Source organism: Candidatus Microbacterium colombiense, assembly GCA_029203165.1.
Lineage (GTDB): Bacteria > Actinomycetota > Actinomycetes > Actinomycetales > Microbacteriaceae > Microbacterium > Microbacterium colombiense.
The window spans coordinates 565,214-795,899 of the sequence record CP119308.1 but is presented as its reverse complement, the minus strand read 5'-3'; the positions used below and the strand labels follow the sequence as shown (position 1 = coordinate 795,899).

Annotated in this window: 202 protein-coding genes and 12 pseudogenes (2 of these 214 cut by a window edge); 90 read left to right on the top strand and 124 right to left on the bottom strand. The window is 68.5% G+C overall.

Annotated features, from left to right (window positions below):
• From P0Y60_03900 to P0Y60_03890, 3 genes are all read right to left on the bottom strand, one after another.
• Positions 1-380, bottom strand: the start of a protein-coding gene (locus tag P0Y60_03900; GenBank protein WEK61909.1) for a nitroreductase family protein. Its footprint begins 421 nt before the window's first position; the window shows 380 of its 801 coding nt (coding positions 1-380); its start codon is at positions 378-380; its stop codon lies off the left edge, out of view.
• Between the two features lie 4 nt (positions 381-384).
• Positions 385-759 (bottom strand): hypothetical protein, encoded by a 375-nt coding sequence (locus P0Y60_03895; GenBank protein WEK61908.1) that lies wholly within the window; start codon positions 757-759, stop codon positions 385-387.
• 179 nt (positions 760-938) lie between these two features.
• Positions 939-1,751, bottom strand: coding sequence for a MerR family transcriptional regulator (locus tag P0Y60_03890; protein WEK61907.1), 813 nt, complete (start codon positions 1,749-1,751; stop codon positions 939-941).
• 175 nt (positions 1,752-1,926) lie between these two features.
• Here P0Y60_03890 and P0Y60_03885 point away from each other — a divergent pair, with 175 nt between their 5' ends.
• From P0Y60_03885 to P0Y60_03865, 5 genes are read left to right on the top strand one after another with little or no spacing between them, the layout of a single operon-like run.
• A complete protein-coding gene (locus P0Y60_03885; GenBank protein ID WEK61906.1) occupies positions 1,927-2,160 on the top strand; it encodes a hypothetical protein in 234 nt (77 codons plus the stop codon).
• A 29-nt stretch (positions 2,161-2,189) separates the two neighbouring features.
• Positions 2,190-2,948 (top strand): ABC transporter ATP-binding protein, encoded by a 759-nt coding sequence (locus P0Y60_03880; GenBank protein WEK61905.1) that lies wholly within the window; start codon positions 2,190-2,192, stop codon positions 2,946-2,948.
• Positions 2,945-4,402: a hypothetical protein gene (locus tag P0Y60_03875; GenBank protein ID WEK61904.1), complete on the top strand. Its 1,458-nt coding sequence runs from the start codon at positions 2,945-2,947 to the stop codon at positions 4,400-4,402. Before P0Y60_03880 ends, P0Y60_03875 begins: the two co-directional genes overlap by 4 nt.
• Entirely contained in the window at positions 4,386-4,700 is a 315-nt protein-coding gene (locus P0Y60_03870; protein WEK61903.1) for a hypothetical protein, read from the top strand. Before P0Y60_03875 ends, P0Y60_03870 begins: the two co-directional genes overlap by 17 nt.
• A gap of 1 nt (position 4,701) precedes the next feature.
• The gene (locus P0Y60_03865; protein WEK61902.1) at positions 4,702-5,229 is read left to right on the top strand and encodes a hypothetical protein; all 528 of its coding nucleotides are present in this window, start codon (positions 4,702-4,704) and stop codon (positions 5,227-5,229) included.
• 587 nt (positions 5,230-5,816) lie between these two features.
• On the opposite strand, the gene P0Y60_03860 is transcribed toward P0Y60_03865, so the two are convergent.
• The 5 genes from P0Y60_03860 to P0Y60_03840 form a co-directional block, all read right to left on the bottom strand.
• Entirely contained in the window at positions 5,817-6,221 is a 405-nt protein-coding gene (locus P0Y60_03860) for a hypothetical protein (GenBank protein ID WEK61901.1), read from the bottom strand.
• Between the two features lie 699 nt (positions 6,222-6,920).
• On the bottom strand, positions 6,921-7,295 hold the full coding sequence (locus tag P0Y60_03855; protein ID WEK61900.1) for a hypothetical protein: 375 nt from the start codon (positions 7,293-7,295) through the stop codon (positions 6,921-6,923).
• Positions 7,296-7,439: 144 nt separating this feature from the next.
• Complete coding sequence (locus tag P0Y60_03850; GenBank protein ID WEK61899.1) at positions 7,440-7,922, bottom strand: hypothetical protein; 483 nt, start codon at positions 7,920-7,922, stop codon at positions 7,440-7,442.
• 611 nt (positions 7,923-8,533) lie between these two features.
• Positions 8,534-9,037: a hypothetical protein gene (locus tag P0Y60_03845; GenBank protein ID WEK61898.1), complete on the bottom strand. Its 504-nt coding sequence runs from the start codon at positions 9,035-9,037 to the stop codon at positions 8,534-8,536.
• Entirely contained in the window at positions 9,031-11,691 is a 2,661-nt protein-coding gene (locus P0Y60_03840) for a hypothetical protein (GenBank protein WEK61897.1), read from the bottom strand. The genes P0Y60_03845 and P0Y60_03840 overlap by 7 nt, the downstream gene beginning before the upstream one ends.
• A gap of 145 nt (positions 11,692-11,836) precedes the next feature.
• Between P0Y60_03840 and P0Y60_03835 the strand changes: the two genes are divergently transcribed.
• Together P0Y60_03835 and P0Y60_03830 are read left to right on the top strand one after the other, a co-directional pair.
• Positions 11,837-12,676 carry a DUF4097 family beta strand repeat-containing protein gene (locus P0Y60_03835; protein WEK61896.1) on the top strand — a complete coding sequence of 280 codons (840 nt, stop codon included), beginning with the start codon at positions 11,837-11,839 and terminating at the stop codon, positions 12,674-12,676.
• Positions 12,673-13,293: a PadR family transcriptional regulator gene (locus P0Y60_03830; GenBank protein ID WEK61895.1), complete on the top strand. Its 621-nt coding sequence runs from the start codon at positions 12,673-12,675 to the stop codon at positions 13,291-13,293. The genes P0Y60_03835 and P0Y60_03830 overlap by 4 nt, the downstream gene beginning before the upstream one ends.
• A 136-nt stretch (positions 13,294-13,429) precedes the next feature.
• Here the strand turns inward: P0Y60_03830 and P0Y60_03825 are convergent, their stop codons facing one another.
• Positions 13,430-13,972 carry a universal stress protein gene (locus tag P0Y60_03825; GenBank protein ID WEK61894.1) on the bottom strand — a complete coding sequence of 181 codons (543 nt, stop codon included), beginning with the start codon at positions 13,970-13,972 and terminating at the stop codon, positions 13,430-13,432.
• Positions 13,973-14,121: 149 nt separating this feature from the next.
• On the opposite strand from P0Y60_03825, the gene P0Y60_03820 reads away from it, so the two are divergent.
• A complete protein-coding gene (locus tag P0Y60_03820) occupies positions 14,122-14,307 on the top strand; it encodes a DUF3073 domain-containing protein (protein WEK61893.1) in 186 nt (61 codons plus the stop codon).
• Between the two features lie 97 nt (positions 14,308-14,404).
• A complete protein-coding gene (locus P0Y60_03815; GenBank protein ID WEK61892.1) occupies positions 14,405-15,217 on the top strand; it encodes an MOSC domain-containing protein in 813 nt (270 codons plus the stop codon).
• A 133-nt stretch (positions 15,218-15,350) separates the two neighbouring features.
• Here the strand turns inward: P0Y60_03815 and P0Y60_03810 are convergent, their stop codons facing one another.
• The 3 genes from P0Y60_03810 to purM are packed head-to-tail and all read right to left on the bottom strand — an operon-like array spanning position 15,351 to position 19,268.
• Entirely contained in the window at positions 15,351-16,661 is a 1,311-nt protein-coding gene (locus P0Y60_03810; GenBank protein ID WEK61891.1) for an MFS transporter, read from the bottom strand.
• Complete coding sequence (gene purF, locus P0Y60_03805; GenBank protein WEK61890.1) at positions 16,658-18,130, bottom strand: amidophosphoribosyltransferase; 1,473 nt, start codon at positions 18,128-18,130, stop codon at positions 16,658-16,660. The genes P0Y60_03810 and purF overlap by 4 nt, the downstream gene beginning before the upstream one ends.
• Positions 18,131-18,137: 7 nt before the next feature.
• Positions 18,138-19,268 carry a phosphoribosylformylglycinamidine cyclo-ligase gene (purM, locus tag P0Y60_03800; protein ID WEK61889.1) on the bottom strand — a complete coding sequence of 377 codons (1,131 nt, stop codon included), beginning with the start codon at positions 19,266-19,268 and terminating at the stop codon, positions 18,138-18,140.
• 86 nt (positions 19,269-19,354) lie between these two features.
• Between purM and P0Y60_03795 the strand changes: the two genes are divergently transcribed.
• Positions 19,355-19,960 carry a zinc-binding alcohol dehydrogenase gene (locus P0Y60_03795; GenBank protein WEK61888.1) on the top strand — a complete coding sequence of 202 codons (606 nt, stop codon included), beginning with the start codon at positions 19,355-19,357 and terminating at the stop codon, positions 19,958-19,960.
• Between the two features lie 15 nt (positions 19,961-19,975).
• On the opposite strand, the gene P0Y60_03790 is transcribed toward P0Y60_03795, so the two are convergent.
• Together P0Y60_03790 and P0Y60_03785 are read right to left on the bottom strand one after the other, a co-directional pair.
• Positions 19,976-20,290 carry a potassium transporter Trk gene (locus P0Y60_03790; GenBank protein ID WEK61887.1) on the bottom strand — a complete coding sequence of 105 codons (315 nt, stop codon included), beginning with the start codon at positions 20,288-20,290 and terminating at the stop codon, positions 19,976-19,978.
• 133 nt (positions 20,291-20,423) lie between these two features.
• Entirely contained in the window at positions 20,424-25,052 is a 4,629-nt protein-coding gene (locus tag P0Y60_03785; protein ID WEK61886.1) for an HtaA domain-containing protein, read from the bottom strand.
• Positions 25,053-25,215: 163 nt separating this feature from the next.
• Between P0Y60_03785 and P0Y60_03780 the strand changes: the two genes are divergently transcribed.
• The 3 genes from P0Y60_03780 to P0Y60_03770 are packed head-to-tail and all read left to right on the top strand — an operon-like array spanning position 25,216 to position 28,186.
• Positions 25,216-26,340 (top strand): ABC transporter substrate-binding protein, encoded by a 1,125-nt coding sequence (locus tag P0Y60_03780; GenBank protein WEK61885.1) that lies wholly within the window; start codon positions 25,216-25,218, stop codon positions 26,338-26,340.
• The gene (locus P0Y60_03775; protein ID WEK61884.1) at positions 26,337-27,410 is read left to right on the top strand and encodes an iron ABC transporter permease; all 1,074 of its coding nucleotides are present in this window, start codon (positions 26,337-26,339) and stop codon (positions 27,408-27,410) included. The genes P0Y60_03780 and P0Y60_03775 overlap by 4 nt, the downstream gene beginning before the upstream one ends.
• A complete protein-coding gene (locus P0Y60_03770; GenBank protein ID WEK61883.1) occupies positions 27,407-28,186 on the top strand; it encodes a heme ABC transporter ATP-binding protein in 780 nt (259 codons plus the stop codon). The genes P0Y60_03775 and P0Y60_03770 overlap by 4 nt, the downstream gene beginning before the upstream one ends.
• A 13-nt stretch (positions 28,187-28,199) precedes the next feature.
• Here the strand turns inward: P0Y60_03770 and P0Y60_03765 are convergent, their stop codons facing one another.
• From P0Y60_03765 to P0Y60_03755, 3 genes are read right to left on the bottom strand one after another with little or no spacing between them, the layout of a single operon-like run.
• Positions 28,200-28,643, bottom strand: a complete 444-nt coding sequence (locus P0Y60_03765) for a GNAT family N-acetyltransferase (protein ID WEK61882.1) — start codon at positions 28,641-28,643, stop codon at positions 28,200-28,202.
• Positions 28,644-28,696: 53 nt separating this feature from the next.
• On the bottom strand, positions 28,697-29,065 hold the full coding sequence (locus P0Y60_03760; GenBank protein WEK61881.1) for a sterol carrier family protein: 369 nt from the start codon (positions 29,063-29,065) through the stop codon (positions 28,697-28,699).
• Between the two features lie 3 nt (positions 29,066-29,068).
• On the bottom strand, positions 29,069-29,530 hold the full coding sequence (locus P0Y60_03755; GenBank protein WEK61880.1) for a hypothetical protein: 462 nt from the start codon (positions 29,528-29,530) through the stop codon (positions 29,069-29,071).
• Positions 29,531-29,592: 62 nt separating this feature from the next.
• Between P0Y60_03755 and P0Y60_03750 the strand changes: the two genes are divergently transcribed.
• Both P0Y60_03750 and purD read left to right on the top strand, forming a co-directional pair.
• Entirely contained in the window at positions 29,593-30,264 is a 672-nt protein-coding gene (locus P0Y60_03750) for a CoA pyrophosphatase (GenBank protein WEK61879.1), read from the top strand.
• A 248-nt stretch (positions 30,265-30,512) separates the two neighbouring features.
• Complete coding sequence (gene purD, locus P0Y60_03745) at positions 30,513-31,790, top strand: phosphoribosylamine--glycine ligase (GenBank protein ID WEK61878.1); 1,278 nt, start codon at positions 30,513-30,515, stop codon at positions 31,788-31,790.
• 127 nt (positions 31,791-31,917) lie between these two features.
• On the opposite strand, the gene P0Y60_03740 is transcribed toward purD, so the two are convergent.
• From P0Y60_03740 to P0Y60_03710, 7 genes are all read right to left on the bottom strand, one after another.
• Positions 31,918-32,646: an amino acid ABC transporter ATP-binding protein gene (locus P0Y60_03740; GenBank protein ID WEK61877.1), complete on the bottom strand. Its 729-nt coding sequence runs from the start codon at positions 32,644-32,646 to the stop codon at positions 31,918-31,920.
• Positions 32,643-34,112, bottom strand: a complete 1,470-nt coding sequence (locus P0Y60_03735) for an amino acid ABC transporter substrate-binding protein/permease (GenBank protein WEK61876.1) — start codon at positions 34,110-34,112, stop codon at positions 32,643-32,645. The genes P0Y60_03740 and P0Y60_03735 overlap by 4 nt, the downstream gene beginning before the upstream one ends.
• 111 nt (positions 34,113-34,223) lie before the next feature.
• A complete protein-coding gene (locus tag P0Y60_03730) occupies positions 34,224-34,754 on the bottom strand; it encodes a GNAT family N-acetyltransferase (GenBank protein ID WEK61875.1) in 531 nt (176 codons plus the stop codon).
• Positions 34,755-34,873: 119 nt separating this feature from the next.
• Positions 34,874-36,424 (bottom strand): DHA2 family efflux MFS transporter permease subunit, encoded by a 1,551-nt coding sequence (locus tag P0Y60_03725; protein ID WEK61874.1) that lies wholly within the window; start codon positions 36,422-36,424, stop codon positions 34,874-34,876.
• A complete protein-coding gene (locus P0Y60_03720) occupies positions 36,421-37,047 on the bottom strand; it encodes a PadR family transcriptional regulator (GenBank protein WEK61873.1) in 627 nt (208 codons plus the stop codon). The genes P0Y60_03725 and P0Y60_03720 overlap by 4 nt, the downstream gene beginning before the upstream one ends.
• 107 nt (positions 37,048-37,154) lie before the next feature.
• Entirely contained in the window at positions 37,155-37,856 is a 702-nt protein-coding gene (locus P0Y60_03715; protein WEK61872.1) for a response regulator transcription factor, read from the bottom strand.
• Between the two features lie 38 nt (positions 37,857-37,894).
• Positions 37,895-39,181 (bottom strand): histidine kinase, encoded by a 1,287-nt coding sequence (locus tag P0Y60_03710; GenBank protein WEK61871.1) that lies wholly within the window; start codon positions 39,179-39,181, stop codon positions 37,895-37,897.
• 189 nt (positions 39,182-39,370) lie between these two features.
• On the opposite strand from P0Y60_03710, the gene P0Y60_03705 reads away from it, so the two are divergent.
• The 3 genes from P0Y60_03705 to P0Y60_03695 all read left to right on the top strand — a co-directional run bounded on the left by P0Y60_03705 (position 39,371) and on the right by P0Y60_03695 (position 42,627).
• Complete coding sequence (locus tag P0Y60_03705; protein WEK61870.1) at positions 39,371-40,192, top strand: Ltp family lipoprotein; 822 nt, start codon at positions 39,371-39,373, stop codon at positions 40,190-40,192.
• A 120-nt stretch (positions 40,193-40,312) separates the two neighbouring features.
• Positions 40,313-41,191: a phosphoribosylaminoimidazolesuccinocarboxamide synthase gene (locus P0Y60_03700; protein ID WEK61869.1), complete on the top strand. Its 879-nt coding sequence runs from the start codon at positions 40,313-40,315 to the stop codon at positions 41,189-41,191.
• An 80-nt stretch (positions 41,192-41,271) separates the two neighbouring features.
• Complete coding sequence (locus P0Y60_03695; GenBank protein ID WEK61868.1) at positions 41,272-42,627, top strand: solute carrier family 23 protein; 1,356 nt, start codon at positions 41,272-41,274, stop codon at positions 42,625-42,627.
• A 1-nt stretch (position 42,628) separates the two neighbouring features.
• Here the strand turns inward: P0Y60_03695 and P0Y60_03690 are convergent, their stop codons facing one another.
• The 6 genes from P0Y60_03690 to P0Y60_03665 all read right to left on the bottom strand — a co-directional run bounded on the left by P0Y60_03690 (position 42,629) and on the right by P0Y60_03665 (position 49,352).
• Positions 42,629-43,297 (bottom strand): TetR/AcrR family transcriptional regulator, encoded by a 669-nt coding sequence (locus P0Y60_03690; protein WEK61867.1) that lies wholly within the window; start codon positions 43,295-43,297, stop codon positions 42,629-42,631.
• A 242-nt stretch (positions 43,298-43,539) separates the two neighbouring features.
• A complete protein-coding gene (locus tag P0Y60_03685; protein WEK61866.1) occupies positions 43,540-44,535 on the bottom strand; it encodes a LacI family DNA-binding transcriptional regulator in 996 nt (331 codons plus the stop codon).
• A 57-nt stretch (positions 44,536-44,592) separates the two neighbouring features.
• Complete coding sequence (locus P0Y60_03680; protein WEK61865.1) at positions 44,593-46,023, bottom strand: GH1 family beta-glucosidase; 1,431 nt, start codon at positions 46,021-46,023, stop codon at positions 44,593-44,595.
• A 5-nt stretch (positions 46,024-46,028) separates the two neighbouring features.
• The gene (locus P0Y60_03675) at positions 46,029-46,916 is read right to left on the bottom strand and encodes a carbohydrate ABC transporter permease (protein ID WEK61864.1); all 888 of its coding nucleotides are present in this window, start codon (positions 46,914-46,916) and stop codon (positions 46,029-46,031) included.
• A complete protein-coding gene (locus P0Y60_03670) occupies positions 46,913-47,965 on the bottom strand; it encodes a sugar ABC transporter permease (protein WEK61863.1) in 1,053 nt (350 codons plus the stop codon). Before P0Y60_03670 ends, P0Y60_03675 begins: the two co-directional genes overlap by 4 nt.
• 76 nt (positions 47,966-48,041) lie before the next feature.
• Positions 48,042-49,352 carry an ABC transporter substrate-binding protein gene (locus tag P0Y60_03665; GenBank protein ID WEK61862.1) on the bottom strand — a complete coding sequence of 437 codons (1,311 nt, stop codon included), beginning with the start codon at positions 49,350-49,352 and terminating at the stop codon, positions 48,042-48,044.
• Positions 49,353-49,616: 264 nt separating this feature from the next.
• Here P0Y60_03665 and P0Y60_03660 point away from each other — a divergent pair, with 264 nt between their 5' ends.
• The 3 genes from P0Y60_03660 to purQ all read left to right on the top strand — a co-directional run bounded on the left by P0Y60_03660 (position 49,617) and on the right by purQ (position 51,285).
• Positions 49,617-50,150, top strand: coding sequence for an adenine phosphoribosyltransferase (locus P0Y60_03660; GenBank protein ID WEK61861.1), 534 nt, complete (start codon positions 49,617-49,619; stop codon positions 50,148-50,150).
• Between the two features lie 182 nt (positions 50,151-50,332).
• Positions 50,333-50,581, top strand: a complete 249-nt coding sequence (gene purS, locus P0Y60_03655) for a phosphoribosylformylglycinamidine synthase subunit PurS (protein WEK61860.1) — start codon at positions 50,333-50,335, stop codon at positions 50,579-50,581.
• Complete coding sequence (purQ, locus tag P0Y60_03650) at positions 50,578-51,285, top strand: phosphoribosylformylglycinamidine synthase subunit PurQ (protein WEK61859.1); 708 nt, start codon at positions 50,578-50,580, stop codon at positions 51,283-51,285. Before purS ends, purQ begins: the two co-directional genes overlap by 4 nt.
• Before the next feature lie 61 nt (positions 51,286-51,346).
• Here purQ and P0Y60_03645 read toward each other — a convergent pair whose 3' ends face one another.
• Together P0Y60_03645 and P0Y60_03640 are read right to left on the bottom strand one after the other, a co-directional pair.
• Positions 51,347-52,591: a hypothetical protein gene (locus P0Y60_03645; GenBank protein WEK61858.1), complete on the bottom strand. Its 1,245-nt coding sequence runs from the start codon at positions 52,589-52,591 to the stop codon at positions 51,347-51,349.
• A 166-nt stretch (positions 52,592-52,757) separates the two neighbouring features.
• Complete coding sequence (locus tag P0Y60_03640; protein ID WEK61857.1) at positions 52,758-53,189, bottom strand: DUF1761 domain-containing protein; 432 nt, start codon at positions 53,187-53,189, stop codon at positions 52,758-52,760.
• A 209-nt stretch (positions 53,190-53,398) separates the two neighbouring features.
• On the opposite strand from P0Y60_03640, the gene P0Y60_03635 reads away from it, so the two are divergent.
• The 7 genes from P0Y60_03635 to P0Y60_03605 all read left to right on the top strand — a co-directional run bounded on the left by P0Y60_03635 (position 53,399) and on the right by P0Y60_03605 (position 61,043).
• Positions 53,399-55,060, top strand: coding sequence for a glycoside hydrolase family 13 protein (locus P0Y60_03635; GenBank protein ID WEK61856.1), 1,662 nt, complete (start codon positions 53,399-53,401; stop codon positions 55,058-55,060).
• 111 nt (positions 55,061-55,171) lie between these two features.
• Positions 55,172-56,191, top strand: a complete 1,020-nt coding sequence (locus tag P0Y60_03630; GenBank protein WEK61855.1) for a LacI family DNA-binding transcriptional regulator — start codon at positions 55,172-55,174, stop codon at positions 56,189-56,191.
• Between the two features lie 184 nt (positions 56,192-56,375).
• Positions 56,376-56,729 carry a carboxymuconolactone decarboxylase family protein gene (locus P0Y60_03625; GenBank protein ID WEK61854.1) on the top strand — a complete coding sequence of 118 codons (354 nt, stop codon included), beginning with the start codon at positions 56,376-56,378 and terminating at the stop codon, positions 56,727-56,729.
• Positions 56,730-56,743: 14 nt separating this feature from the next.
• On the top strand, positions 56,744-57,817 hold the full coding sequence (locus tag P0Y60_03620; protein WEK61853.1) for a nucleoside hydrolase: 1,074 nt from the start codon (positions 56,744-56,746) through the stop codon (positions 57,815-57,817).
• 3 nt (positions 57,818-57,820) lie between these two features.
• Positions 57,821-59,071, top strand: coding sequence for an acyl-CoA dehydrogenase (locus P0Y60_03615; protein WEK61852.1), 1,251 nt, complete (start codon positions 57,821-57,823; stop codon positions 59,069-59,071).
• The gene (locus tag P0Y60_03610) at positions 59,068-60,336 is read left to right on the top strand and encodes an LLM class flavin-dependent oxidoreductase (protein WEK61851.1); all 1,269 of its coding nucleotides are present in this window, start codon (positions 59,068-59,070) and stop codon (positions 60,334-60,336) included. The genes P0Y60_03615 and P0Y60_03610 overlap by 4 nt, the downstream gene beginning before the upstream one ends.
• The gene (locus tag P0Y60_03605; GenBank protein WEK61850.1) at positions 60,333-61,043 is read left to right on the top strand and encodes a hypothetical protein; all 711 of its coding nucleotides are present in this window, start codon (positions 60,333-60,335) and stop codon (positions 61,041-61,043) included. Before P0Y60_03610 ends, P0Y60_03605 begins: the two co-directional genes overlap by 4 nt.
• Before the next feature lie 114 nt (positions 61,044-61,157).
• On the opposite strand, the gene P0Y60_03600 is transcribed toward P0Y60_03605, so the two are convergent.
• A complete protein-coding gene (locus P0Y60_03600; GenBank protein ID WEK61849.1) occupies positions 61,158-62,411 on the bottom strand; it encodes an NtaA/DmoA family FMN-dependent monooxygenase in 1,254 nt (417 codons plus the stop codon).
• The gene (locus P0Y60_03595) at positions 62,408-64,447 is read right to left on the bottom strand and encodes a hypothetical protein (protein WEK61848.1); all 2,040 of its coding nucleotides are present in this window, start codon (positions 64,445-64,447) and stop codon (positions 62,408-62,410) included. Before P0Y60_03595 ends, P0Y60_03600 begins: the two co-directional genes overlap by 4 nt.
• A gap of 107 nt (positions 64,448-64,554) precedes the next feature.
• On the opposite strand from P0Y60_03595, the gene P0Y60_03590 reads away from it, so the two are divergent.
• Complete coding sequence (locus P0Y60_03590; protein ID WEK61847.1) at positions 64,555-65,019, top strand: hypothetical protein; 465 nt, start codon at positions 64,555-64,557, stop codon at positions 65,017-65,019.
• A 121-nt stretch (positions 65,020-65,140) separates the two neighbouring features.
• Here P0Y60_03590 and P0Y60_03585 read toward each other — a convergent pair whose 3' ends face one another.
• A complete protein-coding gene (locus P0Y60_03585; GenBank protein ID WEK61846.1) occupies positions 65,141-66,352 on the bottom strand; it encodes an acyl-CoA dehydrogenase family protein in 1,212 nt (403 codons plus the stop codon).
• A complete protein-coding gene (locus P0Y60_03580; GenBank protein WEK61845.1) occupies positions 66,349-67,749 on the bottom strand; it encodes a PLP-dependent transferase in 1,401 nt (466 codons plus the stop codon). The genes P0Y60_03585 and P0Y60_03580 overlap by 4 nt, the downstream gene beginning before the upstream one ends.
• A 99-nt stretch (positions 67,750-67,848) precedes the next feature.
• On the opposite strand from P0Y60_03580, the gene P0Y60_03575 reads away from it, so the two are divergent.
• From P0Y60_03575 to P0Y60_03545, 7 genes are all read left to right on the top strand, one after another.
• The gene (locus P0Y60_03575) at positions 67,849-68,682 is read left to right on the top strand and encodes a hypothetical protein (protein WEK61844.1); all 834 of its coding nucleotides are present in this window, start codon (positions 67,849-67,851) and stop codon (positions 68,680-68,682) included.
• Positions 68,679-69,938 (top strand): adenosylhomocysteinase, encoded by a 1,260-nt coding sequence (locus P0Y60_03570; protein WEK61843.1) that lies wholly within the window; start codon positions 68,679-68,681, stop codon positions 69,936-69,938. The genes P0Y60_03575 and P0Y60_03570 overlap by 4 nt, the downstream gene beginning before the upstream one ends.
• A gap of 72 nt (positions 69,939-70,010) precedes the next feature.
• A complete protein-coding gene (locus tag P0Y60_03565; GenBank protein WEK61842.1) occupies positions 70,011-71,324 on the top strand; it encodes an amidohydrolase family protein in 1,314 nt (437 codons plus the stop codon).
• A complete protein-coding gene (locus P0Y60_03560) occupies positions 71,321-72,688 on the top strand; it encodes an NtaA/DmoA family FMN-dependent monooxygenase (protein ID WEK61841.1) in 1,368 nt (455 codons plus the stop codon). The genes P0Y60_03565 and P0Y60_03560 overlap by 4 nt, the downstream gene beginning before the upstream one ends.
• Positions 72,689-72,844: 156 nt before the next feature.
• Positions 72,845-74,095 carry an extracellular solute-binding protein gene (locus P0Y60_03555; GenBank protein WEK61840.1) on the top strand — a complete coding sequence of 417 codons (1,251 nt, stop codon included), beginning with the start codon at positions 72,845-72,847 and terminating at the stop codon, positions 74,093-74,095.
• Entirely contained in the window at positions 74,095-75,042 is a 948-nt protein-coding gene (locus P0Y60_03550) for a sugar ABC transporter permease (GenBank protein WEK61839.1), read from the top strand. Before P0Y60_03555 ends, P0Y60_03550 begins: the two co-directional genes overlap by 1 nt.
• Positions 75,039-75,866, top strand: a complete 828-nt coding sequence (locus P0Y60_03545; protein ID WEK61838.1) for a carbohydrate ABC transporter permease — start codon at positions 75,039-75,041, stop codon at positions 75,864-75,866. The genes P0Y60_03550 and P0Y60_03545 overlap by 4 nt, the downstream gene beginning before the upstream one ends.
• A 154-nt stretch (positions 75,867-76,020) precedes the next feature.
• On the opposite strand, the gene P0Y60_03540 is transcribed toward P0Y60_03545, so the two are convergent.
• From P0Y60_03540 to P0Y60_03525, 4 genes are all read right to left on the bottom strand, one after another.
• Positions 76,021-76,974 carry an alpha-L-glutamate ligase gene (locus P0Y60_03540; protein ID WEK61837.1) on the bottom strand — a complete coding sequence of 318 codons (954 nt, stop codon included), beginning with the start codon at positions 76,972-76,974 and terminating at the stop codon, positions 76,021-76,023.
• A 138-nt stretch (positions 76,975-77,112) separates the two neighbouring features.
• Positions 77,113-77,742 (bottom strand): superoxide dismutase, encoded by a 630-nt coding sequence (locus tag P0Y60_03535; protein WEK61836.1) that lies wholly within the window; start codon positions 77,740-77,742, stop codon positions 77,113-77,115.
• 40 nt (positions 77,743-77,782) lie between these two features.
• The gene (locus tag P0Y60_03530; protein ID WEK61835.1) at positions 77,783-78,304 is read right to left on the bottom strand and encodes a flavin reductase family protein; all 522 of its coding nucleotides are present in this window, start codon (positions 78,302-78,304) and stop codon (positions 77,783-77,785) included.
• Positions 78,301-78,627, bottom strand: a complete 327-nt coding sequence (locus P0Y60_03525) for a ferredoxin family protein (GenBank protein WEK61834.1) — start codon at positions 78,625-78,627, stop codon at positions 78,301-78,303. The genes P0Y60_03530 and P0Y60_03525 overlap by 4 nt, the downstream gene beginning before the upstream one ends.
• Before the next feature lie 83 nt (positions 78,628-78,710).
• Between P0Y60_03525 and soxR the strand changes: the two genes are divergently transcribed.
• On the top strand, positions 78,711-79,187 hold the full coding sequence (gene soxR, locus P0Y60_03520; protein ID WEK61833.1) for a redox-sensitive transcriptional activator SoxR: 477 nt from the start codon (positions 78,711-78,713) through the stop codon (positions 79,185-79,187).
• 30 nt (positions 79,188-79,217) lie between these two features.
• Here the strand turns inward: soxR and P0Y60_03515 are convergent, their stop codons facing one another.
• The 6 genes and pseudogenes from P0Y60_03515 to P0Y60_03490 all read right to left on the bottom strand — a co-directional run bounded on the left by P0Y60_03515 (position 79,218) and on the right by P0Y60_03490 (position 87,018).
• Positions 79,218-81,464, bottom strand: a complete 2,247-nt coding sequence (locus tag P0Y60_03515; GenBank protein ID WEK61832.1) for a glycoside hydrolase family 3 N-terminal domain-containing protein — start codon at positions 81,462-81,464, stop codon at positions 79,218-79,220.
• A pseudogene (locus P0Y60_03510) lies at positions 81,464-82,559 on the bottom strand (ABC transporter permease). The gene P0Y60_03515 and the pseudogene P0Y60_03510 overlap by 1 nt, the downstream one beginning before the upstream one ends.
• A gap of 1 nt (position 82,560) precedes the next feature.
• Positions 82,561-83,649, bottom strand: a complete 1,089-nt coding sequence (locus tag P0Y60_03505) for an ABC transporter permease (protein WEK61831.1) — start codon at positions 83,647-83,649, stop codon at positions 82,561-82,563.
• Entirely contained in the window at positions 83,646-84,452 is an 807-nt protein-coding gene (locus P0Y60_03500; GenBank protein WEK61830.1) for an ATP-binding cassette domain-containing protein, read from the bottom strand. The genes P0Y60_03505 and P0Y60_03500 overlap by 4 nt, the downstream gene beginning before the upstream one ends.
• Positions 84,449-85,273: an ABC transporter ATP-binding protein gene (locus tag P0Y60_03495; protein ID WEK61829.1), complete on the bottom strand. Its 825-nt coding sequence runs from the start codon at positions 85,271-85,273 to the stop codon at positions 84,449-84,451. The genes P0Y60_03500 and P0Y60_03495 overlap by 4 nt, the downstream gene beginning before the upstream one ends.
• A 77-nt stretch (positions 85,274-85,350) precedes the next feature.
• On the bottom strand, positions 85,351-87,018 hold the full coding sequence (locus P0Y60_03490) for an ABC transporter substrate-binding protein (protein ID WEK61828.1): 1,668 nt from the start codon (positions 87,016-87,018) through the stop codon (positions 85,351-85,353).
• Positions 87,019-87,175: 157 nt separating this feature from the next.
• Between P0Y60_03490 and P0Y60_03485 the strand changes: the two genes are divergently transcribed.
• The gene (locus P0Y60_03485) at positions 87,176-87,823 is read left to right on the top strand and encodes a TetR/AcrR family transcriptional regulator (GenBank protein WEK61827.1); all 648 of its coding nucleotides are present in this window, start codon (positions 87,176-87,178) and stop codon (positions 87,821-87,823) included.
• A gap of 52 nt (positions 87,824-87,875) precedes the next feature.
• Entirely contained in the window at positions 87,876-89,090 is a 1,215-nt protein-coding gene (locus P0Y60_03480; GenBank protein ID WEK61826.1) for an amidohydrolase, read from the top strand.
• 157 nt (positions 89,091-89,247) lie between these two features.
• Here the strand turns inward: P0Y60_03480 and moaA are convergent, their stop codons facing one another.
• From moaA to P0Y60_03450, 6 genes are all read right to left on the bottom strand, one after another.
• Positions 89,248-90,342, bottom strand: a complete 1,095-nt coding sequence (moaA, locus tag P0Y60_03475) for a GTP 3',8-cyclase MoaA (protein ID WEK61825.1) — start codon at positions 90,340-90,342, stop codon at positions 89,248-89,250.
• Between the two features lie 147 nt (positions 90,343-90,489).
• Positions 90,490-91,539 (bottom strand): ABC transporter ATP-binding protein, encoded by a 1,050-nt coding sequence (locus tag P0Y60_03470; protein ID WEK61824.1) that lies wholly within the window; start codon positions 91,537-91,539, stop codon positions 90,490-90,492.
• Entirely contained in the window at positions 91,536-92,321 is a 786-nt protein-coding gene (modB, locus tag P0Y60_03465; GenBank protein ID WEK61823.1) for a molybdate ABC transporter permease subunit, read from the bottom strand. The genes P0Y60_03470 and modB overlap by 4 nt, the downstream gene beginning before the upstream one ends.
• Positions 92,318-93,100, bottom strand: a complete 783-nt coding sequence (gene modA, locus P0Y60_03460; protein WEK61822.1) for a molybdate ABC transporter substrate-binding protein — start codon at positions 93,098-93,100, stop codon at positions 92,318-92,320. The genes modB and modA overlap by 4 nt, the downstream gene beginning before the upstream one ends.
• A gap of 1 nt (position 93,101) precedes the next feature.
• Entirely contained in the window at positions 93,102-93,494 is a 393-nt protein-coding gene (locus tag P0Y60_03455; GenBank protein ID WEK61821.1) for a TOBE domain-containing protein, read from the bottom strand.
• An 86-nt stretch (positions 93,495-93,580) separates the two neighbouring features.
• Positions 93,581-93,973 carry a hypothetical protein gene (locus P0Y60_03450; protein WEK61820.1) on the bottom strand — a complete coding sequence of 131 codons (393 nt, stop codon included), beginning with the start codon at positions 93,971-93,973 and terminating at the stop codon, positions 93,581-93,583.
• A 108-nt stretch (positions 93,974-94,081) separates the two neighbouring features.
• On the opposite strand from P0Y60_03450, the gene P0Y60_03445 reads away from it, so the two are divergent.
• From P0Y60_03445 to P0Y60_03420, 6 genes are read left to right on the top strand one after another with little or no spacing between them, the layout of a single operon-like run.
• Complete coding sequence (locus P0Y60_03445; protein ID WEK61819.1) at positions 94,082-94,690, top strand: hypothetical protein; 609 nt, start codon at positions 94,082-94,084, stop codon at positions 94,688-94,690.
• Positions 94,687-95,325 (top strand): sigma-70 family RNA polymerase sigma factor, encoded by a 639-nt coding sequence (locus tag P0Y60_03440; GenBank protein ID WEK61818.1) that lies wholly within the window; start codon positions 94,687-94,689, stop codon positions 95,323-95,325. The genes P0Y60_03445 and P0Y60_03440 overlap by 4 nt, the downstream gene beginning before the upstream one ends.
• 51 nt (positions 95,326-95,376) lie before the next feature.
• Positions 95,377-96,165, top strand: a complete 789-nt coding sequence (locus P0Y60_03435) for a HesA/MoeB/ThiF family protein (protein WEK61817.1) — start codon at positions 95,377-95,379, stop codon at positions 96,163-96,165.
• Positions 96,162-97,397, top strand: coding sequence for a molybdopterin molybdotransferase MoeA (locus P0Y60_03430; protein ID WEK61816.1), 1,236 nt, complete (start codon positions 96,162-96,164; stop codon positions 97,395-97,397). The genes P0Y60_03435 and P0Y60_03430 overlap by 4 nt, the downstream gene beginning before the upstream one ends.
• Positions 97,394-97,888 carry a cyclic pyranopterin monophosphate synthase MoaC gene (moaC, locus tag P0Y60_03425; protein WEK61815.1) on the top strand — a complete coding sequence of 165 codons (495 nt, stop codon included), beginning with the start codon at positions 97,394-97,396 and terminating at the stop codon, positions 97,886-97,888. The genes P0Y60_03430 and moaC overlap by 4 nt, the downstream gene beginning before the upstream one ends.
• Entirely contained in the window at positions 97,885-98,118 is a 234-nt protein-coding gene (locus tag P0Y60_03420) for a MoaD/ThiS family protein (protein ID WEK61814.1), read from the top strand. The genes moaC and P0Y60_03420 overlap by 4 nt, the downstream gene beginning before the upstream one ends.
• Positions 98,119-98,213: 95 nt before the next feature.
• Here the strand turns inward: P0Y60_03420 and P0Y60_03415 are convergent, their stop codons facing one another.
• From P0Y60_03415 to P0Y60_03400, 4 genes are all read right to left on the bottom strand, one after another.
• Positions 98,214-98,645 (bottom strand): molybdenum cofactor biosynthesis protein MoaE, encoded by a 432-nt coding sequence (locus P0Y60_03415; protein WEK61813.1) that lies wholly within the window; start codon positions 98,643-98,645, stop codon positions 98,214-98,216.
• Positions 98,645-99,130 carry a MogA/MoaB family molybdenum cofactor biosynthesis protein gene (locus P0Y60_03410; GenBank protein ID WEK61812.1) on the bottom strand — a complete coding sequence of 162 codons (486 nt, stop codon included), beginning with the start codon at positions 99,128-99,130 and terminating at the stop codon, positions 98,645-98,647. The genes P0Y60_03415 and P0Y60_03410 overlap by 1 nt, the downstream gene beginning before the upstream one ends.
• Before the next feature lie 40 nt (positions 99,131-99,170).
• A complete protein-coding gene (locus P0Y60_03405; GenBank protein WEK62855.1) occupies positions 99,171-100,751 on the bottom strand; it encodes a molybdopterin-dependent oxidoreductase in 1,581 nt (526 codons plus the stop codon).
• Between the two features lie 73 nt (positions 100,752-100,824).
• Positions 100,825-101,523, bottom strand: a complete 699-nt coding sequence (locus P0Y60_03400) for a GTP pyrophosphokinase family protein (GenBank protein WEK61811.1) — start codon at positions 101,521-101,523, stop codon at positions 100,825-100,827.
• 152 nt (positions 101,524-101,675) lie between these two features.
• On the opposite strand from P0Y60_03400, the gene P0Y60_03395 reads away from it, so the two are divergent.
• Positions 101,676-103,757, top strand: a complete 2,082-nt coding sequence (locus P0Y60_03395; protein WEK61810.1) for an APC family permease — start codon at positions 101,676-101,678, stop codon at positions 103,755-103,757.
• A gap of 46 nt (positions 103,758-103,803) precedes the next feature.
• Here the strand turns inward: P0Y60_03395 and P0Y60_03390 are convergent, their stop codons facing one another.
• The 4 genes from P0Y60_03390 to P0Y60_03375 form a co-directional block, all read right to left on the bottom strand.
• The gene (locus P0Y60_03390) at positions 103,804-104,967 is read right to left on the bottom strand and encodes an ArsB/NhaD family transporter (GenBank protein ID WEK62854.1); all 1,164 of its coding nucleotides are present in this window, start codon (positions 104,965-104,967) and stop codon (positions 103,804-103,806) included.
• 43 nt (positions 104,968-105,010) lie between these two features.
• Entirely contained in the window at positions 105,011-105,439 is a 429-nt protein-coding gene (locus tag P0Y60_03385; protein WEK61809.1) for a hypothetical protein, read from the bottom strand.
• An 89-nt stretch (positions 105,440-105,528) separates the two neighbouring features.
• Positions 105,529-107,178, bottom strand: coding sequence for a hypothetical protein (locus P0Y60_03380; protein ID WEK61808.1), 1,650 nt, complete (start codon positions 107,176-107,178; stop codon positions 105,529-105,531).
• Positions 107,175-107,468: a hypothetical protein gene (locus P0Y60_03375; protein ID WEK61807.1), complete on the bottom strand. Its 294-nt coding sequence runs from the start codon at positions 107,466-107,468 to the stop codon at positions 107,175-107,177. Before P0Y60_03375 ends, P0Y60_03380 begins: the two co-directional genes overlap by 4 nt.
• A 234-nt stretch (positions 107,469-107,702) precedes the next feature.
• Between P0Y60_03375 and P0Y60_03370 the strand changes: the two genes are divergently transcribed.
• From P0Y60_03370 to P0Y60_03340, 7 genes are read left to right on the top strand one after another with little or no spacing between them, the layout of a single operon-like run.
• Positions 107,703-107,831, top strand: coding sequence for a hypothetical protein (locus P0Y60_03370; GenBank protein WEK61806.1), 129 nt, complete (start codon positions 107,703-107,705; stop codon positions 107,829-107,831).
• A complete protein-coding gene (locus P0Y60_03365) occupies positions 107,828-107,917 on the top strand; it encodes a potassium-transporting ATPase subunit F (GenBank protein WEK61805.1) in 90 nt (29 codons plus the stop codon). Before P0Y60_03370 ends, P0Y60_03365 begins: the two co-directional genes overlap by 4 nt.
• Complete coding sequence (kdpA, locus tag P0Y60_03360; protein WEK61804.1) at positions 107,917-109,596, top strand: potassium-transporting ATPase subunit KdpA; 1,680 nt, start codon at positions 107,917-107,919, stop codon at positions 109,594-109,596. Before P0Y60_03365 ends, kdpA begins: the two co-directional genes overlap by 1 nt.
• A 2-nt stretch (positions 109,597-109,598) precedes the next feature.
• A complete protein-coding gene (gene kdpB, locus P0Y60_03355; GenBank protein WEK61803.1) occupies positions 109,599-111,782 on the top strand; it encodes a potassium-transporting ATPase subunit KdpB in 2,184 nt (727 codons plus the stop codon).
• A gap of 24 nt (positions 111,783-111,806) precedes the next feature.
• A complete protein-coding gene (gene kdpC, locus P0Y60_03350) occupies positions 111,807-112,409 on the top strand; it encodes a potassium-transporting ATPase subunit KdpC (protein ID WEK61802.1) in 603 nt (200 codons plus the stop codon).
• A complete protein-coding gene (locus P0Y60_03345) occupies positions 112,406-114,964 on the top strand; it encodes a DUF4118 domain-containing protein (protein WEK61801.1) in 2,559 nt (852 codons plus the stop codon). The genes kdpC and P0Y60_03345 overlap by 4 nt, the downstream gene beginning before the upstream one ends.
• The gene (locus tag P0Y60_03340; protein ID WEK61800.1) at positions 114,961-115,632 is read left to right on the top strand and encodes a response regulator; all 672 of its coding nucleotides are present in this window, start codon (positions 114,961-114,963) and stop codon (positions 115,630-115,632) included. Before P0Y60_03345 ends, P0Y60_03340 begins: the two co-directional genes overlap by 4 nt.
• A 284-nt stretch (positions 115,633-115,916) precedes the next feature.
• Here the strand turns inward: P0Y60_03340 and P0Y60_03335 are convergent, their stop codons facing one another.
• The 3 genes from P0Y60_03335 to P0Y60_03325 all read right to left on the bottom strand — a co-directional run bounded on the left by P0Y60_03335 (position 115,917) and on the right by P0Y60_03325 (position 118,540).
• Positions 115,917-116,711 (bottom strand): tryptophan-rich sensory protein, encoded by a 795-nt coding sequence (locus tag P0Y60_03335; GenBank protein WEK61799.1) that lies wholly within the window; start codon positions 116,709-116,711, stop codon positions 115,917-115,919.
• Between the two features lie 106 nt (positions 116,712-116,817).
• Complete coding sequence (locus P0Y60_03330; GenBank protein WEK61798.1) at positions 116,818-117,732, bottom strand: aldo/keto reductase; 915 nt, start codon at positions 117,730-117,732, stop codon at positions 116,818-116,820.
• A gap of 238 nt (positions 117,733-117,970) precedes the next feature.
• On the bottom strand, positions 117,971-118,540 hold the full coding sequence (locus P0Y60_03325; GenBank protein ID WEK61797.1) for a TetR/AcrR family transcriptional regulator: 570 nt from the start codon (positions 118,538-118,540) through the stop codon (positions 117,971-117,973).
• A gap of 96 nt (positions 118,541-118,636) precedes the next feature.
• Here P0Y60_03325 and P0Y60_03320 point away from each other — a divergent pair, with 96 nt between their 5' ends.
• Positions 118,637-119,479 (top strand): alpha/beta hydrolase, encoded by an 843-nt coding sequence (locus P0Y60_03320; GenBank protein WEK61796.1) that lies wholly within the window; start codon positions 118,637-118,639, stop codon positions 119,477-119,479.
• Between the two features lie 145 nt (positions 119,480-119,624).
• On the opposite strand, the gene P0Y60_03315 is transcribed toward P0Y60_03320, so the two are convergent.
• From P0Y60_03315 to P0Y60_03280, 8 genes and pseudogenes are all read right to left on the bottom strand, one after another.
• Positions 119,625-120,584, bottom strand: a complete 960-nt coding sequence (locus P0Y60_03315; protein WEK61795.1) for a siderophore-interacting protein — start codon at positions 120,582-120,584, stop codon at positions 119,625-119,627.
• Positions 120,574-121,374, bottom strand: coding sequence for an ABC transporter ATP-binding protein (locus tag P0Y60_03310; GenBank protein ID WEK61794.1), 801 nt, complete (start codon positions 121,372-121,374; stop codon positions 120,574-120,576). The genes P0Y60_03315 and P0Y60_03310 overlap by 11 nt, the downstream gene beginning before the upstream one ends.
• Positions 121,371-122,391: pseudogene (locus P0Y60_03305) on the bottom strand (iron chelate uptake ABC transporter family permease subunit). The gene P0Y60_03310 and the pseudogene P0Y60_03305 overlap by 4 nt, the downstream one beginning before the upstream one ends.
• A 65-nt stretch (positions 122,392-122,456) precedes the next feature.
• Positions 122,457-123,500 carry an iron ABC transporter permease gene (locus tag P0Y60_03300; protein WEK61793.1) on the bottom strand — a complete coding sequence of 348 codons (1,044 nt, stop codon included), beginning with the start codon at positions 123,498-123,500 and terminating at the stop codon, positions 122,457-122,459.
• Positions 123,501-123,531: 31 nt separating this feature from the next.
• Positions 123,532-124,569 carry an iron-siderophore ABC transporter substrate-binding protein gene (locus P0Y60_03295; GenBank protein ID WEK62853.1) on the bottom strand — a complete coding sequence of 346 codons (1,038 nt, stop codon included), beginning with the start codon at positions 124,567-124,569 and terminating at the stop codon, positions 123,532-123,534.
• 184 nt (positions 124,570-124,753) lie between these two features.
• Positions 124,754-124,957, bottom strand: coding sequence for a cold-shock protein (locus P0Y60_03290; protein ID WEK61792.1), 204 nt, complete (start codon positions 124,955-124,957; stop codon positions 124,754-124,756).
• A gap of 286 nt (positions 124,958-125,243) precedes the next feature.
• The gene (locus P0Y60_03285; GenBank protein WEK61791.1) at positions 125,244-128,135 is read right to left on the bottom strand and encodes an AAA family ATPase; all 2,892 of its coding nucleotides are present in this window, start codon (positions 128,133-128,135) and stop codon (positions 125,244-125,246) included.
• A gap of 86 nt (positions 128,136-128,221) precedes the next feature.
• Positions 128,222-128,473: a hypothetical protein gene (locus tag P0Y60_03280; protein ID WEK61790.1), complete on the bottom strand. Its 252-nt coding sequence runs from the start codon at positions 128,471-128,473 to the stop codon at positions 128,222-128,224.
• A gap of 247 nt (positions 128,474-128,720) precedes the next feature.
• Between P0Y60_03280 and P0Y60_03275 the strand changes: the two genes are divergently transcribed.
• The 4 genes and pseudogenes from P0Y60_03275 to P0Y60_03260 all read left to right on the top strand — a co-directional run bounded on the left by P0Y60_03275 (position 128,721) and on the right by P0Y60_03260 (position 133,813).
• Positions 128,721-129,755 (top strand): FUSC family protein, encoded by a 1,035-nt coding sequence (locus tag P0Y60_03275; protein WEK61789.1) that lies wholly within the window; start codon positions 128,721-128,723, stop codon positions 129,753-129,755.
• Between the two features lie 21 nt (positions 129,756-129,776).
• Positions 129,777-130,445, top strand: a complete 669-nt coding sequence (locus P0Y60_03270; protein ID WEK61788.1) for a DNA alkylation repair protein — start codon at positions 129,777-129,779, stop codon at positions 130,443-130,445.
• Positions 130,446-130,459: 14 nt separating this feature from the next.
• Positions 130,460-131,173: a purine-nucleoside phosphorylase gene (gene deoD / locus P0Y60_03265; GenBank protein ID WEK61787.1), complete on the top strand. Its 714-nt coding sequence runs from the start codon at positions 130,460-130,462 to the stop codon at positions 131,171-131,173.
• Between the two features lie 123 nt (positions 131,174-131,296).
• Positions 131,297-133,813 (top strand): annotated as a pseudogene (locus P0Y60_03260) (DUF3516 domain-containing protein).
• A gap of 198 nt (positions 133,814-134,011) precedes the next feature.
• Here P0Y60_03260 and P0Y60_03255 read toward each other — a convergent pair.
• The 5 genes and pseudogenes from P0Y60_03255 to P0Y60_03235 form a co-directional block, all read right to left on the bottom strand.
• On the bottom strand, positions 134,012-134,401 hold the full coding sequence (locus P0Y60_03255) for a VOC family protein (protein WEK61786.1): 390 nt from the start codon (positions 134,399-134,401) through the stop codon (positions 134,012-134,014).
• Between the two features lie 43 nt (positions 134,402-134,444).
• Positions 134,445-135,395 carry a D-alanine--D-alanine ligase gene (locus tag P0Y60_03250; GenBank protein WEK62852.1) on the bottom strand — a complete coding sequence of 317 codons (951 nt, stop codon included), beginning with the start codon at positions 135,393-135,395 and terminating at the stop codon, positions 134,445-134,447.
• Entirely contained in the window at positions 135,392-136,009 is a 618-nt protein-coding gene (locus tag P0Y60_03245; protein WEK62851.1) for an alanine racemase C-terminal domain-containing protein, read from the bottom strand. The genes P0Y60_03250 and P0Y60_03245 overlap by 4 nt, the downstream gene beginning before the upstream one ends.
• 97 nt (positions 136,010-136,106) lie before the next feature.
• A pseudogene (locus P0Y60_03240) lies at positions 136,107-136,409 on the bottom strand (alanine racemase).
• A 122-nt stretch (positions 136,410-136,531) separates the two neighbouring features.
• Entirely contained in the window at positions 136,532-137,221 is a 690-nt protein-coding gene (locus P0Y60_03235; GenBank protein WEK61785.1) for a M15 family metallopeptidase, read from the bottom strand.
• An 87-nt stretch (positions 137,222-137,308) separates the two neighbouring features.
• Between P0Y60_03235 and P0Y60_03230 the strand changes: the two are divergent.
• Positions 137,309-137,977, top strand: a pseudogene (locus P0Y60_03230) (response regulator transcription factor).
• A gap of 10 nt (positions 137,978-137,987) precedes the next feature.
• Positions 137,988-139,062: pseudogene (locus P0Y60_03225) on the top strand (HAMP domain-containing sensor histidine kinase).
• Between the two features lie 143 nt (positions 139,063-139,205).
• Here P0Y60_03225 and P0Y60_03220 read toward each other — a convergent pair.
• Entirely contained in the window at positions 139,206-139,862 is a 657-nt protein-coding gene (locus P0Y60_03220) for an NAD(P)H-dependent oxidoreductase (protein ID WEK61784.1), read from the bottom strand.
• A gap of 158 nt (positions 139,863-140,020) precedes the next feature.
• Between P0Y60_03220 and P0Y60_03215 the strand changes: the two are divergent.
• Positions 140,021-140,137: pseudogene (locus P0Y60_03215) on the top strand (transcriptional regulator).
• Positions 140,138-140,435: 298 nt separating this feature from the next.
• Here P0Y60_03215 and P0Y60_03210 read toward each other — a convergent pair.
• The 4 genes and pseudogenes from P0Y60_03210 to P0Y60_03195 form a co-directional block, all read right to left on the bottom strand.
• Positions 140,436-141,920 (bottom strand): annotated as a pseudogene (locus P0Y60_03210) (SDR family NAD(P)-dependent oxidoreductase).
• 127 nt (positions 141,921-142,047) lie between these two features.
• A pseudogene (locus tag P0Y60_03205) lies at positions 142,048-142,425 on the bottom strand (SDR family oxidoreductase).
• Between the two features lie 651 nt (positions 142,426-143,076).
• Entirely contained in the window at positions 143,077-143,361 is a 285-nt protein-coding gene (locus tag P0Y60_03200) for a hypothetical protein (GenBank protein ID WEK61783.1), read from the bottom strand.
• Between the two features lie 502 nt (positions 143,362-143,863).
• Positions 143,864-144,043 (bottom strand): hypothetical protein, encoded by a 180-nt coding sequence (locus P0Y60_03195; protein WEK61782.1) that lies wholly within the window; start codon positions 144,041-144,043, stop codon positions 143,864-143,866.
• Positions 144,044-144,114: 71 nt separating this feature from the next.
• On the opposite strand from P0Y60_03195, the gene P0Y60_03190 reads away from it, so the two are divergent.
• A complete protein-coding gene (locus P0Y60_03190; protein WEK61781.1) occupies positions 144,115-144,318 on the top strand; it encodes a hypothetical protein in 204 nt (67 codons plus the stop codon).
• A gap of 191 nt (positions 144,319-144,509) precedes the next feature.
• On the opposite strand, the gene P0Y60_03185 is transcribed toward P0Y60_03190, so the two are convergent.
• The 7 genes from P0Y60_03185 to P0Y60_03155 all read right to left on the bottom strand — a co-directional run bounded on the left by P0Y60_03185 (position 144,510) and on the right by P0Y60_03155 (position 148,951).
• The gene (locus P0Y60_03185; GenBank protein ID WEK61780.1) at positions 144,510-145,523 is read right to left on the bottom strand and encodes a hypothetical protein; all 1,014 of its coding nucleotides are present in this window, start codon (positions 145,521-145,523) and stop codon (positions 144,510-144,512) included.
• 129 nt (positions 145,524-145,652) lie between these two features.
• Positions 145,653-146,735, bottom strand: coding sequence for a PLP-dependent transferase (locus tag P0Y60_03180; protein ID WEK62850.1), 1,083 nt, complete (start codon positions 146,733-146,735; stop codon positions 145,653-145,655).
• Positions 146,732-147,055 carry a hypothetical protein gene (locus tag P0Y60_03175; protein WEK62944.1) on the bottom strand — a complete coding sequence of 108 codons (324 nt, stop codon included), beginning with the start codon at positions 147,053-147,055 and terminating at the stop codon, positions 146,732-146,734. Before P0Y60_03175 ends, P0Y60_03180 begins: the two co-directional genes overlap by 4 nt.
• A 48-nt stretch (positions 147,056-147,103) precedes the next feature.
• Complete coding sequence (locus P0Y60_03170; protein ID WEK61779.1) at positions 147,104-147,385, bottom strand: Beta-galactosidase C-terminal domain; 282 nt, start codon at positions 147,383-147,385, stop codon at positions 147,104-147,106.
• A 63-nt stretch (positions 147,386-147,448) separates the two neighbouring features.
• The gene (locus P0Y60_03165) at positions 147,449-147,685 is read right to left on the bottom strand and encodes a hypothetical protein (protein WEK61778.1); all 237 of its coding nucleotides are present in this window, start codon (positions 147,683-147,685) and stop codon (positions 147,449-147,451) included.
• Between the two features lie 325 nt (positions 147,686-148,010).
• On the bottom strand, positions 148,011-148,133 hold the full coding sequence (locus P0Y60_03160) for a beta-galactosidase (GenBank protein WEK61777.1): 123 nt from the start codon (positions 148,131-148,133) through the stop codon (positions 148,011-148,013).
• Positions 148,133-148,951 carry a beta-galactosidase gene (locus P0Y60_03155; protein WEK61776.1) on the bottom strand — a complete coding sequence of 273 codons (819 nt, stop codon included), beginning with the start codon at positions 148,949-148,951 and terminating at the stop codon, positions 148,133-148,135. The genes P0Y60_03160 and P0Y60_03155 overlap by 1 nt, the downstream gene beginning before the upstream one ends.
• A 662-nt stretch (positions 148,952-149,613) precedes the next feature.
• On the opposite strand from P0Y60_03155, the gene P0Y60_03150 reads away from it, so the two are divergent.
• Positions 149,614-150,060, top strand: coding sequence for an FCD domain-containing protein (locus tag P0Y60_03150; GenBank protein ID WEK61775.1), 447 nt, complete (start codon positions 149,614-149,616; stop codon positions 150,058-150,060).
• Positions 150,061-150,105: 45 nt separating this feature from the next.
• Here the strand turns inward: P0Y60_03150 and P0Y60_03145 are convergent, their stop codons facing one another.
• The 6 genes from P0Y60_03145 to P0Y60_03120 all read right to left on the bottom strand — a co-directional run bounded on the left by P0Y60_03145 (position 150,106) and on the right by P0Y60_03120 (position 157,485).
• The gene (locus P0Y60_03145; protein WEK61774.1) at positions 150,106-150,993 is read right to left on the bottom strand and encodes a hypothetical protein; all 888 of its coding nucleotides are present in this window, start codon (positions 150,991-150,993) and stop codon (positions 150,106-150,108) included.
• Positions 150,994-151,130: 137 nt separating this feature from the next.
• A complete protein-coding gene (locus tag P0Y60_03140; GenBank protein ID WEK61773.1) occupies positions 151,131-152,381 on the bottom strand; it encodes an ATP-binding protein in 1,251 nt (416 codons plus the stop codon).
• Positions 152,382-152,602: 221 nt separating this feature from the next.
• Positions 152,603-154,264: a hypothetical protein gene (locus tag P0Y60_03135; GenBank protein ID WEK61772.1), complete on the bottom strand. Its 1,662-nt coding sequence runs from the start codon at positions 154,262-154,264 to the stop codon at positions 152,603-152,605.
• 1 nt (position 154,265) lies between these two features.
• Complete coding sequence (locus P0Y60_03130; protein WEK61771.1) at positions 154,266-155,213, bottom strand: carbohydrate ABC transporter permease; 948 nt, start codon at positions 155,211-155,213, stop codon at positions 154,266-154,268.
• A complete protein-coding gene (locus tag P0Y60_03125) occupies positions 155,210-156,172 on the bottom strand; it encodes a sugar ABC transporter permease (protein ID WEK61770.1) in 963 nt (320 codons plus the stop codon). Before P0Y60_03125 ends, P0Y60_03130 begins: the two co-directional genes overlap by 4 nt.
• A gap of 2 nt (positions 156,173-156,174) precedes the next feature.
• Positions 156,175-157,485 carry a sugar ABC transporter substrate-binding protein gene (locus P0Y60_03120; protein ID WEK61769.1) on the bottom strand — a complete coding sequence of 437 codons (1,311 nt, stop codon included), beginning with the start codon at positions 157,483-157,485 and terminating at the stop codon, positions 156,175-156,177.
• Between the two features lie 159 nt (positions 157,486-157,644).
• Between P0Y60_03120 and P0Y60_03115 the strand changes: the two genes are divergently transcribed.
• A complete protein-coding gene (locus P0Y60_03115) occupies positions 157,645-158,088 on the top strand; it encodes a hypothetical protein (GenBank protein ID WEK61768.1) in 444 nt (147 codons plus the stop codon).
• 132 nt (positions 158,089-158,220) lie between these two features.
• Here the strand turns inward: P0Y60_03115 and P0Y60_03110 are convergent, their stop codons facing one another.
• Both P0Y60_03110 and P0Y60_03105 read right to left on the bottom strand, forming a co-directional pair.
• Positions 158,221-159,426 carry a hypothetical protein gene (locus tag P0Y60_03110; protein ID WEK61767.1) on the bottom strand — a complete coding sequence of 402 codons (1,206 nt, stop codon included), beginning with the start codon at positions 159,424-159,426 and terminating at the stop codon, positions 158,221-158,223.
• 63 nt (positions 159,427-159,489) lie between these two features.
• The gene (locus tag P0Y60_03105) at positions 159,490-160,755 is read right to left on the bottom strand and encodes a hypothetical protein (protein WEK61766.1); all 1,266 of its coding nucleotides are present in this window, start codon (positions 160,753-160,755) and stop codon (positions 159,490-159,492) included.
• A 111-nt stretch (positions 160,756-160,866) separates the two neighbouring features.
• On the opposite strand from P0Y60_03105, the gene P0Y60_03100 reads away from it, so the two are divergent.
• The 7 genes and pseudogenes from P0Y60_03100 to P0Y60_03070 all read left to right on the top strand — a co-directional run bounded on the left by P0Y60_03100 (position 160,867) and on the right by P0Y60_03070 (position 165,086).
• Positions 160,867-161,937, top strand: a complete 1,071-nt coding sequence (locus P0Y60_03100; GenBank protein ID WEK61765.1) for a M4 family metallopeptidase — start codon at positions 160,867-160,869, stop codon at positions 161,935-161,937.
• The gene (locus P0Y60_03095; GenBank protein WEK61764.1) at positions 161,912-162,244 is read left to right on the top strand and encodes a hypothetical protein; all 333 of its coding nucleotides are present in this window, start codon (positions 161,912-161,914) and stop codon (positions 162,242-162,244) included. The genes P0Y60_03100 and P0Y60_03095 overlap by 26 nt, the downstream gene beginning before the upstream one ends.
• A gap of 208 nt (positions 162,245-162,452) precedes the next feature.
• Complete coding sequence (locus tag P0Y60_03090) at positions 162,453-162,683, top strand: hypothetical protein (GenBank protein ID WEK61763.1); 231 nt, start codon at positions 162,453-162,455, stop codon at positions 162,681-162,683.
• 52 nt (positions 162,684-162,735) lie between these two features.
• A pseudogene (locus P0Y60_03085) lies at positions 162,736-163,191 on the top strand (ribonuclease HI).
• A gap of 310 nt (positions 163,192-163,501) precedes the next feature.
• The gene (locus tag P0Y60_03080) at positions 163,502-163,933 is read left to right on the top strand and encodes a DoxX family membrane protein (GenBank protein WEK61762.1); all 432 of its coding nucleotides are present in this window, start codon (positions 163,502-163,504) and stop codon (positions 163,931-163,933) included.
• 40 nt (positions 163,934-163,973) lie between these two features.
• Positions 163,974-164,705: a Pr6Pr family membrane protein gene (locus P0Y60_03075; GenBank protein ID WEK61761.1), complete on the top strand. Its 732-nt coding sequence runs from the start codon at positions 163,974-163,976 to the stop codon at positions 164,703-164,705.
• A gap of 33 nt (positions 164,706-164,738) precedes the next feature.
• Positions 164,739-165,086, top strand: a complete 348-nt coding sequence (locus P0Y60_03070; protein ID WEK61760.1) for a hypothetical protein — start codon at positions 164,739-164,741, stop codon at positions 165,084-165,086.
• A 49-nt stretch (positions 165,087-165,135) separates the two neighbouring features.
• Here P0Y60_03070 and P0Y60_03065 read toward each other — a convergent pair whose 3' ends face one another.
• The 3 genes from P0Y60_03065 to P0Y60_03055 all read right to left on the bottom strand — a co-directional run bounded on the left by P0Y60_03065 (position 165,136) and on the right by P0Y60_03055 (position 168,021).
• Complete coding sequence (locus tag P0Y60_03065) at positions 165,136-166,494, bottom strand: FAD-dependent oxidoreductase (protein WEK61759.1); 1,359 nt, start codon at positions 166,492-166,494, stop codon at positions 165,136-165,138.
• 160 nt (positions 166,495-166,654) lie between these two features.
• A complete protein-coding gene (locus P0Y60_03060) occupies positions 166,655-167,632 on the bottom strand; it encodes an SRPBCC family protein (protein WEK61758.1) in 978 nt (325 codons plus the stop codon).
• 2 nt (positions 167,633-167,634) lie between these two features.
• Complete coding sequence (locus tag P0Y60_03055; GenBank protein WEK61757.1) at positions 167,635-168,021, bottom strand: metalloregulator ArsR/SmtB family transcription factor; 387 nt, start codon at positions 168,019-168,021, stop codon at positions 167,635-167,637.
• Positions 168,022-168,292: 271 nt separating this feature from the next.
• Between P0Y60_03055 and P0Y60_03050 the strand changes: the two genes are divergently transcribed.
• Positions 168,293-169,045, top strand: coding sequence for an SDR family NAD(P)-dependent oxidoreductase (locus tag P0Y60_03050; protein ID WEK61756.1), 753 nt, complete (start codon positions 168,293-168,295; stop codon positions 169,043-169,045).
• Positions 169,046-169,231: 186 nt separating this feature from the next.
• Here P0Y60_03050 and hisD (P0Y60_03045) read toward each other — a convergent pair whose 3' ends face one another.
• The gene (gene hisD, locus P0Y60_03045; protein ID WEK61755.1) at positions 169,232-170,548 is read right to left on the bottom strand and encodes a histidinol dehydrogenase; all 1,317 of its coding nucleotides are present in this window, start codon (positions 170,546-170,548) and stop codon (positions 169,232-169,234) included.
• A gap of 76 nt (positions 170,549-170,624) precedes the next feature.
• Between hisD (P0Y60_03045) and P0Y60_03040 the strand changes: the two genes are divergently transcribed.
• Positions 170,625-171,551 (top strand): LysR family transcriptional regulator, encoded by a 927-nt coding sequence (locus P0Y60_03040; GenBank protein ID WEK61754.1) that lies wholly within the window; start codon positions 170,625-170,627, stop codon positions 171,549-171,551.
• Positions 171,552-171,662: 111 nt separating this feature from the next.
• Here P0Y60_03040 and P0Y60_03035 read toward each other — a convergent pair whose 3' ends face one another.
• The 4 genes from P0Y60_03035 to P0Y60_03020 all read right to left on the bottom strand — a co-directional run bounded on the left by P0Y60_03035 (position 171,663) and on the right by P0Y60_03020 (position 175,775).
• Entirely contained in the window at positions 171,663-172,463 is an 801-nt protein-coding gene (locus P0Y60_03035; GenBank protein ID WEK61753.1) for a carbon-nitrogen hydrolase, read from the bottom strand.
• Positions 172,456-173,625, bottom strand: coding sequence for a cupin domain-containing protein (locus tag P0Y60_03030; GenBank protein ID WEK61752.1), 1,170 nt, complete (start codon positions 173,623-173,625; stop codon positions 172,456-172,458). Before P0Y60_03030 ends, P0Y60_03035 begins: the two co-directional genes overlap by 8 nt.
• Before the next feature lie 30 nt (positions 173,626-173,655).
• The gene (locus tag P0Y60_03025; protein ID WEK61751.1) at positions 173,656-174,636 is read right to left on the bottom strand and encodes an ester cyclase; all 981 of its coding nucleotides are present in this window, start codon (positions 174,634-174,636) and stop codon (positions 173,656-173,658) included.
• 134 nt (positions 174,637-174,770) lie between these two features.
• Entirely contained in the window at positions 174,771-175,775 is a 1,005-nt protein-coding gene (locus tag P0Y60_03020; GenBank protein ID WEK61750.1) for a LacI family DNA-binding transcriptional regulator, read from the bottom strand.
• A 100-nt stretch (positions 175,776-175,875) separates the two neighbouring features.
• Here P0Y60_03020 and hisD (P0Y60_03015) point away from each other — a divergent pair, with 100 nt between their 5' ends.
• From hisD (P0Y60_03015) to P0Y60_03005, 3 genes are read left to right on the top strand one after another with little or no spacing between them, the layout of a single operon-like run.
• Positions 175,876-177,207 carry a histidinol dehydrogenase gene (gene hisD / locus P0Y60_03015; GenBank protein ID WEK61749.1) on the top strand — a complete coding sequence of 444 codons (1,332 nt, stop codon included), beginning with the start codon at positions 175,876-175,878 and terminating at the stop codon, positions 177,205-177,207.
• Positions 177,204-177,962, top strand: a complete 759-nt coding sequence (locus P0Y60_03010; GenBank protein ID WEK61748.1) for an SDR family NAD(P)-dependent oxidoreductase — start codon at positions 177,204-177,206, stop codon at positions 177,960-177,962. The genes hisD (P0Y60_03015) and P0Y60_03010 overlap by 4 nt, the downstream gene beginning before the upstream one ends.
• Positions 177,962-178,702, top strand: a complete 741-nt coding sequence (locus P0Y60_03005) for an aldolase/citrate lyase family protein (protein ID WEK61747.1) — start codon at positions 177,962-177,964, stop codon at positions 178,700-178,702. Before P0Y60_03010 ends, P0Y60_03005 begins: the two co-directional genes overlap by 1 nt.
• Positions 178,703-178,763: 61 nt before the next feature.
• Here the strand turns inward: P0Y60_03005 and P0Y60_03000 are convergent, their stop codons facing one another.
• From P0Y60_03000 to P0Y60_02985, 4 genes are all read right to left on the bottom strand, one after another.
• Positions 178,764-179,489 carry an alpha/beta hydrolase gene (locus tag P0Y60_03000; GenBank protein ID WEK61746.1) on the bottom strand — a complete coding sequence of 242 codons (726 nt, stop codon included), beginning with the start codon at positions 179,487-179,489 and terminating at the stop codon, positions 178,764-178,766.
• Positions 179,490-179,491: 2 nt separating this feature from the next.
• A complete protein-coding gene (locus tag P0Y60_02995) occupies positions 179,492-180,385 on the bottom strand; it encodes a carbohydrate ABC transporter permease (protein WEK61745.1) in 894 nt (297 codons plus the stop codon).
• A complete protein-coding gene (locus P0Y60_02990) occupies positions 180,382-181,254 on the bottom strand; it encodes a sugar ABC transporter permease (protein ID WEK61744.1) in 873 nt (290 codons plus the stop codon). Before P0Y60_02990 ends, P0Y60_02995 begins: the two co-directional genes overlap by 4 nt.
• Before the next feature lie 72 nt (positions 181,255-181,326).
• Complete coding sequence (locus P0Y60_02985; GenBank protein ID WEK61743.1) at positions 181,327-182,634, bottom strand: extracellular solute-binding protein; 1,308 nt, start codon at positions 182,632-182,634, stop codon at positions 181,327-181,329.
• A 461-nt stretch (positions 182,635-183,095) separates the two neighbouring features.
• Between P0Y60_02985 and P0Y60_02980 the strand changes: the two genes are divergently transcribed.
• Positions 183,096-183,614, top strand: coding sequence for a MarR family transcriptional regulator (locus tag P0Y60_02980; protein WEK61742.1), 519 nt, complete (start codon positions 183,096-183,098; stop codon positions 183,612-183,614).
• A gap of 37 nt (positions 183,615-183,651) precedes the next feature.
• Here the strand turns inward: P0Y60_02980 and P0Y60_02975 are convergent, their stop codons facing one another.
• Complete coding sequence (locus tag P0Y60_02975; GenBank protein ID WEK61741.1) at positions 183,652-184,905, bottom strand: MFS transporter; 1,254 nt, start codon at positions 184,903-184,905, stop codon at positions 183,652-183,654.
• Positions 184,906-185,016: 111 nt separating this feature from the next.
• On the opposite strand from P0Y60_02975, the gene P0Y60_02970 reads away from it, so the two are divergent.
• Complete coding sequence (locus tag P0Y60_02970; GenBank protein ID WEK61740.1) at positions 185,017-186,588, top strand: SDR family oxidoreductase; 1,572 nt, start codon at positions 185,017-185,019, stop codon at positions 186,586-186,588.
• On the opposite strand, the gene P0Y60_02965 is transcribed toward P0Y60_02970, so the two are convergent.
• The 3 genes and pseudogenes from P0Y60_02965 to P0Y60_02955 form a co-directional block, all read right to left on the bottom strand.
• Positions 186,585-187,532: a hypothetical protein gene (locus P0Y60_02965; GenBank protein ID WEK61739.1), complete on the bottom strand. Its 948-nt coding sequence runs from the start codon at positions 187,530-187,532 to the stop codon at positions 186,585-186,587. The genes P0Y60_02970 and P0Y60_02965 overlap by 4 nt on opposite strands.
• A 60-nt stretch (positions 187,533-187,592) precedes the next feature.
• Positions 187,593-189,190: pseudogene (locus P0Y60_02960) on the bottom strand (AarF/UbiB family protein).
• Positions 189,191-189,350: 160 nt separating this feature from the next.
• Positions 189,351-189,936 (bottom strand): annotated as a pseudogene (locus tag P0Y60_02955) (PadR family transcriptional regulator).
• 219 nt (positions 189,937-190,155) lie between these two features.
• Here P0Y60_02955 and P0Y60_02950 point away from each other — a divergent pair.
• The gene (locus P0Y60_02950) at positions 190,156-191,757 is read left to right on the top strand and encodes a glycosyltransferase family A protein (GenBank protein ID WEK61738.1); all 1,602 of its coding nucleotides are present in this window, start codon (positions 190,156-190,158) and stop codon (positions 191,755-191,757) included.
• Here the strand turns inward: P0Y60_02950 and map are convergent.
• The gene (gene map / locus P0Y60_02945) at positions 191,714-192,487 is read right to left on the bottom strand and encodes a type I methionyl aminopeptidase (GenBank protein WEK61737.1); all 774 of its coding nucleotides are present in this window, start codon (positions 192,485-192,487) and stop codon (positions 191,714-191,716) included. The two genes, P0Y60_02950 and map, sit on opposite strands and share 44 nt — an antisense overlap.
• A 37-nt stretch (positions 192,488-192,524) precedes the next feature.
• On the opposite strand from map, the gene P0Y60_02940 reads away from it, so the two are divergent.
• Entirely contained in the window at positions 192,525-192,791 is a 267-nt protein-coding gene (locus P0Y60_02940; protein WEK62849.1) for a helix-turn-helix transcriptional regulator, read from the top strand.
• 22 nt (positions 192,792-192,813) lie between these two features.
• On the opposite strand, the gene P0Y60_02935 is transcribed toward P0Y60_02940, so the two are convergent.
• Entirely contained in the window at positions 192,814-193,152 is a 339-nt protein-coding gene (locus P0Y60_02935; GenBank protein WEK61736.1) for a YciI family protein, read from the bottom strand.
• 101 nt (positions 193,153-193,253) lie between these two features.
• Here P0Y60_02935 and P0Y60_02930 point away from each other — a divergent pair, with 101 nt between their 5' ends.
• The gene (locus tag P0Y60_02930) at positions 193,254-194,327 is read left to right on the top strand and encodes a hypothetical protein (GenBank protein ID WEK61735.1); all 1,074 of its coding nucleotides are present in this window, start codon (positions 193,254-193,256) and stop codon (positions 194,325-194,327) included.
• Positions 194,328-194,349: 22 nt separating this feature from the next.
• Here the strand turns inward: P0Y60_02930 and P0Y60_02925 are convergent, their stop codons facing one another.
• Together P0Y60_02925 and P0Y60_02920 are read right to left on the bottom strand one after the other, a co-directional pair.
• Entirely contained in the window at positions 194,350-195,693 is a 1,344-nt protein-coding gene (locus P0Y60_02925; GenBank protein ID WEK61734.1) for a DUF222 domain-containing protein, read from the bottom strand.
• A 209-nt stretch (positions 195,694-195,902) separates the two neighbouring features.
• Entirely contained in the window at positions 195,903-196,205 is a 303-nt protein-coding gene (locus P0Y60_02920) for a transcriptional regulator (protein WEK61733.1), read from the bottom strand.
• Positions 196,206-196,286: 81 nt separating this feature from the next.
• On the opposite strand from P0Y60_02920, the gene P0Y60_02915 reads away from it, so the two are divergent.
• A complete protein-coding gene (locus P0Y60_02915) occupies positions 196,287-197,504 on the top strand; it encodes an MFS transporter (GenBank protein WEK61732.1) in 1,218 nt (405 codons plus the stop codon).
• A gap of 121 nt (positions 197,505-197,625) precedes the next feature.
• Here the strand turns inward: P0Y60_02915 and P0Y60_02910 are convergent, their stop codons facing one another.
• The gene (locus P0Y60_02910; protein ID WEK61731.1) at positions 197,626-198,555 is read right to left on the bottom strand and encodes an NADP-dependent oxidoreductase; all 930 of its coding nucleotides are present in this window, start codon (positions 198,553-198,555) and stop codon (positions 197,626-197,628) included.
• A 91-nt stretch (positions 198,556-198,646) separates the two neighbouring features.
• On the opposite strand from P0Y60_02910, the gene P0Y60_02905 reads away from it, so the two are divergent.
• Together P0Y60_02905 and P0Y60_02900 are read left to right on the top strand one after the other, a co-directional pair.
• Positions 198,647-199,144 carry a MarR family transcriptional regulator gene (locus P0Y60_02905; protein WEK61730.1) on the top strand — a complete coding sequence of 166 codons (498 nt, stop codon included), beginning with the start codon at positions 198,647-198,649 and terminating at the stop codon, positions 199,142-199,144.
• Between the two features lie 215 nt (positions 199,145-199,359).
• Entirely contained in the window at positions 199,360-200,856 is a 1,497-nt protein-coding gene (locus tag P0Y60_02900) for a SulP family inorganic anion transporter (protein ID WEK61729.1), read from the top strand.
• A 10-nt stretch (positions 200,857-200,866) separates the two neighbouring features.
• Here P0Y60_02900 and P0Y60_02895 read toward each other — a convergent pair whose 3' ends face one another.
• The 3 genes from P0Y60_02895 to P0Y60_02885 form a co-directional block, all read right to left on the bottom strand.
• On the bottom strand, positions 200,867-201,295 hold the full coding sequence (locus P0Y60_02895) for a hypothetical protein (GenBank protein ID WEK61728.1): 429 nt from the start codon (positions 201,293-201,295) through the stop codon (positions 200,867-200,869).
• 9 nt (positions 201,296-201,304) lie between these two features.
• Complete coding sequence (locus tag P0Y60_02890; protein ID WEK61727.1) at positions 201,305-201,613, bottom strand: hypothetical protein; 309 nt, start codon at positions 201,611-201,613, stop codon at positions 201,305-201,307.
• Positions 201,614-202,024: 411 nt separating this feature from the next.
• Positions 202,025-203,110 carry a type I restriction enzyme HsdR N-terminal domain-containing protein gene (locus P0Y60_02885; protein WEK62848.1) on the bottom strand — a complete coding sequence of 362 codons (1,086 nt, stop codon included), beginning with the start codon at positions 203,108-203,110 and terminating at the stop codon, positions 202,025-202,027.
• A gap of 132 nt (positions 203,111-203,242) precedes the next feature.
• On the opposite strand from P0Y60_02885, the gene P0Y60_02880 reads away from it, so the two are divergent.
• Both P0Y60_02880 and P0Y60_02875 read left to right on the top strand, forming a co-directional pair.
• Complete coding sequence (locus P0Y60_02880; protein ID WEK61726.1) at positions 203,243-203,614, top strand: PH domain-containing protein; 372 nt, start codon at positions 203,243-203,245, stop codon at positions 203,612-203,614.
• A 174-nt stretch (positions 203,615-203,788) separates the two neighbouring features.
• Positions 203,789-205,579 carry a DUF262 domain-containing protein gene (locus P0Y60_02875; GenBank protein WEK61725.1) on the top strand — a complete coding sequence of 597 codons (1,791 nt, stop codon included), beginning with the start codon at positions 203,789-203,791 and terminating at the stop codon, positions 205,577-205,579.
• A gap of 203 nt (positions 205,580-205,782) precedes the next feature.
• Here the strand turns inward: P0Y60_02875 and P0Y60_02870 are convergent, their stop codons facing one another.
• Positions 205,783-206,883: a DNA cytosine methyltransferase gene (locus tag P0Y60_02870; protein ID WEK62847.1), complete on the bottom strand. Its 1,101-nt coding sequence runs from the start codon at positions 206,881-206,883 to the stop codon at positions 205,783-205,785.
• A 108-nt stretch (positions 206,884-206,991) separates the two neighbouring features.
• On the opposite strand from P0Y60_02870, the gene P0Y60_02865 reads away from it, so the two are divergent.
• Positions 206,992-207,423 carry a very short patch repair endonuclease gene (locus P0Y60_02865; GenBank protein ID WEK61724.1) on the top strand — a complete coding sequence of 144 codons (432 nt, stop codon included), beginning with the start codon at positions 206,992-206,994 and terminating at the stop codon, positions 207,421-207,423.
• On the opposite strand, the gene P0Y60_02860 is transcribed toward P0Y60_02865, so the two are convergent.
• From P0Y60_02860 to P0Y60_02850, 3 genes are read right to left on the bottom strand one after another with little or no spacing between them, the layout of a single operon-like run.
• The gene (locus P0Y60_02860) at positions 207,370-209,151 is read right to left on the bottom strand and encodes a DUF1998 domain-containing protein (protein ID WEK61723.1); all 1,782 of its coding nucleotides are present in this window, start codon (positions 209,149-209,151) and stop codon (positions 207,370-207,372) included. The two genes, P0Y60_02865 and P0Y60_02860, sit on opposite strands and share 54 nt — an antisense overlap.
• Complete coding sequence (locus tag P0Y60_02855) at positions 209,144-212,341, bottom strand: helicase-related protein (GenBank protein WEK61722.1); 3,198 nt, start codon at positions 212,339-212,341, stop codon at positions 209,144-209,146. The genes P0Y60_02860 and P0Y60_02855 overlap by 8 nt, the downstream gene beginning before the upstream one ends.
• Entirely contained in the window at positions 212,338-216,972 is a 4,635-nt protein-coding gene (locus P0Y60_02850; protein WEK61721.1) for a DEAD/DEAH box helicase family protein, read from the bottom strand. Before P0Y60_02850 ends, P0Y60_02855 begins: the two co-directional genes overlap by 4 nt.
• Positions 216,973-217,190: 218 nt before the next feature.
• Here P0Y60_02850 and P0Y60_02845 point away from each other — a divergent pair, with 218 nt between their 5' ends.
• The 3 genes in view from P0Y60_02845 to P0Y60_02835 are tightly spaced (each overlapping or abutting the next) and all read left to right on the top strand, a layout consistent with a single transcriptional unit that may run on beyond the window.
• Positions 217,191-220,085 carry a helicase-related protein gene (locus P0Y60_02845; protein ID WEK61720.1) on the top strand — a complete coding sequence of 965 codons (2,895 nt, stop codon included), beginning with the start codon at positions 217,191-217,193 and terminating at the stop codon, positions 220,083-220,085.
• On the top strand, positions 220,085-224,713 hold the full coding sequence (locus P0Y60_02840) for a class I SAM-dependent DNA methyltransferase (GenBank protein WEK61719.1): 4,629 nt from the start codon (positions 220,085-220,087) through the stop codon (positions 224,711-224,713). Before P0Y60_02845 ends, P0Y60_02840 begins: the two co-directional genes overlap by 1 nt.
• Positions 224,710-230,686 carry the 5' portion of a DEAD/DEAH box helicase gene (locus tag P0Y60_02835; GenBank protein WEK61718.1) on the top strand. Its footprint extends 404 nt past the window's final position, so the window shows 5,977 of its 6,381 coding nt (coding positions 1-5,977); it begins with the start codon at positions 224,710-224,712; its stop codon lies off the right edge, out of view. Before P0Y60_02840 ends, P0Y60_02835 begins: the two co-directional genes overlap by 4 nt.

Below are 230,686 nucleotides of genomic sequence, written 5' to 3'. Positions count from 1 at the left end.
AACGTGTTCATCAGGGTCTGCCCACGCTTGGTGAAGACCTGGCTCGTGAACGGGCGCAGCGCCGCGGGGAGCTTGTCGAACAGCATCCCGTTGCGCTTCTCGTCCATCTCGGCCTGACTGAAGCGGAAGTACGGCTTGTACCGCTCGAAGAACGTGCCGTTCGACATCGCCTCGGTCATGCTCTCGCCCGAGATCGACGCGATCTGATCGATCGTGTCGCGGTTCTCGATCACCACGAAGCGCCACGGCTGGCTGTTCAGCTGCGACGGCGCCCGGCCCGCTGCCTCCAACAGGATGCGCTGGTGCTCCTCGGAGACGGGATCGGGCAGGAAGGGCCCGTTCGTGGTCTTGCGGCGGCGGATGGCGTCGAGCAGTTCCATGCGGTCACTTCCGGTCGGTGGCGAGGCGCGCGCAGATGAGGCCCGCGACGATGAAGGGGGCGGCCGCGAGGGCCACGAGCGGATGCCGTCGGCCGTGCGTGCCGAGATACGGAATCGCTGCGAGTGGGAGGGCGGCCGGTGCGAGTGCGAGTGCCGCCCGGCGACTCGCTTCCCGCGGCGTGCCCCAGAAGATCGCGGAGAACGCGGCGGCCGAGGTCGCGCAGGTGGCGATGTAGATCGCGTGGTGCAGCCACCGGAAGCCGCTCGTGTCGATGAGCCTCGCGGCGACAGCCGAGCCGAGCGCGACGTTCGCGGCGTACGCGATCGCGGCCGCGGCGAACAGCGGCGAAGCGTCAGTGCGTCTGCGGCGGTGGGCCATGCCCTGACCCTACGCCCGGGCCCGCCCCTCGATCGCCCCCTTGCGTCGCACCCGACGGTTCGGTACACCCCCTCGTTCCGTTCGCGCCCGACGGTTCGTATACCCCTTGTTCCAGTCGCGATATGACAGCTCTCCCAGCGGATTCAGCTGACATATCGCGACCGGAGCGAGGCAACGGCCTACAGGTTGCCGTCTGCGTAGATGCGGAGCGCGTCACGCACGAACTCCGCGCCGCGGGTTCCTCCGTCGGAGGTGGCGTAGTTGGCGCCGAAACGCGGGTCGGCGACATACATCTCGCCGAGACCGATCACGTACGCCTTCACGTCGCCTCCCGGAAACGCGGCCGGTGTGCCGGGGATGCCCGTGAGCCACTCGACGTGGCGGCGGGCGATGTCCTGTGCCGGGGCGGATGCGGGATCCGTGCCGCTCTCGGCGGCGGCGATCCAGTCGCGCCCGAGGTCGGACACGCGCTGCTGCCAGTCGGCGCGCTCGGCATCCGTCATCCCCCGCCACCAGCTGTCGCTGTCGCGGTAGGCCTTCTTGCCCCAGCGCTCCTCGACCTCCTCCTTGTAGCGGGTGTGGTCGAAGCCGTCGAACATGTTCTCTGCCATGAGTTCTTCACCTCCTCTCAATGCGTCGATGGTGGATCGGACCGACGCGATCTGTCGCGCCAACCGGTTCTGTTCCTCGCGCAGGAGCGCGAGGTGGGTCTCGAGGGCGGATGCCTCAGCCGAGGCGCGGGCAGTCCCGGGGGCATGCGCACCCGGCGCCGCATCGAGCACCTCGGCGATCTGCGGCAGGCCGAGTCCGAGTTCCCTCAGCAGCAGGATGCGCTGCAGGCGCACCAGCGCCCGCCCGTCGTAGTGCCGGTAGCCGTTCGATGCGATGCGCGTCGGCGCGAGCAGCCCGATGTCGTCGTAGTGACGTAGCGTGCGGCTCGTCGTTCCCGCGATGCGGGCGATCTCCTGGATCGACCATTCCTCGGTGTTCATGTGCGCCTCCTTCCTTCTCTTCCGTGTGAATACCTCCACGATAGAAGTTGACGTTGCGTCAATGTCAACTGTCGTCATTCAGCTACACTTCCCCTACATGCGGGGGCATTAACTGCGCAGGATCCATGTCACGATCGGAGCTCCCAATGAAAACCGGAGGTGATTCATGTCCCTGATGGCGACAATCGAACCGACGCTCATGCGACGTCGCGCGCAGGATGCTCTCGACGACGCGATCCTGCGCCTGGACGCATGGTGGCTGGTGGTGATCGCGGCGATCCTCGTGTTCGGGGTGGCATTCCTGGCGGCGCTGGCGCTGTGGTGCTTCTTCTCGAACGGAGGACGCCGCTTCACCGGCAACTGGAAGTGGGGCAAGAGCGGCGTCTCGGTCTGGATCGAATGCGTCTAGCCCCTCGGGTCCTCCGTGCATCGTCGACGATGCACGGAGGTGACGCCCGAGACCGCGACCCCCGCATCCTGCTCGACGTCTCGGAGGTGTCGTTCGCCTACTCGCGGCGTGCAACGGCCCTGCGTGACGTGTCGTTCGCCGTCCACCGAGGCGAACGCGTGGGGCTCGTCGGACCGAACGGATCGGGCAAATCCACGCTCATCCGGTTGACGGCCGATCTGCTGCAGATCGGCACGGGCAGTATCCGCATCGCAGGCCGCTCGCATCAGGTGCGGGTGTCGCGCGAGAAGCTCGCCTACACCGCGAGCAACGACTACCTGCCGCAGTTCCTGACGGGGCGCGAGTACATCGATCTGATGCACCGCCTCTACCACCGCCGCCCCGATGAGGCGCGGATGGACGACCTGTTCGCGCGCTATCAGATGGATGCTCGTCAGTTCGACCTCATCGAGGACTACTCGCACGGCATGCGCAAGAAGATCCAGGTCATCGCGAGCCTGCTGCTCGACCGGCCACTGACGATCATCGACGAGACGCTGAACGGTGTCGACGTCGATTCGCTCTACGAGTTCGAGAACGACGCCCGCGAGATCGGGGACTCCCGTGCCCTTCTGCTGTGCAGCCACGACTTCCGTCTGCTCGAAGCGGTGTGCGACCGCGTGATCGTGCTGTGCCGCGGAGAGATCTCGTTCGACCTGCCCCTGGACCGCATCCGCGACGACTTCGGATCGGTGGATGCTCTGACGAAGCACGCGATCGCCCTCTCCCGTCCGCGAGCAACACCGTGAGCATCGCCGCAGGCAGCGCCCTGGGCACCGCGATGCGGCCCTCGCTGGAGTTGTCGCGGTTCCTCTCGCTCTTCGTCGTGCGGCGCATCTTCCGCAAGGGCGTGCTGCAGATCCCGATGTTCCGCTGGTCCCTGGGTATCGCGGCGGTCGTCGCCTTCTGCGCCTTCTGCGCCTTCGGCGTGGTCACGCTCCGTCAGCTCATCGCCGACCCGGCGATGCTGTCGCCACTTCTGCGGGTCGTCGGAACGTCGACGCCGCTGTGGGTGCTGACAATCTTCACGGTCGTGCGCGTGCTGTTCATGAAGTCGAGCGATCTGGTCGAACTCACCTTCTCGTTCCCGCTGACCAACCGTGCGCGCACCCTCGGCTTCCTGCTCTTCGAGGCATTGCTCGTGGGCATCGGTGTCGCCGTCACGCTCGGTGCTGTCGTCACCGGCACGATCTGGATCGGCGGGGTCGGCATCCTGGGCGACATCGTGACGTGCCTGGTCATGCCGACGGTCGCCTGCTATCTCCTGGCGAGCGTGTACTACTTCGCGCTCGAGCGGCTCCTGTTGCGCCTGCGGCTCGCCCGCCTGCGCGCCTTCCTGGTGCCCGTGGTGCTCGCCGCCACGCTCGTCGCCGTCTATGTCGGCGTCTCGGCGCAGTCGGAGCCGGTGCTGTTCGCCGCCGCCGGTCAGGGCGACGACTACTTCGCGATCCAGCTGCTGTTCGCCGACATCGCCGCCGCGCACGGGCCCATCGCCGCGACGGCATCGTGGCTCGTCGTGGTCGCTGTGCTCGTGGTGGCGGTGTGCGCGACGGCTCCCCGCCAGTTCGACCCGACGCGACGCTTCGTGGCGCTGCCCCGCCTGTTCGGCTCGTCGGAGTTCGGCGCCTACGTCGCCGCGCACCTCAGGGCCATCGAGACCATCACGGTGTGCGGCATCGTGTTCGCGGGCTCGTATGCGCTGTTCATCGCGCAGGTGCGGCTTCCGCCGTTCCTGCTCGTGGCCGTGACGGTGCAGGCCGTCTATGCCTATGTGGCGACCGAGCCGCTGCGCACCTCCGGTCCGAGGCGCCACACAGCATCCCTGCAGTACCTGCTGCTGCTCGGTCCGCAACTGCTCATGCTCCTCGTGTTGGCCGTGCCTACCGGCATCCTCTCCGCTCTGACCGGAGCACGGTGGGACGAGATCCTCGTCGTCGTCGCATTCTGCGTCTCGAACATCGTCGTGCTCACCCTCGCCGGCATCGCCTTCCCGCCCGAGAAGGGCAACCCGTTCTCCGTGATCGCGGGGGTCGCCGTCGCGGGCCTCGTGACCGGCACGATCATGCTCGGCACGAACCTGCTGGGGCTGCCGGACTGGTTCAACGTCGCCGTGATGATTCTGCTCACCCTCACCGCCGTCGCACTCTCCATCAACGGAATGCGCAAGATCGAAAGGACCTCACGTCATGAAGTGGTTGTTTAGGACCGTCGGAAGCGCCGTCGTCGCGCTCGTCGTCACCGCAGGAACGGCGATCATCACGGCCATCTGGCTGATGTTCTCGGGCGGATCCACCGAGGGCCGCCGACTCGGCTTCTTCGATTCCGTGTTCGTCGAGGTGAAGCAGAGCGCGGGCGGAGCGACCCAGCTCGGAGCAGGCCTCAACGATCCGCTCCCCCTCGTGATCTCGGTCGTCGTGATCACGCTCCTCATGCTCGCCGTGTTCGCGGTGTTCGATCAGCTTCTCGAGCGGAAGAGGCAGCTTCTCGCCGACGCAGACTGACGTGTGGTCGAGAACCGTCCGCACCGTCGGACCACGCACCGGCCTCAGGTGGCTTCTCCCCGCCGCCTGGCCGGTGCGTCTGGTCTTCGTCACCCTCGCGATCGTGACGCTGGTCTTCGCGCTCGCGACCGATCAGCCGGCAATCGGCCTCGCCGCCCTGTTCCTGCTCGCGCACGACGCCCTCGGGCTGTGGGCATCGTTCGCCGTCCACGAGCTCGGGCACGCCGTCGGGCTCATGAATGCACGCGGCGTCTCCGCGGTCACGGTGGAGCGCAACCTGCTGCGCCTCTCGATCACCCCGCACGGCTCGATCCGCGGCCGCGATGCCTTCGTCGCCGCGGCCCTCGGCCCGGCCTGCTGCATCGCGATCGGACTCGTGCTGTGGGTGACGGTGCCGCAGCTGCTCCTGCACGTCTGGTATCTCGGGCACGCCGTCTTCCTGCTGCCGGTGTTCGGCGACGGCCGCGCGATGGTCGCCTCGGCGCGCAGGTGGAACGAGCGGATCGTGCTCGGTGGGGCGGGGGTGTGATGTGAGGGCTCAGGCAGGAGCGCTTGAACGTCCACATCGATGCGAGCCCTGGATTCACCTATGTCTGGTTGCTGAGGCACGGTATTTCGTTGATCTCGCCCCGCGTGGTTAGCCAGTGACCTACGGAGACCCCTTCTGCCGGCCAAGAGAAGCGCGCCGACGAAATGCTTCCAGGCATGTCGTTGAACAGAACGTGATATTGAATTCCCGCGCGTGGAGCTGGATCGACAGAGAGATCATTGCGGAGGCCGAGGTTATCCCCTCCGACGACAAGGGGTTCGCCTGCTTTTAGTTCGGTCTCTCCTGAGGCTTCCCACACTCGTCGCGAACTGGACTCGCCCGGTTCTCGTACGTATTCGCTCACGCTCACCTCGGTCACTAACGCACTGAAACAACTAACGATGAGAATCTTGGAACCGTCAAATCCCATTTCAAAGTCACCGTGGAGGAGGACGTCGTCACACGCCGTCAGCCCAAGCCCCAGCATGATCATCGTCGCGCACAGTGTCAGTCGGGTGAATCTCCTCACCATGTTGCGTCTCATCCCTCGTCACCGCCTGAGAACTCAGCCGGCCGCGCCACGTCGATCATCGGACGGACATCCCGCATGGCCGTTCCGACGTCTCCCCATTTGCCCAAACCCAATACCGCTCAGAGGACTCGAGCACGGATTCCTCCGACCTCGAATCAAACTTGGCCAGAAGTGTCCCTCGAGGGGCACCCGCTTCTTGATCGAAGTAGATGTTCAGACCGACCGAATTTACCTTCCGCTCCTCGACCTCGCCATAATTCCGGTCCAACACCCATTCGCTCGAAAGGAGTGATTCCGAAAACTGATCACCAGTCTCCAGCGTGCGCGTACCTTCACCTTCCAGCACAAGTGTGGATCCAGAAGAACCCTCCTCGGCATAGAAGACCTGAATCTTCGAGAGCACAACTTCTTCGCCACACCACGTGAACTCAGGCTGACCGTCGATCACACGCATCGACACCGGGGCATTCGCCGGAACGCTCGGAACGAAGAAGCACGACGAACATGACGACATGACCGCACAGACGATAACTGCCGCGGACAATTGGCGCCTGTGGCGACTCGTGCTCGGTGGCGCGGCGTCGTGCATGAAACTGATCGCAGTCCGAGTCAATGCATGTTCCCCTTCCTCATCCTCGCCGCGATGAGTCGAGAACGAAGCTTGCGACGCCGTGGGCGCAGAGCGGAACGATCGCGCTCCCCCACTCGAAGGAGTCGAAACGTCCCGGTGTCGCAGCAAGCACTCCCTCGCCACCTGAAGCGCGAAGGAGGACGGTCCGGTCACCGTCAAGCTCCCATTGGGCACTTCCGCTATAGGTCTGCGTTCCGGGCCGCAGACACGCTTGACGCTGAGCGCCATCAACCGAACCGATCGGATAGTTGACAAGCTCTGCTCGCCCACCTTCCTTCAGTGTGACGCGCACCTCACCGAGCGGGAACTCGCTGGAGGACTGCGACGTGATCCAGGTCGCTGGAAAGTCCACCGTTCGAGCGAGGACACTCGGCTGATTGACCAGGATCGTCACCGCAGACGCCGCGACGGCGAGCACCACTCCTGAAGCGATAGCCCATCGGTATCGTTTCACTTGGCTCCAAACTGTCAGAGGAATTCGCATGCGGTGACAATACTCGTCGCTGGAGGTCGCATTCCAATTATCGGCTACGCGTTCAGTTCGAACCAAGCCCGGGGTTCACCTATTTCTGGTAGCTGAGGCACGTCGTTGAATAGCACGTTATATTGAATTCCCGGGCGTGGAGCTGGATCGATAAACAGATCATTGCGGAGGCCGAGGTTATCCCCTCCGACGACAAGGGGTTCACCCACTTTTAGTTCGGTCTCGCCTGCGGCTTCCCACACTCGTCGTGAACTGGACTCGCCCGGTTCCCGCACGTATTCGCTCACGCTCACCTCCGTGACTGACGCCCTGAAACAACTTCCAATGAGAATCTTGGAACCGTCGAATCCCATCTCGAAGTCACCATGGGATGGGACATCGTCACATGCCGTCAACCCAAACCCCAGCATGATCATCATCGCGCACAGTGTCAGTCGGGTGAATCTGTTCACCATGTTGCGTCTCATCCCTCGGTCCCCGTCCGCAAGTTCAGGTGGCCACGCCCGGGTCAGCGGGAGAGGAGCGCGTATGCCTGCGAAAAACTCCCCGCCTTCCGCCGCGAGTCATTCGCGGTGAAATACCAGCGATTGGGTCGGCTCTTCCGCGAGATCCAGCTGGATACGTAGCGTTTCGTCCCCGAGTATAGGCGAACCCACAAGTTCGAACGAGGAACACGCGTCCAGTGGCCTCACGGTGAGCGAACGCTGACTCAACGCATCGAAGCCCCACTGGCCCCGCAACTGCCCCCTATTCGACCAATCGATCTCATTTTCAGTCTGAGGCCAGTTTTCGGCCACGCATCCTAGGGAGAGGGGCCAGTCTGTGGATTCGAAGGATCCGTCACTTTCGATCACGAATCGCAAGGATTCAGCAGAATTGATCAAAACCCACTCACCGATCACCTCATCGTCGGTGAGCCCATCAGCAGATCTATTGACCATCAGGATGACACCCGTCGCGAAACCACCGAGGAGTAGCAAAAGCACCAGAAGGAATGCCATACGTCGCCCGCCGCACGTCTTCACCACGTCAGCATCTTTGTCCATAGGTACTCCTGATCAACCTGCAAAATGGACCGGGCGTGTGCTGGGAAGACTCAGTCAGGATCGCGCAGGATAGCGCCGTTTATCTACCACGCAGTCCCGGCCGAGCGCGCCGCTCGATCAATGCGTGCAGTATCAGGTACAGGAATGAGCCAAAGGAAAGCACCGGGCCAAGAATTGCAAAGACGGCGGTGAGGCGACTGCCGACTTCAGTACTCACACCATAGGCCTCGTGCGCTCTATTGAACCAAATGAACACGGCCGAAAAAGAGCCTAGCGTCCCCGCGACGGCCCAAATCCGTGTTGCCCATTTTGACATGGCAGGACTCCATCTGTGTACGAGCATGGCAGCGGCCAGCGTCAAGAATATGCCGATGGCTGCCGCGAATACATCGTCCCGCAGCTCGAGAAAGTGAGTCTGCGACACCCTCTCCCATGCGAGCCCTCCGCTGATCATGAGGTCAAGGGCGAGGATCACGACGACCAGAAGCGAACCCACACCGCACCATGAGATTGTTTCTCCGATTGACACGATTCTCCTTCTAGATGCCACTGCCGCATGTATTCACTGCATCGATAGTAACTACGCCCCAAGGCGAGCTGGTGACGAAATGTCAACGAGCGCTAGGCATTCCGCAGCGTTGTGTAGAAAACTCTCCAGTCGGCCAGCCCCAGTCACCATCAATCCATCGAAGAAAGTTGTGGCTGTCATCGAAATCGAATCTCACCGAAAACGCGCCCTCGCTTCCGTCGACATCCGTGTACTCAACTCCGACCGATATTCGTTCCAGATTTCGGGGCGTGACGTTCTTCCCCGCTTCATCGAAGTCTTCTATGGTCAGCACGGTCATGTATTCCCCAAATGACATTTCGATACCAGGCTCTCGCACGATGACTATCTTGTCGTCTGCACTCTCGCCGGCCGCGGCAACCACCACCACCCTGGTCAAGGTCGATTCGCTCGAGCACCAAGTAAGCTGCGCGGTCTTCTGAATCACTGAAAGCGAGAGCGGCTGATCAACTGGCAGGTTCGGGACCGGAGAGCATGAGGCCAGCCCCAATGCTGTGATTCCGGCGACACAAGAAAAGATTGCGCGCTTCGTGCGCTCTTTCAACATTTGTAGAACCCGTTTTTCAATCCCGCTGAGTATTCGAAGAAATTTCCGCAGGCTTCGCCGAGTCCAATACTCACCGACTCCGCCTCAAAGCGCATATACAGTTCAGGGAAGTCCATTCCATACCCTGCCCACTGCGCTGAGTGCATCTGTTCGTGCTCCAACAGACTGGGCAAGTTCTTGATAACTTCCGAATCCTGCCCCGAGATAAAGTGTTCTCCAAAAGTTGTCCCTCCGCGGAAGGGCCAATTGCTACTGCAAACGTTCAGACCCGGCGCTGTGGCCGAGCATCCTATTCCCGAGTTCTTCAGAATCTTTGCCACTTCATCGTCAAGAGCTGCATTCAATTTCACCCTCAGTTTGGGATCCGCATAAGCGTCATACCATCGCTGTGTTTGCGACGGATAATTCTTGATGAGATAAGCAAGTTGGCTATTAATTAGTGCATTTTGAGTCTTGTCCTTCCACTCTTGGCTGGGCTCACTCACCCATCTCCCGTGCGGCATCATGCCCTTCCACCTGTTGGTCGGACCGTTGCCTCCGCTCGGTATGGTCCCCTTCGCGCTCGGGCCCTGCTTCGACGTCGGGGCACTCACTCCTCCCTTCTTGGTGCAGTTGACACCCCAGCCACACCCTTGGTCGAGTCGCAGTCCCGTCGGGTCGGTGTACGTGGTCGGATTGTTGCCTGAGTACGCGTACCCCGTGTTCTGCTGCGGGAGGTTCGTATCGATCACCGGATCAACGGAGAGGAACTTGCCGATCGCGGGGTCATACGTGCGAGCCCCGACATTTGTCAACGCCGTCGCTTCCGCAACCTGCTTGTTCATATACCCGGAACCATCCGCCCACGCCTGTGGGCCGTTCGCGATCGGCGCGCCGAACGGATCACGGTACTGCTGCACCGTCACACCACTCACCGCGTCCGACTGCACATCCACCGTGCCCTCCAAGTTCGTGAACAACCAGGTCAACGAGCTACCCGCAGTGCCCGACTTCGCCGAACGCTGCGCCACCGGCTTCCCCTCCGCACCAGAGTACGACCGGAAGCCTTCCACCACCGTCGACCCGATTGCCTGCGACACAGTGGTATCGCCAAGGAACAACGTCGCACCGTCCGACGACGACACCCGCAACAGCAGATTGCCGTCCACGTCGTAGACATTGTTCTGCTCCTCAGAGCCGGCCACCACCTTCGACACCTTGCCCAACGTGTTGAACGTCACCGTCTGACCCGGACGAGAGATCTGATTGCCCGACTCGTCGTATCCATAAGATCCAGACCCCTGACCTGCTGCCCCCACGATCTCCTCGACCGCATGTGGCCGCGGCTCGCCCGCCGCCGCATACTCGTACTCTCGCGTCGAAACGGTTCCCATCGCCGAGTGCGAGGTCGCACTCGTGCGGTTGCCGGTCTGCGTGTCGTACGCGTAGTCCGTCCACATCGGCGCCGGGCCCCCCATGGTCGCCGCAGATGCCGCCTGCGAACACGACGTCGACGCGTTCGGCGTCCAGGCTTGCGTCAACTGCCGCAAGCCGTCATACGAGTAGCAGGTCTTCTGCGTCTGTGTCTGCGGATGTGTGGCTGACGCAGTCGACGACGTCACATTTCCTGCTGCGTCGCGCGTGAACGACCGGTCGGCCACATAGTGGCCCAAGCCACCGAACACGGCGTTGTCCTTGATCGCGAGCACCGCTCCCGTGGCCGGGTCGTAGCCATACGTGGAGTATGCGCTGTTGGTCCCGTTGTAGCGAACGAGTTGCGCGAGCTGCCCGATCGGCGAGTAGTCCGTACCCCCGAGCACCATCGTCGCTCCGCGCACGGTACCAAGCCGTCCCCAGGCGTCATAGGCGTACCGGATGTTCTCAGCCGGCAAGCCTCCGATCGCGGGCACTGCCTTGGCTTGCAATGATGAATCAGCGTTGTAGTACGACGTCACCTTGTATGACGTACCGCCGAACGCTGGCGCTCCCGAAGGAATCGAGACCGTCGTATCGGTGGGGTTGCCCGCGAGGTCGTATGACCCGACCGTGGTCGTGTATGCCGCCCCAGGGACTCCTGCCGTTGATCCGACATACGACGACGACGACGTGACGCGCCCCTTCGACACGCTGTCATACGTCCATGACGAGAGCAGGGCTCCTGTCGTGCCGCCTGCGTAGATCGCCTTCTTGCGGTTGAGTTCGTCGTAGGTAGTCGTCACCGTCTTTCCGCGTGCATCGGTGGTCGACGTCATGTTGCCGCCGAGGTCATAGGTCGCGGTGGAAACACCGGAATCGGCATCGTTCTGCGCCACCCGGTTGCCGAGAAGATCGAACGTCCAGGTCCACTCGTTGCCCGCCGGATCAGTCATCGACGTGTTACGCCCAGCGCCGTCGTAGGCGAAACTCCACGGCTGCCCCGTGCCCGAAACCGCACCATTCAGATATTGGACCAACTTCGACTTCTGCCCGAGCGAGTTGGTGAAAACGCTCGTCGCGGTACCGCCGTCGGGCGGCGTCGTGTCGACCCGCTCCGCACCCGGATAGCCGATGACGGTCTGGCTACGCATCGTCCCCGAGCCGTTGAGCACGGTCTTGAGCGTGCGACCGACGGCGTCGTACGAGGTGATCACCTGCGAGGGGATGTTGTTCTCGCTGTCCGGGGTGAAGAATGCCACCCCCGGGGAGATCGACGCGGTCCAGTAAGCGTTGTCGACGACCCAAATCTCTTCCCAGATTCGACCCCATTGACAACATCGAGATATATCGTGTTACGCTTCTCAGACACGATATATCGTGACCGTCAAACCAGGAGAAGCAGACATGACCGAGAAGTGGCTCATCGCCCCCGGCGAGGAACGCGTCATCGACATCGAATCCGTCACCCGACTCAAGGTGGGCCTCGTGGGCGGTCAGGTCGACATCATCGCGCACGACGAACCCGGCATCCGTATCGAGGTGCACGGCGTCACCACCAAGGACCTCCGCGTGGAATCCCACGACGGCGAGGTCGAGATCGACCACCCGCAGCTGGGATGGGACAACTTCCTCGAAGTGTTCCGCAACTTCGGCTCCGGTGGCCCCCGCGCCGAGGTGAGCGTCGCTGTTCCCCGCGCGATCGCTCTCACACTCGGCGTCGTGAGCGCCGGAGCACTCGTCTCCGGCATCCGCAATGACGCCCGTCTCAACACCGTCTCGGGCGACATCATCGTCGACACCCTGATCGGCGACCTCACCGTCAACTCGGTCTCGGGCGACGTGCAGGTGCGCGGGCTGACCGGCTCGATCAACGCGAACAGCGTGTCGGGCGACGTCGCCGTCACAGGCACCGTACGCAAGGCCACGGTCGACATCGTCTCGGGCGCCACGCTGGTGGATGCCGCGGGCGACGTGAACATCATCACCGTGAACTCCGTCTCGGGCAGCACCACCGTGCGGCTCGACGAGTCCCTCGCCGCGAACTACGTCATCCGCTCGCTCAGCGGGCACCTGCTGATCGACGGGGTCGAGCGCAGCTCGTCCGGACCCAGCAACTACAGCGGATCCACGGGCGAGCTCGCCGGCCGATTCGTCGACCTGCGCGCGAACTCCGTCTCCGGCGCGGTGACCGTGCTGCGCCGCACCCCGGCCTCGATCACGAACGATGCGGAGTGGGAATCATGACCCCGGCTGTCTTCTCGCACGGCGACCTGCGCCTGTACCTGCTGTCGCTGCTCGCCGAGGCGCCCCAGCATGGCTACGGCATCATCCAGGCGCTCACGGATCGCACCGGCGGCACCTACACACCCAGCGCCGGCACGATCTACCCTCGCCTCGCGAAGCTCGAGGAAGAGGGCCTCGTGACGAAGACCGTCGATGGACGCACCACGATCTACGCGATCACCGACGCCGGCCGCGCCGAGCTGGAATCCCGCGAGGGCGACCTGGCCGGCATCGAGTCGGGTCTCGCCGACTCCGTGCGCCTCATCGCGAACGAGGTGCGCCAGAGCGTTCAGGATGCGATGAAGTCGCTGCGCGCCGACCTCGCCGCAGCCGAGCACGGAGAGCGCACCGCGGCGAAGAGCCGTCCGCGCGCCGCCACCGACGACGCGCGCGTCGTGAGCCGCGAAGAGGTGCACCGAGCGGACGCGCTGATCAACGCCTTCCGCGCCCAGGTGCGCACCGACCTGCGCACGCACGTGGCGAAGGGCGGCACGCTGCCGGCATCCCTCGTCACCGAACTCGAGCATGCGCTCGACGACGCCTCACGCGCCGTGACCGCCGGGCTCTCCCGCCTCTGAGCACCCGGACGACTCCGGTCGACGCCCCCTCTGATCATCGACGCCCCCTCGCCGTTACGTCTGTGTGAGGGGGCGTCGACGCTGGACGGGGGTTTCGGCGCAACGAACGACTACCGAACCCACAACCGAGCGCGACCTACTCGGGCCAGATCTCCTTCTGCGAGTCCGGCACGGACTCCCCGAGTGGTACCACGAGCACCGACCGATGCTGGCGATGCGTGAGGCGCGCGGCCACCGACCCGGTGAAGAACTCGCGGATCGACTCGCCGATCCCCTGCTTGCGCGTACCCACGACGATCAACTGCGCATCGAGCTTGTTCGCGAGCTGCTTGATGGCCAGGGCCGGGTCACCGACCAGCTGTCGCGCGGTCCAGGTGATCTCGGAATCGTCCAGCGCTGCGGCTGCCGCGGCCTGCACGGCTTCGAACTCCGCCGCACCCGCGTCGAAGTTGATGTCGATGGGCGCCGAGTGCACGTAGCCGTCGGGGTCTTCGTAGGTGACGAACCGTGTGACGTCGACGTGCACGACCACGAGCGGAGCGCCGAGCAATCGGGCGAAGCGCAGAGCCTCGGCGATCACCCGCGGTTCGTGATTCGGCTGGATGCCGACGATCACCGCTTTCTGCAGGGCGGCGTTCTGCGCGGCCTCATCGGAGGGTGTGGAGGTGTTGTCGGTCATGAAGATCGTTCCCTTCACCAGCCTGGCGTCAGTCAGAGGGGCGTACCCGCGTGCTATTCTGAATGCTACTCTTACCGGCCTCGAACCGGTGTCGTGAAATGCGTCGGGCACTCGCAGCCCGCAGCTTAACTCGTGAGGGGGTCTCGCGCATGGGCCGTGGCCGTCAGAAGGCGAAACACACCAAGATCGCCCGCGAACTCAAGGCGTTCAGTCCTTCGGTGAACTACTCTGCGCTCGAGCGCGAGTTGGGTCATCCGACCGACGAAGATGCCTACGTTGACAAGTGGGCAGATGACTATGCCGACGAAGATGAGGACGAACTAGAGAAGGCTTAGCCGCCTGATCGATCGTCACCCCCGTGCGACCCACGGGGGTTTCGTCATGCCCTGGCGTCGGTGCATGCTTCCGCCGCTCCCCTGAGAGGATGTGTGCATGCCCCGCGTCGTCGCTCTCTATCGTCACCCCGTCAAGGGACTCACCCCGGAGTCCGTCGACTCCCTCACGGTGCTGCGGGACGGGAAGGTCGCCGGAGATCGCGTGCTCGCCTTCCGGTTCGCGGATGCCGCCACCCCGGAGGACCGCGACGGCCTCGACTACTGGCCGAAGGCGAAGGGGCTCGCGCTCCAGGACTTCCCCGCCCTCGCCTCGCTGCGCACGAGCTTCGATGATGCGACCGGGCGTGTGCGCATCGAGCACGACGGCTCCGTGCTCGTGGAGGCGGGTCTCGACGAGCACGGGCGCGATCAGTTGGCGCAGGCCGTCACCGACTTCGTGCTCACGACGCCGGACGCCCGCCGCCTCGCACGGCCCGGCCGACTGCCGCTCGTGCTGGTCGGCGACGGCGAGACGCCGCGGTTTCAGGATCGTCCCCGCGGATACGTCTCGGTGCACAGCCGCGCGAGCGTCGACGTATTGGCGGATGCCCTCGGTCACAGCATCGACGACCGGCGCTTCCGCTCGAACGTCATCATCGACGGGGTAGAGGCGTGGGAGGAACTCGACTGGACGGGCGAGGTGCGCATCGGTGACGTGACACTCCGCGGAGCCGGTCCCATCGTGCGCTGCCTCGCGACGCACGCCAACCCCGACACCGGCGTGCGCGACGCGAAGGTGCTCAAGACCCTCACCGCGGCGTTCGACCAGCAGGAACCGACGCTCGGCCGCCTATTGCTCCCGGGCTGGGCGGAGTCAGATCAGGATGCCGGCGGCATCATCCGCATCGGTGACGAAGTGCACGCGGGCTGAGCTGCTCGCTCTCGCCTCGCCCTCGCCCCATACGAAGTTGGCACCTCATGCCGGAATCACGCGCTCATTCCGACAACAGGTGTCAACTCGAGCACTCAGCAGGCAGGCAGCAGGCAGCACACCAGAGCCCAGGTCACCAGCGGCCGTGTCGCTGCTCCCACTCGTCTTCGATCGTGCGGCGGCGTCCGGCGACGAGCCCCGCGGGAATCGACGCGACGAGCACACCAGCGACGACGATGAGCGGCACCTGCCAGCCTCCGGTCGTCTCGTGCAGCAGACCGATCAGCAGCGGGAACACCGCAGCGATGCCGTAACCGATGCTCTGCACGAAACCGCTCAGCGCGACAGCGCTCTCGGGCGTGCGTGCGCGGATGCTGAGCAGCACCAGGCTGAGCGGGAACATGATCGCCGTGATCCCGTAGAGGCTCACCCACAGCGGCAGGGCGACGGTCGGGATCAGCAGCAGCCCGCCGAGCCCGACGAGTCCCGAGCCGACGGCGATCAGGAACAGCGGCCGCGTCGCCTGGAAGCGCACGATGAGGATCGGCACGAGCATGCCGCACGGCAGCCCCAGCAGTGCGAACAGCGACAGCAGGAACCCGGCGGTCGAGGGCGTCACCCCGCCGATGTCGACGAGCATCGTGGGCAGCCAGGCGAAGGCCACGTAGGCCATGGTCGACGATGTGCCGAAGACCAGGGCGAGCGCCCAGGCCAGCGGCAACCGCCAGAGCCTGCCGAAGACGCGCGGGCTTGCCGGAACGGTCGTGATCGGTCCCGTCGCCACCGCGACCGCATCGCGCAGATCGTCGATGCCGTCGGTCGGGTCGATCACGACGTCGACGGCACGGGGAACGGATGCCGGTTCGGCACGCTCACGGATCAGCAGCGTGACCCAGGGCAGCAGCGCGAGCAGCGCGAACACTCCCCAGAGTCCGAGCGAGACGCGCCAGCCGAAGCTGTCGGCCAGCGGCACGGCGACGAGCGGAGGGATGAACGTCGACACGGCCATCATGGTCGAGTACAGCGTCATCATCACGCCGAGGCGATCGGGGAAGTACTTCTTGACCAGCGGCGGCAGCAGCACGTTGCCTGCGCCGACGCCCGCGAACACCACGGCGGTGGCCGCCAACAGGCTCGTCGAGTCGACCGCGAATCCGCGCAGCAGCAGGCCGAGGGTCATCAGGGCGATCGCCCCGATCGCGACGCGCTCGAGCCCGAAGCGCCGTTCGAAGAGCGGGGTGGCCAGGCCGAACACCGCGAAGCACACGGGCGGTGCCGCGCCGATCAGTCCGACGACCACGGGCGACAGCGGGAAGTCCGCCGCGATGTGGTCGATCACCGGAGACAGCGACGCCACGGCGGATCGCAGCGAGAACGCCACCAGGACGATCCCGATCAGCGCGAGGGCACGCCCCTGCCAGAGCGGGCGGGCCTCGGCCGTCATGAGGTCTGCGAGTTCTCTACCCAGGCCAGGTACTCGTCCGACACCGTTCCGGTGACGTAGCGCCCGTCGAAGCAGCTCATGTCGAGATCTTCGATCGCGGACCCCTCGGTGATCGCCGCCTTCAGATCGTCGACCTCCTGGTAGACGAGGTGATCGCAGCCGAGCACCTCGGCGATCTCGGGGATCGTGCGCCCGTGGGCGATCAGCTCATGACGAGAGGGCATGTTGATGCCGTAGACGTGCGGATGCCGCACCGGCGGTGCCGCCGAAGCGAAGGTCACCGAGCTCGCGCCGGCATCCCGCGCCATCTGGATGATCTCCTTCGATGTCGTGCCGCGCACGATGGAGTCGTCGATCAGCAGCACGTTCTTGCCCTGGAACTCGGTCGACATCGCGTTGAGCTTCTGGCGCACGCTCTTCTTGCGCACCGCCTGCCCGGGCATGATGAAGGTGCGGCCGACGTAGCGGTTCTTGTAGAAGCCCTCGCGGTACTCGATGCCCAGCTTGCGGGCGACCTCCATGGCCGCGGGGCGCGAGGAGTCGGGGATCGGCATGACGACGTCGATCTTGTCCATCGGCACGTGCTTGGCGATCGTGTCGGCGAGACGGTCGCCCATGCGCAGGCGCGACTCGTAGACCGAGACGCCGTTCATGATCGAGTCGGGACGCGCGAGGTAGACGTACTCGAACGCGCACGGCGCGAGCTGCGTCGAGCTCGCGCACTGCTTGGTGTGCAGCTCGCCCTCGGTCGTGATGAACACGGCCTCACCGGGCTCGACCTCGCGGACGATGTCGTAGTCGCCGTTCTCGAGCACCAGGGATTCGCTCGCGACGACCCACTCGTCGCGGCCTTCTGCGCCGGGAACGGTCGACGGGCGGCGTCCGAGGATCAGCGGACGGATGCCGAAGGGATCACGGAACGCGAGCAGACCGTAGCCCGCGATCACGGCGATCACGGCGTACGCGCCCTCGATGCGCTCGTGTGTGCGCTCGACGGCCTCGAACACGCGCTCGGGGTCGAGGTCGACCGTCGAGGTGGTGTTCTGCAGTTCGCCGGCAAGCACGTTGAGCAGCAGCTCGGTGTCGCTGGACGAGTTGAGGTGACGGCGGTCGCGCTTGGCCATCTCGGCGGTCAACTCACGCGTGTTGGTGAGGTTGCCGTTGTGGATGAGGATGATGCCGTACGGCGCGTTCACGTAGAACGGCTGCATCTCCTCTTCATTGGATGCCGTGCCCTTGGTGGCGTAGCGCACGTGGCCGAGGCCGACGTTGCCGAGCAACGCACGCATGTCGCGGGTGCGGAACGCCTCGCGGACCATGCCCTGCGCCTTGGCGTTGTGCATCACCCCGTTCGACTCCGCCGTCGCGATGCCCGTCGCATCCTGGCCGCGATGCTGCAGCAGCAGGAGTGCGTCGTAGATGTCCTGATTGACCGGGGCTGACCCCACCATTCCGACGATGCCGCACATGGGGTTTTTACTTCGCTCCGTCCGCGTATGCACCGACGAGGCGCACCGCTCCGCCGTCGACGCCCTTGGCGCCCTGTTCGAACTCTCCTGCCGGACGCGCGCCGAAGCCGACGGTGGCGACCTGCCACGAGGGCATGCCTTCCGCGTTCAGCGCCGCGATCGCGGCATCCTTCTTGTCTGCGGCGATGACCGCGAGGAAACCGATGCCCAGGTTCCACGTGCCCTCAGCCGACTCGAGGGTCGAACCCGCGATGTCGCTCAGCACACGGAAGACCGGACTCGGCGACCACGTGCTGCGGTCGACCTCGGCCCAGCTGCCCAGCGGCAGCACGCGGGCGAGGTTCGCGGCGATGCCGCCGCCGGTGACATGGCTGAGCGCGTGGACCGCACCGACACCGGCCGAACCGCCGAGCTGCTCGATGAGGCGCAGCAGCGGAAGCGTGTAGAGGCGGGTCGGCTCGAGGAGAGCCTCACCCCAGGTGGTGCCGAAGTCGGCCGCGTTGTCGCCGTAGCCGATGCCCGCGTTCGTGACGATGTGTCGCACGAGGGAGTAGCCGTTGGAGTGCAGACCGCTGGACGACACGGCGATCACGACGTCGCCGTCCTGCACACGGTCGGCACCGAGGATCGCGTCGGCCTCGACCACACCGGTCGCGGCGCCCGCGACGTCGTAGTCACGCGGCCCGAGGAGTCCGGGGTGCTCTGCGGTCTCGCCGCCGACGAGCGCGGTGCCGGTGGCGGAGCACGCCTCGGCGATGCCGCGTACGATGTCGGCGATGCGCTGCGGGAAGACCTTGCCGCACGCGATGTAGTCGGTCATGAACAGGGGCTTCGCCCCCACCACGACGATGTCGTCGACGACCATGCCGACCAGGTCCTGGCCGATCGTGTCGTGCTTGTCGATCGCCTGCGCGATCGCGACCTTGGTGCCGACGCCGTCGGTGCTGGTCGCGAGGAGCGGTCGGCGGAAGTCGCGCAGGGCGCTGGCGTCGAACAGTCCGGCGAATCCGCCGACACCGCCGAGCACTTCAGGACCGTGCGTCGCGCGCACGGACGACTTCATCAGCTCGACGGCGAGATCGCCTGCAGCGGTATCGACGCCGGCTTCGGAATAGGGATTGGTGGGGGAGGCAGCCACGCCTCCAGCCTACCGCCCACAGCGGGGCGCGCTCGCCCCGAGACAGGACCTCGGATGCAGGGGCTCCGGCGTCCTACGATGGGGCCATGGCCGACAAGCCGCAATGGCTCATCCGTGAAGACGCGAGCGTCCCTGTGCTGCTCGCGCTCGCACTGCGCCAGGCGGTCGGCATCCGTGTTCCGGAGGATCTCCCGAGCCTGCGCGAACTCCCGGTGCGGGCCCCCGACGCGGTGGACGTCTCGCCCGACGTCGAGGCGCAGTGGCGCGAGTACTGGGACATGACGGTCGAGCCGCGTGCGCACCATTCCGAGGTGCCGCTCGAGCTGATCGACGGATTCGACACACTCGTCGCACTCCCCGCCACGGGAGCGGAACAGCTCTCGGCCGCCATCGCCCCGCACGCCGACGCGTCGCTGCGGTACGCCCGCGCCGCGCACGACCGCTACGTCGCGTCGATGAAGAGCCACACCGGCGGCGACGCCTACCGCGCCTATGCCAGCGCGATCGCCGAGTTCGAGCGCGAAGTCGGCCGCCGCGCCCACTCGTTCGAGCTGAACGTGCAGGTACTGCCGTTCTCGCAGCGCGGCATCTGGTGGATCGGAGCACTCACGGTAGCGGTGACCGATGGCCTGAGGCGCGACGTCGTCGCCTTCGACGCGGCGATCCGGCCGGTCATCGCCGAACTGGCGTGACCGTGAGCCTGGTGGTCAGTCGGCTTCGATGATCGTCTCGCGCTCGACCCGCACCACGCGATCGTGGCGGCGCGCGATGCGCTCCAGCACGATGCCGGCGAGGCCGCCCAGGGCGATGCCGATCGGCACGGTCCACAGCAGCAGGAAGCCGAACACCTGTCCGGGCGGGTAGACGACGTCGAGAGCCTGGGACTCCTCGAAGCTGCCCGTCCAGGTGAGGATGCCGGCGGCGATCACACCGAGCACCACGCCGATGCCCATGAGAACGCCGTACCGCGGCACGTGGCGCACGGTCGCTTCGACGGTCTGGTGGGAATCGGTGGAGGACATACGTCCATTGTCCCACCGCCGGGCGACCGCGTGTACCGGGGTTCAGCCGGCGACCGGCATCCGCTCTTCGACACGAAAGAACCGCTCTCCCCACGTCCGCCGTGGGGAGAGCGGTTCGGTCTCGATGACCGGGTCAGACCTCGGTCGTCACCTCGGCCGTCTCGTCCTTCTTGTTGCGACGAGCGATCAGCACGCCGCCGACTCCGGCGAGAGCGACGACGACCAGGCCGCCGACGATCCACGGCCACACCGGAGCACCGTCGGTGTCGGCGGGCGACGTCACGGCGGTGACACTGGTGGATGCCTCGGCCTCAGTCTCGGGCTCTTCCGCCACGGCCACGCCGCACTCGGTGTTCACCGGGATCACCGCGGTGACCGGATCGAGCGCTTCGCCGGCGGCATAGGTGCCGAACGCCTCGGCGCCTGCCGCGGTGAGTGTGGTCGGGATCGCGTCGAGCGACAGGACCCCGTCGACGACCGCGGCATCCCCGAGGGCGAACTCCGCGAGGCGGACGCCCTTCTGGTCGACGACCGCGCCGTCCTGCGTGGTGCCGGTCACGTCGAACACCAGGTAGCCGGTGTCGCCGGCCAGCTCGATGCGAGCATCGGCGAGCGTCGTGTTCAGCGCGCCGTCATGGCCCGTGAACGTGATGCTGCCGCCGTAGGTGACCAGTCCCGTGAGGGTCTTGTCGTCGAACGATCCGGTGCCGTTCTCCCACACGTAGTCGGGGTACTGGTACGCGACGTCGGTCAGCGTCCAGCCGCCCTTCGCGATGCCCTCGATGTACGTGCGGAAGGACTCCTTGTAGCCCCACTTGAGCGTGGCTCCCTCGACCGTGCAGGCACCGAGCACGGTGGCCCCGCGGTTCAGTGTGAACTCCAGTCCGCGGTCGACCGATCCCTGCAGGGTCAGCGTGTGCACGCCGTCGGCGAGGCTCGCAGGCAGCGTGCCCTTCCAGGTCGCCGTGCCCGAGGCATCCGCCGTGACGGTGTCGAGCAGCACCGGCGTCGAGTACACGACCACCTTGATGCCCTCTTCGTTCGCCTGGAAACCGGATGCCGTGATGGTGGTCGGCTGTCCCGATTCGAGAGCCTCGAGGTCCTCGTCGGTGATCACGATGCCGTCCGTCGCCGGCGGCGTCGTGGGCAGCGTCGCCTTCGCCTTCACGACCGCCGCGGCGACCGTGCCGGTGGTGCCCGACGGCGCCGCTGCGACGGAGCCGATCGTGAACGTGACCGGGTTCAGCGTCGTCGAGTAGCCCGAGAGCACCCGGTCACGTCCCGCCGACGTCAGCGTCGCGGGAGCCGCGACGTAGGTCACCGCACCGTTCGCCGTCGTGCGCACCGAACGCGAGAGATCGAGCGTCGCGAAGTCGACCTGCGCGCCGCCGCTCGACACCGACAGCGTCGCCGCGCCCGAGGAGGAGATGCGGATCTGCGGGTTCGAGACCGTGACATCGAGGATGCCGTTGTGGCCGGTGAACCGCACCGAGCCGCGGTACACGACCGAGCCGACGCCCGTCTTGGTGTCGTAGTCGCCGCCGACCGTCTGCCCGAACTGGAACTGGCCGCCCGAGCGGGTCGCTCCGTTCGAGACGTCGATCGCACCCTTCGCGATCGGACCGGTGATGTAGTTCGTGAACGACGAGGAGATCGCCCAGCGGAGCGAACCGCCCGGAACGCTGGCCGGAGGAGTCACCGGCTTGGTCGGCGTCGTCGGCGTCTCGGGGTCCTTCGTGCCGGAAAGGGCGTTCCACTGCGCGGTCGTGATCGTGACCGCCGACCGCGCATAGATCGTGTCGGCGTTCGGGAACGAGTGCTGCTGCCAGACGATGACCTCGTACGTCTTGGTGCGGTCGAGCGTCTTGGCCGCCGCAGTCAGGTCGACCGAGAACGCACCGCCGTCGATGTTCGTCACGTACTGCATCGCCAGGAAGCCGCCGCCGGACGTGACATCCGCCTCGGTGCCGGTCTCGATCAGCGCGACGTAGGCACCGGTGATCGCACCGAGCTTCGAGCCCGCTGCCGTGACGGTCAGGCCGTCATTCGCTGTGGCCTTCTTCACGGTCGTCGCCACTGCCGCCGAGTCATCATCGCCGAGCAGAGCCGTCCAGTTCACGTCGCTGATCTGCACGATCGAGCGGGCGTAGATGGTGGAGGAGTCGGGGTTCGAGTGCTGCTTCCACACGATCACCTCGTACGACTTCGAGCGATCCAGCTGATCCGCCGCGGTCGTCAGGTCGACGCTGAACGCGCCACCCGAGATGTCCCGCACGAACTGCACCGCGAGGTACCCGGAGCCACCGGTGACGTTCGCCTCGGTGCCGGTCTCGATCAGCGCGGCATACGCCCCCGGGATCGCACCCAGGTTCGACGCGGATGCCGTGACCGTCAGGCCGTCCTTCGCCGTCGCCGACTTCACCGCGGTGCGTACCGAAGCGACCGGCTCCGGCTGCAGGGCCGTCCACTGCTCGTCACTGATCGCGACAGCGCCGCGGGCGTAGATGGTGGAGGAGTCGGGGTTCGAGTGCTGCTTCCACACGATCACCTCGTACGACTTCGAGCGATCCAGCTGATCCGCCGCGGTCGTCAGGTCGACGCTGAACGCGCCACCCGAGATGTCCCGCACGAACTGCACCGCGAGGTACCCGGAGCCACCGGTGACGTTCGCCTCGGTGCCGGTCTCGATCAGCGCGGCATACGCCCCCGGGATCGCACCCAGGTTCGACGCGGATGCCGTGACCGTCAGGCCGTCCTTCGCCGTCGCCGACTTCACCGTGGTGCTGACGGCAGGCGTCAGGCCGTAGTTGAGGGCGACGGTGCGCTCCTGGTCGGCGTTCACGACACCACCCGCACCATACGTGTAGACCCCGTACGCACCGGGCGTGTTCGCGGTGTCCTTCAACGTCAACGTCGCGGTGAACGTGCCGTCCGAGGCGATGTCCACCCACTGCGAACGGATCGCGCCCTGGTACTGCGAAGGCACCTGGTTCAACACGCCCTCCGACAAAGCCCACACCTGCGAGCCCACCGAACGCGTCGACGACGCCGCACCCGTGGACGGCTGCCACGCCGAAGCGAAGTTACCGAACACGACATACGTGCCCTGCGGAAGAGTCGACGGGATCGGAACCCCACGCCCACCCACATTCGCCGCCGGGTCATACCCCGACCCCTTCACCACGACCTTGTCGCCCGCCTTCAACGCCGTCTCGCCCACCGCAGTCACACCATCCGCGAGGAACACCGAGATCGACGGAGCGACCGGCTTCGGGAAGATGACGTCCCAGTCGCCGTCGCTGATCGCGACGGCGGCGCGGGCGAGGATGGTCTGCGCGGTCGGCAGCGTGTGCTGCGTCCAGACGAGCACCTCATAGGTCTTCGTGCGGTCGAGCTTGCCGGCCGCCGCGGTGAGGTCGACGCTGAACGCACCACCCGAGATCGGGCGCACGTACTGCATGGCGGCGTATCCGCCACCGGTGGTGACGCCTGCTTCGGTGCCGGTCTCGATGATCGCCGCGTACACGCCGGGGGCCGCACCGAAGTTCGTTCCCGAGACTGTCGCCGTGATGCCCGGGGTGAGCGTCGACAGCGCCGGGCTCACCGTGATCTTGGGCGTGAGTGCGTAGTTGAGGGCGACGGTGCGCTCCTGGTCGGCGTTCACGACACCACCCGCACCATACGTGTAGACCCCGTACGCACCGGGCGTGGTCGCGGTGTCCTTCAACGTCAACGTCGCGGTGAACGTGCCGTCCGAGGCGATGTCCACCCACTGCGAACGGATCGCGCCCTGGTACTGCGAAGGCACCTGGTTCAACACGCCCTCCGACAAAGCCCACACCTGCGAGCCCACCGAACGCGTCGACGACGCCGCACCCGTGGACGGCTGCCACGCCGAAGCGAAGTTACCGAACACGACATACGTGCCCTGCGGAAGAGTCGACGGGATCGGAACCCCACGCCCACCCACATTCGCCGCCGGGTCATACCCCGACCCCTTCACCACGACCTTGTCGCCCGCCTTCAACGCCGTCTCGCCCACCGCAGTCACACCATCCGCGAGGAACACCGAAATCGACGGAGACGCCGGGGTCTGCTCGCCCGGGTCAGTACCGGGGTCGGTCTCGCCCGGGTCCGTACCCGGGTCGGTCTCACCAGGATCGGTGCCCGGGTCCGTCTCACCAGGATCGGTGCCCGGGTCAGTTTCACCGGGGTCCGTGCCGGGGTCCGTCTCGCCCGGGTCCGTGCCCGGGTCGGTCTCACCCGGGTCCGTGCCCGGGTCGGTCGTCTCCGCGCCGAAGACGGCATCCCACTGTCCCGACGAGATCGCGACGTCGCCGCGGCCGTAGATGGTGGAGGAATCCGGGTTCGAGTGCTGCTTCCAGATCAGCACCTCGTACGCCTGCGTGCGGTCCAACGAATCGGCAGGCGCCGTGAGCGTGAACGAGCTCGCACCGGCGGCGACCGCCGGGAACGGCAGCGCGAACGCGGCATACCCGCCGCCGCCCGTCAGGCCGCTCTCCGTGCCCTTGACGATCAGTGCCGCGTAGACGCTGGCGACGTCGGGAAGTCCGCTCGCCTGCACCTGCACGCTGACACCGGAGGTGCCCGCGGAGGTGACGGTCGCGGTGACGGTTCCTCCGGCCGCGTGCGCGGGGGGAGCGATCACCGCACCGGCCGCGATCAGGAGGAAGGAGACGAAGGCAGCGAGCAGCACGCGTATGCGGGCGCTCCCTGGGGATGCGTTGGCTGTGGCGTTCACGATTCTCCACGGCCCCCAGGCACGCGGCTGAGCACGCGCGCCGGCGGTGCCGCAATGCAGTCGGGCGAAGGTAGGGTATTGGTAAGGCTTAGCTAAGTAAGCCGCCTTCCCGAGCGTAGAGGTGCGTGGGAGAGCGCGTCAAGTTTTAGGCTAGCCTTGCCTAATGCGTCGCGTCCTTGCTGTCTTGTTCGCTGCCTCGCTCGCCATCGGCCTCGCCGCGTGCGCTCAGCCAGGCGCCACGGCCGCACCGACCGCCCCCGAGATCGCCGACGACTGCCCCCAGGCATCCACTCCCCTCGCCGACCTCGATCTGATCGACGATGTGCGCGGCCACACCGGCCCCTCGACCGCCTGCCTCTCGAGCCATGCGATCGAACCGGTCGACGACGACACCGCCCCCGCACTGCCGGTCACGGTGACCGACGACGAGGGTCGCGAGATCGAGATCACCGACGTCGACCGCATCCTCCCGATCGACATCTCGGGAACGATCGCCTCGACCGTCTTCGCACTGGGCCTCGGCGACCAGGTCGTCGGCCGGGATTCCTCCACCGATTTCGCCGGCACCGAAGACCTGCCCGTGGTCACCAAGACCGGGCACACGCTCAACGCCGAGGCGATCCTCGAGCTCGCGCCGACCATCGTCCTGACCGACACCACGATCGGCCCGAAGGAGGTCCGCCAGCAGCTGCGCGACGCCGGCATCACGGTCGTGGTCATCTCCAGCGACCGGCGCATCGACACGACCGACGAACTGGTCACCGAGATCGCCGCGGCTCTCGGCGTGCCCAGCCGCGGCGAAGCGCTCATCACGCGGTTGGATGCCGCCGTCGACGAGACCCTCGCGGAGATCGCCACCGTCACCCCGGCCGCCGAGGAGGATCGGGCGCGCATGCTGTTCCTCTACGTGCGCGGCAGCGCGAACGTCTACTACATCTTCGGCGAGGACTCCGGCGCCGACTCCCTGATCGATGCGGTCGGCGGGGTCGACGTCGCCGCCGAGATCGGCTGGGAGGGCATGAAGCCCATGACCGCCGAAGCGCTCGTCGCGGCGCGTCCCGACGTGCTCGTCATGATGACCGACGGCCTCGAGTCGGTCGGCGGCATCGACGGGCTGATCGAGCGCGTGCCGGCCGTCGCCGAGACCCCGGCGGGAGCGAACCGTCGCGTGATCGACATGGCCGACAGCGAGATCCTGAGCTTCGGGCCGCGATCGGCCGAGGTCATCGGGGCCATCGCGCGCGCCCTCTACGCCCCCGAGCCCGCGACGCCCGAGACCGCGAAATGACCGGAGAGGTCATCACCCCGACGCCGTCCCGGCATCGAGGCCTGCGCTTCACGCTGGTCGTCATCGGCCTGATCGCCGCACTCGTGATCACGTGCATCGCGTCGATCACGAGCGGCCAGTACACGCTCTCGCCCACCGACCTGGTCGGCGTGCTGCTGCGCGGCATCGGGATCGACTCGGCCTGGGCCCCCACGAACGCGACCGACTACGGCGTGATATACAACCTGCGACTCCCCCGCCTCGTGCTGGGACTGCTCGTGGGCGCCGCCCTCGCCGTGTCGGGCGTGCTCATGCAGGCGATCTTCGGCAACCCGTTGGCGGATGCCGGAGTCGTGGGCGTCTCGTCGGGAGCGGCGCTCGGCGCAGCCGCAAGCATCACCCTGGGCCTCGCCTCGTTCGGGATGTGGACGACACCGGCCTTCGCCTTCCTCGGCGGTCTGATCGCGGTGCTCTCGGTCTACTTCATCAGCAGATCCGGCGGACGCACCGAGGTCGTCACCCTCCTGCTCACCGGCATCGCGATCAACGCGATCGCCGGGGCGGGCATGGCGTTCCTCACGTTCCTCGGCACCACCTCGACCCGCGAGCAGATCGTCTTCTGGCAGCTCGGATCACTCAACGGCGCGCTGTGGTCGAACGTCGCCCTGGTCGCGCCGCTCGTCGCAATCGGCATCGTCGTGGCTCTGATCGTCGCACCCAGCCTCGACCTCTTCGCCCTCGGCGAGCGCACCGCCCGCCACCTCGGGGTGAACGTGGAACTGCTGCGCATGGTCGTGATCGTCACGGTCGCCGTGCTCGTCTGCGCGGCCGTCGCCTTCGCCGGCATCATCGGGTTCGCCGGCCTCGTCGTGCCGCATCTCATGCGCATGATCATCGGGCCCGCGCACCTGCCGCTCGTCATCGCCTCGGCATTCGGTGGGGCGCTGCTGATCGCCGTCGCCGACCTCGTCGCCCGCACCGCGGTGCCGCTCGCCGACCTGCCGATCGGCATGATCACCTCGCTCGTCGGCGGCCCCTTCTTCCTCTGGCTGCTCGTGCGCACGCGCCGACGCTCGGGAGGCTGGGCATGAGCGTGCGTCTGCAGGGCACCGGATTGACGGTGCGTGTCGGAGGGGGTCGCGCGATCCTCGACGACGCCGCGATCGAGGTGCACGCCGGAGAGATCCACGCGCTCGTGGGCCCCAACGGCGCCGGCAAGTCCACGCTGTTCGGTGTGCTGGCCGGAGACATCGCCCCCCAGTCGGGCACGGTCACCCTCGACGAGACACCGATCACCGGCATCCGCCCGCAGGCGCTCGCCCGGGCCCGCGCGGTACTGCTGCAGGAGAACGCCGTCTCGTTCTCGTTCACGGCGGAGCAGGTCGTGCGGATGGGCCGGGCACCGTGGGCGCGCACGCAATCGGCCGACGATGACGACGCGATCGTGGCCGCGGCGATGGATGCGACAGAGGTCACCGGCTTCGCCGCCCGCGGTGTGACCTCGCTCTCGGGAGGCGAGCGCGCACGCGTCGCCCTCTCGCGGGTGATCGCCCAGAGCACCGGCATCCTGCTGCTCGACGAGCCGACCGCCTCGCTCGACCTCAAGCACCATGAAGACGTGATGGAGCTGGTGCGTGCGCAGGCGGATGCCGGGATCGCCGTGGCGATCGTGCTGCACGACCTCAACGCCGCGCTCGCGCACGCCGATCGCGTCACGCTGCTCGCCGGGGGCAGGGTGGTCGCCTCGGGCCCGGCCGCCGACGTGCTCACAGCCGACCGCATCGAAGAGGTCTACGGCCAGCCGGTCGACGTGTTCCCGCATCCGCGCACCGGAGTGCCGATCGTGGTCGCCCGACGGGTGCGCTGACGCCTGCCCGCGCTCAGCGCGCCGTCGGCGCCTGCGTCGGGTGCACCGGCAGCGCAGGGGCGACACGCACCAGGGCCGTCGCATCGGGTGCGGCGAACCCGAACTGCTCGTAGAGCCCGTGCGCATCGCTCGTGAAGAGGGTCCAGCGGAAGTGCGCGCCGGGGCCGTCGTCGATCATCGCCTGCACGATCCTCTTGCCCAGGCCGTTGCCCCGGTGCGCCTCGACGACCACGACATCGGCGAGGTAGGCGAATCCGACGCCGTCGGAGACCGCCCGCGCGAATCCGACCTGCGCGCCGGTCTGCTCGTCATACACACCGATCACTCGCCAGGCATCGCGGATCTGCGCCTCGACATCTTCTCGACTGCGCCACTTCGCCCAGTAGACCTCGCGAAGGGCTGCCCACACGGCATCCGTATCGATACGGTCGTGCGAGTCGTCGACGATGTAGCTCATCCGATCACTGTAGATCGGGCGCGGGTGCGGGTGCGTTCAGGGCGTTGGTTGGACTAGGGACGCAGGGGCAGCACGTCGATCAGGTCGGCGCGCGTACCGGAGGCGTGGATGTGGCCGGCTGTCGCGGCATCCGTCCAGTGCTGCTCCCCCGTCGCCACGGCGAGCCAGGTCGCGGCATCCATCTCGACGACGTTGGGCGGGGTTCCGCGGGTGTGGCGCGGGCCCTGGATGACCTGCACGGCCCCGAACGGCGGAACCCGCACCTCGACGCTGTTACCGGGCGCCTTCTCGTCGAGCAGCTGCAGGAGATATCTGACGGCGGTGGCGAGATCCGTGCGCGCCGGCTTCGCGTCGGCGGACTGCGCCGCGCGCACCGCGTCGAGGGCCGCCCGACCGTCGATGATGTCGATCTTCTTGGCCATGTGTCAGTCCTTCCCGATCACGACAGCCGACCAGGCCGCCGCACCGTCGTCGCTCAGGCCGTCGACAGTGACCCCAGTGGCGGCATCCTTCCCCCACTCGATCGCGTGAGGGCTGTCGTCGCAGGCCAGATCATCGGTCCGCGTGCCGGACGAGATCTCGGCATCTGTCGGCTCCACCGAGGTCGTCGTGATGTCGACGCTCATCGTCTCGGTGCCGAAGCAGGAGAACACGACCTCTGTGAGGCGTTCCGGCTCCTCGAAGGTCACCGTGATGCCCTGCTCGCCGACCACCTCGGTCACCGGCCCGGCCATCCCGGACATCATCGCCAGGGATCCGGGCAGGTCGACGGAACTCTGCTGCGTCAGCCAGTCGTCCACCGCATCCGGGTCGACGGCGGGCGCCGCACACCCGCTCAGACCGACCATCAGCAGTACTCCGAGCCCCGCCCGCTGCCATCGCCTCATCCGGCGAGCCTATCCCCGACCACGGACGAGCCCGACCCGCGCTCGGCGTCTAGGCTCGTGCCATGAGCATGCCGCATCCGGAAGGCGCACGCGCCGAGCTGCTCGCCGGCGTCTCGTCGCACTCGTGGGGCGGGCCATTCCCCGCCCTCCTCGACCCCGATCGGGCCCACGACGCCGCGGTGCTGATCCTGTTCGGCGTACTCGATCGGGTGCCGGCGCCGACCGCCGACGCCGCGGTCGCCCGCGACCTCGACGTGCTGCTCCAGCGCCGCGCGCCCACCCTGTCGTCGCACCCCGGACAGGTGTCGTTCCCCGGCGGTCGCACCGAACCCACCGACGCCGACTCCGTCGCCACCGCCCTGCGCGAGGCCGAGGAGGAGACCGGGCTCGACCCGTCCGGCGTGGAGATCCTCGCGATGCTGCCCGAGATCCCGCTCGCCGCGAGCAACCATCGGGTGACGCCCGTGCTCGGCTGGTGGCGCACGCCGTCGCGCGTCGCCGCGGTGGATCATGCCGAGACCGTCGAGGTGTTCCGCGTACCCGTGGCGCAGCTGCTCGACCCCGCGACCCGCTACACCTCGGTGCGCGCGTTCGGCGATCGCACGTTCCGCGCCCCGGCGTTCGACGTCGACGGCACGATCGTGTGGGGCTTCACGGCGATGGTGCTGAGCGGCCTGTTCGACGCCGCCGGGTGGACGGTGCCCTGGAACATCGACGACGAGCGCCCGGTCTGAGCCCAGCCGCGTCCACAACTCCGGAGATTCGCCGCAGATCGCCCCGCCGGGCGCCGCTGAGACACCGGTCACCCGGTTTCTCCGGAGTTCTGGCCCGGCCCCCGTTCACAACTCCTCAAAACTCGCGCGCGTGCGGCTGGCGAGGGCCCGGGTTTCCGCGTCCCGCGCCGCCGCGAACCCCGCTTTCGCCGCATGTGTGAGGAGTTATGAACGGAAACCCCGACGACGACCCTCGGTAGGCTGGACGGGTGAAGATTCTCGTCCTCGGTTCCGGTGCCCGTGAGCACGCGATCATCCTCTCCCTCCGGGCGGAGCAGACGGAACACGAGATCCTCGTCTCTCCGGGCAACGCCGGTATCGCGCAGGATGCGACGCCCGTCACGCTCGACATGCTCGACGGCGGCGCCGTCACCGACTACGCGAACGAGCACGCGATCGACCTCGTCGTGATCGGCCCCGAGGCTCCGCTGGTGGCCGGAGTCGCCGATGAACTCCGCGCCCGCGGCATCCCGGTCTTCGGGCCCGGCAGGGCCGCCGCACAGCTCGAGGGATCGAAGTCGTTCGCGAAGCGGATCATGGACGAGGCGGGTGTGCCCACCGGCCGTGCCGTGCGCGCGACCACCGCGGCCGAGGTCCAGGCCGCGTTCGACGACCTCGGCGCTCCGTACGTGGTGAAGGCCGACGGCCTGGCCGCCGGCAAGGGCGTCATCGTCACCTCCGACCGCGCCGAAGCCCTCGCGCACGCCGAGCACTACCTGCCGGCAGGCCCCGTGCTCATCGAGGAATTCCTCTCGGGTCCCGAGGTCTCGCTGTTCTTCCTCAGCGACGGCGACACCGTGCGCGCCCTGAGCCCCGCGCAGGACTTCAAGCGCGCGCTCGACGGGGACGCCGGCCCGAACACGGGCGGCATGGGGGCGTACTCCCCGCTGCCGTGGTTGTCCGAGCAGTTCGGCAGCGAGCAGGAGTTCGTCGCCGAGGTCACGCGCGACGTCGCACTGCCCGTCGTCCGCCAGCTCGACGCCGAGGGCACCCCGTTCATCGGCCTGCTGTATGCCGGACTCATCCTCACGCCCGCCGGCGTGCGTGTGATCGAGTTCAACGCGCGCTTCGGCGACCCCGAGACGCAGATCGTGCTGCCGCGTCTGGTGACGCCGCTGTCGGAGCTGCTGTTCGCCGCGGCATCCGGCACCCTCGAAGACCAGCCCGAGCCGGAGTTCAGCGACGAGGTCGCGATCACCGTGGTGCTGGCGAGCGAGGGGTATCCCGAGGCGCCGCAGACCGGTCGGCCGATCGAGGGCCTGGCGGAGGCCGCTGCCGTCGAGGGCGTGCGCATCGTGCATGCCGCGACCGCGGGCCCGGATGCTCCCGGCGGCTCGCTCGTCGCGACCGGTGGCCGTGTACTGAACGTCGTGGCCGTGGCATCCGACTTCGTCACCGCCCGCGCTCGCGCCTATGAGGCCATCGCGCTGATCACCCTCGACGGCTCGCACTACCGCAGCGACATCGCCGCGCGCGTCGCGCAGTAGTCCGCCGCGGGTGCGCGCCCGCCGAATGCACGACTCAACGACGAATGCACGGCTTCTCTCCGGAGAGAAGCCGTGCATTCGTCAACATCCCGTGCACTCGGCGAGGCGAGCCGAGGCGAGCGAGGGGCTAGAGCACCTTCGACAGGAAGTCCTGCAGGCGCTCGTGCTTGGGCGATCCGAAGAGGTCCGCGGGGGCGGCTTCCTCGATGACGACGCCGCCGTCCATGAACACCGTGCGGTCGGAGACCTCGCGCGCGAAGCCCATCTCGTGCGTGACGAGCACCATCGTCATGCCGGCCGCAGCCAGGTCGCGGATGACCTGCAGCACCTCGCCGACCATCTCCGGGTCGAGCGCGCTTGTGGCCTCGTCGAACAGCATGATCTCGGGGTCCATCGCGAGCGCGCGGGCGATCGCGACGCGCTGCTTCTGTCCGCCCGAGAGTGATGCCGGCTTGGCATCCGCCTTCTCCTGCAGCCCGACGCGCTCGAGCAGCGAGAGTGCACGCTCGCGCGCCTCGGCCTTCGACAGCCGTCCGAGCTCGATCGGGGCGAGCGTGATGTTCTCGAGCACCGTCATGTGCGGGAACAGGTTGAAGTGCTGGAACACCATGCCGATGCGCTGGCGCACCTCATCCAACTTCACGCTCTTGTCGGTCAGGTCGACACCGTCGATCACGACGGTGCCCGACGTGGGCTCCTCGAGCTTGTTGAGGCAGCGCAGCAGCGTCGACTTGCCCGATCCGGAGGGGCCGATGACCGCGACGACTTCTCCGTCGGCGACGTCGAGGTCGATGCCCTTGAGCACCTCGTTGCTTCCGAATGACTTGTGCAGGTTCTGCACGGCGATCTTGCTCATGCGTTGAACGTCCTCTCGAGGCGGTTCGCGAGCAGCGTCAGCAACGTGATCACGACGAAGTAGATGATGGCGACGATGGTCAGCACCTGCGCCGACAGGTACGTCGAGGCGATGATCTGGCGCGACTGGAAGGTCAGTTCCGCGAGGCCGATGACGCTGAGCAGCGAGGTGTCCTTCAGCGTGATGATGCCCTGGTTCACGAACGAGGGGATCATGATGCGGAACGCCTGCGGCAGCACGACCTTCTGCATCGTCTTCCAGTGTCCGAGGCCGAGCGAGCGCGATGCCTCGGCCTGACCGGGATCGACCGCCTGGATGCCGCCGCGGATGATCTCGGTCATGTAGGCACCCGTGTTCAGCGAGAGCGTGATCGCTCCGGCGACGAACGGGTTGAACTGCAGACCGGGGAACAGCTGCGGGATGGCGAAGAACACGAAGAACGCCTGCACCAGGATCGGTGTACCGCGGAACACGTAGACGTACGCGGTCGCCAGCCAACGGAACGGGAGGAACTTCGAGATGCGGCCGAAGCCGAAAACGATGCCGAGGACGAACGCGGCCACGAGCGCCACGAGGGTCGCGAGGATCGTGAGGCCCAGACCGCTCATCAGCGCGGGCCAGTACTTCACCGCGACCGAGAAGATGTCAGCCGGCTGCGCGGCCTGCTGTTCGCCGCCCAGGTAGGTGTCGACGACCTCGTCGTATTCGCCCGAAGCCTGCACGTTGGCCAGGCCCTCGTTGAACATCTCGAGCAGTTCGGGGTTCATGCCCTTGTTGACCGCGAAGCCGTACTCGCCGCCGAGCTCGGGCTGGCCGATCAGACGGAAACCGGATCCCTGCTGGATGCCGTAGGCCAGCACCGGGAAGTCCTCGAAGTAGCCGACGGCCTGACCGGCCTTGACCGCATCGACCATGTCGGTCGTGTCCTGATAGGGCGTGATGGTGAAGCCGTACTCGTCCTGGTTCTCCTCGGCGAACGTCTGGCCCTGCGTGCCGGTCTTGACCGCCACCGCCTTGCCGTCGAGGTCGTCGAGCGAGTCGATGTCGCTCGACTCGAGCACTCCCAGCTGGACGCCGCTGGTGAAGTACGGGTCACTGAAGTCGAACGTGGCCTTGCGCTCGTCGGTGATCGACATGCCGGCCATGACCGCGTCGACCTGATTGGCCTGCAGCGCCTGCACGGCGGCATCGAACCCGAGCTGACGGATCTCGACCTCGAACCCCTGGTCCTTCGCGATCGCGCGGAGCAGGTCCATGTCGATGCCGACGAGGTCGCCGTCGGAGTTCGTGAACTCGAACGGCGCGAACGTGGTGTCCGTTCCGATGATGTACGTCTCGGGGGTCTCGGCCGCGGTCGCGGCGGATGCGCCTCCGAGCAGCGCACCGACGGCGACGAAGGCGGTCAGCACGGTGGCCGCGGCAGTGCGGCCGAATCGCGCGAGCGCGGTGGAAGGATTTCGGATCACGACGGATGCTCCTCGGATCGGCAGGGACGACCGGACGGACGCCGAGCATCCACCTTAGTCTGCGGCCGATCTCGCCCCCGGCCCGCCCCCGTCGTTCAGAGGGATACCGGGCTACAGCTGGATCCAGTAGCGGCGCAGCAGTGCGTGGCCGCGTGCGGACTGATCGCTCACGTCCTGCAGCACGCCGCCCGCGCCTTCGATCGTGCGGGCCGAGGCGATGTTGTCGTCGTCGCAGGTGACCAGCACCCGGTCGAGGCCGAGTTCGCGCGCCCGATCGAGGCCGAGTGCCAACGCCGTCGAGGCGTATCCGCGGCGCCGGCGGGACTCCCGCACCGCATAGCCGATGTGGCCGCCGGCCTCGCGCAGCCACTCATTGAGCTCGTGCCGGAGCGAGAGGAAACCGACCACCACGCCCTCATCGACGATCCAGTAGAGATCGTTGTGCACGAAGTCATCGGGGAGCGGCACCGAGGTGTCGGCGATCTGCACCGCCTTGTCGATCAACGCGTCGAGCGTCGCCCGGTCGGGAGTGACGGGCGCCGTGAGACCGGATCCGTCGATGTGACCGTCTCCGAACTCGGAGACCGCCTCCGCCCAGGTGTCGAAGAGGTCGGTGGTGGGTCGGATGAGCTGAACGGCCATCGCCCCAGGCAAACATCCCCGCGCCCACGCCGCAAGCTCCGGTCGCGATATGCCAGCCAAAACGCCGCGCAGGGCTGTCATATCGCGACCGGAGCAGGGTGCAGGGGGGTACGCGCGACCTACTCGACGGGAGCGGATGCCGGGGCCGGAACCTCGGCCGCGGCGGTGTGCTTCTGCGGGGCTCCGCGGAGGAACAGCGCCGCGATCAGTCCGATCACGATCACGCTGGCCGGCAACAGGATCGCCTGCGACATGGCGGCGGCGAAGCCGTCGGCGACCGGTGCCGGAAGCGTTCCGCCCGAGCTGATGGAGCCTGCGGAATCACCCATCCCCGGCAGGTTCGCCTCGAGCCGCGCCTGCATGAAGGTCGCGATCGCGGCGGAACCGACGACCGAGCCGATCGTGCGCGTGGTGTTGTAGATGCCCGCGCCGGCGCCGGCCTGACGCATCGGGAGCATCCGGGTCGCGGTGGTCGCGAGCGGTCCCCACATGCCGGCGCTGCCGATGCCGAGGAGCGCGGAGGGGAACAGGAACATCCAGATCTCGGTGTCCATGTTCACCAGCGACGAGTACCAGACCAGCGCCGCCGCGAAGAAGATCAGCCCGGGGATGAGGATCACCCGAGGGTCGACGCGGTCGAGGATCTTGCCCGCGAGCGGCGCGAGCACGCCCGAGAACACGGCCATCGGGATCATCAGGAGCGCGGCCTGGGTCGGGGTGAGGCCCCGCGCGATCTGCAGGAAGAACATCAGCGGCAGCGACATGCTCGTCACCGCGAAGCCGACCGTGGCGATCGCGATGTTCGCACCCGAGAAGTTGCGGTCGCGGAAGAGTTCGAGCGGCACGAGGGCCTCGCTCTTGGTCTTCCACTGCTGCAGGATGAACAGCGCGAGCACCACGATGCCCGCGACGATCATGCCCCACACCGAGATGGGGCCCCAGATGACACCCCAGTCGTACTTCTCGCCCTCCTGCAGGCCGAACACCACGAGGAAGATCGCGGCGGCGCTGAGCACGACGCCGACGATGTCGAAGCGGTGCGGGTGCGTCTTGAGCTTGGGCACCAGGATCCACGCGGCGATGAACGCGATCACGCCGACGGGCAGATTGACGAAGAAGATCCACTCCCAACCGAGGCCGTCGACCAGCACCCCGCCGAGCAGCGGTCCGACGAGCGTCGCGACGCCGGCGGTCGCACCCCAGAGGCCCATGGCCGCGCCACGGCGGTTCGCCGGGAAGGTGCGGGTGATGACGGCCATGGTCTGCGGCGTCATGAAGGCCGCGCCCAGACCCTGCACCGCACGAGCCGCGATGAGTCCCTCGAGCGAGCTCGACAGACCGCACCAGAGCGAGGCCGCGGTGAAGATGGCGAGCCCGATCAGGTAGATGTTCTTCGGTCCGAAGCGGTCACCCAGGCGACCGGTGATCAGCAGCGGCACGGCGTAGGTCAGCAGGTACGCGCTGGTGACCCATACGACGTTGTCGAGGTTGTTGGTGTTCGGGTCGAGTGCGGCCTTGATCGCCGGGTTCGCGACCGAGACGATCGTGGTGTCGACGAGGATCATGAAGAAGCCGATGACGAGCGCCCAGAGGGCGGGCCACGGGCTCTTGGGTGCGTGCCCTGCGGCGAACGGCCCGGTGTCGGGGGCCGTGGTGCGGGATTCGGTCATTGCTGTGCAGCCTTTCGCTGAGCGAGATAGCGATCTGAGTCTGTGAAGGCGGACGGACCCCAGGGGAGGTCGTCGCCGACGAGTCTGTCGAGGAGCGTGTCGAGCCAGCGGAGCTCGGCGTCGAGGAGCACTTCCTCGCGCTCGATCTCGACGAGGACCTGTGCCGGGACGCCCTTGCCCCTGGCCTTGTGCAGCCCGTCGCGGTGCATCGCGTGGGCGTCGACGAGCGCACTGCGGCGCTCCCCGAGCAGGGCGATGACATCGGGCCGTTCCAGGTTGTGCGATTCGGCGAGCGCGATGCGGAAGTCGGTCTCGCGGTCGACGCGCGGAAGCTCGCGACGCACCCAGGCGATCACGGTCTCGCGTCCGGCATCCGTCAGTGTGTAGGTCGTGCGCTCGGGACGATTGCCGTCGCGGTCGATGCCCACCTCGTCGAGGAGTCCGGCCTTCTGCAGCCGTGCGACCGTGTGATAGAGCGTGCCGTTCGTGATCGTGATGAGGCGGTCGTCATGGCGGGCGCGCAGCAGCCGCACCATCTCATAGGGATGCATGTCGCTCTCCCGGAGCAGCGCGAGCACCATGACGCCCATCGGGGTCATCGTGTCGACCGGATCCTTCGTCATCACCTGCTCCATCCCGATTAGTCCACGTGGACTATACGCCTGTTCGGGGCGCGACGGCAAGCACGGATCTCGCCTCGAGGATCCCGTTCCGCCGAGCGGGTAGACGATCAGACGTCGAGCGGTCCCAGCCCTGCACGTTCGAGGATCACACCGACCTGCACGCGGTTGCGCACACCGAGCTTGACGAAGACCTGCTCGAGATGCGATTTCACCGTCCCCGCCGCGATGTGCAGCGCAGCGCCGATCTCCTGGTTCGTCGCACCGGACGCCACCCGTTGCGCGACATCGCGCTCGCGTTCCGTGAGAACGCCGAGACGATCGATCGCGACGCGGCGCCCCGCCCCGCCCTCACCGGCGACGGCGCGCCGGACGAGCTGCGCGGTGCTCAGCGCCGACACCACGGCGTCGCCGCGTGCCGTCCGGCGCACCGCGTCGACGATTCGGGCAGGCGATTCGTCCTTCAAGAGGTATCCGGTCGCTCCGGCTTCGAGCATGCGGAACAACTGATCCTCGGCGTCGAGGCTCGTCATCGCGAGCACCCGGGACTCCGACTCGGCCACGATCACCTCGGTCGCCTCGAGTCCCGTCATGATCGGCATGCTGACGTCCATGAGCACGACGTCGGGTCGATGGGCACGCACAAAGGCCACCGCGGCAGCCCCATCGCCGACCTCGCCGACGACTTCGATCGCGGGATGCTCCGCTTCGACTTCCGCCGCGCCCAGGATGTACCGGAATCCCATCCGGATCAGCGACTCGTCGTCGACGAGCAGCACGCGCACGCGCGCATCAGGGGCAGCAGAGGTCACTCACCGAGCATATCGACGGGCGACGACACGGCCGGAGGTCAGCCGCGCTCCTGCCACGGCAGGGAGATGTCGACGATGAACTCGCCCTCATGCGACCCGATCCACGACTGCCCGCCGAGCGCCGCGGCGCGCTCGCGCATGCCGACGATGCCGTTGCCGCCGCCGGGCACGACGGATGCCGCGAGGGCGGCGTCCGCTGAGCCGGTCGAAGGCGCTGCGAGCGGATTCGTGACGCGCACGCGCGCACCGGCGTCGGGCGACACCTGCACGAAGACGTCGACCGTCGCGCCCGGCGCATGCTTGATGGCATTCGTGAGCGACTCCTGCACGATCCGGTACACGGCGCTGTCGAACAGGGCTCCCGCGCGCTCGGGAGACTCGATCATGATCAACGAGGTGAGATTCTGTCCACCGGCGCGCACCCCCGCGACGAGCGACCCGACGGCGCGCAGTGTCGCCGGGGCTGCAGGTGCCGCGTGGTGTGGACTGCGCAGATCTCCGATCAGACCCCGCATGTCCTGCAGCGCCGCGTGCGTCTGCTCGCGCACCGTGCGCGCGATGACGCCGGCATCCCCCGATGCTCCGGCGACAGCCTCGAGTGCGCCGGCGTGCAGCGAGACCACCGAGAGCCGGTGGGCGAGCGCGTCGTGCATGTCGCGCGCGATACGCTCCCGCTCGGCCTGCCGCACGGCCTGCTCGGCGAGGGCGTCTGCCCTGCGGATCTCGGACTCTGCCCGGAGATCGCTCTGCGCGACCCGTGCCCGCGTGCGGGTGAGGAGCACGAGAAGTACCGCACCACCCCCGAACACGACGACGCAGACGAACGGCGCCAGCATCCATCCCGGCTCGCGATCCGCTGAGGCGTCGGTCGTGAGGAACCAGGACAACGCGCCGCCCCACGGCGTCAGCACCTCGCGCAACGCGAACAGGACCAGCAGGATTCCGCCGATGATGCCGAGGCGTCGGGTGTGTTGCGGATGCCGCCGCACGAAGGCCACAGCACCCACCAGGAACAGCAGATACGACATGCCGATCACGGCCAGCACACCACCCGCGATGACCACGAGGAGCGGAGCCGACGAGCGCCAGAGCACCGTGATCCATGCGGCGATGGCCAGCAGGGCGAGAACGGTGCCGAACCCGGTGATCCGGACCGTCGACTCATCCGCTTCCGTCACGAGCGTCGCCCCGCCCGGCACGTTGGCGACCGCGCAGACGTCGAGCATCATCCCGACGATCATCAGCACGATCGTGCCGACAGCCGCCGGAGCACGACGCAGGCCACGCGGTGTGGCGGTCGGCGCGACGGGCGCGGGAGTGGTCATCACCCTCTGAGCGTATTGCGCCGGCGCTCGCACGCGCGTCCGCCGTTCGGCGTCCTCACCCTCCGCCGAACGGCAGAGACGACTGTGGCCGTTCAGCGGATCCGCGGACCCCTCCCTGCCGGACACGATGAACCGCAGCGGGAGTCAGCTCGACTCGCACCGCACCCACACCGACCTGAGGAACAGCACATGACCTTCGACAACAGCAACCAGACGCCTCCCCCTCCCTCGCCCGCCGCTCCGCCGTTCGCCGCTCCCGCCGCCACCGCGGCTCCGGCGACCATCGGAGAGAAGTCCTTCCTCGCGACCTGGCTCCTCGCACTGCTCGTGGGCGTGCTCGGCGTCGACCGGTTCTACCTGGGCAAGGTCGGAACCGGCATCCTGAAGCTCCTCACCTTCGGCGGACTGGGCATCTGGGCCCTGATCGACCTGATCCTCGTGCTGACGAACGTCACCCGCGACGCCAAGGGGCACGCGCTCGCCGGATACCAGGAGCACAAGAAGGTCGCATGGATCGTGACCGGGGTCGTGCTCGTCCTGGGCATGATCAGCGGAGGCGTCAACGCTGCCCAGCGTCCCGCGCTGCCGGCCGCCGACGCCCCTGCCGTCAGCGTGACGACCGACTCGGCCTCTGAGGAACCGGCAGACGAGCCCGCCGAGGCGCCCGCCGAGGAACCCGAGGAAGAGCCCGAAGGGCCGGCCGTCCCCGCCGAGTACGCCTCCGCCCTGACCAAGGCGAAGACCTATTCCGAGCTCATGCACATGAGCAAGGCCGGGGTGTACGACCAGCTCACGTCGGAGTACGGCGAGAGGTTCTCGGCCGAAGCCGGACAGTACGCCATCGACAACCTGGTCGCCGACTGGAACGCGAATGCCCTCGCGAAGGCCAAGACCTATCAGGAGTCGATGGCGATGTCTCCCGATGCGATCCGCGACCAGCTCGTCAGCGAGTACGGCGAGAAGTTCACCGCGGCCGAGGCCGACTATGCGATCGCGCACCTGAACGATTGATCGCCCCGGCCCCCGGGCACGCCGCCCGGGGGCCACTTGCGCCCGTGCGACGTATCGGCAGCCTCATCGCCTGGGCCGTGCTGAACGATCACTGACCGGATGGTCTGGGATGATGAGCGGGTGAGCACTCCTTCAGAAGGCACGGCACAGAGCATCCCCGGCTGGCGGCACATCTACTCCGGCAAGGTCCGCGACCTGTACGCCTCGGAGGATCCGGCCGACACCCGCATCCTCGTCGTGGCGAGCGACCGGGTCAGCGCGTTCGACTTCGTGCTCTCCCCCGGCATCCCCGAGAAGGGCGCCCTGCTCACCGGGCTCAGCCGCTGGTGGTTCGCCCAGCTGGGTGACGTTCCGAATCATCTCGCCGAGGGCGGGATCCCGGATGCCGTCGCCGATCGCGCGATGCTGGCGCAGTCGCTCGAGATGCTGCCGATCGAATGCGTCGTGCGCGGCTACATCACCGGCACCGGATGGGCCGAGTACACCGAGAGCGGCACCGTGTGCGGCATCCCGCTGCCCGCCGGCCTGCAGAACGGCGACCGCCTGCCTGAGCCGCTGTTCACCCCCGCGTACAAGGCGCCGATGGGCGAGCACGACGAGAACATCACGTTCGAGAAGGTCGTGGAACTCGTCGGTGCCGAACGGGCGCAGGAGCTGCGCGACGCCTCGCTCGCGATCTACACCCGCGCCGCCGCGATCGCCGAGGAGAAGGGGCTGATCCTCGCCGACACCAAGTTCGAGTTCGGGACGGATGCCGACGGCACCCTGCGCCTGGCCGACGAGGTGCTCACGAGCGACTCCTCCCGCTACTGGGACGCCGAGGCGTGGAGGACGGGCGAGACCCCGGGTGCGCGGATGGCGAGCTTCGACAAGCAGATCGTGCGCGACTGGCTCGCCGCGAACTGGGACAAGCAGGGTGAGCCCCCGCTGCTCCCCGACGACATCGTCGGGCGCACCGCCGACCGGTACCGCGAGCTGATCGCGCGCCTCGGAGCCTGACCGCCCGCACCCAGGGAACACTCAGGAATCGATAGTGTTGCTCCAGCACTCCCGACATCCCCCGAACCTGAGGAGCCCGCATGGCTTTGTGGAAGCTGCACGGAGACGGTCGCACCGTCGAACCCGGCGCCGTCGTCCGTCCCGATGAGCGCCTGAACTGGCCCGCCACGATCGCGATCGGCCTGCAACACGTGATCGCGATGTTCGGCGCCACGTTCCTCGTGCCGACGCTGACCGGTTTCCCCGTCTCGACCACGCTGTTGTTCAGCGGTGTCGGCACCCTGCTGTTCCTGCTCATCACGAAGAACCAGCTCCCCAGCTACCTCGGTTCCTCGTTCGCGTTCATCGCGCCCATCACCGCCGCCGTCGCCGCGGGCGGCACGGGTTCAGCGCTGGCCGGTGTGGTCGCGGTCGGCATCCTGCTCACGGTCGTCGGCCTGGTCGTGCAGTTCGCCGGACTCCGCTGGGTCGACGCCCTGATGCCCCCGGTCGTCGCCGGAGCGATCGTGGCCCTGATCGGCTTCAACCTCGCGCCGACCGCCTGGAACAACTTCAAGCTCGACCCGATCACCGCGACCATCACTCTGGCCGCGATCATCCTCTTCGCCGTCTTCTTCCGCGGCTTCCTCGGACGCATCTCCATCTTCCTCGGCGTCGCAGTCGGCTTCATCTACGCGGCATTCACGGGTTCGTTCGACGTGCCGAATGCGTTGCGTGGCGACAAGACGCCGGCCGAACTGATCGGTGACGCGCCGTGGATCGGCCTCCCGCACTTCCAGTTGCCTGACTTCGTCGCGCCCGGAACCTGGTCGACGATCGCCATGTTCCTTCCCGTCGTGCTCGTGCTCGTCGCTGAGAACGTCGGTCATGTACGCGGCGTCGCCACGATGACCGAGGACTCTTCGATCAACAAGCACACCGGTCGCGCGCTCATCGCCGACGGCGTCGCCACCACGATCGCCGGTGGCTTCGGAGGTTCCGGCACGACGACCTATGGCGAGAACATCGGCGTCATGGCTGCGACCCGCGTCTACTCGACGGCGGTCTACTGGGTCGCCGGGCTCTTCGCGATCCTGCTGGCGTTCTCGCCGAAGGTCGGCGAAGTGTTCAACTCGATCCCCGCCGGTGTGCTCGGCGGCGCGACCACTGCGCTCTACGGCCTCATCGGCATCATCGGCATCAAGATCTGGGTCGACAGCAAGGTCGACTTCTCACGTCCTGTCAACCAGTACACGGCTGCCGTCTCGCTGGTCATCGGCATCGCCGGATTCTCCATGCAGCTCGGCGACTTCGCCTTCGGCGGCATCGTTCTCGGCACTGTCGCCGCGCTCCTCATCTACCACCTGGGCAACCTGATCGCGCGCCTGCGCAAGACCGGCGCCGACGACCCGAAGCCTCTTGAGGCGGTCGGTCCGCTGGGCGGCGACCCCGCCTGATCTACTCCGACGGCTCCCGCACGGCGCTCATCGCGCGCAGACGCAACTCTCCCTCGCGCGGAGGGACGCCGAGCGGGAGTGGTTCGGCAGGATCAGGCAGCCCGTACAGCCGACGCACCCACAGTCGCGCATCTTCCAGCGGGAACGCGTCGCCGTACACGGCGTACTTCACGAGGATGCCCTCGAGTGTGCTTCGCAGCATGATCTCCTCGAGGGAGGGATCGGCGGCGCCGCGCTCGCGGAAGATGTCGCGCACCGATTCCTCGGCGACAAAGGCGCGCGCGGCATGCCGCTCCTCGGCTTCGGCGAAGAGTCTATGCGTCATCGGTTGCTGCTGCATGGCCAGCACCGCCCGCTGCAGAGGGAGCGCGTAGCCGGTTGCCATCACGGCGCCGTCGATCACTCCGCCCAGGCGCTGATCCGCGGTGCCTGGGATCTGCGGGAGTTCGAACAGTGCGTCGAACCAGCGGTCGATGACGGCGACGATCAGCTGCTCCTTGCCGCCGAAGTGATAGTTGACCAAGCCCTGCGCCACGCCCGCGCGACGGGTGATGTCGGCGATGCTGGCGCCCGAGACGCCGCGTTCGGCGAACGTCTCGATCGCCGCATCGAGGATGACCTCCCGGGCGCGCTCACGGGCGACACGGTTCTGCTCTTCGGATCTGGCCACGCGGTACCACCTCCTCGAAGGACCGGACGACTACCGGAACGATCCCCTCGCCCTATAGATTACTCATTGAATATACGTTCAATCTAAGAATCGGGGCAGCGACCGCATCCCGCCTGTTTCGGCGGCGACATCCTGCGCACTCTCGGCGGCCTCTGAGCCGCCGACCACAGACGCACGGGTGCGGACCTGTCCTGGAGGGGGCGGCGGTTCGCGCCCGTGTTCACCCGGTGTCCGCGGGGCGCTCAGGCCGAGGCGCGCACCACGAGCTCGGTCGGCAGGATGGTCGTGTGCGCGGGGTCACGACCGGCCAGCCGTGACAGCAGCACGCCGGCCATCGCCTCACCCTGCGCGTACATCGGCTGGCGCATCGTGGTGAGGGGCGGATCGGTCGAGATGGCGACCGGCGAATCGTCGAATCCGACCAGCGCGATGTCTTCCGGCACGCGCAGCCCGGCGGACCGCAGCACGGTCAGCGCACCGCGCGCCATCAGGTCGCTCGCGACGAAGATCGCATCGGGACGGCCCGCGGCGAGGATGCGCCGCGCGGCATCGGCGCCGCTCGACTCGCTGTAGTCGCCCGCCTCCTCCGCGAACGGCCGCAACCCGGCATCCGTCAGCGCATCGCGGAAGCCCTGCATGCGATCCATCGAGGAGCGCATCGTGGGAGTGCCCGAGATCGTCGCGATGTTCACGCGGCCGATGTCGATCAGCCGCCGCGTCGCCGACCTCGCTCCTGCCACGTTGTCGACATCGACCACGTAGTCGCCCTCATGCCGCCGCACCGGGCGACCGCCGTAGACGACCGGGATCGCCTCGGCGATGCGCTCGATGTACGCGTCGCTCGTGTGGTGCGAGACGATCAGCGCGCCGTCGACACCGCCGTTGCGCACGAAGCTGGTCATCTTGTCGCCCGGATCGTCGCTCGCGATCAGCAGGTTGAGGAGGTAGTCCGAGGCGCGCAGCGCGCCCGTGATGCCGGCCACGATCGCCGCGAAGAAGGGGTCGCCGAAGAACCGGGTCGTGTCCTCGGGGATGATCAGGGCGATCGCCTGCGTCTGATTCGAGGCCAGCGATCGCGCCGCACGATTGGGCACATAGCTGAGCTGCTCGATCGCGGCCCTGACCGCCACGAGGGCCTCAGGGCTGACCGCGGTCGAACCGTTCACGACCCGCGACACGGTCGATCGCGAGACCCCCGCGGCCGACGCGACTTCTTCGATGGTCGCTCGTGACGACACGGTTCTCCTCTGGTCTGACAGCGGGGCCGAGATGATGCGGACCCGCGCCACCCGAGCTCAGAGGCTGCGTGCGGCGATGATGCGAGCGTACTCCCGACCGGAGTCCTTCAGACTCCGCTCCTGGGTGTCATAGTCCACGCGCACGATGCCGAAGCGCTTGTCGTACCCCCAGGCCCATTCGTAGTTGTCGAACATCGACCAGTAGAAGTAGCCGCGCACGTCGACACCGGCGTCCGCGGCATCCAGCACGGCACCCAGGTGCAGGCGCAGGAACTCGGTGCGGTCGACGTCGTGCACGCGCGTCGCGCCGTCCTCCACCACTGCGACGTCGTCGTACGCCGCGCCGTTCTCGGTCATGTACAGCACGGTGCCCGCGGGTTCGGCGTACTCGGTCCACACGCGCTGCAGCAGCCGGGTCAGCCCCTCGGGCTGCACCTCCCAGTTCTGCGCCGTGCGCGGCAGACCCCGCTCGACGTTGTGGATGTTCTCGAACGACGGATAAGGGCTGCGCACCGTGCGCTCGGTGTCGGGCACGCTCTCGACCGCCGCCTGGGCGGGCGCCGTCCCCGACAGGAAGTCGCCGTGGTAGTAGTTCACGCCCTGCGTGTCGATGTGCTGGGAGATGGTCTCGAGGTCGCCCTCGTGGATCGCCGCCTCGAACTGCGCGACGGCATCCGCATCCACCGCCCTGATGTCCTCGACGATGTCCGCCGGGTACGCGCCCCGATAGATCGGGTCGAGGAACCAGCGGTTGAACTGCCCGTCGATGCGGCGGGCCGCGTCGACGTCACCGTGATTCTGCGGATCCACCGCGTCGGCGACCGTGTGGTTGAGCGTGATGCCGAGATTGAGCGACGCGTCGCGGCGGCGGAACTCCCGCACGGTCTCGCCGTGGGCCAGCAGCAGGTGGTGCGAGGCCAGCAGCCCCTCCGCCACGCTCGTGTGACCCGGCGCGTGCTCGCCTCCGGTGTAGGAGAGGAAGGATGAGCACCACGGCTCGTTCAGCGTGGTCCACACGTTCACCCGGTCGCCGAGGGCGTCATGCATGGTGCCGGCGTACTCGAGGAACCGGTCGACCGTGTCGCGGTTCGTCCAACCGCCCTTCTCCTGCAGTGCCTGCGGCATGTCCCAGTGGTACAGCGTGAGCCAGGGCAGGATGTCGGCGTCGAGCAGCGAGTCGACCAGCCGTTCGTAGAAGTCGACGCCCGCGGGGTTCACCGCGCCGCCGTCGGGGCGCACACGTGACCACGAGGTCGAGAAGCGATAGGTCTGCAGGCCGAGCTCGGTCATCAGCGCCACATCTTCGCCGTAGCGGTGATAGTGGTCGCAGGCGACATCGCCGTTGTCGCCGCCGATGACGGCACCGGGAACCCGCGAGAACGCATCCCAGATCGACGCCGTCCGGCCGTCCTCGAAGGCCGCACCCTCGATCTGATACGCGGCGGTCGCGGCGCCGAAGAGGAAGTTCTCGGGGAAGGGGCGGGTCATGAACGTCATCCTTTCACCGCGCCGGCCATGATGCCACTGACCAGCTGGCGTCCCGCGACCACGAAGAGCACGAGAAGCGGAAGGGTCGCGAGCACCGCGCCGGCGAGCACGATCGAGTAGTCGATGTAGTAGCCGGACTGCAGCTGGCTGAGTGCGGTCTGCAGCGTCGGGTTCTGCGGGGAGAGCACGATGAGCGGCCACAGGTAGTCGGTCCACGCGGTCATGAAGGTGAAGAGTCCGAGGATCGCCATGGCAGGACGCGCCGCCGGGATGCCGACGGTGAGGAAGGTGCGGAACTGGTTCGCGCCGTCCATCCGCGCCGCCTCGATCAACTCATCCGGGATGACGTCGACCAGGTACTGCCGCATGAAGAAGACGCCGAATGCGGTGACCAGCGTCGGCACGATCACGGCGCCGATCGTGCCGGTCCAGCCGAGCTCGCGCATCACCATGAACAGCGGGATGATGCCCAGCTGCGTCGGGATCGCCATGGTCGCGATCACGAAGATCATGAGCCCCTCGCGTCCCTTGAACCTGAGCTTCGCGAAGGCGTAGCCCGCAAGGGTGGAGAACGTCACGACCGAGATCGTGATGATGGCCGAGATCAGGAACGAGTTGCCCAGGGCCAGCCAGAACGGGATCGCATCGAACACCTTCGCGGCGTTCGTGAAGAAGTTACCGCCGGGGAGCAGAGGCAACGTCTCGCCGCGGGTGGCGTTGGTGCCGCTGGCGACCACGACCGACCACCACAGCGGATAGACGCTGCCGATGATGAAGGCCGCGAGCAGACCGTAGGTGAGGAAGCCGGGACGGCTGCCGATGCCGGCGGTGCCGAGTGACGTGCTGCGGCGGCGGAGCTTCTCGGGCACACTCAGTGCCTGGGTGGCGGTCATCGTGCGTCCTTCTGGCCGGCTGCGGCTTTGCTGGTAGCCCGCGTGCGGCGGCGCGCGGCGCGGTTCTTCGGGGCGTCGCCGGTGGAGATGCGTCGCGAGATGAGGAAGTTGATCACGCCGATGCCGACGATCAGCAGGAACAGCAGGATCGCCACGGCCGATGCCTCGCCGAGGTTGCGGCGGAAGAAGGCGAGCTCCCACAGGAACAGCACGGTGGTCTGGAACTGCCGATCGCTGCCGCCGATTCCCCCGGCCGTCGAGACGTCGAACAGGCGCGGTTCGGCGAAGATCTGCAGTCCACCGATCGTGGCGGTGATGATGACGAAGATCAGCGTCGGGCGGATCGTGGGGATCGTGATCGAGAAGAAGCGGCGTCCCGCACCGGCACCGTCGAGGGCGGCGGATTCGTAGAGGTCGCGCGGCACGGCCTGCATCGCCGCGAGGAGGATCAGGGCGTTGTAGCCGGTCCAGCGGAAGTTCACCATCACGGCGATCGCGATGTGCGAGAGCGCGGTGTTGTGCTTCCACTCCTGATCCGCGATGCCGATGAGGTTCAGGAGGTTGTTGGCCAGGCCGTCGGCCTCGTTGAAGATGCTGGAGAAGATGATGGCGACCGCGACCGGGGTGACCACGAACGGGATCAGCACGCTCATGCGCCAGAACGTCGGCGCCCGCAGGCCGCGGTCGAGCAGGTAGGCGACCAGCAGGGCGATCGAGAGCTGCGGGATGGCGGAGAGCAGGAAGATGCTCAGCGTGTTGCCGATCGAATTCCAGAACATCGCATCGCCGAGGATCTCGATGAAGTTGCCGGCGCCGACGAAGTCACCCTCGCCCTTCAACAGATCCCAATCGTGCACGGCCACGTAGACCGTGTACAGCAGCGGGAACAGGCCGACCAGCCCGAACAGCAGGAAGAACGGCGAGATGTAGAGATACGGCGACGCGTTCTGGTCGAAGCGGGAGAGCCGATGGCGCCAGGAGCGCTTCGGTGCGGCATCCGTCGTGGATGCCGTGCGCTCCTGCGCCGCGGGCGGGGCGGTGAGAGTCATGAGTATGTCCTTAGGTGCTTCGACAGGCTCAGTGACCAGTGCTGGGCCACTGAGCCTGTCGAAGTGAGGGATGCGGTCAGCCGACCAGGTCGTTCAACAGGCCGATGGCCTGATCCCAGGCACCCTTGGTGTCGGTCTCGCCGCGGTCGAGGCTGCTCAGAGCCGGACCGAAGACGTTCTCCTGGATGACGGAGTCATCCGCGCCCTTGAACTGCGCGACGACGCCCTTGGCACGCTCGGCGAGGATCGCGCCGGTGGGAGCGTCATTGAAGAACGCGTTCGGTGTCGCATCGGCGGCCAGCGTCTCCTGCGCCTTGATCGTCGACGGGAAGTTGCCCGCCGCGGCGGACTGCTTGACCTGCTGCTCGGGCTGCGTCAGCCAGTCGGCGAGTGCCGCGGCCGCCTCCTTGTGCTCAGAAGTCTCCGGGATCGACAGGAACGCGCCACCCCAGTTGGCTGCGCCGCCAGGGAAGACATCGGCGAAGTCCCATCCGGTGGAGGCGTCGCCGCCGCCGGCCTCGACCTGACCCTGCACGACGCCGAGCATCCATCCGGGGCACACGAAGGTCGCGAAGGTGCCGTCGACGAACGACTTGCCGCCGTTCCAGTCCCACGCGGTCTGCGCGGCCGACTGACCACCCTCGGTCGCGGCACCGAGTTGCTCGAAGCGCGCCTGGAGCTCGTCGTTGCCTTCGACGTTCAGCTCGCCGTCAGCGGTGTAATAGCCCTCATCGAGCTGGTTGACCATGGCGTTCCAGACGAAGCCGGAGTGGTCGTACCAGGCCTTGCCGGTCTTGGCGGTGTAGTCGGCGCCGACCTGGAAGTAGTTCTCCCAGTCGCCGTTCAGCAGCTCGGCGACGGACTCGCGGTCGCTCGGCAGCCCAGCGGCCTCGAACGCGGCGCCGTTGTAGCAGATGCCGCTCGGGCCGATGTCGGTGCCGTAGCCGATCACACGGCCGTCGGCATCCGTCGCCTGGCCGTACTTCCAGTCGACCCAGTCGGCCTTGCGGTCCTCGATGCCGAAGTCGCGCAGGTCGACGAAGGTGTCGGACACGTCCATGATCGCTCCGAGCCAGCCCTCCTCGATCGCGACGACGTCGCTGAGGCCGGAGCCGGCGGCGATCTTGGTGAAGGCGTCGGTACGGGCGTTGCCGCCGGTGTCGATGTTGGTCGCCTCGATCTTCACGTTCGGGTGAAGCTTCTCGTACTCCTTGTACAGGTCTTCGTAGCCGAAGGTGCCGAAGGTGGTGACGGTCAGCGTGACGTCTTCATCAGCGCTGGGTCCGTCGGCGTCTCCGGCGCTGGCCGAGCAGCCGGCCAGGGCGAGGGCGGAGACGGATGCGGCGGCGGCGACCGCCAGCAGGCGGGTGCGGGCACGTGTGTTCACGGTTCACTCCTTTGTGTGCGGGTTCGTGCGGGTGGTGGTGCGGGTGTGGTGGTGGTGCGTCGGGCGTCGTGGGAGCGCTCCCACGACTGATCAGTCACTGTATGGGAGCGCTCCCATGGCTGTCAAGCGGCCGGGTTCGGCACGAGTCTCCGCAGCTACGCGTTCATAACTCCTCAAAACCGCGGCAGATCGGCCCGGATATGGGCGTTTTCGGCCGGAACCGCGTCATTTCTCCGGAGTTATGAACGCGGGTAACCTTGGCCGGTGCCCGAAGCCGAACTCTCCCCCGCCCTCACCCGCGCCGCCACTCTGATCCGCAGCATCCCGGACTACCCCGAACCCGGCATCGTCTTCCGCGACATCACGCCGCTCCTCGCCGACGCCGAGGCGCTGCGCGTGACCACCGAGGCGATCATCGAGCCGTTCGCCGGCCAGTTCGACGTGATCGCCGGCATCGAGGCGCGCGGGTTCATCCTGGCCAGCGCCGCCGCGCTGGTCGCCGGCACCGGCCTCATCCCGATCCGCAAGGCCGGCAAGCTCCCCCGCCCTGCGGCGTCGATCGACTACGCGCTGGAGTACGGCACCGCGACGATCGAGATGCACGACGACCTGCCCGCCGGATCCCGCGTGCTGCTGATCGACGACGTGCTCGCGACCGGGGGCACGCTCGCCGCCGGGCGCCAGTTGGTCGAGCAGCTCGGCAGCCACGTGGTCGGCATCTCGGTGCTGTTCGAGATCGACGGCCTCGGCGGCCGCGACCTCATCGGCGACCTGTACACCGTCTTCCACGCGGAGTAATCCGCGGCCGCCGAGTACACGGGATCGCGTCGAGTGCACGACATCCCTACGTCGACACCCCGTGCGCTGGGCAGCATCCCGTGCACTCGGCGTTCTCGGCGCAGAGAGCAGCGGGCGAAGGGCACCGCGCGCGGGCCGGTAGACTGGGCGCGCCAGCCTTCCCGCGACTTCTGGAGCCTTCCATGCCCACCATCGTCGTCGACGTCATGCCCAAGCCCGAACTGCTCGACCCGCAGGGGAAGGCCGTCGCCGGAGCGTTCACCCGCCTCGGCGTCGAGGGCTTCACCGATGTGCGCATCGGCAAGCGCTTCGAGCTCACCGTCGAGGGCGAGGTCACCGACGAGCTGCTCGCCGAGGCGACCCGCGTCGCCGAAGAAGTGCTCTCCAACTCCGTGATCGAAGACGTCGTCGGCATCGAGGTCGTCGAGTGAGCGTGCGCATCGGCGTCGTCACCTTCCCCGGATCCCTCGACGATCGCGACGCCCAGCGCGCCGTGCGCATCGCGGGCGCCGAGCCGGTCGCCCTCTGGCACGGCTCGCACGACCTCGAGGGTGTCGACGCACTCGTGCTCCCCGGCGGCTTCAGCTACGGCGACTACCTGCGCGCCGGCGCGATCGCCGCGCTCTCGCCGATCATGAGCGAGGTGAAGGATGCCGCGGCCAAGGGCATGCCCGTGCTCGGCATCTGCAACGGTTTCCAGATGCTCGTCGAGGCGCACCTGTTGCCCGGCGGCCTGATCCGCAACGACCACCAGCACTTCGTGCGTCGGGACCAGAAGCTCACGGTCGCCAACTCCGACACCGCGTGGACCAACGCGTTCCGGACCGGCCAGGAAATCGTGATCCCGCTGAAGAACGGCGACGGCGGGTACATCGCCGACACCGAGACGCTCGATCGCCTCGAGGGCGAGAACCTCGTGGCATTCCGCTACGCGGGCGTCAACCCGAACGGCTCGCTGCGCGACATCGCCGGCATCACGAACGAGGCCGGGAACGTCGTCGGACTCATGCCGCACCCCGAGCATGCGACCGAGCCGGGCTTCGGGCCGGACACGGATGCCGCGATGCGCTCGGGTGTCGACGGCGTCGGCTTCTTCGCGAGCGCGATCGCCGCTGTCGCCCGCGTCGCCGCGTAACGCCCGGCACAGCGCAGCCCGCGTCGCCGCGTGACGCGCGCGTCGCGGCATCCCGCGCAGGTCAGCCGGTGGGCAGCCGGAACGGGTTGTCGCCCGCTGCAGCGAGCAGGTACCACGCCGTCGTGCCCGAGTGCAGGCTCGCGTAGTAGAGGTCGCCGAAGCCGGAGTCGAGGCCGTCGGTCGAGGTCGAGACGATGCCCTTGCCGTCGCCGTTGGGCGCATCGCGCTGGGCGAGACGGATGTCGGCGAGCAGCGAGTCCGCGCGCGCCGCGTCGCCCTGCCCTTCCCGCAGCTTCAGCGCCAGCGCCAGGTGTCCGCTCCCCTCGAACCAGACCTTCGACACGTCGGTGCCGCTGATGGAGGGTCCGCTGTACGGGCCGTCCGTCGCGATGAGGTTCGCGAGCGTCCAGTCGAGGGCGGCACCGTAGCGCGCGTCGCCGGTGCCGAGGTAGCTCCAGGTCTGCGCGTCGAGGGGCACGGGGTAGGTGTTCACGGTGGCGCCGTCGAGCTGTGTGCCGGTGTCGACGTGTCCGTCGACGGACTGCATCGCGGTCACGAAGTTCGCAGCGACGGCCGCGCGATCCGCCCACACCGTGTCGCCGGTGAGCTGGGCCAGCTGCGTGAAGAAGCCGGCGATGTCGGTGTTGTGCTCGGTGGACTTCCAGACCAGCGAGGTGCCGTCCTCGAGCTGCCCGCCGGTGTAGCCGTAGGGCGCGCGTGCCATGTCGGCCGTGTTCGTCTGGATCCACTGCGCCACCCGCAGCGCGCCGTCGAGGTACTTCTGATCCCCGGTCGCGTGGAACAGTCGCGTGAGGGCCATGCCCACCCACGCCTGGTTGCCCGTGAAGGTTCCCGGGCCCGTGATCTCGACCCGTCCTTGGCGGATGCCGTGCGGTTCGTACGAGGCGCGGGTGCGTCCGTCGCCGATGGGGTCGTTCGTCTGCACGAAGAGCAGCGTGTCACCGATCGACCGCGCTCGGCGGATGTCGTCGGGAAGCCCGCGCGCTGTGTACGCGATCACGACCAGTGCGTCGTCGTACACGAACGAGGGCGTGAAGTCCCACGTGGGGCTCGTGAAGAATCCGCCCTGGTAGCTGCGGGGGAGGCAGTGCCCGGCGCCGTCGCAGAACTCGTCGACGCGCGCATCGAGGAACTCGTAGGCCAGGGCCACGGAAAGCTCAGGATCGGCGGTGGCGTCCGGGACGGAGTCTCCGGATGCCGCCGGCATGGCGCCGGCGAACATGAGGCCGGCCGCGAGCGCGGCGGCGACCACCCATGGCGCCGATCGGCGCGACGAAACCGACATGAAAGACCCTCCCGGTCCGAACCGCGCGCGATCCATGCACGCAGGCAGCCAGAAGGCCGCGGGGAGAGTTTCTCACGTCACGGGCCGTGAGGGAAGCCTCAGCTACCCTTGTTTTCCCTCCTTTACGAGTTCTTTCGGAAAATGGGCGGGGTACTCGTGGCTCGGCTCAGCTCATCAGCGCCGGCGGCCACACGCCGATCAGCACGGCCATGACGACGATCGTGACGAGCTCATGCGCGATGTTGAGGGTGGTCAGTCGGGTCGAGCGCCCCTCGAACGCGTCGTGCGTGATGAAGCGCGCGGCGGTGAATCCGGCCCACAGCGTCACACCGGTCACGATCGCACCCCAGAAGAACGAGCCTCCGTAGAAGTGCCAGGCGATGGCGGCTGCTCCGGCGAGGACCCACGAGGTGATGAAGCTCACGATCACGGTCGTGATGATGGCCATCGTCGCGCTCGATCCCGGCCGGTTCATGTCGACGTTCGCGAGCTTCGACCAGCGCGTGCCGAACACCTTGGGCGAGTACCAGATCGAGCCGACGACCATGCTCGACGCCGTGGCCAGCAGAACGGCCCAGTAGTTGATCTCGGGAACCATGACTCCTCCTCGAATCGATGCGGTCAGACTACTCCTGGGCCCGGGTCACGGACACGACCGGGTCGCAGATGCACGACCAGGTCGCAGTTGCACGACCGTCGGGCCGGTTCGGTCGTGCATCCGTCACTTGCTCGTGCATCTGTGCCCTTATCGAACCGATTCGATCCCCGCCCTGGCAACCATGTAAGCGTTTGCACTACTCTGTTCCCATGGCACAGCTTGAGCAGATCGCAGCCCCCGGTTCCGAGTGGTGGCGCAGCGCCGTCATCTACCAGATCTACCCCCGCTCCTTCGCGGATGCGTCAGGTGACGGCATCGGCGACCTGCCGGGCATCACCAGCCGCCTCGACTCGCTCCAGGAGCTCGGCGTCGACGCCATCTGGCTGAGCCCGTTCATGACCAGCCCGCAGCGCGACGCCGGCTACGACGTGGCCGACTACCGCGACGTCGACCCGCTGTTCGGCACGCTCGCCGACTTCGACGAGATGCTGACACAGGCCCATGCCCGCGGCATCCGCGTCGTCGTCGACCTGGTCCCCAACCACTCCTCCGACCAGCACGTCTGGTTCCAGCAGGCACTGAAGGCAGCCCCCGGCAGCCCCGAGCGTGCCCGCTACATCTTCCGCGACGGCAAGGGCGAGAACGGCGAACTGCCCCCGAACAACTGGGAGTCCGTGTTCGGCGGCGGCATGTGGCAGCGCATCACCGAGGCCGACGGCACGCCCGGCCAGTGGTACCTGCACATCTTCGACGCCACGCAGCCCGACTTCGACTGGAACAACGAAGAGGTGCGCGAGGAGTTCCGCTCCATCCTGCGCTTCTGGCTCGATCGCGGTGTCGACGGCTTCCGTGTCGACGTCGCCCACGGCATGATCAAGGCCGAAGGCCTGCCCGACTACACGCCCCCGAGCGACGCCGACTCCATGGGCGGCGGCGAGGCGAACGTGCCGTACTGGGGCCAGGACGGCGTGCACGACATCTACCGCGACTGGCACAAAGTGCTGGCCGAGTACGACGGCGACCGCGCCCTCTGCGGTGAGGCATGGATGCCGACGCTGAAGCAGACCGCGCTCTGGGTGCGCCCGGACGAGATGCACCAGACGTTCAACTTCCCGTACCTGATGACGCCGTGGCACGCGAAGGACCTCGGCGCCGTCATCCGTGAGTCGCTCGACGCGTTCGGCGACGTCGGAGCGCCCAGCACCTGGGTGCTCTCGAACCACGACGTCGTGCGGCACGCCTCGCGCCTGGCCCTCACGGCTGACAACCCGCAGGGCGAGGGCATCGGCCCGAACACCCCGCACAAGCCCGACACGGCGATCGGACTCGCCCGTGCCCGCGCGGCGACCACGGTGATGCTGGCGCTGCCCGGCTCGGCGTACCTGTACCAGGGCGAGGAGCTCGGCCTGCCCGAGGCGATGGAGATCCCCGACGAGTTCCGTCAGGATCCGACCTGGTTCCGCACGAAGCACGAGCGCTACGGTCGCGACGGATGCCGTGTGCCCCTGCCCTGGGAGGCGGATGCTCCGGCCTTCGGCTTCAACTCGACGAACCTGTCGTGGCTGCCGCAGCCGGCGGAGTGGGCGACCTACGCCCGCGACGTGGAAGAGGCCGACCCGACCTCGACCCTCTCGCTCTACAAGGAGCTGCTGGCCGCACGCCGCTCTCACGGCTTCGGCTCGGGCTCGCTGGTGTGGGAAGAGGCCGGAGACGATGCCGTGGCCTTCCGCCGCGGTGACGTGCACGTCGTCGTGAACCTCGGCAGCGCACCGCTCGAGCTCCCCGCGGGAGCCACGGTCGTGCTGAAGAGCCAGCCGTTCGAGGGCACATCGCTCCCGGTCGACACCGCGGTCTGGTACACCCAGGCCTGACCCGCAGCATCCGCACCATCCGCACCACCACGCTCCGGTCGCGATATGACAGCCATATCCGCGATGTGACCTGACATATCGCGACCGGAACGGGATCGAGAGAGGCCCGACATGGCGAGCATCGATGAGGTCGCCCGGCTCGCCGGGGTCTCGACCGCGACGGTCTCGCGCGCGCTCAGCGGCCGCGGGCACGTGTCGGAGGCTGCGCGCGAGCGCGTGCACGCCGCGGCACAGACCCTCGGATACGTCGTCTCGTCGCGCGCATCGAGCCTTGCCTCGGGGCGCACGCGCAACATCGGCGTGGTCGTGCCCTTCCTCGACCGCTGGTTCTTCAGCACGGTGCTCTCAGGCGTCTCGGCGGCACTCATGCGCGAGGGCTACGACATCACGCTGTACAACATCACGGCCGACAAGGACGTGCGCCGGCACGTGTTCGACACCTTCCTGCGCCGCCAGCGGGTGGATGCCGTGATCGCGGTGTCGATCGAGCTCGACGAGGACGAGACGCAGTACCTGCTCGATCTCGGGCTGCCGGTGATCGCGATCGGCGGCCCGAACCCGAAGCTCGACACCCTCACGGTCGATGACGTGGCGGTCGCCCAGCTCGCCACCGAGCATCTGATCGCCCTCGGGCACACCGACATCGCGCACATCGGCGCGAACCCCGAGTTCGACATCGACTTCCACATCCCCACGAACCGGCGCCTCGGATTCGAGCGGGCGCTCGCGAAGGCCGGCCTCCCGCTCAACCCGGCGTTCCTGGAACCGGCCGACTTCACGGTCGAAGGTGGCTATCGTGCGGCGAAACAGCTGCTCGGCCGGCCCGGCCCGCGTCCGACCGCGGTGTTCGCCGCATCCGACGAGATGGCGATCGGCGCCCTCCTGGCAGCCCGCGACCTCGGCTTCCAGGTTCCCGACGACCTCTCGATCGTCGGCATCGACGGCCACGAGCTGGGCGAGTTCTTCCGCCTGACCACGGTCGACCAGTTCCCGCTCGGTCAGGGTGAACGCGCTGCCGACGCCGTGCTGGCCAAGCTCACAGTGCCGGAGGCCGTGCGCATCCCCTCGGCGCTGCCGTACGAACTGAACGTGCGCGGCACGACGGCTCGGCTGCCCTCGACGCGCGTCTGACGCCGGGCGCTCCACAACTCCGAGCGGCACCGCCCCCCGCATGACCCCGTGTTGCGCCCGAGATGCGCGCCGGAGGCCGGGGGTTCTAGCGTCGCGGTAGACCCTCTTCCTCGGCATGCCCGCGCGCCCCGCAGCGCCGTCGCACGCGCCGGGAGGAGCACCCGCCCACATCAGAGAGCAGAGCATGAGCGCCTACTTCGACAGTGAAGCCGACAAGACCTACACGAAGGTCTACAAGGAGCAGACCCCCGACATCCTCGCCGCGTTCGCCGCGTTCGACAGTGCGGTGTTCGCCTCCGACGACAAGCGCGCCATCCCGCTGAAGTATCGCGAGTTGATCGCGCTCGCGGTCGGCATCACGACCCAGTGTGTGTACTGCATCGACGCGCACTCGCAGAAGGCCGTGGCCGCCGGTGCCGATGAGGCCGAGCTCGCCGAAGCCGCCTGGGTCGCCACCGCGATCCGCGCGGGCGGCGGCTTCGCACACGGACGCCTCGCGTTCAAGCTGGCCGAGCCCGCCCACGAGCACCAGCACTGATCGGCCCTCGCACCATGGCCGCTCCCGCCTTCGCCCCCGAGAAGCAGTGGATCGTCGTCGACACCGACACCGGCATCGATGACGCGCACTCCCTGCTCTACCTGCTCGCCCAGCCCGACGTCGAGATCGTCGGCATCACCACGATCTACGGCAACTGCTCGGTCGAGGACTCCGCCCGCAACGTGGCGTACGTCCTCGATGTCGCCGGCACCACCGGCATCCCGATCTACGGCGGCGCGGACTCCCCGCTCGACGGCGACCCGTCGATCGCCTGGTTCGTGCACGGCCACGACGGCCTGGGCGACCGCGGTCTGGTGCGCCCGGAACCGACGCTCGAGCAGGAGGCCGCGGCCGAGTACCTGGTGCGCATCGCGAACGAGCATCCCGGTCAGATCGACCTGCACCCGCTCGGACCGCTGACGAACATCGCGCTCGCGCTCGAGAAGGATCCGGAGCTGTTCCTCAAGTTCCGCTCGGTGGTCATCATGGGTGGCGCAGGCCCCTACCCGGCCCCGGGTACCGCGACCGTGACCGATGCCAACACCCACAACGACCGCGCGGCGGCCGAGCGCGTGTTCGGCGCCGTGAACCGCGGCAACGTGATCATGGTCGGCGTGAACGTCACCTCCCAGGCCCTGCTCGAGGAGCACGTCACGGCGACGCTGCTCGCCTCCGAGCTGCCGTCGGCACACTTCGCCGGCACCATCCTCGACGCCTACAACGACTTCTACCAGTACAAGTGGGGGCGGCGGATCTCGGCCGCGCACGACGGACTCTCGTCGGTGATCCTGCACCGCCCCGAGATCGTCACCGGATGGATCGAGGGTCCCGTCGACTTCACGCCCGCGGCCGGCTCGCTGGCCACGCGCGTCGCGCTCACGAGCGATGGGCTGCCGTTGGTGTGGGGCACGCCGGAAGGACCGTCGACGCGAGCCATCACGTCGTTCGACCTCGCCGAGTTCCGTCGCCGCTTCGTGCACGCGCTCGCCTACGGCCGCACGCGTCCGGCACTCGACCCGGCCGGACGCACCGCTCCCGCCGCCTGGCCGAACTCGGGCCCCTCGGGCACTTCGGGCGAGCAGGGCTGACGGATGCCGGAGGATCTGCTCGCGTTCACCTCGGTCGCCGATGTGGGCGTCGACCCGGCATCCGCTCCGGGCATCGACGAGGTCATCGCCCGGATCGCCGCCTCGGCCGCAGCGCGCGACCATGACGGCGACGTCGAACGAGGCCTGCGCGCCGAGGTCCGTGAGCTCGCGGCGCTCGGGCTGACCGCCGCACGGCTGCCGATCGCGGCCGGCGGCTCCGGGCTGAGCTACGCGCAGCTCGTCGACCTGCAGATCCTCCTGGCCCGCGCCGACTCGAACGTCACACAGAGTCTGCGCACGCACTTCACGACCAGCGACCGCGCCGCCCGCGCGATCGCCCGCGGCGATGACGATGCCGCAGCGGCCGAGATCGCCGCCGGACGCATCTTCGCCGGGGCGACGACCGAGGGCGCGGGCGCGATCGGCACGGTCGGCACGTCGCTGCGCACGGATGCCGACGGCATCCTGCGCGTGAACGGGCGCAAGGCCTACGCGACCGGCACCGGCTACGCCGACTGGATCTCGGTGCTCGTCTCCGACGAAGACGGCCGTCATCTGGTCGCCCGGGTGCGGGCGGATGCCGAGGGCGTCGTGCTGCACGACGACTGGGACGGCGTCGGTCAGCGGCTGACGACCTCCGGCACGGTGGAGTTCACCGACGTCGAGGTGGATGCCGCACACGTGCGCGTCGGCGAAGGATCGAGCGCCGACCGTCTGGGCAATCTCGACGCGGTGCTGCAGCTCACGCACCTCGCGACCCTCGCCGGCATCGCGCTGCGCACCCGCGACGACGCGATCGCCTGGTTGCGCTCACGCACCCGCACCTTCAGCCACGCCTCAGCGGCGGTGCCTGCGGAGGATCCTCAGCTGCAGGAGCGCATCGGCACGCTGGATGCTCTCGCGCAGACCGTCGTCGCGACCGTTCGGGCGGCCGCCGAGGTCCTCGGCTACGACCTCGACCGCCCCCTCGCCGAGCAGACCGGCGACGGACACCTCGCGGTCACCCGCGCGCAGGTCGCCGTGCCGAGCCTCGTGCTGCAGGCCGCGCAGAGCGTGTTCGACCTGGGTGGCGGCTCGCTCGTCGACGGGCGCCTCGCCCTCGACCGGCACTGGCGCAACGCCCGCACGCTCAGCAATCACAACCCGGTGCATCTCAAGGCGCGGGCTCTGGGTGAGCGCGCCCTGCTCGGCAGCGAGCTGCCGGAGATCTGGTACGTGGGAGTCGGCCACACCGGCACGAAGGTCGCCGGATGAGCCGTCCGCTCGTGCTCGGTGCGAACGTCTACGACTACGGGACGGATGCCGGAGCCTGGCGCGCGCCCGGCGAGGATCCGCTCCGAGTGCTCGGAGCCGACTTCTGGCGTGACGCGGCGCGCACGGCGGAGGACGCCGGGATGCACGCGATCTTCCTCGCCGACTCCCCCGGTCTCGCCTCGAACCCCGCGATCCGCCCGAACCGGCTCGTCGAACCGCTCTCGGCCTTGGCCACGGTCGCGGCCGAGACCGAACACCTCGGCATCATCTCGACCGTGTCGACCAGCACGAACGACCCCGTCGAGCTCGCCAGGCGCCTGCTCTCGGTCGGCGCGTTCAGCGGCGCGCGCTTCGGATGGAACGTCGTCACCGGCGTCACCGGCACCGCGATGACTGACTTCGGCTACACCGGCGACCCCGGCCGCGAGGAGCGGTACGCCCGCGCCGAGGAGTTCGTCGACGCCTACCTCCGCTTCCTCACCGCGGTCCGCGACGACACCGATTACGTGCACGACGGACCGCTCTTCGGAGAGCGCATCTCCCGGGCCGAGCTCGGAGTCGACCCGGCGATCCGCGCACTGCTGCCCGACGTCGCACCCCTGATCGTGCAGGCCGGAGGATCGCCGCGCGGACGCCAGCTCGCGGCCGCCAGCGCTGAGGCCGTGTTCGCCGCCGAGACCGTGCGCGAGACGGCCGCCGCGAACGCCACCGACCTGCGACGCCGGGCCGCGGAGCTCGGGCGCCCCGCGCCGCTCGTGCTGCCCGGCATCCATCTGGTCGTCGGCTCGACCGAGGAGGAGGCCGAGCGCCGCTTCCGGGTGATTCACGAGCGCAGCCCCGAGGGATACGTATTGAAGAGGTTCACGGCGATGTTCGGCATCGACGACGCGCGCCTCGATCTGGACGCCCCGGCCGAGGAGGAGATCGCCCGGCTGTCGGGTGATCCGTCTGCGGCGCCGGTCGGCTTCCGGCAGGCGATCGCGTCGTACGGAGCCGCCGGCAACCTGACGGTGCGCGAACTGCTGCGCTACTTCGCCGGCTTCGGACACCAGTTGTTCGTCGGCACGCCCGAGAAACTCGTCGACATCATGACCGACTGGGTGGCTGCCGGCGCCGCTGACGGCTTCAACCTGCTGTTCGACACGAATCCGTGGGGGCTGCGCGAGTTCGCCGAGCACGTGACGCCGGTGCTGCGCGCCCGCGGGCTGCTGGTCGAGCACGCGGATCAGCCGTTCACGGCCTGGATGAGAGGGGCGCGCCGATGACCCGCGTGCTGCGCGTCGATGACGCGACTCTGGCCGCGTTCGCGGTGCGCACAGGCGCCGGGCGGGCGTCACGTGTCGCACTGGGTGAGGAGTTGGATGCCGCGGCCGACGTGCTGATGCTCGGCGACGTCGGCGGCGTGTCGCCCGACCGCTTCTCGCCCGACCGGACGGCGGCGGCGGGGGCACTCCTCGCGATCACGCGCCGCGTCGTCGTGGTGCCGATCATCGCGGCGCGGCAGCATCCGGTGAATCTGGCCCGCGTCGCTGCCACACTCTCGAACCTGCACGGCCGTCGGGTGGGACTCGCCGGGTACTCCGCCGAGGAGCTGTCGCTGATCTCGCGACTGTGGGAGAGCTGGCCGCTCGACTCGATCGTGGGCGATGCGGACGCCGGCGTGTACGTGGACGACAGTCGCATCCTGCGCGTCGTCGACCCGGAGCATCCGACGATCGGCGGGCCGTTGACCCTGCCCGTCGATGTGCACGACAAGCCGGTGACGGTGCTGCTGTCGTCGGGCGGGGTGACTGCGGGCGTGGATGTCGCGCTCGACCCGGCATCCGTGCCGGTGTGGAGTGCGGACGTCGGCTCCGTCGATGCGGCTGCTGTTCCGCTCACCGCACGCGCCGCGTTCGGACTCGGCCCCTCGGCGTCATTTGCGACCGGTTCCCCGGCGTTCTCGGGCTCCGGCCGCCTCGACCAGGTCTGAGGCTGTACGCCTCCGGAGGGGAACTCGGCCACGGGCGGAACATTCTCCACGAGAGCTCCTCCCCACGCTGAGTTCTCCGCCCAACGGGGCGGGGCCAGCTGGGCACGCCTCCGCCTACGGGCGGCGGAAGCGCTCCAGGATGCCGCTGTCGCGGTATTCGCGGCGGAAGATGCCGCGGCGCTGCAGTTCGGGCACGACCTGATCCACGAAGTCGGTGAGGCCGGACGGGAACAGGTCGAGCATGATGTTGAAGCCGTCTGCGGAACCGCTGCGGAACCAGTCCTCCATGGTGTCGGCGATCTGCTCCGGCGTGCCCGCGAGGAACCGCTGGCCGTAGCCTCCGAAGTCGCGCAGCAGCCGACGAATCGTCGGACGGTCGGCACGGATGCGCTCCACCAGCACCCGGCGGTATGCGGTCGACCATCCGGCATCCTGCGCCTCGGCGTCGATCAGCAGCTGTTCGGGCACGGGCGCATCCAGGTCGAGGCCCGAGAAATCAGCGCCGAGCGCCTTCGACAGCTCGTTGAGGCTGTAGGTCGCGGGGGCGAGGTGCTCCCAGTGGTCGAAGCGATCCCAGGCCTCCTGCTCGGTGCTGCCGATCACGACAGCGAGCCCGGGGAACACCCGCACATCCTCGGCCGCACGGCCCGCCTCGACCGCGTAGCCACGGATCTTCTGGCGGTGCTCGGTCGCGGATGCCGGGTCGTGGTCGACCGAGTACACGCCGTCGGCGACGAGTCCGGCCAGACGCCAGCCGGGCTCCGACCCTCCGGCCTGCACGATGGCGGGGCGATCGGCGACGAGGCGCTCCATCTCGAGCCCGGCGCGCACCGAGAACGAACCATCATGCTCCACGATCGCGTCGGTGCCCGCGGTCTCCCACAGGTTCTTCACGACCGTGACGAACTCCTCGGCGCGGGCGTAGCGCACCTCGCGCGCGGGCAGCTCCGAGATGCCGAAGTTGCGCACGGCTTCCGGATCCCAGCTGGTGACGGCGTTCCAGGCGAAGCGTCCGCCGGTCGCGGTGTGCAGGGCCCAGAGCCGCCGGGCGAGCTCGACGGGCTCGTTGAGCGTGGTCGACGCCGTCGCGACGAAACCGAGGTGATCGGTGACCGCGGCCATCGCCGGCACCAGCACACCCGGATCGAGGTACTGCACCGGGCGGCTGCGCGGGTCGGTGATCGCGGGACGGTCGGCGAGGAAGATCGCATCGACCAGGCCGCGCTCGGCGATGCGGGCGACCTCCTGCCAGTGCGCGAGGTCGACGATCGCGTCAGGACGGATCTCCGGGTCGCGCCAGGCCGCAGGGCGCTGTCCGACCCCGAGCACGTTGATGTTGACCGTGAGCAGTCGATCGTCGGTGGTCATGATGCCTCCGTCTCTCCGCCGCGCGCGAAGCGGGCCGAGGCTCCTGGCAGTTCGTACAGTGCCGGCGCGGGGAGCCGCAGCCGGTCGCGCAGGGTCTGGGGTGTGGCGGCATCCGCCTGCGGCAGGCCACCGGCGAGCCGGAGCAGGGCGTCGACCTCGGAGACCTGCTGTGCGTGCGCGAGGGCGTGGCCCGCGGCATCCGCGTACGGAAGAACCCAGGCGTCGTCACGGACCAGAAGGTCGACGTAGCGGTGCACGTCGCCGAAGCGACGCGACGACACGAAGACCGGCAGATGCTGCGGACTGCTCGGTACGTTCAGCGGACCCGCAGTGGGGTACGCGCCGTCGGCACCGATGCGGCGGATCGACTCGGTCTGGGCGAAGTGGGCGGCGTCGGCATCCGCGGCGATGCTCTCCTGCGGCCAGCTGCGCAGAAGCTGCTGGACCACGCGGATGCGGTCGCGGTGGTTTTCGTCTTCCGTGGAGCCGTCCTCTGATGCATCGTCGAGCACCCAGGCGGTGCGTCCGTTCGACAGCTGCTCCAGCGAGGCGATGCGGCGGGCGAGGTTGTACGGATGCCCGGTGTCGGCGAGGTCGCTCGTGCCGATCGCGAACCAGGCGGTAGGCAGCCGGTGCAGCAGGGTCGCGATGGCCACGGCCGCGTCGAAACGAGCGCCGGGGCGCTCGTCGAGCTGGAACAGTACGGGCTCGCGGTCGCGGAACGCCGCGCTCACCCGGTCGAGTTCGGCGCGGTCGGCGGTCAGTCGCGCGGTCAGTGCGGCGTCGAGGCGCACGACCGTCAGCGGGCGGATGCCCTCGGCGATCGCCTGCGCGACGGCGACCTCGCGCTCGTCCGGCTCGGCGATGCGGTCGATCGCGTAGATCTCGCGGTCGGCGATCGCGCGCAGGCGGTGCAGCACGGGGTTGTGCGTCGACAGCGTCTGAGCGTTGCGCCAGAACCGGTCGAGCCGCAGCGCACTGCGCAGCTCCTGCGTCTCGGCGACGTCGTCGAGCTGGGCGGGCAGCGCCATCAGCCGGTCGGCGGCCTCGATGACCTGCTCGACGATCACGGCCTGCGCCTGGAAGACCGCGTTCACGGCGTCATCCGCGAGCTCTTCGGCATCCGCGGATCCGGCGATGATCGCCTGATGCGCGATCTCGGTGAGGCGTCCGATCTCGCCGAGGGATGCGCGGGCCGAGGCGACGAGCGCGCTGATGCGGCCATACCCCTCGAGCACGAGGATCGGGGAACCGCCGTGCGCACGGTCGATCAGCGAGACGAGTTCTTCGGCCGCCGCACGGGTGGCCTCGCCGATGCCGACCAGTACGCCGAGCAGCATCAGCTGCTGCCAGCCCGCCGTGCCGAGGTGCTGGGTGTCGAACGGGGCGATGTCGTCGGAGTCGACCGGCGCATTGTCGAGCACAGTCGTACCGCTGGCGGTGGCGCGCTGGCCGAAGCCGGTCCAGTCGTCGAGCAGAGTCACACCCGGTGCGTCGGTACGCAGGGCGGCGATCACGAGCTCGCCGTCATCGTCGACCGCGCTGTACTCCAGCCAGTCGGCGTAGCGGCTGCCGGTCGAGTAGAACTTGCGACCGGTGAGAGTCGGCGATCCGCTCTCGGTGGACAGGCGGGTGGTGAAGACGTTCGGTCCGGAGCCGTCGGCCTCGGTCCATCCGCCGCCGATGATCGCTCCCGCAGCGACGCGGGAGATCCACCGGTCGCGGAGCGCGCCGGCGGGTGACTTCACGTGGCGCTCGGTCGCGAGCACGTGCGTACGCCAGCTCTGCGCGAGGTTCGAGTCGGCGGCGGCGATCGCGACGAAGGCGTCGAGCAGATCGAGCACGTCGCCGCCGAGGCCCCCCTCGGCGACCGGCACACGGATGCGCCCGAAACCGGCGGCGGCGAGACGGGTGAAATAGCTCTTCGGGAGTTCCGGCACATCGGCGATGCTCGCCTGGCGGATCTGGTCGAGCAGGTCAGGGATGCCGGGGGTTCTCCGCGCCCAATCGAGGGAGCCGAACGGACGGGAGGTCATGATCTCAGCGTAGCCAGGGGTGCCGGGGCCGAGCGTCCACGTTAACGCGCATGACGTCGCCGGTCGACGCGGTTCGATACAGTCGGAGCTTCGCCCCGAGGAGACCCATGCCCGCCGACACCGCTTCCGTCACGCCCTTCCGCTCCCGCGCCGCCGCGCTCGGTGCGCCGTGGAACGAGGGCGCGGGCGCCCGGGCTCTCGGGCTCGTCCTGGATCACGCCGAGCTGATCGCCGAGGTCACGGCGACGGGCGCCGCGCAGACCGCAGCCCGCACGCGTCGCCAGCAGCACGGCAACACCGAGCGCGCGGCCGATGACCCGCAGTTCCTTCGGGTACTCGCCGACTCTGCCGCACGGTCGGCCGTCGCCTCGGCTGCAGCGGACTCGCTCGTGCAGCGCGCGGAAGCCGGTACGGCATCCGTCGCCGACGCGGAACTGATCGCCGCGGGCCTCGCACCCCTGTCGCGCGACGCCGTGCGGGCGCTCTTCGAGACGCTGGGAGCCTCGGCCACCCTCACCGAGCACGGGCTGCACCTGTTCTGGACCCGCCTGCACGAGCTCGACGCCCGCTGAGCGCCCGGCCCGTCCGTTCACAACTCCTCAAAATCGGCCCCGGGATCGCCGGATCTCCGGCGTGTCCGGCTCCGCGCCCACGTTCTTGAGGAGTTGTGAACCGCGCACGGACCAGGCGGGCTCAGGTGTACAGCGAGAGGGGCTGCCGTTCGCCGAGCAGGAAGTCCGCTCCGACCTCGAGCTTCTTGTAGTCGACCGGGTCGTGCAGCGAGTGCGTGCGCACGTTGCGCCAATGCGCGTCAAGGGCGTGCTTCGCGGCGGCGGAGCTCGACCCCGTCGCCTCGAACACCCGGTTGGCGACGTCGACCGCGGTGTCGCTCGAGACGACCTTGAGCTGCGCGACGCGGATGGCGATGTCGCCGCGGGCCTGCTCGTCGACCTCTGCCCCGCGGGCGACGACCGCGTCGTACTCCTCGTTCACGCGGTCGGCCAGAGCCTCGACCGCGGCGACCTGCGCCACGAGCTCGCCATAGAGCCGCTGCACGAAGGGATCCTCGCGGTAGCGCTCGACGCCGCTCAGGAACCAGGCGTTCGGGCGGGCATTGGTCAGTTCGCGGGCCTGGGCGAGCGCGCCCTCGGCGATGCCCAGGTACAGATTGCCGAACATCAGTTGCACGGCCGGGGTGAGCAGCGCCTGGAACCACTCGTCGGTTCCGTAGCCGAGCAGGTGCTCGGGCCCGATCGGCGCATCCGTGAAGCGCACCGAGTTGCTCGCCGACAGCCGCTGTCCGAGGAAGTCCCAGTCGTCCTGCACCTCGACGCCCGGGTGTCCGGCCGGGAGCACGAGGAAGGCGAATCGCCCCTCATCCGGACCGGAATCGACCACGGCGTTGACCAGGATCACGTCTCCGACCGAGGAACCGGTCGAGAATCGCTTCACCCCGGCGAGCACGAAGCCGTCTCCGTCGGGCGTGAGGCTGAGCGTCGGATCGACCGGGTTGACCGAGTCACCCCAGAGCCAGGTGTTCCGGATGCTGCGCCGATACCAGTCGTCGCGATCGGCGGCATCCGCGACCAGCGCGATCGTGGCGGAGTTCGCGTAGTGATAGCCGAGCAGCTGCGCGATACCGGCATCCACCCGGGCGATCACGCGCACCGCCAGGAACGCCGACGACCAGTGTGCGCCTCCACCGCCGAGCTCGACCGGATCGAGCAGGGTCGTGAGCCCCGAGCGCTGCAACAACGCAGACTCTGCGCGGGGCACGTCGCCGCGCTTCTCCCGCTCGCGCACGTCGACCGCCAGCTCGTCGGCCACACGCTGCGCGACCTCACGCCAGTGCGCGTTCTCGTCGCGGGTGGCGACCCCGGTCCACTGGCTGCGTGCGGCGCTCATCGGTTCTCCTCGGATTCGGCGGCGCCCTGCGCATCGGCGGAAAGGTCGAGGTGCGCGGCGACCGCGGCGAGCGCGCTGTCGAGGTCGGCGATCAGATCGGCGGCGGTCTCGATGCCGACCGAGAGCCGCACGAGCCCGTCGTCGATGCCGAGCTGAGCGCGCAGCTCGGGGGTGAACGACAGGTGGGTGGTGGTGGCGGGATGCAGCGCCATCGAGCGCACGTCGCCGATGTTGGTCATGCGGCTGAACACGCGCAGGCTGTCGATGAAGATCTCGGCCCCGGCCCGCCCTCCGCGCACGGTGACGGCGAAGACCGACCCGGAGCGACCGCCGAGGGTTCTCTGGGCGACCTCGTGCTGCGGATGCCCGGGGAGACCGGCGTAGTCGACGTACTCCACGGCGGGGTGCTGGGCCAGGAACTCCGCGATCGCGCGGGAGTTCTCGACGTGCCGCTCCATGCGCAGCGACAGCGTCTCGATGCCCTGCTGCAGCAGGAAGCCGTGCAGCGGAGACAGGGCCGGGCCGAGGTCGTTCACGATGCCGCCGCGCACGAACTGCTCATAGGCGCGGCGGCCCCAGGCCTCGAGCGCCGAGGGCGCACCGGGCGCGGGCGGCTCGGTGATGCCGGCGTAGTCGCGCGGGCTGCCCGCCCAGTCGAATGTGCCGCCGTCGACGATGATGCCCGAGATCGCAGCTCCATGCCCCGAGAGGAACTTCGTGCCGGAGTGCACGACGATGTGGGCGCCCTGCTCGATCGGGCGCACGAGGTAGGGGGTGCCGATCGTGTTGTCGACGATCAGCGGGATGCCGTGGCGTGCGGCGACGCGGGCGACGGCGGCGATATCGACCACGTCGTTCTTGGGGTTGGGGATCGTCTCGGTGAAGATCGCCTTGGTGTCGGGGCCGATCGCGGCCTCCCACTCGGCCTCGTCGGTCGGATCCCACACGTAGTCGACGCCGACGCCGAACCGGGCGAAGGAGCGCCCGAAGAGGATGCGGGTACCGCTGTAGATGCTCGCGGTCGACACGAACCGGTCGCCCTGCCCCACGATCGCGAGGATCGCCGCGGTGATCGCGGCCTGCCCGGACGAGACGACGATCGCGCCGACGCCGCCCTCGAGCGCGGCGATGCGCCGTTCGGCCACCCCGTTCGTGGGGTTCAGGTTGCGCGAGTAGATCTGACCGTCATCCGCACCGCTGAATCGGCGCGTGCTCTCTTCGAACGAGTCGAAGCGGAAGGCCGCACTCAGGTAGATCGGGGCGATGCGCGACCCGTACTCGGGCTCGTCGAACTCGCCGGCGTGCACCTGTCGGGTGTCGAAGCCGAAATCGGTCCAGTCGTAGACGGGTTCGCGGACCTCGTGCGCGACGGATTCGGGAGGGATGCCGTGGCTCATTGTCTTGACGGTAGACACTGCGCGGCCCTCGCGCGCGCCCGCTCGTCATGAGACGTCACAGACGCGCCCGCGCGGCGGCGAGCGCGTAGCGTCACCCCCGTGACACCAGCCCTCTCGCGCGGCGTCGACCCGGACCCCGCGATGCCTCTCGGCCTGCGCCTCGCGTCGGCCGCGGCATCCGCCCACCCCTCGGTCGGGGTGCTCGACGGGCGCGAGTCGACGTCGGTGCTCTGGCGGTTCCCCGCCCTGCCGATTGCTCTGAGCGAGTCCGTGGCGGCGGACTGGAACGTGACGATCACCGCCGACCGTGACGCCGTCGATCCGCGCACCCTCCCCGGCTTCGCGGCCCTCCACGCCCATGCCCGGTCGGAACAGGTCATCCGCGCTCTGGCTCGACAGACCAACCTCGTGCTCCCCGCCGCATCCGCCCTCGTGATCGGCGCCGACACGCTCGCCGACACGCTCGCTGGCACGCTCGGCCGCGGCGGCACCCGGGTGACACGAGTGATCGGCGACCCCGTCGTGCGACTCCGCGCCCAGCTCGACGGCGTCGACGCCCTCGAATCCGCCGGCCCGAACTCGGCCGACTCCGACACCGCACTGCCCGCGACAGATCTCGTGATCGCGACCGGCGAGGGCCACCCGGCCATCGATCCCGCCGCGCTGTCGGGTGTCGTGATCGACGCCTCCTCCGACCGCACCGCCCTGCTGGCCGCCGAGGGCGACCCCGTGCGTCGTGGCGTGCAGCGGATCGCCGAGCGCACCTGGATCGTCGAGTCGCCCGACCCGTTCCTCTCGACCGCCTCGGCGCACCCCACCCGGATCGCCGATCTGCTGATCGCCCTGTCGATCCTCCGTGCCGGTACTGCAGGCGCAGCCGACGACGCGGCCCGCACCGCCGACACCCGCCTCGCCCGATTGGTGCTCGCATGACCGGGCACATCGCCGACCCCACACTGTGGCGCGAGGGCACCGAACGCATCGCCTGGGCGCGCACCTTCATGCCCGCCACCACGGCGCTCGCGGCCGAGCTCACCGCATCCGGTCGCGTGCGCGGCGTGCGCATCGCCGTCTCCGATGTGCTCGAACCGAAGACCGCGACGGTCGCCCTGCTGCTCGCCGAGGCCGGTGCCGATGTCGCGGTGTCGTGCGTCGGTCGCGACACCGATGATGCGGTGGCGGCGGCGCTCGTGCATGCGGGCATCCCCACCTACGCCCAACGCAGCGCCGACGCGGCGCAGGATCGCGAGAACGCCCTGGCGCTGCTCGATCATCACCCCGAGGTGATCGTCGACGACGGGGCGTCGACCATCCGTCTCGCCCACACCGACCGCCCCGGCATCCTGCCCGCGATGGCCGGTGCCACCGAGCAGACGACGAGTGGCGTGCGCCCGCTGCGCACCATGGAGCGGCTCGGCGAGCTGCGCATTCCGATCGTCGCCGCCAACGATGCCCGCACCAAGTCGCTGTTCGACAACGCGCACGGCACCGGTCAGTCGGTGGTGCTCGCGGTCGCCGATCTGCTCGATGACTCCTGGGCGGGACTCGATGTGGTGGTCGCCGGCTTCGGACGCGTGGGCAGCGGAGTCGCCCGGCATGCCGCCGCCCTGGGAGCCAGGGTGACCGTGTCAGAGGTCGATCCGGTGGCCGCGCTGCAGGCGGCCTTCGCGGGCTATCGGGTGCAGCCGCTGGCGGATGCCGTGCCCCACGCGCAGGTGCTCATCTCGACGACCGGCATCGCGCACACCGTCACCGCCGCACACCTGCACCGGTTGCCCGACGGCGCCGCAGTCGCGGTCGGCGGTGGGGTCCATCAGGAGATCTCCTTGCAGCAGGCCCGGCACGAGGGAGCCGTCGAGGTCTCACGCGACGGCGCCGTGTCGGTGCTGCGGATGCCGAGTGGACGCCACGTGCGCGTACTCGACGACGGGCACTGCATCAACGTGAGCGCGGCCGAGGGAAATCCGATCCAGGTCATGGACCTGTCGTTCGGCGTGCAGTTGGCCGCGGTCGACCACCTCCTCTCACAGCGCGGCATCCTCACCCCCGGCGTGCACCTGCTGCCGATCGCCGCCGACGATCGGGTCGCCGCGCTGGCGTTGGCGGCCTTCGGCGGTGGCCTCGACGTCGTGTCTCCGGCGCAGCGCGAGTACCTCGCCTCGTGGCGACCGCACGACCCGGCGCCCTGAACGCCGCCCCCCGAACCGATCCGCCACCGAATCCGAATCCCGCCGAATCCCGCCTTGAACAGACCGGACCTCATGAGCAGCATGACCCTCCACCGCGCCCCCGTGGTGTTCCCCGTCGGCTCCACTCCGATCGTCGACGGCGCCGTCGCGGTGCGCGACGGTCGCATCGTGGCCGTCGGCACCCACGACTCCCTGACCTCCGAGCTGGGGGATGCCGTCGGCGAACGCCGCGAGTGGCAGGGTGCGCTGACTCCGGGACTCGTGAACGCGCACACCCACCTGCAGTACACCGACATGGCCGAGGTCGGCCGCGGGTCCTACCCGAGCTTCGAGACCTGGGCGCTGGCGTTCGAGAAGGGCTACCGCACCGAGCACGACTGGGCGGCCTCGGCGGCAGAGGGCGTGCGGCTGTCGATCGAGTCCGGCACCACTGCGGTCGCCGAGATCGTCACCGACCCCGCGGCGGGCGGCGCCGTGCACGACGCCGGCCTGCACGGCGTCGTGTTCTGGGAGGTGTTCGGCTGGAAGCGCGCCGCCTGGGAGCGCGACGGCGCCGACCGTGTGCTCGCCGAGCTCGGCGCATTGCCCGCGCCTCCCGCGACCGGACTCTCGCCGCACGCGATCTACTCGCTCGACACCGATGTGTTCCGCTCGCTCCAGCAGCTCGCCGAACAGCACGGCGTGCGGCTGCACATCCACGCGGCCGAATCGGCGTCGGAAGACGAGTTCGCGCGCTTCGGCACGGGTGCGCTGGCCGACCGGTGGCGCGGACTCGGGCACTCCGACATGCAGCTGCTGTCGGGCGGCGGGTCGGGCCGCGGTGTGGTGGACTACCTCGACACGGTCGGCGTGCTCACCCCGCACTCGCACCTCGCACACGGCATCTACGTCGACGCCGACGACCGCGCCCTGCTGCGCGAACGCGGGGTCTCGGTCGCGCTGTGTCCACGCTCGAACGCCGTGATCGGACTCGACGCTCCCCCCATCGCCGACTATCTGCGCGAGGGCAACCCGATCGGCGTGGGTACCGACTCGCTGTCGTCGTCGCCGTCGCTGAACGTGCTCGACGACGTCGCCGAGCTGCACCGCCTCGCGCGGGCCCAGAGGTACACCGGCGAAGACCTGCACACCCGGCTGCTGCACGCCGCGACGGCGGGTGGCGCCCGCGCCCTCGGCCTCGACGGCGGCACCGCGCCCAGCGGCACCCTCGCCGTCGGCGCCCGGGCCGATCTCGCGGTGTTCGCCGTGACGGCATCCTCTGCCCGCGATGCGCTCGCCGAACTGATCGAGAGCACCCCACAGGCGACGGCGACCATCGTCGACGGCACGACCCTCTGGACCGCGGCATCCGCGATCGCCGCCCCCGCGAATGGAGTACGCGCATGACCGAACGACGCCCCCTGATGTACGGCCTGTACGAGCAGGCCTGCGTGGGCAACGGCTCCGGAGCCGTGAGCCTGTGGACGCATCCGGCCGACGAGAGGCTCGGCGCGACCTCGCTGCGCTACTGGCTCGACCTCGGCCGCCGCGCGGAGGATGCCGGTTTCGACCTGTTCTTCTTCGGCGACGTGCTCGGCCTCTATGACACCTATCGCGGGGGCGCGGCGACCGCACTGGAGTGGGGCGTCGAGCTGCCGGCCCATGACCCGCTGCTGCACATCCCCGCTCTGGCCGCCGTGACCGAGCGCATCGCGTTCGGCGCCACCGTGTCGACGACCTACGAGCACCCCTTCGCACATGCCCGCCGCTTCAGCACGCTCGACCACCTCACCGACGGACGCATCGCGTGGAACATCGTGACCTCGTACCTGCCCGGTGCCGCGGCGAACTTCGGACTCGACGTGATGGCGCACGACAGCCGCTACGACCGCGCCGACGAGTTCCTCGAAGTGGTCTACGACCTGTGGGAGCGCAGCTGGGAGGACGACGCCTTCGTCGGCAGCAAGGAGCGGCCGCTGTTCGCAGATCCGTCGAAGGTGCATCGGATCGACCACGAGGGCGCGCACTTCCGCGTGGCAGGGCCGCACCTCAGCGCGCCGTCGCCGCAGCGCACGCCGTACCTGATCCAGGCCGGCTGGTCGCCCCGCGGGCGGGAGTTCGCCGCACGCCATGCCGAACTGATCTTCGTGGGCGACTCCGATCCGCAGGCGATCAAGGCCGGCCTCGCCGGCATCCGTGCCCGTGCCGCCGAACTCGGTCGCGACCCCGAGCAGATCCGCGCGGTGGTGGGCATGAACCCCGTGCTCGCCCGCACCAGGGTCGAGGTGCAGGAGAACCTCGACGGCTACCAGTCGCACTACAACGCCGACGCCCAGCTCGCGGCCTACGCGGGCTGGAGCGGCGTCGACTTCAGCAGGTACGCCGACGACGAGCCGATCGCGAAACAGTCGACCACGCACACGCAGACGAAGGAGACGCGGACGGATGCTCCGCCGCTCACCGCGGGAGACGTGCGGCAGCGGTTCGCCTCGGTCACGGCGTTCGCCGACGACCGGTTCATCGGCACGCCCGACGAGGTCGCCGCGAACATCGAGGAGTTCGTCGACGAGTCGGGGGTCGACGGCTTCCTGCTGCACCAGTTCCTCTCGCCGGGCACCCTCGACGACTTCACCGAGCTGCTCGCGCCCCGCCTGCGCGAACGCGGGCTGTTCGGCGGATTCCCGAACTCCGGCACGCTGCGCTCGCGCCTGCGCACCGACGGCTCGGATCGCCTGCTGCGCGACCACCCGGGCGGTGCGCGACGACGCTGAGCCGCCCGGCGTGACGATCTGCGTCGGATCATTTCGTCATGTGTCCGAGTTCGTGACCGCACGCCCCCCTCTCCACGAGACTCGTGCCACGGCATCCGCCGCCTTCTCCCGACGATCGGTCACAGCCCGATCGAGCTAAGGACCCCGTACCCCCTCATGAGCACCCTCCGCACGCGCGCGTCCCGCGTCGCGCTCTCGGCCTCCGCCGGGCTCGCGACCGTCGTCCTCCTCGCCGGATGTTCCGGCACCGCCACCCCCGCCAGCACCGCCGACGGCGACGACACCGACTTCTCGGGCGTCGAGCTGACGGTCTGGAACAACATCGACTTCGATCCGTACCAGACGCTGCAGAAGGAGTACTTCGAGCAGTGCGCCGCCGACCTCGACATCACGGTCGACGTGCAGACCCTGTCGGGTGACTACACCACGAGCCTGCTGCAGGCCGCGAGCTCGAAGTCGCTCCCCGACATCGCGCTGCTGAACACCGACACGCAGCTGCCGCAGCTCGCCGCCCAGGGCGTGCTCGCCGACCTCGGTGAGCTCGGACTCAAGACCGACGGCCTCGCCGACTCGGTCGCCGACCTCGGCACCTACGACGAGAAGCTCTACGGCCTTCCCGTGCAGGTCGAGGACTACTCGATCTTCTACAACAAGGCGCTCTTCGAGGAGGCCGGCATCACCGAGCTGCCGACCACGTTCGACGAGCTCATCGCCGCGGCGAAGGCCGCGACCACCGCCGACCACTACGGCATCGCACTGCCCGGCATCGCCGGCGACGGCTCGACCTCGTCGTACTTCCTGCCCTTCCTGCTGAGCGCCGGCGGCGACCCCGCCGAGGTGACCAGCGATGGCGCCGTGGCCGCGATCGACCTCTACAAGACCCTCGTCGACGACGGCAGCCTGTCGAAGGAGTTCGTGAACTGGGGCTGGGACGGCATCGACCAGTGGAAGTCCGGCAAGGCGGCCATCACGGTCTCCGGCCCCTGGAACCTCGTCGACACGAGCCTCGGCTTCGAGTACGGCACGTTCTCGATCCCGGCCGGCACCAGCGCCGACAAGAGCAGCGTCGGACTCCTCGGTTACGCCTACGGCGTCGCCGTGCAGGCCGATGAGAAGCGCGAGAAGGCCGCAGCCGCACTGGTCGAGTGCCGTGCCGCCGAGGAGAACCAGATCGACACCGCGGTGAAGGGCGGCTACGTGCCCGCTTTGACCTCGGCGCAGGCCGCGTTCGTCGAGCAGGTCCCCGCCGCCGAGGCGTTCGTCACCCCGGTCGAGAACGCCTTCAACCCGGCGTCGCTGGGCACCGAGTGGAACGCCCTGCAGCAGAAGTACGTCGACGCGTTGCAGAACGCGACCGTCAACGGCGTGAGCGCCGAGGAAGCATTGAGCAAGGCCGACCAGGGCTGATGACCTCAGTCGCGACGGCGCCGAAGCGGCCGGGGACTTCCGTCTCCGGCCGCTTCGGCCTGACTCTGGTGCGGCGCAGGAACCTCGAGCTGTGGGCATTCCTCGTGCCCGCGATCGTGTTCTTCGCCATCTTCTTCCTCTTCCCGCTCGGCTACGGCGTGTTCATGAGCACGACCGACTTCACGACCGGCACGTTCATCACCGGCGACGCCCCGTTCGTGGGCTTCCAGAACTTCCTCGAGATCTTCCGCGCCGACGCGACCGGCATCGCCATCGTGAACACGCTCACCATCACCGTCGTCGCCGTGAGCGCCGAACTCGTGATCGGCATGGCCCTCGCGCTGCTGTTCACCCGGCGGTTTCCCGGCAGCCGCTGGCTTCCTGCCCTCATCCTCATCCCGTGGCTGCTGCCCGCCGTGGTCGTGGCGACTATCTGGAAGTCGCTGCTCGCCGGCGACGGCGCCATCAACGACGTGCTCCGCACGCTCGGACTCCCCACGAACGCCTGGCTGGCCGACCCGACCACGGCCCTCGCCTGCGTCATCATCGTCGCCGTCTGGGCGAGCCTGCCCTACTGGTCCACCATCCTCGCCGCGGCCCTCAAGCAGGTGCCGGCCGAGCATCTGGAGGCCGCCGCGCTCGACGGTGCCGGCGCGGGCAAGCGACTGCTGCACATCATCATCCCGAGCATCTGGCCCGTGATCTCGGTGCTGGTCGTCATGAGCGTGGTGTTCAACCTGCTCATCGTCGACCTCGTGCTCGCGCTCACACAGGGCGGACCGGCGAACAGCACCATGACGCTCGGCGTGCTGTCGTACCGCTCGGCCTTCCAGCTGTTCGAGTTCGGCCACGCCGGCGCCTACGGCATGCTGCTGCTCGTCATCAGCCTGGGCTTCGCGATCGTCTATACCTGGCTGTCGGCGCGGCGGGAGCGTGCGGAGCGATGAGGCCGCAGATCTCCCGACGAGGGCGCGGATGGTTCTGGACCGTCCTCACGGTCGCCATCCTCATCGTGTACCTGTTCCCGGTGTACTGGATGGTCTCGGCATCCCTCCAGCCGGGTGCGAACTCGACCGACACCGAGTGGTTCCCCAGCGCCCCGGCGCTCGAGGGCTACGTCACCGCGTTCGAGGACGGCGGGCTCGAAGGGCTCCGCGTCAGCCTGATCACCGCACTCGGATCGGTGCTGCTCACGTTGATCGTCGCGGTGCCCGGCGCCTACGCGCTGAGCCGACTGCGGTCACGATCGGTGAGCCTCGGGCTCGTGCTGCTGCTGCTCGCGCAGATGATCCCGAGCATCGTGCTGGCGAACTCCTTCTACGCGATGTTCAACACCTGGGGCGTGCTCAACAGTTACCTCGGGCTGATCCTGGCGAACTCGACCGCCGGCATCCCGTTCGCGATCATCCTGCTGCGCTCGTTCATGCTGCGCTTCGACACCGAGGTGATCGAGGCGGCGACGCTCGACGGGCTGGGGCCACTCGGCACGCTGTGGCGCATCGTGGTGCCGCTCTCGCGCAACGCCATCATCACGGCCGGGGTGTTCACGTTCCTGTTCTCGTGGGGCGACCTGCTGTTCGGCCTCACGCTCGTGACGAAGACCGACATGTATCCGGTCACGGTGTTCATCTACGCGCTCGCGAACTCGAACCTCAACACCTGGGCCGCGACCATGGCCGCGTCGCTCATCGCCAGCCTGCCCGCGCTCATGCTGGTGCTCGCGGCACAGCGGTACGTCAAGGAGGGCGTGATCACCGGCAGCGGCAAGTAGGTGCCGGCCGCTGGCTGTTCATAGCTCCGGACTGTTCATAACTCCGGAGAAAAGCCCCCGAATCCGCGGATTCGGGGCTTTTCGGGCCATTGAGGCGAGTTTTTTGAGGAGTTATGAACGCGACGCGGCCGGCAGAACCCCGGGCCGCCGGGACTCAGGCCGGAACGGGCTCCGCGTCGCGCACCAGCAACCCGCCGAGGTACTGCGCGATCGTGCGCGGGCCCGAGGCAGGTGATGTCGCCTCGACGTCGGGGTTGTAGTTCGTGTTGGTGTTCACGTCGTAAGTGACGAGGCGTCCGTCGACGGTCTCGATGAACTCGATGCCGGCGACCGTGATCCCGGCGTCCCGCAGGAAGGCCAGGTACTGCTGCACGAGCGGGTGCTCCGCCGTGATCTCCTCGCGGATGCGGAACAGCGGCTCCGGCTCCACCCCGTCAGCCCCGGGAAGCGCGCAGGCCTCGGCCGGGCACAGCTCGAAGCTGCCGGCGCTGGTGTCGACGCGCACCGCGTAGACGAACTCCCCTCCGGCGAACTCGACCCGCGTGACGAAGGGAGCGGCCGCGAAGAGGTTCTCCTGCAGCAGCGTGATGCCGTCGGGCGAGGGCTCGAACTCCGGCCCGTCGACCCAGGCGTCGAACTCGTCGTGGCTGTCGTGGCGGCGCACGCCCAGGCCCTTGCCGCCCTGGTTGTGCTTGCTGATGAATGGGGCCGAGAACTCCCGCGCGCGCTCCTTCAAGGCCGCGGTGCCGAACACGGCGACCGTCTGCGGCACGACGATGCCCGCGCGCTGCAGCGCCGCATGCTGCGCGGCCTTGCTCACCTCGAGCTCGAGCACGCCACTGCCGTTGACGACCGTTCGACCCGATGCCTCGAGCCAGCGCAGCACCGCACGGCCGTACTCCTTCGAGTCGCCGTGGTCGCGCGTGTGCGCCGAGGCGCTGAGCCGCGACCAGAACACTCCGGCGGGCGGCTCCGCCGACAGGTCGATCGACCCGTCGGTCAGCAGCCACTCCTGCGCCGGCACGCCTTCGGCCTCGAAGGCCGCGGCGAACGGCGGGAACCATTCGGCGTTCTCGTGGATCACGTACACGCGGGGCTCAGCAGTCATACCGCCACGCTAGGTCACCCCGGAGGCACCGGGGCCGGACGGCGTGATGCGGCGTAACGCGCTGACACATCAGCACGCATCAGCGCACGAAAGGTCCCCGGGAACGCATCCCCGGGGCCCTCCCTCAGCGATCGCGGATCAGTGGCCGACGATGAGGCCCTGCGTGGCCGTGCGGGCCGCGGCGAACCGACGCTGCACGTCGGCCCAGTTCACGATGTTCCAGAACGCCTTGACGTAGTCGGCGCGCACGTTGAGGTAGTCGAGGTAGTAGGCGTGCTCCCACACGTCGAGCTGCAGCAGCGGCGTGACGCCGAGCGGGGCGTTGCCCTGCTGGTCGAACAGCTGGAAGATCACCGGGCGCTCGCCCAGGCTGTCCCAGGCGAGCACGGCCCAACCGGAGCCCTGCACGCCGAGTGCCGTGGCGGTGAAGTGCGCGCGGAACGCGTCGATCGAACCGAACTCGTCCGCCAGTGCGGCTTCCAACTCGCCCTCGGGGTTCCCGCCGCCCTCCGGCGACAGGTTCTGCCAGAACACGGAGTGGTTGATGTGTCCGCCGAGGTTGAACGCGAGGTCCTTCTCGAGCTTGTTGACGGGGGCCAGGTTGCCCGACTCGCGCGCGGCGGCGAGCTGCTCGAGCGCGGTGTTCGCACCCGTGACGTAGGCCTGGTGGTGCTTGGAGTGGTGCAGCTCCATGATCTTGCCGGAGATGTGCGGCTCCAGCGCCGAGAAGTCGTAGGGGAGCTCGGGGAGCGTGTAGGGAATGGACATGCGTGTTCCTTTCAGGGGGCGGATTCGGTGAGAGATGACGTCAGATGGCGTAGTCGGAGGACAGCGCGTGGAAGCGGCGATCGAAGTACACGACCGGACGCCCCTGTGGACCCGCGATGACCTCGAGCACCTCGGCGATCACGACGGTCGAGGTGCCGACCGGAACGGTCTGCAACGCGCGGCAGCGCAGAGCGGCGCGGGCGGTGTCGAGGTGCGGCTCGCCGGTCGGCAGCGTGCTCCAGCCCTGTTCGGGGGTGAATCGATCCGCCCCGCTGACGGCGAAGTTCTGGGCCAGTGCGGAGTGCTCGTCGTCGATCAGGTGCACGACGAACGAGCCGGCCGAGAGGATCGCCCCGGCCGAACCGGTCGCCCGGGTGACCGAGAACACGATCGCCGCCGGGTCGACCGCGACGGATGCGACGCTCGACGCGGTCAGTCCGACCGGCCCCTCGGGCGTGGATGCGGTGATGATCGCGACGCCGGCGGGGTGGGTCCGGAACGCGGCCTTGAGCCCTTCGCCGACTTCCGACGGGGTGGGCACGAACGGGGGCGGCGTGCTCATTCCGCTCCTTCCTGCGGCGGGAGCGCCGCGATGAACGGGTGGTCGTGGGCGATCATGCCGATCTTGGCGGCGCCGCCGGGCGAGCCGATGTCCTCGAAGAACTCGACATTCGCCTTGTAGTAGTCCTGCCACTCGTCGGGCAGGTCGTCTTCGTAGAAGATGGCCTCGACGGGGCACACGGGTTCGCAGGCTCCGCAGTCGACGCATTCGTCCGGGTGGATGTACAGCGAGCGCTCGCCCTCGTAGATGCAGTCGACCGGACACTCATCGATGCAGGCGCGATCCTTCACGTCGACACAGGGCAGAGCGATCACATAGGTCATCAGGCGGCTTTCCTCGGGATACCTCCACCGTAGAACCTCAAGTACGCTTGAGGTCAAATCGGAGGAAACCGAGAGGAAACACGATGTCCGCGGAGAACGAGCTCGATCACCCCGCGCACACCGCCGACGAGTCCTTGACGATCGGCGAGATGACGCGGCGCACCGGGGTCGCGGCATCCGCTCTGCACTTCTACGAGAAGCTCGGCCTGATCGCCTCCACCCGCACCGCGGGAAACCAGCGCCGATACCCGCGGCACATGCTGCGACGGGTCTCGCTCGTCACGGTCGCCAAGCGCTTGGGCATCCCGCTGTCGGATGTGCAGAGCGCGTTCGCCGACGTGCCGTTGACCGAGACCCCCACGCACGCCGACTGGCAGCGCGCCTCACGTCGATGGAAACGCGAGCTCGAGAAGCGCCGCGAGGGGATCGAGCGTCTGGAGCGCGAACTGACCGGATGCATCGGCTGCGGGTGCCTGTCGATGAAGGCGTGCGGCCTGCTCAACCCCGACGACGCCCTCGGCACGCAGGGCGCCGGCCCGCAGCGCCTCCGCGACGAGTAGCCCGCTCGCGGACCCACCCCGGGCCGGCGGTCAGCGCACCTCGAACCTGGCGGAGAGCAGCACGTCCTCGCGCGACGACGGGCCGACGAGCAGCTCGAACGCCCCGGATTCCACGATGCGCAGGCCTGCGGCATCCACGATCGTGCAGTCCGCGACCGGCAGCTCCACCCGCACCTCGACCGACTCCCCCGCAGCCACGTCGACCTGCCGGTAGCCCTTGAGCTCGCGGTCGGTCCAGCTCACGCTCGTCACCGAGTCGCGCACGTAGATCTGCACCGTCTCGCGCACCGGCCGCGTGCCGGTGTTCGTCACCGTGATGCGCCCCGTGATCGTGTCGGATGCCGTGAGCACTGCCTCGTCGAGCACCAGGTCGGAGTACTCCACCGTCGAATACGACAGCCCCTCACCGAAGCCCCACGCGGGCGCCTGCGTGAGATCGGCGTAGCGGTCGCCGTGCTGTCCGCGGATCTGGTTGTAGTACGTCGGCTGCTGACCGACGTGCCGCGCGAACGAGATGGGCAGGCGGCCCGAGGGCTCGACGGCGCCCGAGATGATCTCGGCCAGAGCGCGCCCACCCTGCATTCCGGGGCTCGCGGCCCAGATCACGGCCGACGCCTGCGCGACGGATGCCGGCAGCACGAGCGGCTTCGAGGCGAGCAGCACCACGATCACGGGCTTCCCGGTCGCGATCAGCGCGTCGAGCAGGGCGATCTGTCCGCCGATGAGCTCGAGCGTCGCGGTCGAGCGCCCCTCGCCGACCAGTTCGATCCGGTCGCCGACCACGGCGACGACCACATCGGATGCGGATGCCGCGGCCACGGCGTCCGCGATCAGGGCCTCATCCGGCGCGCACGGCTTCACGACCGACGGACGCGGTTGGCCGTCGGGGAACAGCGCCCCCTGCGGGTCGTCCTCGAGCGTGAGGATGTCGGCGCCGCGGGCGTGCGTGACCGTCCACCCGTCGATGGCCTGCAGCCCGTCGAGCACGGTCGTGATCATCTCGCGCGGCTGCCCGTCGAGCCACCCGGCCTGACCGGACCCGCCGGCCCAGTCGCCGAGTTGCGTCTGCGCGTCGTCGGCGAGCGGACCGACGACCGCCACGCGCACGGGCGCTGCGGCGTCGAGCGGCAGCACGCCGTCGTTCTCGAGCAGCACGAGCGAGCGCCGGGCGATCTCGAGGTTCAGTTCTGCGTGCGGCGCGCTGCCGACCACGGCGTCGAGCTCGGTGCCCGGCAGACGCGGGTTCTCGAACAGCCCCAGCTCGAACTTCAGCGTCAGGATGCGTGCGGCCGCGGCGTCGAAGGCGTCTTCCGCGAGCAGCCCCTGCACGACGGCCTCCAGCGCGCCCTCGAAGAAGAGCGGCGTGGTCATGATCATGTCGTTGCCGGCCTTCACGGCCGCGGCGGCGGCGTGCGCGTAGTCGGGCTGCACCTTCTGCTCCCACACCATGCGTCCGACGTTGTCCCAGTCGGTGATGAGGGTGCCGGTGTAGCCCCACTCGCCGCGCAGCACGTCGCTGAGCAGCCAGTCGTTCGTGGTGATCGGCACGCCGTCGGTGGTCTGGTAGCCGAGCATGAACGTGCGGCATCCCTCGCGCGCCACGCGCTCGAACGGCGGCAGGAACCAGGAGCGCAGCTTGCGCCGCGAGATGTCGGCCTCGCTGGCATCGCGGCCGCCCTGCGTCTCGGAGTACCCGGCGAAGTGCTTGGCGGTCGCCAGGATCGCGGTCGGGTCGTCGAGCCCCTCGCCCTGATATCCGCGCACCATGGCCGAGGCCATCTCGCCGATCAGGAACGGGTCTTCGCCGAACGTCTCGTCGATGCGTCCCCAGCGCAGGTCGCGCGCGATGCAGAGCACGGGTGAGAACGTCCAGTGGATGCCGGTCACCGCGACCTCTTCGGCGGTCGCCCGCGCGACGCGCTCGACCAACTCGGCATCCCACGAGGCGGCCATGCCGAGCTGCGTCGGATAGATCGTCGCGCCGGGCCAGAACGAGTGCCCGTGGATGCAGTCCTCGCCCACCAGCAGCGGGATGCGCAGCCGGGTCTGGGCGGTCAGCTCGTTGGCACGCAGGATGCGCTCCGGCGAGGTGTGCAGGATCGACCCGGCGTGGCGACGGGCGATGTGATCATCGAGGTCGTCGCGCGCGTCGAGCTGCAGCATCTGCCCGATCTTCTCCTCCACCGTCATGCGGTCGAGGAGGTCGGCCACGCGCTCGGGGATCGACAGGGCGGTGTTCAGGTACGGCAGGGCCGTGGTGAGGGTCTGAGAGGTCATCACTTCGTGTTCTGTGTCGTCGAGTGCGGTGTCGGGTTCTTCGAGTCGTCGGGAAGGGGAACGCTGCGCACCGCGGTGACCGCGTCGTTCACGTTCAGCCCCTTCTTCTTCATGGCTCTGGCGCGCTCTCCGGCCGAGCGCAGACGCGGGTTGACGTACTCGTCGATGCCGAAGTTGATCAGCGAGAGTGCGACGCCGATGATCGCGATGCAGAGCCCCGCGGGCACGTACCACCACCACAGGCGCGGGAAGGCGCCGTTCTGCTGCGCCCAGAAGAGGATCGTTCCCCAGTTGAGGTTGCTCACCGGGATCACCCCGATGAACGCCAGCGTGGTGAGGCCGAGGATGGCCGCGGTCACGGTGCCGACGAAGCTCGAGGCGATGAGCGCCATCAGGTTCGGCAGCATCTCGACCGTGATGATGCGGCGCAGCGGCTCGCCGTTGGCGCGAGCGGCCTGGATGAAGTCGCGGTTGCGCAGCGACATGGTCTGCGCGCGCAGCACGCGCGCGCCCCACGCCCATCCGGTCAGATCCGAGCACGGCGGCGATCACGATCAGCGGCGGGTTCTCGAACTGCGAGGCGATGATGATGATGAGCGGGATGCCGGGGATAACGAGGAACACGTTGGTCAGCGCCGACAGCGACTCGCTCTTCCAGCCGCGCACGTATCCGGCGATCACACCGATCGTGATCGCGATGACCGTGGCGATCGCCGCCGAGAGGAAGCCGACGACGATCACGCCCCGGGTGCCGAAGATGATCTGGCTCAGCACGTCCTCGCCCATGTGGGTGGTGCCGAGCCAGTGCTCGAACGAGGGCGGCTGACGCAGCGCCGTGCGGTCCTTCTGGGTGGCGCCGTAGGGGGCGATCCAGTCGGCGAGGATCGCGACGAGCACGAAGATGCCGAGGATGATGAGCCCGGCGATCGACTTGCGGTTGCGGAACATCGCGAACGCGTGGGCGAGCTGCGTCCAGAACGTCTTGCGCTCGGGGGCGCCCGATGCCGGGGTACGCAGCGTCGCGGTCTCGGGCATGCCCGATGCGACGGGCGAACCGTCGGGCGCGGCGGCGGACGTGGTCGTGGGAACGGTCATCTCAGGCCTCCGTCTGACGGGTGCGCGGGTCGAGGTACGCGTAGACGACATCCGCGAGGATGTTGGCGACGAGCACCGAGAGGGTGATCACGAGGAAGACACCCTGCATGAGGGCGAAGTCCTTGGCGTTGGTCGCGTCGAGCAGCAGCTTGCCGACGCCCGGGTAGCTGAAGACCATCTCCATGACGATCGTGCCGCCCACGATGAAGCCGATCGAGAGCGCGAAGCTCTGGATCTGCGGCAGCACCGCGTTGCGGGCGGCGTAGGCCCAGAGCACTCGCCGGTTCGGCATGCCCTTCGCCTGCGCGACGGTGATGTAGTCCTCGTCGAGCACGGTGAGCATCATGTTGCGCATGCCCAGCATCCATCCGCCGAGCGAGGCGATGATGATCGTGAGCGCCGGGAGGGTGCCGTGCATGATCACCTGACCGATGAAGTCGAAGCTCCACTCGGGCGATTGCCCCTTGTCGTAGGCATGCGACGAGGGGAACCAGCGCAGGGCCGACGAGAAGATCGCGATCGCGATCAGGCCGAGCCAGAAGTACGGGATCGTGTTGAAGAAGGTCGTGATCGGGATGAGGGCGTCCAGGCGGCTGCCGCGCCTCCATCCGACGACCGCGCCGCCGATCGTGCCGATCGCGAACGAGATGATCGTGGCGAGACCGACGAGCCCGAGGGTCCACGGCAGAGCGGCGGCGAGCACCTCGCCGACCGGGCGCAGCCCGTGCAGCGTCGAGATGCCGAGGTCGCCGCGCAGCAGCATCCCCCAGTATTCGATGTACTGCTGCCAGATCGACTTGTCGGTGTCGATCCCCAGCAGGATGCGCAGCGACTCCGCGGCCTCCGGGCTCACGTTGCGGTTGCGTGCCAGGTACGAGCTGACCGCATCGCCCTTCATGAAGCGCGGCAGGAAGAAGTTGATCGTGAGCGCCGCCCACAGCGTGAACAGATAGAAGCCGGTGCGGCCGGCGAAGAAGCGCCAGGGCACGGGACGGCGTCCGCGTTCGGCCGCCGTCGCCGTGGTGCCGACCTCGAGCGCGTCGGGCTGCACGAGGTCGTTGTCGTCGAGCTGGGGGAAAGCGGTACTCACAGGGCACCTCCGGTCGAAGCGGCGGTCGCGAAGTGCTTGTCCGGGTCGGGTGACGCCGCCCGCAGCTCTCGCGTGTAGGGGTCCTGGGGGTTCAGGATGACGTCGTCGGCGGGGCCGTACTCGACCACACGACCCTGGTTCAGCACCATGATCTCGTCGCTGAAGTGGCGAGCGGTGGCGAGGTCGTGCGTGATGTACAGCACCCCGAGGCCCTCCTCGCGCTGCAGATCGGCGAGCAGGTTCAGCACGCCCAGGCGGATCGACACGTCGAGCATCGACACCGGCTCATCGGCGACGAGCAGCGAGGGGCGCGAGGCGAGAGCGCGGGCGATGGCCACGCGCTGACGCTGTCCGCCGGAGAGCTCGTGCGGACGGCGGTCGATCACCGCATCCGGGTCGAGGCGCACGCGCTCGAGCAGACGGCGCACCTCGTCTTCGGTCTCCTTCTTCGGCACGACGTCGTCGAGGCGGATGGGCCGCTCGAGGTGATAGCGGATGGAGTGGTACGGGTTGAGCGAGGCGAAGGGGTCCTGGAAGACCATCCGCAGTTGCTGACGGTAGGAGCGCAGGCCCTTGCCCCGACGCGGGATCGGGACGCCGTCGAGGAGCACTCGGCCGCTGGTCGGCGTCTCGAGCTGGGTGAGGATCTTGGCGATCGTCGACTTGCCGCTGCCCGACTGTCCGACCAGACCGATCGTCTGGCCCGAGGTGAGCGTGAAGCTGACGTCGTCGAGCGCCTTCAGCTGCCCCGCTCCGCGGACGTTGTACGTCTTGGTGACGTTCGAGAATTCGAGGGTGGTCATCGAACCAGCACCCCTCTCTCCCCGGTCAGACGGGGGAAGGACGACAACAGGGTCTTCGTGTACTCATGCTGCGGGTGCGTCCAGATCTGCTCCGACGACGCGAGTTCGATGATCTCGCCCTCGCGCATGATCGCGATCCGGTCGCTGATCTCCAGCAGCAGCGGGAGGTCATGCGTGATGAAGATCACCGAGAACCCGAACTCGTGCCGCAGCTGCGAGATCTGCTTGAGGATCTCGCGCTGCACCAGCACGTCGAGCGCCGTGGTGGGCTCGTCCATGACCATCAGCTGCGGACGCAGGGCGAGCGCCATCGCGATCATCACGCGCTGGCGCATGCCGCCGGAGAGCTCATGCGGGAACGAGCGCACGCGCTGCCGCCCCACCTTGACGATCTCGAGCAGCTCCTCCGCCTCCGCCCGGCGCTGTCGTCGGTTCATCTCGGGGCGATGGATCTCGAACACGTCCTCGAGCTGCGAGCCGATCGTCGCGACCGGGTTGAGGGCGTTCATGGCCCCCTGGAAGACCATCGACACCTTGTCCCAGCGGAAGCGCTGCATGGCGTCGACGTCGAGCGCGTTGATGTCGACGTCGACCCCCGACGCATCGTGGAAGGTCACGGCGCCGCCGGTGATGACGGCCGGCGCTCGCAACAGCCGCTGCACGCCGTACGCGAGAGTGGTCTTGCCGCATCCGCTCTCACCGGCAAGGCCCAGGATCTCTCCGCGCTGCAGTTCGAGGGTCACGTTCTTCACCGCCTCGACGGGCGGATCGACGTCGTAGACGACCGAGAAGTCGCGCACGGTGAGCAGGGGGTCTGGCATGGGTACGTCTTTCGTCGGCGCGGTCGGGGGAGTCCGGATCCGGACGGGCTCCGGACTCCCCCGATGTGCAGCGGTGCTTACTCGGCGGGCTTCAGCTTCGTGAGGATCTGCACGATGTTCTGCTGTGTCGGGTCTGCCGACGCGTACGGGTCCTTGTCCGAGGGCCAGCCGACGTAGTTGCGCGTGTTGAACTCGCCCAGCAGCGGGTGAGCACCCAGCGGGATCGCCGGCACCTGGTCGGCGAAGATCGTCTGCATGGTGTCGAGCGCAGCCGTGCGCTCGTCATCCGACGACGCGTTCGCATAGGAGTTGAGCGCCGCCGTGGCCTTCGGGTCGTCGAAGCGACCGAAGTTGAAGCCGGCGATGCCCTCCGGAGAGATCCAGCGCGGATCCATCGTCGAGGTGTACAGGCCGTAGGCCGTGCCGCTGTCTTCGAGCCAGTGGATGATCGCCGAGAACGTGCCCTCGTCGCGAGGACCCTGCCAGCCGCCCCAGTCGGGCATGTCGATCTTGACCTCGGCACCGATGGCCTCGGTCACGTCTTCCGCGATGAGCTCCTGCGCGGTGTTCCAGTCGCTCCAGCCCGAGGGGACCGAGAGCGTGAACGAGACGGGCGTGCCGTCGGGGTCGATCAGCGCGTCGTCCTTCCACGTGTAGCCGGCATCCGTCAGCAGGTCGCGGGCCTTCTCGGCATCGACCGAGTAGTCCTTGCCCTGGAACTCGGGCTGGATCTCGTCCTCGAGGATCGAGGAGAGCCCGGTCACCGACCAGACCGCCTCGCTCGCCCCCTCACGGGCGATGTCGACGTAGGCGTCGCGGTCGATCACCCAGGCGAGTGCCTGACGGAAGGCGACGTCGTCGAACGGCTTCTGCTGCAGGTTCATGAACAGCGTCGCCGAACCGGTCGTCGGAGCCGCCCAGAACACGTTGTGCTCGGGGTCGGAGTCGATGAACTGCTCCTGCACCTGCGGGATGAACGCCTGCGCCCAGTCGGCCTCGCCCTGTGCGAGGGCGGTGGTGAGCGCGGTGTTGTCGCCGTACGAGACGTAGTGCAGCTCGGGTACGGCCAGGTCGCCGCCCCAGTAGTCGTCGCGGGCCTCGAGCGTGACCGACTCGGTCGACCAGTTCGACAGCGCGTAGGGGCCGGTGCCCACGAGGTCGTCGCCCTTGACGGGGTTCGTGGCCGGCTCGTCGAGGTTCTCCCAGATGTGCTTCGGCACGATCGGTACGTGCAGCACGCGGGACTGGTTGACATACTTCGATTCGCCGAAGGAGAGGGTGACCGCGTCGCCGTCGACGGTCGCGCCCTCGAACTTCAGGCCGGCGGTGTCGAGCGCGGGGGTCGAGACGAGCTCGTAGGTGTAGACGATGTCGTCGGCGGTGAACGGCTCGCCGTCGCTCCAGGTGACGTCCTTGCGGGGCACGACGGTGACGGCGGTGTAGTCGTCGTTCCACTCGATGCTCTCGGCGAGCCAGGGGGTGACACCGCGGTCGCCCGTCTGGTTCACGAGCCCGAGGGACTCGAAGATGACCTTGCCGTACCCGTACTTCGATGCCGACGAGTCGCCGACGTAGGGGTTGTTCGACTCGGTGGTGATCGCGCCGTCGGGCTTCGCGATCGTCAGGGCGGGGGAATCGCCGCCGGTGTTCGCGTCGTCGCCGCCGCCGGTCGAGCATCCGGCGAGGGCCGAGACACCGAGGGCGGTGATCGCTGTGACGGCGATCAGAGACTTTCTGAGCTTCATTGCTTCTCCTTGGGCACGGGTCATTGTGCTGCGTCACCATCGGACGGGAATCCGAGGCTGTCGTGATTTGCTTACTGTCGAGAAAGTAAGCTTCCGTGAGGTTACCCATTGGTAAGTAAGATGGCAAGTGCGCGACGACAAGCGAGAGGGGGTCGTGATGAAGGACACCGGGGAGACATCCCGTGTGCGCCCGGCCACCCGAGCGAAACGCGAGCAGATCCTGAAGGCGGCCGTCGAGATCTTCGGCAACAAGGGATCCACGAACGGCACGCTCGCCGACGTCGCCGAACAGGTCGGCATCACGCATGCGGGCGTGCTGCACCACTTCGGATCGAAGCAGAAGCTGCTCCTCGAGGTGCTGGCCTACCGCGACCAGGCCGATGTCGCGAATCTCGCCGAGAAGCACATCCCGGACGGCCCCGAACTGTTCCTGCACCTCGTGCGCACCGCGTTCGCGAACGAGTTGCGGCCCGGCATCGTGCAGGCCTACACGGTGCTGTCGTCGGAATCGGTGACCGACGACCACCCCGGTCGCGAGTACTTCGAAGACCGCTACCTGACGCTCCGGCGCGAGGTCACCGCGGCGTTCCACGAGCTGTGCGCGCAGGAGGGTGTGGCCGAGCCCGACACGATCGCTGCCGCGGCCGCCGGCATCCTCGCCGTCATGGACGGACTCCAGCTGCAGTGGCTGCTGCACCCCGGAACCGTCGAACTGGGTGAGGCGAGCGAGTTCGCCATCACCGCGATCGTGAACGCCGTGCTGCGCCCCGGCCCGTCGCTCACCTCCTACGTCGCCCCGGCCTGACCCGCGCGATCCGCCCGGGCACCCGGACGCGGGCGCAGCTAGGCTCGGGGCCATGACGATCGATCTCGAAGCGCTCTACATCGACCTGCACCAGCATCCCGAGCTCTCGTTCCAGGAGACCCGCACCGCCGGCATCGCCGCCGCGCACCTGCGTGACCTGGGGCTCGACGTGCAGGAGGGCATCGGTATCACCGGAGTCGTCGGAGTGCTCGCGAACGGCGACGGCCCCGTGGTGTGGCTGCGCGCCGACATGGATGCTCTGCCTGTCGGCGAGCAGACCGGACTGTCGTACGCGAGCACCGCCACCGGCATCGACCCCGCCGGCAACACCGTGCCGGTCATGCACGCCTGCGGCCACGACATGCACGTGACCGCGATGGTCGGCGCGGTCGAGAAGCTCGTGGCGGATCGGGCCGAGTGGACGGGCACGCTGGTCGTGCTGATCCAGCCCGCCGAGGAGTACGGCGCGGGCGCTCGCGCCATGCTCGACGCGGGGCTGCTCGACCTCGTGCCGAAGCCCGACGTCGTGCTCGGCCAGCATGTGACGCCGCTCCCCGCCGGAACGATCGGCGTGCGCCCCGGCACCCAGATGGCGGCATCCGACGGACTGACCGTCACGCTGCACGGGCGCGGCGGACACGGCTCCCGCCCGCACTCCACGATCGACCCGATCGTGATGGCCGCGGCCACCGTCATGCGCCTGCAGACGATCGCCTCGCGCGAGGTCGACCCCCGCGACGTCGCCGTGGTCACGGTCGGATCGATCCATGCCGGATTGAAGAACAACATCATCCCGGCGGAGGCGACACTCGAGCTCAGCCTGCGCTACCCGAACGACGAGATGCGCGACAAGGTGCTCGCGAGTGTGGAGCGCATCGTGCGCGCCGAGGCCGCGGCGTCGGGAGCCGTGAAGGAGCCCGAGATCCGCACCGACCACACGCTGCCGCCCACGATCAACGACGACGAGGCCACGGCCCGCGTGACCACGGCGCTGCAGCGCGCGCTGGGCGAGAGCGCCGTGATCGACCCCGGCATGTTCACGGGCAGCGAGGACGTGTCGTGGTTCGCCCGCGACAGCGGCGCGCCGCTCGTCTTCTGGTTCTGGGGCGGCGTGGATCCGGCACGATTCGCCGCGGCGATGGCGGCGGGCACGCTCGACAGCGAGATCCCGACGAACCACTCGCCGTTCTTCGCGCCGGAGATCCACCCCACGATCGAGGTCGGCGTCACCGCCCTGTCGGCCGCGGCGCGCGAGTTCCTGGCCTAGATCGCGTCGCTCGCGGTACACCGCCGCTGCGCGCCGTTCATAACTCCGGAGAAACGCGCCGTTTCGGCCCTGCAGACGCCCGATAGCGCCCGGAACGACCGTTCTCTGAGGAGTTGTGAACGGCCGGCCAGCGAGGCGAGCCGCCACCGCGCCGGAGTCAGCCGCCGATCGCGTTCATCCCGCGCGCCGGCTGCAGGAACGACGGGTCATCGATCGCGTGACCGGGCAGCTTGCCGTGCACGCAGGAGCGCAGCAGTGCGGCGATGGCGTCCGAGCGGTGACCGGCGACCGAGTCGTCGGCGCGCAGGATGCCGGCGAGGTCGTACTCGGTCAGCGAGAACAGGCAGTTGCGGAACTGCCCGTCGGCCGTGAGCCGCAACCGGTCGCACGCCCCGCAGAACGGCGCAGTGACCGAGGCGATCACGCCCACCTCGTGCGGGCCGCCATCGATCCGCCATTTCTCGGCCGGCGCTCCCCCGCGGCCGGCGACAGGTTCGAGCGTCCACCGCTCGCTCAGCGACGCCAGGATCTCCTCGCGCGTGACCATCGAAGCGCGATCCCACGTGTGCCCGGCATCGAGGGGCATCTGTTCGATGAAGCGCAGCTGCGCGCCGACGCCCATCGCGAACTCCACCAGGTCGACGAGCTCGTCATCGTTCACCCCGCGCATCGCGACCGCGTTGAGCTTGAGCGGCCGGAGTTCGGATGCCGCGGCCGCGGCGATGCCCTCGAACACGTCGTCGAGCCGGTCGCGGCGGGTGAGGTCGGCGAACCGTTGCCGGTTCACGGTGTCGATGCTGATGTTGAGCCGCGTGAGTCCGGCGTCGATCAGGGCCGGGAGCTTCGCGGCGAGACTGATGCCGTTCGTGGTCATGGCGACCTCGACCGGTCCGTCGGCACCCTCGATGCGGGCGATCCGGCGCACCACGTCGACGATGTCGGTCCGCAGCAGCGGCTCACCTCCGGTCAACCGGAACGTGCGGATGCCGAGGGATGCGGCGATCTCGGCCACTTCCACGATCTCGTCGGTCGAGAGGATGCTGGTGCGCGCGAGCCACTCGTTGCCCTGCTCGGGCATGCAGTAGGTGCACCGCAGCGAGCAGCGGTCGGTCAGCGAGATGCGCAGATCGCGGTGCACGCGGCCGTGGGCGTCGACGAGCAGTCCGTCGCCCGACGCTGCGGATGTCGCCGCTGCCGATGTCGACGCGGTGATCGGGGCGCGGCGACCGATCACGACCGGCACGGTCGTCATGGCGCGTCCTCGCTCCCCGTCATCTTTCGAGACTATCCCGCGCGTCCCGGCGGAGGGCCGCATGGCGTCCTCGACCGGCAAATTGCCAGGGTCCGGGGCGGGCAGGGTCCGGGGCGAGCAGAGGCGGCACGGGCGACCGCCGCGCAGTCATTCCATCCGCACGAAGCGCACGTGCGCCGGCTCGATCCGCAGGTGCAGCGACATACCCGGGGCGAGTCCGATCGCATCCGCGACAGCCATGTCGACCGCCCCGGCAGCCGTGTGCACCCGCACCCCGGCGACGGTCGGCTCGATTCGGAGGATGCCGGTGTGCCACGCGTCCGGCGATTCGGCGACGACCTGCACATCCTCCGGGCGGAACACGGCGGCGAGCGCGCCACCGTCCGCAGCGGCGAGCGCCTGCGATGACGGATCGGCACTGACGAGGCGCATCTCCCCGCCGCGCCACCCGCCGTCCGATGCGAATCCCGGCAGACGATTGACGCCCGCGATCGCGGCGACGAAATCGGATGCCGGAGCCGCCAGCACATCCCGCACCCCGCCGGTCTGGGTCACGCGCCCCGATTCGACGACGATGAGCCGATCGGCCAGCGCGACCGCGTCGGCGGCGTCGTGCGTGACGGCGACGGTCGTGATCCCCGCGAGCTGCTCCCGCAGCATCCGTCGGATCTCCCCCGCTGTCTGCGGATCGAGCGCGACCAGAGGTTCGTCGAGCAGCACCGCACGGGGCGACGCGGCGAGCGCGCGGGCGACGGCGACGCGTTGCCCCTCGCCGCCGGACAGCTCCCGCGGCATCCGATCGCCGGCACCGGGCAGGCCGACCCGGGCGACCCACTCATCTGCGGCGTCGCGTGCCGTGCGGGCCTCGACGCCGGCGGCGCGAGGCCCGAAGGCGACGTTCTCGCGCACGCTCAAGTGCGGGAACAGGCGTGCGTCCTGTCCGAGCAGCACGATGCCGCGATCCATCGGCGCCGTCCGCACCGACGGTGACGCGACATGATCGACGACCCTGCCGTCGACCTCGATCTCTCCGGCATCGAGCGACTCGAGTCCGGCGAGAGCCTGCAGCAGCGTCGACTTGCCCGCGCCGCTCGGCCCCATCACGGCGACCGTCTCGCCCGTGGCCACCTCGAGCTCGACATCGACCGGGAAGTGTTCGCGCGCCACGACGACGTGCGCACGCAGGCCCGCGCTCATCGGGCGGCTCCCGGTCGCCATCCACGCACCAGCAGCAGCACGGCGATCGCGGTCGCGAGCAGGAGGAGCGCGAGGGCGACCGCCGCCCCCTGCGTCACCCCGGCGCCGTTGAACGCGGTGTAGATCGCGAGGGGCATGGTCTGCGTCACCCCTGGTCGGTTGCCGGCGAACAGCGCCGTCGCTCCGAACTCACCGATCGCGCGGGCGAAGCAGAGCACCACGCCCGCCACGATGCCCGGTGCCGCGAGAGGAAGGGTGATGCGGCGGAGGATCGTCCACCGCCCGGCACCGAGAGCTGCGGCGGTGCGCTCGTACTCGACGCCCGAGGTGCGCACCGCGCCCTCGACCGCGAGCACCAGGAACGGCAGTGCGACGAAGGTCTGCGCGAGCACGACCGCCGGGGTGCTGAACGACAGGCCCAACCCGCCGAGCCACCCCGCACGCCCGAACAGGTACAGCAGCGCGACGCCACCGACCATCGGCGGCAGCACGAGGGGAACGGTGACCGCCGCCCGCAGCACCGCGGCCAGCCGTGGGCCGGAGCGCGCGATGTACAACGCCAGCGGCACCCCGACGACGATGCACACGACGGTGGCGATCAGACCGGTGCCGAGCGACAGCGCGAGCGCCGACAGCGCGGCGGGCGAGGTGACGTCAGCGACGAATGTGCCCCAGTTCACGCGGGCGACGAGCGCCGTGAGCGGAAGAATCAGGAACGCCAACCCGATCAGGGCCGGAACGGCGAGCGCGCGCGGGGCGTAGCCGCGCCCGCCGGAACTCACGGTGCCCCGAAGCCGAAGTCCGCGAGGATCTTCTGACCCGCATCCGAGAGCACGAAGGCGACGAACGCCGCCGCGGCTTCGGGGTTGTCGGCATCCGCGAGGGCGGCGATCGGGTAGTGGTTGACGACCTCGTCGGCGCCGTCGGGCACGATGACCTCGACGTCGTCGCGGCCGATCACATCGGTCGCGTAGACCAGACCGGCGTCGGCCTCGGAGGCGGCGACCTTCGTCAGCACCGCGGTGACGTTCTGCTCGAGGCTCGCTGGCTCGACCGTGACGCCCGCGGCATCGAGAAGCTTCGCGGATGCCGCGCCGCACGGCACCTCGGGAGCACACAGCACCGTGGTGACGTCGGCGAGATCGGCGAGGGATTCCACGCCGCCCGGGTTGCCCGCAGGCACGGCGATCACGAGCGTGTTCGAGGCGAACAGGGTCGGGTCGCTCGCGGCATCCCCCGCCTTCTCCATGTTCGCCTCGTCTGCCGAGGCGAACACATCGGCCGGGGCGCCCTCGAGGATCTGGGTGACCAGGGTCGACGAACCGTCGTAGACCGGGCTGATCGTCACATCGGGGTTCTCAGCCGTGAACGCCTCACCGATCGCATCGAATGCGCCCGACAGCGAGGCGGCGGCGTAGACCGTGAGCTCACCGGTCAGGTTGCTCTCGGCGGTGGTGGCCGACGGCGACGGAGAGGTCTCAGCGGCGCTGGCGCACCCCGTGAGAGCGAGGGCGGCCGCGGCGAGGAGAGCTGTGGCGGAGCGGCGGAGCGTGCGGTTCATGTCAGCCTTTCGGTATTTCGACGACGACCTGGGTGGCCTTGACGGATGCGGTGGCGAGGGAGCCGATCTCGAGGCGCAGCTCGCGCGCGGCCTCGGCCGACATCAGCGAGACGACGCGATGCGGACCGGACTGGATGTCGACCTGCGCCATGAGCCCGTCGATCTGCACGCGCGTGACGAGCCCGACGAAGCGGTTGCGCGCGCTCGAGAGCACGTCGTCGGCCGTCGTCGCTTCTTCCGCGAGCTGGACCGCACGATTCGCGAGCGCGTCACCGGGGATCTGCGCAGGAACCGCGTCGGTCACGGGCAGCAGCCCCTGATCGATCCATCGGCGGACGGTGTCGTCGCTCACCCCGAGCAGTTGCGCCGCGCGGGCGATTCGGTAGGTCTGCATGAGTCGACTCTACCGCGTGTGCGGAACTAAGTGGATAAATTCTCCGCACCGGCGACGAACTCGGTGATGTCTACAGAATGCGTCGGCTAGTGCTCGAACTCGGCCCGGATCTCCGCGATGCCGTAGAGCTCGGTCCGCAGCCGCGCGACATACGCCCTGCCGTTCGCGATCGACCGCTCCACGACGGCGTCATCGACACCTTCCGTCCAACGTTGCCACTCCGCGTTCCACGCCACCAACGCGTCGAGGAGATCCTCCGAGATCGGGAACGTGTCGCGGTCGACGAAGCTGTGTTCGGCGAAGTCCTCCCAGAGCGGCAGGTCTCCCTCGTCGCCGTACTCGGCGTACATCCGGATCAGTCGCCGCCCGTCGTCGAGCCGCGGTGGATCGCTCGCCCTCAGCTGCCGATTCTGCCGCTCCCACAGCTCGAGACGCTGGCGCTTCCTCCGCTCCGCCTTGCCCCGCTCGGTCTCGCTCATGGCTCCACCGTAGGGGCGATCAGTGCGGTGCACGATTGAAGCGGATCTGAGACGGTTCATCTCATCCCGTCATGTGCTCTGTAGAACGACGATGATGAGGAGCGAACCATGAACGAACGGTTGCAATCGGATCTCGTGTCCGCCGATCCGGTCCCGGACGGCGAGGACGCCGAGCTTCGCGACCTCGTGAGGCGGATGTCCACCGACGCCCGTGCCGCGGCTGCCGCGGGCTCCACGACCAGGGTTCCGTGGTGGCGGCGGCGCCGGACGATCATCCCTCTCGGCCTCGGCGTGCTTGTCGCGGCTACCGGGGCTGCCGTGCTGATCCCCCTGCAACTGAGCGTGAACGACACGCAGGTTCAGCTCGACGTGGAGTTCCCGATCATCTACACGACCGACACCGGTGTCGAGGTCAGCTGCCGCTACGGACTGTACTTCGGCGATCCCGTCGACCGGTCCGCTGCCGACGAGCGACTCGCCGACTTCGTGAGCGGGCACGATTGGACGGGCATAGGACAGCGCATTTACGACAAGGCGATCGCGAACCCGTTCGTTCCCGGACCGGATGACGACCTGGAGGTCGACACCCCTCAGCTTCGCGACACGTTCTCGTTCATGGAAGCGACGGATCTGATCTGGGCCGAGATCCCCGAGGAACTGCTGCATGACGAGTGGTCCTCCGGCAGCACGATGGACTGCGCGGGAGTGCTCCATTGAACCGGCGACGGTCGCTCCCTGAGGAGATCGGTGCGTGGGTCGAGATCGTCGTGCAGGACAACGCCGATGACCTGCTCCGCTATCTCGCGCACCGTGTGAGTCCCCGCGAGGACGCCGCCGACCTGCTCGGGAAGGTGCTCCTCATCCTGTGGGAGAAGGGCGCGCGGGTACCCACGACCGACGAGGCCGCCCGGATGTGGTGCTTCGGCATCGCGCGGAATGTGCTGCGCGAGCATCGTCGGCACGCGCTGAAGTCACTCGATCTCGCCGACGCGTTGCGCGCTCACCTCCAGCACACGGCGCCCCTGATCGACTCGGCGGAAACGATCGTCGAGACGGCGATGCGTGCCGATGACGTGCGCGTGGCGTTGGGTCATCTCGACGAACGGGCGAGGGAGCTCCTGATGCTCATCTACTGGGACGACTTCACGATCGCCGAGGCCGCACGACTGTTGCACCTCAACGAGTCGACCGCGCGCACCCGCCACATGCGGGCGCTCCGCCGACTCGAGGCGGCGCTGGAGGCCGCCGTGCGCCGCGTTCACAACTCCTCAAGACTCGCCTCCCCCGGCGGCGCACACCACGCCCTGGCGCGAGGGGGCACCCGCGCGACCCCCGCTTCTGAGGAGTTGTGAACGGCTCGCCCGCCTGACCCCGCATCGCGGCCGCGGGCATACGCTGAACTCATGCAGCCCCTCGTGCAGCCCGCGCCCGCTCTCGACCCGACCGAGCTCGTCCGCACCGCGCGGCATGCGGTGCTCGCCGGCATCGGTGAGGAGGGGCAGCGCCGGCTGAACGCCGCACGGGTGACCGTGGTCGGCGCCGGCGGAATCGGCTCTCCCGTGCTGCTCGCCCTCGCGGCGGCGGGCGTCGGGTCGATCACCGTGATCGATGACGACGTGGTCGAGCTCACGAACCTCCAGCGACAGCTCGCCCACCGCATCGACGACGTCGGCGTGCACAAGACGCGATCGGCCGCGCGGGCCATCACGGCGCTCGCCCCGCAGACCGTCGTCGCCCAGATGCCCGAACGCCTCGACGGCGCCAACGCCGAACGACTGCTGCGCGGCGCCGACGTCGTCGTCGACACGAGCGACTCCTTCTCGACCCGCCGCGACGTCGCCGCAGCCGCCGAGGCGCTGGGTCTTCCGCTGGTGTGGGGCGCGGTGCAGGAGTGGCATGCGCAGGCCACCGTGTTCTGGTCGCGCCCGCCCGAAGGTGACCCGGTGGTGCTCGCCGATCTCTTCCCCGTCGGCACCGAGGGCGAACCACCCAGCTGCGCCCAGGTCGGGGTGCTCGGGGCCCTGTGCGTGCAGGTCGGAGGGATGCTCGCGGGCGAGGTGATCAAACTCGTGACCGGCGCCGGCGAACCGCTGCTCGGCCGCCTCGCGGTGATCGATGCCCTCACCGCCCGACAGCATGAGATCTCGATCAGACCCGCACGCGCCGAGAACGCATCGGCGGTGACGGCATGACCGGCCGCCGCACGGTCGAGGATCAGCTCGCCCGCGTGCTCGCCGCCGTGCGCGTGCTGCCCGTCGAGACCCGTGCGGTGCGGGATGCCGCCGGCCGCACTCTCGCTCGCCCCGCCACGGCCGCCCACGACATCCCCCTCTTCGACAACTCCGCGATGGACGGCTTCGCGGTGCACGCGGCCGACGTCGCCGCGGCATCCGAGGCGAATCCGATCACGCTGCGCGTCGTCGCCGATCTGCCCGCGGGGGTCGCACTCGATCCGCCGCTCGGCCCGGGCGAGGCCGCCCGCATCATGACGGGGTCGCCCACTCCCACCGCCGCCGACACGATCGTGCCCTTCGAGGACACGGCCGGAGGCCTCGCCGACTCCCTCGGCGAGGTGCAGGTGCTCCGGGCGCCCGCGAAGGCCGGGGTGTTCGTGCGCCGGCGCGGCGCCGATCTGCACGCGGGCGATGAGGTGATCGGCGCGGGCGAGCGGCTCGGCCCCTTCCAGGTCGCAGCCGCCGTCGCCGCGGGCATCGCCGAGGTCGCTGTGACGCGCGCGCCACGGGTCGCCGTGGTGTCGACCGGCAGCGAACTGCTGGCACCGGGCGAGCCCGCCACGCGCGGGCGCATCCCCGACTCGAACGGTCCACTGCTCGAGCAGTTGATCGCGGGGGCCGACGCCGAGGTCGTGCTCGTCGCACGAGTGCCCGACGAGGCCGATGCGGTGCGCCGCGTCACCGCCGATGCCGTCGAGCGCGGGGCCCATGTGATCGTGTTCACCGGCGGTGTGAGTGCGGGCGCCTACGAGCCCGTGCGTGCGGCGTTCGACGGTGGCGGGCAGGTCGAGTTCGTCGGGGTGTCGATGCAGCCGGGCAAGCCGCAGGCGTTCGGCGTGCTGCAGGACGGATGCCTGGTCTTCGGCCTTCCCGGCAACCCGGTGAGCGTCGCGGTCTCGTTCGAGGTGTTCGTGCGCCCTGCGCTGCTCGCGCTCCAGGGCCGCGCCGCGATCCAGCGCCCGCGCTCCGTGTTCACCGCGGATGCCGCATGGACCACCCCACCCGGGCGTCGCCAGTACCTCCCCGCGATCGTCGACCTCGCTGCGCGCACCGTGCGTCCGGCCACCGCCGGCGGATCGGGCTCGCACCTGGCCGGCGGACTCGCCCGAGCGCACGCGTTCGCGATCGTCCCCGCCGAGGTCGAGGCCGTCGCCGCGGGCGATGCGATCGATGTCATGCTGGTCGAATGAGCTTTCCCCACCTCGACTCCGCCGGCCGTGCCCACATGGTCGATGTCACCGCCAAACAGCCGACCGTCCGCACGGCCACGGCCCGTGGTTTCGTGCGCTGCAGCGCCGAGGTGATCGCCGCCCTCCGTGACGGCACCGCGCCGAAGGGCGATGTGCTCGCGGTCGCCCGGATCGTCGGCATCCAGGCCGCGAAGTCGACCCCCGCCCTGCTGCCGCTCGCCCACGTGATCGGCGTGCACCGCGCGAACGTCGAGCTCGACGTGGTCGACGACGGCGTGCACGTCGAGGCGACCGTGGGAACCGCCGACCGCACGGGCGTCGAGATGGAGGCGCTCACCGCCGTGTCGGTCGCCTCGCTGGCGATCGTCGACATGATCAAGGGACTCGACCGCGCGGTCGTGATCGAAGACGTGCGCATCGTCGCGAAATCCGGCGGTCGCTCGGGCGACTGGGTGCGCCCCGGCGAACCGGATGCCGGGGGCTCCGAATGACGCGCGTGCGCTACTTCGCCGCTGCCGCCGACGCCGCGGGGACCGACGCCGAAGAACGCGGCGAGCGCTCGCTCCTCGCCCTGCGTGAGGCGGTCGTGGCGGAGCATCCGGCCCTGGCCGACATCCTGCCGCGCTGCGCCGTGCTCGTCGACGGCGTACGCACCGACGGCGACCTCGCGCTCGACGACGCCCTGCTCATCGACGTGTTGCCCCCGTTCGCCGGCGGCTGAGCACCGTTCAGCTTGCAGGGAGCCGTGCCGCATGGACGGCGGATGCGGCCGAAACACCGTGCATCACGAACATCTCCCTGCCGGACGTGCGCCCGTCAGCCGCCGATGCCCTTCCATGACGACGAGCCGTCGACCTCGAGCTGACGCTTCCAGACGGGCAGATCGCTCTTGATCGCCTCGATCACGGCCCGGCACACCTCGAACGCCTCGGCGCGATGCTCGGATGCCACGGCGATCACGACCGCGGCATCGCCCACGTCGAGCTTCCCGACCCGGTGACTCACGGCCACCACGACCGGCACGGCTGCGTCTCCCGCCTCGGCCGCAAGCCGCCGCAGCGTGGCCTCGGCATCCGGATGCGAGCTGTACTCGAGACCGACCACCGCCGTCGCGGCATCCGGATCGTTGTCGCGCACGCGTCCGACGAACGTCGTGACGGCGCCGAGCTTCGGGTCTTCGACCGCGGCGAGATGCGTGTCGAGGTCGAGGCTGTCCTCGGTCACAGCGGCGATTCGTACGTCGTTCATCAGTGATCTCCACCCTGTAGCTGATCCACGATGTGCCCGGCGACGCCGAGCACCACAGGCACCCCGGATGCCACGGCGCGCGTGGATCCGGGAAGGTTCACCACGAGCATGCCCGCTGGGTCGACGATGCCGGCGAGTCCGCGGGAGATCACCGAGAGCGGGGTGTCGGCGAGGCCGCTGCGGCGCAGCTCTTCGGCGATCCCGGGGAGCTCGCGGGTGATGACACGCCTGGTGCCCTCGGGGGTCTCGTCGCGGGGCCCGACGCCGGTGCCGCCGGTCGTCACGACGAGGCGGACCCCCCGCGCGGATGCTCGGCGCAGGGCGTCGGCGACAGAACCCGCGCCGTCGGGGATCACCTCGGCATCCGGGCAATGCCACCCGGCCTCACGCAGCAGCCCGACTGCGATCGGACCGCCGCGGTCCTCACGCTCCCCCGCGAAGGACCGATCCGAGACGGTGATCACACAGGCGGGAAGCGGCGTCATGGCTCCACCCTAGGACGTGCGGACGAGCGCCGCACGGGTGTCAGTTGACGCGCACGAGCGAGCGCTGCCAGCCCGACGAACCGTTCGGGGCGATCGGCGCGCGCTCCTCGATCTGCAGATCGCCGTTCTTGTTGATCGCGCGCACCGCCACGTAGTGCGTTCCCGGAGTGGCATCCCACTCCATGAACCACTGCACCCACGTGTCGTCGTTGATCGGCGCCGACAGTGTGGCCGGAGCCCAGTCGCCGTCGTCGATACGCACCTCGACCCGGTCGATCCCCACCGACTGCGCCCAAGCGACACCGGCGATCGGGATCTTGCCCGCGTCCACCGCCTCGCCGATCTTGGGGGTGTCGACGCGCGAGGAGAACTTGATCGGCGCCTCGGCGCTGTAGCCGCGAGGAGTCCAGTAGGCCTCGTCGGCATCGAAGGTCGTGATCTTCAGCTCGGTCAGCCACTTGGTCGCCGAGACGTATCCGTACAGGCCGGGCACCACCATGCGCACCGGGAATCCGTGCTCGAGCGGCAGCGGTTCACCGTTCATGCCCACCGCGAGGATCGCGTCGAGGTTGTCGTCGGTGAGCGCCGAGAGCGGTGTGCTCGCCGTGTAGCCGTCGACACTGCGCGAGAGCACCATGTCGGCGTCGGCCTTCACCCCGGCCTTCTTCAGCACGTCGCGCAGCGGCACCCCGAGCCACATCGCGTTGCCGACCAGCTCGCCACCGACCTCGTTCGAGACGCAGGTCAGGGTGATGGCGTACTCGTCGACGCCCATGTCGAGGATGTCCTGGAAGCTCAGCTCGACCCGCTGGTCGACCATGCCGTCGATCACCAGACGCCAGGTGTCGGGGTCGATCGTGGGCACGGTGAGCGCGGTGTCGACGCGGTAGAAGTCCTTGTTCGGCGTGAACAGCTTGCTCAGGCCCGGCACGTCGAGCTCGGCACCATCGGGCACCGTGACCTTGGTGCGGGGCGAGGGCAGCTTCAGCGCATCGCGGATCGTCTCGACCGAGCTCACAACGCCGCTCACCGCGCGCGATGCCACCCCGACCACGGCGGCGGAGACTCCCGCGATCGCGGCGAGGACGAAGAAGCGGCGACGGTCGAAGCCCTTGGGCGCGGCGTCATCGGCCGCGGCATCCGCTGCCGTGTCGTTCTTCCACGCCTGCTTCCATGCCTGCAGGCGGCGGGCGAGGAGCACGAGGATCACGGAGCCCGCGAGGGTTCCGAGGAGCGGCGGGAGGAAGGCGAGCGGGGTCACGGCAGCACGGGTCACGATCGCGGCGGTCGAGAGCGCGCCGGCGATCACGAGAGCGATCACACCGAGCGGCGGCCGCACGAACTGCAGGATGCCGGCGATCGCGGACGCGATCAGCACCGCCAGACCGAGGCCCGCGAGCAGCGCGATCTTGTCGTACTCGCCGAACGTGGCGATCGCGAACTCCTTGAACGGCTGCGGCACGATGTCGATCACGAATCCGCCGACGGCGAGGATCGGGCTGGCCGCACGCGCGACGAGCAGTGCGACTAGTTCTGCGACCGCAAGGAAGACGCCACCGCCGATCACGCCCGCGAGGGCGGCCCACACGATGAATCTCTTGCCACTGCTGCGCTGCGCCATGGTCGTCTCCTCCTGCACCGGGTCCGGTGTGATCACAGGTAGTTCGGAGCGGGGGCGGGATCGGATGGGAGCGTCAGACCGGGACGATGCGCGGGGGAGGCGGCGGGGCGAGCTGCCGCTGCGGCACGCCGTGCGCCTCGCGGTGCAGGCGCTCCATGCGGCTGTCGAGTTCGGCGGCGGCATCCGCGGCATCCGTCAGGCTCTCGACCAGATGCGAGGGCACCTGGTTCGAGAACTTGTAGTAGATCTTGTGCTCGAGGCTCGCCCAGAAGTCCATCGCGATCGTGCGGAACTGCACCTCGACTGGCACCGAGAGCGCGCCGGTCGACAGGAACACCGGCACCTCGATGATCGCGTGCAGGCTCTTGTAGCCGTTGTCCTTCGGCGTCGCGATGTAGTCCTTCACGGTGCGCACCGTGATGTCGTCCTGCGCGGTGAGCAGATCGAACAGCCGGTACACGTCGGCCACGAAGCTGCAGGTGACCCGCACACCGGCGATGTCGGTGATCTCGGCGCGGATGCGTTCGAAGTCCGGCTCGTCGATGCCCTTGCGTGCGATCTTCTCGACGATGCTGTCTGGCGTCTTGAGCCGGCTCTTCACGTGCTCGATCGGGTTGTACGCGTGGTGGTGGGTGAACTCGTCGCGCAGGATCGAGATCTTCGTCTCGACCTCGCGCATCCCGAACTCGTACTCACGCAGGAAGCGCTGGAACTCGTCGCGCAGTTCGCGCGTCTTGCGGATGGAGTCTTCGGTGACCTGAAGGGTCGTCATACGTCCGACGTTACGCGTTCGTGATCGGAAATCGCTGTGGATCTCCGATGCTCCGCCACACCTCGCTGAGCCCCGTAAGGATTCCGTGAGGGACCTCATCGCGCCCGTAGGGATTCCGTGAGGATCTTGTGAGGACGCCGTCAGCGGGCGTAATGTCGCGGGACGTGTCAGACGAAAATCGCGACAGCGCGGATGCGCCTCCTCTCGCCAAACGCATCCTCATCGGGGATCCGCTGACGAGCGAGCAGGTCGACGACCAGCTCCTCCCCAAGCGCATGGCGCTGCCGATCTTCGCGTCGGATGCACTGAGCTCCGTGGCGTACGCGCCGCAGGAGCTCGTGATGATCCTGCTGATCGGCGGATTGACGTTCCTGTCGTTCACCCCGCTGGTCGCCGCGGCCGTCGTCGTGCTGCTGATCGTGGTGGTGCTCAGCTATCGGCAGCTGATCAAGGCCTACCCCTCGGGCGGCGGCGACTACGAGGTGGCGTCGAAGAACCTCGGCGAGATCCCCGGCGTCATCGTCGCGGCGGCACTGCTCGTGGACTACGTGCTCACGGTCGCGGTCTCGGTCGCCTCGGGTGTCGACAACATCATCTCGGCCGTGCCGGGGCTCGACCCCTTCCGCGTGGAGCTCGCCGTCGGGGCCGTGATCCTCATCATCATCGTGAACCTCCGTGGGGTGAGGGAGGCGTCGCTCGTGTTCGCGATCCCGACGTACCTCTTCATCGGCTCGGTCGGCTTCATGATCGTGACCGGACTCGTGCGCACGTTCCTCGGCGATGCGCCGGTCGCCTCCAGCGCCGAGTTCTCTGTGCAGGCCGAGAACCTCAGCCAGGCCGCTGTGATCCTGCTGATCCTGCGCGCATTCTCGAGCGGATGCTCCGCACTCACCGGCGTGGAGGCCGTGTCGAACGGCGTGCCCGCGTTCCGCACCCCGAAGATCCGCAACGCCCAGTCGACGCTCGTGCTGATGGGCTCGATCGCGGCGTGTCTGTTCGCCGGGCTCACCGCCCTCGCGCTCATCACCGGCGTGCACTACGCCGAGAACCCCTGCGACCTGATCGGCTTCGACTGCACCAACCCGCAGCCGAGCCTGATGGCGCAGATCTCGAGCGCGACGTTCGGCGCCGGCAGCATCCTCTTCTTCATCGTGCAGGCCGCGACCGCGTGCGTGCTGCTGCTTGCCGCGAACACCGCGTTCAACGGCTTCCCGCTGCTCGGATCGGTGCTCGCCCGCGACGGCTACGCGCCGAAGTCGCTGAACACCCGCGGCGACCGGCTCGTCTTCTCGAACGGCATGATCGTGCTCGGCATCGCCGCGATCGCCGTGCTCGTGGTGTTCCAGGCGCGGCTGACCACGCTGATCCAGCTGTACATCATCGGCGTCTTCGTCTCGTTCTCGCTCGGACAGATCGGCATGGTGCGGCACTGGCGACGCATCCTCCGGCGCCCGGCCGACGAGCAGGGCGCGGTCGACGGCGCCGAAGCATCCGATCGCCGATCCGCCCGCGTGGGCCTGATCATCAACTCCGCCGGCGCGACCCTCACGGTGCTCGTGCTGGTGATCGTGACGATCACCAAGTTCACGCACGGCGCCTATCTGGTGTTCTTCGCGATCCCGGTGCTCGCCTTCCTCATGATGGGCGTCAAGCGGTACTACCGCGACGTCGAGCACGAGATCGAGATCGACGACACCACGCGCTTCGGAGCGACCGGAGACGTGGCGATCGTGCTCGTGAGCAAGCTGCAGAAGCCGGTCGTGAAGGCGGTGGACTACGCGGTCGCGGCGAAGCACGGCAAGACGATCGCGGTACATGTGGCGGTGGATGCGGATGCCGCGACCGCACTGCAGAAACAGTGGGCGGACCACCTCATGCCCATCCCGCTCGTGATCCTGGAGTCGCCGTATCGCTCGTTCGCGCAACCGGTGGCGCAGTTCATCAAGCAGTACCGGACGAAGCACGGCTCATCCGTCGTGACCGTCTATCTGCCGCAGTACATCGTGGGCCACTGGTGGGAGTCGTTCCTGCACAACCGCCGCTCCCGCCGCCTCGCGAACCAGCTGATGCTCGTGCACGGCGTATCGATCACGCTGGTGCCCTGGCTGCTCGACTCGTCGGAGCTGATCTACGGACGCCGCTCGCGCCCGCTGCCCGGACAGGAGCGTGCCGGACGACCGGTCGTCGTGAACGGGCGCCGCGCGCATCGCCCGGCCGGCCCGCCGCAGGACTGATCCGGCGACCGGCCGCTCCTGCCCCCAGCCTGATTCCCGTCGGCGATCAGCCGGCGACGAGGGCGAGGGCCAGCGTCGCGACGGCGACGGTGGGCACGGCGACGACGAGGCCCCAGAGCATGAACCTGCCCCAGCGGATGTCGACGCCGAGCGACACGATGCGGTGATGCCACAGCAGCGTGGCCAGTGATGCCCACGGAGTGACGAGTGGACCGAGGTTCACTCCGATCAACAACGCCATGAGCGCGACCGGGTCGCCCGCAGCGGGTTCGAGGATCAGATAAGCCGGCAGGTTGTTCACGCCGTTCGCCGTGAGCGCGCCGACCGCAGCGAGGCGCAGGAGCTCGGCCGGTGCGTGACCGTCGGGCGCCAGCGACGTCAGGAAATCGAGGATGCCGTTGGCGTGCGCCGTCTCGACCAGCACGAACAGGGCAGCGGCGAGCCCGATCGCCTGCCAGGGCACGAGCGTCAGGCGCAGCACGTGCCGCCGTCGCACCGCGAAGAGCGCGACGAGGAGTAGAGCGGCCGCCGTGGCCGGGATCCACACCTCGTGCGTCACCGTCAGTAGAGGGAGCAGCACGACCAGCACTCCGGTCGCGCACCAGAACAGCATCCGGTCGGACGGATCGCCGGTCTTCGGCACCCGGTAGGTGCCGAAGAGAGTGCGGCGATGCACGACCGTGAGGATCGCGACCGGGATCAGCACGCCGACCAGAGTGGGCGCCCAGCTGAGCGCGAGGAAAGCGCCGGGATCGGCCCCGATCGCGGGAGCGGCGAGCAGATTCGTGAGGTTCGAGACCGGCAGAGCGAGGGATGCCGTGTTCGCCAGCCACACCGTGGCGAGCGCGAACGGCATGGGCGACACTCCGATGCTCTGCGCCAGCACCACGACCACCGGCGTCACGATCACCGCGGTCGTGTCGAGCGAGAGGAACACCGTGCTCACCACCGCGAGGGCCACGACCGAGGCCCACAGAGCGATCACGCGACCACGGCCCCAGCGGGCGAGCCGCTGCGCGAGAACATCGAAGACGGCCGCATCCCGAGCCAGCTCCGCGACGATAGTGATCGCCACCACGAACCCCAGCACCGGGGTGATGCGGTCGCCGAGCGCTCCGGCATCCGCAGAGGGGAGCAGGCCCGTGGCCACGCACACGACGGCGATCACGACCAGTGCGAGGACGGCCATCGTCCCCGCCCCGAGCTTCATCCGCCATGCACTCACCTCGTGAGCATAGATCCACTGGACGAGATCAGAAACTGCCGCCGGGGTATGTGCCCTCCGGGAGCGTGAAGCACTCGGACCACGAGTCGATGACGATCGCGCCGTCCTTCTCCTGGGCCAGCAGGTACGCTTCCGCCGAAGACGTGGACTCGGCCGCGATCGCATAGTCGCCGAAGAAGTCCACTCTTTTCGTGACGGCGAAGTCACCCCTCTCCTCGAGAAGTTCCGCGAGTTGGCTTTCCATCGACTTCAACACCACTGGGAGGTCAGCGCCCGGAGCGAGCGCGACGGTCGTGATCCCCTTCCACGTGTGCCGCGTCTCGTCACAACTGAAGAGCCCGCCCTTCTCGTTCTGGACGATACTCACGACCTCCGGTTTCGATACGAGCGCAGCGATCTTCAGCTCCATTGCCTGCGTGCTGGCTTTCGCTTCTTCCCAAGTCATTTCCGCGCTCATTCCTGGATCTTCGGACTGCTGTGCGCACCCGGCGAGGACGACGGCCAGAGCAACGAACGCGACCTGTATCCCGCAGCGCACTTGACCCCTCACTCCTTCACCAGCTTTCGCATATCCTGCAGCGCGTCCCGGTTTGCCGGGTCATCGGTCGCGATCAGGTTGTGGTTCTCGGTCAACACCTCGAAGTAGTCAGAGGGGAGGCCCACCGTCGGACGTCCCAGACTGCCGTTGTCCGCCCTGTCGAGAACCTCATCGTCGGGGCCCACGTAGTAGTCGCCATGTTCGAACGCCGGATTCGAACGCGGGGTGTTCCCGTCCCAGACGACTCCGAGATCCTGCCCCGTCTGAAGGATGTCGCGATAGGAGAAATCCGCGTACGCGGTGTCGGGGTCGGGCTTCCACTCCGGCGGCATGCCGGCGCCCGACAGCGACACCACCTTGTCGAACTCGGAGCCGGCGACTTCGGCGCTCGTCACGTTCGCGAGCCCCCAACTGTGCCCGAAGGCATCCTGCTCGGCGGTGGCAAGCAGTGGATCCGTCCGCACCCCGGCCTCGAACCGCGCAAGCTGCCGACCAGCATCCAACGCACGCTGCTGATCGTTCGCCTCGACTATTCGCAACGGATCCGCACCACCCACCTCGGGGGTCTCACCGGGGAACAGACCATCCTTGTAGACGAATGCAAGTGTGCCGGGCACAGCTCGTACGATCTCGCCCGCGATCTGTTGCACCTGCCCGCCGTAGAAGTCGCCGAGGCCCGTGAAGGTGCCGGGCACGTAGGTGAGCACCCGCTGCGGCACGGCCGCGAGATCGCCGATGACTTCGACGATGCGGGAGAAGACGCGGTCGTAGAGGTACAGTTGCACGCTGCCGTCGACGACGTGGCGCAGGTAGGCGATCTCCCGCGTCAGGAACCCCGCCCTCTCCGAACCTTCGGGTTCCAGAGCGCGCTCGGCCCGCGCGGCCTCGATCCACACTTCGGCGTTCGCCTGATTCGCTCGCACCCGTGCGGCGACCGGGATGCCATCCATCGCCCCGAGCACTGCCGGATGCGCGGCGATCAGCTCCGCCTGCAGTTCGGGGTGCGCCAACCACAGAGCCAGCACCGCCGCCGGAGTGTCAGCCGCGAGAAGCTCGTCGAGCAGATCTCTCGCCTCGAGGGTGCACAGCGTGCCCGCATCGCCCACCAGCGCCCGAACCCCCGCGTCGTACGCCTCGTCCCATGCCTGGAAGTGGAATTCGTAGCGCGCCCAGAGGTCTTCAAGGTCGTGTTCGGCACGTCGATGCTCCGAGACGAGGCCGGATGCGGCATCCTCCGACTCCTGCACGGCGACCCGGTCATCGCTGTCGGACGCTGCGTCAGAGCGACGCCCTGCCTCATCGGATGCCACGCTCAGCCGCACGCACGCCGCATGGGCCGCCTCGATCTCCTCGACCAGGGCGTTCGCCCGACGGGCATGGTCATCGTGAGACCGCGCGTACTCGGACAGCACGGACGACAGTGTCTGCGCGAGTGCGATGTGCGATCCGATCGTCGTCAGGATCTCGACCGCATCCGACCGCACCGACGTCACGGCCTGTCCCATGCCTGCCAGGCCCGTGGCGCGGGCAGATGCGCCGCGCAGCGCACGCAGATGCTCCGCCAGCATCCTGAACTGATCGACCCACCGTGACATCGTGCCCGCATCGCCTGCGATCCACTCCAGCGGATACCCGCGTGCAGGCGAGGTCAGCGTCACCCCGTGCCCTCCCCCGCGAGTTCCTCGTCGAGTGCCGAGTACTGCGAGGTGATGGCGGAGAGCGTCTTGGCGAGAGCCATTCCGGCCTCCCAGTACGCGAACGACGCATCGTGAAGCTCGTCCATGCGCCGGTTCAGCTCGACCTTCAACGGATACCGCCCGATCGGCGCCTCGACGCCCGGATCGTCTCCGCGGAGGTACGGCACGTCGACCTGCAGCGACGCCGCAGCGCCCGTGAAGTCGGTCTCCGACTCGCGCAGATCGTCGTAGAACAGTTCCACCGTCGTCATGAGAAGCCCCCCAGTATTCATAAGGAGCCTATGCGCTCTCACCTGAGGACGCATAGCCCCCTTTGCAGGGGATGCGGGGACTGGGGATGCTGAAGTTGGCACCTCATGTCGGAATCAGCTCGTCAGAACGACAACTGGTGCCAACTCCAGCGCACGCGCCCCATGGCCCACACCCCACACACCCACCCACCGTGAGCAACCCGTATGCGTTGGGCACGGGGGCGTAGGGGAAGCGTGAGGATCGTCGACCCGCCGCGCGCACGGGAGTTGTATCGGATCGTGCTCGACATCCTCTACCTCGCGCTGACTCTCGCGCTGTTCGCCCTCGTCTCGCTGATCGCGAAGGGACTCGAGCGACCATGATCGTCTTCGGAATACTCGCCGCGGTGCTCGCCGTCGCCGCCATCGTCTACCTCGTGGTCGCCCTGGTCTCCCCGGAGAAGTTCTGATGGGCGCCGTGATCTGGTTCGGCGTGCTGCAGCTTCTCGCCGTCGTCGTCGTGCTCGTTCTGCTGTACCGTCCCCTCGGCGACTACATCGCGCACGTCTACAGCTCGGTACGCGACCTCCGCGTCGAGCGCGGCCTCTACCGTCTCATCGGCGTCGACCCGGCCTCTGAGCAGACCTGGCGCGCGTACGCCCGCAGCGTGCTCGCGTTCTCGATCGTCGGCGTGGTCCTCGTCTACGCCCTCCAGCGGCTGCAGGCGTTCCTCCCGCAGTCGCTCGGCCTGCCCGCCGTTCCCGAAGGACTCGCGTTCAACACCGCCGCCTCGTTCGTCGCGAACACGAACTGGCAGTCCTACTCGCCCGAGCAGACCATGGGCTACACGGTGCAGCTGGCCGGTCTCACGGTGCAGAACTTCGTGTCGGCTGCGGTGGGCCTCGCGATCGCGATCGCCCTGATCCGCGGGCTCGCACGACGGGGCTCGACGACGATCGGCAACTTCTGGGTCGATCTCGTGCGTGGCCTCGGCCGTATCCTGCTTCCCCTCGCCGTGATCGGAGCAGTGGCCCTGCTCGCCGGCGGCGTGATCCAGAACTTCGCCGGCTTCACCGAGGTGACCACCGTCTCGGGCGGCACGCAGACGATCCCCGGTGGCCCCGTGGCATCACAGGAGGCCATCAAGCTGCTCGGCACGAACGGCGGCGGCTTCTTCAACGCCAACTCCGCCCACCCCTTCGAGAACCCGAGCGGCTTCACGAACCTGCTGCAGGTGCTGTTGATCCTCGTCATCCCCTTCGCCCTGCCCCGCACGTTCGGGCGCATGATCGGCGACCACCGTCAGGGCTACGCGATCGCCGCGGTGATGGGCACGATCTTCCTGATCTCGACCTTCGCTCTCTCGGCCCTCGAACTGGCCGGACGCGGCTCGGCGCCTGAACTCGCCGGCGCCGCGATGGAGGGCAAGGAGCAGCGCTTCGGCATCCTCGCATCCACGCTGTTCGGCAGCGCCAGCACGCTCACCTCCACCGGGGCCGTGAACTCGATGCACGACTCGTACACATCACTCGGCGGGATGATGCCGATGATCAACATGATGCTCGGCGAGGTCGCTCCCGGCGGCGTCGGCTCCGGCCTCTACGGCATGCTGGTGCTCGCGATCATCGCGGTGTTCGTGGGCGGGCTGCTCGTCGGTCGCACACCGGAGTATCTCGGCAAGAGGATCGGCACGCGGGAGATCACCCTCGCGAGCCTGTACATCCTCGTGGTCCCCGCCCTCGTGCTGGGCGGCACGGCGCTGAGCTTCGCGATCCCCGGCATCCGCTCCGATGTCGAGGCGACCAGCATCCTGAACCCCGGCACGCACGGTATGAGCGAGGTGCTCTACGCGTTCACCTCGGCCGCCAACAACAACGGCTCGGCGTTCGCCGGGCTCACCGCGAACACCCCCTGGTTCAACACCGCCCTGGGCATCGCGATGCTGCTCGGCCGCTTCATCCCGATCGTGCTGGTACTCGCTCTGGCCGGATCCCTCGCCGCGCAGGAGCGCATCCCGACCACCACGGGAACGCTCCCCACCCATCGGCCGCAGTTCGTCGGCCTCCTCCTCGCCGTGACGGTCATCGTCACCGCGCTCACGTACTTCCCGGTGCTCACCCTGGGCCCGCTCGCCGAAGGATTGGTCTGACCATGACGCTCGTCACCTCATCACCCGCGACGGAGGATGCCGCGGCATCCCCCACTCCCACCGCACCACGCTCGATCGGCTGGGCCCAGCTCGTGCAGGCGATGCCGGGTGCGCTGCGCAAGCTGAACCCCGCGACCCTGGTGCGCAACCCGGTCATGCTGCTCGTCTGGGTGGGCGCCGCCTTCACCACCGTGCTCGCGATCGCCGAGCCGTTCCTCGGCGGCCCCGGAGAGTCCGGCGGCACCCCGGTGCCGGCGCCGTTCACCGCAGGGATCGCCGTCTGGCTGTGGCTGACGGTGCTGTTCGCGAACCTGGCCGAGTCGGTGGCGGAGGGGCGCGGCAAAGCCCAGGCGGCGAGCCTGCGTCAGACCCGCACCAGCACGATGGCCCGGCGGGTGCCTGGAGCGGCGGCGAGCGCGACGGCCGCGGACGCGTCGACCGAGATGGTGTCGTCGGCCGAGCTGCAGCGCGATGACGTCGTGATCGTCGAGGCAGGGGAGTTGATCCCGGGCGACGGCGACGTCATCGCCGGCATCGCGACGGTCGACGAGTCGGCCATCACGGGCGAGAGCGCGCCGGTGATCCGCGAGTCGGGCGGAGACCGCAGCGCTGTCACGGGCGGCACCCGGGTGCTCTCCGACCGGATCGTCGTGCGCATCACCTCGAAGCCCGGCGAGACCTTCGTCGACCGCATGATCGCGCTCGTCGAGGGCGCGAGCCGTCAACGCACGCCGAACGAGATCGCCCTGAACATCCTGCTGGCGAGCCTGTCGATCGTGTTCGTGATCGTGGTGCTCTGCCTCAACCCCATCGCCTCGTATGCGGCCTCACCGGTCAGCATCCCGGTGCTCATCGCCCTGCTGGTCTGCCTCATCCCGACCACGATCGGCGCCCTCCTCTCGGCCATCGGCATCGCCGGCATGGACCGTCTGGTGCAGCGCAACGTGCTCGCGATGTCGGGGCGCGCGGTCGAGGCGGCGGGAGACGTCACCACTCTGCTGCTCGACAAGACCGGCACGATCACCTACGGCAACCGCCGCGCCCACGAGGTGATGCGCATGCCCGGCGTCAACCCCGACGAGCTGCTGCGCATGGCCGCGCTCTCGTCTCTGGCCGATCCCACCCCGGAGGGCGCCTCGATCGTCGAGCTCGCGATCACCCGCGGCATCACGGTCGGCCTGCCGGCGGATGCCGTCGTCGTGCCCTTCACGGCCCAGACGCGCATGTCGGGACTCGACCTCGCCGACGGCACGCAGATCCGCAAGGGCGCCGGCTCCGCGATCAGCGCCTGGCTCGAGCAGGCGGACCCGCAGGTCACCACGCCGCCGTTGACAACGCCGCCGTTGACCACGCCGCAGTTGACCACGATGACGGATGCCGTCGCCCAGAGCGGCGGAACCCCGCTGGTCGTCGCGGTGAAGCACGCCTCGGCGGATGCGGCGGATGCCCGTGTGCTCGGCGTCGTGCACCTCAAGGACATCGTGAAGGAAGGTCTGCGCGAGCGCTTCGAGGAGCTGCGCGCGATGGGCATCCGCACCGTCATGATCACGGGCGACAACCCGCTGACCGCCCAGGCGATCGCCGCCGAGGCGGGGGTCGACGACTTCCTCGCCGAGGCGACTCCCGAGCAGAAGCTCGAGCTGATCCGCCGCGAACAGCAGGGCGGGAGGCTCGTGGCGATGACCGGCGACGGCACCAACGACGCCCCCGCCCTGGCGCAGGCCGACGTCGGCGTGGCGATGAACACCGGCACGTCGGCGGCGAAGGAGGCCGGCAACATGGTCGACCTCGACTCCGACCCGACGAAGCTCATCGACATCGTGCGGATCGGCAAGCAGCTGCTCATCACCCGCGGCGCCCTGACCACGTTCTCGCTGTCGAACGACATCGCCAAGTACTTCGCCATCATCCCGGCGATGTTCATGGGGGTCTTCCCCGGTCTCGCCGCCCTGAACATCATGCAGCTGCACTCGCCCGCATCCGCCGTGACGAGCGCGATCATCTTCAACGCGATCGTGATCGTCTTCCTCATCCCGCTCGCACTGCGCGGCGTGAAGTACCGCCCGGCGAGCGCCTCGCAGATCCTGCAGCGCAACCTGCTGATCTACGGGCTCGGCGGCGTGATCGCGCCGTTCATCGGCATCAAGCTCATCGACCTCGCCGTCAGCCTCATCCCGGGCTTCTGACCCGGCATCCGAAAGGGACACGCAATGTCTTCCACCCGCACCGCCGTGCGCACCACCGGCGTCGCCCTCCGCGCGATGCTCATCCTGACGCTCGTGCTCGGCGTCGGCTACACGCTGCTGATCACCGGCGTCGGCCAGTTGCTCCTGCCCTGGCAGGCGAACGGGTCGCCGCTGGCCGACGATCGCGGAAGCGCGCTGATCGGCCAGTCCTTCACCGACGCCGACGGCGAGGCCCTGCCGCAGTACTTCCAGTCACGGCCGTCGGCGGCGGGTGACGGCTACGACGGAGCAGCCTCGAGCGGCAGCAACCTGGGGCCCGAGAACCCCGACCTCATCTCGTCGATCGAGTCTCGGCGTGCGGCCGTCGCCGCCCGCGAGGGGGTGGACGTCTCGCAGGTGCCCGCCGACGCGGTCACGGCATCCGGCTCCGGGCTCGATCCGCACATCAGCGTGGCCTACGCGCTGCTGCAGGTGCCGCGGATCGCCGAGGCGCGCGGGCTGTCCGACGACGAGGTGCGCACGCTCGTGGAGTCTAGGATTCAAGGGCGGGATCTGGGATTCCTCGGCGAGGAGCGCATCAACGTCGCCGAGCTCAATCTCGCCCTCGACCAGCGGGAGGGCGCATGACCGACGAGTCGCTCCGCGCTGCGCCGGGTGCGTCCCGACGCGGTCGGCTGCGCGTGCTGCTGGGCGCGGCTCCCGGCGTCGGCAAGACCTTCGAGATGCTGGCCGAGGGGCGCCGGCTGCGCGACGAGGGCCGTGACGTCGTGATCGCGATCGTCGAGACGCATGAGCGCGCGGCCACTCTGGCGCAGACCGTCGGCCTGCCCGAGGTCGCCCGGCGGACCGAGACGCACCGGGGCATCGTGCTGAGCGAGCTCGACGTCGACGCGGTGATCGCGCGCAGGCCCCAGATCGCCCTCGTCGACGAACTCGCACACACGAACGTGCCCGGGTCGCGGCATCCGAAGCGCTGGCAGGACGTCGAGCAGCTGCGGGATGCCGGCATCGACGTGATCACGACACTCAACGTGCAGCACGTCGAGTCGCTCAACGCCGTGGTCGAGAAGATCACCGGCATCGCGCAGCAGGAGACGATCCCGGATGCCGTCGTGCGTGCGGCCGACGAGATCGAGGTCGTCGACCTCGCCCCGCAGTCGCTGCGGGATCGCCTGTCGGCCGGGCTCGTGTACCCCGCCGAGCGGATCGACGCGGCGCTGTCGAACTACTTCCGACTGGGCAACCTGACCGCGCTCCGCGAACTCGCCCTGCTCTGGCTCGCCGACGAGGTCGACAGCGCGCTGCGCAGCTACCGCGCCGATCACGGTATCGAGAGCACCTGGCAGGCCAGGGAGCGCGTGGTCGTCGCCCTCACCGGTGGGCCCGAGGGCGAGACGCTGCTGCGCCGCGGCGCCCGGATCGCCGCCCGTTCGGCCGGTGGAGAACTGCTCGCCGTGCACATCTCCGCACAGGACGGCCTGCGCGACGAGACGCCCGGCGCCCTCGCCGCGCAACGTGCCCTCGTCGAGTCGCTGGGCGGCACGTTCCACCAGATGATCGGCGACGACATCCCCGGCACGCTCGTCGAATTCGCGCAGGGGGCGGATGCCACGCAGCTCGTGATCGGCGTCAGCCGGCGCGGTCGTCTGATGGCGGCCCTCACCGGTCCCGGCATCGGCTCGGAGGTCATCCGCCGCTCCGGCGACATCGACGTGCACATCGTCACGCATGCCGCGGCCGGGGGGCGAGTCGCCCTCCCCCGTATCACCGGCGGCGCGCTCGGGTGGCGTCGGCAGGTGCTCGGCCTCGCGGTCGCCCTCGTCTTCGGCCCCCTGCTCTCCTGGATGCTGTTCACCTTCCGCAGCCCCGAGTCGATCACCGCCGAAGTGCTCGCGTACCAACTGCTCGTGGTCGTCGTGGCCCTCATCGGCGGCCTGCGCCCCGCGGTGTTCGCCGCCGTACTCTCGGGCGTCACCCTCGACTTCCTGTTCGTGGCGCCGTTGTTCACGATCACCATCGCGCATCCGCTGCACGTGCTCGCCCTGACGCTCTACGTGATCATCGCGATCCTGGTCAGCCTCATCGTCGATCAGGCCGCGCGTCGGGCCCGAACCGCGAAGCGCGCCACGGCCGAGGCCGAACTGCTCGCCGCGGTCGCGGGCAACGTGCTGCGCGGCGACAACGCGGTGCTGGCGCTGGTCAGCCGCACCCGCGAGGCATTCGGCTTGAGCGGCGTGCGCCTGCTCTCCCCCGACGGGGAGGTGCTCGCCAGCGACGGCGAACCGCTGCCCGACGGCCGTCGCACGACCCTGGCGGTCGGCACCGCCGCCGACGGAGCCCCGCGCGCCGTGCTCGAGCTGAACGGTGATCCGCTCGACGGACCGGCCCGCCGCCTGCTCGACGCGATCGTCGCCCAGCTCTCCGCCGCGATCGAACACACCGATCTGCGCGCCACCGCGAAGGAGGCCGCCGCGCTCGCCGAGACCGATCAGGTGCGCAGCGCCCTCCTCTCCGCACTCAGCCACGACCTGCGCCGCCCCCTCGCGTCGGCGGTCGCGGCGATCGGCGGCCTGCGCGGCGCCCACGCCCTCTCCGACGACGACCGCGCCGAGCTGCTCGCCACGGCCGATGAGAGTCTCGCCACGCTGTCGACGCTCGTCACCGACCTGCTCGACGTGAGCCGGGTGCAGGCCGGAGTGCTCGCCGTGTCGGCACTCCCCTTGGACGCCACCTCGCCGATCCTCGCCGCGGTCGACGAGCTCGGACTGGGTCCGGCCGACGTCGACCTCGTGCTCGATCCCGATCTTCCCGCACTGCACGCCGACCCCGTACTGCTGCAACGAGTGCTGGTGAACGTGCTCGCGAACGCGCATCGCCACTCGCCCGGCGACCGGCGGGTGATCGTGTCGACCAGCTCGATCGGTGAGCGGGCCGAGATCCGCATCATCGACCGGGGCGAGGGCGTGCCGGTCGAGCGACGGGATCGCATCTTCCAGCCGTTCCAGCGCTTCGGCGACACCGACAACACGACCGGACTCGGGCTCGGGCTCGCCCTCTCGCGCGGGTTCACCGAGGGCATGGGCGGTAGCCTGACACCCGAGGACACCCCGGGGGGAGGACTCACGATGGTCATCTCGCTGCCGCTGGCCGCCGCGGATCCGCACAGGGAGGACACGGAGTGAAGCTCCTCATCGCCGACGACGACCCGCAGATGGTGCGGGCGCTGCGCATCACGCTCGCGGCCCACGGATACGAGGTCGTGGTGGCCGCCGACGGTGCTGCGGCGATCGCGACCGCGGCGCAGACCCATCCCGACCTCATCATGCTCGACCTCGGGATGCCGCGACTCGACGGCATCGAGGTGATCCAGGCGCTCCGGGGCTGGACGAACGTACCCATCATCGTCGTCTCCGGTCGCACCGGCTCGGCCGACAAGGTGGATGCGCTCGACGCCGGAGCCGACGACTTCGTCACCAAGCCCTTCCAGGTCGACGAGCTGCTCGCACGGCTGCGCGCCCTCTCGCGGCGCTCGTTGCCGGCCGGCGGGGAATCGGCCGTGTCGTTCGGCGATGTCGTCGTGGACCTGTCGACAAAGACCGTGTCGCGCGCGGGTGCTCGCGTGCATCTGACGCCGACCGAGTGGCGGATGCTGGAGCACCTGTCGCGGCATCCCGGAGCACTCGTCACGCGGCAGGATCTGTTGAAGGAGATCTGGGGCAGTGAACAGGTGTCGGATTCCGGTTACCTGCGGCTGTACATGTCACAGTTGCGCAAGAAGCTCGAGCAGGAGCCCAGTGCGCCGGTGCACCTGCTGACCGAGTCGGGCATGGGCTACAGGCTGGTGCTCTGAGCACCCTTCTTACCCCCTTCCCCCTGAGTGAAGTTGACACCTCACGTCGGAATCACGCCCTCATACCGACAACAGGCGCCAACTCCGCGCAGCATCCCCCGGAGAAGTTGACACCTCACGTCGGAATTCGGCCCCGAAACCGACAACAGGTGCCAACTCGGGCTCAGGAGCTCAGGGGCTCAGGGGACTCAGGGGCTCAGGGGACTCAGGGACTCAGGGGCTCAGGGGCTCAGGGGCTCAGGGGCTCAGGGGCTCAGGACTGAGACTCAGGCGCCAACTCAGGCTCAGGGGTGCACCGGCGTCCGACGGCGGCGCGTCACGGCGAGTACGCCGGCGGCGACCAGAGCGACGGCGACGATGATCGCGGCGACCGCGGTGGTCGTGCTCTCGGGTTCGCCGGTCAGACGCCCCACCGCGAGCCAGGCCAGGCCCCACGACGTCGCGAGGGCGGGGGCGATGCGGCCGGTCTTCAACGCCGCGGCGACGCCGATCACGAGCACCACCACCAGCACCACGACCGCCCAGATCTCGGCTTGACCTGCCCAACTCTCGGGCGCGATCTGCGTGAGCCAGGCGGTGATGTTCGCGACGGTCGCGATCGTGACCCATCCGAAGTGCAGGCCGTTCACGCCGTCGACCACCACGCGCTCGGGCCATCCGCGCGCGGGCCGTCGACCCAGCAGCACGATCACACGGGCGAGGGTCGCGAGCAGCAATGCGATCATGATCACGGTGGCGATCAGCGACCAGAACTGCGCGGTGACCAGCCACAGTCCGTTGAGCACCATCGACAGTGCGATCCATCCGCCGACCGCGCGCTGCCGCTCGTCCAAGCGCTGAGCCGGCAGCGCCTGCCACACCGTGTACGCGATCAACCCGAGGTAGATCAGCGACCAGATCGAGAACGCGGGGCCGGCGGGCGCGAGGTACGACCCCTGCGCCGACAATGCGCCATCCTGCAGCTCGCTCACCGACGTGCCGCCGAACGCGCCGGACCCGACCGCCGCCGCGATCAGCATGAAGGATGCCGCGGCGATGATCGCCGATTGACGGATGATGTCCCTCGACCGAGATTCCATGCTGTGCACGCTAGACGGCGGCGGCCCCGCGCGCACGAGCCTTGACACCGGCATCCGAGAACGCTAGCCAGGTTAGCTAAATGCGCCCGCCCCAGGGTACCGTCGACTATGCCTCGTCGATCACGCGGTCGAAGAACTCGTCGCGCGGAGCATCCGGATCCGGGCCACTGCGCACCCCCGTGTCGAGCGCGTCGAGCTGCGCGAGCTCCTCGGCGCTCAGGGCGAAGTCGAACACGTCGAAGTTCTCGGCGATGCGCGCGGGGTTGGTCGACTTGGGGATCGCCGAGCGCCCCTGCTGCAGATGCCACCGCAGCATCACCTGCGCCGAGCTCTTGCCGTGCCGCTCCGCGATCGCGGCGATCGTCGGATCCTGCATCACGTTGCGGCGCTCGTCACCCCACGGCCCCGGGTAGAACGTGATGCCGCCGATCGGCGACCAGGCCTGCGTGATGATGCCGTGCGCGGCATCCGCTCTCTGCACATCGGGCTGGGCGAAGTACGGATGCAGCTCCACCTGGTTGACCGCCGGCACGACGTCCGTCTCCGCCAGCAGGCGATCGAGGTGAGGGGGCATGAAGTTGCTGATGCCGATCGCACGCACCCGCCCGTAGGCCTGCAGCTGTTCGAGCGCCTTGTATGCCGCGATGACGCTGTCGAAGCGGGCGGGTGCGGGCTGATGCAGGATGAACAGGTCGAGCGTGTCGATCCCCAGCTTGCCCGTGGCCTTCTCGAACGCATGCAGGGTCTCGTCGTAGCCGTAGTCCGACACCCATACCTTGGTCTCGACGAAGATCTCGTCGCGCGCGACACCCGAACGGTGGATACCCTCACCGACCTCGCGCTCGTTGCGATACGCGGCGGCGGTGTCGATATGCCGGTATCCGATGCGCAGCGCCTCCGCGACGGCGCCCGCGGTCTCCTCCGGCGCGCTCTGGAAGACGCCGAGCCCCAGCGCCGGCATCGTGACGCCGTTGTTGAGAGTGATCAGGTTGTTGAGAGTGATCGGAGTGGGTTCGGCCATGAGGAGTCCTTTCGCAGATCGGATGCCGACGTCACGCCGGCCCCGCATCCCACGCTACGAGTCGCACGCCGCGCACGGGAGGCCCCATCGGAACCCCCTTCGCCCGCTCCGCCCCGCCTGCCGCCGCGCCGAGAAACCACTTCGGCACTGAGAAACCGCGCGAGACGTGGTGTCTCGCACGGGAATGAGAGTTTTGCGCCGGACGTGGTGCCTCGCGCCGGAAGGAGCACCGCGCCCCTCAGACCCGCGCCGGGAGCGCGGCGGCGATCAGCACCTCGGCGGCGCCGCGCGCCTGCACGGCGACCTGCGGGTCACCGGAGATCGCGGCGGTGCTCTGCGCGCCCTCCGCGAGGATCGAGAGCTGCGCGGCGAGGCCGGACGGCGCACCGATCTCGTCGACGAGTCCGGCCATGTACGCCTGGAACGACGCCTTGTGCTCCCGCACGACCTCGGCGACCTCGGGGTTCGTTCCGCCCAGCTCGCCGAAGGCGTTGATGAACGCGCAGCCGCGGAAGCTGTCGGTGCAGAACCAGTCCTCGAGGTAGCCGTACACCGCGAGCAGCCGCGCGCGCGGGTCGCCCCCGGCATCCGCCACCGCCGTCGACAGCCCGGACTCCCATTCGGCGTGCTTGCGGGCGAGCACCGCGGCGACGATGTCGTTCTTGGCCGGGAACAGCGAATAGAGCCGGCGCAGCGAGACGCCGGCGGCCGCGCGCAGCTCGTCCATGCCGACGGCCGCGTAGCCCTTGCGGTAGTAGAGCTCCTCGGCGGCGGCGAGGATGCGTTCGCGGGCGTCTTCTTCGGTCATAGCCAGAAGTTTACTTGACACGAGAACGAACGTTCTCTACATTGGGGATATCGAGCGAGAACGTTCGTTCTCACCGAAGTCGAAAGGATCAGGACCATGGGCTACATCACCGTCGGGAACGAGAACAGCACTCCGATCGAGCTCTACTACGAAGACCAGGGAGCCGGCCAGCCCGTCGTCCTGATCCACGGCTATCCGCTCGACGGCCACAGCTGGGAGCGCCAGACCCGCGAGCTGCTCGCGCAGGGCTACCGCGTCATCACCTACGACCGCCGCGGCTTCGGCGGATCGTCGAAGGTGAACGACGGCTACGACTACGACACCTTCGCCGCCGATCTCAACACCGTGCTCGAGACCCTCGACCTGCGCGACGTCGTGCTCGTCGGGTTCTCGATGGGAACGGGGGAGCTCGCCCGCTACGTCGCCCGCTACGGGCACGACCGGGTCGCGAAGCTCGCCTTCCTCGCCTCGCTCGAGCCCTTCCTCGTGCAGCGCGACGACAACCCCGACGGCGTGCCGCAGGAGGTCTTCGACGGCATCGAGGCCGCAGCCAAGGGTGACCGCTTCGCGTGGTTCACCGACTTCTACAACAACTTCTACAACCTCGACGAGAACCTCGGCTCGCGCATCAGCCAGGAGGCCGTCACCGGCAGCTGGAACGTCGCGATCGGCAGCGCACCCGTCGCCGCCTACGCCGTGGTCTCCTCGTGGATCGAGGACTTCCGGGGCGATGTCGAGGCTGTGCGCGCGGCTGCGAAGCCCACGCTGATCCTGCACGGCACGAAGGACAACATCCTCCCGATCGATGCGACCGCCCGCCGCTTCCACCAGGCCGTGCCGGATGCCACGTACGTCGAGGTCGAGGGAGCGCCCCACGGACTGCTGTGGACGCACGCCGACGAGGTCAACGCCGCGCTCAAGGACTTCCTGAGCAAGTAGTCCCCAGCGGCGGCATCCGCTCCTGCAATGAAGGAGATCTCACGGAACGAAGGACTGGATGCCGGATTCAGTCCGTCGTTGCGAGAGATCTCCTTTGCGGCGTGCGTAACGCGAGCGAGCGGCGCGAGCGCAGAAGCCGTCAGCGTCAGCCGCGCATCGCGACGCCGCGGCGCCAGTACCCCATGAAGGCGACCTGCGAACGGTCGATGCCGAGGTCCTTGACGAGGTGGCGGCGCAGGGTCGTGACGACACCGCTCTCCCCCGCGATCCAGAAGTAGCGTTCGGCGGGAGCATCCGCCGCGGCGATCTCCTCGCCGAGCCCGGAGTAGTCCGGAGTCTCCCAGAGCAGATCCTCGGTCTCGATGTCCCTCACGCTGATCTCGTCCGAGGCATCCGCGTCACCCAGGTGTGCGAGCACCGCCGGGATCAGCCGCAGACCGTGGGGATCACCCGCATCGCGGGGCAGCCAGTGCACCTCGACCCCGGCGGGTACGTCGATGCGCAGGATGTCGGCGGGCGACGGCACCTCGATGAAAGCCACGCCGCGCAGGTCGCGCGGGGCGTCTTCCAGGATGCGGGCGATGGCCGGGGCAGCCGTCTCATCACCCGCGAGCACGACTGAGGCCGCGGTTCCGGGCGCGTACTCCGCACCGCCGTGGGCTTCGGCATCCACTCCTCGGCGCGGGCCGACCAGGTACAGCTCCTTGCCGACGGCGGCGGTGCTCGCCCAGAGCGAGGCGGGTCCGGTGAGTCCGGGCTCGAGGTGCAGCACGAAGTCGACGTCGAGCTCGGTGCCGTCGGCATCCACCCGCAGGTCGCGCACCGAGTAGGTGCGCATCGAGCCGCGCTCCTCCTCCGGCACCGCAAGGAAGGAACCCCACCAGTCGCCGCTCTCCCGGTCGAGAGTGGGGAGGATGCCGGATGCCGGCGGGAAGATCAGCTTGATGCGGCTGTCGATGACCTCGCCCGGAGTGCCGAACTCGAACAGCTCGGAGCCGGCGAAGGTGACGCGCACGAACGACGGCGACACACGGGTGACCGCGCGCACCTCCGCGCGGGCCAGCACATAGGTGGGGCGTTCGGTGGTGGTGGTCTCAGCGGACATGATGCCTCCCGATGGGTGTGACCATCGGCTTGCCCGAGACGGGGTCGATGGTGATCTGATTGGCGAGGCCGAAGACCTCTTCGACGAGTTGGGCGGTGACGATCTCCTGCGGCGCGCCGGTCGCATGCACGCGGCCGTCCTTCATGGCGACGAGTTCGTCGGCATACCGAGCGGCGAGGTTGAGGTCGTGGAGCACCATCACGATGGTCGTGCCGCGCGTCACGCTCAGGTCGGTGAGCAGGTCGAGCACCTCGACCTGGTGCGCCACGTCGAGGAAGGTGGTCGGCTCGTCGAGCAGGAGGATGTCGGTCTCCTGCGCGAGCGCCATGGCGATCCAGACGCGCTGGCGCTGCCCGCCCGAGAGCTCGTCGACGCTGCGGTCGGCGAGTTCGGTGGTACCGGTGGCGGCGAGCGCGTCGGCGACGACCTCGTAGTCGTGCGCGCTCCACCGCGCGAGCACCTTCTGATGCGGATGCCGCCCCCGGCCCACGAGGTCGGCGACCGCGATGCCCTCGGGCGCGACCGGCGACTGCGGCAGCAGGCCGAGGATGCGCGCGACCTCCTTGGTCGGGCGCGCGTGCACCGACTTGCCGTCGAGCACGACCTGGCCCTCGCTCGGCGAGAGCAGCCGGGCGAGGGAGCGCAGCAGTGTCGACTTGCCGCATCCGTTCGCCCCGACGATCGTGGTGATCCTGCCGGGGCTGATCTGCAGATCGAGGGTGTCGATGATGGTGCGGTCGCCGTAGGAGAGGGTGACCCCCTCCGCCGACAGCGTGTGCGAGACGGTCATAGCGAGCCTCCCGTGCGGTTGGTGCGGATGAGCAGGTAGATCAGGTACGGGGCGCCGAGCACTCCGGTGATGACGCCGACCGGATAGCGCGCGCCGAGCGCGAACTGGCCGATCAGGTCGCCACCGATCACCAGCACGGCGCCGACGAACGCGCTGGGCAGCAGCAGGTTCGCGCCGGGGCCCGTGATGCGGGCGGCGATGGGGCCGGCCATGAACGCGACGAACGCGATCGGGCCGGTGGCGGCGGTGGCGAAGGCCAGCAGGGCGACGGCGCCCAGGATGAACAGCAGGCGGGTGCGGTTCGACGCGCACGCCGAGCCCGGATGCCGAGTCGTCGCCCAGCTGCAGAGCGCCCAGCGCCCTGCCCTGCGTGAGCATCAGCGGCAGGATGACGACCGCGGCGAGCGCGAGCGGTGTCACGCGTTCCCACGAGGCGTTGTTCAGGCTGCCCGTGAGCCACTGCATGGCGGTCTGGATGTCCCAGCTGGCTGCGCGTGAGAGCACGTAGGAGATGACGCTCTGCAGCATCGCGGCGATGCCGATGCCGATCAGGATCAGTCGGGTGCCCGCGAAGCCGCCCTTGATCGAGAGCAGGTAGATCACGCCCGCGGTCAGGATCGCGCCGCCGAGAGCGAGGAGCGACACGACCGGTCCGTTCAGCGACAGCACGACGATGCCCAGCACCGCCGCCGCTCCCGCGCCGTCGGAGATGCCGATGATGTCGGGCGAGGCGAGCGGGTTGCGCAGCAGCGTCTGGAAGCACACGCCGGCGATACCGAAGGCGAGACCGGCCAGCACGGCCAGCACGGCGCGCGGAAGACGCAGCTCGCCGACCGTGAACGAGGCACCCGGCACGGTCTCTCCGAGGATCACCCGGATGACCTGCTCGGGCGTGTAGAAGGTGTTGCCGATCATCAGCGCGACGGCGAAGAGCACGAACAGCAGGATGCCGAGCACGATGGTGGCGACCGCGTGACGGCGGTGGCGCGAGCGGCGTCCGGCGATGATGGCGGCGATGCCGGCGGCTCCGGCATCGCGAGCCGGGGACGGCGGGGTCTGCGGCGAGGTCTGGGTGGCGGCGCTCACAGTTCACGCACCTTCTGGCGACGGACGATCCAGATGAAGAAGGGGGCGCCGATGATCGCCGTGATGATGCCGACCTGGATCTCCTCCGACGACGGGGCGATCACGCGGCCGACGATGTCGCTCGCGAGCAGCAGTGCCGCGCCGCCGAGTGCCGAGAACGGCAGCAGCCAGCGATGGTCGGTGCCGATCAGCATGCGGCAGACGTGCGGGATCACGAGGCCGACGAACCCGATGGGTCCGGCGATCGCCGTGGCGGCCCCCGCGAGGATCACCGCGCCGAGCGCCGACATCAGGCGGGTGCGGAACACGTGCTCGCCCAGCCCCTTCGCCATGTCGTCTCCGAGCGCGAGGGAGTTCATGCCGCGCGAGCTCGCGAAGCAGATCAGTGCTCCGAGTGCCAGAACCGGTGCCGTCACGGCGATGCGCGGCCACTCGGCGCCGCCCACCCCACCGATCTGCCAGGACTGGAAGGTCTGCAGCAGATCGACGCGCGGCAGCATGACGGCGCTGATCAGGGAGGCGAAGGCGGCCGACGTGGCGGCCCCCGCGAGGGCGAGCTTGAGGGGTGTGGCTCCGCCCCTGCCGAGGGAACCGACCGTGTAGACGAAGGTCGCAGCGATCGCGGCACCGACGATCGCGAAGGCCATCTGCCCGTAGGGGTCGGAGAGTCCGAGGAACGCGATGCCCAGGACGACGGCGAGCGATGCGCCGTTCGAGACGCCCAGGATGCCGGGGTCGGCGATCGGGTTGCGTGTGACCGCCTGCATCGTGGCACCGGCGAGGGCGAGCGCCGCACCGACCAGGATCGCGAGCGCCGTGCGGGGAAGCCGCTTCACGATGGCGGCCTGGGCGAGGGTGTCGGTGTGCCCGCCGAGAGCGGCGACGATGTCGTCGATGCTCACGGCTCGCACGCCGAAGCAGACGGAGAGGACGCACAGCACGAGCAGCACGCCCACCCCGACCAGGAGCCAGAGGGTGCGCGCCCATGCCGGGCGCCGCAGATCTGCGGTGCCCGGCGTGGGGACGGTGACGGTGGTCACTGCGCTCAGTGCTGTGCGGAAGAGCCGAGGCTCAGTTCGCGGCGAGCGGCGCGGCCAGGAGGCCGAGGTAGTCGCTCAGGCCCCACGGGATCGACAGCGGAGACGGGTTCGCCGACGCCGCGATGGGGGTCGCGTCGGGGAGGATCGCGATGCGTCCCTCGGCGATCGCCGGGATCTTCGACAGCAGCGGGTCGGCCTGCAGCGTGGCGATGATCGAGTCGTCGCCGTAGGTCACGAACACGTCGACGTCGTCGAACTTGTCGGCCTCTTCGGAGCTGACCGTCAGGTAGAACTGGTCGCTGTCGGCGTTCTCCTCGACGATCGAGGGCAGCGGGAGCCCCAGGTTGTCGTGCAGGAAGCCGGGGCGCGTGTCGATCGCGGTGTAGTAGCCGACCTGGCTGAGGTCGGTCGGGTCGATGTACGCGAACAGGACCTTCTTGCCCTTGAGGGCGCTGTTCTCCTCGAGCGCGGCCTCGGCGTCGGCGTGCAGGTCGTCGATCAACGCCTCGCCTTCAGCCTCGAGCCCGAGTGCCTTCGAGTTGAGCTCGATCATCTGGTCGACCGTGGTGCCCCAGGCGACCTCGGGGTAGGCGACGACCGGCGCGATCTTGGAGAGAGTGTCGTACTCCTCCTGCGTCAGGCCGGAGTAGGCGGCGAGGATGACGTCGGGCTCGGTGTCGGCGACGGCCTCGTAGTCGATGCCGTCGGTCTCGTCGAACAGCACGGGGGTGTCGGCGCCCAGCTCGTCGAGCTTCTCCTCGACCCAGGGCAGCACGCCGTTGTCGTCGTCGTCACCCCAGGTGGCCTTGCTCATGCCGACCGGGACGATACCGAGGGCCAGAGGCACCTCGTGATTCGCCCAGGCGATCGTCGCGACGCGCTCGGGCTTCTCGGTGATGGTGGTCTCGCCGTAGACGTGCTCGATCGTGACCGGGAAGGCGGAGGCGTCGGCGGGGTTGCCGCCGGCGGAGTCGGAGGCGTCATCGGCAGCGGGCGTCGCGCAGGCGGCGAGGCTCAGAGCGAGGGCCGCGGCGGTGCCGACGGCGGCGAGAAGTCGAGAGGTGCGCACAGGCATGCCCTTTCGGATGGTGGAGGGGGTGAGGCTTTGGTAAGCCTGGCCTAATCTAACAGAAGTTAGGCGTGCCTAATAAGGCGATGGTCTGCACATACCTCCGGCGCCACCGGCATCCGGGAACGCAGAAGCCGGCCGGACCCCGAGGGGGCCGACCGGCTTCCGGACGATCAGTGCGCGCTCAGAGTGCGCGGATGTTCGCCGCCTGCATGCCCTTGGGGCCACGCTCAGCGTCGAATTCGACCTTCTGGTTCTCGCGGAGCTCCTTGAAGCCCGAACCCGTGATCGCCGAGTAGTGGGCGAACAGGTCGTCCGAGCCGTCATCGGGAGCGATGAAGCCGAAGCCCTTTTCCGCGTTGAACCATTTCACAGTGCCGGTGGCCATGTGTTTCTTCTTTCTGTTGATCTGACCGCTGTTTACACGGCCTGGGGCACCACGCCGAGAATCCGACGGGCACGATGTTCGCCGATCTCCATACGGATACGGCGGAGGCTGATTGTCTGTGGGATCCGTGCCGAACCGATCGACCAGATTCGAATCCAGGTGTAGGGCCGCACACGTCGCATCAAGCGTTCGCGGGCCGGTGATGAATGGCTCCTCCGGAAGGAGGGACACGCTCACCGTATCACGTCGAGCCGACAGACGACCGGGCAGATCGGCGACCGCCCTCTCACACGCCCAGTGCGACCCCGGTCGGCGCCGACTCGCGTTCCGCGGATCGCGACACCAGCGCGGCTTCGGTGCGCGTGCCGACACCGAGCTTGCGTAGTACCGCCGAGACATGCACGCTCACGGTCTTCACACTGATGAACAGCCGCTCGCCGATCTGCCGGTTGCTGAGCCCCTCGGCGATCAACGCCAGCACCTGCCGCTCGCGCGCGGTGAGCAGAGCCGGGCCGACAGACGCGCTGCGCTCCCCCTCGCCCCGCAGTCCGGCAGCGCGGGCGAAGGATGCCACCGCCGTCTGCAACTGCACGTGGCCGAGTTCGTCGGCGATCGCCTCCGCCGCGGAGAGAAGCGATGCCGCAGCCGGCCGGTCGCCGGCATGCACCCGCATGCGCGCGCGCTCGATCCGCAGGACGACGCGGAACGTGACCGGCACATCGTCGCCGTCTGCGGTGATGATCGCCTGGTCGAGGGCATCCGCCGTCGGATCGAGCAGGGCTTCCAGCAGCGCCGACCAGGCGTCTCCTCGCAGCTGCTCGGATTGCGCATCCCAGGCCTCAGCGACTGCACGCGTCGCCGCTCCGACGTCGTCGCCTGCCACCCGCAGCTCGCTGATGATCGCGCCGGCCTGCAGCAGAAGACGTCGCTGGTGCAGCAGAACCGGCCCGTCGTCGTCGAGCATGGCGAGGATCGCAGCGAGCGCTCCTCGCGGATCTCCGGCGCTCTCCGCCACGGCCACCTGCATGACGATGCCGTCGTACCAGATCTGCCGTTCCACGGCCCCGGTCTCCGCGAAGGCGGGAAGCCACTCGCTCATCGCTTCCACGGCCTCGGCGGTCTTCCCGCGCCAGGCGAGCACGCGTACCCGCGTCATCGTGGCGTACATGCGGAACACCCGCAGCGTGCCCTGCATGAAATCGCGCGCGAGCATTTCCTCGACCCGGCCGATCTCGCCGCGTTCGAGCAATGGCACCGCCATGTTCTGCGCCATGATCGACCCGGACGTGCGCTCGACACCGAGCTCTCGCGCCCGCGCGAGCCCCTCTTCTGCGAGCACGAGCGCCTCTCGGTAGCGGCCGAGCAGACCGAGCAGGTCGGAGTAGTTCACCCGGTAGCGCATTTCGGCGGTGCTGCCGCGGGCGAGGTCACGGGAGAGCCTGTACTCCCGGATGCCTCCGTCGACGTCGCCCAGGTGTGCGCGCGAGGCACCACGCACGTTGGCCGCCACCGAAAGCTGATCGTCGGAGTGCGCGCGTGCCGCGGCGTCGGTTGCGGCGTCCGCGAGCGCGATCGCCTCGACACGATCACCCGCGATCATGCGCCGGCTCGCGAGCTGGTTCAGCAGCTCCGCCCGGAGCGCGTCGTCATCGATACCGGCATCGACGATCGCGAGAGCCTGCTGCAGCAGAGGAATCGCTCCCGCACGCCCGAGGTTGACCAGATACAGCGCCTTGTTGCGCAGCAGCCGCGCGTGCAGTCGAGGATCGATGGTCGAGGGATCAGCCTCGTCGAGCGCGAGATTGGCGACCGCGAGCGCCCGTTCGCCGTCGCCCGCGTTGCGCAGGATCGACCCGAGCGTGTGGAGCAGCTCGAGGTGCTCGACGCCGGCCGCCTCCGCGGCATCGGACACGTGCGGCCACAGATCGAGCGCGAGTTCCCCGAACCGCGCGGCGGCTCCGAACGCGAACTGCGTCTTGGCGTCACGCATCGCCTCGACGGCCGCGATGAGCGCACGCCGCTCGTCCTGAGCGAGCTGCCAGTGATGTGCCAGCGCTGCCGCGTCGCCGCTCTCGGTGTCGTCGCAGTACACCTCGAGGGTCTCGGCGTAGGAGCGATGCAGTCTCGATCTCTCACCCGGCAGCAGGTCGGCGTGCACGGCCTCGCGGAGAAGGGCGTGCCGGAATCGATAGAGATCGTCGGCGGTCACGAGGATCCCGCTGCTCATCGCCTCGCGGAGAGCATCGTCGAGCCGCTCCTCACCCAGGTCGGTGAGACGCACGAGCAGCGGATGTGCGAGCGGGCGCTCCGCACCGGACGCGACCTGAACCACCCGACGCGCATCGACGCCCAGACGATCGAAGCGCGCGAGCAGGATGTCACGGAGGCCGTCGGGCAGCGGACCCGCCGTGCATCCCGCGATCTCCTCGACGAAGAACGGGACACCCTCGGCGCGCTCCTGCACCCTCTCGAGCGCTCCTTCACTGAGGGGGTGGCCGGTGATCTGCTCGGCGAGCGCCCGCACGGCATCCGCTTCGAGCCGTTGCAGTGCGAGCCGTTCGAGCAGGCGCGCCCTGGCGCCCTCGGCGATGAACCTGCTGACCGCGTCGCCCCGACGCACATCGTCGGAGCGGCAGCTGAGGAGGAGAAGGACCCTGCCACGCGTGAGCGTGCGCAGCAGGAAGGAGAGGATCGCGAGCGTGGACTCGTCGGCCCAGTGCAGGTCTTCGATGATCAGCACCTGGGGAGCGAGTGCTGCGGCCGTCTCGATGAGCGTCGCGATCGCATCGCGCAACCGCTCGGGGCTCGTGGCCGCGCGTTCGGTCTGCCCGGATGCCAGCGCGGGCAGCAGCATGCCCAATGCCTCGGCCCCCACGCCCACGGCCGCGCGCGCCTCGTCGACGCCGACCAGCGCGACGAGCGAACGCAGGATGCCGGTCAGGGGGCCGTACGGCGTACGTGCCGCGCCGAGGTCGAGGCACCAGCCGACGTGCACGTCGGCCCGGTCGGCGACCACCGCCGCGAACTCGCGCAGCAGCCGCGACTTGCCGATGCCGGCCTCCCCCTCGACGAGCAGGGCCGTCGGCGTTCCCTCCACGGCGCTCTCGAACGCACGCAGCACGACCGCGAGATCGGCGTCGCGACCGACCATCGCGAAGCTCGTGGCGAACGAGGGCATGGATTCATGCTCCCACTCCCCGCCGACATCCGGGCCGCTGTCCGCGCTGACCTGTGTGCGGCGCGGCGCCGTGGAGATCGCGGGGTTCACCGCGCGGTCAGGGGCTCGCAGGCGCCAGGGGAACGGCGCTCGGTCGTTGGAGCGGCAGCGGTCTGCGCGCCTGCCCCCGCTCCTGCGCGCCCGAGCATCCGGTGCAGCATCCGCCGCAGGGCTCCGACCGGACGCGGCACGATCTGATCGGCACGCTCGATCAGCATCCGACGGCGTTCGACGGCCTGCTCCAGCTGCTCGCGCTCGAACTCGCTGACCTGATAGCTGAGAGAGGGGTTCTCGTACATGGCTTCTCCTCGACGGTGTGCGATATCCCTACACTCGGCTCTGAGGCGCCCCGCCCACATCCGACGGATTCCCTATCTTTCGTCCGCGTCCGCCCCCGGGCCTAAGACGATCCGCTTTGTCGCGCGCCATCTGCACGACCACGCGCCATCTGCACGACGAATACCGCACATCCGTCGTGCATCCGGCACTTCATCGTGCAAGTGACCCCGCCAACCCACGCCATGTGCATCGCACTAGCGTGGAGGCATGCGCATCCCCGCCGCGATCCGCGCCTCCCAGCGCTCCCCGTTGCTGCAGGTGGTCAAGTCCGCCGCTGCGACGATCTCGGCGTGGCTGATCGCCGGGTGGGTGTTCCCGGCGCAACTCCCCGTCTTCGCCGCGATCGCGGCACTGCTGGTCGTGCAGCCGAGCGTGAACCAGTCCCTGTCGAAGGCTCTCGAGCGCAGCATCGGTGTGATCGCGGGCGTCGTGATCGCCGTCGCCCTCGGCCTGCTCCTGGGGTCGCCCAGCTGGATCGTGCTGCTCGCGATCGTGGTCGCGATGCTCGTCGCGTGGGTGTTCCGCGCCTCGCCCGGCACCGGCAACCAGGTCGCGATCTCGGCGATGCTCGTGCTGGCGCTCGGTTCGTCGAGCCCGGAGTACGCGTTCGCCCGCATCGTCGAGACGCTGATCGGCGTGGTGATCGGCATCGTCGTGAACGCGGCGATCGTGCCTCCCGTGCTGGTCGCGCCCGCACGCCGCGACCTCGGGCTGCTCGGCAGCGAGTTGGCCGCGAGCCTCGACCGTCTGGCCGACGCACTGCCCTCGCCGCAGACCGCCCGCAAGCTCCAGGAGCTGATGCTGGAGGCGCGACTGCTGCGCCCGATGAAGGATGCCGCCGAAGCATCCATCGCCGCCGGCGAGGAGTCGCTCACGCTGAACCCGCGACGCTCCACGCACCGCGCCGACCTGCGCGAGATGCGTGCACTGCTGGAACGGCTCTCCCCCATCGTCACCCAGGTGATCGGAATGACCCGCGCCTACTTCGACCACTACGACGACTCGATCGGCGAGGAGCCCGCCGTGGCCGCGATCGCCGAGCAGCTGCGCCGGGCCGGGCACGATGTGCGTCTCGCGGTGCAGATCGCCGATGTCGCACCGGAGCCGGAGGCGCTCACGTCCGTGATCCCGGCACTGACGGCGCCGCTCGTGATCCGCCCGCCGTCGTCGCAGCACTGGATCCTGATCGGGTCGATGATGGAGGACCTGCGGCGCATCCGCGATCAGCTGGTCGAAGACTGAGGCCCGGCCTACCCTGGACCCATGCCCGACATGACGCTGCAGGAGGCGCTCGGCGAACTCGCCGCCCTCGAAGATCCGAAGATGCGCGCCGCGAACGAGAAGCGCGGCGACGACCACGGCATGAACCTCAGCCGCCTGCGCGCGCTCGCGAAGCGCATCAAGACCGATCAGCCGCTCGCGCAGGAGCTGTGGGCGACGGGAGAGACCTCGGCCCGTCTGCTCGCCCTGCTCGTCTGCTCACCCCGCGCGTTCACCGCCGACGAGCTCGACGCGATGATCCGCGAGACCGACCCGCCGAAGGTCAACGACTGGTTCGTGAACTACGTCGCGAAGAAGACTCCCCTCGCCGAAGAGCTGCGGCTGCGCTGGTTCGACGACGCCGACCCGACGGCCGCGGCTGCCGCGTGGTCGCTCACCTCGGTGCGCGTCGTGAAGCAGGCGGGCGGCCTCGATCTCGACCACCTGCTCGACCTGATCGAGCGCGACATGCAGAGCGCGCCGAAGCGGCTGCAGTGGTCGATGAACGAGACGCTCGCGCAGATCGGCATCCATCATCCGGCGCTGCGCGCGCGGGCACTCGAGATCGGCGAACGCCTGCAGGTGCTGGCCGACTACCCCACCGCACCCGGATGCACGTCGCCGTTCGCGCCGCTGTGGATCGGCGAGATGGTGCGCCGGGCCGAGGGCTGACCTAGCCTGAGGGCATGAGCACGCACATCGCCGCAGAGCCCGGTCAGATCGCCCCCATCGTCCTGTTCCCCGGTGATCCGCTGCGGGCGAAGTGGATCGCGGAGACATTCCTCGAGGGCGCGGAGCTGTACTCCGAGACCCGCGGGATGCTCGGCTACACCGGCACGTGGAACGGTCACCGCGTCTCGGTGCAGGGCTCGGGCATGGGACAGCCGTCGATGGCGATCTACGCGAACGAACTGTTCGACTCCTACGACGTGCAGACGATCGTGCGCGTGGGCTCGTGCGGGGCTCTCACCGAGCGCCTGAAGGTGCGCGACATCATCATCGCGAACGGCGCCTGCACCGACTCCGGCATCAACCGGGTGCGCTTCCAGGGTCTCGACTACGCCCCCGTCGCCGACTTCTCGCTGCTGCGCGCGGCGGTGGAGGCGAGCGAGAACGAGCCGCCGGAGTCGGCGGTGCACGTCGGACTGCTGCTGTCGAGCGATCAGTTCTACAGCACGCGGCCGGAGCTGAGCGAGCCCTTCGTGCAGCACGGGGTGCTCGGCGTCGAGATGGAGACCAGCGGGCTGTACACGCTCGCCGCCTACTACGGGCGCCGTGCGCTGAGCATCTGCACGGTGTCGGACCACATCCTCACGGGTGAGGAGACCACGGCGCAGGAGCGCGAGCAGACGTTCGGCGACATGATCCGCATCGCACTGCAGGCCGCGACCTCGGTCTGACGCCCGCGCGGGGTTCACAACTCCTCAAGATCGGACTGCGTTCGCCCCGCGGGGGCACTTTCACCGCTCCGGGCATGAGTTCTTGAGGAGTTGTGAACGGCGGGGTGGGATGATCGGAGCATCATGTCTTCTCTCCTCGACGCCGCACCTCCCGCCGGGGCCGATGCCGACACCGTCTATCTCGCCTTCGTCGACTGGGCAGAGTCGACCGGCCTCCGCCTGTATCCGGCGCAGGACGAAGCGGTCATCGAGATCGTCTCCGGCAACAACCTGATCCTGTCGACGCCGACCGGCACCGGGAAGTCGCTGGTCGCGGTCGGCGCGCACTTCGCTGCCCTGAACGCCGGCGTGCGCAGCTTCTACACCGCTCCGATCAAGGCCCTGGTGAGCGAGAAGTTCTTCGCACTGGTCGACGTGTTCGGCGCCGAGAACGTCGGCATGATCACCGGCGACTCCTCGGTCAACCCGGATGCGCCGATCATCTGCTGCACGGCCGAGATCCTCGCGAACCTCGCCCTGCGCCAGGGCGCGGAGCTGCCGGTCGGCCAGGTCGTGATGGACGAGTTCCACTTCTACGCCGACCCCGACCGGGGCTGGGCGTGGCAGGTCCCACTGCTGGAGCTGCCGCAGGCGCAGTTCGTGCTGATGTCGGCGACGCTGGGCGACGTGACCGAGCTGTCCGCCGATCTGACCCGTCGCACGGGCCGCGAGACCACGTCGGTGACCGGGGTCGAGCGCCCCGTCCCACTGCACTTCTTCTACGAGCAGACGCCGATCCACGAGACCATCGACGACCTGCTCGGCACCGGGCAGGCGCCCATCTACATCGTGCACTTCTCGCAGGCCGCCGCCATGGAGCGCGCGCAGGCGCTGTCCAGCACCAAGGTCGCCACGCGCGAGCAGCGCGACCAGATCGCCGACCTCATCGGCGCCTTCCGTTTCACGACCGCGTTCGGCAAGACGCTCGCCCGGTTCCTGCGCGCCGGCATCGGCGTGCACCACGCGGGGATGCTGCCGAAGTACCGGCGCCTGGTCGAGCAGCTCGCACAGCGCGGACTGCTCCGTGTGATCTGCGGCACCGACACGCTCGGTGTGGGCATCAACGTGCCCATCCGCACGGTGCTGCTCACCGCGCTGACGAAGTTCGACGGCACCCGGATGCGCCAGCTCAACGCCCGCGAGTTCCACCAGATCGCCGGCCGCGCGGGGCGCGCGGGCTTCGACACCGCCGGCACCGTGGTCGCCCAGGCACCGGAGCACGAGACCGAGAACCTCGCCGCGATCCGCAAGGCCGGCGACGACCCGAAGAAGAAGCGCAAGATCATCCGCAAGAAGGCGCCGGACGGTTTCGTGTCGTGGGGCGAGCCGTCGTTCCGCAAGCTCATCGACGCGGTGCCCGAGACGCTGACATCGCACATGCAGATCACGAGCGCGATGATGCTCAACGTGATCGCTCGCGGCGGCGACGTGTTCGGCAATATGCGCTCTCTCGTATATCGACAACCACGAGCCGCGGAAGCGTCAGCGCGAACTGGCGGTCCGGGCGCTGGGGATCTACCGCACCCTGCGCGAATCCGGCATCGTCGAGCGCACGGACGACGGCGAGATCCGGCTCACGGTCGACCTGACAGCCGAACTTCGCGCTGAACCAGCCGTTGTCGCCGTTCGCCCTCGCGGCGTTCGAGCTGCTCGACCCCGACCCCGCCAAGGGCACCGGCACACAGCAGTATCACCTCGACATGCTGTCGATCGTCGAGGCCACGCTCGACGATCCCCGCGCGATCCTGGGGCAACAGGAGTTCCTCGCCTGCGGTGAGGCGATCGGCGCGATGAAGGCCGAGGGGATCGAGTACGACGAGCGGATGGAGCTCGTCGAGCAGGTCACCTACCCGAAGCCGCTCGACGAGCTGCTGACCGCGGCCTTCGAGACCTACAGCGCCGCACAGCCGTGGATCCGCGACTTCGAGCTGCACCCGAAGTCGGTCGTGCGCGACATGTACGAGCGGGCCATGTCGTTCGGGGAATATGTCGCGTACTACAAGATCGCCCGCGTCCGAGGGCGTGGTGCTGCGCTACCTCTCCGACGCGTATCGCGCGGCCTCGCAGACCATCCCCGAGGAGCTGAAGACCGAGGATCTGCGCGACCTCATCGAGTGGCTCGGCGAGCTCGTGCGTCAGGTCGACTCGAGCCTGCTCGACGAGTGGGAGGAACTGGTCAGCGGCGCACTCCCCGCTCACGGGAGCGACGAGCCGATCGTGCCACCGGCCCCGAAGCGCCTCACCACGAACGTGCGGGCCTTCCGCATCCTGGTGCGTAACGAGCTGTTCCGTCGCGTGCAGCTCGCCGCCCGCGACGACGTGGATGGTCTCGCCGACCTCGACCCGGTGTTCGGAGCCGATGCGTGGTCCGCCGCGCTGGACGGATACTTCGCCGACCACGACGAGATCCTCACCGGTGCGGATGCACGCAGCTCGAAGCTCCTGCTCCTCACCGAAGGTCCCGAGACCTGGACCGTCCGGCAGATCCTCGACGACCCGGCCGGCGACCACGACTGGGGCATCTCCGCGACCGTCGACCTCGCCGCCTCCGACGAGACCGGGGCGGCTGTCGTCACGGTCGTCGCGGTCGACCGGCTCTGAGCGCGACGGGCACCGCGTGCGACTCATGATCCGGGGCGGCCCGTTCGACGGCGCCGCGCTCGAGGTGCCCCGCCGCACCCCGCCGGGTCTGCGGCTGAGCCTGTGTCACGACGACACTACCGCGGTGTACCGGATCATCGGCACCCGCGGCGGTGGACGCGAGGTGGTGTTCGAGGAGGAGACCTCGACGCCGCTCGCTCAGCCGGCGAGCACCGCGAGCACGTTGCCCGCCGGATCGCGGAACCAGGCGATGTCCGGCCCGCGCCCGTCGCCGCGTACGATGCCGCGCGCATCGGAGGGGAACTCCTCGTCGGTGTAGATCTTCGTCGTCACACCGCGGGCGATCAGCTCGTCGACCGCGGCATCGATGTCGCTCACCGGGAAGTTCAGGATCGTGAAGCTCGCCGGTGCATGGTTCGGTTTGGAGTAGATCAGGATCGAACCGCCGCTCGGCAGGTGCAGTTCGAGGAACCCCATCTCGTTGTCCTTGACGTCGAGACCGAGGGTCGAGCCGTAGAACTCCCGGGCCGCGTCGATGTCGTCGACACTGAACCCGCTGAAGGCGTCATCCGCAGTGAAGGCACTCATGAGATCAGCATCCGCCTCACCGTCGCGATTGTCGATACCCCTCTCACTGCGCGCCACGCACGAGCCGGCCGACCAGGTCGACGTAGCTCACCTCGGCGGCCGCGAACATCCGCGGCACCTGCGAGGCCGCGGTGAGTCCGGGCATCGTGTTCACCTCGTTCAGCACCGGACCGTCGGCGGTGAGGAAGAAGTCCATGCGCGCGACGCCCGCACAGCCGAGCGCATCGAACATCGCGATCGCCGCACGCTTCAGCGCCGAGGTCTCGGCGGCGTCGAGCGCCGCCGGCACCGTGAACCGCGCCGACCCGTCGTACTTGGTCGCGGTGTCGAACAGCCCCGTCGCCTGGATCTCCAGCGGCGGTGCGGCCCAACGGATGCCGCCGGCCTCCCGCAGCACTGCCACGTCGATCTCGCGCCCCCGCACGACCTCCTCCACGAGCAGCCGACTGTCGAAGCGCGCCGCCTCCCGCAGGGCACCCAGCAGCTCGCCCTCTTCCGTCACGAGACTGACGCCGTAGCTCGACCCCGCCGACACGGGCTTCACGACGACGGGTCCGTCGAACTCGACGTCTCCGATGTCGCCGGCCGCGATCAGCCGCCCCCGCGCGGTGCGCAGGCCGACGGCATCCGCCACCAGCTTCGTGGTCCACTTGTCCATGCCGATCGCTCCCGCCCGCAGGGGCGACCCGACCACGCGCACGCCCGCGAGCGCGCACAGCGCGGCGAGTGCACCGTCTTCGCCGTTCTCACCGTGCACGGCGGGGAACACGACGTCGGCCCATTCGAGCAGCGGCGCGGCCTGCGCGAGCGAGGTGGCCGGCGACTCGGCCGGCGGGATGCCGTCGGCCCGCCAGATGCCGTCGCGATCGATCGTCACACAGCGCACCTCGTGATCGCCGAGACGCAAAGCCGCCGCGACCGCGGATGCCGACGCCAGCGACACCTCGTGCTCGGCGTTCCGCCCACCGCCGATGACCAGAACCCGCGTCGTCATGCGATGCTCCTCCGCACGCGTGCGCCGATGCCCGTGACGATCGTGTGCGGGATCGTCCCCGCCCACCGCGCCCACTCCTGCACCGTCGGCACGGCACCCCCCTCCGGTCCGAACACCGTCACCGTCTCCCCCCTGTCGAACACCGCACCCCCGGTGTCGATCACGATCTGATCCATCGACACGCGCCCCACGATCGGATACCGCTCCCCACCGATCGCCACCCCCGCGTCCGACGGCAGTGCGCGTGGGATGCCGTCGGCATAGCCCACGCCCACCACGCTGAGGTGCGTGTCGCGCGGTGACACATACGTGCCGCCGTATCCCACCGCCGCTCCGGCCGCCACGGCGCGGGTGTGCACGACGGACGCCGTCAGGCGCGATGCTGCCGCCAGCACCACCGTCTCCGAGGGGTCGATGCCGACGAGCCCCGCGCCGATCCGCACCATCCCGAAGTGCGTCGACGGGTCGGTCAGCGCCGCCGACGTCGCCGCGAGGTGCACGATCAGCGGACCGAACCCGGCGCGCAGCACCGCATCGCGCGCCTGCCGCATGCGCAGCACACCGGCTGCGTTCGCCCGGGGGTCGGCGTCGTCCGCATGAGCGAGGTGCCCCATCACGCCCGACGACCTCGATGGCCCCGCGTCCCACCCCCTCACGCGCGAGGTGCAGCAGCGCGGACCACTCGTCGACCGCGCACCCTCCGCGCGACATCCCGGTGTCCATGTGCAGATGCACGCGGATCGGACCGACGTCTCCGGCCACGGCATCCTCCACGAGCTGTCGCAGCTCCGCGACCGAACCGACCGCGATGTCGACGCGCAGCGCGGCGGCCGCGGCGACGTCGACGCCCGACGGATTCAGCCATGCGAGCACGGGCTCCTCGATCCCGGCGTCGCGCAGCGCGACGGCCTCGGTGACGTCGGTGATGCCCAGCCACTCCGCCCCCGCGGCGAGCGCCGCCGACGCGACCACCACCACGCCGTGGCCGTACCCGTCGGCCTTCACGACCGCCATGATGAGCGCATCGGTCGCGGCCCGCACACGGCGCACGTTCTCACCGACGGCATCGGGGAATATGCACAGCGTCGGCGGGGCGAGGCGCGCGGAGACGGTCGGGGTGGGGGCGAGCAGAGCGGTCATCGGTGCATCCTCGGGTCTTCGGTGGGGTCGGAGTACATCGGGGGGCAGCCCTGGGCGATCGCCTCCGGGCGCAGCTCGTAGTGCCAGGATTCGTTCGCGTAGATCTGGCAGAGTCCGTAGCCGGATCCGCGCTGCGCCAGCCAGTCGAGCGTGGGCAGCGGCCCGAGATCGACCGCCTCTCCCGACACGTGCGCGGAGGTGGCGGGGGTCGCGACCCAACGCGACGCCTCGGCTTCGGAGCCGTACTGCACGATCGCGTCCTGCAGCATCCGCTCCTGCAGCACCGGGGAGCGCCACCCGCTGTTGACGCGGAACTCGACGCCCGCGCCGGCGGCATCGGTCGCCGCCTTCTGCAGTGCCTGCAGCAGAGCGGGGTCGAGGCGCCCGACCGCCACCCGGTCGATGTCGAACACGGTGGGCTGGTCGCCGTCGCGGATCACACCGTCGGCTTCGCTCGGCGCCACGACCGATCCGTCGATGGTGCCGCTCGACGCGCCGCCATCGGACGTCGGCGGCGCCGAGGGCGAGGACCCGACGGATGCGGATGCCGCCGCCAGGGTCTGCTGAACGAGGGTCTGCTGCACGACGAACACGGCGACGCCGACGAGCAGGAGCCCGATCACGAGCGCGGCGATCCGTCGACGGCGTCGTGCACGCGGCGGCACGGCGGAGGTGGTGCTGTTCATGCTTCCAGTGAAGAAGGCGGCCTGTTGCCGGGGCGTATGCGCTTCTGCATATGCTCCCGATATATGCGGATGCGTAGGATCGCACTCATGCGTGTGCTGATCGTCGAGGACGAGCCCTACCTCGCCGAGGCGGTCCGCGACGGGCTGCGCCTCGAGGCGATCGCTGCCGACATCGCCGGCGACGGCGACACCGCGCTCGAGCTGCTGAGCATCAACTCCTACGACTGGTCGTGCTCGATCGCGACGTCCCCGGGCCCACGGCGACGAGATCGCGCGCTGGATCGTGGCCTCCGGCAGCGGCATCCCGATCCTCATGCTCACGGCCGCCGACCGGCTCGACGACAAGGCATCCGGGTTCGAGCTCGGCGCCGACGACTACCTCACCAAGCCGTTCGAGCTGCGCGAGCTCGTGCTGCGCCTGCGCGCGCTCGGATCGACGGCGCCAGCGCGCGCGACCGCCGGTGCTCGAGGTCGCGGGCTCCGGCTCGACCCGTTCCGCCGCGAGGTGTACCGCGACGGCGCTACGTCGCGCTCACCCGCAAGCAGTTCGCGGTGCTCGAGGTGCTCGCGATGCGGCCGGGGCGGGGTGTCAGCGCCGAGGAGCTGCTCGAGCGCGCGTGGGACGAGAACGCCGACCCCTTCACGAACGCCGTGCGCATCACGGTGTCGTCGCTGCGCAAGCGGCTCGGCGAACCGTGGCTGATCCTCACCGTGCCGGGCGTCGGCTATCGGATCGGGACGGATGCCGATGCGTAGACGTCGCGGGATGAGCGCCCGCCTCAAGCTCACCCTGAGCTACGCCGGCGTCGTCGTGCTCTCCGGCGTCGCTGCTGCTCGCGGCGGTCGGCTTCTTCCTGCTGCGGTACGTGCCCGACGTGACATCCCGCAGCGATCGATCTTCTCCCGAACCGCTCCGACCTGCTGCGGGCGTTCGCGCCGGTCGCCGTGGTCGTGCTGCTCGTGCTGCTCGCGCTCGGCCTCGGCCGGCGGGTGGCTGCTCGCCGGGCGCATGCTGGCGCCGCTCGAGCGCATCGGCCGGGCGGCGCAGCTCGCCGCGCAGGGGTCGCTGTCGCATCGCGTCGCCCTGGAGGGACCGCGCGACGAGTTCCGCGACCTCGCCGACGTGTTCGACTCGATGCTCGAGCGTCTGGAGGCGCAGATCGCCGAGCAGCAGCGCTTCGCCGCGAACGCCTCGCACGAGCTGCGCACACCCCTCGCGATCTCGCAGACGCTCCTGGAGGTCGCCCGCACCGATCCCGACCGCGACGTCGACGCGCTGATCACCCGCCTGCGAGAGGTGAACACCCGCGCGATCGAGCTCACCGAGGCGCTCCTGCTGCTCGGGAGAGCCGACCGCCGCACGTTCACGCGAGAGATCGTCGACCTGTCGCTGCTCGCGGAGGAGTCGGTCGAGCAGCTGCTGCCCCTGGCCGAGCGGCGCGGCGTCTCGATCGAGGTCGGCGGTGTCGCGGCCCCCGTGCGCGGGTCGGCGACGCTGCTGCAGCAGCTGGTCACGAATCTCGTGCTCAACGCGATCGTGCACAACCTGTCCTTCGGCGGACGCGTGGCCGTACGCACGCACGTGCTGCCGCACGCCGTCGCGGTCGTGATCGAGAACACGGGAGACGTGGTCGCCGGCGCATCGCGTGGCAACCTTCACCGAACCCTTCCAGCGCGGGGCCGAGCGCACCCGCACCGAGGATCACGTGGGCGTCGGCCTGGGGCTCGCGATCGTGCAGCGCATCACCGAGGCCCACGACGGCACGCTCGTGCTCACGCCCCGGGCGGACGGCGGTCTGATCGTGACGGTGTGGCTGCCGCATCCGTTCCCCCGGTCCTGACGACCGGGCCCTCCGGCTGCCCCCTCCGGCACACATGCACGACTCCGGCACGGATGCACGACCGAATCGGCGATCTCGCCGTGCGTCCGTGCACCGGTCGTGCATCCGTAACCCGCAGTCGCCGCAGTCGACGCGGATGACGGTCAGGCGACCTCGGACCCCCGCAGTGCGGCGAGCTCCTGGCCGTAGGTGCGGGCGTCGCTCTCGGCGGTCTCTTTGAGTTCGCGGGCGGTGTCGGCGAACGCGTCGAGGGCGGGGTTGACGCCGACGAGCGTGAACGGACGCTGCACGACGCGCAGGTCGAGACCCCAGACGTCGGCAAGCACGCGGCGCAGCCATCCGGTCGAGTGGTCCCAGCCGTCCTTGGGCGTGCCGGGGGCGTAGTTGCCGCCGAGCACCGTCACCAGGGTCGCCGGCTTACCCTGCAGCGCGGTGCCGGTGGGGCTGATGCGCTCGTCGGTGTAGGCCAGGTCGAACCACGTCTTGAAGTGCTGCGAGACGCCGTAGTTGTACAGCGGCACCGCGAACAGCAGCGCGTCGGCGCCGATCAGCTCGTCGGCGAACTGCGTGGCGAGGGCGCGGGCGTCGTTCTGCGCAGGGGTGCGCTGCGCATCCTCGACGAATCCGCCGGTCACGGCATCCGCCCAGGCTGTCGCGGGCACCGGGTCGGCAGCGAGGTCGCGGCGCGTCACGGTCGAGTCGGGGTGGGATGCCGTCCACTCGGCTTCGACCAGGTCGGCCAGCGAACGGCTGGCGGACGACGCGGGCAGGATGCTGGCATCCAGGCGGAACAGAGACATGACGTGCCTTTCGTTTCGAAGTCGCTAGTTTTTACTAGCGACAGCGGTTAACGTAGCACAGGTAGGATGGGGGCATGGCCGAGGCCGAGACGGAGATCCATCAGTGCGACGCCGCCGTCACACTGGCGTTCAGCGTGCTCGGCAAGCGATGGAACGGGATGATCGTGTCGTCGCTCGGCGGCGGACCCTCCACCTTCGTGGCACTGCGGCGCGCGGTGGCCGGCATCAGCGACACCGTGCTCTCCGACCGACTCGCGGAACTCGCCCAGACGGGACTCGTCGCGCGCACGGTCGACGCCGGCCCGCCCGTCACGGTCTCCTACGCACTCACCCCGGCGGTCGGGGGCTGTTGCCGATCCTCGACCAGCTCGGATCCTGGGCCTCAGCGAACCTCGAGCGCCCGCGCGCGACCTGACCCGCGGCTGGCCCGGCCGCGGTGCAGCGCGGCACCTGGACGCGGCACACATGCACGCCCGGGACGAGACGCCGGGCGGCCGAATCGGCGTGCACGTCGGCGGATCGTCCGAGGAGCGGGCCGAGGGCGGGGGGAGGGGCCGGCCCCAGCCGGGCCGCTCACCAGGGGCTGGGCTCGTAGTCCTTCAGGAAGACGCCGTGGATGTCGTCGCCGGCCTCGCCGCGCACGATCGGGTCGTACACGCGGGCGGCGCCGTCGACCAGGTCGAGCGGGGCGTGGAAGCCCTCCTCGGCCAGGCGCACCTTCGTGTAGTGCGGGCGCTCGTCGGTGATCCAGCCGGTGTCGACGGCGGTCATCAGGATGCGGTCGGTCTCGAACATCTCGCCGGCGCTGGTGCGCGTGAGCATGTTGAGGCGCGGCCTTCGCCATGTTGGTGTGCGGGTGGCCCGGCCCCTTGTAGCGGCGGCCGAAACGCCCTCCATCGCCGAGACGTTGACGATGTACTTGCGGCGCGCGGATCGCGCGCCATCGACGCGCGCAGCCGGCTGATCAGCAGGAACGGCGCGGTCGTGTTCGCGAGCTGCACCTCGAGCATCTCGAGCGGGTCGCACCTGTCGACCGCCTGGGCCCAGCTGTTGACGGTGTGCACGTCGGGCACGAGCCCACCGGCGTCGATCGCCGTGCCGTCTGCGTGCTTCTCGAGCGACGACGAGCCGGGCGCCATCGCGAGCGCGCGAGCTCCTCGGCGGTGAGCGCCTGCCCGCCCAGTTCGGCGACCGTGCCGCCGAGCGGCCGCGACGCGAGAGCAGCGGATGCGCGTCGACGGACGGCCTGCGAGCGCCTGCGGGTGCGGGTCGCCGTGTGACCGAAGGTCTCCATCTCGGGCAGCGGGCCGTCGGGCAGCGGCTGCAGCTCGGCATCGGCGAGCAGCGAGTACGGCCCGGCCGAGCGGCGGACGGTCTGGGCGGCGTTGTTGATGAGGATGTCCAGCGGGCCCTGCGCGGCGACGGAGTCGGCGAGGCGCGATCACCTGGGCGGGGTCGCGCAGGTCGATGCCGACGACGCGCAGGCGGTGCAGCCAGTCGGCCGCAGTCGGGCAGCGGCGAGAAGCGGCGGACGGCATCGCGGGGGAACCGCGTCGTGATGGTGGTGTGCGCGCCGTCGCGCAGCAGCCGCAGCGCGATGTGCATGCCGATCTTGGCGCGGCCGCCGGTGAGCAGGGCGCGCTTGCCGGTGAGGTCGGTGCGGGCGTTGCGCTTGCCGTGGCTGAGCGCGGCGCAGTCGGGGCAGAGCTGGTGGTAGAAGGCGTCGACGAGCGTGTAGGCTGCTTGCAGATGTAGCAGGCGCGCGCTTGAGCAGCTCGCCGGCGATCGGGCGTCCTCCTGCTGGTGGCGAGGTCGAGGCCGCGGGTCTCGTCGTCGATGCGGTCGGGGGCGCCGGTGGCGGTGGCGGCGACGACGGCCTTGTCGGCGTCGGCGATCGCGCGCGGATCTCCTTGCGCCGAGCCGCTTGACGGCCTTGAACATGGCGGCGGTCGCATGACGCACGGCGACGAAGTCCGGGTGCTCGTTGTCGATCTGGTGCAGCTCGGACAGCACGCGCAGCGTCGTGGCGAGATCGTCGGGGTCGATGCCGGTGCCCAGGGTCTGGGAGCCGGCTCGGCGGAGGGCAGGGGCGCGTCGGTCATTGTCCCGATTTTACGCGAGTGTCCTGGGGGTTCGCGCGCGAACGCTCAGCCCTGAGTTGTGGATGCCGACGAGCGGCTCGTCGCTAGGCGATACCTCCCCCGTCGACCACCAGAGCGGAGCCGGTCACGTACGAGGAGTCGTCGCTCGCGAGCCACACCACGGCCTGCGCGACCTCGCTCGGCTCGCCCATGCGACGCAGCGGACGGTCGGCGGCCTCGGCCAGGAACGCAGCTCGTGTCCTGCGCCAGCTGCCGGGCCTCGTCGCGCAGCATCCCGGTGTTCACGTCGCCGGGATTGACCGAGTTGACGCGGATGCCGGCGGGCCGTGGTCGATCGCGAGCGCGCGGGTCATGTTGACCACGGCCCCCTTCGACGCGCAGTACGAGATCGCCTGGCCTCCGCCCTTGAGCCCCCAGCCCGAGCCGGTGTTGATGATGGATCCGCCACCGCCGGCCTCCATGATCGGGCACGACGTGCTTGCACATCAGGAAGATCGAGCGCACGTTCACGCCGAACACGCGGTCCCACTCCTCCACGGTGGTCTCGACCGCGGTGGTGCGGCGGATGATGCCGGCGTTGTTGAACACGACGTTCACGCCCCCGAGCTCGGCGACGGTGTGGCGACGACGCGTTCGATGTCGGCCTCGCTGGCGACACGTCGGCGGCGATGGCGACGGCGGTGCCTCCCGCCGCGCGGATCTCGGCGGCGACGCCTCCGGCCGCCTCGGCGTTCAGATCGACGACGGCGACGCGCGCGCCCTCCGCGGCGAGCGCGATCGAGGTGGCACGGCCGATGCCGCCCGCGCCTCCGGTGACGATGGCCTTCTTGTTCTCGAGTCGCATGGGTGTTCCTTACTGTGTGGGGTGAGTTCGGGTGCGGTCACGGGGTAGATGCTGCGGGTGCCGACGCCGGTGATGACTCGGACGTGGCCGGCGAGCCGTGGCGTCGAGGTCTGGGTCGCCGGTGTCGACGAGGAGGGGGCGTCCGCGCAGGTCGATGAGCTTCTGCTCGGGGGCGACGACGAGCAGACGGGTCGTCGCCGATCGCGCGCAGGACGGCGCGCGGAGAGCTGCTGGTTGCCGCGCCCGAGCAGGAAGCCCTGGCCGCCGATCACGGTGACGACGGCCTGCGCCGGCGCCTGGGCGATCTCGGCGAGCAGGCCTGCTCGCTCGCTCGCCGCGGACGAGCAGCGCCGTCGAGCACGACGTCGACACCGAGCGGGGTGCCGTCGACGCCGAGCTGTCCGGCGATCTCGGCGGTCGTGCCGCCCGGGCCGAGCAGATAGCGCACGCCGGGTCGCATCGCGGCGACGGCGCCGCGGGCGGCGGCCTCGACGGCCGCGGCCTCGGTGGCTGGGGTCGGAGCCTTGCGCGCCTGGGTGCGGCCGGTGCGCACGGGAACCCGCAGCAGCGCGTACAGGTCGGGTCGACGCGAGCGCGGCGCAGCGCTGCTTCGTCGATGTCGAGCACCTCGCGGTCTTCGGTGGGCAGCGGCCCACGGTCACCCAGTCCGCGGCGATCGCGCCGGCCGCGGCGGGGCTGACCGCGAACACCGGGGAGTACATCTTCACGCCCGCCGGGACTCCGAGCACGGCCGGCGCTGTGCACAACTCCGCAGAACGCGCGGAATCCGCCTGCGGCCCCTGCCGTTGCCGACGGCACCGATTCTGCACGAGTTGTGAACGCCGAGGCGTGGGCACGCGAGCCCGGCCGCGGCGTCTCGCAGCGTCCCGTCACCCGCCGACCACGAGCACGAGATCGGCGCCCGCGGCCGCGCACGGCGCTACGGCGCGCGAGGTGTCTGCGGCCTCGGTCGCCGGATCGGCCGCCGTCACACCACGTCGGGCAGTAGTCCCGCGGCCTGCACGGCATCGGCAGCCCATCGGCGCCCGCAGCGGTCACGACACCAGCCCCGGATGCTGCGCCGCGAGCACCGACAGTGCGGCGGCCGCCCGTTCCTGCACGCGCGAACGGGCGCCGCGCGAGGCCGCGAGACGCTGCACGCCCGCACCGTCGGAGCCGGCGAGGCCCGCGGGCCCGCCGACACCGGCGACAGGGTTGACGACCAGTCCGATCACGACGCGACGGACTCCCCCGGGAAGCGCGACCGGAGACCGCCGACGGGTACTTCCGCTGGTACGCGCGCCACGTGACGGCCCACCGCTCCGGGTCGTCGAGGTCGTCGTGGTGCGTGTGGTGCACGGTCTGGTTGTGCGGCGCCGTGCGCACGACCTCCGGGCGTCTCGCGGGCCTCGCGGGCCACCTCGGCGAGGACGTCGCCGCGTACTCGTCGAGCTCGGCCATCGAGTACGACTCCGTCGGTTCGAGCGTGAACGGCTGCGGCACGACGTAGGGGTGGTGGCTGGTCCAGTAGTGCATCCCGAAGTCGGCAGGCGCGGACGCCGATCTCCTCCGAGCTGATGCCCGTCTCCTCGAACAGCTCCTGCCACGAGTAGCGCACCTGCTCGATGCGGCGGCGGCCGGTCGCGTACGGCGCGCTGGCTCCGGGGATCGCGAGGATGCGCTTCATCAGGTAGTTGTTGTTCAGCACCGCGGTCTCGGCGCACGGCGCGCAGGCCCTCGGCGCCGAGCGCGCTGATCCACGCGTACGTCCGCACGATGTTCGGGATGACGCCGTAGAACGGGGCGACGGAGCCGATCGACTGGCGCCCGGTCGGCGATCCAGCGACGTAGCGGTCGCCGACGCGCTCGACCACCGGGCCGGGCAGGAACGGCGCGAGCGCCTCGGACACGGCGTTCGCGCCCGAGCCGGGTCCGCCGCAGCCGTGCGGGGTGCCGAAGGTCTTGTGCAGGTTGAAGTGGCACACGTCGAACCCGGCGTCGCGCGCGCGGGTGATGCCGAGGATGCCGTTGGCGTTGGCCTGGTCGTACGAGGCGAGCGCGCCGACCGCGTGCGCGAGCGTCCACCCACTCCCGGATGCGCGGGTTGTAGATGCCGGTGTCCTCCGGGTTCGTGACCATGATCGCCGCGGTGCGCGGCGAGAGCGCCGCCTGCAGGGCGTCGAGCGAGGGGTAGCCGTCGGCATCCGGGAAGACCGTGATGACCTCGGTAGCCGGCCGCCTTCGCCGCCGCCGCGTTGGAGGGGTGGCGAGAAGATCGTGGTGATGACCTCGCGCCGCTGCTCGCCTCGCCGTTCGCGCGGCGTGGAAGGCGCGGATCATGGCGATGTTGGCCCAGATCGCGGCCGATCCGCCCTGCGTGTGCAGCGAGACCTCGTCCATGCCGGAGATCTCGGCGAGCATCCGCTCCAGTTGCCAGAGGATCTCGAGCACGCCCTGCGCATCGGCCGGGTCCTGGTGCGGGTGCATCGCGGTGAGCTGCGGGGTGCCGGCGAGCTGGTCGTTGATCTTGGGCGCGTACTTCATGGTGCAGGTGCCCTGACCGATGTCGACGTTGAAGTCGGCGCCGAGGTTCTCCTGCGACAGGCGCAGGTAGTGCTTGAGCACGCGCATCTGCCCCATCTCGGGCAGCGCGGGCGCGGTGGCGGCGGCGCAGTGCGGCGGGCAGCGCCGCGACGACGTCGCCCACCGCGTCACGCACGCCGGGCTCGACCTGCGAGACCAGCACGCCGCGCTCACCGGGCGTGGTCAGCTCGAAGATGATCGGCTCGTCCCAGCGAGCCTGCTGGAACCGGCGCAGTACCGGCTTCGGGGCGACGGGGAGACTCACTTCTGGTCCTTCACAATCTCGAGGGATGCGGATGCCGTGACCGCGGCGAGCGCGCCGGCCAGCCGGTCGATGTCGGCCTGGGAGGTGAGCTCGGTGACGCACACCAGCAGTCGGTGCTCTCCGACGACCACGCCGGGCTCGATGCCCTGTGCGCGGAGCGCGTCGACGACGACGGATGCCGCGATCGGCAGGGTCACGGTGAACTCGCGCAGGTGCACGGCCTCGTCGTCGAGCGAGACGCCGTCGATCGCGGCGAGCGCCTGCTGCGCGTAGCGGGTGCGGGCCAGGAGCACTTCGCCGAGCTCTGCCATTCCGGCCGGTCCCATCAGCGACAGGTACACGCCGGCGGCGATGCCCCACAGCGCGGCCGCTGTGCCGACCCACTCCTTCCCCTCTTCCCGGTGCGCGAAGGAGGTGCGGTCGTAGGCGACGTCGCCGAATCCGTACTCACCGGGCACGTCGGTGGTCGCGAGGCCGAACAGGCGCGAGGGCATCTCCATCACGAAACGCGGATCGTCGTGCACCGCGATGAAGCCGCCATGCGCGCCGCCGAACCACTGGTGCAGCCCGAGGGACTGGATGTCGCCCGTGACGATGTCGGCGCCGGACAGCGCGGGAGGCGTCAGGATGCCGTAGCCGATCGGGTCCGTGCCGACCACGACGACGGCGCCGGCCGCGTGCGCGGCATCCGCGATCTGCTGCAGCGCGGCCTCAACGGCGCCGGTCGCACTGGGCGTCTCGATCCACACCGCGGCCACGTCATCCGACAGGGCAGAGGTCACCGCGGCGACATCCGTAGTGCCGTCGAGCGTCGGCACGTGCTCGAGTGTCAGATGCGCGCGGATGTAGTCGTGCACCTTCGAGAGCTTCGCGGGCAGCACATCGCTCACCACCAGCACGCGCGAGCGTCCGGTCATACGGCCCGACATCGTGAGTCCGGTCGCGGTCGCCTGGTAGCCGTCGTAGGTCGGTACGTTCACGACATCCATCGCCAGCAGCTCGGCCATCAGCGACTGGTACTGGAACAGCGCCTGGAAGCGGCCGTGGTCCTCATAGGGCTCACCGGCGTACGCGGTCAGGAACTCGCTGCGGTCCGATGACCTCGTCGACGACGGCGGGCACGGCGTGGTGGTACGACGCCGGCGCCGAGGAAGCTCAGCCGCGCCTGGGCTCGACCGGCGGTTGCGGCGCCAGCAGGCCGCGCGACGTGGCGGGCCAGGTCCTGCTCGGCGACGAGCGGCGCCGGCAGGTCGAGCGGGCCGGCCGAGGCGGAGGTCGAGTCCGGCACGTCGGCGTAGAACTCGTCCGTCGACGGACTCGGCGCCGACGGCGTCGAGCATCGCCTGCGGGATGCCGGCGCCGTGTTCGGCACGTACGGGTGGACGAATGGTTGGGTCATGGTGGCCTCGCGGTCGGTGGTGTGCGGAGTCGGGAGGAGGGTGCGGCGTCATGAAGCCGGACCATGGTTCTGGGGGGCGGGGTGGGCGAGACGGCGACGCCGAAGGGCCCGAGGGGCAGGCCCGCGGCGTCGGCGATCGGCGTCGGTGAGCAGGTCGCGTCCGCCCGGGATGCGCGGAGCCGTGAGCGTGCGGCGCCCGTGGTTGAGGACGAACGTGTAGTCGGTGGCGCCGTCGGTGCGGGTGACGACCTCGAGGTCGGTGTCGCGCTCGGTGGAGGCGGGGACGGGCACCCCGCGGCGGCGAACAGCCTCGGAGAGCACGGCGCGCATCCCGTCGCTGTCGAGACCGGCGCTGAGGTACCAGGCCGATCCTGTGCCGGACGGGTCGGCGGGTCACGGCGGGACGGCCGTCCAACTCCCCGCCGGCGTACGTGCGCGCGCACCTCGACATCGGCGTCGACGCTCGAGCCATTCACTCCAGCTCGGCACGCACGAGAGCGCTCGCCGGCGTAGTCGATCGCGCTCGGTGAGGCCATCGGCGATCGGCCACTGCTCATCGACCTCGATGCCGAGCAGATCGCGCAGCACCCCTGGCGCTCCACCGTCGTGCACCTTCTCAGTGGCATCCACGACGCCCGAGAATGGGCCGACCACCAGGTGGCCCGCCGCGCTCCACGAACGCGGCGAGCGCGTCGGCCTGCGGTTGCTCGACGATGGTACAGGTTCGGCACCACGACGACGTCGGTACGCGTCGAAAGGTCCGACCGCCCGCACCGCATCGACCGGCTGCCCGAGCGTGTACAGCGGCGCGGTGCCAGGCGCGCGCCTGCGTCGCCCACTGGAGCCGCTGCGGAGGGCAGCGACTCGACCGCGCTGGTGCCCCACCACGAATCCCAGTCCACGACGAGGGCCACCCGCGAACGCACCCGGGTGCCCCGAACGGGCTCCAGCTTCTTCAGCTCGAGGCCCGAACGCCTTGGTCTCCTGGAAGCTGCCGCGAGCGCTCGCCGCGGTGGCCGAGCATCGAGGAGTGGAACTTCTCCTGGCCGTACCTGGCCTGGCGCCACTGGAAGAACATCACCGCGTCCGAGCCGTGGGCGACGGCCTGCAGGCTGCTCGACGCGGATCTTGCCCGGCGGCTTGGGCACGTTGACGTCGCGCCAGCTGGTCGCGCTCGCCGAGGACTCCAGCAGCAGCCACGGGCTGTCCGCCCTTGAGTGAGCGCATGAGCCCGTAGTTGAGCGCGGCACCGACGTGCGCGGTCGGATCGGCGGGTTCGGGGTAGGCGTCATCGGTGACGACATCCTCCACCGCCGCGAAGTCCCAGTAGTCGAGGTCGCGGAACATGCTCATGAAGTTCGTGGTCACGGCGATGTCGGGGGTGACCTCACGCAGCACGTCGATCTCGATCTGGAACAGCTCGAGCAACGCATCCGACGAGAAGCGTTCGAAGTCGAGCAGCTTGGTGGGGTTCACCGGACCCGGCGCCTTCTTCGGCGTCTCGATGTGATCCCACGAGGTGTAGCGCTGGCCCCACACGTTGACACCCCAGGCCTCATTGAGACCGTCGAGGTCGCCGTAGCGGTGTTGCAGCCAGCGGCGGAAGTGCCGCGCGGACTCGGGGCACCAGCAGCGCGAGGTGTGATCGCCGTACTCGTTCGAGATATGCCACATCGCCAGCCCCGGGTGGGTGCCGTAGCGGTCGGCCATGGCGCGGGTCATCCGGGCTACGTTCTCTCGCCAGACCGGCGACGAGGGGCAGTAGGTCTGCCTCGAGCCGAACTCGAGGCGGAGGCCGTCGGCGTCCCAGGGCAGCACATCTCGGGGTGCGCGCGCAGCAGCCATGACGGCGGGCGTGGCGGTGGCGGTGGCGAGGTCGATCGCGATGCCGTGCATCCCAGAGCAGGTCGAGGACGCGGTCGAGGCCGGCCGCAGTCGAAGACGCCGGGCTCACGCGGCTCGAGCAGCGGCCAGGAGAAGATCGGGCAGAGTGACCAGGTTGACGCCCGGCCTCGACGCATGAGGCGGCATGTCCTCATGCCCAGACGCTCCTCCGGCCACTGGTCGGGGTTGTAGTCGCCGCCGTAGGCGAGGGCGTCGAGGCGGACGGTCCGACGGCGAGGTGGTCAGGTCACTGGTCACCTTGCGGTACGGGCACGGAGGCTCGTCTCTGGGGTGGTGCACATGGGGTGCCGCCGCGCGCTGGCGCATTACACCGGGCAACCGTCGACTGTATTCTGTATACAGCCACGCTAAGGTCGCCGCTCCTCGCGGCGGGTCAAGCCCATAGGCTGGCGACGCCGGCCGGCCGGGCGGCCACGCACGAACCGACCAGGAGGTCACATGGCGATCGAGCGCAAGAACCTGCGGTCGCAGGTGCGCGAGGAGCTGCATGGCGCGCATGCGCGCCAGGCGACGTGCGCGCCCGGCGAGGGCATCAACGAGGTGCAGCTCGCGACCGAGCTCGGCGTGCAGCCGCACCCCGCTGCGCGAAGCCCTCATCGCCCTGGAGTCCGAGGGGCAGATCGAGAGCGGAGAACGGCAAGGGCTTCCGGTTCGTGCCTCTCAGCGCCTCTGAATTCCGCGACCTCGCGCCGGTCATGGCCGCCCTCGAGAGCCTGGCGCTCGAGCTGAGTCCTCCCGAGGAGCTGCAGCGCATCGGCGCGCAGCTGCACGAGATGGCCGAGGCCTTCGCCGACGAGCTCGTCGAGCACCAGCTGGTCATCACCAAGGATGACGAGTGGCACGCCCTCATGCTCTCCGCCTGCCCGAACACCCGGCTGCTCGCCGTGATCGAGAGCGTGCGCAGCTCGTTCCACCGGTACGAGTCGCTACTGGTGCCGGAAGACGTGAAGGTCGAGCGCGTCGCCGCCGAGCATGCCGAGATCGCGAAGCAGCTCGCCGCCGGCGACATCCCCGCCGCGGTCGTCGCCCTCAAGCTCAACTGGATGCACGGCATGCAGCGCATCCTCGACAACGCCACCAGCTCGTACTTCACGGCCTGAGCTCTTCCGGCGACTCCGGCCGGATCGAGAGCCCCGGGACCTCTTCTATCCGGGGTCCGATGCCACCACGCACACGCTGCTCACGACGATGTTGGCTGTGAGATCATCCTCGAGAACACTCACGGTCACGTGTTCGATGGGCATCGAGTATCCGACGATCGGTGTCATGCTCACGCTCCGCCCGGCCCCGTCACCACCGTCCGTGACTCCTGCCCGGTGGAGATACACGTCTTCACTGAACGCCTCGCGAATGCGGGCAAGAGCTTCGTCCGTGGGCTCATCCGGACGCACCACGGTGACCTCACGGGAATAGTTCACTCCCGTGAGCCCCTCCAACGTCTCGCACTTGGCCGCGGAAACGGGTGGCAGGATCGGATCGGTCTGCCCGAACGCGCCGGCCGCCCGCACCGAAGCAGCGTCGAACGCCGCCACCACCTCCTCCTTCGTCACATGCGACGCATCTCTCTCCGCCGCGATCTCTTCATGGAGCCCCCAGTTCGTCACAGAGCTGTTGACGGAGCACGCGGAGGCCACGCTGAACGAAACCCCGTCACGGCTGGCCTGGAACCCCATCTGCGCACCGTCTTCCCCTTCGATGCGGAACTTGGGGTTCTCCGCAGAAGCATCGGGGTAGAGATCGATCACCGTCCACCCTTGAGACTCCCAGAATGCCCGCACCTTGACACCCACCTCCGCAGGGTTCTCAACACCTCCCTCATCCCGTGTGATGTTCACGTTTTGAGTGAGCCGAGCGCCCGACCCACTGCAGTCGCGTGGGAGCCAGGAGCGTTTGATCTGTTCCCGCTCCGCTCCGTTGTCCAGCCACGGAATCCTGGAGGTCGGATGCCAGTACCAGCCCTCTGAGATGCCGGTCGCAGCCACTCCTGCATCGAGCTGCGTCTCCACCCAGTCTCGTTGCTCATCGAGCGTCATGTTCGTCGTCGGATTGCTGTGATCGGACACGATCGGTGTCTCCTGCAGACATCCCGAGAGCGATGCGCTGCCGACGAGGACGAGCAGGATGGCAGCGAGAGCGCGGATACGCGGTGAGGCGGTCATCGTTCTGGCCTTCATGCAGCCCAGAGCGAGTCCATCGGCACTGCGGTGATGCGCTCACCGACCGCGACGGCCGACGGTCCGGTATGGAGGACATACCCTGCAACGAATCTGTCGCCGAGTCGATCCCGCAGCATGCTGAGGCCCGCCGCATCCTTGGCGCGAACGGTCGATGCGGCTTTCACCTCGACGCCGACGACACGTCCGTCGGGAGTTTCCAGTATCACGTCGACCTCCACCCCACGGCTGTCGCGGTAATGATGCAGGGCGGTTCGCTGATCGGCCCACGTCTGCTGGCGTCGTAGTTCCCCCACCACGAAACACTCGAGCATCGCACCCGAGAGTGGTGCCCCCGGGCCCAACACGGTCGGCGAGGTTCCCAGAAGGCCGGCAGCCAATCCCGAATCGACGGGGAAGACCTTGGGCTGCTTCACCTCACGAGACGTGAGGTTGACCGCCCACGCGGGAAGGGTATGAGTGAGGTAGAGCGTCTCGAGGAGCGCGATGTAGGGATCGAGCGTTCTCCTCGGAATCGCCGCTTCCGCCGCGAGCGAGGACCAGACCATCGTGCTTCCCATCCGCCCGGCGATGAGCCGCAGGAGACGCGGAAGGTCGGCGATCCTCTGAAGACCGGAGATGTCGGGAGCGTCGCGCCTCACGATCTGGGAGACGTAGGCCTGATACCAGGCCTCACGCCGACGGCCCGAGGAACGCTGCAGCGCTTCCGGATACCCGCCTCGAACCGCGCGGTCGATGTAATCGCTGCGAACGAGGTCGCTGGCGTGATGAGCAAGGAGTTTCGGTTCGAACGCGAGATCGATGAACGAACCTGATGCGGAGCCGACCTCGCGTTGACTCAACGGATAGAGGTCGATGTGCTCTGCTCGACCCGCCGGCGATTCATGGGTCGACGAGAGATCCAGGAGATTCGCCGAACCGGTGACGAGGAATCGTCCGGGCCGCTTGTCCCTGTCCACGGAGGCCTTGAGCGCGACGACGAGCTCCGGGGCGCGCTGCAGCTCATCGATCATCAGCGTCGCGTTCGGCGCTTGCTCGACGAAGCCCGCGGGATCGGTGTGAGCGAAATCGAGCGAGGCCACATCATCCAAAGTGACGGAGACCGCCGGCCTGCCAGCGAGCACCTGCCCCGCGAGCGTCGACTTGCCGACCTGCCGAGCCCCCTGGATCACGACGATTCGCGTATCGGCCAGCGCCTCCACAATGCGAGGAGCGACGAGCCGAGGAACGAGAGCGGCATTGTCCATGCGACCAGACTATGCACTGGATCGCCATTCCGCCATCAACTTCTCGCCGTTTCACCACCCGCAACTCGCCGTTTCACCGCACTTGTTTCGCCGTTTCACCACATTCGACTCGCCGTTTCACTACGCCTCGACCTCGGCCTGATCACTGATGCGCGCGGGGCGAGTCGCTCGTCGCCGCAGCGCCGAGGCACGGCCCGACCTCGCCTGACCGCGCCCGGCCGTCAGGCGCTCAGCGTGACGGCCAGGTCGATGAACAGCGCCGCCGACCAGCCGAACGCGGTCGTCGCGGTGCGGGCCTTCCGACCGGTGTGCGGGTTGTAGTACTCGTGCGGACCGCCGCCGTGGATCACGAGCGCGACCGTCTGCTCGCGCAGCGCGCGGGCCCGCTCCGGGTAACCCGAGGCCTCGAGCCCCTCCGCGACGAGCATGCTGGTGTTGACCCAGATCGGCCCCCGCCACATCCGCTCGTCCGAGAAGTCGGGGTCGGATGCCGCGACGGTCGGCAGTCCCCACGGCAACGCGAACCGCTGGGGGTCGTCGACGGCCTGGCGCAGTGCGGCGGCGATCGCCTCGGGCAGGGTGCCGGTGAGCAGGGGCACGAGCCCCACGACCGTGTCGCTCAGCTGCGGCTCACCCCCGCCGTGCGCCAGGAAGCGGCCGCGTTCGGCATCCCACATCCCGAGCAGCAGCTGCTGCGTCGACGCCGCCCGCTCCTCGAACCGCGCGACGTCGGCCGCGGGCTCGTAGCGGCGCAGGAGGTCGGCGATCTCCCGGTCCTGGCGCACCAGGTACGCGCCGAGGTCGGGGGCAGCGGTCGGCAGCGGACCGTCGAAGATCGGGCTGTCGTCGAGGCCGGAGGAGTAGGGATGCCCGTACTCCGGCATCCCGTCATGATCGAGGTCACTGCCCGCGAACCACCAGTCCTGCGAGCGGATGACGCGGGCGAGCTGGGTGCGCGCGTACTCGGGGTCGTCCTGCACCGCGAGCACCTTTCGCAGCGCCCAGGCCGCGAGCGGAGGCTTGGTCAGTGGCACCGGCGCACTCGGGTCGGCGATCTGTGACCCGGCTCTGCGCAGGTTCGCGCGGTCGCTCTCGGGAAGGTCGTCGCTCGTGGCCAGCACCCCGAGCTCGTGCACGACATCGGGCAGCTGCCCGTCGGGCTGTGGGAACCGGAACGCGAGGTCGAGCTGCTCGCGCGCCAGTTCGGGATCGCCGTGGCGCAGGCCGACCGCGATGAAATAGGCATCCCACTGCCAGAGTCCCACGTAGCCGATCTTCGAGGGGACGATGGCCCTGGCACCGGCGAGCGCCGGCAGCTCCACGATGTTCGCGCCGAGCACCCACCAGCAGAACGCCGCCATCTCCTGCAGGTCGTCCCGCACGATCGGACACTTCGCGAACCACTCGGACCAGACCTGCTCGGTCGCCGCGAGGTCCGCTGTGTGATCGCCCGGTTCGACGGTCACCGTCCGGTCGGCCGCGACCCGCAACCGGATGCCGTCACCCAGCGGATGCTCCTCCACGCGCCGATCCGGATACCGCAGTCGGATCCGCGGCTCGAGGCCGCCCCCTGAGCGTGTCGAGGAGCCGATGCTCAGCGCCGCGGGGTCGGCGAAGCTCAGCGTCACGCGACCGCCGAAGGTCACCCGCCCGGGCAGCACCGCGGTCACCGGGAGAACGACGCCGTCGGCATCCACCACCGTCAGCTCGTCGAGCACGCTGCACTCCGAGAGCCGGCGTTCGTACTCCGAGGTGTGCACGCGCACGCCGTCCCCGCCTTCCGCGCGCAACACCAGCACACGCGAGCGGGGCAGCGTGAACGGGGCGGTGATCAGGTCGAGGTGGCGTCCGGCAAGAGAGGCCAGCATGGTGGCATCCGTCATGTCACCGTCCTCCCAGACCCGACGCGGCCATGCTGTTCAGGATCTTGCGCTGGCCGATCACGAACACGATCAGCATCGGCACGGTCGCGATCGCGGAGGCCGCCATCACGAGTCCGTAGTTGATGGAGCCGAACTGCCCCTGGAACGAGGTCAGCAGCAGCGGCACCGTGAACAGGTCGGGGGTGTTCAACAGCACCAGCGGGAACAGGAACGCATTCCAGACACCGAGCGTCGTGATGATGCTGAGTGCCGCGAGCCCGGGCTTGAGGTTGGGCAGCACGATGCTCCAGAAGATGCGCCAACGGCCGGCGCCGTCGACCAGCGCGGCCTCCTCCAGCTCGCGCGGCAGCGCCAACACGAACTGGCGCATCAGGAACACCGCGAACGGGTTCGCGATCATGCCGGGCACGATCAGCGCGAGATGCGAGTCGACCCATCCCAGCTGCGACATGAGCAGATAGAAGGGGATGAGTGTGACCTGCGCCGGGATCATCTGCGTGGCCAGGAACACGATGAACAGCACCTTGCTGCCCCGGAACCGGATGCGCGCGAAGGCGTAGCCCGCCATGGATGCGGTGATCAGCGTGCCGACCACCACCAGCACCGCGATGTACGCGCTGTTGAGGTACGCCTGCGCGAACGGCACCGCGTTCCAGGCATCGACGTAGTTGTCGACGGTCCAGGGATTGGGCAGGAACTCCAGCGGGTTCTTGAGCAGCTGCGGCAGGGTCTTGAACGAGGTCAGCAGCATCCAGATGAACGGGAACACCATCGAGATGCCGCCGACGATGAGCAGCACGTGCAGGGTGGTGGATCCGAGCCTGCGGCGAGCGCGCCCGGCTCCCGGTCCTCCCCGGCCGCGCTGGCGATAGCCCGGGGCGGTGAGGGCGACGGTCGAGTCGGTCGCGGGGGCGGCTGGGCCGCCGAGCGGAGTGGTCTGGAGCGTCATGCCGGGTCATCCTCGTAGTGGACGAACTTCTTCTGGGCGCCGAACTGGATCGCCGTGATGACGAGCGTCAGTGCGAGCAGGATGATGCTGGCCGCACTCGACAACCCGAACTCGAAGCGCCCGAAGCCCAGATCGAAGATGTGATAGACGATCGTGCGGGTCGCGTTGTCGGGCCCACCACCGGAGACGAGCACGTAGACCGTGTCGAAGGTCTGCAGCGACGAGATGAACGCGATCACCGAGGAGAAGAACACGATCGGCGACAGCAGCGGCAGCCGGATGCTGGTGAACAGCCGCACCGCCCCGGCGCCGTCGATGCGTGCGGCCTCGATCACCGAGGGAGAGATGTTCTGCAGACCGGCGAGGAAGATCACCACGTTCAACCCCATGGACGACCAGATCGTCACGATGCAGACCGCGAGGAGCGCGAGCTTGGGGTCCTGCAGCCAGTCCGGGGGAGTGACGCCGAACACCTTCGAGATGGTCGTGGAGAGCAGGCCGTCGGCGCGGAACATCTGCTGCCAGATCATCGCGACCGCGACGGTCGAGGTGACCACCGGGGCGAAGAACAGGATCAGGTAGAGCGTGCGGGTCTTCAGCTTCTCGAGCGCGACCGCCACGATGACCGAGAGCGTGAGGCCGATCGGCACCGTGATCAGCGCGATGAGGAGCGTGTTGATGATCGAGCGGCCGAGCAGCGGGTCCTGCAGCTGGTCGGCGAAGTTCGCCAGACCCACCCAGGTGAGCTCGCCCAGGCCGTCCCACTCCGCAAAGGCCAGCACCAGGCTGGCGGCGAACGGCAGCACGACGAACAGTGCCATGCCGAGCAGCTGAGGAGCGACGAAGACGTACCCCCAGGCCCGGTCCCGACGACGCCACGCGGCCTCTTTGCGCAGGGGCGGGGCGGATGCCGCAGGGGTCGCCTGCGGCATCCGTCCGTTCTCGGTGAGCGTGGTCACTCCTACTTCTCCGACCGTTCCTTGACCACCTTGGCGATCGTGTCGAGCGTCGCCTGCGCGTCGGTCTTGCCCTCGTAGAGCTTCTGGAACTCCTCGGAGATCGCGACGGGGAGGCCCGGCACCCGCGCCTCGGCGGGGTAGTTGGTGAAGCCGATGTCGCGCATGTCGAGGAAGGTCTGCGCGTGCACCGGGTAGCCGCCTTCGAGCACGACGTCGTCGGCGCCCTTGATCGAGGGGACCGCGTTGCCTCCCCCTTCGAGTCGGAAGGTCTGACCCTCTGCTGAGAGGAACTCGGTCCAGAAGGTGAAGGCCGCATCCTCGACCTTGGTCTTGCCGTTGATGGCGAGGAAGGAGGTGGCGACGCCGGTGGGAGCCGGTTCGCCGTCGGGCGTCGGCCAGCGCACGATGTCGTAGCTGTCCTCCTCACCCGTGGCCTTGACCGTGCCGATCGTGTAGCGGCCCTGCACGAAGAACCCCGCCTTGTGGGTCACGAAGATGCTGTCGGCACCCGCGCCGTCCGGCAGCGTATCGGCGACCACGAAGGTGCCGTCCTGGAACAGATCGCCGAGCTCCTGCACCGACGCGACGGTGTCGGCATCCGTGTTCGCGGTGAAGGCGTCGGACTCGTCGTACGGAGCGGGCAGGCCCTGCGAGGAGAGCCAGCTCCAGTGCGTGGCCCAGTAGTTCCAGTACATCGTTCCAGTCAGGCCGGCGTCGTGGAGCTGGGCGTTCATCTCGAGGAACTTGTCGGTGGTCCACTCGCCGTTCTCGGCGAGGGTGGCGGGGTCATCGGTGATGCCGGCAGCGGCGAGCGCCTGCTTGTCGTACCAGAACACATCGGGGTTGGAGTCGTTGGGGGCCGCGTAGACCTCGCCGTCCTCCTCGGCCGCGCCGAACAGGCCGGGGAAGAAGTCGTCCTTCTTCGTCTGGCTCGCGTCGGATTCCATCAGGTCGCTGAGCGGCATCAGTCGGTTCGAGTCGACGAACTGGCCGATCATGTCGTCACCGACGTAGAACACGTCGGGAGCGGTGTTGCTGGTGAGCTGAGCCAGCAGCTTGGAGTGGTAGTCGCCGTAGCTCGCGACGGGCTGCAGCTTGACCTTGATGTCGGGGTGCCGCTTCATGAAGTCCTTGTTGAACTCCTCGTACCGGGTCAGCTCGTCGGCCGTGCCCCAGGTGGACCAGATGACCGTCGCGTTGCCGTCGGCGTCGACGCCGCCTCCACCGCCACCGCCGCTGCATGCGGCGAGCCCCAGGGTCAGAGCGCCGGCGGCACCCAGTGCCAGATACCGCGTCACGTTCGCACGTGCCATCTCGCTACCTCTTTCATCATTGGAAGATCGTCGGGAATGCCCCTCAGGGCTACCTCGTATTCTGTATACAGAACGCAAGAGTGTCAAGATCCTGGTTGACGGCGGCTCGGTTCGAGACCGTCTCGTGACGTGCGCGGGGTTGTGATGGAGAATGACGGGATGGACACCCCCGACCCGTATCTGCTCGGCCCCGGGCTGCTCCCGACGCCGTTCTCCGCCGACGAGATCCGCGAGGCGACGGGCTCCGGCAAGACCATCCGACTGCTGCTGGAGGGGCCGGACGGACCGCTCGGCGAGCATGTCAACCGCTTCAGCGATACGGATGCCGAGGGCGCCACCCTCGAGCGCTGGGCCGCCGCGGACCCGAAGGCAGTGGTCTCACACCGCGTCACCTGGGCCGAGTTGCAGGGGCACGCCGCGTTCGACGCCGACACGACGAGCGTGTCGACAGTGTCGCTCACCACGCCCCTCGGCACCCTCACCTGCCGCCGCTATGACACCGAGGACGGGGTGTTCTGGTTCTCACTCGCCCACCCGGGAATGCCGGTGCAGTACGAGTCCGACGGCATGCGCACCACGGTGCTCAACATCCACCTGGACTGACGGACGCCCGCCGCGCGCCCGCCGCGACGCCGAGTGCACGGCATCCGATCGAGTGCACGGGTTCCCCGCGTGAGGAACCCGTGCACTCAGCGCGAACCCGTGCACTCGGCGTCGGTTCAGAGTGACGCCGCGTCAGTGACCCGCGGCGCCCACCACGGTGAACTCGTTCGGCACGATGTCGAGCGTCGCCTCGGCCGACACCTCGCCGCTGTGCAGATCGACGGCCAGGATGCGGTTCGCCGCGGGTTCCGTGACGTACGCGAGGTCGCCGACCACGCGCAGGCCCGGGTGCGGCTGCTGCCATTCGGTCGGGCTCTCCCACGGGGCGATGACCTTCCACGACTCCTGCGGTGCGCCCGTCTCGTCGAGCACGTTCAGCGTGCCGTCCGAGCCGAGCACGATGATGTCGTCGTGCGCACTGCGACCGACGCCGCGCCACGTGTACTGCACGCCGGCCGGCAGGTCGACGACCGAGAGCTTCTGCGCGTCGGTGTCGATCAGCGCCAGCTGCGACAGCAGGTAGCCCTCGGAGTCGGGGTCGGCGTTGTAGTCGCCCACCGCGATCGCGCTGGTGTCGGTCACGTAGGCGTTGCCCGTGCGACCGTATGCGTCGGGGGCGTCGAGCTTGGTGAAGGCGCCGTCGGCGAAGAGCAGCACGCCGTCCTCGCATCCGAACATCACGGCCTCACCCTTCAGCGCGCCCTCGCCGTGCACGCTGGGGCACTGCTCGTTGCGGGCGATCTCGCTGCCGTCCTGGGCCAGCAGGCGCACACCGGTGCGCGCGTCTGCTGTGCCGATGGTCGCGAGCGTGGTGCCGTCGGTGAGCTCGACCGCGACGCCGTGGTGGGCGGCCTCCGAGGTGATCGTGTCGACCTCGGGAAGCGTGCCGGCGCCGACCGCATCCGTGTCGAACACGCGGATGTCTCCCGTGCCGTCGTCGAACAGTGCCGTGCGTCCGCCGTGCGGGGTGACGTGCCCGGCCGCGACCGCCTCGAACACCTCGCCCGTGAGCTCGACGGTGTCGGTGGCGAGCCCGGTGTCGAGCAGATGGAAGCCGTCTTCGGCGGTGACGAACACGTGGCCGTCGTGATCGCCGGCGCTGTTCACACGCAGGAAGCCGCCGAGTTCGACCCGGTCGACGGTGTCGAGAGTCTCTCCGTCGAGCACCAGGATGCCGCCGTCGTAGCTGATGGCCACGCGGGTGTCGCTCTCGTGCGAGGGCTCGGCGGGCGCGCTGCTGTCGGATGCCGGGGCTGCGGTGGCGCATCCGGCGAGCGCCACCGCGGCCAGCGCGCCGACGGCGCCGATCGCGAGGCGGGTGCGGGCAGGTCGGGACATGGGTGTCCTCTCTTTCTCAGGGGGTGCGCGGGTGCGCGCGACGGAGGGATCCGTCGGTGGCGGTCAGCCGACCAGTTGCAGGAACCAGGGGTCGAGGTCGGCGAAGGTTCGGGTGATGTGGAGGGAGTCGCGGTGGTCGAGCTCGTACACCGCGCCGGATGCGGGGTCGGAGACGTAGACGTGCTGGGCGTCGACGATCAGCCGCACCCGCTCGCGGGTCGACGGGTCGGCGACGGATGCCGCGAGCAGGGGCTCCGTGCGGACGAGCACCTCTCCGGTGGGGTCGAGAATCCGCACCCGCCCTTCGGAGTCGAGCACGATCGTGCGGCTCTCGTCGTCGCCGATCGCGACCGCCGCGACGAGCGGCACGTCGGATGGCAGCAGCGTCCAGGCGCGGGCGCGCACGTCGAGCAGCCATGCACCCCGGTCACCGGCGATCCCGGCGAGGTCGGGACGATCGGCACGGCCGCTCAGCTGCGTGGGCGCCGGCGCCCCATGCGGGGTGGGGATGCTCTCACCCACGACGGCGCCGCCGACCTCGCGCGTGAACAGCACGGCGCCCTCGGCGCAGGCGAACACGACCCCGACACGGGTGACGTCGGCATCCGTGACGTCGGTGCAGGGCATCCCTTCGCCGGAGAGCGGGGCGCCGTCGGCATCCGCGATCTCGATGCTGGTGTCGGCGGTGGGGATGAGGAGATGGTCGGCGAAGGGCACGATCGGGCCGGTGGCGTCGGACGGGCGGCGCTCGATCTCGGCGAGGGCGTCGGCTTCGGGGGTGAGCTCTTCGTGGGCGAGCTCTTCGTGGGAGATGACGAGGAACTCCCCGGGGAACTGCAGGGCGGCGCGCTGTTCACCGGCCGTGACAACGAGGTCGCCGTCGCCCGCGAGGGTGCCGACGAGGCGGGGCTCGCCGCGGAAGGAGTGCGTGTGGTCGCCGTGCGGGACGGTCCAGCGGGCGGTGTCGATCACATCGACGGCGGCGCGGTCGGCGTGGGTCACGTAGACGAATCGGCCGTCGCTCTGGATGCTGTCGGCATCCCCCTCTCCGGCGCGCAGGCTCTCGCGGGTTTCGGTGGCGAGATCGAGGAGGGTGATCCCGCCGTTCTCGTCGCCGATGATCAGAGCCGACGCGGGCGACGAGACCTCGGAGGCGGATCCCCCATCGACCCCATGGCCATCGGATGCGGCGGATGCCGTCGGGCTCGGTGCAGGCGCGGCGCTCGGTGCCGTGGCGTTCGGTGCCGCGGCGCATCCACTGAGGACGAGGAGCGAGGCGAGCAGACCGGCTGTCCGGATTGTCCGGCCGAGAGAGGAGGGGGTGTCCATAGGACTCTCACCTTATTGATAACGATTCTCAATCTCAAGTTCAGTGTCGTGGTGGAAGGAGAGCCGCGCGCGTCCTCGCCGAAGGTCCGAGGCCCGGCGTAGGGTCGCACCATGAGCAGCTCAGCAGCGGTCGAGAGTCACGGTGTCGTCCCCTCCTACCTGCTCGCGCGTCTGGCCGAGTCGGGCCGCTTCCCCAAGGCCGCGGCCGCCGCCCGCCAGACCCTCACCGCGGGTCGCCCGCCGTTCCGCGCGCGCATCGACCTGTCGATCAACGAGAACGGCGATCTCGTGGCACAGCTGTCCGATGCGCCGAACCGCACCGTCAGCGATGCGGGCAACACGCAGACGCTCCCCGGCGCGCTGGTGCGCGGCGAAGACGACGGGCCGGTCGACGACGAGGCAGCGAACCAGGCGTTCGACGGGCTCGGCGCGACGTTCGAACTGCTGCTCTCGGCATTCGGCCGCAACTCGCTCGACGATGCCGGTGCTCCTCTCGACGCGACCGTGCACTACGGCGTCGACTACGACAACGCGTTCTGGGATGGCGAGCGCATGGTGTTCGGCGACGGCGACGGCGAGGTGTTCCAGCACTTCACGGCATCGACCACGGTCATCGGTCACGAGCTGGCGCACGGCGTCGTGCAGCACACCGCGAACCTCGAGTACCAGGGCCAGCCCGGCGCACTGAACGAGTCGATCGCCGATGTCTTCGGCGCCCTCACCGAGCAGTACCTGCTCGGGCAGACGGCAGACCAGGCGACCTGGCTGATCGGCTCCGAGATCTTCACGGATGCCGTGCAGGGCGTCGCGCTCCGCTCGATGATCGAGCCTGGCACCGCGTACGACGACGATGAGCTCGGCAAGGATCCGCAGCCCGCCCACATGAGCGGCTTCGTGCGCACGACGGAAGACAACGGTGGCGTGCACATCAACTCCGGCATCCCGAACCGAGCGTTCGCCCTGTTCGCGATCGACCTCGGCGGCAACGCCTGGGAGCACGCGGGACTCGTCTGGTACCGCGCGCTCACGGGCGGCCTGTCGAGTACGGCGACGTTCACCGAGTTCGCCGATGCCACGGTCGCTGCGGCGAGCGCCGTCGACGAGGGCACGGGGGCGGCGGCTCGACGCGCGTGGACCGCCGTGGGAGTCTATGACCATGAGCGAGTCCCTTCCACCGAGTGACGAGCACGCGCCGGCCGAGCACCAGGTCGTCATCGCGGTGGTGCGCTCCGGGGGCGTCGCCGGCATCAGTCGTCGCTGGCGGGTCGAGGCGGAGCCGTCCCAGGTGCCCGAGTGGATCGCACTGATCGAGAGCTGCCCCTGGGATGACGACACGGATGCCGCCGCCGGCGCGGACCGCTTCGTCTGGAGCATCCGCGTGCGCACACCCGCCGAGCGCCGCGAACGCGAGCTGCCCGACTCTCAACTCGCAGGCCCCTGGCTCACCCTGGTTCAGGCCGTGCGCGACGCGTCGCATCCTGCTGGCTGAGCCCGCGCGCGTTCCCTGCCGCGAGGCGCCACTTCCCGCGCGAGACACCACTTCCCGCGCGAGGCGCCACTTCCCGCGCGAGACACCACTTCCCGCGCAAGACACCGCGGCAGACGTGATGTCTCGCGGCGAAAGGCGTGTCTCGCGGCGAGAGGTGCGTCTCGCGGCGCAGGTGAATTCTCGGGTCGGACGGAGGACAATGGGTGGTATGGGATTGTTCCAGCACCGCCCCGAGGACGAAGAGAACCAGTGGGCCGGGCTTCCGTCCGAGCCTCTCGAGCGCGAGGATTCCGACGTGCTCGACGCGATCCCCGCCGTCGATCCGATGGCGCTCGGGTTGGGCGCCTCGGTGAGCTCCATCGTGTTCCCGGTCGCTCCCCCGCCTCCCGCGGCCGTCTCGATCGAGAATCGCGAGCCGGAGGACGAGCCCGAAGCCTGATCGGGATGGGCCGGCGTCGGGTCACGTCGTCACCCGCGGCTACGGTTGAGGGATGACGATCACCGCCGCCGCAGACGGCTCCGCCCTGGGCAACCCCGGCCCCAACGGCTGGGCCTGGTACATCGACGACGATAACTGGGGAGCGGGCGGTTCCCCGCACGGCACCAACAATCAGGGCGAGCTGCAGGCCGTGCTCGAGCTGCTGAAGGCGACGGCCGGCTCCGACGAGAAGCTGCACATCTGGTGCGACAGCCGCTACGTGATCGACTCCGTCACCAAATGGATGCCGGGCTGGAAGCGCCGCGGATGGCGCAAGTCCGACGGCGGCCCCGTGCTCAACCGCGACCTGCTCGAGGGGATCGACGAGGCGATGCGCGGCCGCACCGTCGAGTTCTCGTGGGTCAAGGGCCACGCGGGTGACGACCTGAACGAGGCCGCCGACGAGCGGGCGAACGCCGCGGCACGCGCCTATCAGCAGAAGCAGGAGCCCCGCCGCGGGCCCGGCTTCACGCGCGAGACGGGATCGAGCACGTCGGCTGCGGCATCCGTCCCCCTCGCCTTCTCCGAGCCCGCAGATACCGAGCCCGCAGCCCCCACGGCCGCGCCGACACCGGCGGCGCCACTCTGGGCCGACGCTTCCGACCTGCTCGACGGTCTGGACGCTCCGGCCGCCGATCCCATCGAGCTCCGGCTCGCCCTGTCGGGCGAGGAGCATGCCCGCCTGCGCGATCGCGCCGAGGCTCAGGGCGTCTCGCTGGTCGAAGCGCTCCGCCGACTGATCTGACCTGTTCGATCTGACCCGCGCGTACACTCGCACCATGTCTTCCGTCGCTCGCACGATCGGCCGTGTCTTCCTGGGGTCGTTCCTCGTCTTCGCGGGTATCTCACACCTCACCTTCGCGCGCGATGAGTTTCAGGCGCAGGTCCCGGAGTGGTTGCCGCTCGATCCCGATGTGACGGTCGTGGCATCCGGCGCGGTCGAGCTCGCCCTGGGGTCGGCACTGCTGGTCGCGCGGAGACACCGCCCGCTCGTCGGCGTCGCCGCGGCTCTGTTCTTCGTCGCCGTCTTCCCCGGCAATATCGCTCAGTGGATGCACCACCGCGACGCCTTCGGACTCGACACCGACATGAAGCGCTTCGTGCGACTGTTCTTCCAGCCGGTGCTGATCGGGCTCGCTCTCTGGTCGACGCGCAGTCCTCGACGCCGACGCGGAGACGCCGACTCGGAGGCGCCGGCTCGGAGACGCTGACAGAGCCACCCCTCGCGCGTCCGTAGACTCGATTGATGGCATGGACGGCGGCGACGCAGCGGTGAAGGCGCGTACCGTCTTCGGCCTGCTCCGGCTGAGTGCGGCCGCGCTGTGCCTGGTCGCCCTCATCCATCGACTCGCCTGGGGGCTGGCCTCGTTCACGATCGCCAGTCAGAACTTCTTCGCGTACCTGACGAATCAGTCCAACATCGTCTTCGTCGTGCTGCTGAGCATCGGCGGAATCATCGCCCTCCGGCGCGACCGGGACCCGCGCTGGCTCACGGTCGCGCTGGCGATGGTGCTGACCTGGACGATCACGGCCGGACTCGTCTTCGCGGTGCTCGTCTGGCAGGCCGGCCTACGCGGCATCCGCATCGATGTGCCGTGGTCCGATCAGGTGCTGCACTTCTGGCTGCCGGCGTGCACCGTGATCGCCTGGGCGCTCGCGCCGGGACACCGGTCGGTGCCGTGGCGGGTGATCCCCGCGACGCTCATCTACCCCCTGGTGTGGGGTGCGTTCACGATGATCCGCGGCCCCCTGATCGGCTGGTACCCGTACTACTTCCTCGATCCGCGACAGGTGAGTGGACCGACCGAGTTCCTCGCGTCATCCGGCATCGCCCTCGCGACCTTCGCGGTGGTCGCCACGGCACTCGTGCTGATCAGTCGGATGCCCGTGCCGAAGCGGTTGCAGCTCGACGAGCCCACGTCGACGCCGGAGGTCGACCCCGTCAGGGAGCACGCCCTGTCCGGTGCGACCGCCCGGCGTTAGTCAGGCGCAGCGTCGCGCATAGACTTCCGAACCATGGACATGTTCATCGTGCTCGCAGCGCTGATCACAATCGGCGCGCTGGTGGTGATCGGCGTATCCAAGGCCGCAGCGGCCGCCGCGCGCCGCGGATCCCTCTCCCGGACAGTGAGCCGCTGGGTGACCGGACTCATGGTCGCCGGCCCCGGGCTCACCGTCGTGTGGCTTGTGTACGGCCAGGTCCAATCACGCCGAGATGATGTCTCGGCCTACGACCGCGAGATGGTGGTCGCCGCGCTCATCCTCGGCTCCCTCGTGATCTGCTGGACGGCAGCGCTGCTCACGTTCGCCATCGGGACCGGCGCGCAGACCCGCCGGCCCCGTCGCGCCCGGGAATTCCGCTGACACACGCGACCGGGCCGTCCACCGATCTCGTCCTGTTGTCAGCCGCGCCCTAGGCGTAGACGCGGAGCGAGGTGAGCGCGGCGGTCAGCGCGTCATCGTCGTCGAGTGCTGCGAACTCCTCCGCCGCCGCGCCTCCGACGATCCCGACCAGCACGTTCTCCCCGGTCGCCGGACGCAGGTTGATCCAGGTGCGGATCATCGCATCACCGCCGACCGTGTGCCAGATCGCGGCATCCGACTCTCCGAACGGCTCGTCGAATCGCAGCCAGATAGCCTCGATGAAACCCACACCGAGCGAGGTGATCGCGCCGCGGTTGCCGAACGGGAGCGGAGGGTCGAACTCGATCCCCTGCTGCTGCAGCACGCCGAGCGGCACGGTCACGACCACGCGGTCGAACGACAACGCCTCGCCCGTGCCGAGCCGGAGCCCCACCCCGCTGTCGTCGTACGAGAGCCTGCTGACCGGAGACGACAGGCCGACCCGCACCCCGTCGAGCGCCTGCTCGACGAACGGCACCAGGCTGTCGCGCGCGGCCATCTGATCGCCCGTGGCGAGCGAGGGCGGGAACCAGCTGGAGATCTGATCGGCGTCGGCTCCGGAGCGCGTGGCGAGGAAGGCCAGCAGCGCCGCGGTCGCCGGATCCTCCAGGTCGCCGCCCGCCGCGGTCACGGCGTCGGCGAGTGTCGAGTCCTCGGGCGCGGCCTGGGCGGCGTCGATCGCGGCCTGGAGCGGCTTCTCGCTGACCGGCTCGGTCTCGGCGTCGGGCGACTGCCAGAGCGCGCCGGCGAGATCGACGACCCCCACGTCACGCATGCGGAGGCGGTCGATCAGATCGGCATCCGCCTCTCCGAAGAGCCAGGCACCCAGTTGCACGGGCATCGGCCAGGAGTCATCCGACTTCGAGAGCACACGTCCGCCGACACGGTCACGCGCCTCGAAGACCGTGACCTCCATGCCGGCATCCACCAGCCCCGCGGCTGCGGTCGCGCCGGCGAGACCCGCGCCGATCACGGCCACACGCTCGCCCCGTTCGGCCTGTTCACGGACTTCGTCGACCACGCGTTCGCCCGAGCCGATCGCACCGCGCATCGTTCCGGGCGCCTCGTCATCGGTGGCTTCGCCGGCGAAGAACAGCCGGTCCGCGACCGGAGTGGCCAGCGCGGTGCGGGCGCCCGCCAGCACCCCGGCGGGGGCGAAGCTGACGGCCCCGTGCGAGAACGGATCGGTGGTCCAGGCGCTGCGCACGAACCCGGCCGGTGCCGGCACCCCGTCGCCCGGATCCGGGTCGCGCGTGGGGGTGGGAGTGGGTGTGGGGCGCGGAGCGGGCTCCGGGGTGCACGACGCGAGCAGCACCGAGACAGCGCCGGCGCCGGCGCCCAGAAGCAGAGTGCGGCGAGTGATCCTCATCGTTCCGCCACTTTATCCCGGACGGGTGGCCGGCGAGCGTCCCGCTCGGTCGAGGTCACCGCGCTCCGCCGTTCATAACTCCTCAAAATCGAGGCCGACAGACGCAGAAACCGGCCGATTCGAGCCGAATCGGCCGGTTTCTGAGGAGTTATGAACGAGCTCAGACGGCGAGCAGCTCGCGCTCGAGGCGGGCGTACGACGTCTCCATGCCGTCGGCCATGCCGGTGGCGAGGATCATGTCGCGCGTGTCCTTGTCGGGGTACTCGATGTACAACGTGATGAGGGTCGCGCCGTCCTCTTCATACAGGTTGAGGTCGTTGAGCGTCTCGATCGGCATCCCGATCATCCGCTCGGTCTGCACCGACCGACGAGGAGCGTCGATCAACAGCGCTTCGCCCTCGAATCCGAACGGCTGCCCCTCGGTGTCGCCGACCGGCGCCCACGACGTGCGGTACGACTGGCCCACCTCGGCGGCGACGACGCAGTCGGTCATCACCCAGCCGTCGGGTCCGAGCAGCCACTGCTTCATGAGCTCAGGCTCGTTGTGCGCACGCCAGACCAGCTCGCGCGGCCCTTCGACCAGACGCGTGATGCGCACGTGCACGTCGTCGATCAGCTCGACCCGCGTGCCCTTGCCCTGGGCGTAGTCGCGGAGGTCCTGCAGCACGGCGTCGAGCTGCGACATCGCCATCTTGGTGCCCTCGACGGCGCCCATCGAGACGACCTGCTCGAGTGCGTCAGCCGAGGCGAAGTAGCTGGTGGTGACCATGCGCGTGCCATCGGCGGTCGACTCGAAGGTGAAGACCATGCGCATCGAGGGCAGGTTCTCGTCGGGCGTGCCCTCGTCGTCGGCGAACGCGTCGAGCACCTCGAAGGTGTGCGGAGCGTCGATGCGCAGGAACTCCCACGTTCCCGACGCCTTCTCGCCGCGGGGTCCGTTCATCGTGTAGTTCGCATGGCCCCCGACCGTGTGGTCCCACTTGGTGAAGGTGGCCGGCCATCCGGGAGGACCCCAGAAACGCTCGAGCTGCTGCGGGTCGGTGTACGCGGCCCAGACCCGTTCGATCGGTGCAGCCAGGTCGGCGACCACGGTCATGGTCAGGTTCTCGGCATCGGTGATGACGTCGGTGACAGGCATTGTCAGTCTCCTTGTTCGATTCGTGAGGTGTCGGTGTTGTTGTCGGTGGGGCCCGCGGGCTCGGCCAGCAGGTCGTCGAGTCGGGCGATGCGCGACCGCCACAGCTCTTCGTATCGGGCGAGGAGCGCCCTGGCGCGGGCGATCATCTCGGGGTTCGCGCGGACGAGCCGCTCGCGTCCCTCGGCGCGCTTGACGATGAGGTTCGCGGCCTCGAGCACGGCGACGTGCTTCTGCACCGCGGCGAACGACATCTCGTATTCGGAGGCGAGGGTCGAGACGGACTGCTCCCGCTCGATCGTCCGACGCAGGATGTCGCGCCGGGTCGACGTCGCCAATGCGTGGAACACACGGTCGACCTCCGCTTCGCTCAGTTCTCTTTGTGAAACCATTTGGTTGTACGTTATGCCCGAGCGGATGCAGTGTCAAGCCCTACGTGTTGGAAAACCTGCTCGCCCTGCAGGGAGAAGTGACGGATGCCGGGAGAAACGCGCGCATCCGCCCGGCATCCACTCTTTCTCCCTGCATCCCGCACGGTCGACAAGGCCTTCGAAATTTCATTCACGTGAATCCATCACCCGATTCCGGGCGTAGGCTGGAGAGAAGGACGGACCGTCCGAGAAGATCTCCCGGCACCGCGCCCGCCCGGAAGTGGAGTCACTCGTGGCTCAGTACGACGTCTCGAACCGCTCAGCGATCGTGACGGGAGCGGGCAGCGGAATCGGACGCTCGACCGCCCTCCTGCTCGCCCGCAACGGCGCCTCCGTCGTCGTGAACGACCTGAACGCGGAGCACGCGAACGCGGTCGTCGACGAGATCCGCGCCGCCGGCGGCATCGCCGAGGCATCCGTGGGAGACGCGACCGACAGGGACTGGATCGCCTCGTCCGTCGAGCTCGCGAACACCCTCGCCCCGCTGCGCATCGGCGTCAACAATGCCGGCATCGGCGGAGCATCCGCCCCCACCGCCGAGTACGACGACGGGGCCTGGGACAAGGTCATCGCGATCAACCTCAACGCCGTCTTCCGCAACATGAAAGCGCAGATCCCCTCGATCCTTGCGAACGGCGGCGGGTCGGTCGTGAACATCGCTTCGATCCTCGGCAGCGTCGGCTTCGCGAACTCCCCCGCCTACGTCACGGCCAAGCACGGCGTGGTCGGAATGACGAAGTCCGCCGCGCTGGAGTACTCGGCACAGGGCGTGCGCGTGAACTCGGTCGGCCCCGGCTTCATCGACACCCCGTTGCTGGCGAACATGGGCGAGGACGCCAAGAGCTTCCTCGTGAGCAAGCACCCGATCGGACGCCTCGGACAGGCCGACGAGGTCGCGAACCTCATCGCCTTCCTCGCCAGCGACGCTGCGAGCTTCATCACCGGCAGCTACCACCTGGTCGACGGCGGCTACACCGCCCTCTGACCCCGCGCGCGACCCGCTGGTGCCGGGCCGGTGGTGCCGGGCGGTCGCGGTGCAGGGAGAAGTGACGGATGCAGGGAGGATCACGGCGATCCTCCCTGCATCCTGTGTTTCTCCCTGCATCCTGCGCGCCGTGGGCGACGGATGCCGGGGCGACGGATGCCGGGGCGACGGATGCCGCGGCGCGGCCTACTCGAACGCGGCGAGGCGCAGCGTGGCGGTGGCGCTGTGCGCGGCCATGCCCTCCGAGTCGGAGATCACCTGCACGGCGTGGGCGAGTTCCGGCGTCGCCTGTCGGGTGATGCGCTGGTACGTCAGCGGCTTCAGGAACCGCGAGACCGAGAGCCCGGCGCTGTGCTTGGCACCCCCGGCCGTCGGCAGCACGTGGTTGGTACCGGCCATGCCCTTGTCGGAGTAGGCCACCGTGCTCCAGGGCCCGAGGAAGATCGAGCCGTAGTTGCGCAGGCGCTCGTGGTACCAGTCGTCGTCGGCGGTGAGCAGTTCGAGGTGCTCGGGGGCCAGGTCGTCCATGAGCGCGGCCGCGGTCTCCCGGTCCGTGGCGACCGTCACGACGCCGTAGTCGCGCCACGCGGCGCCGGCGATCTCGGCGGTGGCGAGGGTCTCGAGCTGCCGGTCGATCGCGGCGATCACTGCGCGTCCGTGCTCCTCCGAGGTGGTGACCAGCGCGGCCGGTGAGTTCGGGCCGTGCTCGGCCTGGCCCAGCAGATCGGCAGCGACGAGCTCCGGGTCGGCGGTCTCGTCTGAGATCACCGCGACCTCGCTGGGCCCGGCGAGCAGGTCGATCGCGACCGTGCCGAACAGTTGACGCTTCGCCTCGGCCACGAAGGCGTTGCCCGCGCCCACGAGCATGTCGACGGGAAGGTCGCCGAGCAGCCCGTAGGCCATTGCGGCGAGCGCCTGCACGCCGCCGATCACGAACACCCGGTCGACGCCGGAGAGATGTGCGGCATAGACGACGGCGTCGTTCGCTCCACCATCCGGCTGCGGCGGCGTGCACGCGATCACCGTGGGCACACCCGCGGCCTTGGCCACGCCGACCGTCATGAATGCACTCGCCGTGAGCGGGAAGCGTCCGGCGGGGAGGTAGGCGCCGACGCGCGCGACCGGGATGTACTTCGCACCCGTGACGATGCCGGGCACGAACTCGGTCTCGAAGTCGGTGAGGTGCTCGCGCGAGGCGCGGGCGAAGGCCTGGGTGCGCGCAGCGCCGAGCTCGATCGCCGCGCGGAGGTCGGGCGCGAGGCGGTCGCCGCTCGTCGCGATCTGCTCGGCGGTGAGCTCGATGTCGGCGCCCTGGTAGTTGTCGAGCTTCCGGGCGTGGTCGAGCACGGCATCCATCCCCCGCTCGCGGATGTCGGCGAGCATCGCCGTGACGGTCTCGATCACGGCCGGATCCCGCTGTGCGGCCGGCGCATCGATGAGCGGGGTCTTGAGGTGGTGGAACGCGCCGTCGAGGCGAGAGAGGACTGCTGAGGAGTAACGCATGCAGGAAGGCTAGAACCGGAGCAATCCAGGGACAACCCAGATAGTACGAGGCTATCCATCGGGTTTACCATTGGTTGTGACCATCACACAGTTGAGCGCCTTCCTCGCAGCCCTCGAGCACGGTTCCTTCACCGCCGCCGCCGCGCACCTCGACCTGACCCAGGCCTCGGTGTCGGAGCTCGTCGCCCGTCTCGAGCGCGAGCTCGGGGTCGCGCTCTTCACGCGGGGAAGCCGGCGCCTGGTGCCGACGGCGGCGGCGATCGAACTGCGCCCGCACGCGACCCAGGCCGTGAGCGCGGTGCAGAACGGCATCGACACGATCCAGGCGCTGACGTCGCTCGACCGCGGCACCTGCACCTTCGGGGTGCTGCGCAACGCGGCCTACTACGCGCTCGCCGACCTCGCCGAGACGTTCCACCACCGGCATCCGAATGTGCGGTTGCGGCTGGTCGGCATCAACTCCGCACACGTCGCGCGCTCGATCGCGAACGGCGAGCTCGAAGCGGGGCTGCTGGTGCTGCCCGTCGATGAGGACGGCCTGCAGGTGCGCCCGCTCTTCCGCGACGAGGTGCTCTACGCCTCGGCCACCCGCCCACGGAAAGCCGGGCCGGTCACGATCGACGAGGTCTCTGCCGCCAAGCTCGTGCTCTACGACGCCTTCGCCGGATGGGACGACCCGACCCGGCGGCAGCTGCTCGAACGGGCACGCCTACGTGGCCTCCCGTTGGACCCCGCGGTCGAGGTCGAGCACGTCGAGACGGCGCTGAGCCTGGTCGCGGCCGGCACCGCCGACACGATCGTGTCGCGGTCGATCGCCGAGTCCGACGCGTTCCCGGCCGGCATCCGCACCTTCCCGTTCGCCGAGCCGATGCACGACACGATCGCTCTGGTGCAGCGCGAGGGAATGCTGCTCTCACCCGCCACGCAGCGTCTCGCCGAGTTGGCGGAGCGGATGCTGCGCGAGCGACTCCCCGAGCACGAAGGGCGATCGGCGGCCGACTGAGCGGCCGGGTTCGGGAGGAGTTCACGTCGTGGGGAGGAACTCAGGGGATGGATGCTCCTCCCCACGCTGAGTTCTCCTCCCGACGCCGCGAGCCGACAACGGACGAACGCGTCAGTACAGGTCGGCCCGACGGTCGGCGAACAGGTCGTTGTGCGGCGGTAGCGACTTCTCACGCACCGCGGCGAGCGAGACGGTGGCCGTCGCACCCATGACCGCCCGGAACGCGACGATCCACCCCTGCTCGTCGATGATCGCCGTGCCGTCGGTCCAGTCGACGCCGCGCTCGGACCCCCAGCGATCCGCGATCACGATGGGCAGTCGCGACGAGCGCGCGGCGGCCATGGCCTGGATGAGTTCGGGTGCATGCTCGCCCGCGGGCCTCGGCACCAGCGGCCAGTTGACCGGGAGCGCCAGAACATCGGCACCGGCGAGGGCCAGCCTGCGCGGCACCTCGGGGAACTCGTTGTCGTAGCAGAGGGCGACGCCGAGCCTGCCGAACGGAGCATCGACCACGAGACCGGCCTCCGAGCCCTCGTCGAACACGAGCTTCTCGGCGCCCCAGAGATGCGACTTGCGGTAGTCGGCGAGGCGGCCGTCGCGCGTCAGTACCGCGGCCGTGTTGAAGAGCCCGTCATCCGCGCGCTCCGCGTAGCCCACCACGACGACCGCACCCTCCGGGATGGCGTCGTGCAGATCCGCCCAGCGCGGATCATCGCGGGTGAGGGCGGATGCCGTGGCTTCGGCGCGGTCCGTGAACACGTACCCGCCCGTGGCCAACTCGGGCAGCACGATCAGGTGCGCGCCCCGCCGCGCCGCCGCCGCGATCGCGTCACGGAGACGACCGAGGTTTCCCTCGACGTCTCCGAGCACGATCTCGGGCGACAGCGCAGCGAGGCGCAGTGAATCAGTCATCTTCGGTCGCGGTGACCATCACTCCGAGCGGCGCCAGGTACCCGTTGGGATCGATGGTCCAGTCGGCGGCCGCGGCGGCCGCGACGACCTCGGGGGCCCACTCGAGGTAGACGCGGTCGTCGCCGCCGTTGATCACGAGCACCGTGCCCGTGCCGGTCTCATCGCCCTCGACGCAGACGTACGAACGCCAGGCGCCCTCGGGCACCGAGAACGTGTCGCCGGCACCGAGCGTGACTGTCGTCGACGAGTCATCGTTGAGCGTGACCTCCCAGCGCCCGGTCTTGAACAGCAGCGCCTGCGTCTTGTCGTGGCGGTGGCGCAGCACGCCCTGACCGGCCTCAGCACGCACCCAGGCGAGGTTGAACGAGTGGGGTTCGTGCACGTTCGGCACCTGACGGCGGTTCTCGCTCATGCCGTAGCCGATGGCGGTGGCGAGTTCGACCCGGCCCCCGTCGACCGCTGCGCACAGCAGCGCAGCCGAGGAGTACTTGCGGTCGCCCGGCTGGATGACCCGCGAGCGCATGTCTTCCAGCGAGTACGTCGTGAGCTCGTCGATGTAGTGCTGCTTCATCGGCTTGATCAGCGCCACGTCGTCGGGCAGCACGTCACCGGCGACGGTGTCGATCAGCTGGTTGTCGGCCGTGAGGTGCAGACCGTACGACTCCGCCTCGCGGAGCACCGACGGTCCCCAGATGATGCCGCCGTTGTCGTCGCGACCGAGCACCGTGTAGAGGATGCCGTCATCCAGACCCTCGTTCGTGAAGCCGCGGAAGATCCACGTGGGGATCGTGACGATGTCGCCGTCATGGCTGATGTACTCGCCCTGCTTGCCGTCCACGCCCCAGCGGAGGCGGAACTCGCCACCGAGGTTGATGAAGACCTCCGCGGTGAAGTGCAGGTGGAGGTTGTTCGAGATGCCGTTGGGCATGCCCGCCGCTCCCGTGTTGAACCCGTGGTTGACCTCGAGGTTCACGTACTGGTTCGCGTTCTGCGAGACGCCGGCCCCGATGAAGGAGTAGTTCTCCTTGCGGTCCGATCCCGGGGTGCGGCAGTCGATGAACGCCGAGTTGCACGGCACCCAGTCGGTGCGGCGGATGGTCCGTCGCTCGATCTCGTTCGCGTCGACGATGACGTCGGTCGCGTCGACGATGGCGTTGCTCATTTCTTCTTCTCCTTGGTGATCTTGAGGTGATCAGTAGATGTTGCTGAAGGCCACGGGCTCATCGCCGCGCTGGCCTTGGATCTGGGCGCGCACCGCGATGTCGTCCCACAGGCGCACTTCCTTGACGAGCGCTCCCTGGTGGAACGTGAACTGCGAGATGCCGATGATGTCGACCGGCTTGCCGGTGAGCGGACCGTAGTTCGGCACGCCGTTGTAGGCACCGGTGAACTTCCACACCACGGCCACGCGGAGCCCCGCGTAGCGCACGTCGTAGTTGGTCTGGATGTCACGGATCTCGAACTGTCCGCCCGGGAACGACTCCAACAGGCGCAGCAGCGCGCGGCGGTAGCCCTCGGGCCGGATCACCAGGCGGTTGCCGACCGTGAGCAGCACCAGGTCGCGGTCGAAGAACTTCTCGACCTTCTGCAGGTCGCGGTCGTTCCAGACGGTCTGGATCAGGTCGATGACCGTCTCCACCTCGGCACGGTGATCGTCGGGGCGCACACCGGAGTCGCCCTGCGCGACGGGATCGGCCGGAGCCGGCTCGTTCCACGAACCGGAGAAGCCGCGGAAGGTCTGCCTGCTGGCGACCTCGTCGAGGTCCTCCCCGCGGGAGAGGGGACCGGCGAGCGTGTCGCGCACCACCCACTCCTCGACCATGCGGCCGCGGCGGTAAAGGCAGTTCGCGATCGTGCGGCTGAACTCACCCGTCTGGAGGTGCCCGGAGAGCACGAGATGCGAGCTGAGGAACGCGTCGTCGCCGCGGGCCTCCCAGATCACGTCTTCCGCCTGACCGGTGCGGTCGGGCGTCGCGGAGATGCGCATGAGCGATCCCTCGATGACCTCGTCACGGTTCGATGAGGTGCCGAGACCGCCGTGCACGATCGAGTCGGGCTCGTAGTTCTCGCGGATGTAGTGGATCGACCGGTCGACCCAGATCAGGTCGGTGACTTCACGGATGAAATCGTCGGGGTCCTTGTACGGCAGATAGGCGACCGGGTCGAGAGACACGCTTTTCACTCCTTCGAGATCCGAGTCTGCGGTTCATCGGTGATCGCAGGCTTCGTTTTCGTCAGTGTATGCGTATGCACAATAGAGCGCAAGAGTCGACTCAGCGCACACGGTGGTCATTTCGTGGCGGAGGGTCAGACGGCGCGCGCGCGCGCCAGCGTGCTGCGCGGTACGAAGGCCGATGCGAAGCGCTGGTTCTCGATGGGCGCCTCGCGGTCCTCGATGCGCCGCACGATGAGGTCGGCGGCCGCCGATGCCATGCCGGCGATGTCGTAGCCGACCGTGGCGAGGTCGACGATCGGCCAGGCCGCCTCGGGGAGGTCGTCGAACCCGACGACCGAGAGATCCTCCGGCACCCGCAGACCCGCGCGATGCGCGGCGTTCAGCACGCCGTACGCCACCACGTCGTTGCCGCAGAACAGCAGTGTCGGGCGGTCGTCCTCGGCGAGCAGAGCGGCCGCGGCCTTCTCTCCCTCGTCGGCGCTGTAGTTCGGCACCTTGCGGGTGCCGGCCTCGGTCAGTGCCAGACCATGTGCACGCAGGGCATCGCGCAGCGCCGACTCGCGCGCCTGCGCCGTGCTGGTGTTGATCGGGCCGAGCACCGCGCCGATGCGGCGGTGGCCCAGCTCCACGGCACGGTCGACCGCCTCGTGATACCCCTGCACCGGATCGACGACGGTCGCGTCGGCCTCGATCAGCGCACCGGTGCGGTTGAAGTACACGAACGGCAGGCCGCGATCCTTCAGGCGCAGGGGGGCGGAGGACTCGACCGTGGTGGTCGCGAGGATCACACCGTCGAGCCCGTTCGCGAGGAGCCGCTCGACGATCGTGTCGTTGTCGGCGCTCTCGGTGTGCAGCATGAGCTGGTAGCCGAGGCTCTCGAGCTCGCGATGCACCGGCGCGATGATGTGCGAATAGAACTGGTTGTCGAGATCGGTCAGCAGCAGACCGATGCGGCGGGTGCGGCCGGATGACAGCGCGCGGCCGGCCTCGCTCGGCACGTAGCCCAGCAGCTGGGCCGCCTCGCGCACCCGCAGTTTCGTGGCCTGGGACACCCGCGAATCGTCGCGCAGGGCGCGCGACACGGTGGGCTGGGACACGCCGGCCAGGCGGGCCACATCACGACTCGTGACGACCATCTCGCGCCTCCCCCTCGACTCAACGGATTCTAGTGCCCTTGACGCCGGAATGCATACGCGGTCATAATCAGCACATACGTATGCAATGAAAGGACGGGCCATGCCCCTGCATCTCAAGACCGCGCCGACGAAGACGTTCGCGGACACCGCTCAGCACGATGTCGCCGAGCGCGTACGGGCGATCATCGGCGACATCCGCGAGCAGGGCGATGCCGCCGTGCGCCGTTACGCCGAGCAGTTCGACAACTGGAGCCGCGACACCTACCGCCTCTCCGACGAGGAGATCACCGAGATCATCGGCACCCTCCCCGCGCAGGTCATCACCGACATCGAGTTCGTCCAGGCGCAGGTGCGTCGCTTCGCCCAGGCGCAGCGCGACTCCCTCGTCGACATCGAGGTCGAGACCCTGCCCGGCGTCTTCCTCGGCCAGAAGCACGTGCCGGTGCAGGCGGCGGGGGCCTACATCCCCGGCGGCAAGTACCCGCTCACGGCATCCGCTCACATGACGATCATCACCGCCAAGGTCGCGGGCGTCCCCCGCGTCGTCGCGTGCACCCCGCCGATCCGCGGCGAGATCCCCGCCGCCACCGTCGCCGCGATGAAGATGGCCGGCGCGGACGAGATCTACATCCTCGGTGGCGTGCAGGCGGTCGCGGCGATGGCCGTGGGCACCGACAGCATCCAACCGGTCAACATGATCGCAGGCCCCGGCAACGCCTATGTCGCCGAGGCCAAGCGTCAGCTGTTCGGCGAGGTCGGCATCGACCTGTTCGCCGGGCCCACCGAGATCCTGATCGTGGCCGATGAGCACGCCGACCCGTTCTTCACCGCGGTCGATCTGCTCTCGCAGGCAGAGCACGGCCCCGACTCCCCCGCCGTGCTGGTGACGACCTCGCAGACGCTCGCCGAGGAGGTCATCGACTGGATCGAGAAGATCCTCCCGGGCATGCCGACGCGTGACTACGCCGGCCCCGCCTGGCGCGACTGGGGTCAGGTGATCGTGGCCGACGATCTCGACGAGGCGTACCGCATCGCCGATGACTTCGCGTTCGAGCACGTGCAGATCTTCACGCAGAATCCGCGCGAGGCGCTCGCGAAGATGCATGACTACGGCGCCCTCTTCCTCGGTGAGAACACCTGCGTCTCATACGGCGACAAGGTCATCGGCACCAACCACGTGCTTCCGACGCTCGGCGCCGCGCGCTACACGGGCGGCCTGTGGGTGGGCAAGTACCTGCGCACCGTGACGTACCAGGAGGTGCAGAACACCGAGTCGTCCGCTCAGCTCGGGGTCGTCTGCGGTCGCGCGGCCCGTGTGGAGCTGTTCGAGGGCCACGCGCGTTCGGGCGATGCCCGGGCCTGGCGTCACGCCGGCGCGGAGTTCGCGTGGATCGACGAGAGCCACGCGGCGGTCGGCGCGGAGTCGCGATGACCGACCTCTCCGGTCGCACCGCCGTGGTCACCGGCGGCGGCAGCGGACTCGGGGCGGCCATCGCCCGCTCGCTGCACGCCGCCGGGGCCGAGGTCATCCTGGTCGGCCGCGACGAGGCCAAGCTCGCCGCAGTGGCGGCGGAGCTCGGCTCGCGGGCGCGTGGGGTGTCGTGCGACGTGTCGGATGCGGCATCCGTCGACGCCCTGCGCGAGGCGCTCGGTGACACCGAGGTGTCGATCCTGGTGAACAACGCCGGCATCCCGGGTCCCGTCGCCGCTCTCACCGACATCGACGTCGACGACTGGGACGAGGTCTTCCACGTCAACGTGCGCGGCACCTTCCTACTGTGCAAGGCGCTGCTTCCGGGCATGGTCGCGCGCGGTGACGGCGACGTCATCAACGTCGCCTCAGTGTCGGGCAAGCGTCCACTCGCCCACCGCACGCCCTACTGCGCCTCGAAGATGGCGGTCATCGGACTCACGTCGACGCTGGCGTTCGAGGTCGGACCGGCCGGGGTGCGCGTGAACTCGCTCTCGCCCGGCCCGGTGTCCGGCCCACGCATGGAGCGCAACTTCCGGCTCGAGGCCGAGAGGAGCGGCACGAGTGTCGACGATGCCGAGCAGGCCTTCGTCTCGCGCTCGGCGCTGGGGCGCATGGTGACCGAGGCCGAGGTCGGCAGCGCCGTCGTCGCGATGCTCGGGATGCCGGGCATGTGCGGCGCCGACGTCGACCTGTCGGCGGGGATGGTGGCGTGATGGCCTCGCTGCGCGAGCGGGCGAACGAGGGCGAGAAGCTGATCGGCGCGCTGCTGCGGATGCCGTCGGAGGAGCTCGTCGAGATGCTCGCCGTGGCGGACTTCGACTTCGTGCTGATCGACTGCGAGCACGGGCCGGCCGACATCGGCGCGCTGCGTCAGCACATCGCTGTCGCGGCCGTGCACGGCGTGCCGACGATCGTGCGGGTCGGCGAGGGCGACCGCGCGCAGATCCTACGCGTGCTCGATCAGGGCGCCGAGGGCATCCTCGCCCCGCACCTCGACAGTGCCGCCGATGCGGCCGCGCTGGTCGACGCGTCGCTGTATCCACCGGTCGGCAGTCGCGGATTCGCGACCTACAGCCGCGCGGGGCGGTTCGGCGAGGTCGACCCGACGGAGCACCGCGACTGGTGGCTCGAGAACACGCTGGTGCTCGGCATGATCGAGTCGCCCGCGGGGGTGCGGAACGTCGACGCGATCATCGCGACACCGCGGCTCGACGGCATCCTGGTCGGTCCTGCCGATCTCGCCGCGAGCTCCGGGCCCGACGATGCCCCGGTGCCGGACGCGATCGCAAGCGTGCATGCGGCCCTCGCCCGGGCACGGTCGCTGCGCATGGACATCGTGGGCACACGGTCCGCGGCCGAGGCATCCTTCGCCGCAGGGGCCGACCTCGTCGTCTACAACCTCGCCTCGTCGCTGCTGGCGCACCTGCGCGATCTGGCCACGCCCACGCGCTGAGCCTCGCGTCGGGAGGAGATCTCGGTGTGGGGAGGATGCTCACGCCGCATCCTCCCGCCCATCACGAAGTTCTCCTCCCCACGGGCTCCACGAGCCGATGCTGCGCGCACCACGCGCGCACGAGCTCGCCGAACTCCCACGGGCGCTCGAGGGGCAGCAGGTGTCCGGCGTCCAGCGACACGAGGCGCGCGCCCGCCACCTCCGACGCGATCTCGGTGTGGAAGTGCGGCGGGCAGATGACGTCGTCCAGCCCCGACACGATCAGCACCGGCATCCGGAGCTCGTGCAGGCGCCCGAGCAGATCGGTGCGTGTGAGCTGCATCTCGAGCTGCGCGCGCAACAACTCCGCCCCTGTGTCGTCGCCCATCTGGAGCGTGCGCGCGACGAGGTCGGGTCGCCGGTCGACGACCTCGGCACCCAGAAGTGGGTTCAGGATGCTCTGCTGCAGCTCACGAGCCGGCACCCCCGCGTCGAGCTGCGCGAGCCAGGACCGCCAGCCGTCGCGCTGCAGATCGGTCGGTTCCTTGGCGTTGGTCGAGACGAGGCACAGGCCCGCCACCCGCTCCGGTGCGGCGAGCGCGAGCGCCATCGCGACGATCGCGCCGAGCGAGTGCCCGACCAGCACGAACGACTCCGCCAGGTCGGCGCGCAGTGCGGCCACCTGCTCGTCGATGTCGGCGCGATCGAGAACGGGGCGGATGCCGGAGGTGAATCCGGCATCCGCCCAGAGGTCATCGGTGCAGTTCATGCCGGCGAGCAGCACGAGCGGTGGCTGCACCAGTGGCACGGTCAGCCCTTCACCGCCCCGTCGCTGAGTCCCGCGACGAGATACTTCTGCGCGATGAACGCGATCACGAACACCGGGATCGTGAGCAGCATCGACGCCGCTCCCGCCTGTTGCAGCATCGGCAGGGTCTGCCCGAGCTGGGTGGCGATGAACACCGGCACGGTCTTCGACGAGGTGTCGGTCAGCACGAGCGCCGTGAGGTACTCCTGGAACGCGAACAGGAAGACGAAGATGCCGGCGGTCAGGATGCCGGGGCCCATCAGGGGGATCATGACGCGGCGCAGCATCCCGATCCTCGTGCAGCCGTCGATCATGGCCGCCTCGTCGAGCTCCTTCGGGATGTCGGCGAAGAAGTTGCGCAGCAACCAGATCGTGAACGGTTGATTGATCGCGACCAGGGCGATCGCCAGGGCGAACGTGGTGTCGTAGATGCCCAGCGCCCGGCTGATGTCGTACATCGGCAGCACGACCGCGAAACGGGGCAGCGCCCGGAAGATCAGGGCGAGCACGAGCAGCAGCGCCGAGACGTAGCTCGGGAACCGCGACAGCGCATACGCCGCGGGGATGCCGATGGCCAGCGCGATCACGGTCGACACGACGGCGACGACCACGGTGTTCACCAGGTAGTCGGCGAAGTAGGTCGTCTGCCAGAGATCCACGAACGCCTGCAGAGTCGGCTGGTAGTCCCAGAGCACCGGCGGGTTGGAGAACGCGACATCGGTGGGCTTCGTCACCGAGAGCGTCATCCAGATGAAGGGGCTCAGCACGACGATGCAGAGGATGCCGAGCAGGAGCCCTGTGATCACCGGAGGACGGTTCGGACCGCGGCGACGGCGCTTCGGTGCGCCGCTGGTGACGATGGCCCTCGTCGTGAGTTCTGCGGATGTGAGACTCATCGTTCCGCCTTCGCTTCCTTGAAGATGCCCCGGATGAACGGGATCAGCATGATGAGGATCAGGATGATGGTGAGCACGTTGATCGCGCTGCCGAGTCCGAGGTTCTCGGCGCCGTCGGCGAATGCGACCGAGTAGACGTAGAGCATGATCGACTCGTTGCCGATGTTCTGCGCCTGCGGCGAGAGCGGTATCAGATTGTCGAACATGCGCAGCACGTCCATGATCGTGATCAGCGTGACGAAGCCGAGCACTCCGCGGATCGTCGGGATGATCACGTTGAGGTGCGTCTGGAAGCCGTTGGCGCCGTCGATCTTGGCCGCTTCCTTCAGCTCGTTCGGCACGCCCTGGAGCCCGGCGAGGATGATGAGCATCGCGAACGGGAGCATGTGCCAGACGGTGTTGGCGATCACGAGGATCGCGTTGGGCACCTGGTCGGTGAACCACAGCACCTGCGATCCGCCGAAGAAGCCGATCAGGCGGTTCACGACGCCGCCGAAGTTGTCGTCGAAGAGCCACGAGAACGCGACGGCCCCGACGAGGTTCGGCAGCACGTACGACACGAGCATGATGCCGAGCACCAGCGGTCGTGAGGTGGTGATGCGGTTGATGCCGGTGGCGATGATGTAGCCGAACACCAGCAGGATCGCCGTGGTGATGATCGTGACGGCGACCGTGAAGAGCACCGCCTTGTGGAATCGCGGATCCGTCAGCGCGTCGGTGAAGTTCTCCAGCCCGATGAAGGTGCCGGGTGAGCCGTAGCGGACCTGCTCGAAGCTCCACTGCACCGTGCGCACCAGCGGGAGCACGAGGAGGGCCCCCATCACCAGCAGGCTCGGAGCGAAGAGCAGCCAGAATTCGCGTGCCTTCATATGCGTCCTCCCTTGGACGGACTGTGGCCTGAACTCGCGCTCAGGCCACAGTCATGGACGGTCGGTCCGTGGTCAGCCGGCGACCTTCTCGCCGGCGGCCTGCATCTGGGCGAGTCCGTCATCGACGCTCACCTGTCCGTTGAGGATGGAGACGAGGATCGGTCGGATCTCGTTCGTGATGTCGGCGATGACCGGAGACACGATGGGCGGCATGGCGCTGGCGATCGAGTCGTTGGCCGCCGCGCCGTACGGGGAGTTCTCCGCCGTGACCATTCCCTCACGAGCCGGGTAGGCAGCGGGGACGGATGCCGTCGACGCGTCTTCACTGACGGCGGATGCCATCATCTGGAAGAGCATGTCATGGTCGAGCTTGGTGTTGAACGGGATGGACCAGCCGTCGATCGACAGGCGGTTGTAGGAGTACTCGGCGTCGGCCGAGATCTTCGGCGCACCGGCGAAGCCGAACGAGTCGGACAGCTTCGAGTTGGCCGGCAGCGTCAGGTCGAACATGCGGCCGGAGAACATGATCGACATGGCAGCGGTTCCGTTGAACATCTGCTGCTGCACCTTGGGCTGGTCGAAGGTGGTGACCTGCGGGTCCATGTAGGGCTTGAGCGCGAGCATCGCCTCGACGGCCTGCTTGGCCTCTGGGCCGTCGAGCGTCACCTCGCCGTCGGCCGTGACGAAGTCGGCGCCGACGGAGTTCATCGCCCCTTCGAATCCGGTCGTCACGTCGGCGGTCGCGAGCCAGGGCAGGGCGATCGGGTAGTCCATGAGCCCGGCGTCCTTGATGGCGTCGGCGGCGGTGATCATCTCGTCGAAGGTGGTCGGGACCTCGAGGCCGAGGTCGTCGAAGATGTCGGTGCGATAGGCCATCACGAACATCTGCGCCTGCATCGGGATCGCGTAGATGTCACCGTCGTACGACATGCCCTCGACCATCGACTGGCTGATGTCGCCGAGGCCGTAGTCGTCGGCGTACTTGTCCCACAGATCGTTCAGCGGAACGAGCTTCTCTTCTTCACCGAATCCGGGGATGACGAACCCGTAGGTCTCGATGATGTCGTACGTGCCGGTGTCGCCGGACAGGGTGGCCGTGGTCTTGGTCACCTGCCCGCCGAAGTCGATCGGGTCGTGCTTCAGCGTCACATCATCGGTCGAACAGCTCTTGACCATGGTGTCGGTGAAGGGGTCGATGGCGGAGGAATTGTAGGCGAGGACATTGACCGTAGTCTTGCCCTCGGGAGCGGTGTAGTCGCACGACACCGTTGTCGCGTTTTCGTTGTCGGTGCGGGTCCCGGCCCCGCAGCTGGTGAGGGCGACCATGCCCACGGCTGCGAGTGCGAGTACCGGCAATGCCCGATGCTTCATGTGTGCCATGACGCTGATTGTATACGTATGCAGTGGACTTAGGGAAGCCTATATTCCAGGAATGTATTCGGATTGAATACGTATGGGGTTGATGCCAGCCGACCGGGTCGCGGCGCCGGAGGTTCACGGGCGCGGGGAGACGAGGCGCAGGATGACGGGCGGCCCTTGCTCATCCGCCATCCTGCGCCCGCCTCGCGTCACGGGAAGTGACGATCGATCCCACAGCGTGCTGTCGCTGCGACCGTCCCTTGGTCTCGGATCGAGTACTCTCCCGTGCCGCGCCGGCGACGACCCCCTCGGCCATCGCACGGTTTGCTAGTTTACCTAGCAAATCGATGAAACGGCGACTCCCGGATGTCGGATGTTCTCGTCCCGCGGTGTCGTCGATGCGAGAATGGATTCCGCCGCGGGGGGCACAGGGCACGAGATCGACGCGCATCGACACGGATGCGCGAGCGGGACGAGGTGTCATGGCGCAACCGCCGGAGGAATTCTCGCGATCCGGGTACTGGTACCCCGACGCCGACAGCGCGCGCACGGTCGATGTGCTGAACGCGTTGCGGCGATACCGCGCGGCCGAGACGGCGATGCGGGCGCGGACCCGCGCATCGATGGGCATGAGCGAGAACGATCTGATGGCCCTGCGCTTCCTGCTGCACGAGAAGCGGGTCGGGCGCATCGCCCGGCCGATCGACATCGCCCGCATGCTGAGCATCTCGACGGCGTCGACGACCGCCCTGATCGATCGGTTGGAGAGAGGCGGGCACGTGCGCCGCGAACGGCATCCTCGCGATCGCCGGGCGGGTGTGGTGGTTCCGACGGCCAGCAGCGATGAAGAGGTGCAGGCCACGCTCGGCGCCATGCATCGACGGATGCTCGCCTACGTCGACTCGCTGTCCGATCACGACCGCGCGGTGGTCACCCGCTTCCTCGCGGGAATGGGCGCCGCGGTCGCCGAGGCATCCGAGCGCGACCCCGGTGCCGGCTGACCCGGACGCGAGCTGCCGACTCGGACGAGCTGATCGCTCATCCGCGCGGTCGGCGCTTCTCCAGCACTCCGGCCAGCACGACGGCCACGAGCGCGGCCGCCGGAGCCACGATGAGGCCCGCGCGCAGGCTCTCGGTCTCGGCGATGAAGCCGACGAACGGAGGCGAGAGCAGGAACCCGAGGCGCAGCAGCCACGACACGATCGTGAGCCCCACTCCGGTTCGCAGACCGGGAAGTTCGTCGGCCGCGTGCATGGCCGCCGGGATCAGCGTCGCGATGCCGAAGCCGACGGCTGCGAAACCGGCGATGGTGCCCGGCACGCTCGGGAACGCGAGCGCGAGGCTCATGCCGACTGCGGCGATGAGTCCACCGACGCGGGCGACCGCGCGCTGCCCGAACCGGTCGGTCAGTCCGTCGCCGAGCATGCGCCCGATGAACTGGGCGCCAACGAGGGCGATGAAGCCGAGCGGGGCGATCGCCGCGGCGGCCCCCAGCGATTCGCCGAGGTAGAGCGTCGCCCACGAGTTGCCGGCGTCTTCGGCGACGGCGCCCGCCATGGCGATCAGGGTGAGCGCGATGATCACCCACACGGTGCGCGGGCTCACGCCGCGGCGCACCGTCTCGGCCAGCGCGGCGGGTTCGACGACGGCGTCGGCGACGGCAGCGTCGTCGGCAACGTTGTCAGCCACGGCCTCATCGTCGCGACCGGGAAGGCACAGCCGCAGGGCGATCAGTGCCACGATCGCGAAGGTCGCGGTCGAGATGCCCAGGTGCACCCCGATCGGCACCTGCAGCGCGATCGCGACGGCCGCCATGCCGCCGCCGAGCACGGCGCCGATCGACCAGATGGCGTGGAAGGAGTTGATGATCGAGCGGCCGTAGCGCCGTTGCACGCGCAGGCCGTGCGCGTTCTGCGCGACATCGGTGATCGCGTCGGATGCTCCGCCGATGAGCAGCGCGGCGGCGAACAGCAGCCCGGACGGGGCGAGCGCGGCCGAGAGCAGCCCGAGGCTCGTGAGGATCGTGCCGATCACGGCGATGCGGGCAGAGCCGAAGCGGCGGATGAGCACCGCGGCCAGAAGCCCCGCGGCTATGGCTCCGGCCGGGAAGGCCGCGATCGCGAGACCGTATCCGACGTTGTCGAGCCCGAGGACGGACTTGATCTCGGGGTAGCGCGGCAGGATGTTCGCGAACAGCGCCCCGTTGGTCAGGAAGAGCGCCGAGACGGCGATGCGCGCGCGTCGGGTCGCGCGGTCCGGCGTGAATCGTCGAATCGATTCGATTGAAGTCATGAGTACGATCGTACGGCCCATCGGCGCCTCGCGCGAACACGTGCTTAACGACCGGCGACCACACATGCAACCCCGTATCGCCCGGCATCCCTCCGCGCATACTCTCGACACATGACCGAGCTCACTCAGCCCACCGGCCGCGAAGAAGAGCTGCGCGCCGTCCCCCGCGACGACGGCAGCGCCCCGCGTGCGCTGGTGCTCGGCGCGACCGGCTACATCGGCGGCCGGCTCACCCCGCGCCTGCTGAACGCCGGCTACCGGGTGCGAGTCCTCGCCCGCGACGCGGCGCGCGCGGCATCCTTCCCCTGGGGAGCCGATTGCGAGATCGTCGAAGGATCGGCCGACGATGCGGATGCCGTCGCCGAAGCGGTCGCCGATGTCGACGTCGTCTACTACCTGATCCACTCGATGACCGCGGGCAAGGGGTTCGAGGAGACCGATGATCGCGCCGCGACCACGGTGGCCGAGGCTGCGTCGAAGGCGGGCGTGCGCCGCATCGTGTACCTGGGCGGGCTGCATCCCGACGACGTGAAGCTGTCGCCGCATCTGCGCTCGCGAGTGCAGGTCGGTGAGACGTTCCTGCACTCCGGGGTACCGACCCTCGTGCTCCAAGCGGGCGTCGTGATCGGCTCGGGCTCGGCGTCGTTCGAGATGATCCGACACCTCACCGACGTGCTGCCGTACATGCCGGCGCCGAAGTGGGTGCGCAACCGCATCCAGCCGATCGCCGTGCGCGACGTGCTGCACTATCTGCTCGGAGCCGCGCGGGTGGAGCCGGAGGTCAACCGCGCCGTCGACATCGGCGGACCCGACGTGCTGCGCTACGGACAGATGATGAACGGCTATGCGGTCGAGGCCGGACTGCCGCAGCGTGCGATCGCCGCACTGCCGGTGCTCACCCCCGGGCTCGCCTCGCACTGGGTGAATCTCGTGACCCCGGTGCCGCGGTCGATCGCGCGACCACTCGTCGCCTCGCTGCAGAACGAGTGCGTCGTGAAGGATCACGCGGTCGACGAGCTGATCCCGCAGCCGTCGGGCGGGCTGACCCCGTATCGTCGCGCGGTGGCACTGGCGCTCGGCCGCGTGGATGCCGACACGATCGAGACGAGCTGGCAGGACTCCGAGGTGTCGGGGGCGCCGAGCGACCCGCTGCCGAGCGATCCTGAGTGGGCAGGACGCACCGCTTTCACCGACGCGCGGTCGCTGCAGACGAAGGCCTCCGTCGACGATCTGTGGCGCATCATCGTCGGCATCGGCGGCGAGAACGGGTGGTACTCCTCCCCGTTCCTGTGGGCGGTGCGCGGATGGATGGACCGGTTGGTCGGCGGGGTCGGCCTGCGCCGGGGCCGCCGCAGTCGCACGGCGGCGCGCGTCGGCGATGCGATCGACTTCTGGCGGGTGGAGGCGGCGTCGGCTCCCGGCTCGGGCGAGGAGCAGGCGGGACTGCTGCGGCTGCGTGCCGAGATGAAGGTGCCCGGCTCGGCCTGGCTCGAACTGCGCGCGATCGCCGACGGCGAGGGTGCACGGTACGAGCAGCGCGCGGTGTTCTTCCCGCAGGGTCTGAGCGGACGCCTCTACTGGTTCGCGGTGCTGCCCTTCCACGGGTTCATCTTCGCGGGCATGGCCGCGCGTATCACGGCCGCCGCAGAGGGCACCGATCGCGTGGACCGCACGCGCGATTAGGGCTGACGGACGGGGGCGCCTGGCATCGCGTCGGTGTGCGACGCGTCGTCGCGCACCGCGTCGATGCGCGACCACACGAGCGCGCCGAGCGCGCCGCCTCCGGCCGCGATCACCACGGGCAGCCAGGCGTTGGTCTCGACGAGCACGACGGGGAAGAGCTGGATGCTCGCCGCCGCCATCTGGGGCAGATCGTCCTTCAGCACCCGCATGCCGAGCCCGTACGAAACCGCGGTGAACAGCGCCGGCGTCACCCAGAGGGCGAGCAGAGCAGCGGCCCAGACGCCGAGACGACGCAGCGGTCGCACCCCGCACCAGGCGAGTGCGAATCCCACGATGATCACGGGAAGCCACTGCACCAGTTGGCTCACGAACAGCGGCTGTACGACCGGTCCGGTGAACGCGAAGAGCCCGGAGGCCAGCCACATCGTCGCCGGCACGGCGGCCAGCGCGACGCCGAGGGCGACAGGGCCCGCGCTGCGCTGGGATGTGAGCCAGAAGCCGAGCTGGGCGAGAAGGGCGACGACGACGGCTCCTCCCAGCATCCCTCCGAAGTAGAGCAGCACGCGCCGGTCACCGGAGGAGATGCCGAGGCCCACGGCGAGCACGGCGAAGGTCTGCACGATCGCGATCAGGTGCACCGCCGCGAGACCGACGGCGGCGGACCAGGCGGGGATCCCATTCCGACGGCGCAGGGCGCGGATGCCGAGACCGGCGGCGACGCCCCCGACCACGAACAGGCAGAGCACGGTGCCGACGGTGTACTGGCTGATCGGCAGGAGCGCGAACGGCATGTCCTCCGGCAGGGTCTGCGTCGCCCAGAGGTTCTGCGCCGGCAGACGTCCGCCGCCGATGACGCCGGGCAGAAGACCGATCACGGCACCGGCAGCCCCGATCGCGAGTCCGAGCGGAACACGACGGGCAGGGCTGGCGGCGAGGTCAGTCATAGTCGACACCCTGGCATATCGGCGGCGGATGCGCCGGATGCGCGCGGGCTCGCGAGCGGTCTAGCGCGGCCCGCGGCGCCCGATGCCGGCGAACACCGCGTGCAGGAGCGGCAACGCCGAGGCGCAGATCAGGGTGATGCCGAGCGGCTCGATCGAGGGCACGAGCAACGCGCCCCCGACGAGCATCGCCGCGAACAGCACGCCGGAGCCGATGCGCCGGGCGATGCCCTCCAGCCGGTCCAGGCGCCGCTCGAGACGGGAGGTGTCGAACGTGACCGTGCCGTCGTTGACGCGGGAGATCACGTCGTCGATGCGCTGCGGCAGCCGCATCGTCACCCCGGCCGTCTCCATGGCGCGCGAGGCGAACGCCTGCACGACATTGCCGGTCTCATCGCGCAACAGGCGGCCGGCGTAGGGCTCGGCGGCATCCCAGACGTTGAACGACGGGTCGAGCCCGCTGCACATGCCCGAGGTCAGCGAGACCGCGCGGATGAGCAGCAGCATGTTCTCGGGCAGCTGCAGCGGGAGCGAGCGCACCATGTCGCCGAACTCGTCGGCGAAGTCGCGGAACTCGCGCGGATCGACCGTGCTCAGCTCGGCGAACCCCATGCCGCCGAAGCGGGCGAACAGCGCGGTGAGGGCGCGTTCGAGCTCGCCGGTGTCGGCCGAGGGCAGCAGCACGCCGATCTCCTGCGCGGCCTTCACGAGCCCGCGGCTGTCGCGCCCGGCGACGGCGATCAGCAGGGTGCGCAGGCCGTCGCGCAGGCTGTCGGGCACCTCGGCCATCATGCCGAAGTCGATGAAGGTGAGACGCCAGTCGGGGCCATCCGTGCCCGGCGTCGAACTCGACGTTCGACCCGGCGTCACGAAGATGTTGCCGGGGTGCGGGTCGGCGTGCACGAAGCTGTGCGTGAACACCTGGTCGAACATCACCTCGGCGAACACCTCGGCGACCTTCGCGGGGTCGATGCCGGCGGCGCGGAGGGCCTCGGTGTCGTTGATCTTGATCGCCGTGACGTCCGAGAGCGTGAGCACGCGGCGGGTCGACCGCTCCCAGACGATCTCGGGGGTGTCGACGCGCGGGATCGTCCGCGAAGTTCTCGCGGAACCGCTCGGCGCTGGCGGCCTCGTGCAGGTAGTCGATCTCCTCGAGGCTGGTCTCGGCGAACTCCTCGACGAGCGCGGGGGCATCGACGCGGTCAGCGACGAGCCGCACCCGCGTGAGCCACTTCGCGACCCGGCGGAGCGCGGCGAGGTCGACCGCGACGATCCCGTCGATGCCCGGGCGCTGCACCTTGACGACGACGTTCTCGAGCCCGGTGTCGGCCGCATCCGCCTCGGAGAGCCGGGCGCGATGCGCCTGCCCGAGGGATGCCGCGGCCACCGGCGTCTCGTCGAACCAGGCGTAGGCGCGGTCGAGCGGGATGCCGAGTTCGGCCTCGGCGGCCGCGCGGATGTCGGCGAACGGCACGGCCGGCACCTCGTCCTGCAGCCCTTCGAGCTCGGCCGTGATCTCGGGCGGCAGCACGTCGAGGCGCGACGACATGAACTGCCCGACCTTGATCATGAGGCCGCCGAGTTCGATCGCGAGCGCGTGGAAGCGTCGCGCGAACTGCTGCATGCGCGGCGCCCGGGTGCGCTCGGCGAGCGCCGCTCATGCCGAGGCGCGGCAGCACGAGTTCGAACCACCAGATCTGCACGAACTCGCGTGCCGCGAACGACAGGATGCGGCGGTATCGGGCGCGATGACGCCCTGTGCCGCAGCATCCGTCATCGGGGGTCCCTTCGCCGGGCCTCACCGGATGACGCACTGCGCGATCAGTCCTGAGCGAGGATCGAGTAGAGCCTACGGCGCGCGTCGTCGAGCACGTCGATGGCGGCTGCACCTGCTCGGGCGATCCGCTGCGGCCGACCTGCGCGGCGGCGGCCGCGAGGTCGACACCGGCCTTGGGCAGCGCGCTGAAGCGGGCGTCGTTCGGTGCGCGTCCTTGTCGGCCGACGACTCCCACGGCGCGGGGGTCTCCGACGACTCGGCGGCGACATCGCGTCCCGCCTCGGTGAGCGAGTAGGTCTTGCGGCCGTTCTGCTCCTCGGCCTCGATCAGACCCTCGTCGGCGAGCAGCTGCAGGGTCGGGTAGACCGATCCGGCGCTGGGCTTCCAGGATCCGCCGCTGCGTTCGGCGATCTCGTTGATGATCTGGTACCCGTGCATCGGCTTCTCGGCCAGCAGGGAGAGCACCGACGAGCGGACGTCGCCGCGGGCCATGCGGGAGCCGCCGCTGGGGCGGGACTCGAACGACTTGCGAAGCTGGTCCATGGCATCGAAGATCGCGGATGCCGGGCCGCCCTGGCCTGCGCCGAAGCCGGCGCCGCCGAACGGGTTCGAGGGGAATGCGTTGTTCATGATGACCTCCCAGAAGTGGTGAGCGATAGTCAACGATATATCGTTAACCCTGGGTGTGGGGTGAGAGTGTGCGACCTCGCCAAGCATGCAGGAGACGGAAAGGCAACCCCCGTGCGGGGCATAGCTCCACATGTTTTACTCCCGATGGTGTCCGTATCGCAATCGCCATCTCAATCGCCTTCTCACGAACCGGCGTCCCGTCGGCAGAGCCCGCTCCGCGTGAGCGTGGTCGTTCCGGTCTTCCGCCCGGATCGCAGTTTCGACGACCTGATCACCTCCCTCGACCGGCAGACGCTCTCGCGGTCCGACTTCGAGGTGTTGCTGTGCGACGACGGATCCGGCGAGGAGACCGAAGCCCGCCTCGCTGAGGTCGCGCGCACCCGACCATACGTGCGCGTGCTCAACCTGCCGCATTCGGGATGGCCCGGCACGCCGCGCAACCGCGGGGTCGAGAGCGCGCGCGGCACCTACGTGCAGTTCGTCGACCAGGACGACTGGCTGTTCGAAGAGGCGCTCGAGAAGCTGTGCGACTACGCCGACCGCAACGAGTCCGATGTGGTCGTGGGCAAGGAGGTGGGGATCGGCCGCGAGTTGCCGAGCCGGATCTTCCGCCGCGACATCCCGCGTGCCACGCTCGGCACCGATCCCCTGCTCGAGATGCTGACCCCGCACAAGATGTTCCGCACGGCGTTCCTGCGGGAGAACGGCATCCGATTCCCCGATGGGAAGGTGCGCCTGGAGGATCACCTGTTCGTGATGCAGGCGTACTTCGCGGCACGCACGATCTCGATCCTCGCGAGCACTCCCTGCTACGCGTGGGTGAAGCATCCGGGCAGTGCGAGCTCGTCGCGCATCGACCCGGAGAGCTACTTCCCCCATCTGGAGGCCGTGCTCGACATCGTCGAGGCGCACACCGAGCCCGGGCGGCTGCGCGACCGGCTGCTGCGCCACTGGTTCCGTGGCAAGATCCTGAATCGCCTGGCCGGACGCAAGATGCTGAAGTATCCCGCCGCGTATCGGAACCGGCTGCTCGACGTGGTCGGCCCCCTGGCGCGGGAACGGTTCGGACCGGGCGTCGACGGCGGCCTCGCGTTCCCGCATCGGATCCGCGCTGCGCTGCTGCGCGCCGACCGCCGCGACGACCTCGTGCGATTCGCGCAGTTCGAGACCGAGTTGGAATGTCGGGCCGACGTCACATCGGCCCGATGGTCGCGGGGTGGCGGGTTGTATCTGACGGTGGATGTTCGCGTGACACGGGACGGGGCGGATGCTCTGACGTTCGCGCCGGGGAGTGGCGCGCTCACCTCGCTGCCGCTGTCGGATGCGGCGTTGTCGGATGCGGCGTTGTCGGATGCGGCGTTGTCGGATCTGCCGCCCGGGGTGCTGGTCGCCGGCCGCGAACTGCAGAACGACCGCGTCGAGGTGCTCCTCGACGGGCCTCGATCGGGTGACGGCCGCGTGCTCGCGACCGGAGGCTCGTCGGACCTGCGCACCGTCACGCTCGCGATCGACCCGTTGAAGGTGTTCGGCGCCGCTGACGAGTCGCGCGGAGGACGGATCGTCGCGAAGGTGCGCCGAGCCGGGTGGACGTTCGATGTGCCGTTGCAGGCGGATGCCGCGGTGCTCGCTCGTGCGGGGCGCTCGCCTCTGCTGGCCGGGCGACCGTGTGTGCTGGTCGCCGGACCCGATGGTGCGGTCGAGTTGCGTCGCGAGTGGCCGGGCGGACGCGTGAAGGACACCGTCGGGCGCGCCGTGCGGCGGGCCCGACGGGCGGGCGTCAGGCTCGGGGCAGTGTCAGGATCTCGGCGCCGGTCTCGGTGACCGCGATCGTGTGCTCGGTGTGAGCCGTGCGGCATCCGGTGGCACTGCGGAGAGTCCAGCCGTCGTCGTCGACCACGAGTTCTTTGGTGTCGGCCATGACCCACGGCTCGAGGGCGAGCAGGAGTCCGGGGCGCAGGATGAAGCCGCGGCCGGGGCGGCCGTCGTTCGCGACGTGCGGGTCCTGGTGCATGGTCGAGCCGATGCCGTGGCCGCCGAACTCGAGGTTGACCTGGTAGCCGTCGGCGCGCAGCACGGTACCGATCGCGCGGGAGAGGTCGCCGATGCGCGCGCCGGGCTTCACAGCCGCGATGCCGGCGGCGAGCGCGCGCTCGGTCGCGTCGATCAGTGCGAGGTCTTCGGGAGCCTGCGTCTCGCCGACGATGAAGCTGATGGCGGCGTCGGCGGAGATGCCGCGGAGCGTGACGGCGAGGTCGAGGGTCAGCAGGTCGCCGTCGGCGAGCGTGTAGTCGTGGGGCATGCCGTGCAGCACCGCGTCGTTCACGGCGGTGCAGACGTAGTGGCCGAAGGGTCCGCGGCCGAAGGACGGCGCGTAGTCGACGTAGCAGGATTCGGCGCCGGCATCCTCGATCATCTGCTTCGTCCAGCGGTCGAAGTCGAGCAGGTTCACGCCGACGGCGGCACGCTCTTTCAGGGTCTGCAGGATTGTGCCGACCAGCGCCCCGGTGTCGCGGGCGCGGGCGATTTCGTCGTCGTTCAGGATCTCGATCACCCGGTAATACTATCCCGGTATTAGTATGGGCGTCATGATGGTCCGGACGCCGCTCACTCCCGCCGACGTCGAACGCGGCGAGCGCCTGGGCGCCCTGCTGCGTCGCGCGCGCGGGGACCGGTCGATGCTGAGCGTGGCACTCGATGCGGGGGTCTCGCCCGAGACGTTGCGCAAGATCGAGTCGGGCCGCGTCGCGACTCCCGCCTTCTCGACCGTCGCCGCGATCGCAGGCGTGCTCGACATCTCACTGGATGCCGTCTGGGCCGAGATCGATACGGCGATCCGTCCGGTCTCCCGGATCTAGGTCTGGGGTTTCAGGATCTGGTTCAGCTCTCGGGGTCGTAGCCGAACTCGCGGAGCTCCTGCGGGCAGCGACAGGCCACCGCGATCTTGCGCGCCCATTCGATGGCTTCGTCGCGTGTCGGCACCTCGAGCACGGTGAAACCGCCGGTGAGGTCGCTGCCCGGATAGATCTCGCTCGCGACGACGCCCTCGCCGGACACGAGCACCGGTGCGATCTCCTCGGCGATACCGCCGCCGAAGACGTAGACGCCCGCCGCCTTGATCTCGGCGATCACCGCATGCGACGACGCCACGACGGCGGGCATCTCTTCGTCGGGGACCTGCATCGCATGGCTGGGGAACGAGATGAGGAACTTGGTCATGACTCGATGGTGCTCTTCGCACACGTGCGAGGGCAATACCAAGACGTCGAGTCCGTCGTCTTACAGTCGGCGGGGCGCTTCGCCACTTGTATGATCTGGGCATGAATTGGCGACGCCGCACCCTGATGATCACCGGCGCCTTGATCATCGTGGGTGCGCTCATCGCCTGGCCCATCCTCCCCGGCTACCATGCCTTCACCTATCGGTCGAATGCGACGTTCACACCGTCGGGGCAGATCATCGCGGTGACGAACGGCCCCCTCGACCGGGCGACTCACTTCGAGGTCACCTACGCGACCTCCCCCGACATCGACGCGGGGACTCCGACAGAGTTCCACCTCACCTACGAGACGACGTGGGAGAAGGAGTACCAGGGGGCGTCGTTCCTGCTGACCGGGCCGCTCGCCGACGGATTCGCCGAGTGCGTCAACAGCGGCGATGTGGTGGATGCGCAGACGATCGCCCGCGACGATCTGACCGACCTCGAGCGGGATGCTCTCGTGGCACTGCTGGCCATCCCCGACGTCAACGGCAAAGTGCCGCTGACCGACGACATCAATGCTCAGGCCGGATGGCGCGCTGCGGAAGACACATCGATCGTCGCGATCCGTCCGACCCGGAATGATCACTGGACGACGAGGACATGGGATTGGGAGCGTTCCGACGGAACCTACAAGACGAGCTTCGAGGTGTGGACGCTGGACCTGACGTGCAGTTTCGAGCCGTCCAGCGTGTGGCAGATCACCGATACCGAACGCATCCTCAACGTGCCGACGGTCGCCGCCTTCACCAACACCAGCAACAAGATCGTCGTGGATCGGAAGAACGATCTCGCGGAGACTCTCCTCTATGTCGAGCGTGAGTCTTCCATCAAGACGCATCCGGACTGGACGTTGTCCTCGACGACTTCCACCTCGACGCTGGGCACCGATGGTGTGCGCACCTACGCGAACACGTGGAACACCGTCGACGGCACCGAGATGCGCCTCGCGTCGACGGGCTTTGCTGCCCTGTTCGTCGACCGCCGAGCGGAGAACAGGCAGCAGAGCGACGTGTTCTTCGCGGGCGTTGCCGCCGGTGTCGTGGCGGCGTTGGTGATCTCGATCCTGAAGCTGCTGGTGGATCCGACGCTCTCGCTGTTCGCATACCTCTCGAGGAAGCGCCAGGCCGAGTAGCGATCTGCCAGGTTCGCCAAGGTCACGCGGCGATGTCGAACCGAGCCCGCCCACCGAGACGAGGCGTGCGCGCCAGGTCGACGTAGCCCGGCGGAACGAACCACACCCGCGCCGCGGTCCCCGCCCCGTCGATCCGGATCTCCCATCCGTTGTCGTGGATCCGGTGATGACAGGTCTCGCAGAGCAGTACCCCGTTCGACAGATCAGTCGGCCCGTGGTCTCGTTTCCACCAGCGGATGTGATGCGCTTTCGTCATCTCCGGAGGTAACCCGCACATCGCGCACCCACCATCGCGTTCCACCAGTGCGCGACGTTGCGACCGGGTGAACAACCGCTTCTCGCGCCCCCAGTCGAGGATCTCGCTGTCGCCACCGAGCACGCACGGGATCACTCCGCCGCCGGCCGCCATCCGCCGCGCCGCCGCGACGCTGATCGGCTGGTCGATGCCGTCGATCGTCGCCGATCCCGAGCCCGACTGCAGCTCGTCGAGGCTCAGACGCACCACGACGGTGGCTCCTGCCAGCGGCATCCGCTCGCCCTCGCAGCCGAGCGCATGCGCGCAGAACGTGGCGAGACCATCAGCCTGGATCATCGGCACCGTGCGGCGATCCGCATCGGGAGCATCGGGGTCGGGCGCATCAGACCGCGCCGCAAACGCCGCGGTCACATACCCGCGGATGGCCGCCACGATCGGTGCCGCGGTCTCGACATCGAGCTTCGCATCGAGGTGCAGCATGCCGTTGCGCTCGAACATCGTCAGAGAACGCTGGCCGCGCTGCTCATCGGCACGCGGCTCGACGCCGTCGGGATCGAGCCACGCCTCCGCCCGCACGATCAGCTTGCGCAGGTCGTCGAGCGCGAGCCCCGGCGCCGCCTCGGTGAGCATGCGCTCCCCTTCCGCGATCCGATCGATGCCCGCTGCCACGCGGCACCTCTCGAGCAAGGCGACGATCAGTGCTGCCGCCTGAGCGCCGAGCGCACCGGAGTCGAGTGCCTCGCGCACCAGCGGATAGCGACCCGGCAGCCTGGCGCCGAGAAGGTCACTGCGAGGCGCCGTCGCCTCGCCCACGGTCACGAGTCGCAGCGCGTCTCCCGTCGAGATTCCCGTGGTCGCGGCGATGAGCTTGGCCGGCGAACGGTAGCCCTGCTGCTTCGCCAGGCTCTCGGTGCCGAGCTCCGGCCGAGACTCGCGCGCGATCCCGGCGGCGACATCGGCGTGCACGGCGTCGAGCTGCCGCTGCAGCACTCCGATCGCCTCATGGACCGCGATCAACTGACTGCGCGACAGGTCGAGCGCGTCGTCGGCATCCGCCCACGCCGCATCGATGCGGCGGACCGCATCGTGCAGGGGGAGGAGCTTCGTCATGCTCCAATTCTACCGCGCAACGTGATGAGTTTCGTAGTTTTGTTCGAATGAATATCGGAGTATCGGGATGCTGGACGCGGCACGCGCGCCCCACACCCGCATCCGTCGCGAGACCCCACATCCGTCGCGAGAAACCACGCCACGGAGGGTGTCTCGCGGCCGAAGTGGTGTCTCGCGGGCGAAGCACAGCACCCACGCCCCCGCGCGAACTACCGCAGCACGGACTCCAGCAACCCCGGGAACAGCGCGTCGAGGTCGTCGCGGCGGAGGGCCAGCATCCGCCGGCGGCCGTTCGCCTCATTGCGGATGACACCGGCCTCGCGCAGCACCTTCATGAAGTGCGACTTGGTCGACTTCGGCAGGTTCGGATCGGTGGCGTGGCAGGCGGCCATGTCGAGCGGGCCGTCGGCGAGCTGGCGCGTGATGGCGAGGCGTTCGGGGTCGCTGAGCGCGAAGAGCACGTCGGTCAGCTGGATCTCGGAGCGCTCCGGGTGAGGAAGTTCGCCAGGCATGGTTCGAGAATAGTTGAACAATCGACGGATGGCGAGTACTCTCCAATAGTTCGACGATTATCGAACGATTGAGGAGCAGCAATGACCACCACCGCGCCGATCGTCGTCCCGATGGCATCCACCGCCTCGACGGTCCCCCGCGCCCGATTCGGCTTCGTCCTCGCCATCGTGGCGCAGATCGTGATGATGGTCGGCGCGAGCGCCCCCTCGCCGTTCTACCCGGTGCTCGCGCACGACATCGGGTTCGACGCGATCGTGATCAGCGCGGTGTTCGCGGTCTACGCCGTGGCGCTGCTGCTCACCCTTCTCACGGCCGGTTCCCTGTCTGATCACATCGGGCGTCGCCCCGTCGCGATCGCCGGGTTCCTGCTGCTGGCGGGCAGCATGTTCCTGTTCTGGCACGCGGATGCCGTCGCACTGCTGTTCCTCGCCCGCATCCTGCAGGGCGTGGCCAGCGGCCTGCTCATCTCGGCGCTGTCGGCGACGGTGCTCGACTTCGCCCCGGCAGCCCGCCCGCGCCAGGCCGCTCTCTGGAACGCCCTGAGCCCCGGCATCGGCCTCGCCCTCGGCGCCCTCGCATCGGCCGTCGTGCTCGACCTGAGCCGCGACGCACTGCTCGACGTGTTCGCCCCACTCAGCACGGCGTACGTCGTGCTCGCTGCACTGTTCTTCGTGATTCCCGAGACGGCGCCCCGCAAGCCCGGAGTCTGGGCCTCGCTGAGCTTCCGCCTGTCGATTCCGCGGGAGATCCGGGCGGACTTCTGGCGCGGCGCCCCGGCCGTGATCGCCGGATGGGCGACGGGTGGCCTCTTCCTCTCGCTCGGCGCCAACATCGTGCGCGGCGAGCTCGGCGGCGAAGCGCACGTGTGGCAGGGACTCGGCGTCGTGCTGCTGGCCGGCGTCGGCGCGATCACCGCGTTCCTCTTCCGGCGTCGGGCCGCGCGCACAACCGTGCTGTTCGGCACTGCCGCACTCGCGATCGGAACACTGCTCTCGCTCATCGCACTCGGCGTCGGCTCGCTGCCGTTCTACCTCGTCGCCGCCGCGATCACCGGCATGGGCTTCGGCACCGCGTTCTCGGGCGTGGTCGCGTCGCTCGCGCCGCGCATCCCCGCCACACAGCGCGCCGACACGTTCGCCGTGATCTATCTGCTCGCCTACCTCGCGTTCGGCGTTCCGGCGGTCGTCGCGGGTTCCCTGGTCGGCGTCGTCGGACTCGCCACCGTGTGCGTCGGATACGGCATCGTCGTGATCGCCCTGGCAGCCATCGCCTTCGGATTGCGGATGCGCCGGGCCTGAGGGCCTCCCGCCTCACCTACGGCCTCACCCGCGTCGGGAGGAGAACTCGGCGTCGGGCGGATGCTCCGGGGCCGAGGCTCCTCCCCACGCATAGTTCTCCTCCCGACACCCGGCGCACACCTCACGGCAGAACGATGACCTTGCCCGCGATCCGGCCCGCAGCAGCCTCGGCGTGCAGTGCCGGCAGCTCGGCAAGTGGGATGCGTCGCGTCACCTCGACGCGCAGGTCCCCGCTGTCGACGAGGGCGACGAGTTCGCGCAGTCGCTCGGCGTCGCTGCGCACGAACACCACGGCCGAGCGCACGCCCCGCTCGGCGTCATCCGGTGCCGGCATCCACGCCGTCGTACTGACGACGACTCCCCCGTCGCGCACGAGCGGCACCAGCGCGGCGAACTCCTCGGGCTCGATCGGGGCGAGGTTGAGCAGCAGGTCGACGGGCTCCGTCACGGCATCCTGGACGGGCGTCGTCGCGTGGTCGATGATCTCGTCGGCCCCCGCCGCACGCACGTCGTCGGCACTGCGCTCGCTCGCCGTCGCGATGACGTGCACCCCGGCCCGCTTCGCCAGCGCGATCGCGTACTTGCCGACCACGCCGCCCGCACCGACGATCAGCACGCGCTGCCCCGCCTCGAGTCCGCCGTCGTCGAAGAGCGCCTGACGAGCTGTGAGGGCGACCGACGGCAGGGCCGCGGCATCCGCGAGAGGCACCGTGGCCGGTGCTGCGACCAGCGCATCGGCCGGAGCGTTCACGTACTCCGCGGCTCCGCCATCCTCGCCCATGGGCAGGAATCCGATCACCGCATCGCCGACCGCGAGTCCGTCGACACCCTCGCCGAGTGCGTCGACCGTGCCCGAGACGTCGTAGCCGGGAACGTGCGGAAGCGCCACGGGGATCGGCAGGAAGCCGGCTCGCATGCCGTTGTCGGCGGCATTGAAGGCGGATGCGGCGACGCGGAGGCGCACCTGTCCCGCCGCCGGAGTGGGGGTCGGAATCTCCTCCAGCTGGAGCACCTCGGGTCCGCCGACTTCGTGGAAACGTACTGCCTTCATGGTTCTGTCCTTTCTTGTGTGCTTCGAATTCGAAGCAATAATCAGGACGATAGCACTGCTTCGAATTCGAAGCAACATGTATGCTGGGGACATGAGCACACCGACTCCTCAGCTCTCGCCGACAGAGCTCGCCGCCTACTTCGCTTTCACCGAGGTGAGCAGCCTGCTGCGTCACGCCGTGGAGCAGCAGCTGCGCGAGGCGGGGAAGCTCAGCTACGTGCAGTTCCAGCTGCTCGCCCGGCTCGGTGATGCGCCGGACGGCCGGCAGCGGATGACCGACCTCGCCGACGGCGTCGTGTACAGCCGCAGCGGACTGACGTATCAGGCACAGTCGCTCGAGGAGCGGGGCCTCGTCACGCGCGCACCGTCGCCGGAAGACGAGCGGAGCACGATCGTCACGATCACGGATGCCGGGCGGCAGGTGCTCGCCATCGTGTTCCCCGGGCACATCGAGGCCGTGAAGAGTCTGCTGTTCGAGTCGCTCGCGCCGGATGACGTCGAGGTGCTGGCGCGGGTCATGACGCAGGTCAGCGGACATCTGCGCGCGAACCCCCCGCGGTCGGCGGGGCGGCGGAAGGCGGCGGGTTGACGCGGCAGAGTCGGGGCTGATCCTTTCGACGCTGGCGCGGGCGCTTCGTTCGGCCGTGTGCGCCTCGCTCGGCCACCTGCGCCGCATCGGGCCGAGCCACGCGCACATGGCCGAGCGCAGCGCGCAGCCGAGGCCCGCGCGGACATCAGCCTGCGGCATCCGCTCTACGCTGGAACGTCTGCCTCATTCTCGAGGCGCCTTCCCCTGGAGCATCCATGTCTGTGACGACGGTCGATGATCGTGCCCGCTATCGGGCGAACCCCTCTGTGCTGACCGCGTTGAAGAACCCGCGGATGCTGACGCGCGAGGTGCTGGCCGGGCTCGTCGTCGGACTCGCGCTGATCCCCGAGGCGATCGCGTTCTCGGTGATCGCGGGCGTCGACCCGAAGGTCGGGCTGTTCTCGTCGTTCATCATGGCGGTGTCGATCGCGTTCCTCGGCGGACGTCCGGCGATGGTGACCGCGGCGACCGGAGCCGTCGCGCTCGTGATCGCCCCGGTCGCGCCGATGTATGGGCTCGACTACTTCATCGCGACGGTGATCCTCGCCGGCATCTTCCAGGTGATCCTCGGAGTGGTCGGCGTCGCGAAGCTGATGCGCTTCATCCCCCGCAGCGTCATGGTCGGGTTCGTGAACGCGCTGGCGATCTTCGTGTTCAGCTCGCAATTCCCGCAGCTGATCAACGTGCCGTGGCTGGTGTATCCGCTGGTGGCGCTGGGGATCCTCGTGATGATCGTGATGCCGAAGATCACCAAGATCGTGCCGGCTCCGCTGGTGTCCGTCGTGATCGTGACCGCAGTCGTGCTGACGTTCGCGATCACCGTGCCGACCGTCGGCGATCAGGGCGAGCTGCCGCGGAGCCTGCCGTCGCTGTTCATCCCCAACGTGCCGCTGACGTGGGAGACGTTCACGATCATCGCTCCGTTCGCGCTCGGCGTCGCCGTCGTCGGACTGCTCGAGTCGCTGCTCACCGCGAAGCTCGTCGACGAGATCACTGACACCCACTCGCGCAAGAGCCGCGAGGCGTGGGCGCAGGGAGTGGCGAACGTGCTGTCGGGCATCTTCGGCGGCATGGGCGGCTGCGCGGTGATCGGTCAGACCATGATCAACGTGAAGGCCTCGGGCGCGCGGACCCGCATCTCAACCTTCTTCGCCGGGATTTTCCTGTTCCTGCTGGTCGTCGTGTTCGGCGACTTCGTCGGAACCATCCCTATGGCTGCGCTCGTCGCCGTGATGATCATGGTCGCGATCGGCGCGTTCGACTGGCACTCGATCAAGCCGTCGACGTTGAAGCGGATGCCGAAGAGCGAGACGTTCGTGATGGTCGCGACGGTTGTTCTGGTTCTGCTGACCCACAACCTCGCGGTCGGCGTTGTCGGTGGGGTGCTGGTCGCGTCGGTGCTGTTCGTGCGGCGGGTGGCGCACTTCGTGACTGTTTCCCGCTCCGTCTCAGATTCTGTTGCTCGCTATGTGGTGGACGGGGAGCTGTTCTTCGCGTCGAGCAATGATCTGACGACGTTGTTCTCGTACTCGGACGATCCGGCGCGCGTGGTCATCGATCTGTCGAGGTCGCACGTGTGGGATGCGTCGACCGTTGCCGCGCTGGATGCGATCGAGACGAAGTATCAGGCGTTGGGGAAGACGGTGGAGATCGTCGGGATGAACGAGAGCAGTCAGCGGATGCGGGGGCGGTTGACGGGTGGGTTCGAGTAGGGACGGTCGGCTAGCGGTTGCTCCATGCTCGTCGAGCGCTATAGTCCGGCCTGTCGTCAGCATCAGAGGCGCCGTCGAACTCTGCTAGCGCCGCTTCAGCGCGTTGCTGAGCCTCAGCAGTCATCCGTTCGAAGAACTCGTATCCTTCTGGATCATTATGCGCCTCGAAAACGGCCTCTACACCGTCCATGAGATCATCCAGGTCCCCTTTCCACCCTGTTGTCCCGAAGTCAAGCTCCTGCGAAAGCTCATTCACCCCTTCGAAGATCGCCATTTCGTGGCCTTCGGTACTACCTGCTCGGTTGAGTCCGACGGCGGTTACCGCGTACCAGAGCGGGAGAGTTGCCCGAGCCGGTACCTTGGCCTTCGACAAGAACCGCGCAGTCGAAATCAAGATCGCACTGTCGGCCAGCCCTTGTTCGAGCGCGTTGGCGAGCAAGCGCAGTCGCTACCGTCGGAGCAGGCGAGCTTGCATCACGAGCACGAGAGCGCCAAGCGCGAAGGCCAGCGATATCCACCATGTGATCACTGACCCGAGCACGATCCCCAGCGTCGCGATCGGCAGTGCAACGCCGTCACGAAACCCGGCTTCGGCTCGAAGCCGATCACTCTCCTGATACTGGTCCGGCGCCTTATGCCAAAGCTGGAGAGAGAGCGACTCAAGCTGCGACTGGAGCAACGAGACGGGAAAGGCTAGGTAGACGTCAGGTAGTACACCCGCGTCTGCGTAACGCCGGCTGATGGCATCCATCAGCATCCCGCGGACAGGATATTTGGCGTCACGTCGATAAAGGTATGAACGCCACCTAGCGAACGGCTTTAGCTTGCTCGCTCTGACACGTCTTTCAATCGCGGCCACCCGTCGCTGGGTGTTCCCGGCCACCCATGATGAGAGCCCTTGTGTGACAGACCCAAGTAGGTAGGCAACAAAGGCCCCGACGCCTGTCACCGCTACTGGCCCCATCGACTGAACCAGACGCGAAAGCTCAACGAGCGCTCCATACTCAGCGGAAAGCGCGTCCCAATCTCGCCAGATGAGAATGAGTAAGACAGTCAGCCAGATTCCTCCAACAGCCAAAGGCGTCCTCACCTGGCGGACCCCAGGCAGCAGACTCGTGATCAGATTCACAAAACCTTCCGTCCCTACTCGAGACAAATGGACAGAGCTCTAGTCCTTGTAGCGCCGCACGGCCTCACGGATGCCGTCCGCATGCGCGTAGATCTCGTCCAGCTCCTCGATCGGGTGCCGCGTCTCGACCTTCTCCTCATCCAGCAGGCCGAGGTACTTCTGCTTGCCGTTGAAGTGGAGCCTGGCGATCGGTTTGCGGTTGTTGTCGTCCAGCAGCACAGCGAAGTAGCTCTTGGCATCGCGATGCGTCACCCGCTGCGGCTTCACGTCACCGCAGGCGATTGCCTTGACGATCTGGTATCCCTCGAGCTCTTCCAGCGTCGTCTCGATCTCGGTGTCGCGATCGAGATCAGCCTCGACGACTTCGGCGCTGGTCGCCGGAGGGGCGTCGACCGTTCGAGTGATCCCACTTACACCCAGAGCCGTCTTGAGCCTGTCATTGACCCGCTCCGTGAGGAACTGCTGCGCAGCCTTGCTCACCAGGCTCGTGAATTGCTGACGCACCTTCTGCGTGTACGAGCCGTCGTACACGCGCGTGGCGAAGAATTTGATCCACTCATCCGTCGGCTCGCGGAACTGACTGGCGATCTCGCGTTTGAGGGCACCGATGTACTTGAGCTCTTCCGCCGCGCTGATGATCGAGTCGAGGTCAAAGGTCTCCCTGCTCAGCTTCTGAATCTCGGGGATCAGCGTCTCATCGATGTCAAGCAGATCGAGGACGAGGAAGGGCTTCGCGTCCATCCGGTTCGGCGCATCGAGGTCGGTGTAGAAGTGCCAGTGGACGCCGTTGGTCAGCACCGCGATACGCGCATTGGTGACGGAGAAGTAGCGGAAGAGCTGAGATGCGTGCTCGATCTTGAGCGGGCCCATCGAGGGCTTGCACTCGATGAGAATCTGGACTTCGCTCTCACGCATGATCGCGTAGTCAATCTTCTCCCCCTTCTTCGTTCCGACGTCGGCGGTGAACTCCGGCACGACCTCCAGCGGGTCGAAGACGTCGTATCCGAGGATCGTCGAGATGAACGGCATCACGAATGCGTTCTTCGTCGCTTCCTCGGTCCCGATCGCGGTGGCCTGGTTCTTCACCTTTGTCGCAAGGGCATCGAGGCGCTCTGCAAACTCCATCGTCACTCCGTTCATCGTTGAACACGCATTCATCCAGACGATATCCGAAATAGGAGACGCAAAGCCAGCACACAACTTCGCGCCGCGGCGGACCGACGCGGCGCCGATCCTGCGTACGCCATGATGAGACTCATGGAAGCTGCTTCAGTCGCCACGTGGACCCTGCAACAGGAGATCCCCGTCCCCGCCGACGTCATCCCGCTCCTCCTCGAAGGGGAGCAGGCCATCACGTCATTCAAGACGTTCCGCGACTCGGCGACGTTCACTACGAAGCGTTTGATCGTCCGCGATGCGCAGGGAATCACCGGGAAGAAGGTCGAGATCTACTCGCTTCCCTATAGCGCGATCAACATGTGGTCATCGGAGAATGCCGGCACGCTCGACTGGAACTCCGAGATCGAACTCTGGACTCGCGCCGGGCACATCAAGGTCAAGCTGGCCAAGGGCGCGGATGTTCGACGCATCGACAGCCTGATCGCCTGGGCTGTGCTGCAGTCGCACTGAGCGCGGGAGCAGCCCCAGCCGGCCACGTCAGACCTTGATGCTTGCTCACGCACGACCTCGCCATTCTCGATAGGGTCCTTTCGTAGTCACGGTTGATCCAAGCCAACGCGCTGCCACGCTCGGAGTTCGAACGAGGGAGTCACAGGTCAACTGTCCCCGCACAGAAGGCAGGCCATGGCTAAGTACCGCGTCACACAATCCGCCGTCACTCAATTGCTCGAAGACGTCAGGCGCGAGAACATAGCGATCCCCGAGCTTCAGCGGCCTTTCGTGTGGGACAGCATCAAGGTGCGCGATCTCATGGACTCCCTCTACAAGGGATATCCCGTGGGGTATCTGATCACGTGGCAGTCCGTGGGTGCTCACCTTCGTGGAGGAGCCACGGCCGCTCACCAACAGATCTTGATCGATGGACAGCAGCGCATCACTGCCCTGCGCGCGGCGGTGGCCGGGCTCAAAGTGGTCGACAAGCGGTATCGGCAGATTCGAATCACCATCGCGTTCAATCCCGTAACTGAGGAGTTCGCGACCCTCACGCCGGTCATCAGGAAGAGTCCTGAGTGGATCTCTGACATCAGCGAGCTCTTCACTGCCGCTTCAACCTACGGGTTCGTGAAGGAGTACCTCGAGTCGAACCCTGACATCGATCACGCACAGGTTGAATCGAGCATCGCCAGACTTGCTGAAATCAAGAATGCTCAGATCGGCATCATCTCCCTCAACGACGACCTCGATGTTGAGACGGTCTCCGAGATCTTCATCCGAATCAACTCGAAGGGCGTTCCGCTCAGTAGCGCAGACTTCGCGATGAGCAAGATCGCCACCTACGGCGAGCGCGGGCGGAACATCCGGAAACTGATCGACTACTTCTGCCATCTCGCGATTGCTCCTCACGCATACTCCGACATCCGTGAAAACGACACGGAGTTCGCTGCCTCGCCGTACCTGAGCAACATTGCCTGGCTGAAGGACGACTCAGAGGACCTCTACGAGCCGGCGTACAGTGACGTCATCCGCGTTGCGGGTCTCGTGGGGTTCAGCCGAGGCAAGGCCTCATCGATCGTCAGCGAGTTGTCGGGACGCGACCCTGAGACCCGTAAGGTCGACGAGGACCGCATTCCCGTCGCCTACGACCGCCTCGAAGCTGCCCTCCTCCAGATTGTGAGGAAGTACCACTACGAGAACTTCATCATGATCATCAAGTCGGCGGGCTTCATCGCTCCCGACATGATCGGCTCTAAGAACGCATTGAATTTTGCATACGCGCTGTACCTGCGTCTACGGGCCGACAGCTCGATCTCAGAAGGCGACCGCAAGCGGATCGTGCGCCGCTGGTTCGTGATGTCGATGCTCACAGCTCGCCACTCGGGCAGCTTCGAGTCGACCTGGGAACAGGACATACGTCGAATCGCGGCGCAGGGTGCGACGGAGTACCTCCAGCAGCTTGAAGCGTCGCTGCTCACCACCGGGTTCTGGGAAGTGTCTTTGCCCAACTCCCTCGAGACCACAAGCACGTCAAGCCCCTTCTTCCAGACGTTCCTCGCCGCGCAAGTCGCGAGCGGCTCCCGAGGATTCCTGTCGAAGAGCATCACGGTGGCGGCGATGCATCAGCAGTCGGGAGACATCCACCACATCGTTCCGAAGGACTACCTCCAGAAGCACGGGTATCCCGACAAGTCCGACTACAACCAGGTCGCCAACTTCGCCCTGACAGAGACTCCAATTAACATCAGCATCAGCAACCACCCGCCCGCCACTTACATGGGGACGCTCGCAGAGCAGCTCTCGTCCAAGAGGCTCACGCTCGGCGAGATCACCGAGGCGGCCGACCTTGAGCGCAACCTTGTTGAGAATGCCGTCCCCGCAGATCTCGCGAACGTGTCAAGCGAGACGTACCCCACCTTCCTGGCAGAGCGGCGCCGCTTGATGGCCGCATCGATCCGGCGTTACTTCGACAACCTCTGAGCGGTGAAGGCCGCTTGTCAGTCAGGCGGCGAGGACCTTTGGGTTCGCGAGGTCACCTGGCTGGTCACAGCGCGTGACTCCTGAGCAAAGGGGCGAGGTCCTTGTGGACACGCGGCGAGCTCGCCCGGACACCGGCTAAGGACTGATGCTCGATCGGGGTGACGCGGGGAGATCGACGCGCCCCGGGCAGTTCCGCGCCGCCCTCAGCTCAGCGCATCCGCGAGCAGATTGCCGATCGCCTTGCCCAACGGGATCGGAACGGCGTTGCCGATCTGTCGGGCGATGGCCGTGCGCGAACCGGCGAATCGATAGTCGACCGGGAACCCCTGCAGAACCGCCGCCTCATAGTGCGTGATGGCACGGTCAGCGAACGGATGCAGATAGCGGCCCTTCTCAGGCTTGAAGAACTCGGTCCTGATCGTCACAGACGGCTTGTCGATGTGAAGCCGTCCCATCACGTCTCCCGAGCCGGACTTGTGCTTCCGCCAGCACGGAGCGAGAAGCTCATCCGGAAGATTGAATCGATTACCACCCGGTGGGATCTCAGCGAATCGCCGAAGTGAGATGTCGGCATAGTCACGCCCGACATGGAGCTCGCGCGAGGACCACCAACCGCGGTGATCGCGGCCGTCGATCTCGATACGACGATCGTCGAGAGCCGAGTTGACGTCATGCGAGATCCCCGCAAAGACCTCCCCTACACTGATGTGCTCATCCCGATGATGGCTGGGCTTCGGCAGCCGGGTCTCCGGCATGTCGCGGTGCCGCCCGATCAGGATGGCACGCTTACGGGCCTGCGGCGCGCCGAAGTCCGCCGCGTTCAGCACATCCCATTCGAACGAATAGTCACGAAGAATCCCGTTGCTCTCGGTAGCCTCTGTGAGGGCACGGAACTGCGGGGACTTGGCGAACACCGCGACGTTCTCGAGTACGAAGAATTTCGGCTGTGCACGGATGATCGTCTCGGCGTACTCCCGCCAGAGGGTGTTCCGCTCGTCCTCGACGTTCTGCTTACCCAGAGTCGAGAATCCCTGACAGGGCGGTCCGCCGACGACGACGTCGACCGACGGCACCACTTCATCCTTCAGCCAGTCTTCGATCCCGCCCTGGAACGTGATGCCCTCGCCATGATTGAGCGCGAAGGTCGCGGCCGCGTCCCGGTCCTTCTCGACAGCGCGCACGACATCGAATCTCGATGATGCCTCATGCATCCCCTGTGTGAGGCCGCCCGCGCCGGCGAAGAGGTCGAGGACGGTGATGGGGTTGCCCAACGATGCCTCCCGGGCGTTCGAGACCCGCAGCACAGAACGGGTCGATCTGATCCTACGACGTTGCAGTATTGACGGATGGAGACGTCGCCGGCATCTGCGGGATCCGAGTCGTGGGCGAGTAGCCCGGGAGCAAGAGCGACCATGCGCGCCAACCGCGGGCGTGACACGGGACCGGAGATGCTCGTACGACGACTCGTCCACGGGGCCGGGCTGCGGTATCGCGTCAGCGCACGCCCCGAGCGAGATCTGCGCCGCACCGCTGATCTCCTGTTCCGCCGCGCTCGGGTCGCAGTGTTCCTTGACGGCTGTTTCTGGCATGGTTGCCCTGCCCACCATCAGGCACCGAAATCGAACGCGACCTTCTGGTCGGACAAGATCGCAGCGAATCGGGCTCGCGATGCCCAGACGACACATGTACTCATCGAACGGGGTTGGTCGGTCCTGCGCTTCTGGGAGCACGAGATCCGGACGGACGCACAGAATGTGGCCGCCCGGATCGTCGAGGAAGTGCGACGAAGGTCAGCCGACGCGTTGCCCGAGAAGAGTGTCGAGCACGGGACCGAAGAACCCTGACACGCGCCCTCCACCGACGACGAAGGTCCTGTCGAGTAGCAGGTTCGACGATTCGCACGACGTCTCGGGAGCGAGACTGCACGCATGGCAAGCGGCCAGATTGAGGCCGTCGATGCTCTGCGGTTCGGACTCGGAGCACACCGGGTCGTTCGGGCACCATGCGGCCTGCTGGAGAGCCGCGACGATCCCCTCGATGAGGAGGTCCGGTTCACCCTGCCTCACGAGTCCCCCGAGCGTGCCTTCGACGTCCGACGTGGTCGTGTAGATGAAGATGCCGAAGTCGCCTTCCTTCTCGCAGTAGATGCGCTCCTTGAGCGAGGCGGCCGTGTACCCGCTGGTGAACGCGAGCTCTCGCATCAGCAGATGCGAGAAAGAGTGCAGCAACACATACTCGGCGGAGGCCAGATGAAGTCGCCGACCCAGCACCGAGTGGTTCTGATGTTCGAGAAGCGTGGCCGCGAGCTGCTGCACCGCCGGCTGTTCGGACCATTCTTTGACCGCCTGGGGATCGAATCGGATGAAGATGCCCTCGCCGTATCCCTCGGCTGCCGGCAGCCATGTCTTCTCGAACGACTGTGTGGGCACTGCCGCGACAGCCGTCGCGTCCGGCGAGTAGCGTCGGAAGCCGCGTACAGCCCGCACGTCACGGAGTCGGTCGACCAACACCACGTCCTTCACTCGCGCGACGACGCCGTCGACGGCGTCGATGCCCTTGGGGTGCAGCTTGATCGCACGCGTGACGAAGTCCTTCGTCGGTGTCTTCCCTGTCACAGCACCGACGAACGCCTCGAACTCATCCGCCTGGAGCGTGCTCATGATCTCCCGGCGCTCGCCGGGAGAGTCGTCGACATCCAGCAGGGCCTCGATCTCAGCGACGGACACTCCGAGATCGGCGACCATCTGGGCGATCATGGCGTCGCGCAGGGCAGGCATCGCCGAGCTGAGCCCGTCGAACAAGACGTGGCCGCGGATGGCGTCCTCGTTCTCCGATGCGCGGCTCGGCACCGGCGGGATGTCGATGGCGCTGACGGAGTCGCTGAAATGGAGACTCGTGGCCCCTCGCTGCTGGGCGTCGAGCGGCTTTCCACACCCGGTCCATTCGTACTCCCAGGGCTGCGTGCCGGTGCACTTGAACCCGTCCTTGGCGAGGGCATCGCGGCGGAGCTCTCCGAGTGAGCGGCGCGATCCACATGCGTCACACGACACCTGCAGGCTGCTGAGACCGTCGCCGGCGCCCTCGAGCGTCTTGAACCGCAGCTTCTGCGCCGACCTGCACTCACCCTCGGAACCGCGGTGGACCCAGTCGGCCCACGGCACGTCGCTCAGATGGCTGTTCTCGGTGCACACCAGGACGAATCGCATCGGCACCAGGCGACCGTCGCACGAGACCTGCGTACAGTGCGGCACTCCTCCGGTCTCGAGACTCGCGCTCCACTTGATCAGTCGCCGACAGACCTGACAGAACAACCAACCGGGGAATCTGACGAGCTCGAGGCCGGGCACTGAGCCCTTCTCCGGCTCGTGCGTCGTGGGCGCCGCCCACAGCTCCTGCACGTGCAGGGCGTCGGCGAGCCGGTCGGACTCCACGCGCTCACGAACCTTCTGCGACGGCCATCGATCACCCGTCGGGACCATGAAGGACTGACCGAGGATGTCGACGATCGCCCCCGGCCCGTAGGGGGCGACCGTCTCCGATGCTCGGATCGTCTTCACCGTCGACTCAGCCATTCCGCTCTCCCTTCGCACGCACCTTCACGACTCTGTCCACGTTCCTCATCGAGTTCATCACCGGCCACCCCGTGCCCGGCTCCGTGAACTGACGAAGCAGCCGCTCGTCCTGATTCTTGGACTGGTAGACGAGCGACTTACCCGCCGATTCGGCCCGTTCCCGGGCCTCGACCCATTGGAGCACCGCGTCATCGATCTCCTCGCCGACCTTCGCGGCTTCGCGGGGATCCGCGCATGCGACATGCTTCTTCAACAGCGCGACGGCCTTCTTGACTCCGGCCGAGTCGGGGTCGAAGTAGGCGGCATCCGCGTTTCCGTTCCGCCCGACTCCATGCCTCACGAGTATCACCAGCGACGCGTGCAGAGCGCGCCGTCGGGCCTGAAGCGACCAAGGCGTGACGCTCGAGGGCTCCACGAACCGATAGTAGGAACCGTGGTACGCCTGGAACGACTCGAACACCGAGCGGTCGCGCGGTTTGCCCGCCCTGAACATGGTCACGACCAGTCCCGGCGTCGATCCACGTCCGACGCGCGACGTCGCCTGGATGTACTCGGCGGTGGTCTTCGTGTGACCGTTGACGAGCATGACCCCCAGACGCTGCACGTCGATGCCGACCGACATGATGTTGGTCGTCGCGAGAGCGTCGATCACGTCGGAGTGATCGGGGCCACGCTCGAGCCGACGCAGAAGACGCACGAGCTCGTCGGACGGCACATTGCCGTTCAACTCCTCGACGCCGTCCGGCCCGAGCGCGCGGGTCGGACGGTCGCCGCCCGAGCGACGGAACAGGTTGCTCTGCACGTCGTCACGAAGGATGGTGACGGTCCGACCGAGCTCACGAAGGCTGTTGTGGTAAACCGCCAGCGTCCAATAGCGATCCTTCGCCACACCTTCGAGCCCGGTCGAGACGGGGGCATCGAGAAGCTCGGTCGCGATCTGCCCGATCGCCCACGACGGCGTGTGCGCCTGCGGCATGATGCCGAGATACAACCGACCCGCGGCATCGGGATCGGGCTCGGAGAAGTGGTTGTCCTCCGCGCGCAGACCTGCGGGCGGGAACGCCTCGACCTCCTTCGCCATCAGTCCCGAGACCTGCTCTCTCGACGCGCGGGTCGTCGCGGTCGATGCCACGATCTTCGGCGCCGTGCCGTTCCACCGCAGGAGCGCGCCGATCGCCGCTTCGTAGACGCCCACGATCGTACCGAGGGGGCCGGAGAGAAGATGCAGCTCGTCCTGGATCACCAGCGACGGCGGATCGCAGACCGTGTCGATGCCGAACATGCGCGAGCCCTCCGAGATCCAGGCGAGACGCGCGAGCTTGTCGACGGTCGCGACGAGCATCGTCGGGGGGTTGGCGTAGATCCCTTCGTCGACCACCTGCACCGGCAGCGTGGCTGAGAACGGGCAGTCATCATCGGGGCAGAAGAACTCGAATCCGTACGCGTCCGCCTTGACTCCGTACGAGCGATCCTTGTTCGTCTTCCGCTCCGGCATGATCGACGTCGCACACCACGGGCACACCAGCAGCTGGAAAGGATTGTCGGGCCTGCTCTGCTGCCGCACTTCTCGAAGCTGCTTCTCGGCCTGCTTGAACGTGCCTGGTGTCGTCGTGTTGCCGAGCCAGAGCCCGATCGAGAAGTCGGGCATCCCGTCGAACCGCTCGTCATCGAAACGCATCAACTCGAGCGCGCAGATCAGCGTGGCCGCTCGCTGGAACTGCTGCGCGGTGAGAAGACGCATCGTGTAGCGCGTGAGCACGGCCATACCGCCGCCCTTCACCCCACGCGCCAACCGGCGGCGGATCATCTCGATCGCGGCGAGGCCGAGGTAGGCCTCTGTCTTTCCACCGCCCGTCGGGAACCAGATCAGGTCGACCAGTTCCCGATCCCCATGCGCATCGTCGACGGTGGAGGCGAGTGAGCTGAGGATGAACCCGAGCTGGAACGGACGCCAGGTCGGCTCGTCGGCTCCCTTGTCTTCGAACAACCGCCGGCCGTACCTCGTCTCCTTGCCCACGACCTCGCGCTGACGCAGCATCTGCCACCGCATGGCCGCGTTCGCCATCCGGAACGCCTGTAGCACCTGCTCGTCTTCGCCGAGCAACCTGACGCCCTCTTCGATCCGAGCCAGCGCACGCCTCTGCCGCTCGACGATGCCGTCGGCGATCTTCATGTCCTCCGCAGCGACCGCGGAGGCATCGACGGCCTGACCCTCGATCCATTCCGCATAGTCACGTGCCACAGCGGAGAGTCCGTCGACGAGGTCGGATATCGACACCGACTCGTCAGCCAGCCACCGCATGCGCACGGCATCACCTGAACCGCGCTTCGCCCGGATCGCGCTGACTTCCGTCTCGGGGATCGTGGTCGTGCGCACAGTCACGGGAGCGGCCTCCGGCGACCATTCCACGGCGACGCCGTGTCCGATGGCGAAGGACGGCTTGTCCCGATAACGGAAGGCGAGTTCCTTGTCGTCTTCCGACACCAGCACACCCGTCTGCGGGTAGGGCAGCAGGCCCGTCTCGTCAGAACAGGCCAGTTCGACCTGGAACAGGCAGAGTTCCGCATCGCGCTTCGCCTCGCCCGCGCCGACCTCAGCAGAATTCGAGAGCGCGACGGTCGTCAGCCATCGACCGTCGAATCGGCGCGACCTCCACGACAGCGTGGCACGGCCCTCGAAGACGGGGATGCTCGAACTCGCGCCGACCTCGATGAACTCCGGTCCCGTCAGCGCGCGCCGCACCCAGTCCTCGTCCTCGTTATTCTCGTAGACACCCGCGGCGAGATCGACACGCAGCGTGGATCCCGCGTGCAGGAACGAGACGCCCATCGATGCCGGAGCCCAGCCGAACGCGCCGGTGAGATTGACGCCGAGATCCTCGGCCTCCGCATCCTCCGTCTCGCCGGCGGCAAGCTCGGTCTCCCATTCGAGCTCTTCATCGTCCGACGCGGGTCCGGTCGTGTTCTCGACGTCGTCGAGCTCCGCGGGAGCCGCCGCGCCCTGCTCGACCGGATAGAGCGTGCCGACGAGGTAGGCATAGACGGGGCTGCGATGCAGCACCTCGTTCTCACCACCGTGGGGACCGAGCCAACGTCGACGCACCTCGGCGACGACGGCGTTCCTCCCCTCGCGCGCGTCCGTGATCGGCGTCGGTTCCGCGGCGACCTCGGTGGTCTCGATGTCGGTCATGCTTTGCTCCAGAGGTAGTCGAATTCGTTGTAGGCGAGGTCTTCACCGAACTGCTCGAAGGTGTCCTCGACATTGACGATCAGGCACCGATCGGTGCCGCCATTGGCCGGTCCGCGGAGTCCACGGCCGACCATCTGTAGGTACCGATTCGGGCTGAAAGTCGGGCGCGCGATGTAGAGGGCTCGCACCATCGGGGCGTCGAACCCCTGGGTGAGCAGATCGCAATTGACCAGCACCTGCGTCTGTCCTGACTTGAACTGATCCACCACGCGCCGGCGATGCTGTCGGCGCATGCTCCCGTCGACGGAGTCCGCTCGCACTCCTTCCAGCCGGAGTAGAGCCGCGATCGTGTGGGCGGACGCGACGGATGCGGCGAACACCAGGATCGGCCATGTCTTGTCCTGCTCCTTGATGTGCCTCACGACGGTCAAGGTGCGCTGCATGTCCTGGCCGATCGCTGCGAGCATTCCGGGACTGACCTCCTTCATCCTCCGGAACTCGTCGTCCTGCTGTCCAACCCCGACTTTGACGCCGTCGAGCACGTGGTAGTCGACCTCGGAGAGGACGTTCCATGATCGGAGTTGTGCGATCGGATCTTCGGGATCGAGGGACTCCAGACGGTTCTCGCCGAATCGCTGGGCGAACAGGCGGTTGATCTCGTCGTTGCGGCCGCGGAAGGGAGTCGCGGTGAGGCCGAGCAGGGGGCGATCGGTTCTGTGCGCTGTCAGTCCGAGGTGCCGCAGGATGTCGGTGTAGGTCTTCGACAACGCCGTGTGGGCCTCGTCGATCACCACGATCCCCGGCGTCGTGAGCCACGCGTACTGCGGTTCACCCAGACGGCGGCCGAGAGTCGCGTCGATCGCGACGACCACGTGGAGTTCCTCATCGGACTCGTCCAGTTCGTAACCACTCCAGAACCGGCTCACGTCGAGTGCGCGTTCGTCGCCGAACGCACGCCAGACCTCCGAGAACGAGTGGATCGCCTGCTCGCAGAGTTCCTCGCTCTGCGCGATCCACAGCACGGGCGACTCGATCTCGCCGGACTTCATGAGTTTGACGAGCGCCTCCACCGTCACGCGGGTCTTGCCCGCACCGGTCGGCAGATAGAGGAGGCCCCGTCGGCCCGCCGGATCGTCGGACGAGATCAGCGACCCGATCTTGTCCGCCACTTCACGTTGGTAGCCGTGCAGCGGATTCAGTGTGAGCTTGCCCTGGATGTGACTGACGGCGGACGGCTTCTTCTCCCGGCTGCCCGCGTAGGAGGTGTCGAACCCGAGGTTCTTCACTGCTGCCAGCGCAGGCGGTGAACCGTCCCAGCGCTCGGGGACGGGGACACCCCGTCGACGCAGGACGTCCCGCAGCTCCCGGACGGAGTCGTGACCGTGCACTCTGACGAACAACTCTGCGACTCCTCGGTCGTCGAGGGTCCCGGTGTTGGACTCGACGGCGGTCAGGAGTCCATCCGGAAGATTGGTCCTCAGCGCATCTGCCCCCGCGAGGATGAGAAGGCGCAGCTCGTCGTTGCGGGCCGCGCGCGCCGAAGCGATCAGTTCGCTCTGCCGAAGGCGCTCGTCGTCGCGCAACACCGTGCGCACGTCGTCCGCCGTGAGTCCGAGTTCCAATTCGACGGAGACAACGGCGAGCGCATCGTCGATCTCGAGCGACGCGTCGACGGTCACGGCACGATCCTGGTGCGTCGCCTTGAGCCTCTTCTTCCGCGTGCCCCGAGAGCTCTGGAGCACGCGGTGGATCGATGCCGCCCGTGTGACGGTCGCTCGGCCCAGGGGAGCCAGCACATGGCTCTGCAGGCTCGGATGGATGTCGAGCAGCGGGATCGCCTCGGTCACCCCCACGATCTCGACTGACTGGTGCAGTGCATCCTCGGCGGAGATCAGTCCCCACCGCTCGGCCAGGCGCGGATCGCCCGTCGTAGCGGGGATGTACGCGACGCCGGCTTCTTCGAGGTCGGCGATCCCGACGCCGTCGACGACGATCGCGACCTCGTTGCGTGGGGTGAGCAGGACCGACCCGTTGATCACCGCGGGCACGTGCTCGGGGACTCCGACGTCGGACCGTCGCGCGCACTCCTGGATCAGCTCAGCGAACTCCTGCGAGTGGTGGAGCGGATAGTCACCGCGGGAGAGGAAATCCTCGAGCATGCTCACCGGAACCGCCGCGAGGTCCTTCGGAAGCGGCAGTCCGGCGACGACATCGTGGGACGCCACGGGAAGGAAGGCCGCGAACTTGCGCAGCGATCCCGAGACCGCGGAATCGGGCCTCCGAGCGCCGGCAGAGGTCTGGATGAGACCGCGGCTGCGCACCGCCCACCACTCCATCGTCGAGACCATGATCTCGGCCCTGCGACCACGGAGCGGCACGTCGAGGACGAACTGCGTGTTGCCCATCCTCGCGAGGATCGCGTGCGTCCAGGTGACCCGGTCCTGCTCGCTGAGGTCGTCCACCAGCAGATCCAACGGTCCGACGCCACGCATGTCGGGGACGGTGATGGTCGAGGCTGCCAGGCCATTGGCCGCGAGGTAGCGACGTGCGACGTCCTCGATCGCCGCGACGTAGTCGCCGCGCAGGCGGTCGTTCCCGAGCTCGAGATCGCGCTCAGGAGCGGTGAATGCTCCCGCTGCCGTTCGCAGAGCGATGTTCGGTACGGTCGATACGTCGATCTGACGCGTCGGGATGTCACGTGCGATCGACCCGTCGGCGACGAGGTCCGATGCGGAGCGCCAGGTGCCGGCCTCCGTGCGAATGAGGATGCGGACACCGCGCTCACGTATCCCCTGCACGGCGCGGACTGCGACGTGCGGCGTCGCGGTGTTCAGCGTCGCCCAGAGATGCCCCCACTCGGCTTCGCTCCATCGGCCTGTCGCCGACGCCGCGAGGGCTGAAGCCGCCTCATCGACCGTGATCCCGCGGAACTGCAGCTGCCGGAGCAGATCGCGGGAAGCGTCGGCGACGTCAGAGCGGACGAGTTCCACACCGTCAGGCACGATGGCCCCCGGGACCGGGAGCAGGACGGTGTCGGTCTGATTCGCGCGCACCCATCCGCCGCTCTCCACCGGGACGACGCGCGCCGAGAGCGCCAGATCGTACGTCGGCCGGGCGTTCGCCGCGAGCTCGACGAGGATCCGGAGCGCACCTTCCGCTCCCTCGGAGCTCTCATCAGCGACGAGTTCCGCCAGCCACGCGGCGACGCCTGACTCCTGCGGGCTACGTTCCTCCTCATCGCCACCGAGCAGTGACCGAAGACGATTCCGACGCGCCGGCGTCGAGAAGCACCTGGCGTGCGGCATGGTCGCCCGCGGAGCTCGTTCCTGCCAGATCTCAGCCGCACTGACTGTGAGCGGGCTCTTGACCAGATCCGGGACACCGCTGAAATAGGGGGGAACCTTGAGTGCTCCTGCGACATCGGGGATCAGCGCGCGGGTCCTCGCCCGCTTCGGGATCTCGGCGGACAGAAAACCGTCCGCCGCGCTACGGCTCTCTCGTCCGCGTGCGGGGAAGAGATCGAGGTGCGCGCCCGGGTCATCGGCCGTCGAAGCGCGCGCCACCACGTCGAGGAACAGCTCTGCTCCAACCTCGAGCATGGCTGCGTTCAGCTTCGACGCGACGATCAGCGAGGTGCGATCGTCGTTCACCTGCCAGGGAGCGTTGAAGATACCGCTCGCGGTGGTCTGATCGCGCAGCGGGAACCAGGCCCAGAGTTGCCCCGGACTCGCGCGCCCCTCAGGCTTGACCGCGTAGGCGATGGTCATCGACTGCCGCAACGCCGTCGCCGAGAGTGTCGATGCGACGTCGATGGTCGGGGTGTACTCCCGCTCCGAATAGAGCCAGCGGCTGCGGACACCCTCGGGATCGACGATCACGACCTGGCCGTCGTCCTGATCGCCCTCTCGGCGGAAATCCCGCGAGACGGCGGCGGTACCGGGACGGTCCTGCATCGTGATTCGAAGGCGATCGAGGCCCTTGAAGAAGAGGAGGGACTCGGGCGAGAAGGCGTTGAGTTCCTCACGAAGCCGACCCCCCTCACGCGTGAGCGGCAGCTTCACGATGGTCGTCGCCCACCCCATCATCTCCGCGAGGTTCTGGTCCTCACGCCGCGCTTCGTCGACGTCGACCACACTCGGTACGCGCAGCAGCGGGTAGCGACCGCCGTCCGACGGGATGCCGGCGAAGAGTTCGGACGTCTCAGGTGCGTTGAAGGCGAAGCTGACCGAGCGACTGTAGATCTGGGGACGATCACTCACGCCGAGCACCGACTTGAATCCGAGCCCGAACCGTCCGATCTCGTCGCCGCGCTTCGAACTCAGGAAGGCATAAGTCACCGCGGTGAGCCCCTCGGCGGCGAACGGCGCCCCCTCGTTCGCGCAGTAAAGGGCGCCGTCGGCCAGGCGGAGCTCCACCATGCCGGTGACACCGCCCGTGCTCAGGGCGTCGACAGCGTTCTGCAGCAGCTCGGGGATCTGCCTCGTTCCGTACCCGCCGGATCGGAAGCTGTCCTCCTGCCGCACGTGTTCGATCAGGAGGTCGTGATCGACCTCGTACGTCTGCAGCGCCTTCGACTGCCTCTCCGTGATGCACTCCTGCAATGCAGGATCCATAAGCTCCGGCCAGCTCATCTCGAACCTCTCTCCTCGAATCTACGGACGGTGTCCGCGCCGAGGCGAGTGCTCAGCCGAGTGACATTACGGAGAACCTCAGACATTCCGTGTCGTACGACTTCCCCCATGGGCACAATATGGGAGAACGAGGCGTACGGGAAGTGAAGCCGGGCCAGGACAATCCGTCGAGTGGATAAATTCGCGCGAACATATCGGCGGCGCCTCGGATCGATACGATGACAGAGGAACGCTCGACGGCGTCCAGGGGGAACGGAGCCACCGGCGTGACGATGCAGCAGCACGAGACCAGTCGCCCTCCGCTGAACGTGGCCCCTGGCTCGATCGTCACCGTCCGCGATGCCGACTGGCTCGTGACCAACGTCGACCCGACGCAGGACGGTCTGCTGGTCGAGGTCACCGGTATCTCCGAGCTCGTCCGTGACACCCGAGCCGCGTTCTACGAAGGCCTCGACGACATCGTGCCGCTCGATCCGCGAGCCGCACGGCTGCGGTCCGACACGTCCCCCGGGCACCGGAGCACCCGTCTGTGGCTCGAATCCACGCTTCGCCGCACTCCGTTGCCCCTCGGCGAAGGCGGCCTCTCCGTGTCGACGCAGATGCTCACGGACACGCTCGGCTACCAGCGCAGCGCCGTGCGCAAGGCGCTGAGTTCGGAACAGCTCCGCCCCCGCGTGCTCCTCGCCGACACGGTGGGCCTCGGCAAGACGATCGAGATCGGGATGATCCTCTCCGAGCTCGTGCGCCGTGGACGCGGCGAGCGCATCCTGATCGTCACGCCGAAGCACGTGCTAGAGCAGATGCAGTTCGAGATGTGGACCCGCTTCGCGCTGCCGTTCGTGCGCCTCGACTCCGTGGGCATCCAGCGGGTACGACAGAAGCTGCCCGCCACGCGCAACCCGTTCAGCCTCTATAAGCGCGTGATCATCTCGGTCGACACCCTCAAACAGGATCGCTACCTGAACCACCTGCGCCGGCAGCAATGGGATGCCGTCGTCATCGACGAGTCGCACAACCTCACCGGCGTCACCAAGAACAACGCCCTCGCCCGCGTGCTCGCCCCGAACACCGAGGCCCTGATCCTCGCGTCGGCGACCCCGCACAACGGCCGCAAGGAATCGTTCGCCGAACTGATCCGCCTGCTCGAGCCGACCGCGGTGTCGCCGGACGGCGACGTGGATCCGCAGGCACTCGATCGTCTCGTGATCCGACGCCACCGCTATTCCGACGAGGTCAAGCGTGAGGTCGGCGATCAGTGGGCGGAACGCAAGGAGCTGCAGCATCTGGTCGTCGCAGCCTCACCTGCAGAGGATGCCGTCGCCGACGAGCTCGCCGAGGTCTGGCTCTACCCGCAGGTGAGCAGCCCGTATTCGGGTGACAGCAAGGGGCTGTTCCCCTGGACTCTCGCGAAGGCGTACCTGTCGAGCCCACCGGCTCTGCTCGAGTCCGTGCGCAACCGCATCCGGACCCTCGGCGACACACGCACGCTCGAGCAGGACCGCGAACTCGAGGCACTCCGACGGCTGGAATCCCTGGCGAGGGACAGCACCGAGGGCGAGTCGGCCAAGCTGACGAAGCTCGTCACGTACCTCAAGCAGATCGGCATCGCGCGCGGTTCGGCCGAACGAGTGGTCATCTTCTCGGAACGGGTCGCGACGCTCCACTGGTTGCGATCCCGCCTCCGCGAAGAGCTCAAGCTCAAGGACGAGCAGGTCGAGATCCTGCACGGCGGTCTGTCCGATGTCGATCAGCAGGGCGTGGTCGAATCGTTCAAGCAGTCGTCCTCGCCGATCCGCGTGCTGATCACCGGCGACATCGCGTCAGAGGGAGTGAACCTGCACTCGCAGTGTCATGAACTGGTCCACTTCGACATCCCCTGGAGTCTCATCCGCATCGAGCAGCGCAACGGCCGCATCGACCGATACGGCCAGCAGCATCCACCGCAGATCACCACGCTGCTGCTGAGCCCGTCGAACCAGCGATTCTCGGGCGACATGCGTGTGCTGCAGCGTCTCGTCGAGCGCGAGAACGAGGCTCACGGCGCGCTCGGCGATGCGGCGATACTCATGGGGGCGTACAGCGTCGCCGCCGAGGAGAAGGCGATAGAACAGGCGCTGATCAAGGGGAACTCGATCGAGGAAGTCGTCCCGGGAGTCTCCGACGTCACGGGCGACTCGGACGATCCATGGCGAGCTTTCCTGCAGGGATATTCCGAGTCGACGCCCACCGCGGTGCCCACCACCGTCGAGGACGGTGGTACGACGGGCCTCTTCGAGTCGGATGCCGACTACCTGCAGTCGGCCCTACATGAGGTGTTCGAGACACCTGCCGAGAATCTCGGCGCGGGCGGCGTGGACTGGAAGGTCCACTCCGGGTACGGCATGGTCGAGCTCAGCCCGACCGACGACCTCAAGCAACGGCTGACCGTCCTGCCGCAGAGCTATCTGCAGGAGCGCAGGGTGCTCGGCGACATGAAACTCGCGACCACCGAGACCCGGGCCAAGGCCTCCCTCAAGGACGCGCGTGACACGGCGGAGCGACAGAGCCTGTGGCCGGACACGCACTACCTCGGGCCGCTGCATCCCGTGCTCGACTGGGCGGGTGACCGTGTGCTCGCCAAGCTCGGTCGCAACGAGGTCTTCGTCGTGCGCGGCGACGTGCCGGTTCCGACCGTGCTTCTGCTCGGCACCCTCAGCAACGCCCGAGGTCAGGTGATCGCGACGAGCTTCGTGACGGTCGCCGGAGGGATGATCCACCCCTATGCGAGTGCCGGAGAGGCACTCGCCGACCTCGGCATCACCTCGGCTCACACGAATGCGGGTGCGATCGATGACGTCGAGGCGCTGCAGGATCTCATCCCGCGTGCGGTGGACCGAGCCGTTGCACATCTCGAGGTGACGACCGAGGCCGCGGCGGCCGACGCGCGACGGCGCGTCGACGAGTGGTCGCAGCGTGTGGAGTCATGGATCGAGACGTCGGGAGACCTCGTCCAGCGCGCGGATCTCAAGGGTCGGCGCTCCGCGGTGCAGGACGAGGAACGCACGGCGCGCTCGATGCTCCCGTCACGACACCTCGCCCGCCCCCTGCTCGTCGTCGTCCCTGAGGAGGCCTGATGTCATCGGATGCGTTCATCGTCGGTGAGGACTGGATCAGCGAGCACTACTTCAACACCGAGTCTGCGAAGCAGTCCTTCCAGGGCCGGGTCACCGCGCGCCGCAAGGATTGGGACGAGCGCGAGAGCGCAGGAGAGAAGACGCCGCGGTCACGTCTCGCGGCGACGGCGGGCACGATCACCTCCCAGCTCGCCGCCGTCGACACGTCCGGCGACGTCGATGGAGCGGCCGAGGTCGATCTCGGCCGCCATCGCATCGAGATCCTCGCTCCGCTCGCCGCTGCCCTCGGATACGAAGATGCTCGCTGGCGCCGCGAGACGAGCGGTCCGATCACGCTGCTCGCGCCGAAGGACGCCACCGAGGTCTCGGCCGCCGTGGTCTTCGCCCGCCCCGTCGCTGACGTGGTCGACCTTCTGTCGAAGAACAGGCCGACACTGCTCGAGCCGTTCGTGCCGGAGGACGAGACCGATGAGGTCGTGTCGGTGGCGCGAGCTCTCTCGTGGCTGTTCACGAGCGAAGACGCACCGGCGTTCGCAGTGGTGCTCAGCGGAGCGAAGGCACTCGTCGTCGAACGCGAACGCTGGGCCGAGGGTCGCTACCTCGCCGTCGATCTGCAACTCGTGCTCGACCGCAATGAGGTGAAGAAGCGGGGTGGCGAGTTCGATCGCGCCGTCGCCGTGCTCGCAGCGGAATCGGTCTCGCCCGACGTTGACGGCACCCTGTGGTGGACCGAGACGCTCGACGACTCCGTCAAGCACACCGTCGGGGTATCGAAGGACCTCCGTGACGGCGTGCGGGAGTCGATCGAGATCATCGCGAACGAGGTGGTGCGCCGCCGTGCCACTCAGGGCCTCGACCCCCTGCCCGCCAGCGAGGCGAACACGCTCGCCCGGCAGTCGCTGAGATACCTCTATCGCGTGCTGTTCCTGCTGTTCGCCGAAGCGTCGCCCGAACTGCACGTGCTCCCCGTCGGTGCACCCGAGTACGCCCTCGGGTACGGCCTCGACCGGTTGCGCGAGCTCGTACTCGTCGAGCTCGGCGAGGAATCCCGCCACCGCACTCATCTGCACGAGTCGCTCAACACCCTGTTCCGCCTCGTCGACGCCGGCCATGAGAAGTCGACCACCATCGATGAGGCAGATCTCCCCGAGGGACTCGAGTTCCATCCGCTGAGCGCCGATCTGTTCCGCCGGGAGTCCGTCGCGCTGATCGATGAGGCAGGTCTCGGCGACGGGGCGCTGCAACGCGTGCTGTCACTGCTACTGCTCACTCGCGAGGAGCGGACCAAGAAGGGCGGGGACCGCGGCTTCATCTCATACGCCGACCTGGGCATCAACCAGCTCGGTGCTGTGTACGAGGGCCTGATGTCGTACAGCGGCTTCTTCGCCGAGACCGACCTGTTCGAGGTGGCGAAGGATGGCGACTCGTCGAAGGGTTCGTGGGTCGTGCCCATCGATCGGGCGCACGACATCGCGAAGCAGCACTTCGTGATGACCGAGGATCCGATCACCCACGAGCGGATGCAGCGCCGCTACCGAGACGGCGAATTCGTCTTCCGCCTGTCCGGCCGTGAACGCCAGACCTCGGCGTCGTACTACTCCCCCGAGGTGCTGACGAAGTTCGTGGTGGGGCAGGCTCTCGAAGAACTGCTCGATCAGGACGGTCACACCACATCAGCCGAAGAGATCCTCAGCCTGAGCGTGTGTGAGCCCGCGCTCGGCTCGGGAGCGTTCGCCATCGAGGCCGTGCGCCAGCTCGCCGACGAGTACCTCAGCCGTCGCGAGCAGGAGGTCGGCGAGCGCATCGACCCCGATGAGCGTCCGCGCGAGCTGCAGAAGGCCAAAGCTGCGATCGCCCTGCACCAGGTGTACGGGGTCGACCTGAACGCGACCGCGGTTGAACTCGCCGAGATCTCGCTGTGGCTCGACACCATGGTCGACGGGCTGCAGGCGCCGTGGTTCGGACTACGCCTGCGGCGGGGTAACTCGCTCATCGGTGCGCGGCGAGCGGTGTACTCGTCGCAGCAGGTCAGTGACAAAGCGTGGCTCAAGGACGTGCCCACGGATGTGCCGGTGACCTCGCTCGTCGACGACATGCGGGAGGGCAGGATCGGCTCGGCGACGAGCGGCAGAATCCATCATTTCCTGTTGCCCGCCGAGGGCTGGGGCGCCGCGGTCGATGCCAAGGAAGGCAAGGAGCTGGCCCCCGAGGCTCACGCGAAGCTCCGCGGTTGGCGCAATGAGATGCGCAGGAAACCATCGAAGAAGCAGCTCGATCGACTGCTCGGTCTGAGCCATCGCGTCGAGGTGCTGTGGCAGTTCACCCTGCGACGGCTGGAGATCGCTGAGTCGCAGGTGCGCCGTGAGGTGACGTTGTGGAACGACCCGCGTGACGCTCATGAGCCCTCGTCTACGATCACGCGCGACGAGATCGAGCGTTTCCTCGAGGACCCGAACGGCGCGTATCAGCGACTTCGTCGCGTGATGGACGCCTGGTGCACGATGTGGTTCTGGCCCCTGACCGACTCGCTGACGGACGGCGCAACTCCGCCGACGTTCGACGAATGGCTCGACGGCCTCACCGCGCTGCTCGGTGTGCACGCCGAGCTGAAGGCTCCCAAGCGCGCGTCGGAAGGTGCGCAGACCTTGGGCCTGCCCACCAACTGGCGCGATCTCGACGTCTCAGAGGAAGTGGAACTCGGCTTCGCCCAGGTGGAGAAGGTTAACGACGTTCTGCAGGCTCATGCGTGGTTGCGGGCATCAGAGCGGATCGCCGACGCGAACGGCTTCTTCCACTGGGATCTCGACTTCGCGGGCGTCTTCGCGCAGGGCGGCTTCGATCTGCAGGTCGGAAACCCACCGTGGGTGCGTCCTGACTTCGATGCATCAGCATCGCTGGCCGAGAACGATGTCTGGTTCGCGTTGGCCACGAAACCATCTACCGAGGACTTCACTCAGCACCGATCAGCCGTCATCGCCGATGTCACGGCCTCGGCAGCGCACGTCGACGACGCCGTAGCAGCGGTGTCGATCCGTTCCTACCTCAGCTCCGTGAGCAATTACCCCCATCTTGTCGGGCTGCGCCCCGACCTCTACCGATGCTTCATGGAGCTGACGTGGGGTCATCTCAGCCCGACTGGGGCAGTGGCTCTCATCCACCCGGAAAGTCACTTCACGGATGCGAAGGCGGGGCGCCTACGTGAGGCGACTTACGAGCATCTGAGGCGCCACTGGCAGTTCGTGAACGAGTTGGTGCTGTTCGAAATCGATCATCATGTCACCTTCGGCGTGCATGTGTACGGGCCAGCGCGGGAACCGCGGTTCCAGATGGCGACGAATCTGTACCACCCAGAGACGGTGATCGGATCATTGCGGCACAACGGCGATGGAGCCGAACCCGGAATCAAGAACGCCGACGGCAAGTGGGATCTCAGCGCCCACAGTGGCCGCATCACGGTCGTCGACGACGAGGTGCTGCGCTCATGGCACGGGCTTCTCGAGGACGAGTCCACGTCGATCCGAAAGACGCGCATGGTCTACGCGGTCAATCGCGCCACAGCGGCCGTGCTGGCGAAACTCGCTGACGCACCGCGGCTCGAAGCTCTCGGTCTTGAGTTCTCACAAGGATGGAATGAGACCACCGACTTCAACAAAGGGTTCTTCGCCAAGTCATGGGGCGAAGTGGAGTCCTGGGACCAGGCTATCCTGCAGGGCCCGCACCTCTTTGTCGGCAACCCCTTCTACAAATCCCCGAACTCATCGAGGCGCCACAATCTGGACTGGTCACCGGTGGACCTGGAGACCCTCGCGCCGAACGCAATGCCCGTCACCTCCTACAAGCCAGCGAAGCCGCGAGCCGAGTATGACGCCGCCTACACCCACTGGAAGCCCGACCGGGTTCCGGCTCGCCGCTATTTCCGGTTCGTGTGGCGCTGTTTCGTCGGCAGCAATAGCGGTGAGCGAACTCTTCAAGGTGCGATCGTTCCTCCGGGAACAGCACATGTAGATGCAGTTTTCGGAGCCGGTTCCACCAGCGACTTGCGGTCACTTGCGCTTACAGCCGCGATCGCCAGCAGTTTGATAGCCGACTTACAGGTACGGACCGCAGGCAAGAAACATGTTCGAGCTCCGCAGATCAAGCAGCTGCCGGCAGTCGTGCTGGCAGCAGCAGTTGACGCGATCATCGTGCGAATCCTGTCACTCAACGCTCTCACAAGCGAGTACTCGGAGATCTGGCAAACACTGTTGGACGAGCCGTGGACGCCCGACCGGCCGCTGCGGCGTGCATCCGATCGACGCCAGGCACAGGTCGAGATCGACGCCATCGTCGCTCTCTCGCTCGGCATCACTGCCGACGAACTCTGCACGATTTACCGCACGCAGTTCGCCGTGCTCTATGGCTACGACCGCAACACCTACTTCTACGACGCCAACGGGCGCCTAGTCCCGAACGAAGTGTTGAAGGTCTGGCGACAGAAGGGCGATGAGATCTCACAGGAGGAGCGCACCGCGACGAACGCATCCGGCAACTCATACGAGCACGAGCTGCCGTTCGTCACGCTCGACCGTGAGGCCGACATGCGCCAGGCGTACGCGCACTTCGAAACGATCCTGCAGGAGCGCTCGTGAGTGAACTGCTTCCCTCGCGCGAGGCGGTGCAGATCCGCGAGGCTCTGACCGACTACCTCACCACGACCTTCGCACTGTCGGATGTCGACGCTCAGCGGTCCCTCACCCAGTTCCTCACCGACCCGACAGCGGGAATCTTCCGAGGCCCCTTCGTCCGGGCACGCATCCCGTTCCGAACGGCGGACGATGGATGGCGCGAGACCCTCGACTGGTACGAGGGGCACACCCCTTACGGCCACCAGGCCGATGCGTTCAGCCGCCTCAGCAGCTCGAACCTCGGGGAGCAGCCGAACGGGTCGATCAAGGAACACCCCCTTCCGACGCTTGTCGTCACCGGCACGGGCTCGGGGAAGACCGAGGCATTCCTGTATCCGATCCTCGACCATGTGTTGAGGAAGAAAGCTGCAGGCGCCGACGGCGTGAAAGCACTCATCCTTTATCCGATGAACGCACTGGCGAACGACCAGGCGCGACGCATCGCCGAGATGATCCGCGGAAACGATGCCCTCAAGGGCGTGCGTGCGGCGCTCTACACCGGTGAGCAGGCGGGCGCGAAACGCACTCGTGTCACCGACGACGGCCTCATCAACCACCGCGAGACCATCCGCGACGATCCGCCCGACATCCTGCTCACCAACTACAAGATGCTCGATCAGGTGCTGCTGCGCCCGGCCGACCGCCCCCTCGTCGAGTCGATGAGCCGGGGCCTGCAGTATCTGGTGCTCGACGAGTTCCACACCTACGACGGCGCGCAGGGCACCGACGTCGCGATGTTGCTGCGACGACTCGGGCTCGCGTTGCGTCGCACACGCAGCGACGAGCGTCCACTCGACCCGGCGTTCGAAGCCTTCCCCCTGGGCGACGTGACGCCGATCGCGACCAGCGCAACTCTCGGCGACGACGGCGACCCGTCTGGCATGCTCGCGTTCGCGGAGACCGTATTCGGTCGACCCTTCGAGACCGACAGCGTCGTCACCGAGACCCGCCAGTCGGCGCGCCTATGGATCCAGAACGCCCGCGGCGCCGGCCAGGTTCCGACGACCCCGGCGGAAGGGATCAACAACGCCCTCGCCACGGATGTCGCCGAAGCCGAGATCGCGGAGAACGCGTCCTCGGCCGAGATCGCCGCTACAGTACTCGACCGCCTGTATCCGACATCGACCGATCCCGAAGTGGAGTCCACGCCCGTCGCGTGGGCGGAACTGTCCGACGAGGATCTTCTGGCGAGTGTCGCCGCCCACCCCCTGATCCATTCCATCGCGCGGATCGCGGATAAGGCCATCTCGATCGACGATCTCGCTGAGCAGCTGCTGCCGCGCGGCCTCGGTGCAGACGAGACATTCGAGTCGCGGCGCGATCTGCGCCGCAGATTCCTCACCCGCGTTTTCGCGATGCTCAGCCACGTGCGCGCGCGGGTCGGCCGAGCCGCGCTCTCGATCGACCTCAACCTCTGGGTTCGTGAACTGACCCGCATCGACCGGGCCGCATCCCCCATCGTGCGCTTCTCCTGGTCGGATGACGGGCCCAGCGATGCGCTGCTCGAAGACGACGAGTCCGCGGTGTTCCCGGCGATCTACTGCCGGCACTGCGGTCGCAGCGGCTGGGGCGTCGAACTCGCACCGACCGGAAATGACCTGTCGGCCGATGACGAGAGCATCCGTCGCAACCACGCCTCTCGCGAGACGCGCAGTCGCTTCCGCGCGTTGCTGCATGCGCCGGGTGAAGCCGAGTCCCTCGAAGCGGGCACCCCCGTCGCCGGTCTGGCCTGGTTCGATCCCGAACTGCGTCGCGTCTCGACGACGATCCCGGATGACGACGACGGCACAGGCGTCGACCTGCCGGTCCTGACCCTGACCGGCGACGATGCGAGCGACGACTCCCGCGACGATGTGTGTCCTGCCTGTCAGCGCCGCGACGGCATCCGCTTTCTCGGGTCGGCCATGGCGACGATGCTCAGTGTCATCGTCACCACCCTGTTCGGCGATGGACAGCTCGACCGTGCTGAGAAGAAAGCGCTCATCTTCACCGACAGCGTGCAGGACGCCGCCCACCGGGCCGGATTCGTGCAGAGCCGCGCACACGTGTTCGCGCTGCGCAACGCCATCCGGCAGGCAGTGGGAGATCAGCCCGCTCCGCTCGACGAGATCGTCACCCGCATGGTGCAGCAGGCGGGCGACGACCGCGACGCCCGGTATCGCCTCGTGGCCCCCGAGCTCGTGGAGCGCGAGGACTTCGCGCCGTTCTGGTCGAGTGACACGCTGCGTCAGGTGCCGACCCAGGTGCGCACTCGGATCAACCGACGCCTGCTCTTCGACGTCGCAATGGAGTTCGGTCTGCACTCCCGTGTAGGTCGCACGCTCGAGCTCACCGGCAGCTTGGCGGCCGGCTTCGATGCGTCCGATGCGAAGCTCGAAGCGCTCGGCCGCAAGGTGTTGGTCGACGGAGGCACCGAGACCCTCGACGGGCTGTCGACGGCTGACGCGGACTCGGCGATCGTGCTGCGCTGGGTACGCGGTGTGCTGGAGCGCATGCGCGAGCGCGGTGCCATCGAACACGAGTGGTTCTCGAAGTACATCGCCGAAGACGGACGGCGCTGGAACGTGTGGGGCGGAAGGCCTCGCGGCTCCGGCATGCCGGCGTTCCCACCCGGACGCGAAGCACCCGCGTTCCCCCGCGTCGGGCCCCACCCGCCGACGGGCACGGACGGGCACCGCACCCACCTCGACGTGGTGTCGTCGTCGCAGAGCTGGTTCGCCACCTGGGCACGCAAGACACTCTCGGTGACGGCGGCCGAAGGGTCGGCACGCACCGCCGCGCTCCTGGCATCGCTCGCGAAGGACGGGCTGCTGCACGCGATGAACATCGCGACCGGCTCGGCCACCGTCTACGCCGTCCCCCCGGCATCCGTGATCGTCGCCCCGGTGACCGATGCAGAGCTCGCCGACGGCCGCACTCGTCTCGTCTGCGACGTCTGCCAGAACCCGATCACAGGGCTTCCCGCTGCCGTGGCGGCTCTCCATGACGGGCCGTGCATGTCGGCGCGATGCCCCGGCAGGCTGCGCACGGCGCAGACCGGTCAGAATTACTACCGCGGACTCTACGACGAGGGGCAGATGCGACGCGTCGTGGCTCGCGAGCACACCGGTCTCCTCGACGACGACCTGCGACTGCAGTACGAGAACGCCTTCAAGTCCTCCGACCAGGATCCGTCCGCACCGAACGTTCTGGTGGCCACTCCGACACTCGAGATGGGCATCGACATCGGTGATCTGTCGACCGTGATGCTCGCAGGACTGCCGCGATCAGTGGCATCGTATCTGCAGCGGGTCGGCCGCGCCGGACGCCTCACAGGTAATGCGCTCTCGATCGCCACTGTCACCGGCCGAGGGGATCAGCTGCCCCGCATGGGTGATCCGCTCTCGGTCATCAACGGAGCAGTCCGTCCGCCGGCCACCTATCTTGACGCACAGGAGATCGTGCAGCGGCAATACATCGCGTCCCTGCTCGACCGACGTACCGGCGCCGGGCTGCTGCTGCAGAGCGACACGCACGACGTACTGGCGTCCAGCGAACGGGGCACTCTCCTCGGCGATCTGGTCGACGACGCGGAAGACCATCACGAGCAGTACGTCGAGGAGTTCCTCGCGACTCTGCCGGGGATCGAACCGACGACGGCAGACCGGCTCCGTGCGTTCGCCACCCCCGTCAACGATGACGGCACCTCGGCACTCGCCGACACCGTGCGCGATGCCGTGCAGCGTTGGAACAAGCAGATCGAAGCCCTGGCCTTCCGTCGCAAGGAGATCGCCGATGCGATCCCTGATCTCGAGGCCGCCGCGGAACTCGGCCTCGAGCCGGACGCAGAGGAGGATCTTCGCACGGCGAGGATCACCCACCGCATGCTGGGCCGCCAGTTGAACGAGCTGCACACCGACCATTGGGTCGCTTCGCTCGAGCGATTCGGACTGCTGCCGAACTACACCCTGCTCGACGACTCTGTGACGCTCGACGCGGCGATCTCGTGGGTCGACCCGGAGACCGGGAGCTGGCAGGAGGATCCGGTCAGCTACCAGCGCGGCGCCTCGGTCGCGATCCAGGAACTCGCACCGGGTGCCTTCTTCTACGCACAGGGCCTGGAGATCGAGATCGACGCCGTCGATCTCGGCCCTGGCGGCGAGGCCGTGCAGGAGTGGGCGTTCTGCGCGCGATGCGGCCACGGGCGCAACCTCGCCACAGGCGACGCGGTGAACATCTGCCCGCGATGCGGAGCCAAGGGACTGAACGACGTCGCCCAGCGACTCCGGGTGGTCGAACTCGACACGGTGTCGGCCATCGCGCGGCGCGACGAGGCATCCATCAGCGACCGCAGCGACGAGCGCCGCCGCACGCGCTTCACCGTTCAGGTCGCTGCAGATCTCGACCAGACCGGCGTGGCCAGGCGTTGGTTCGACGACGAGACGCATTTCGGTGTCACCTACGCACGCGACCTGACGATCCGGTGGCTCAACCTCGGGCGACAGAGCGCCGGCGGCGAGGCGCGGATCATCGCCGGACGGGAGCATCACGCACCGTTGTTCCGCGTGTGCGACACGTGTGGCAAGCAGGACTCGCAGTCGGGCGGCAACCGCCCGAGCGATCACCGTTCGTGGTGCGCGCGACGGCGGGAGCCCCGGGAGCACACGATCCCTCTCGCGCTCAGCCGCACTCTCGTCACGCAGGGGACGTTCCTTCGACTCCCGATCGGGATCACTCTCGGCGATTCGCTCGCAGTGCCGAGCCTGGCGGCCGCACTGATGCGCGCCCTGCGCGAGATGATGGGAGGCGACCCGGATCACCTTCGCGTCATCTCGACGGTCGAGCCCGTCGGCGACGACACGACCGCGGAGTCCCTGCTCGTGCACGACGCGGTGCCGGGCGGCACCGGCTATCTCGCCGAACTCGCCGACCCGGATCGCATGTTCGAGCTGCTGTCGACGGCGTGGGTGATCGTCCGCGACTGCGAGTGCCGCGGCGAACAGCGCGCCGCCTGCCACCGGTGCCTGTTGCCGTATGCGGGCGGGCACACCAGCGTCGTCTCGCGGGCGAGCGCCGAACAGGCGCTCGCGAAGCTGCTGCGCGTCGGCACCGATGGTGAGTCTCACGCCTTCGTGCCGGTCGAGCAGGACCCAGGCGTCGTGCTCGACGAGTCGACGATCGAGCAGCTGTTCCGCATGCGCTTCATCGAACGGGCCCAGAAGCTCGGCGGAACCGTGAAGGAGAAGCCCGGCGACTGGGGCAACAAGGTCCAGGTCAGCTTCCCGGGTGACGCGCGCATCTGGAAGCTGAGCCCGCAGGTGTCGCTCGGATTCACCAAGCCCGACTTCGTGCTCGAACAGCACGGAGGCGGAGCCGAACCCATCGCTATCTACACCGACGGCAAGGCGTTCCACGCCAGCATCCTGCACAATCGGCTGGCCGACGACGCGAAGAAGCGTGCCCTCGCCCGCAACGGCGGGCACCGGGTACTCGCTGTGACATGGGCGGATCTGCAGGACGACGACGCACTGCTCCGAGACTGGATCGATCCCGTGCTCGCCGAGCGGATCGCGCCGATGTACCAGCTGCCTCTCGTGCAGCTCGACCGACTCCACGCCGATCCGTTGACGACACTCATGGAGTGGATGCAAGATCCTGCCGGGGAGGCGAAGCGGCGTGACAAGGTCGGTCGCGCACTCCCCATGATGACGAGAAGCGCCGGCGCACCGACGCCCGACATCACGCCCGTGGATGCGGCATCAGCTGCAATGCGCGGGACAGCCGACTCTCCGTCGAACGACGCGATGAGCTGGGTCGTCGATCGCGGCGCCCTCGTCCACGCGACTCGGGTGGGCGACAAGGGCGCATCGGAATTCGCCCTGCTCATCGACGACCGCGACGCCGCAATCGGCGCCGAGGGTTTCACGGACGCATGGCGACTCTGGTTGCACCTGTCGA

Coding starts and splice junctions, on each gene's coding strand:
- kdpA (WEK61804.1), top strand. CDS start 107,917: ATGGGCGCCGTGATCTGGTTCGGCGTGCTGCAGCTTCTCGCCGTCGTC.
- P0Y60_03135 (WEK61772.1), bottom strand. CDS start 154,264: ATGACGGATGCCACCATGCTGGCCTCTCTTGCCGGACGCCACCTCGAC.
- P0Y60_03525 (WEK61834.1), bottom strand. CDS start 78,627: ATGACCTATGTGATCGCTCTGCCCTGTGTCGACGTGAAGGATCGCGCC.
- P0Y60_02995 (WEK61745.1), bottom strand. CDS start 180,385: ATGAGTCTCACATCCGCAGAACTCACGACGAGGGCCATCGTCACCAGC.
- P0Y60_02975 (WEK61741.1), bottom strand. CDS start 184,905: ATGACTTCAATCGAATCGATTCGACGATTCACGCCGGACCGCGCGACC.
- P0Y60_02875 (WEK61725.1), top strand. CDS start 203,789: ATGGCTAAGTACCGCGTCACACAATCCGCCGTCACTCAATTGCTCGAA.
- P0Y60_03695 (WEK61868.1), top strand. CDS start 41,272: ATGGCTTTGTGGAAGCTGCACGGAGACGGTCGCACCGTCGAACCCGGC.
- P0Y60_03625 (WEK61854.1), top strand. CDS start 56,376: ATGAGCGCCTACTTCGACAGTGAAGCCGACAAGACCTACACGAAGGTC.
- P0Y60_03705 (WEK61870.1), top strand. CDS start 39,371: ATGACCTTCGACAACAGCAACCAGACGCCTCCCCCTCCCTCGCCCGCC.
- P0Y60_03280 (WEK61790.1), bottom strand. CDS start 128,473: ATGTACGAGAACCCCTCTCTCAGCTATCAGGTCAGCGAGTTCGAGCGC.
- P0Y60_03600 (WEK61849.1), bottom strand. CDS start 62,411: ATGACCACCGACGATCGACTGCTCACGGTCAACATCAACGTGCTCGGG.
- P0Y60_03055 (WEK61757.1), bottom strand. CDS start 168,021: ATGGTTTCACAAAGAGAACTGAGCGAAGCGGAGGTCGACCGTGTGTTC.
- P0Y60_03415 (WEK61813.1), bottom strand. CDS start 98,645: ATGAACGACGTACGAATCGCCGCTGTGACCGAGGACAGCCTCGACCTC.
- P0Y60_02850 (WEK61721.1), bottom strand. CDS start 216,972: ATGAGCTGGCCGGAGCTTATGGATCCTGCATTGCAGGAGTGCATCACG.
- P0Y60_03645 (WEK61858.1), bottom strand. CDS start 52,591: ATGTCGGTTTCGTCGCGCCGATCGGCGCCATGGGTGGTCGCCGCCGCG.
- P0Y60_03385 (WEK61809.1), bottom strand. CDS start 105,439: ATGAGCGCGGAAATGACTTGGGAAGAAGCGAAAGCCAGCACGCAGGCA.
- P0Y60_03775 (WEK61884.1), top strand. CDS start 26,337: ATGACCGGAGAGGTCATCACCCCGACGCCGTCCCGGCATCGAGGCCTG.
- purS (WEK61860.1), top strand. CDS start 50,333: ATGCCCACCATCGTCGTCGACGTCATGCCCAAGCCCGAACTGCTCGAC.
- P0Y60_03765 (WEK61882.1), bottom strand. CDS start 28,643: ATGAGCTACATCGTCGACGACTCGCACGACCGTATCGATACGGATGCC.
- P0Y60_03845 (WEK61898.1), bottom strand. CDS start 9,037: ATGTTGAAAGAGCGCACGAAGCGCGCAATCTTTTCTTGTGTCGCCGGA.
- P0Y60_03740 (WEK61877.1), bottom strand. CDS start 32,646: ATGAGCAAGATCGCCGTGCAGAACCTGCACAAGTCATTCGGAAGCAAC.
- kdpC (WEK61802.1), top strand. CDS start 111,807: ATGTCTTCCACCCGCACCGCCGTGCGCACCACCGGCGTCGCCCTCCGC.
- P0Y60_03070 (WEK61760.1), top strand. CDS start 164,739: ATGGACATGTTCATCGTGCTCGCAGCGCTGATCACAATCGGCGCGCTG.
- P0Y60_03330 (WEK61798.1), bottom strand. CDS start 117,732: ATGGCCGAACCCACTCCGATCACTCTCAACAACCTGATCACTCTCAAC.
- P0Y60_03580 (WEK61845.1), bottom strand. CDS start 67,749: ATGAGCCACGGCATCCCTCCCGAATCCGTCGCGCACGAGGTCCGCGAA.
- P0Y60_03795 (WEK61888.1), top strand. CDS start 19,355: ATGGCCGACAAGCCGCAATGGCTCATCCGTGAAGACGCGAGCGTCCCT.
- P0Y60_03485 (WEK61827.1), top strand. CDS start 87,176: ATGAAGGACACCGGGGAGACATCCCGTGTGCGCCCGGCCACCCGAGCG.
- P0Y60_03595 (WEK61848.1), bottom strand. CDS start 64,447: ATGACCTCCCGTCCGTTCGGCTCCCTCGATTGGGCGCGGAGAACCCCC.
- P0Y60_03810 (WEK61891.1), bottom strand. CDS start 16,661: ATGACGGCCGAGGCCCGCCCGCTCTGGCAGGGGCGTGCCCTCGCGCTG.
- P0Y60_03095 (WEK61764.1), top strand. CDS start 161,912: ATGAGCGAGTCCCTTCCACCGAGTGACGAGCACGCGCCGGCCGAGCAC.
- P0Y60_03450 (WEK61820.1), bottom strand. CDS start 93,973: ATGAGCGAGACCGAGCGGGGCAAGGCGGAGCGGAGGAAGCGCCAGCGT.
- P0Y60_03160 (WEK61777.1), bottom strand. CDS start 148,133: ATGTTCTTCCAGTGGCGCCAGGCCAGGTACGGCCAGGAGAAGTTCCAC.
- P0Y60_02935 (WEK61736.1), bottom strand. CDS start 193,152: ATGACCAAGTTCCTCATCTCGTTCCCCAGCCATGCGATGCAGGTCCCC.
- P0Y60_03480 (WEK61826.1), top strand. CDS start 87,876: ATGACGATCGATCTCGAAGCGCTCTACATCGACCTGCACCAGCATCCC.
- P0Y60_03585 (WEK61846.1), bottom strand. CDS start 66,352: ATGAGCGCCGCACGCAGCCAGTGGACCGGGGTCGCCACCCGCGACGAG.
- P0Y60_03540 (WEK61837.1), bottom strand. CDS start 76,974: ATGACTGCTGAGCCCCGCGTGTACGTGATCCACGAGAACGCCGAATGG.
- P0Y60_03430 (WEK61816.1), top strand. CDS start 96,162: ATGACCGGCCGCCGCACGGTCGAGGATCAGCTCGCCCGCGTGCTCGCC.
- P0Y60_03390 (WEK62854.1), bottom strand. CDS start 104,967: ATGAAGCTCGGGGCGGGGACGATGGCCGTCCTCGCACTGGTCGTGATC.
- P0Y60_03850 (WEK61899.1), bottom strand. CDS start 7,922: ATGGACAAAGATGCTGACGTGGTGAAGACGTGCGGCGGGCGACGTATG.
- P0Y60_03605 (WEK61850.1), top strand. CDS start 60,333: ATGACCCGCGTGCTGCGCGTCGATGACGCGACTCTGGCCGCGTTCGCG.
- P0Y60_03825 (WEK61894.1), bottom strand. CDS start 13,972: ATGACCGACAACACCTCCACACCCTCCGATGAGGCCGCGCAGAACGCC.
- P0Y60_03120 (WEK61769.1), bottom strand. CDS start 157,485: ATGGCACGTGCGAACGTGACGCGGTATCTGGCACTGGGTGCCGCCGGC.
- P0Y60_03375 (WEK61807.1), bottom strand. CDS start 107,468: ATGACGACGGTGGAACTGTTCTACGACGATCTGCGCGAGTCGGAGACC.
- P0Y60_02900 (WEK61729.1), top strand. CDS start 199,360: ATGTCTGTGACGACGGTCGATGATCGTGCCCGCTATCGGGCGAACCCC.
- P0Y60_03400 (WEK61811.1), bottom strand. CDS start 101,523: ATGACGACCCTTCAGGTCACCGAAGACTCCATCCGCAAGACGCGCGAA.
- P0Y60_03035 (WEK61753.1), bottom strand. CDS start 172,463: ATGACTGATTCACTGCGCCTCGCTGCGCTGTCGCCCGAGATCGTGCTC.
- P0Y60_02840 (WEK61719.1), top strand. CDS start 220,085: ATGTCATCGGATGCGTTCATCGTCGGTGAGGACTGGATCAGCGAGCAC.
- P0Y60_03105 (WEK61766.1), bottom strand. CDS start 160,755: ATGGACACCCCCTCCTCTCTCGGCCGGACAATCCGGACAGCCGGTCTG.
- P0Y60_03710 (WEK61871.1), bottom strand. CDS start 39,181: ATGACCACTCCCGCGCCCGTCGCGCCGACCGCCACACCGCGTGGCCTG.
- P0Y60_03080 (WEK61762.1), top strand. CDS start 163,502: ATGTCTTCCGTCGCTCGCACGATCGGCCGTGTCTTCCTGGGGTCGTTC.
- P0Y60_03770 (WEK61883.1), top strand. CDS start 27,407: ATGAGCGTGCGTCTGCAGGGCACCGGATTGACGGTGCGTGTCGGAGGG.
- P0Y60_03220 (WEK61784.1), bottom strand. CDS start 139,862: ATGTCTCTGTTCCGCCTGGATGCCAGCATCCTGCCCGCGTCGTCCGCC.
- P0Y60_03075 (WEK61761.1), top strand. CDS start 163,974: ATGGACGGCGGCGACGCAGCGGTGAAGGCGCGTACCGTCTTCGGCCTG.
- P0Y60_03255 (WEK61786.1), bottom strand. CDS start 134,401: ATGAGTGCCTTCACTGCGGATGACGCCTTCAGCGGGTTCAGTGTCGAC.
- P0Y60_03550 (WEK61839.1), top strand. CDS start 74,095: ATGACCTCAGTCGCGACGGCGCCGAAGCGGCCGGGGACTTCCGTCTCC.
- P0Y60_03410 (WEK61812.1), bottom strand. CDS start 99,130: ATGACGCCGCTTCCCGCCTGTGTGATCACCGTCTCGGATCGGTCCTTC.
- P0Y60_03245 (WEK62851.1), bottom strand. CDS start 136,009: ATGGGGCACCTCGCTCATGCGGACGACGCCGACCCCCGGGCGAACGCA.
- P0Y60_02965 (WEK61739.1), bottom strand. CDS start 187,532: ATGACTGACCTCGCCGCCAGCCCTGCCCGTCGTGTTCCGCTCGGACTC.
- P0Y60_03570 (WEK61843.1), top strand. CDS start 68,679: ATGACCGGGCACATCGCCGACCCCACACTGTGGCGCGAGGGCACCGAA.
- P0Y60_03100 (WEK61765.1), top strand. CDS start 160,867: ATGAGCAGCTCAGCAGCGGTCGAGAGTCACGGTGTCGTCCCCTCCTAC.
- P0Y60_03250 (WEK62852.1), bottom strand. CDS start 135,395: ATGACGACGCGGGTTCTGGTCATCGGCGGTGGGCGGAACGCCGAGCAC.
- P0Y60_03780 (WEK61885.1), top strand. CDS start 25,216: ATGCGTCGCGTCCTTGCTGTCTTGTTCGCTGCCTCGCTCGCCATCGGC.
- hisD (WEK61755.1), bottom strand. CDS start 170,548: ATGCGTTACTCCTCAGCAGTCCTCTCTCGCCTCGACGGCGCGTTCCAC.
- P0Y60_02890 (WEK61727.1), bottom strand. CDS start 201,613: ATGCTGATGGATGCCATCAGCCGGCGTTACGCAGACGCGGGTGTACTA.
- P0Y60_03630 (WEK61855.1), top strand. CDS start 55,172: ATGGCGAGCATCGATGAGGTCGCCCGGCTCGCCGGGGTCTCGACCGCG.
- moaA (WEK61825.1), bottom strand. CDS start 90,342: ATGACGACCGTGCCGGTCGTGATCGGTCGCCGCGCCCCGATCACCGCG.
- P0Y60_03315 (WEK61795.1), bottom strand. CDS start 120,584: ATGTCCGCTGAGACCACCACCACCGAACGCCCCACCTATGTGCTGGCC.
- P0Y60_03895 (WEK61908.1), bottom strand. CDS start 759: ATGGCCCACCGCCGCAGACGCACTGACGCTTCGCCGCTGTTCGCCGCG.
- P0Y60_03290 (WEK61792.1), bottom strand. CDS start 124,957: ATGGCCACCGGCACTGTGAAATGGTTCAACGCGGAAAAGGGCTTCGGC.
- P0Y60_03535 (WEK61836.1), bottom strand. CDS start 77,742: ATGTCCATTCCCTACACGCTCCCCGAGCTCCCCTACGACTTCTCGGCG.
- P0Y60_03495 (WEK61829.1), bottom strand. CDS start 85,273: ATGCCAGACCCCCTGCTCACCGTGCGCGACTTCTCGGTCGTCTACGAC.
- P0Y60_02865 (WEK61724.1), top strand. CDS start 206,992: ATGCGCGCCAACCGCGGGCGTGACACGGGACCGGAGATGCTCGTACGA.
- P0Y60_03455 (WEK61821.1), bottom strand. CDS start 93,494: ATGCAGACCTACCGAATCGCCCGCGCGGCGCAACTGCTCGGGGTGAGC.
- P0Y60_02930 (WEK61735.1), top strand. CDS start 193,254: ATGAATTGGCGACGCCGCACCCTGATGATCACCGGCGCCTTGATCATC.
- P0Y60_03880 (WEK61905.1), top strand. CDS start 2,190: ATGCACGGAGGTGACGCCCGAGACCGCGACCCCCGCATCCTGCTCGAC.
- P0Y60_02980 (WEK61742.1), top strand. CDS start 183,096: ATGGCGCAACCGCCGGAGGAATTCTCGCGATCCGGGTACTGGTACCCC.
- P0Y60_02855 (WEK61722.1), bottom strand. CDS start 212,341: ATGACCGACATCGAGACCACCGAGGTCGCCGCGGAACCGACGCCGATC.
- P0Y60_03275 (WEK61789.1), top strand. CDS start 128,721: ATGCGCATCCCCGCCGCGATCCGCGCCTCCCAGCGCTCCCCGTTGCTG.
- P0Y60_03145 (WEK61774.1), bottom strand. CDS start 150,993: ATGACGCTCGATGAGCAACGAGACTGGGTGGAGACGCAGCTCGATGCA.
- P0Y60_03060 (WEK61758.1), bottom strand. CDS start 167,632: ATGCCTGTCACCGACGTCATCACCGATGCCGAGAACCTGACCATGACC.
- P0Y60_03030 (WEK61752.1), bottom strand. CDS start 173,625: ATGAGCAACGCCATCGTCGACGCGACCGACGTCATCGTCGACGCGAAC.
- P0Y60_02940 (WEK62849.1), top strand. CDS start 192,525: ATGGTCCGGACGCCGCTCACTCCCGCCGACGTCGAACGCGGCGAGCGC.
- P0Y60_03445 (WEK61819.1), top strand. CDS start 94,082: ATGAACGAACGGTTGCAATCGGATCTCGTGTCCGCCGATCCGGTCCCG.
- P0Y60_03560 (WEK61841.1), top strand. CDS start 71,321: ATGACCGAACGACGCCCCCTGATGTACGGCCTGTACGAGCAGGCCTGC.
- P0Y60_03885 (WEK61906.1), top strand. CDS start 1,927: ATGGCGACAATCGAACCGACGCTCATGCGACGTCGCGCGCAGGATGCT.
- P0Y60_03890 (WEK61907.1), bottom strand. CDS start 1,751: ATGAACACCGAGGAATGGTCGATCCAGGAGATCGCCCGCATCGCGGGA.
- P0Y60_03820 (WEK61893.1), top strand. CDS start 14,122: ATGGGCCGTGGCCGTCAGAAGGCGAAACACACCAAGATCGCCCGCGAA.
- P0Y60_03115 (WEK61768.1), top strand. CDS start 157,645: ATGGACACCCCCGACCCGTATCTGCTCGGCCCCGGGCTGCTCCCGACG.
- P0Y60_03835 (WEK61896.1), top strand. CDS start 11,837: ATGACCGAGAAGTGGCTCATCGCCCCCGGCGAGGAACGCGTCATCGAC.
- P0Y60_03155 (WEK61776.1), bottom strand. CDS start 148,951: ATGCACGGCATCGCGATCGACCTCGCCACCGCCACCGCCACGCCCGCC.
- P0Y60_03235 (WEK61785.1), bottom strand. CDS start 137,221: ATGAACAGCACCACCTCCGCCGTGCCGCCGCGTGCACGACGCCGTCGA.
- P0Y60_03500 (WEK61830.1), bottom strand. CDS start 84,452: ATGACCACCCTCGAATTCTCGAACGTCACCAAGACGTACAACGTCCGC.
- P0Y60_03345 (WEK61801.1), top strand. CDS start 112,406: ATGACCGACGAGTCGCTCCGCGCTGCGCCGGGTGCGTCCCGACGCGGT.
- P0Y60_03555 (WEK61840.1), top strand. CDS start 72,845: ATGAGCACCCTCCGCACGCGCGCGTCCCGCGTCGCGCTCTCGGCCTCC.
- P0Y60_03285 (WEK61791.1), bottom strand. CDS start 128,135: ATGCCCTCGTTCGCCACGAGCTTCGCGATGGTCGGTCGCGACGCCGAT.
- moaC (WEK61815.1), top strand. CDS start 97,394: ATGAGCTTTCCCCACCTCGACTCCGCCGGCCGTGCCCACATGGTCGAT.
- P0Y60_03395 (WEK61810.1), top strand. CDS start 101,676: ATGTCGCGGGACGTGTCAGACGAAAATCGCGACAGCGCGGATGCGCCT.
- P0Y60_03750 (WEK61879.1), top strand. CDS start 29,593: ATGAGCATGCCGCATCCGGAAGGCGCACGCGCCGAGCTGCTCGCCGGC.
- P0Y60_03530 (WEK61835.1), bottom strand. CDS start 78,304: ATGAGCACGCCGCCCCCGTTCGTGCCCACCCCGTCGGAAGTCGGCGAA.
- purF (WEK61890.1), bottom strand. CDS start 18,130: ATGTGCGGCATCGTCGGAATGGTGGGGTCAGCCCCGGTCAATCAGGAC.
- P0Y60_02990 (WEK61744.1), bottom strand. CDS start 181,254: ATGAAGGCACGCGAATTCTGGCTGCTCTTCGCTCCGAGCCTGCTGGTG.
- P0Y60_03005 (WEK61747.1), top strand. CDS start 177,962: ATGGCCTCGCTGCGCGAGCGGGCGAACGAGGGCGAGAAGCTGATCGGC.
- P0Y60_03730 (WEK61875.1), bottom strand. CDS start 34,754: ATGGCCGTTCAGCTCATCCGACCCACCACCGACCTCTTCGACACCTGG.
- P0Y60_03855 (WEK61900.1), bottom strand. CDS start 7,295: ATGATGATCATGCTGGGGTTTGGGTTGACGGCATGTGACGATGTCCCA.
- P0Y60_03470 (WEK61824.1), bottom strand. CDS start 91,539: ATGAGCGCGGGCCTGCGTGCGCACGTCGTCGTGGCGCGCGAACACTTC.
- P0Y60_02920 (WEK61733.1), bottom strand. CDS start 196,205: ATGCCTGGCGAACTTCCTCACCCGGAGCGCTCCGAGATCCAGCTGACC.
- P0Y60_02860 (WEK61723.1), bottom strand. CDS start 209,151: ATGGCTGAGTCGACGGTGAAGACGATCCGAGCATCGGAGACGGTCGCC.
- P0Y60_03270 (WEK61788.1), top strand. CDS start 129,777: ATGCCCGACATGACGCTGCAGGAGGCGCTCGGCGAACTCGCCGCCCTC.
- P0Y60_03760 (WEK61881.1), bottom strand. CDS start 29,065: ATGGCCAAGAAGATCGACATCATCGACGGTCGGGCGGCCCTCGACGCG.
- P0Y60_03405 (WEK62855.1), bottom strand. CDS start 100,751: ATGGCGCAGCGCAGCAGTGGCAAGAGATTCATCGTGTGGGCCGCCCTC.
- P0Y60_02885 (WEK62848.1), bottom strand. CDS start 203,110: ATGGAGTTTGCAGAGCGCCTCGATGCCCTTGCGACAAAGGTGAAGAAC.
- P0Y60_02925 (WEK61734.1), bottom strand. CDS start 195,693: ATGACGAAGCTCCTCCCCCTGCACGATGCGGTCCGCCGCATCGATGCG.
- P0Y60_03590 (WEK61847.1), top strand. CDS start 64,555: ATGCCCGCCGACACCGCTTCCGTCACGCCCTTCCGCTCCCGCGCCGCC.
- P0Y60_03675 (WEK61864.1), bottom strand. CDS start 46,916: ATGACCGCCACCCAGGCACTGAGTGTGCCCGAGAAGCTCCGCCGCCGC.
- P0Y60_03610 (WEK61851.1), top strand. CDS start 59,068: ATGAGCCGTCCGCTCGTGCTCGGTGCGAACGTCTACGACTACGGGACG.
- modA (WEK61822.1), bottom strand. CDS start 93,100: ATGAACCGCACGCTCCGCCGCTCCGCCACAGCTCTCCTCGCCGCGGCC.
- P0Y60_03020 (WEK61750.1), bottom strand. CDS start 175,775: ATGGTCGTCACGAGTCGTGATGTGGCCCGCCTGGCCGGCGTGTCCCAG.
- kdpB (WEK61803.1), top strand. CDS start 109,599: ATGACGCTCGTCACCTCATCACCCGCGACGGAGGATGCCGCGGCATCC.
- P0Y60_03320 (WEK61796.1), top strand. CDS start 118,637: ATGGGCTACATCACCGTCGGGAACGAGAACAGCACTCCGATCGAGCTC.
- deoD (WEK61787.1), top strand. CDS start 130,460: ATGAGCACGCACATCGCCGCAGAGCCCGGTCAGATCGCCCCCATCGTC.
- P0Y60_03065 (WEK61759.1), bottom strand. CDS start 166,494: ATGAGGATCACTCGCCGCACTCTGCTTCTGGGCGCCGGCGCCGGCGCT.
- P0Y60_03130 (WEK61771.1), bottom strand. CDS start 155,213: ATGACGCTCCAGACCACTCCGCTCGGCGGCCCAGCCGCCCCCGCGACC.
- P0Y60_02915 (WEK61732.1), top strand. CDS start 196,287: ATGACCACCACCGCGCCGATCGTCGTCCCGATGGCATCCACCGCCTCG.
- P0Y60_03870 (WEK61903.1), top strand. CDS start 4,386: ATGAAGTGGTTGTTTAGGACCGTCGGAAGCGCCGTCGTCGCGCTCGTC.
- P0Y60_03310 (WEK61794.1), bottom strand. CDS start 121,374: ATGACCGTCTCGCACACGCTGTCGGCGGAGGGGGTCACCCTCTCCTAC.
- P0Y60_03090 (WEK61763.1), top strand. CDS start 162,453: ATGGGATTGTTCCAGCACCGCCCCGAGGACGAAGAGAACCAGTGGGCC.
- P0Y60_03140 (WEK61773.1), bottom strand. CDS start 152,381: ATGGACAATGCCGCTCTCGTTCCTCGGCTCGTCGCTCCTCGCATTGTG.
- P0Y60_03325 (WEK61797.1), bottom strand. CDS start 118,540: ATGACCGAAGAAGACGCCCGCGAACGCATCCTCGCCGCCGCCGAGGAG.
- P0Y60_03680 (WEK61865.1), bottom strand. CDS start 46,023: ATGACCCGCCCCTTCCCCGAGAACTTCCTCTTCGGCGCCGCGACCGCC.
- P0Y60_03620 (WEK61853.1), top strand. CDS start 56,744: ATGGCCGCTCCCGCCTTCGCCCCCGAGAAGCAGTGGATCGTCGTCGAC.
- P0Y60_03365 (WEK61805.1), top strand. CDS start 107,828: ATGATCGTCTTCGGAATACTCGCCGCGGTGCTCGCCGTCGCCGCCATC.
- P0Y60_02910 (WEK61731.1), bottom strand. CDS start 198,555: ATGAAGGCAGTACGTTTCCACGAAGTCGGCGGACCCGAGGTGCTCCAG.
- P0Y60_03670 (WEK61863.1), bottom strand. CDS start 47,965: ATGACTCTCACCGCCCCGCCCGCGGCGCAGGAGCGCACGGCATCCACG.
- P0Y60_03490 (WEK61828.1), bottom strand. CDS start 87,018: ATGAAGCTCAGAAAGTCTCTGATCGCCGTCACAGCGATCACCGCCCTC.
- P0Y60_03565 (WEK61842.1), top strand. CDS start 70,011: ATGAGCAGCATGACCCTCCACCGCGCCCCCGTGGTGTTCCCCGTCGGC.
- P0Y60_03170 (WEK61779.1), bottom strand. CDS start 147,385: ATGCGCGCCGTGCTCTCCGAGGCTGTTCGCCGCCGCGGGGTGCCCGTC.
- P0Y60_03815 (WEK61892.1), top strand. CDS start 14,405: ATGCCCCGCGTCGTCGCTCTCTATCGTCACCCCGTCAAGGGACTCACC.
- P0Y60_03335 (WEK61799.1), bottom strand. CDS start 116,711: ATGGAATCTCGGTCGAGGGACATCATCCGTCAATCGGCGATCATCGCC.
- soxR (WEK61833.1), top strand. CDS start 78,711: ATGTCCGCGGAGAACGAGCTCGATCACCCCGCGCACACCGCCGACGAG.
- P0Y60_03420 (WEK61814.1), top strand. CDS start 97,885: ATGACGCGCGTGCGCTACTTCGCCGCTGCCGCCGACGCCGCGGGGACC.
- P0Y60_03515 (WEK61832.1), bottom strand. CDS start 81,464: ATGACCTCTCAGACCCTCACCACGGCCCTGCCGTACCTGAACACCGCC.
- P0Y60_03635 (WEK61856.1), top strand. CDS start 53,399: ATGGCACAGCTTGAGCAGATCGCAGCCCCCGGTTCCGAGTGGTGGCGC.
- P0Y60_03725 (WEK61874.1), bottom strand. CDS start 36,424: ATGACCGAATCCCGCACCACGGCCCCCGACACCGGGCCGTTCGCCGCA.
- P0Y60_03435 (WEK61817.1), top strand. CDS start 95,377: ATGCAGCCCCTCGTGCAGCCCGCGCCCGCTCTCGACCCGACCGAGCTC.
- P0Y60_03640 (WEK61857.1), bottom strand. CDS start 53,189: ATGGTTCCCGAGATCAACTACTGGGCCGTTCTGCTGGCCACGGCGTCG.
- P0Y60_02845 (WEK61720.1), top strand. CDS start 217,191: ATGACAGAGGAACGCTCGACGGCGTCCAGGGGGAACGGAGCCACCGGC.
- P0Y60_02880 (WEK61726.1), top strand. CDS start 203,243: ATGGAAGCTGCTTCAGTCGCCACGTGGACCCTGCAACAGGAGATCCCC.
- hisD (WEK61749.1), top strand. CDS start 175,876: ATGCCCCTGCATCTCAAGACCGCGCCGACGAAGACGTTCGCGGACACC.
- P0Y60_03615 (WEK61852.1), top strand. CDS start 57,821: ATGCCGGAGGATCTGCTCGCGTTCACCTCGGTCGCCGATGTGGGCGTC.
- P0Y60_02970 (WEK61740.1), top strand. CDS start 185,017: ATGACCGAGCTCACTCAGCCCACCGGCCGCGAAGAAGAGCTGCGCGCC.
- P0Y60_03545 (WEK61838.1), top strand. CDS start 75,039: ATGAGGCCGCAGATCTCCCGACGAGGGCGCGGATGGTTCTGGACCGTC.
- P0Y60_03010 (WEK61748.1), top strand. CDS start 177,204: ATGACCGACCTCTCCGGTCGCACCGCCGTGGTCACCGGCGGCGGCAGC.
- P0Y60_03110 (WEK61767.1), bottom strand. CDS start 159,426: ATGTCCCGACCTGCCCGCACCCGCCTCGCGATCGGCGCCGTCGGCGCG.
- P0Y60_03790 (WEK61887.1), bottom strand. CDS start 20,290: ATGTCCTCCACCGATTCCCACCAGACCGTCGAAGCGACCGTGCGCCAC.
- P0Y60_03830 (WEK61895.1), top strand. CDS start 12,673: ATGACCCCGGCTGTCTTCTCGCACGGCGACCTGCGCCTGTACCTGCTG.
- P0Y60_03720 (WEK61873.1), bottom strand. CDS start 37,047: ATGACGAAGGATCCGGTCGACACGATGACCCCGATGGGCGTCATGGTG.
- P0Y60_03755 (WEK61880.1), bottom strand. CDS start 29,530: ATGAGGCGATGGCAGCGGGCGGGGCTCGGAGTACTGCTGATGGTCGGT.
- P0Y60_03175 (WEK62944.1), bottom strand. CDS start 147,055: ATGACCCAACCATTCGTCCACCCGTACGTGCCGAACACGGCGCCGGCA.
- P0Y60_02985 (WEK61743.1), bottom strand. CDS start 182,634: ATGGCACACATGAAGCATCGGGCATTGCCGGTACTCGCACTCGCAGCC.
- P0Y60_02905 (WEK61730.1), top strand. CDS start 198,647: ATGAGCACACCGACTCCTCAGCTCTCGCCGACAGAGCTCGCCGCCTAC.